The sequence below is a fragment of the Geodermatophilus sp. URMC 64 genome (assembly GCF_053502555.1).
On the sequence record NZ_CP199955.1, the window covers coordinates 341,177 to 563,942 of the forward strand.

At 74.2% G+C, this 222,766-nt stretch carries 228 protein-coding genes, 1 tRNA gene, 2 pseudogenes and 1 riboswitch (2 of these 232 cut by a window edge); of the genes and pseudogenes, 130 read left to right on the forward strand and 101 right to left on the reverse strand.

Annotated features, from left to right (window positions below; genetic code table 11):
- A protein-coding gene (locus ACWIYF_RS01605) for a DUF2786 domain-containing protein (protein WP_448626366.1) crosses the window boundary here: on the reverse strand, positions 1–832 show its 5' portion. 386 nt of this gene lie to the left of the window's left edge; only the first 832 of its 1,218 coding nucleotides appear in the window; it begins with the start codon at positions 830–832; its stop codon lies beyond the left edge, outside the window.
- Between the two features lie 89 nt (positions 833–921).
- On the opposite strand from ACWIYF_RS01605, the gene ACWIYF_RS01610 reads away from it, so the two are divergent.
- The 6 genes from ACWIYF_RS01610 (at position 922) to ACWIYF_RS01635 (ending at position 5,065) form a co-directional block, all read left to right on the forward strand.
- On the forward strand, positions 922–1,317 hold the full coding sequence (locus ACWIYF_RS01610) for a TOBE domain-containing protein (RefSeq protein ID WP_448626367.1): 396 nt from the start codon (positions 922–924) through the stop codon (positions 1,315–1,317).
- Positions 1,318–1,401: 84 nt separating this feature from the next.
- Entirely contained in the window at positions 1,402–2,196 is a 795-nt protein-coding gene (modA, locus tag ACWIYF_RS01615) for a molybdate ABC transporter substrate-binding protein (protein ID WP_448626368.1), read from the forward strand.
- Between the two features lie 35 nt (positions 2,197–2,231).
- Positions 2,232–2,996, forward strand: coding sequence for an ABC transporter permease (locus ACWIYF_RS01620; protein WP_448626369.1), 765 nt, complete (start codon positions 2,232–2,234; stop codon positions 2,994–2,996).
- On the forward strand, positions 2,993–4,045 hold the full coding sequence (locus tag ACWIYF_RS01625; protein ID WP_448626370.1) for an ABC transporter ATP-binding protein: 1,053 nt from the start codon (positions 2,993–2,995) through the stop codon (positions 4,043–4,045). The genes ACWIYF_RS01620 and ACWIYF_RS01625 overlap by 4 nt, the downstream gene beginning before the upstream one ends.
- 13 nt (positions 4,046–4,058) lie before the next feature.
- The gene (locus tag ACWIYF_RS01630; RefSeq protein ID WP_448626371.1) at positions 4,059–4,619 is read left to right on the forward strand and encodes a nucleotidyltransferase family protein; all 561 of its coding nucleotides are present in this window, start codon (positions 4,059–4,061) and stop codon (positions 4,617–4,619) included.
- Between the two features lie 20 nt (positions 4,620–4,639).
- A complete protein-coding gene (locus ACWIYF_RS01635) occupies positions 4,640–5,065 on the forward strand; it encodes a molybdenum cofactor biosynthesis protein MoaE (RefSeq protein ID WP_448626372.1) in 426 nt (141 codons plus the stop codon).
- 3 nt (positions 5,066–5,068) lie between these two features.
- Here ACWIYF_RS01635 and ACWIYF_RS01640 read toward each other — a convergent pair whose 3' ends face one another.
- A complete protein-coding gene (locus ACWIYF_RS01640) occupies positions 5,069–5,392 on the reverse strand; it encodes a hypothetical protein (protein WP_448626373.1) in 324 nt (107 codons plus the stop codon).
- Between the two features lie 216 nt (positions 5,393–5,608).
- Entirely contained in the window at positions 5,609–6,454 is an 846-nt protein-coding gene (locus ACWIYF_RS01645) for an SMP-30/gluconolactonase/LRE family protein (RefSeq protein ID WP_448626374.1), read from the reverse strand.
- Positions 6,455–6,586: 132 nt separating this feature from the next.
- On the opposite strand from ACWIYF_RS01645, the gene ACWIYF_RS01650 reads away from it, so the two are divergent.
- A complete protein-coding gene (locus ACWIYF_RS01650; protein WP_448626375.1) occupies positions 6,587–7,144 on the forward strand; it encodes a DUF308 domain-containing protein in 558 nt (185 codons plus the stop codon).
- Between the two features lie 42 nt (positions 7,145–7,186).
- Here ACWIYF_RS01650 and ACWIYF_RS01655 read toward each other — a convergent pair whose 3' ends face one another.
- From ACWIYF_RS01655 to ACWIYF_RS01670, 4 genes are all read right to left on the reverse strand, one after another.
- A complete protein-coding gene (locus tag ACWIYF_RS01655) occupies positions 7,187–7,375 on the reverse strand; it encodes a hypothetical protein (protein WP_448626376.1) in 189 nt (62 codons plus the stop codon).
- A 24-nt stretch (positions 7,376–7,399) separates the two neighbouring features.
- A complete protein-coding gene (locus ACWIYF_RS01660) occupies positions 7,400–7,642 on the reverse strand; it encodes a MoaD/ThiS family protein (RefSeq protein ID WP_448626377.1) in 243 nt (80 codons plus the stop codon).
- Positions 7,639–8,688, reverse strand: a complete 1,050-nt coding sequence (moaA, locus tag ACWIYF_RS01665) for a GTP 3',8-cyclase MoaA (protein ID WP_448626378.1) — start codon at positions 8,686–8,688, stop codon at positions 7,639–7,641. Before moaA ends, ACWIYF_RS01660 begins: the two co-directional genes overlap by 4 nt.
- Before the next feature lie 146 nt (positions 8,689–8,834).
- Positions 8,835–9,719, reverse strand: coding sequence for a hypothetical protein (locus ACWIYF_RS01670; RefSeq protein ID WP_448626379.1), 885 nt, complete (start codon positions 9,717–9,719; stop codon positions 8,835–8,837).
- A gap of 203 nt (positions 9,720–9,922) precedes the next feature.
- On the opposite strand from ACWIYF_RS01670, the gene ACWIYF_RS01675 reads away from it, so the two are divergent.
- The 3 genes from ACWIYF_RS01675 (at position 9,923) to ACWIYF_RS01685 (ending at position 12,980) form a co-directional block, all read left to right on the forward strand.
- Positions 9,923–11,170: an MFS transporter gene (locus tag ACWIYF_RS01675; protein WP_448626380.1), complete on the forward strand. Its 1,248-nt coding sequence runs from the start codon at positions 9,923–9,925 to the stop codon at positions 11,168–11,170.
- A gap of 10 nt (positions 11,171–11,180) precedes the next feature.
- Complete coding sequence (locus ACWIYF_RS01680; RefSeq protein ID WP_448626381.1) at positions 11,181–12,047, forward strand: tryptophan 2,3-dioxygenase; 867 nt, start codon at positions 11,181–11,183, stop codon at positions 12,045–12,047.
- Positions 12,048–12,152: 105 nt separating this feature from the next.
- Entirely contained in the window at positions 12,153–12,980 is an 828-nt protein-coding gene (locus ACWIYF_RS01685) for an aldo/keto reductase (protein ID WP_448626382.1), read from the forward strand.
- Positions 12,981–13,029: 49 nt separating this feature from the next.
- Here ACWIYF_RS01685 and ACWIYF_RS01690 read toward each other — a convergent pair whose 3' ends face one another.
- The gene (locus ACWIYF_RS01690; protein ID WP_448626383.1) at positions 13,030–13,839 is read right to left on the reverse strand and encodes a DUF3097 domain-containing protein; all 810 of its coding nucleotides are present in this window, start codon (positions 13,837–13,839) and stop codon (positions 13,030–13,032) included.
- Between the two features lie 297 nt (positions 13,840–14,136).
- Between ACWIYF_RS01690 and ACWIYF_RS01695 the strand changes: the two genes are divergently transcribed.
- The 14 genes from ACWIYF_RS01695 to menC all read left to right on the forward strand — a co-directional run bounded on the left by ACWIYF_RS01695 (position 14,137) and on the right by menC (position 28,798).
- Positions 14,137–15,003: a DUF2382 domain-containing protein gene (locus ACWIYF_RS01695; protein WP_448626384.1), complete on the forward strand. Its 867-nt coding sequence runs from the start codon at positions 14,137–14,139 to the stop codon at positions 15,001–15,003.
- A 131-nt stretch (positions 15,004–15,134) separates the two neighbouring features.
- The gene (locus ACWIYF_RS01700; RefSeq protein ID WP_448626385.1) at positions 15,135–16,052 is read left to right on the forward strand and encodes an AAA family ATPase; all 918 of its coding nucleotides are present in this window, start codon (positions 15,135–15,137) and stop codon (positions 16,050–16,052) included.
- Positions 16,045–17,163 carry a vWA domain-containing protein gene (locus ACWIYF_RS01705; RefSeq protein WP_448626386.1) on the forward strand — a complete coding sequence of 373 codons (1,119 nt, stop codon included), beginning with the start codon at positions 16,045–16,047 and terminating at the stop codon, positions 17,161–17,163. Before ACWIYF_RS01700 ends, ACWIYF_RS01705 begins: the two co-directional genes overlap by 8 nt.
- A gap of 62 nt (positions 17,164–17,225) precedes the next feature.
- Positions 17,226–18,347 (forward strand): XdhC family protein, encoded by a 1,122-nt coding sequence (locus tag ACWIYF_RS01710; protein WP_448626387.1) that lies wholly within the window; start codon positions 17,226–17,228, stop codon positions 18,345–18,347.
- A gap of 70 nt (positions 18,348–18,417) precedes the next feature.
- Positions 18,418–18,687, forward strand: coding sequence for a helix-turn-helix domain-containing protein (locus ACWIYF_RS01715; protein WP_448626388.1), 270 nt, complete (start codon positions 18,418–18,420; stop codon positions 18,685–18,687).
- Positions 18,684–19,388 carry an ATP-dependent Clp protease proteolytic subunit gene (locus ACWIYF_RS01720; protein ID WP_448626389.1) on the forward strand — a complete coding sequence of 235 codons (705 nt, stop codon included), beginning with the start codon at positions 18,684–18,686 and terminating at the stop codon, positions 19,386–19,388. The genes ACWIYF_RS01715 and ACWIYF_RS01720 overlap by 4 nt, the downstream gene beginning before the upstream one ends.
- Before the next feature lie 142 nt (positions 19,389–19,530).
- Positions 19,531–21,039, forward strand: coding sequence for a sugar ABC transporter ATP-binding protein (locus ACWIYF_RS01725; protein ID WP_448626390.1), 1,509 nt, complete (start codon positions 19,531–19,533; stop codon positions 21,037–21,039).
- On the forward strand, positions 21,036–22,055 hold the full coding sequence (locus tag ACWIYF_RS01730; protein ID WP_448626391.1) for an ABC transporter permease: 1,020 nt from the start codon (positions 21,036–21,038) through the stop codon (positions 22,053–22,055). The genes ACWIYF_RS01725 and ACWIYF_RS01730 overlap by 4 nt, the downstream gene beginning before the upstream one ends.
- Before the next feature lie 85 nt (positions 22,056–22,140).
- Positions 22,141–23,271: a sugar ABC transporter substrate-binding protein gene (locus tag ACWIYF_RS01735; protein WP_448626392.1), complete on the forward strand. Its 1,131-nt coding sequence runs from the start codon at positions 22,141–22,143 to the stop codon at positions 23,269–23,271.
- Positions 23,268–24,185, forward strand: a complete 918-nt coding sequence (locus tag ACWIYF_RS01740; RefSeq protein WP_448626393.1) for a serine hydrolase — start codon at positions 23,268–23,270, stop codon at positions 24,183–24,185. Before ACWIYF_RS01735 ends, ACWIYF_RS01740 begins: the two co-directional genes overlap by 4 nt.
- Positions 24,182–25,768 carry an N-acyl-D-amino-acid deacylase family protein gene (locus tag ACWIYF_RS01745; RefSeq protein ID WP_448626394.1) on the forward strand — a complete coding sequence of 529 codons (1,587 nt, stop codon included), beginning with the start codon at positions 24,182–24,184 and terminating at the stop codon, positions 25,766–25,768. Before ACWIYF_RS01740 ends, ACWIYF_RS01745 begins: the two co-directional genes overlap by 4 nt.
- Positions 25,765–26,559 carry a hypothetical protein gene (locus ACWIYF_RS01750; protein WP_448626395.1) on the forward strand — a complete coding sequence of 265 codons (795 nt, stop codon included), beginning with the start codon at positions 25,765–25,767 and terminating at the stop codon, positions 26,557–26,559. The genes ACWIYF_RS01745 and ACWIYF_RS01750 overlap by 4 nt, the downstream gene beginning before the upstream one ends.
- Positions 26,556–27,692: a M20 family metallopeptidase gene (locus ACWIYF_RS01755; RefSeq protein WP_448626396.1), complete on the forward strand. Its 1,137-nt coding sequence runs from the start codon at positions 26,556–26,558 to the stop codon at positions 27,690–27,692. The genes ACWIYF_RS01750 and ACWIYF_RS01755 overlap by 4 nt, the downstream gene beginning before the upstream one ends.
- Entirely contained in the window at positions 27,689–28,798 is a 1,110-nt protein-coding gene (gene menC, locus ACWIYF_RS01760; protein ID WP_448626397.1) for an o-succinylbenzoate synthase, read from the forward strand. Before ACWIYF_RS01755 ends, menC begins: the two co-directional genes overlap by 4 nt.
- Before the next feature lie 11 nt (positions 28,799–28,809).
- On the opposite strand, the gene ACWIYF_RS01765 is transcribed toward menC, so the two are convergent.
- On the reverse strand, positions 28,810–30,432 hold the full coding sequence (locus ACWIYF_RS01765; RefSeq protein ID WP_448626398.1) for a PucR family transcriptional regulator: 1,623 nt from the start codon (positions 30,430–30,432) through the stop codon (positions 28,810–28,812).
- 44 nt (positions 30,433–30,476) lie between these two features.
- Between ACWIYF_RS01765 and ACWIYF_RS01770 the strand changes: the two genes are divergently transcribed.
- Genes ACWIYF_RS01770 through ACWIYF_RS01780 form a run of 3 tightly spaced genes read left to right on the forward strand, consistent with a single transcriptional unit; the run spans position 30,477 to position 34,423 of the window.
- Complete coding sequence (locus tag ACWIYF_RS01770) at positions 30,477–32,063, forward strand: N-acyl-D-amino-acid deacylase family protein (RefSeq protein WP_448626399.1); 1,587 nt, start codon at positions 30,477–30,479, stop codon at positions 32,061–32,063.
- A 16-nt stretch (positions 32,064–32,079) separates the two neighbouring features.
- On the forward strand, positions 32,080–32,685 hold the full coding sequence (locus ACWIYF_RS01775; protein WP_448626400.1) for an MOSC domain-containing protein: 606 nt from the start codon (positions 32,080–32,082) through the stop codon (positions 32,683–32,685).
- 40 nt (positions 32,686–32,725) lie between these two features.
- The gene (locus ACWIYF_RS01780) at positions 32,726–34,423 is read left to right on the forward strand and encodes an AMP-binding protein (RefSeq protein WP_448626401.1); all 1,698 of its coding nucleotides are present in this window, start codon (positions 32,726–32,728) and stop codon (positions 34,421–34,423) included.
- 46 nt (positions 34,424–34,469) lie between these two features.
- On the opposite strand, the gene ACWIYF_RS01785 is transcribed toward ACWIYF_RS01780, so the two are convergent.
- The 5 genes from ACWIYF_RS01785 to ACWIYF_RS01805 all read right to left on the reverse strand — a co-directional run bounded on the left by ACWIYF_RS01785 (position 34,470) and on the right by ACWIYF_RS01805 (position 39,594).
- Positions 34,470–35,828 (reverse strand): hypothetical protein, encoded by a 1,359-nt coding sequence (locus tag ACWIYF_RS01785; protein WP_448626402.1) that lies wholly within the window; start codon positions 35,826–35,828, stop codon positions 34,470–34,472.
- A complete protein-coding gene (locus tag ACWIYF_RS01790) occupies positions 35,825–36,415 on the reverse strand; it encodes a TetR/AcrR family transcriptional regulator (RefSeq protein WP_448626403.1) in 591 nt (196 codons plus the stop codon). Before ACWIYF_RS01790 ends, ACWIYF_RS01785 begins: the two co-directional genes overlap by 4 nt.
- Positions 36,416–36,465: 50 nt before the next feature.
- Entirely contained in the window at positions 36,466–37,404 is a 939-nt protein-coding gene (locus ACWIYF_RS01795) for a vWA domain-containing protein (protein ID WP_448626404.1), read from the reverse strand.
- 83 nt (positions 37,405–37,487) lie between these two features.
- Positions 37,488–38,378, reverse strand: coding sequence for an AAA family ATPase (locus ACWIYF_RS01800; RefSeq protein WP_448626405.1), 891 nt, complete (start codon positions 38,376–38,378; stop codon positions 37,488–37,490).
- An 85-nt stretch (positions 38,379–38,463) separates the two neighbouring features.
- Complete coding sequence (locus tag ACWIYF_RS01805) at positions 38,464–39,594, reverse strand: NDMA-dependent alcohol dehydrogenase (RefSeq protein ID WP_448626406.1); 1,131 nt, start codon at positions 39,592–39,594, stop codon at positions 38,464–38,466.
- A gap of 175 nt (positions 39,595–39,769) precedes the next feature.
- On the opposite strand from ACWIYF_RS01805, the gene ACWIYF_RS01810 reads away from it, so the two are divergent.
- Positions 39,770–41,197 (forward strand): bifunctional 3-(3-hydroxy-phenyl)propionate/3-hydroxycinnamic acid hydroxylase, encoded by a 1,428-nt coding sequence (locus tag ACWIYF_RS01810; protein WP_448626407.1) that lies wholly within the window; start codon positions 39,770–39,772, stop codon positions 41,195–41,197.
- Between the two features lie 70 nt (positions 41,198–41,267).
- Positions 41,268–41,858 carry a hypothetical protein gene (locus ACWIYF_RS01815; RefSeq protein ID WP_448626408.1) on the forward strand — a complete coding sequence of 197 codons (591 nt, stop codon included), beginning with the start codon at positions 41,268–41,270 and terminating at the stop codon, positions 41,856–41,858.
- Between the two features lie 60 nt (positions 41,859–41,918).
- Here ACWIYF_RS01815 and mftD read toward each other — a convergent pair whose 3' ends face one another.
- On the reverse strand, positions 41,919–43,142 hold the full coding sequence (mftD, locus tag ACWIYF_RS01820) for a pre-mycofactocin synthase MftD (protein ID WP_448626409.1): 1,224 nt from the start codon (positions 43,140–43,142) through the stop codon (positions 41,919–41,921).
- 61 nt (positions 43,143–43,203) lie between these two features.
- Entirely contained in the window at positions 43,204–43,812 is a 609-nt protein-coding gene (gene mftR, locus ACWIYF_RS01825) for a mycofactocin system transcriptional regulator (protein WP_448626410.1), read from the reverse strand.
- A gap of 126 nt (positions 43,813–43,938) precedes the next feature.
- Between mftR and mftA the strand changes: the two genes are divergently transcribed.
- The 4 genes from mftA to ACWIYF_RS01845 all read left to right on the forward strand — a co-directional run bounded on the left by mftA (position 43,939) and on the right by ACWIYF_RS01845 (position 46,801).
- On the forward strand, positions 43,939–44,064 hold the full coding sequence (gene mftA / locus ACWIYF_RS01830) for a mycofactocin precursor MftA (RefSeq protein WP_448626411.1): 126 nt from the start codon (positions 43,939–43,941) through the stop codon (positions 44,062–44,064).
- 8 nt (positions 44,065–44,072) lie between these two features.
- Positions 44,073–44,351, forward strand: a complete 279-nt coding sequence (gene mftB / locus ACWIYF_RS01835) for a mycofactocin biosynthesis chaperone MftB (RefSeq protein WP_448626412.1) — start codon at positions 44,073–44,075, stop codon at positions 44,349–44,351.
- Entirely contained in the window at positions 44,348–45,562 is a 1,215-nt protein-coding gene (mftC, locus tag ACWIYF_RS01840) for a mycofactocin radical SAM maturase (RefSeq protein WP_448626413.1), read from the forward strand. Before mftB ends, mftC begins: the two co-directional genes overlap by 4 nt.
- A 69-nt stretch (positions 45,563–45,631) precedes the next feature.
- Positions 45,632–46,801, forward strand: coding sequence for a serine hydrolase domain-containing protein (locus ACWIYF_RS01845; RefSeq protein WP_448626414.1), 1,170 nt, complete (start codon positions 45,632–45,634; stop codon positions 46,799–46,801).
- 1 nt (position 46,802) lies between these two features.
- Here ACWIYF_RS01845 and ACWIYF_RS01850 read toward each other — a convergent pair whose 3' ends face one another.
- Positions 46,803–47,288 carry a pyridoxamine 5'-phosphate oxidase family protein gene (locus ACWIYF_RS01850; RefSeq protein WP_448626415.1) on the reverse strand — a complete coding sequence of 162 codons (486 nt, stop codon included), beginning with the start codon at positions 47,286–47,288 and terminating at the stop codon, positions 46,803–46,805.
- A gap of 42 nt (positions 47,289–47,330) precedes the next feature.
- On the opposite strand from ACWIYF_RS01850, the gene mftE reads away from it, so the two are divergent.
- The 4 genes from mftE (at position 47,331) to mftF (ending at position 51,577) form a co-directional block, all read left to right on the forward strand.
- On the forward strand, positions 47,331–48,026 hold the full coding sequence (mftE, locus tag ACWIYF_RS01855; RefSeq protein ID WP_448626416.1) for a mycofactocin biosynthesis peptidyl-dipeptidase MftE: 696 nt from the start codon (positions 47,331–47,333) through the stop codon (positions 48,024–48,026).
- Between the two features lie 73 nt (positions 48,027–48,099).
- On the forward strand, positions 48,100–49,578 hold the full coding sequence (locus ACWIYF_RS01860; protein ID WP_448626417.1) for a purine-cytosine permease family protein: 1,479 nt from the start codon (positions 48,100–48,102) through the stop codon (positions 49,576–49,578).
- Positions 49,575–50,114, forward strand: coding sequence for a cysteine hydrolase family protein (locus tag ACWIYF_RS01865; protein WP_448626418.1), 540 nt, complete (start codon positions 49,575–49,577; stop codon positions 50,112–50,114). Before ACWIYF_RS01860 ends, ACWIYF_RS01865 begins: the two co-directional genes overlap by 4 nt.
- Entirely contained in the window at positions 50,111–51,577 is a 1,467-nt protein-coding gene (mftF, locus tag ACWIYF_RS01870; RefSeq protein WP_448626419.1) for a mycofactocin biosynthesis glycosyltransferase MftF, read from the forward strand. The genes ACWIYF_RS01865 and mftF overlap by 4 nt, the downstream gene beginning before the upstream one ends.
- Here mftF and ACWIYF_RS01875 read toward each other — a convergent pair.
- Complete coding sequence (locus tag ACWIYF_RS01875) at positions 51,540–52,301, reverse strand: SDR family oxidoreductase (RefSeq protein WP_448626420.1); 762 nt, start codon at positions 52,299–52,301, stop codon at positions 51,540–51,542. The two genes, mftF and ACWIYF_RS01875, sit on opposite strands and share 38 nt — an antisense overlap.
- Positions 52,302–52,431: 130 nt before the next feature.
- Between ACWIYF_RS01875 and ACWIYF_RS01880 the strand changes: the two genes are divergently transcribed.
- From ACWIYF_RS01880 to ACWIYF_RS01910, 7 genes are all read left to right on the forward strand, one after another.
- Positions 52,432–53,724 (forward strand): GAF domain-containing protein, encoded by a 1,293-nt coding sequence (locus ACWIYF_RS01880; RefSeq protein ID WP_448626421.1) that lies wholly within the window; start codon positions 52,432–52,434, stop codon positions 53,722–53,724.
- 110 nt (positions 53,725–53,834) lie between these two features.
- A complete protein-coding gene (locus tag ACWIYF_RS01885; protein ID WP_448626422.1) occupies positions 53,835–55,046 on the forward strand; it encodes an MFS transporter in 1,212 nt (403 codons plus the stop codon).
- 82 nt (positions 55,047–55,128) lie between these two features.
- Positions 55,129–55,476 (forward strand): hypothetical protein, encoded by a 348-nt coding sequence (locus ACWIYF_RS01890; protein WP_448626423.1) that lies wholly within the window; start codon positions 55,129–55,131, stop codon positions 55,474–55,476.
- Positions 55,477–55,705: 229 nt separating this feature from the next.
- Entirely contained in the window at positions 55,706–56,206 is a 501-nt protein-coding gene (locus ACWIYF_RS01895) for a (2Fe-2S)-binding protein (RefSeq protein ID WP_448626424.1), read from the forward strand.
- On the forward strand, positions 56,203–58,707 hold the full coding sequence (locus ACWIYF_RS01900; protein ID WP_448626425.1) for a xanthine dehydrogenase family protein molybdopterin-binding subunit: 2,505 nt from the start codon (positions 56,203–56,205) through the stop codon (positions 58,705–58,707). The genes ACWIYF_RS01895 and ACWIYF_RS01900 overlap by 4 nt, the downstream gene beginning before the upstream one ends.
- A complete protein-coding gene (locus ACWIYF_RS01905) occupies positions 58,704–59,561 on the forward strand; it encodes an FAD binding domain-containing protein (protein ID WP_448626426.1) in 858 nt (285 codons plus the stop codon). Before ACWIYF_RS01900 ends, ACWIYF_RS01905 begins: the two co-directional genes overlap by 4 nt.
- A 110-nt stretch (positions 59,562–59,671) precedes the next feature.
- Complete coding sequence (locus ACWIYF_RS01910) at positions 59,672–60,583, forward strand: SRPBCC family protein (protein WP_448626427.1); 912 nt, start codon at positions 59,672–59,674, stop codon at positions 60,581–60,583.
- Here the strand turns inward: ACWIYF_RS01910 and ACWIYF_RS01915 are convergent.
- Genes ACWIYF_RS01915 through ACWIYF_RS01925 form a run of 3 tightly spaced genes read right to left on the reverse strand, consistent with a single transcriptional unit; the run spans position 60,558 to position 62,499 of the window.
- Entirely contained in the window at positions 60,558–61,181 is a 624-nt protein-coding gene (locus ACWIYF_RS01915) for an alpha/beta hydrolase family protein (RefSeq protein WP_448626428.1), read from the reverse strand. The genes ACWIYF_RS01910 and ACWIYF_RS01915 overlap by 26 nt on opposite strands.
- Entirely contained in the window at positions 61,178–61,849 is a 672-nt protein-coding gene (locus ACWIYF_RS01920; RefSeq protein ID WP_448626429.1) for an HAD-IA family hydrolase, read from the reverse strand. Before ACWIYF_RS01920 ends, ACWIYF_RS01915 begins: the two co-directional genes overlap by 4 nt.
- Positions 61,846–62,499 (reverse strand): DedA family protein, encoded by a 654-nt coding sequence (locus ACWIYF_RS01925; RefSeq protein ID WP_448626430.1) that lies wholly within the window; start codon positions 62,497–62,499, stop codon positions 61,846–61,848. Before ACWIYF_RS01925 ends, ACWIYF_RS01920 begins: the two co-directional genes overlap by 4 nt.
- Positions 62,500–62,549: 50 nt before the next feature.
- On the opposite strand from ACWIYF_RS01925, the gene ACWIYF_RS01930 reads away from it, so the two are divergent.
- Positions 62,550–63,857: an amidohydrolase family protein gene (locus ACWIYF_RS01930; protein ID WP_448626431.1), complete on the forward strand. Its 1,308-nt coding sequence runs from the start codon at positions 62,550–62,552 to the stop codon at positions 63,855–63,857.
- Between the two features lie 19 nt (positions 63,858–63,876).
- Here ACWIYF_RS01930 and ACWIYF_RS01935 read toward each other — a convergent pair whose 3' ends face one another.
- Positions 63,877–64,674, reverse strand: coding sequence for an MBL fold metallo-hydrolase (locus tag ACWIYF_RS01935; protein WP_448626432.1), 798 nt, complete (start codon positions 64,672–64,674; stop codon positions 63,877–63,879).
- Positions 64,675–64,716: 42 nt separating this feature from the next.
- Between ACWIYF_RS01935 and ACWIYF_RS01940 the strand changes: the two genes are divergently transcribed.
- The 5 genes from ACWIYF_RS01940 (at position 64,717) to ACWIYF_RS01960 (ending at position 69,937) form a co-directional block, all read left to right on the forward strand.
- Complete coding sequence (locus ACWIYF_RS01940) at positions 64,717–66,228, forward strand: TldD/PmbA family protein (protein ID WP_448626433.1); 1,512 nt, start codon at positions 64,717–64,719, stop codon at positions 66,226–66,228.
- Positions 66,225–67,613 (forward strand): metallopeptidase TldD-related protein, encoded by a 1,389-nt coding sequence (locus tag ACWIYF_RS01945; RefSeq protein WP_448626434.1) that lies wholly within the window; start codon positions 66,225–66,227, stop codon positions 67,611–67,613. Before ACWIYF_RS01940 ends, ACWIYF_RS01945 begins: the two co-directional genes overlap by 4 nt.
- Positions 67,614–67,851: 238 nt before the next feature.
- The gene (locus tag ACWIYF_RS01950; protein WP_448626435.1) at positions 67,852–68,154 is read left to right on the forward strand and encodes a hypothetical protein; all 303 of its coding nucleotides are present in this window, start codon (positions 67,852–67,854) and stop codon (positions 68,152–68,154) included.
- Positions 68,155–68,248: 94 nt separating this feature from the next.
- Positions 68,249–68,740, forward strand: a complete 492-nt coding sequence (locus ACWIYF_RS01955; protein ID WP_448626436.1) for a hypothetical protein — start codon at positions 68,249–68,251, stop codon at positions 68,738–68,740.
- Positions 68,741–68,911: 171 nt separating this feature from the next.
- A complete protein-coding gene (locus tag ACWIYF_RS01960) occupies positions 68,912–69,937 on the forward strand; it encodes a C40 family peptidase (protein WP_448626437.1) in 1,026 nt (341 codons plus the stop codon).
- A gap of 42 nt (positions 69,938–69,979) precedes the next feature.
- Here the strand turns inward: ACWIYF_RS01960 and ACWIYF_RS01965 are convergent, their stop codons facing one another.
- Positions 69,980–70,558, reverse strand: coding sequence for a YdeI/OmpD-associated family protein (locus tag ACWIYF_RS01965; RefSeq protein ID WP_448626438.1), 579 nt, complete (start codon positions 70,556–70,558; stop codon positions 69,980–69,982).
- Positions 70,559–70,605: 47 nt separating this feature from the next.
- Between ACWIYF_RS01965 and ACWIYF_RS01970 the strand changes: the two genes are divergently transcribed.
- Both ACWIYF_RS01970 and ACWIYF_RS01975 read left to right on the forward strand, forming a co-directional pair.
- Positions 70,606–71,346, forward strand: a complete 741-nt coding sequence (locus ACWIYF_RS01970) for a histidine phosphatase family protein (RefSeq protein ID WP_448626439.1) — start codon at positions 70,606–70,608, stop codon at positions 71,344–71,346.
- Complete coding sequence (locus tag ACWIYF_RS01975; protein ID WP_448626440.1) at positions 71,327–72,217, forward strand: NAD(P)H-hydrate dehydratase; 891 nt, start codon at positions 71,327–71,329, stop codon at positions 72,215–72,217. Before ACWIYF_RS01970 ends, ACWIYF_RS01975 begins: the two co-directional genes overlap by 20 nt.
- Before the next feature lie 55 nt (positions 72,218–72,272).
- Here the strand turns inward: ACWIYF_RS01975 and ACWIYF_RS01980 are convergent, their stop codons facing one another.
- Positions 72,273–73,307, reverse strand: a complete 1,035-nt coding sequence (locus tag ACWIYF_RS01980; RefSeq protein ID WP_448626441.1) for a uroporphyrinogen decarboxylase family protein — start codon at positions 73,305–73,307, stop codon at positions 72,273–72,275.
- A 60-nt stretch (positions 73,308–73,367) separates the two neighbouring features.
- Between ACWIYF_RS01980 and ACWIYF_RS01985 the strand changes: the two genes are divergently transcribed.
- Positions 73,368–73,961: a gamma carbonic anhydrase family protein gene (locus ACWIYF_RS01985; protein ID WP_448626442.1), complete on the forward strand. Its 594-nt coding sequence runs from the start codon at positions 73,368–73,370 to the stop codon at positions 73,959–73,961.
- Positions 73,962–73,964: 3 nt separating this feature from the next.
- Here the strand turns inward: ACWIYF_RS01985 and ACWIYF_RS01990 are convergent, their stop codons facing one another.
- The gene (locus tag ACWIYF_RS01990) at positions 73,965–75,170 is read right to left on the reverse strand and encodes a cysteine desulfurase-like protein (RefSeq protein ID WP_448626443.1); all 1,206 of its coding nucleotides are present in this window, start codon (positions 75,168–75,170) and stop codon (positions 73,965–73,967) included.
- A gap of 88 nt (positions 75,171–75,258) precedes the next feature.
- Between ACWIYF_RS01990 and ACWIYF_RS01995 the strand changes: the two genes are divergently transcribed.
- Positions 75,259–76,290: a zinc-dependent alcohol dehydrogenase family protein gene (locus ACWIYF_RS01995; RefSeq protein WP_448626444.1), complete on the forward strand. Its 1,032-nt coding sequence runs from the start codon at positions 75,259–75,261 to the stop codon at positions 76,288–76,290.
- Here ACWIYF_RS01995 and ACWIYF_RS02000 read toward each other — a convergent pair.
- From ACWIYF_RS02000 to ACWIYF_RS02020, 5 genes are all read right to left on the reverse strand, one after another.
- Positions 76,283–76,741, reverse strand: coding sequence for a hypothetical protein (locus ACWIYF_RS02000; protein WP_448626445.1), 459 nt, complete (start codon positions 76,739–76,741; stop codon positions 76,283–76,285). The genes ACWIYF_RS01995 and ACWIYF_RS02000 overlap by 8 nt on opposite strands.
- The gene (locus tag ACWIYF_RS02005; protein WP_448626446.1) at positions 76,738–77,625 is read right to left on the reverse strand and encodes a mechanosensitive ion channel family protein; all 888 of its coding nucleotides are present in this window, start codon (positions 77,623–77,625) and stop codon (positions 76,738–76,740) included. The genes ACWIYF_RS02000 and ACWIYF_RS02005 overlap by 4 nt, the downstream gene beginning before the upstream one ends.
- Positions 77,626–77,701: 76 nt before the next feature.
- Positions 77,702–78,490, reverse strand: coding sequence for a thioesterase family protein (locus tag ACWIYF_RS02010; RefSeq protein WP_448626447.1), 789 nt, complete (start codon positions 78,488–78,490; stop codon positions 77,702–77,704).
- Positions 78,491–78,512: 22 nt separating this feature from the next.
- Positions 78,513–78,911 (reverse strand): hypothetical protein, encoded by a 399-nt coding sequence (locus tag ACWIYF_RS02015; RefSeq protein ID WP_448626448.1) that lies wholly within the window; start codon positions 78,909–78,911, stop codon positions 78,513–78,515.
- A 3-nt stretch (positions 78,912–78,914) separates the two neighbouring features.
- Complete coding sequence (locus ACWIYF_RS02020; protein WP_448626449.1) at positions 78,915–79,484, reverse strand: DUF5655 domain-containing protein; 570 nt, start codon at positions 79,482–79,484, stop codon at positions 78,915–78,917.
- 159 nt (positions 79,485–79,643) lie between these two features.
- Here ACWIYF_RS02020 and ACWIYF_RS02025 point away from each other — a divergent pair, with 159 nt between their 5' ends.
- A complete protein-coding gene (locus ACWIYF_RS02025; RefSeq protein ID WP_448626450.1) occupies positions 79,644–80,096 on the forward strand; it encodes an STAS domain-containing protein in 453 nt (150 codons plus the stop codon).
- A 43-nt stretch (positions 80,097–80,139) separates the two neighbouring features.
- Positions 80,140–81,102, forward strand: coding sequence for an EamA family transporter (locus ACWIYF_RS02030; RefSeq protein WP_448626451.1), 963 nt, complete (start codon positions 80,140–80,142; stop codon positions 81,100–81,102).
- 63 nt (positions 81,103–81,165) lie between these two features.
- On the opposite strand, the gene ACWIYF_RS02035 is transcribed toward ACWIYF_RS02030, so the two are convergent.
- Positions 81,166–82,122: a threonine dehydratase gene (locus tag ACWIYF_RS02035; RefSeq protein ID WP_448626452.1), complete on the reverse strand. Its 957-nt coding sequence runs from the start codon at positions 82,120–82,122 to the stop codon at positions 81,166–81,168.
- Between the two features lie 52 nt (positions 82,123–82,174).
- Positions 82,175–82,438, reverse strand: a complete 264-nt coding sequence (locus tag ACWIYF_RS02040; RefSeq protein ID WP_448626453.1) for a helix-turn-helix domain-containing protein — start codon at positions 82,436–82,438, stop codon at positions 82,175–82,177.
- 52 nt (positions 82,439–82,490) lie between these two features.
- On the opposite strand from ACWIYF_RS02040, the gene map reads away from it, so the two are divergent.
- Entirely contained in the window at positions 82,491–83,261 is a 771-nt protein-coding gene (gene map, locus ACWIYF_RS02045; RefSeq protein ID WP_448626454.1) for a type I methionyl aminopeptidase, read from the forward strand.
- 20 nt (positions 83,262–83,281) lie between these two features.
- Here map and ACWIYF_RS02050 read toward each other — a convergent pair whose 3' ends face one another.
- Positions 83,282–83,773 carry a glutathione peroxidase gene (locus ACWIYF_RS02050; protein WP_448626455.1) on the reverse strand — a complete coding sequence of 164 codons (492 nt, stop codon included), beginning with the start codon at positions 83,771–83,773 and terminating at the stop codon, positions 83,282–83,284.
- 28 nt (positions 83,774–83,801) lie between these two features.
- The gene (locus ACWIYF_RS02055; protein WP_448626456.1) at positions 83,802–84,206 is read right to left on the reverse strand and encodes a DUF2237 family protein; all 405 of its coding nucleotides are present in this window, start codon (positions 84,204–84,206) and stop codon (positions 83,802–83,804) included.
- A gap of 70 nt (positions 84,207–84,276) precedes the next feature.
- Between ACWIYF_RS02055 and ACWIYF_RS02060 the strand changes: the two genes are divergently transcribed.
- Complete coding sequence (locus ACWIYF_RS02060) at positions 84,277–86,253, forward strand: acetoacetate--CoA ligase (protein ID WP_448626457.1); 1,977 nt, start codon at positions 84,277–84,279, stop codon at positions 86,251–86,253.
- A gap of 52 nt (positions 86,254–86,305) precedes the next feature.
- Here the strand turns inward: ACWIYF_RS02060 and ACWIYF_RS02065 are convergent, their stop codons facing one another.
- Entirely contained in the window at positions 86,306–86,680 is a 375-nt protein-coding gene (locus ACWIYF_RS02065) for a DUF4406 domain-containing protein (protein WP_448626458.1), read from the reverse strand.
- Complete coding sequence (locus ACWIYF_RS02070; protein ID WP_448626459.1) at positions 86,677–87,453, reverse strand: DeoR/GlpR family DNA-binding transcription regulator; 777 nt, start codon at positions 87,451–87,453, stop codon at positions 86,677–86,679. Before ACWIYF_RS02070 ends, ACWIYF_RS02065 begins: the two co-directional genes overlap by 4 nt.
- Before the next feature lie 136 nt (positions 87,454–87,589).
- Between ACWIYF_RS02070 and ACWIYF_RS02075 the strand changes: the two genes are divergently transcribed.
- Both ACWIYF_RS02075 and ACWIYF_RS02080 read left to right on the forward strand, forming a co-directional pair.
- Positions 87,590–88,867, forward strand: coding sequence for an acyl-CoA dehydrogenase family protein (locus ACWIYF_RS02075; RefSeq protein WP_448626460.1), 1,278 nt, complete (start codon positions 87,590–87,592; stop codon positions 88,865–88,867).
- A 55-nt stretch (positions 88,868–88,922) separates the two neighbouring features.
- Entirely contained in the window at positions 88,923–89,906 is a 984-nt protein-coding gene (locus ACWIYF_RS02080) for a Gfo/Idh/MocA family protein (RefSeq protein ID WP_448626461.1), read from the forward strand.
- Here the strand turns inward: ACWIYF_RS02080 and ACWIYF_RS02085 are convergent.
- From ACWIYF_RS02085 to ACWIYF_RS02105, 5 genes and pseudogenes are all read right to left on the reverse strand, one after another.
- Positions 89,903–90,907 carry an ROK family protein gene (locus tag ACWIYF_RS02085; protein WP_448626462.1) on the reverse strand — a complete coding sequence of 335 codons (1,005 nt, stop codon included), beginning with the start codon at positions 90,905–90,907 and terminating at the stop codon, positions 89,903–89,905. The genes ACWIYF_RS02080 and ACWIYF_RS02085 overlap by 4 nt on opposite strands.
- 51 nt (positions 90,908–90,958) lie before the next feature.
- Positions 90,959–91,093, reverse strand: a pseudogene (locus ACWIYF_RS02090) (helix-turn-helix domain-containing protein); the annotation flags it as partial.
- A 4-nt stretch (positions 91,094–91,097) separates the two neighbouring features.
- Positions 91,098–92,045 carry a carbohydrate ABC transporter permease gene (locus tag ACWIYF_RS02095; RefSeq protein WP_448626463.1) on the reverse strand — a complete coding sequence of 316 codons (948 nt, stop codon included), beginning with the start codon at positions 92,043–92,045 and terminating at the stop codon, positions 91,098–91,100.
- Positions 92,045–93,022, reverse strand: a complete 978-nt coding sequence (locus tag ACWIYF_RS02100; RefSeq protein WP_448626464.1) for a carbohydrate ABC transporter permease — start codon at positions 93,020–93,022, stop codon at positions 92,045–92,047. The genes ACWIYF_RS02095 and ACWIYF_RS02100 overlap by 1 nt, the downstream gene beginning before the upstream one ends.
- Before the next feature lie 8 nt (positions 93,023–93,030).
- Positions 93,031–94,437, reverse strand: a complete 1,407-nt coding sequence (locus ACWIYF_RS02105; RefSeq protein ID WP_448626465.1) for an ABC transporter substrate-binding protein — start codon at positions 94,435–94,437, stop codon at positions 93,031–93,033.
- 193 nt (positions 94,438–94,630) lie between these two features.
- Between ACWIYF_RS02105 and ACWIYF_RS02110 the strand changes: the two genes are divergently transcribed.
- Genes ACWIYF_RS02110 through ggh form a run of 3 tightly spaced genes read left to right on the forward strand, consistent with a single transcriptional unit; the run spans position 94,631 to position 98,015 of the window.
- The gene (locus ACWIYF_RS02110; protein ID WP_448626466.1) at positions 94,631–95,824 is read left to right on the forward strand and encodes a zinc-dependent alcohol dehydrogenase; all 1,194 of its coding nucleotides are present in this window, start codon (positions 94,631–94,633) and stop codon (positions 95,822–95,824) included.
- Positions 95,821–96,633 carry a TIM barrel protein gene (locus ACWIYF_RS02115; protein ID WP_448626467.1) on the forward strand — a complete coding sequence of 271 codons (813 nt, stop codon included), beginning with the start codon at positions 95,821–95,823 and terminating at the stop codon, positions 96,631–96,633. Before ACWIYF_RS02110 ends, ACWIYF_RS02115 begins: the two co-directional genes overlap by 4 nt.
- A complete protein-coding gene (gene ggh / locus ACWIYF_RS02120) occupies positions 96,630–98,015 on the forward strand; it encodes a glucosylglycerate hydrolase (protein ID WP_448626468.1) in 1,386 nt (461 codons plus the stop codon). The genes ACWIYF_RS02115 and ggh overlap by 4 nt, the downstream gene beginning before the upstream one ends.
- Before the next feature lie 45 nt (positions 98,016–98,060).
- Here the strand turns inward: ggh and ACWIYF_RS02125 are convergent, their stop codons facing one another.
- Positions 98,061–98,441, reverse strand: a complete 381-nt coding sequence (locus ACWIYF_RS02125) for a VOC family protein (protein ID WP_448626469.1) — start codon at positions 98,439–98,441, stop codon at positions 98,061–98,063.
- Positions 98,442–98,533: 92 nt separating this feature from the next.
- Between ACWIYF_RS02125 and ACWIYF_RS02130 the strand changes: the two genes are divergently transcribed.
- The 3 genes from ACWIYF_RS02130 to ACWIYF_RS02140 are packed head-to-tail and all read left to right on the forward strand — an operon-like array spanning position 98,534 to position 100,718.
- Positions 98,534–98,911: an FKBP-type peptidyl-prolyl cis-trans isomerase gene (locus ACWIYF_RS02130; RefSeq protein ID WP_448626470.1), complete on the forward strand. Its 378-nt coding sequence runs from the start codon at positions 98,534–98,536 to the stop codon at positions 98,909–98,911.
- A gap of 40 nt (positions 98,912–98,951) precedes the next feature.
- A complete protein-coding gene (locus ACWIYF_RS02135) occupies positions 98,952–99,998 on the forward strand; it encodes a cation diffusion facilitator family transporter (protein WP_448626471.1) in 1,047 nt (348 codons plus the stop codon).
- 27 nt (positions 99,999–100,025) lie between these two features.
- On the forward strand, positions 100,026–100,718 hold the full coding sequence (locus tag ACWIYF_RS02140) for a DsbA family oxidoreductase (protein ID WP_448626472.1): 693 nt from the start codon (positions 100,026–100,028) through the stop codon (positions 100,716–100,718).
- A gap of 50 nt (positions 100,719–100,768) precedes the next feature.
- Here the strand turns inward: ACWIYF_RS02140 and ACWIYF_RS02145 are convergent, their stop codons facing one another.
- On the reverse strand, positions 100,769–101,011 hold the full coding sequence (locus ACWIYF_RS02145; protein WP_448626473.1) for an acyl carrier protein: 243 nt from the start codon (positions 101,009–101,011) through the stop codon (positions 100,769–100,771).
- Between the two features lie 82 nt (positions 101,012–101,093).
- Complete coding sequence (locus ACWIYF_RS02150) at positions 101,094–101,303, reverse strand: hypothetical protein (protein WP_448626474.1); 210 nt, start codon at positions 101,301–101,303, stop codon at positions 101,094–101,096.
- Positions 101,304–101,357: 54 nt separating this feature from the next.
- Between ACWIYF_RS02150 and ACWIYF_RS02155 the strand changes: the two genes are divergently transcribed.
- A complete protein-coding gene (locus tag ACWIYF_RS02155; RefSeq protein ID WP_448626475.1) occupies positions 101,358–101,705 on the forward strand; it encodes an ArsR/SmtB family transcription factor in 348 nt (115 codons plus the stop codon).
- Positions 101,702–102,208, forward strand: coding sequence for an SRPBCC family protein (locus ACWIYF_RS02160; RefSeq protein WP_448626476.1), 507 nt, complete (start codon positions 101,702–101,704; stop codon positions 102,206–102,208). Before ACWIYF_RS02155 ends, ACWIYF_RS02160 begins: the two co-directional genes overlap by 4 nt.
- Here ACWIYF_RS02160 and ACWIYF_RS02165 read toward each other — a convergent pair.
- Complete coding sequence (locus ACWIYF_RS02165) at positions 102,187–102,606, reverse strand: hypothetical protein (RefSeq protein ID WP_448626477.1); 420 nt, start codon at positions 102,604–102,606, stop codon at positions 102,187–102,189. The genes ACWIYF_RS02160 and ACWIYF_RS02165 overlap by 22 nt on opposite strands.
- A 291-nt stretch (positions 102,607–102,897) precedes the next feature.
- Here ACWIYF_RS02165 and ACWIYF_RS02170 point away from each other — a divergent pair, with 291 nt between their 5' ends.
- From ACWIYF_RS02170 to ACWIYF_RS02200, 7 genes are all read left to right on the forward strand, one after another.
- A complete protein-coding gene (locus ACWIYF_RS02170) occupies positions 102,898–104,712 on the forward strand; it encodes a phosphoenolpyruvate carboxykinase (GTP) (protein ID WP_448626478.1) in 1,815 nt (604 codons plus the stop codon).
- A 145-nt stretch (positions 104,713–104,857) separates the two neighbouring features.
- Positions 104,858–106,090, forward strand: coding sequence for an MFS transporter (locus ACWIYF_RS02175; protein WP_448626479.1), 1,233 nt, complete (start codon positions 104,858–104,860; stop codon positions 106,088–106,090).
- 210 nt (positions 106,091–106,300) lie between these two features.
- The gene (locus ACWIYF_RS02180) at positions 106,301–106,876 is read left to right on the forward strand and encodes a cysteine dioxygenase (RefSeq protein ID WP_448626480.1); all 576 of its coding nucleotides are present in this window, start codon (positions 106,301–106,303) and stop codon (positions 106,874–106,876) included.
- The gene (locus tag ACWIYF_RS02185; RefSeq protein WP_448626481.1) at positions 106,873–107,280 is read left to right on the forward strand and encodes a rhodanese-like domain-containing protein; all 408 of its coding nucleotides are present in this window, start codon (positions 106,873–106,875) and stop codon (positions 107,278–107,280) included. Before ACWIYF_RS02180 ends, ACWIYF_RS02185 begins: the two co-directional genes overlap by 4 nt.
- Before the next feature lie 90 nt (positions 107,281–107,370).
- A complete protein-coding gene (locus ACWIYF_RS02190; RefSeq protein WP_448626482.1) occupies positions 107,371–108,036 on the forward strand; it encodes an acVLRF1 family peptidyl-tRNA hydrolase in 666 nt (221 codons plus the stop codon).
- A gap of 64 nt (positions 108,037–108,100) precedes the next feature.
- On the forward strand, positions 108,101–110,188 hold the full coding sequence (locus ACWIYF_RS02195) for a HelD family protein (RefSeq protein WP_448626483.1): 2,088 nt from the start codon (positions 108,101–108,103) through the stop codon (positions 110,186–110,188).
- A 94-nt stretch (positions 110,189–110,282) separates the two neighbouring features.
- Complete coding sequence (locus ACWIYF_RS02200; RefSeq protein WP_448626484.1) at positions 110,283–112,685, forward strand: transglycosylase domain-containing protein; 2,403 nt, start codon at positions 110,283–110,285, stop codon at positions 112,683–112,685.
- Here ACWIYF_RS02200 and ACWIYF_RS02205 read toward each other — a convergent pair.
- A complete protein-coding gene (locus ACWIYF_RS02205) occupies positions 112,667–113,494 on the reverse strand; it encodes a YhjD/YihY/BrkB family envelope integrity protein (RefSeq protein ID WP_448626485.1) in 828 nt (275 codons plus the stop codon). The genes ACWIYF_RS02200 and ACWIYF_RS02205 overlap by 19 nt on opposite strands.
- A gap of 46 nt (positions 113,495–113,540) precedes the next feature.
- Positions 113,541–115,100 carry a phytoene desaturase family protein gene (locus ACWIYF_RS02210; protein ID WP_448626486.1) on the reverse strand — a complete coding sequence of 520 codons (1,560 nt, stop codon included), beginning with the start codon at positions 115,098–115,100 and terminating at the stop codon, positions 113,541–113,543.
- Between the two features lie 242 nt (positions 115,101–115,342).
- Positions 115,343–115,492: riboswitch (cyclic di-AMP (ydaO/yuaA leader) on the forward strand.
- A 16-nt stretch (positions 115,493–115,508) separates the two neighbouring features.
- Here ACWIYF_RS02210 and ACWIYF_RS02215 point away from each other — a divergent pair.
- Both ACWIYF_RS02215 and ACWIYF_RS02220 read left to right on the forward strand, forming a co-directional pair.
- Entirely contained in the window at positions 115,509–116,576 is a 1,068-nt protein-coding gene (locus tag ACWIYF_RS02215) for an NlpC/P60 family protein (protein WP_448626487.1), read from the forward strand.
- A gap of 141 nt (positions 116,577–116,717) precedes the next feature.
- Entirely contained in the window at positions 116,718–117,080 is a 363-nt protein-coding gene (locus tag ACWIYF_RS02220) for a YrdB family protein (protein WP_448626488.1), read from the forward strand.
- Here ACWIYF_RS02220 and ACWIYF_RS02225 read toward each other — a convergent pair.
- The gene (locus tag ACWIYF_RS02225) at positions 117,058–117,603 is read right to left on the reverse strand and encodes a hypothetical protein (protein ID WP_448626489.1); all 546 of its coding nucleotides are present in this window, start codon (positions 117,601–117,603) and stop codon (positions 117,058–117,060) included. The two genes, ACWIYF_RS02220 and ACWIYF_RS02225, sit on opposite strands and share 23 nt — an antisense overlap.
- Before the next feature lie 107 nt (positions 117,604–117,710).
- Between ACWIYF_RS02225 and ACWIYF_RS02230 the strand changes: the two genes are divergently transcribed.
- From ACWIYF_RS02230 to ACWIYF_RS02240, 3 genes and pseudogenes are all read left to right on the forward strand, one after another.
- The gene (locus tag ACWIYF_RS02230; protein ID WP_448626490.1) at positions 117,711–118,052 is read left to right on the forward strand and encodes a DUF3817 domain-containing protein; all 342 of its coding nucleotides are present in this window, start codon (positions 117,711–117,713) and stop codon (positions 118,050–118,052) included.
- A gap of 37 nt (positions 118,053–118,089) precedes the next feature.
- Positions 118,090–118,905, forward strand: a pseudogene (locus ACWIYF_RS02235) (serine hydrolase domain-containing protein); the annotation flags it as partial.
- 65 nt (positions 118,906–118,970) lie between these two features.
- Entirely contained in the window at positions 118,971–119,525 is a 555-nt protein-coding gene (locus ACWIYF_RS02240) for a DUF7586 domain-containing protein (RefSeq protein WP_448626491.1), read from the forward strand.
- On the opposite strand, the gene ACWIYF_RS02245 is transcribed toward ACWIYF_RS02240, so the two are convergent.
- Positions 119,416–119,895 carry a hypothetical protein gene (locus ACWIYF_RS02245; RefSeq protein ID WP_448626492.1) on the reverse strand — a complete coding sequence of 160 codons (480 nt, stop codon included), beginning with the start codon at positions 119,893–119,895 and terminating at the stop codon, positions 119,416–119,418. The two genes, ACWIYF_RS02240 and ACWIYF_RS02245, sit on opposite strands and share 110 nt — an antisense overlap.
- Positions 119,896–119,919: 24 nt before the next feature.
- The gene (locus ACWIYF_RS02250) at positions 119,920–120,393 is read right to left on the reverse strand and encodes an Lrp/AsnC family transcriptional regulator (RefSeq protein WP_448626493.1); all 474 of its coding nucleotides are present in this window, start codon (positions 120,391–120,393) and stop codon (positions 119,920–119,922) included.
- Between the two features lie 217 nt (positions 120,394–120,610).
- Between ACWIYF_RS02250 and pdhA the strand changes: the two genes are divergently transcribed.
- From pdhA to ACWIYF_RS02275, 5 genes are all read left to right on the forward strand, one after another.
- Positions 120,611–121,750, forward strand: coding sequence for a pyruvate dehydrogenase (acetyl-transferring) E1 component subunit alpha (pdhA, locus tag ACWIYF_RS02255; RefSeq protein WP_448626494.1), 1,140 nt, complete (start codon positions 120,611–120,613; stop codon positions 121,748–121,750).
- 76 nt (positions 121,751–121,826) lie between these two features.
- Positions 121,827–122,807 carry an alpha-ketoacid dehydrogenase subunit beta gene (locus ACWIYF_RS02260; RefSeq protein ID WP_448626495.1) on the forward strand — a complete coding sequence of 327 codons (981 nt, stop codon included), beginning with the start codon at positions 121,827–121,829 and terminating at the stop codon, positions 122,805–122,807.
- 3 nt (positions 122,808–122,810) lie between these two features.
- Positions 122,811–124,322, forward strand: a complete 1,512-nt coding sequence (locus tag ACWIYF_RS02265; RefSeq protein WP_448626496.1) for a dihydrolipoamide acetyltransferase family protein — start codon at positions 122,811–122,813, stop codon at positions 124,320–124,322.
- 29 nt (positions 124,323–124,351) lie between these two features.
- Positions 124,352–124,738 carry a hypothetical protein gene (locus ACWIYF_RS02270; RefSeq protein ID WP_448626497.1) on the forward strand — a complete coding sequence of 129 codons (387 nt, stop codon included), beginning with the start codon at positions 124,352–124,354 and terminating at the stop codon, positions 124,736–124,738.
- Positions 124,735–125,907 carry an AGE family epimerase/isomerase gene (locus ACWIYF_RS02275; protein ID WP_448626498.1) on the forward strand — a complete coding sequence of 391 codons (1,173 nt, stop codon included), beginning with the start codon at positions 124,735–124,737 and terminating at the stop codon, positions 125,905–125,907. Before ACWIYF_RS02270 ends, ACWIYF_RS02275 begins: the two co-directional genes overlap by 4 nt.
- On the opposite strand, the gene ACWIYF_RS02280 is transcribed toward ACWIYF_RS02275, so the two are convergent.
- Together ACWIYF_RS02280 and ACWIYF_RS02285 are read right to left on the reverse strand one after the other, a co-directional pair.
- A complete protein-coding gene (locus ACWIYF_RS02280) occupies positions 125,897–126,652 on the reverse strand; it encodes a hypothetical protein (RefSeq protein ID WP_448626499.1) in 756 nt (251 codons plus the stop codon). The genes ACWIYF_RS02275 and ACWIYF_RS02280 overlap by 11 nt on opposite strands.
- Positions 126,639–126,968, reverse strand: coding sequence for a PepSY domain-containing protein (locus ACWIYF_RS02285; RefSeq protein WP_448626500.1), 330 nt, complete (start codon positions 126,966–126,968; stop codon positions 126,639–126,641). The genes ACWIYF_RS02280 and ACWIYF_RS02285 overlap by 14 nt, the downstream gene beginning before the upstream one ends.
- Before the next feature lie 123 nt (positions 126,969–127,091).
- On the opposite strand from ACWIYF_RS02285, the gene ACWIYF_RS02290 reads away from it, so the two are divergent.
- Genes ACWIYF_RS02290 through ACWIYF_RS02300 form a run of 3 tightly spaced genes read left to right on the forward strand, consistent with a single transcriptional unit; the run spans position 127,092 to position 129,544 of the window.
- Positions 127,092–127,757, forward strand: a complete 666-nt coding sequence (locus ACWIYF_RS02290) for a response regulator transcription factor (protein WP_448626501.1) — start codon at positions 127,092–127,094, stop codon at positions 127,755–127,757.
- Complete coding sequence (locus ACWIYF_RS02295) at positions 127,754–129,064, forward strand: ATP-binding protein (RefSeq protein ID WP_448626502.1); 1,311 nt, start codon at positions 127,754–127,756, stop codon at positions 129,062–129,064. Before ACWIYF_RS02290 ends, ACWIYF_RS02295 begins: the two co-directional genes overlap by 4 nt.
- A 21-nt stretch (positions 129,065–129,085) precedes the next feature.
- Positions 129,086–129,544 (forward strand): SRPBCC family protein, encoded by a 459-nt coding sequence (locus tag ACWIYF_RS02300; RefSeq protein ID WP_448626503.1) that lies wholly within the window; start codon positions 129,086–129,088, stop codon positions 129,542–129,544.
- A gap of 53 nt (positions 129,545–129,597) precedes the next feature.
- On the opposite strand, the gene ACWIYF_RS02305 is transcribed toward ACWIYF_RS02300, so the two are convergent.
- The 4 genes from ACWIYF_RS02305 to ACWIYF_RS02320 all read right to left on the reverse strand — a co-directional run bounded on the left by ACWIYF_RS02305 (position 129,598) and on the right by ACWIYF_RS02320 (position 133,898).
- A complete protein-coding gene (locus ACWIYF_RS02305) occupies positions 129,598–129,858 on the reverse strand; it encodes an HPr family phosphocarrier protein (protein WP_448626504.1) in 261 nt (86 codons plus the stop codon).
- A gap of 47 nt (positions 129,859–129,905) precedes the next feature.
- The gene (locus tag ACWIYF_RS02310; protein ID WP_448626505.1) at positions 129,906–132,023 is read right to left on the reverse strand and encodes a PTS fructose transporter subunit IIABC; all 2,118 of its coding nucleotides are present in this window, start codon (positions 132,021–132,023) and stop codon (positions 129,906–129,908) included.
- Between the two features lie 19 nt (positions 132,024–132,042).
- Entirely contained in the window at positions 132,043–133,044 is a 1,002-nt protein-coding gene (locus ACWIYF_RS02315; RefSeq protein ID WP_448626506.1) for a 1-phosphofructokinase family hexose kinase, read from the reverse strand.
- A gap of 77 nt (positions 133,045–133,121) precedes the next feature.
- The gene (locus tag ACWIYF_RS02320; protein ID WP_448626507.1) at positions 133,122–133,898 is read right to left on the reverse strand and encodes a DeoR/GlpR family DNA-binding transcription regulator; all 777 of its coding nucleotides are present in this window, start codon (positions 133,896–133,898) and stop codon (positions 133,122–133,124) included.
- Positions 133,899–134,079: 181 nt separating this feature from the next.
- Here ACWIYF_RS02320 and ptsP point away from each other — a divergent pair, with 181 nt between their 5' ends.
- The 3 genes from ptsP (at position 134,080) to ACWIYF_RS02335 (ending at position 138,369) form a co-directional block, all read left to right on the forward strand.
- Entirely contained in the window at positions 134,080–135,783 is a 1,704-nt protein-coding gene (gene ptsP, locus ACWIYF_RS02325) for a phosphoenolpyruvate--protein phosphotransferase (RefSeq protein ID WP_448626508.1), read from the forward strand.
- 137 nt (positions 135,784–135,920) lie between these two features.
- Positions 135,921–136,076 (forward strand): hypothetical protein, encoded by a 156-nt coding sequence (locus ACWIYF_RS02330; RefSeq protein WP_448626509.1) that lies wholly within the window; start codon positions 135,921–135,923, stop codon positions 136,074–136,076.
- Between the two features lie 232 nt (positions 136,077–136,308).
- Positions 136,309–138,369, forward strand: a complete 2,061-nt coding sequence (locus tag ACWIYF_RS02335; RefSeq protein ID WP_448626510.1) for a diguanylate cyclase domain-containing protein — start codon at positions 136,309–136,311, stop codon at positions 138,367–138,369.
- On the opposite strand, the gene ACWIYF_RS02340 is transcribed toward ACWIYF_RS02335, so the two are convergent.
- The 4 genes from ACWIYF_RS02340 to ACWIYF_RS02355 all read right to left on the reverse strand — a co-directional run bounded on the left by ACWIYF_RS02340 (position 138,366) and on the right by ACWIYF_RS02355 (position 142,801).
- Positions 138,366–139,193, reverse strand: a complete 828-nt coding sequence (locus ACWIYF_RS02340; protein WP_448626511.1) for a tyrosine-protein phosphatase — start codon at positions 139,191–139,193, stop codon at positions 138,366–138,368. The genes ACWIYF_RS02335 and ACWIYF_RS02340 overlap by 4 nt on opposite strands.
- Entirely contained in the window at positions 139,190–140,092 is a 903-nt protein-coding gene (locus ACWIYF_RS02345; protein ID WP_448626512.1) for a 3-methyladenine DNA glycosylase, read from the reverse strand. Before ACWIYF_RS02345 ends, ACWIYF_RS02340 begins: the two co-directional genes overlap by 4 nt.
- Positions 140,093–140,114: 22 nt before the next feature.
- Positions 140,115–141,986: a helix-turn-helix domain-containing protein gene (locus tag ACWIYF_RS02350; protein WP_448626513.1), complete on the reverse strand. Its 1,872-nt coding sequence runs from the start codon at positions 141,984–141,986 to the stop codon at positions 140,115–140,117.
- A 65-nt stretch (positions 141,987–142,051) separates the two neighbouring features.
- Positions 142,052–142,801: a 3-hydroxybutyrate dehydrogenase gene (locus ACWIYF_RS02355; RefSeq protein ID WP_448626514.1), complete on the reverse strand. Its 750-nt coding sequence runs from the start codon at positions 142,799–142,801 to the stop codon at positions 142,052–142,054.
- Between the two features lie 265 nt (positions 142,802–143,066).
- Between ACWIYF_RS02355 and ACWIYF_RS02360 the strand changes: the two genes are divergently transcribed.
- Positions 143,067–144,434: an MFS transporter gene (locus tag ACWIYF_RS02360; protein WP_448626515.1), complete on the forward strand. Its 1,368-nt coding sequence runs from the start codon at positions 143,067–143,069 to the stop codon at positions 144,432–144,434.
- A gap of 59 nt (positions 144,435–144,493) precedes the next feature.
- Here the strand turns inward: ACWIYF_RS02360 and ACWIYF_RS02365 are convergent, their stop codons facing one another.
- The 12 genes from ACWIYF_RS02365 to ACWIYF_RS02420 all read right to left on the reverse strand — a co-directional run bounded on the left by ACWIYF_RS02365 (position 144,494) and on the right by ACWIYF_RS02420 (position 152,880).
- A complete protein-coding gene (locus tag ACWIYF_RS02365; RefSeq protein WP_448626516.1) occupies positions 144,494–144,685 on the reverse strand; it encodes a hypothetical protein in 192 nt (63 codons plus the stop codon).
- A gap of 11 nt (positions 144,686–144,696) precedes the next feature.
- Entirely contained in the window at positions 144,697–144,909 is a 213-nt protein-coding gene (locus ACWIYF_RS02370) for a hypothetical protein (protein WP_448626517.1), read from the reverse strand.
- Between the two features lie 82 nt (positions 144,910–144,991).
- Complete coding sequence (locus ACWIYF_RS02375) at positions 144,992–146,836, reverse strand: acyl-CoA dehydrogenase (protein ID WP_448626518.1); 1,845 nt, start codon at positions 146,834–146,836, stop codon at positions 144,992–144,994.
- A gap of 217 nt (positions 146,837–147,053) precedes the next feature.
- Complete coding sequence (locus ACWIYF_RS02380; protein WP_448626519.1) at positions 147,054–147,419, reverse strand: lipopolysaccharide assembly protein LapA domain-containing protein; 366 nt, start codon at positions 147,417–147,419, stop codon at positions 147,054–147,056.
- A gap of 63 nt (positions 147,420–147,482) precedes the next feature.
- On the reverse strand, positions 147,483–147,659 hold the full coding sequence (locus ACWIYF_RS02385) for a hypothetical protein (RefSeq protein WP_448626520.1): 177 nt from the start codon (positions 147,657–147,659) through the stop codon (positions 147,483–147,485).
- 39 nt (positions 147,660–147,698) lie between these two features.
- Positions 147,699–148,124 (reverse strand): hypothetical protein, encoded by a 426-nt coding sequence (locus ACWIYF_RS02390; protein WP_448626521.1) that lies wholly within the window; start codon positions 148,122–148,124, stop codon positions 147,699–147,701.
- A gap of 25 nt (positions 148,125–148,149) precedes the next feature.
- Positions 148,150–148,791, reverse strand: a complete 642-nt coding sequence (locus ACWIYF_RS02395; protein WP_448626522.1) for a TetR/AcrR family transcriptional regulator — start codon at positions 148,789–148,791, stop codon at positions 148,150–148,152.
- A gap of 170 nt (positions 148,792–148,961) precedes the next feature.
- On the reverse strand, positions 148,962–149,096 hold the full coding sequence (locus tag ACWIYF_RS02400; protein WP_448626523.1) for a hypothetical protein: 135 nt from the start codon (positions 149,094–149,096) through the stop codon (positions 148,962–148,964).
- Between the two features lie 87 nt (positions 149,097–149,183).
- On the reverse strand, positions 149,184–150,080 hold the full coding sequence (locus tag ACWIYF_RS02405; RefSeq protein ID WP_448626524.1) for a metal ABC transporter permease: 897 nt from the start codon (positions 150,078–150,080) through the stop codon (positions 149,184–149,186).
- Positions 150,077–150,856, reverse strand: coding sequence for a metal ABC transporter ATP-binding protein (locus ACWIYF_RS02410; protein ID WP_448626525.1), 780 nt, complete (start codon positions 150,854–150,856; stop codon positions 150,077–150,079). Before ACWIYF_RS02410 ends, ACWIYF_RS02405 begins: the two co-directional genes overlap by 4 nt.
- A complete protein-coding gene (locus ACWIYF_RS02415) occupies positions 150,853–151,791 on the reverse strand; it encodes a metal ABC transporter solute-binding protein, Zn/Mn family (RefSeq protein WP_448626526.1) in 939 nt (312 codons plus the stop codon). The genes ACWIYF_RS02410 and ACWIYF_RS02415 overlap by 4 nt, the downstream gene beginning before the upstream one ends.
- Positions 151,792–151,863: 72 nt before the next feature.
- The gene (locus ACWIYF_RS02420) at positions 151,864–152,880 is read right to left on the reverse strand and encodes a TIGR03617 family F420-dependent LLM class oxidoreductase (protein WP_448626527.1); all 1,017 of its coding nucleotides are present in this window, start codon (positions 152,878–152,880) and stop codon (positions 151,864–151,866) included.
- Between the two features lie 105 nt (positions 152,881–152,985).
- Here ACWIYF_RS02420 and ACWIYF_RS02425 point away from each other — a divergent pair, with 105 nt between their 5' ends.
- Entirely contained in the window at positions 152,986–154,524 is a 1,539-nt protein-coding gene (locus tag ACWIYF_RS02425) for a class I adenylate-forming enzyme family protein (RefSeq protein ID WP_448626528.1), read from the forward strand.
- Positions 154,521–155,678, forward strand: coding sequence for an acyl-CoA dehydrogenase family protein (locus ACWIYF_RS02430; RefSeq protein WP_448626529.1), 1,158 nt, complete (start codon positions 154,521–154,523; stop codon positions 155,676–155,678). Before ACWIYF_RS02425 ends, ACWIYF_RS02430 begins: the two co-directional genes overlap by 4 nt.
- Positions 155,679–155,742: 64 nt before the next feature.
- On the opposite strand, the gene ACWIYF_RS02435 is transcribed toward ACWIYF_RS02430, so the two are convergent.
- The 3 genes from ACWIYF_RS02435 to ACWIYF_RS02445 form a co-directional block, all read right to left on the reverse strand.
- On the reverse strand, positions 155,743–155,910 hold the full coding sequence (locus ACWIYF_RS02435) for a hypothetical protein (RefSeq protein ID WP_448626530.1): 168 nt from the start codon (positions 155,908–155,910) through the stop codon (positions 155,743–155,745).
- Positions 155,911–155,980: 70 nt separating this feature from the next.
- The gene (locus ACWIYF_RS02440) at positions 155,981–156,907 is read right to left on the reverse strand and encodes a ribokinase (protein WP_448626531.1); all 927 of its coding nucleotides are present in this window, start codon (positions 156,905–156,907) and stop codon (positions 155,981–155,983) included.
- A 34-nt stretch (positions 156,908–156,941) separates the two neighbouring features.
- Positions 156,942–157,499 (reverse strand): DUF6328 family protein, encoded by a 558-nt coding sequence (locus tag ACWIYF_RS02445; protein ID WP_448626532.1) that lies wholly within the window; start codon positions 157,497–157,499, stop codon positions 156,942–156,944.
- 48 nt (positions 157,500–157,547) lie between these two features.
- Here ACWIYF_RS02445 and ACWIYF_RS02450 point away from each other — a divergent pair, with 48 nt between their 5' ends.
- From ACWIYF_RS02450 to ACWIYF_RS02460, 3 genes are all read left to right on the forward strand, one after another.
- Positions 157,548–158,261: a methyltransferase domain-containing protein gene (locus ACWIYF_RS02450; RefSeq protein ID WP_448626533.1), complete on the forward strand. Its 714-nt coding sequence runs from the start codon at positions 157,548–157,550 to the stop codon at positions 158,259–158,261.
- A 43-nt stretch (positions 158,262–158,304) separates the two neighbouring features.
- A complete protein-coding gene (locus tag ACWIYF_RS02455) occupies positions 158,305–159,333 on the forward strand; it encodes a type III polyketide synthase (RefSeq protein ID WP_448626534.1) in 1,029 nt (342 codons plus the stop codon).
- An 84-nt stretch (positions 159,334–159,417) separates the two neighbouring features.
- On the forward strand, positions 159,418–160,077 hold the full coding sequence (locus tag ACWIYF_RS02460; protein WP_448626535.1) for a response regulator: 660 nt from the start codon (positions 159,418–159,420) through the stop codon (positions 160,075–160,077).
- A 1-nt stretch (position 160,078) separates the two neighbouring features.
- Here ACWIYF_RS02460 and ACWIYF_RS02465 read toward each other — a convergent pair whose 3' ends face one another.
- The 5 genes from ACWIYF_RS02465 to ACWIYF_RS02485 all read right to left on the reverse strand — a co-directional run bounded on the left by ACWIYF_RS02465 (position 160,079) and on the right by ACWIYF_RS02485 (position 166,078).
- Entirely contained in the window at positions 160,079–161,731 is a 1,653-nt protein-coding gene (locus ACWIYF_RS02465) for a GAF domain-containing protein (protein WP_448626536.1), read from the reverse strand.
- A 59-nt stretch (positions 161,732–161,790) separates the two neighbouring features.
- Positions 161,791–162,345 carry a universal stress protein gene (locus ACWIYF_RS02470; RefSeq protein WP_448626537.1) on the reverse strand — a complete coding sequence of 185 codons (555 nt, stop codon included), beginning with the start codon at positions 162,343–162,345 and terminating at the stop codon, positions 161,791–161,793.
- Positions 162,346–162,470: 125 nt separating this feature from the next.
- Positions 162,471–163,151 (reverse strand): cation diffusion facilitator family transporter, encoded by a 681-nt coding sequence (locus ACWIYF_RS02475; protein WP_448626538.1) that lies wholly within the window; start codon positions 163,149–163,151, stop codon positions 162,471–162,473.
- Between the two features lie 36 nt (positions 163,152–163,187).
- Positions 163,188–163,258, reverse strand: a tRNA-Gly gene (locus tag ACWIYF_RS02480).
- A gap of 129 nt (positions 163,259–163,387) precedes the next feature.
- Positions 163,388–166,078, reverse strand: a complete 2,691-nt coding sequence (locus ACWIYF_RS02485) for a S8 family serine peptidase (RefSeq protein WP_448626539.1) — start codon at positions 166,076–166,078, stop codon at positions 163,388–163,390.
- Between the two features lie 184 nt (positions 166,079–166,262).
- Between ACWIYF_RS02485 and dcd the strand changes: the two genes are divergently transcribed.
- The gene (gene dcd / locus ACWIYF_RS02490) at positions 166,263–166,847 is read left to right on the forward strand and encodes a dCTP deaminase (protein WP_448626540.1); all 585 of its coding nucleotides are present in this window, start codon (positions 166,263–166,265) and stop codon (positions 166,845–166,847) included.
- On the opposite strand, the gene ACWIYF_RS02495 is transcribed toward dcd, so the two are convergent.
- The 5 genes from ACWIYF_RS02495 to ACWIYF_RS02515 form a co-directional block, all read right to left on the reverse strand.
- Entirely contained in the window at positions 166,819–168,153 is a 1,335-nt protein-coding gene (locus ACWIYF_RS02495) for a CynX/NimT family MFS transporter (protein ID WP_448626541.1), read from the reverse strand. The genes dcd and ACWIYF_RS02495 overlap by 29 nt on opposite strands.
- A gap of 46 nt (positions 168,154–168,199) precedes the next feature.
- Positions 168,200–168,679, reverse strand: coding sequence for a DUF389 domain-containing protein (locus ACWIYF_RS02500; protein ID WP_448626542.1), 480 nt, complete (start codon positions 168,677–168,679; stop codon positions 168,200–168,202).
- Complete coding sequence (locus tag ACWIYF_RS02505) at positions 168,631–168,885, reverse strand: hypothetical protein (RefSeq protein WP_448626543.1); 255 nt, start codon at positions 168,883–168,885, stop codon at positions 168,631–168,633. The genes ACWIYF_RS02500 and ACWIYF_RS02505 overlap by 49 nt, the downstream gene beginning before the upstream one ends.
- Positions 168,886–169,083: 198 nt before the next feature.
- Entirely contained in the window at positions 169,084–169,644 is a 561-nt protein-coding gene (locus tag ACWIYF_RS02510; protein WP_448626544.1) for a hypothetical protein, read from the reverse strand.
- 62 nt (positions 169,645–169,706) lie between these two features.
- On the reverse strand, positions 169,707–172,007 hold the full coding sequence (locus ACWIYF_RS02515) for a (Fe-S)-binding protein (protein ID WP_448626545.1): 2,301 nt from the start codon (positions 172,005–172,007) through the stop codon (positions 169,707–169,709).
- A gap of 836 nt (positions 172,008–172,843) precedes the next feature.
- Here ACWIYF_RS02515 and ACWIYF_RS02520 point away from each other — a divergent pair.
- The 6 genes from ACWIYF_RS02520 (at position 172,844) to ACWIYF_RS02545 (ending at position 178,290) form a co-directional block, all read left to right on the forward strand.
- On the forward strand, positions 172,844–173,332 hold the full coding sequence (locus tag ACWIYF_RS02520) for a hypothetical protein (RefSeq protein WP_448626546.1): 489 nt from the start codon (positions 172,844–172,846) through the stop codon (positions 173,330–173,332).
- A 256-nt stretch (positions 173,333–173,588) separates the two neighbouring features.
- Complete coding sequence (dnaK, locus tag ACWIYF_RS02525) at positions 173,589–175,466, forward strand: molecular chaperone DnaK (RefSeq protein WP_448626547.1); 1,878 nt, start codon at positions 173,589–173,591, stop codon at positions 175,464–175,466.
- Complete coding sequence (gene grpE / locus ACWIYF_RS02530; RefSeq protein WP_448626548.1) at positions 175,463–176,140, forward strand: nucleotide exchange factor GrpE; 678 nt, start codon at positions 175,463–175,465, stop codon at positions 176,138–176,140. The genes dnaK and grpE overlap by 4 nt, the downstream gene beginning before the upstream one ends.
- 19 nt (positions 176,141–176,159) lie before the next feature.
- Positions 176,160–177,365, forward strand: a complete 1,206-nt coding sequence (dnaJ, locus tag ACWIYF_RS02535; protein WP_448626549.1) for a molecular chaperone DnaJ — start codon at positions 176,160–176,162, stop codon at positions 177,363–177,365.
- Positions 177,362–177,820: a heat shock protein transcriptional repressor HspR gene (locus tag ACWIYF_RS02540; protein ID WP_448626550.1), complete on the forward strand. Its 459-nt coding sequence runs from the start codon at positions 177,362–177,364 to the stop codon at positions 177,818–177,820. The genes dnaJ and ACWIYF_RS02540 overlap by 4 nt, the downstream gene beginning before the upstream one ends.
- Entirely contained in the window at positions 177,817–178,290 is a 474-nt protein-coding gene (locus tag ACWIYF_RS02545) for a MarR family winged helix-turn-helix transcriptional regulator (protein ID WP_448626551.1), read from the forward strand. Before ACWIYF_RS02540 ends, ACWIYF_RS02545 begins: the two co-directional genes overlap by 4 nt.
- 12 nt (positions 178,291–178,302) lie before the next feature.
- Here ACWIYF_RS02545 and ACWIYF_RS02550 read toward each other — a convergent pair whose 3' ends face one another.
- The gene (locus tag ACWIYF_RS02550; protein ID WP_448626552.1) at positions 178,303–179,985 is read right to left on the reverse strand and encodes an L-lactate permease; all 1,683 of its coding nucleotides are present in this window, start codon (positions 179,983–179,985) and stop codon (positions 178,303–178,305) included.
- A 397-nt stretch (positions 179,986–180,382) separates the two neighbouring features.
- Between ACWIYF_RS02550 and ACWIYF_RS02555 the strand changes: the two genes are divergently transcribed.
- On the forward strand, positions 180,383–180,856 hold the full coding sequence (locus ACWIYF_RS02555; RefSeq protein WP_448626553.1) for a MarR family winged helix-turn-helix transcriptional regulator: 474 nt from the start codon (positions 180,383–180,385) through the stop codon (positions 180,854–180,856).
- A gap of 34 nt (positions 180,857–180,890) precedes the next feature.
- Positions 180,891–182,537, forward strand: coding sequence for a DHA2 family efflux MFS transporter permease subunit (locus ACWIYF_RS02560; RefSeq protein WP_448626554.1), 1,647 nt, complete (start codon positions 180,891–180,893; stop codon positions 182,535–182,537).
- Between the two features lie 87 nt (positions 182,538–182,624).
- Here the strand turns inward: ACWIYF_RS02560 and ACWIYF_RS02565 are convergent, their stop codons facing one another.
- Positions 182,625–183,065 carry an OsmC family peroxiredoxin gene (locus ACWIYF_RS02565; RefSeq protein ID WP_448626555.1) on the reverse strand — a complete coding sequence of 147 codons (441 nt, stop codon included), beginning with the start codon at positions 183,063–183,065 and terminating at the stop codon, positions 182,625–182,627.
- A gap of 83 nt (positions 183,066–183,148) precedes the next feature.
- A complete protein-coding gene (locus ACWIYF_RS02570; protein WP_448626556.1) occupies positions 183,149–183,604 on the reverse strand; it encodes a MarR family winged helix-turn-helix transcriptional regulator in 456 nt (151 codons plus the stop codon).
- A 226-nt stretch (positions 183,605–183,830) separates the two neighbouring features.
- Here ACWIYF_RS02570 and clpB point away from each other — a divergent pair, with 226 nt between their 5' ends.
- From clpB to pyrE, 5 genes are all read left to right on the forward strand, one after another.
- Positions 183,831–186,419, forward strand: coding sequence for an ATP-dependent chaperone ClpB (gene clpB / locus ACWIYF_RS02575; protein WP_448626557.1), 2,589 nt, complete (start codon positions 183,831–183,833; stop codon positions 186,417–186,419).
- Positions 186,420–186,499: 80 nt separating this feature from the next.
- The gene (locus ACWIYF_RS02580; RefSeq protein ID WP_448626558.1) at positions 186,500–186,751 is read left to right on the forward strand and encodes a hypothetical protein; all 252 of its coding nucleotides are present in this window, start codon (positions 186,500–186,502) and stop codon (positions 186,749–186,751) included.
- Positions 186,752–186,845: 94 nt separating this feature from the next.
- The gene (locus tag ACWIYF_RS02585; protein ID WP_448626559.1) at positions 186,846–187,568 is read left to right on the forward strand and encodes a hypothetical protein; all 723 of its coding nucleotides are present in this window, start codon (positions 186,846–186,848) and stop codon (positions 187,566–187,568) included.
- Between the two features lie 276 nt (positions 187,569–187,844).
- On the forward strand, positions 187,845–188,510 hold the full coding sequence (locus ACWIYF_RS02590) for a fasciclin domain-containing protein (protein WP_448626560.1): 666 nt from the start codon (positions 187,845–187,847) through the stop codon (positions 188,508–188,510).
- A gap of 26 nt (positions 188,511–188,536) precedes the next feature.
- A complete protein-coding gene (pyrE, locus tag ACWIYF_RS02595; protein WP_448626561.1) occupies positions 188,537–189,139 on the forward strand; it encodes an orotate phosphoribosyltransferase in 603 nt (200 codons plus the stop codon).
- Here the strand turns inward: pyrE and ACWIYF_RS02600 are convergent.
- A complete protein-coding gene (locus tag ACWIYF_RS02600; RefSeq protein ID WP_448626562.1) occupies positions 189,136–189,768 on the reverse strand; it encodes a DedA family protein in 633 nt (210 codons plus the stop codon). The two genes, pyrE and ACWIYF_RS02600, sit on opposite strands and share 4 nt — an antisense overlap.
- 117 nt (positions 189,769–189,885) lie before the next feature.
- Here ACWIYF_RS02600 and ACWIYF_RS02605 point away from each other — a divergent pair, with 117 nt between their 5' ends.
- The 4 genes from ACWIYF_RS02605 to ACWIYF_RS02620 all read left to right on the forward strand — a co-directional run bounded on the left by ACWIYF_RS02605 (position 189,886) and on the right by ACWIYF_RS02620 (position 193,382).
- A complete protein-coding gene (locus ACWIYF_RS02605; RefSeq protein ID WP_448626563.1) occupies positions 189,886–191,241 on the forward strand; it encodes an FAD-dependent oxidoreductase in 1,356 nt (451 codons plus the stop codon).
- 7 nt (positions 191,242–191,248) lie between these two features.
- Entirely contained in the window at positions 191,249–191,827 is a 579-nt protein-coding gene (locus tag ACWIYF_RS02610; RefSeq protein WP_448626564.1) for a pentapeptide repeat-containing protein, read from the forward strand.
- 95 nt (positions 191,828–191,922) lie between these two features.
- Complete coding sequence (gene fbaA, locus ACWIYF_RS02615; RefSeq protein WP_448626565.1) at positions 191,923–192,957, forward strand: class II fructose-bisphosphate aldolase; 1,035 nt, start codon at positions 191,923–191,925, stop codon at positions 192,955–192,957.
- Positions 192,954–193,382, forward strand: a complete 429-nt coding sequence (locus ACWIYF_RS02620; RefSeq protein WP_448626566.1) for a DUF3151 domain-containing protein — start codon at positions 192,954–192,956, stop codon at positions 193,380–193,382. The genes fbaA and ACWIYF_RS02620 overlap by 4 nt, the downstream gene beginning before the upstream one ends.
- Before the next feature lie 81 nt (positions 193,383–193,463).
- Here the strand turns inward: ACWIYF_RS02620 and ACWIYF_RS02625 are convergent, their stop codons facing one another.
- The 3 genes from ACWIYF_RS02625 to ACWIYF_RS02635 all read right to left on the reverse strand — a co-directional run bounded on the left by ACWIYF_RS02625 (position 193,464) and on the right by ACWIYF_RS02635 (position 196,066).
- Positions 193,464–194,285: an ATP-binding cassette domain-containing protein gene (locus ACWIYF_RS02625; protein ID WP_448626567.1), complete on the reverse strand. Its 822-nt coding sequence runs from the start codon at positions 194,283–194,285 to the stop codon at positions 193,464–193,466.
- Positions 194,282–195,340: an ABC transporter permease gene (locus ACWIYF_RS02630; protein WP_448626568.1), complete on the reverse strand. Its 1,059-nt coding sequence runs from the start codon at positions 195,338–195,340 to the stop codon at positions 194,282–194,284. The genes ACWIYF_RS02625 and ACWIYF_RS02630 overlap by 4 nt, the downstream gene beginning before the upstream one ends.
- A gap of 108 nt (positions 195,341–195,448) precedes the next feature.
- Entirely contained in the window at positions 195,449–196,066 is a 618-nt protein-coding gene (locus ACWIYF_RS02635; protein WP_448626569.1) for a hypothetical protein, read from the reverse strand.
- A 67-nt stretch (positions 196,067–196,133) separates the two neighbouring features.
- Here ACWIYF_RS02635 and ACWIYF_RS02640 point away from each other — a divergent pair, with 67 nt between their 5' ends.
- Positions 196,134–197,423: an adenylosuccinate synthase gene (locus ACWIYF_RS02640; protein WP_448626570.1), complete on the forward strand. Its 1,290-nt coding sequence runs from the start codon at positions 196,134–196,136 to the stop codon at positions 197,421–197,423.
- A gap of 42 nt (positions 197,424–197,465) precedes the next feature.
- On the opposite strand, the gene ACWIYF_RS02645 is transcribed toward ACWIYF_RS02640, so the two are convergent.
- Positions 197,466–198,485: a glycerophosphodiester phosphodiesterase family protein gene (locus tag ACWIYF_RS02645; RefSeq protein WP_448626571.1), complete on the reverse strand. Its 1,020-nt coding sequence runs from the start codon at positions 198,483–198,485 to the stop codon at positions 197,466–197,468.
- A 96-nt stretch (positions 198,486–198,581) separates the two neighbouring features.
- On the opposite strand from ACWIYF_RS02645, the gene rsgA reads away from it, so the two are divergent.
- Both rsgA and purD read left to right on the forward strand, forming a co-directional pair.
- Positions 198,582–199,625 carry a ribosome small subunit-dependent GTPase A gene (gene rsgA / locus ACWIYF_RS02650; RefSeq protein WP_448626572.1) on the forward strand — a complete coding sequence of 348 codons (1,044 nt, stop codon included), beginning with the start codon at positions 198,582–198,584 and terminating at the stop codon, positions 199,623–199,625.
- Between the two features lie 23 nt (positions 199,626–199,648).
- A complete protein-coding gene (gene purD / locus ACWIYF_RS02655; RefSeq protein WP_448626573.1) occupies positions 199,649–200,920 on the forward strand; it encodes a phosphoribosylamine--glycine ligase in 1,272 nt (423 codons plus the stop codon).
- A gap of 83 nt (positions 200,921–201,003) precedes the next feature.
- Here purD and ACWIYF_RS02660 read toward each other — a convergent pair whose 3' ends face one another.
- Positions 201,004–202,143 (reverse strand): M24 family metallopeptidase, encoded by a 1,140-nt coding sequence (locus tag ACWIYF_RS02660; RefSeq protein ID WP_448626574.1) that lies wholly within the window; start codon positions 202,141–202,143, stop codon positions 201,004–201,006.
- Entirely contained in the window at positions 202,140–203,045 is a 906-nt protein-coding gene (locus tag ACWIYF_RS02665) for an ABC transporter substrate-binding protein (protein ID WP_448626575.1), read from the reverse strand. The genes ACWIYF_RS02660 and ACWIYF_RS02665 overlap by 4 nt, the downstream gene beginning before the upstream one ends.
- Before the next feature lie 187 nt (positions 203,046–203,232).
- On the opposite strand from ACWIYF_RS02665, the gene ACWIYF_RS02670 reads away from it, so the two are divergent.
- The 4 genes from ACWIYF_RS02670 to ACWIYF_RS02685 are packed head-to-tail and all read left to right on the forward strand — an operon-like array spanning position 203,233 to position 208,001.
- Entirely contained in the window at positions 203,233–204,312 is a 1,080-nt protein-coding gene (locus ACWIYF_RS02670) for an alpha/beta hydrolase family protein (protein ID WP_448626576.1), read from the forward strand.
- Positions 204,309–205,262 (forward strand): NAD(P)-dependent oxidoreductase, encoded by a 954-nt coding sequence (locus ACWIYF_RS02675; protein WP_448626577.1) that lies wholly within the window; start codon positions 204,309–204,311, stop codon positions 205,260–205,262. Before ACWIYF_RS02670 ends, ACWIYF_RS02675 begins: the two co-directional genes overlap by 4 nt.
- Positions 205,262–206,524: a M24 family metallopeptidase gene (locus tag ACWIYF_RS02680; protein WP_448626578.1), complete on the forward strand. Its 1,263-nt coding sequence runs from the start codon at positions 205,262–205,264 to the stop codon at positions 206,522–206,524. The genes ACWIYF_RS02675 and ACWIYF_RS02680 overlap by 1 nt, the downstream gene beginning before the upstream one ends.
- Positions 206,525–206,540: 16 nt before the next feature.
- Positions 206,541–208,001 carry an NAD-dependent succinate-semialdehyde dehydrogenase gene (locus ACWIYF_RS02685; RefSeq protein WP_448626579.1) on the forward strand — a complete coding sequence of 487 codons (1,461 nt, stop codon included), beginning with the start codon at positions 206,541–206,543 and terminating at the stop codon, positions 207,999–208,001.
- Between the two features lie 76 nt (positions 208,002–208,077).
- On the opposite strand, the gene ACWIYF_RS02690 is transcribed toward ACWIYF_RS02685, so the two are convergent.
- Genes ACWIYF_RS02690 through ACWIYF_RS02710 form a run of 5 tightly spaced genes read right to left on the reverse strand, consistent with a single transcriptional unit; the run spans position 208,078 to position 212,426 of the window.
- Positions 208,078–208,734 carry a carboxymuconolactone decarboxylase family protein gene (locus tag ACWIYF_RS02690; protein WP_448626580.1) on the reverse strand — a complete coding sequence of 219 codons (657 nt, stop codon included), beginning with the start codon at positions 208,732–208,734 and terminating at the stop codon, positions 208,078–208,080.
- A 14-nt stretch (positions 208,735–208,748) separates the two neighbouring features.
- Entirely contained in the window at positions 208,749–210,806 is a 2,058-nt protein-coding gene (locus ACWIYF_RS02695) for a molybdopterin cofactor-binding domain-containing protein (protein ID WP_448626581.1), read from the reverse strand.
- On the reverse strand, positions 210,803–211,267 hold the full coding sequence (locus tag ACWIYF_RS02700) for a (2Fe-2S)-binding protein (protein ID WP_448626582.1): 465 nt from the start codon (positions 211,265–211,267) through the stop codon (positions 210,803–210,805). The genes ACWIYF_RS02695 and ACWIYF_RS02700 overlap by 4 nt, the downstream gene beginning before the upstream one ends.
- Positions 211,264–211,926, reverse strand: a complete 663-nt coding sequence (locus ACWIYF_RS02705) for a GntR family transcriptional regulator (protein WP_448626583.1) — start codon at positions 211,924–211,926, stop codon at positions 211,264–211,266. Before ACWIYF_RS02705 ends, ACWIYF_RS02700 begins: the two co-directional genes overlap by 4 nt.
- Complete coding sequence (locus ACWIYF_RS02710; protein WP_448626584.1) at positions 211,923–212,426, reverse strand: VOC family protein; 504 nt, start codon at positions 212,424–212,426, stop codon at positions 211,923–211,925. Before ACWIYF_RS02710 ends, ACWIYF_RS02705 begins: the two co-directional genes overlap by 4 nt.
- 134 nt (positions 212,427–212,560) lie before the next feature.
- On the opposite strand from ACWIYF_RS02710, the gene ACWIYF_RS02715 reads away from it, so the two are divergent.
- Positions 212,561–214,738 (forward strand): alpha-ketoacid dehydrogenase subunit alpha/beta, encoded by a 2,178-nt coding sequence (locus ACWIYF_RS02715; protein ID WP_448626585.1) that lies wholly within the window; start codon positions 212,561–212,563, stop codon positions 214,736–214,738.
- A 3-nt stretch (positions 214,739–214,741) separates the two neighbouring features.
- Complete coding sequence (locus ACWIYF_RS02720) at positions 214,742–216,037, forward strand: dihydrolipoamide acetyltransferase family protein (RefSeq protein ID WP_448626586.1); 1,296 nt, start codon at positions 214,742–214,744, stop codon at positions 216,035–216,037.
- Here ACWIYF_RS02720 and ACWIYF_RS02725 read toward each other — a convergent pair whose 3' ends face one another.
- A complete protein-coding gene (locus tag ACWIYF_RS02725) occupies positions 216,038–217,468 on the reverse strand; it encodes an AI-2E family transporter (RefSeq protein ID WP_448626587.1) in 1,431 nt (476 codons plus the stop codon). It abuts the gene before it with no gap.
- Positions 217,469–217,572: 104 nt separating this feature from the next.
- On the opposite strand from ACWIYF_RS02725, the gene purB reads away from it, so the two are divergent.
- From purB to purL, 6 genes are all read left to right on the forward strand, one after another.
- Positions 217,573–218,880, forward strand: coding sequence for an adenylosuccinate lyase (gene purB / locus ACWIYF_RS02730; RefSeq protein ID WP_448626588.1), 1,308 nt, complete (start codon positions 217,573–217,575; stop codon positions 218,878–218,880).
- Complete coding sequence (locus tag ACWIYF_RS02735) at positions 218,877–219,740, forward strand: phosphoribosylaminoimidazolesuccinocarboxamide synthase (RefSeq protein ID WP_448626589.1); 864 nt, start codon at positions 218,877–218,879, stop codon at positions 219,738–219,740. The genes purB and ACWIYF_RS02735 overlap by 4 nt, the downstream gene beginning before the upstream one ends.
- A gap of 168 nt (positions 219,741–219,908) precedes the next feature.
- A complete protein-coding gene (locus tag ACWIYF_RS02740) occupies positions 219,909–220,733 on the forward strand; it encodes a DUF559 domain-containing protein (RefSeq protein ID WP_448626590.1) in 825 nt (274 codons plus the stop codon).
- A 102-nt stretch (positions 220,734–220,835) separates the two neighbouring features.
- Entirely contained in the window at positions 220,836–221,075 is a 240-nt protein-coding gene (gene purS / locus ACWIYF_RS02745) for a phosphoribosylformylglycinamidine synthase subunit PurS (RefSeq protein WP_179715703.1), read from the forward strand.
- A gap of 12 nt (positions 221,076–221,087) precedes the next feature.
- The gene (gene purQ, locus ACWIYF_RS02750) at positions 221,088–221,759 is read left to right on the forward strand and encodes a phosphoribosylformylglycinamidine synthase subunit PurQ (protein WP_448626591.1); all 672 of its coding nucleotides are present in this window, start codon (positions 221,088–221,090) and stop codon (positions 221,757–221,759) included.
- A gap of 74 nt (positions 221,760–221,833) precedes the next feature.
- Positions 221,834–222,766, forward strand: partial view of a phosphoribosylformylglycinamidine synthase subunit PurL gene (purL, locus tag ACWIYF_RS02755; protein ID WP_448626592.1) — the 5' portion only. Its footprint extends 1,353 nt past the window's final position; only the first 933 of its 2,286 coding nucleotides appear in the window; it begins with the start codon at positions 221,834–221,836; its stop codon lies off the right edge, out of view.

Genomic DNA, 222,766 nt, shown 5'->3' on the forward strand with positions numbered 1-222,766 from the left:
CCGGCATGCCGACGAGGTTCGCGATGCCCAGGCTCCGGTACCAGACCAGCCGCACGCCGTTCGCCTCGGCGACCAACCCCAGCAGCTGCATCTTCGCCCGCACGTACGGGTCGTCGACGTGCACCCGCCGCGTGCCGACGCCGGTCCGCGGCGGGCCGCCGGCACCCGTGTCGAGCAGCGCGACGTCGACCGCGTGCCGGGCCATGAGCTCCTGCGCCTTGGCCGTCAGCGCCTCGGCCTCCTCGGGGAACTCGGTCGACTCCGCCTTGGCCAGCAGGCCGCGGATGCGCCGGAGCACGCGGTCGTCCCCCGGACCGGCGTCCCCGGCGGGGCGCGCACGGGCCGGACCCCAGCGCGACGGTGGCGGGACGAGCGGCTCGATCCGGACCGCGTTCCGCAGCAGGCCGGCGAGCTGTAGGACGATCCGCCACGCGTCCGCGGGAGCCCGCCGCTCCGCCCGGTGCCACGAGGACACCACCGAGGGATCGCCCGGCGCGAGCGCGCCCAGCTCGCGCAGCTGCTCGACCCACACGTCCGGCGCCCGCGACACCGCGTCACTGCGCCGGGCGTGCTCGCCGATCAGCCCCACGGCCAGCGGTACGGAACCTGCGGTCGCACCCTTCCGGGCGGCGTGCAAGACATCGGCCGGCTGCCAGCCCCGCTCCCAGGTCTCGGCCAGGGCGTCGAGCAGCGCCCGGGTGGCGATGCCCCGGCCGTCGACGTCAGGATGGTGCGCGGCCAGCGTGGCGCCCAGCTCCTGTGCCACCCCCGCGTCGGTGAGCAGGCCGGTCCGGTGCTCGAGGAGGTCGGTGAGCCACGCGTCGTCGAACATGTGCCCGATCGTGCCTGCGGCGGTCGACGACGGTGCGCAGGCACTGTGGACGGCGGGGCGTCGTCCACAGCGTTGTCTAGGGTCTGGCCGTGGCCGCCTCCTACCGCATCGCCGAGGTCGCGGAGCTGCTCGGCGTCAGCGACGACACGGTGCGCCGGTGGATCGACAGCGGCCGGCTGCCGGCGCGCCGCGATGGTGGCGGACCGGCGGTGGTGGACGGCGCCGACCTCGCCCGCGTCGCCGCCGCGCTGCACGAGCCGCCGGAGCCCGGCACCACGCGCTCGTCGTCGGCCCGCAACCGGCTCACCGGCATCGTCACCCGCGTCGTCCGCGACACGGTGATGGCCCAGGTGGAGATCCAGGCCGGCCCGTTCCGCGTCGTGTCGCTGATGTCCCGCGAGGCCGCCGACGAACTCGGGCTCGAGGTGGGCGTCCGCGCCGTGGCGACGGTCAAGGCCACCCAGGTCAGCGTCGACGTGCCGTAGCCGCGGATCGCAGGCGGCGGGCACTTGCGCACGTACGGGTCCGTCTGGTCTTGTGCTTCCGCACATGCGGAAACTGGAGGCCTCGTGAGGACCCGTGCCCTGCTCGCGCCCGTCGTCTCGGCGCTGCTCGCGCTGACCGCCTGCGGGGCGTCACCGTCCGCGGGCACGGCGTCGGGCACGTCGGCGGGCGGCGGCCTGTCGGGGACGCTCACCGTCTTCGCGGCCGCCTCGCTGACCGACGTCTTCACCGACCTCGGGGACCGGCTGATGGCCGACAACCCCGGCCTGGACATCACCTTCAACTTCGCCGGCAGCTCGGCCCTGGCCACCCAGATCACCGAGGGCGCACCGGCGGACCTGTTCGCCAGTGCCAACGAGGCGCAGATGGAGCTCGTCACCGATGCCGGCCTGCAGGCCGAGGACCCGACGATCTTCACCGAGAACGTCCTCGAGATCGCCGTGCCCCCCGGCAACCCGGCGGACGTCACCGGCCTGGCCGACTTCGCCGACCCGGACCTGACGCTGGCCGTCTGCGCCCCGGAGGTGCCCTGCGGCGCGGCGGCGGAGCAGCTGTTCGAGGCGACGGGGGTCGACGCGAAGCCGGACACGCAGGAGGAGGACGTGCGTGCCGCGCTGACCAAGGTGGAGCTCGGCGAGGTCGACGCCGCGCTGGTCTACGCCACCGACGTCCGGTCGGCGGGCGAGGAGGTCGAGGGCATCGAGTTCCCCGAGGCCGAGCAGGCGATCAACGAGTACCCGATCTGCACCCTCGAGGCCGCGCCCAACCCCGACGCGGCGCGGGCGTTCGTCGACCTGGTCGACTCCGACGAGGGGCAGCAGGCGCTGGCCGACGCCGGGTTCCGCGCGCCGACGTCGTGACCCGTCGTCGTGGGGGCGGCGTCCCGTTGCCCCTGATGGTTCCGGCCGCGATCGGGATCCTCTTCCTGGTGCTCCCGCTGCTGGGGCTGGTGGTCCGTGCCCCGTGGTCCGGGCTGGGTGCCCACCTCGCCCGGCCCGAGGTCGGCCAGGCCCTGCGGCTGAGCCTCCTCTCCGCGACGCTGGCCACGGGCGTCTCGCTCGTCCTCGGCGTGCCCCTGGCCTGGGTGCTCGCCCGCAGCCGCATCCGCGGCCGGACCGTCCTGCGCGCGCTGGTCACCGTCCCGCTCGTGCTGCCGCCGGTTGTCGGCGGGGTCGCGCTGTTCCTGGTCCTCGGCCGTCGCGGCATCGTCGGGCAGTGGCTGTTCGAGACGACCGGGCTCACCATCCCGTTCACGACGACCGCCGTGGTCATCGCCGAGACGTTCGTCGCGATGCCGTTCCTCGTGATCAGCGTCGAGGGGGCGCTGCGCGCCGCCGACGCCCGCTTCGAGGAGGCCGCGGCGACCCTCGGCGCCGACCGGTGGACCACCTTCCGCCGCGTCACGCTCCCGCTCATCGCGCCCGGGATCGCCGCGGGTGCCGTGCTCTGCTGGGCCCGCGCCCTCGGCGAGTTCGGCGCGACCATCACCTTCGCCGGCAACTTCCCGGGAACCACGCAGACGATGCCGCTGTCGGTCTACCTGGCACTCCAGAGCGACCCGCAGGCGGCGATCGTGCTGTCCCTCATCCTGTTGCTCGTGTCCCTCGCCACCCTGCTGCTGCTCCGCGAGCGCTGGCTGGGCCGGGCCGCCGCGGCATGAGCCTCGCGGCCGCGATCACCGTGCGCCGCGGCGGGCTGACGGTGGACCTCGAGCTCGACGTCGCCGACGGCGAGGTCCTCGCCGTGCTCGGCCCCAACGGCGCCGGGAAGTCCACGGTGCTGCGGGTGCTCGCCGGCCTGCTGCCGCCGGAGGGCGGCCGGGTGGCCGTGGACGGCGACGTGTGGGACGACGTCGCCGCCGACCTGCACGTGCCCCCGCACCGCCGCCGGCTGGGCATGGTGTTCCAGGACTACCTGCTGTTCCCCCACCTGTCCGCGCTGGAGAACGTCGCCTTCGGTCTGCGCACCCGGGGCATCAGCCACGGTGAGGCCCGCCGCCGCGCCGCCGACTGGCTGGCCCGCGTCGGTCTGGCCGACCTCGGCGACCGGCGCCCGGGCCACCTCTCGGGCGGTCAGGCCCAGCGCACGGCGCTGGCCCGTGCGCTCGCCACCGACCCCGCGATGCTGCTGCTCGACGAGCCGCTGTCGGCGCTGGACGCGCGCACCCGGCTCACCGTCCGCGCCGAGCTGCGCCGGCACCTCGCCGCGTTCGCCGGTAGCACGGTGCTGGTCAGCCACGACCCCGTCGACGCCATGGCGCTGGCCGACCGCGTGATCGTGGTCGAGGACGGGCGCGTCGCGCAGAGCGGCACGCCGGCCGAGGTGGCCCGGCACCCGCGCACCGACTACGTCGCGCGGCTCGTCGGGCTCTCCCTGCTGCCGGGCACCGGCGAGGGGACGACGGTGCGGCTGGACGGCGGCGGTCGCGTGGCGGTCGCCGAGGAGACGGCCGGGCCGGTGTTCGTCGCCGTCCGCCCGGAGTCGGTCGCCCTCTACCTCTCCCGGCCCGAGGGCAGCCCGCGCAACGTCTGGACGGCGCACCTCGTCGGCGCCACCCCGCACGGCGCCACCGTCCGCTGCGAGCTCGACGGCGAGGTGCCGTTGATCGCCGACGTCACCGCGACCGCGTTCGCGGAGCTCGGCCTGGCGCCGGGCGTGCCGGTGTGGGCGGCGGTGAAGGCCTCCGAGGTCGCCGTCTACGCCCGCTGAGAGAGTGGACGGCGTGAACGTTGCCGCGGTCGTCCTCGCCGCCGGTGGCGGGCGGCGCTACGGCATGCCCAAGGCCCTGGTGGAGTTCGACGGGAGCCTGCTGGTCGAGCGGGCGGTCCGGACGGCGCGGGCGGTGTGCGATCCGGTGCTCGTCGTCCTCGGCGCGCGGGCGGTCGACGTCTGGCGGCAGGCGGACCTGGACGGCGCCACGGTGCTGGCGAACAGGGACTGGGAGACCGGCATGGCCTCCTCGCTGCGCACCGGCCTGGACGGGCTGCGCGGCTGGCCGGGGCGGATCGACGCCGCCCTCGTGACCCTGGTGGACATGCCGGGCATGACGCCGGCCGCGCTGGCCCGGATGGCCGAGCACGCCGCCCCCGGCGCGCTGGCCGTCGCCACCTACGACGGTGTCCGCGGCCATCCGGTGCTGCTCGGCCGCGAGCACTGGGCCGGGGTCGCGGAGACGGCCACCGGCGACGAGGGCGCCCGCCGGTACCTGGCCGCGCACGAGGTCACCGAGGTCGACTGCACCGGGCTGGCCGATCCCGCCGATCTGGACGTCCCCCCGGCGTAGTGCGGGGTACCTTGCCCGGCGTGAGCCCCTCCCCGCAGATCGCCCGGGTCGTCGACGAGCCGCTGTCGGTCCAGCAGCACGAGGACGCCGTCGCCGACAAGGCCGCCGGCGCGGTCGTCTCGTTCGCCGGCGTGGTCCGCGACCACGACGGCGGGCGCTCGGTGACGGAGCTCGAGTACGTCGGTCACCCCACGGCCTCGGACGTGATCGCCGAGATCGCCGCCGAGTTCGCCGCCCGCCCCGGGCTGATCGCCGTCGCCGTCTCCCACCGGATCGGGATGCTCGGCATCGGCGACGTCGCCCTGGCCTGCGCGGTCAGCGCGGCCCACCGCGGCGAGGCGTTCGCCGCCTGCGCCGACCTCGTCGACGAGGTGAAGAAGCGGCTGCCGATCTGGAAGCGGCAGGTCTTCACCGACGGCGAGGAGGAGTGGGTCGCCTGCCCCTGAGCCTCAGGTCTCGAGCCGCGCCTCGACGATCTTGGTGGCGCCCGCGGCCCGGGCCTGGACGTCCTCGGCGCGCTCGCGGACCCGGTCGAGCATCTCGGTGTCGCTGATCGGCATCGTGGCCACCAGCCGCTCCGCCCGCTCCACCGGCGGCGACTCCAGGACGGCGTCGACGAGGCGGGTGCGGGTGCCCTCGGGCAGCTGCCCGGACTCCACGTGCAGGGCGGAGCGCACCACGCCCGGCTCCTCGGCGGGCCGGACGTCGGCGGCGGCGAGCATGCGCCCGTTCTCGCGCAGTTCGATGGTGGTCTGGTCGTCGGATCGAGTCATGGGTGATCTCCGCAGGGCTCGGTCGGAAGGGGCGCCGGCCCGTCGGACCGGCGCGGGCGGCCCGGACCCGGGCCGTGGACGACGACGCGACGCTGCAACGTCAGCAGCGAGGCTGCCCGCCCGCTCGCTGTCACGCACGCCGTCGGCCGGGGCCCCCGGAGTGCCGCCGCGCTACGCGCAGGTCACCTCGCGAGCTGCGACGTCGGCCGGCCGGGGTCAGCCGGCGAACTCCCGCACCGGGAGGCCGGTCACGCCGGGATCGACGGCGAAGAGGGCGCCGGCCAGCGGGTCCTGGCCCGCCGGCAGGTTCTCCCGGGACGTCGTGACGTAGAGCCGGTCGAGCCGCGGACCGCCGAAGGTGCAGGCGGTCACCTGGGCGGCGGGCACCTCGACCACGGCGTCGAGCCGTCCCTGGGGCGTGTACCTGCGGACGGCGCCGCCGCCGAACAGCGCCACCCACACGCCGCCCTCGGCGTCGACGGTGAGCCCGTCGGGGTTCTCGTCGTCCCCGAGCTGCACGAAGGTGCGCGGGGCGCTCAGCCCGGTCTCGCGCGCGTAGTCGAAGACGGTGATCCGGTGCGTCGGCGTGTCGTCGTAGTAGGCCAGTGACCCGTCGGGGCTCCAGTCGAGGCCGTTGGAGATGGTCACGCCGTCGAGCGCCGGCGTCACCGAGCCGTCGGGGTCGAGCCGGTAGAGCGTGCCGGCACCCGGGTGCTGGTCGTAGGCCATGGAGCCGCACCAGAAGCGGCCGTGGGGGTCGCAGCCGCCCTCGTTCATCCGGAGCCCCGGGGCGGTCCACAGCGGGGGCAGCGTCCTGAGCGATCCGTCGGCGTCCTCCAGCGCGAAGCCCCGCTCCACGGCGATCACCGCGCCGCCCGCACGCCGCGGCCGGAGCACCGCGGCGACCTCGCCGACGTGGCGGCGCCGCACCGCCCCGTCCTCGGCCAGGGAGAGGACGTCGCCGGCCAGCATGTCGACCCACCGCAGCCCGCCCCAGCCGGGCGACCAGACCGGTCCCTCCCCGTGGTAGGTGACCGGGTCGGTCACCTGCTCGGCGCGCACGCTGCGGCCTTCCGGGACGTTCGGCGGTGGTGCGCGCCGCGGCGACGGCGGCAGGCTTGCCGCCTCTCGTCGACGGGGGCGACTCCGGGGACGGCCCGCCTGCTCCGGGGACCCCCGCAGGAGGGGTGAACCGTGACGGAGCTGAGCGTGGCGCGCCGCCGCACCGGGTGGGACGTCGCCATGGGCGTCCTGGTGATCATCGCGGGGCTGGTGGTCCTGGGGAACGTCGTGTTCGCGACCGTGGTGTCGGTCCTGTTCATCGGCTGGACGGCGATCCTCGGCGGGGTCGTGGCGCTCGCCGGGGCGTTCTCCCGCCTCGGCAAGGGCGGCTTCTGGCCGATCGCCGTCGGCGGGGGACTGCTGCTGGTGCTCGGCCTGATGCTGGTGCGCCGGCCGGGCATCGGGGCGCTGGCGCTCACGCTGCTCGCCGGGGCGCTCTTCCTTGCCGGCGGCATCACGCGGATCGTCGCGGCCGTCGAGAACCCCGGCGACCGGACGATGCTGCTGTTCAGCGGGATCGTGTCGACCCTGCTCGGGCTGATCGTCTTCTTCAACATCTGGGAGGCGACGCTGACGCTGCTCGGCATCCTGCTCGGGATCCAGGCGCTGACCGAGGGCATCACGCTGCTGCTCTTCGGCCGGCTGCACGTCGACGCCCGGCCCGACGAACCGGTGGGCGCGTCGTACTGACGACCCTCGTTCTCCCGGGGGACAGGGACGCCGGTGCGCGCCTCAGCGCGCGCCGGCGAGCCCGTCGTCGTCGGGACGGCGGCCGGTGGCCTCCTCCTCGGCCTCGGCCTCGAGCCGGTGCGCCTCACCGGCCGTGGTGGCGGCGGCGTCGCCGTGCGACTGCCCGTAGACCTCCTCGGCCCGGCCCAGCAGCTCCTCCGCCTTGGCCTTGGCCTTGCCAAAGATGCTCATCGCGCCGTCCTCTCCTCCGCCCGGTCAGCCTCCGGCGAACGGTGGCAGCACGTCCACCACCGCGCCGGGTGCCAGCGCCAACGACTGGTCACGGGTGGTGGTTCCGTCGACGAGGAAGGAGCAGGCGGTCAGCACCCGCCCGAGCTTCTCGCCGTGCTCCTCCACGATCTGGCCGACGAGCTCGTCGAGGGTGGCGGCGTCGCGGGTCTCGGTGTCCACCCCGGAGGCCGCCCGGGCTCCGGCGAAGTACCGCACCGTGACGCTCATCCGCCGATGGCCGACATGGGGCGCGCGGGCTGCAGGAAGCTCGGGTCGTCGATGCCGTGGCCGGGCAGCTTGCCCAGCGTGGCGATCCGCCAGCGGTCGGCCAGCTCCTCGTCGGTCGCGCCGTCGCGCATCGGCGTGCGCAGGTCGGACTCCTCACGGGCGAACAGGCAGTTGCGCACCTGCCCGTCGGCGGTCAGCCGGGTGCGGTCGCACGCCCCGCAGAACGAGCGGGTGACCGAGGCGATGATGCCGACGGTCGCCGGGCCGCCGTCGACCAGCCACCGCTCGGCGGGGGCGGAGCCGCGCTCCTCGTCGTCCGGCGTCAGGGTGTACGCCCCGGACAGCCGCTCGAGGATGTCCTCGGCGGTGACCATCCGGCCGCGGGTCCAGGCGTGGTGGGCATCGAGCGGCATCTGCTCGATGAAGCGCAGCTGGTAGCCGTGCTCCAGGCAGAAGTCCAGCAGCGGGACGGCGTCCTGCTCGTTCATGCCGTGCAGCAGGACGGCGTTGACCTTGACCGGGGTCAGGCCCGCCGCCTGCGCCGCGGCCAGCCCGGCGAGGACGTCGTCCAGCCGGTCGCGGTGGGTCAGCTGCTTGAACCGCTCGGGGTCGAGGGTGTCGAGGCTGACGTTGATGCGGTCCAGCCCGGCCTCGGCCAGCGCGGGCGCCACGCGGGCCAGCCCGATCGCGTTGGTGGTGAGGCTGACCTCGGGCCGCGGCTCCAGCGCGGTCGCCGCCTGCACCAGGCCGACCAGGCCGGGGCGCAGCAGCGGCTCCCCGCCGGTGAAGCGGACCTCGCGGATGCCCAGCTGCTCGACGGCGATCCGGATCAGCCGGTTGATCTCGTCGTCGGTGAGCACCTCCTGCTTGGGCAGCCAGGTCAGCCCCTCCGGCGGCATGCAGTAGGTGCAGCGGAGGTTGCAGCGGTCGGTCAGCGATACCCGCAGGTCGGTGGCGACCCGGCCGTGCCGGTCCACCAGCCCGCCGCTGCCCGGGACGCCGTCGGTCGGGCGAACCCAGGGGTCGGGCAGCGAGGTGGCGGTCACGCCCGCGAATGTAGTAGCGACCGACGACGCCGTCGCCACGTTCGGTGATCACGACCCCGGAGACGCCGCATCCGCGGTCCCTCCACGAGCGAGGAACCGCGGATGCGGGAGCGGGCGCTGCACGGACGTTGCATCCGGCAGGGGGGTCAGCCGATCGGCGTCGGGTCCACCGGGTCCGGCGACACGGGGACCGAGCCGCGGATCTGGTTCTGCGCCTGGCAGTCGCTCGTGCAGTTGGTCGCGCCGGCGGACAGCTCGATCGCGTCCTCGCCGAGCACGCCGCCCAGGCGGCCGCCGGAGGCCACCGACCAGCGGGTCGTCGTCCCGTCCTGGAAGAGCTTGGTGGCCACCTGCGGGCTGTCCTTGCCGAGCAGCATCTGGTGGGTGCTGTCCCCGCTGACGCCGTCGCCGAAGTTGATCTTCCCGGTGAACGGGTTGACGAAGTAGAACAGCCCGCTGCCGAGCGTGTGGACGTACTCGACCGCGGTGCCGAACTCCTGCTCCATCTGGAAGATCCCGCCCTGCGGCGCGTCCTTCGCCTGGATCTTGAGCTTGCCGGCCGCGGTCGAGAACTCGGCGACGAGGACGCCGTCGCGCAGCCGCAGGTCCGCGATCCGCACGCCGGAGAGCTGGGCCGGGGTGAGCACGGGGACCTTCGAGGCGAAGACGACGGTCGGCGCGGTCACCATGCGCTGCGGGTCGGGGGCGCCGGTCAGCGCGTAGTCGAGGACGCCCAGGGTGGCGGGGTCGATCGTGAAGGTCACGTGGATGCCGCGCACGGTGATCGGACCGGCGGGGACGACGCCCTGCAGCCGGGTCTCGCGGCCGGCGGCCGGGTTGTGGAGGCGGCCGTTGACGGTGACGGCGAAGTCGCCGGCCGTGGCGGTCGTCCCGCCGCCGCCGGAGTCGTCGCCGCCGGAGTCGTCGCCGCCCTTGGCGGCGGCGACACCCCCCGTCAGCAGGACGGTCAGGGCCAGGAGGACGACGAGGAGGGCGCGGAGCGGGGCGGGGAGGCGGCGCGTGCGGGGCACAGGCGTTCCTTCGCGGTTCGTAGCGGAAAGTGTGCGCCACGTTACAGAGAATGCATGACGCTTCATGGGTCCCGCGCCGGTCGCGCGCACGCGTAAACCGGCAGCGGCCCGCCGGGGGTCGTTGCTACCGTCGCACTCGCCACCCGAGAGTCCGGCGGGGCAGTCCCCGCACTCGCCTGTGGCCAGAGAGCGCGAGAAGAACCGTGTCGCCCCGCACCGTCTTCGGCCCCTACGCCCGGCTGTTCGCCGTCCCCGGAGCCGTGGCCTTCTCCCTGGCGGGCTGGCTGGCCCGCCTCCCCATGCCGATGCTCGGCCTCGGCACCGTGCTGCTGGTCGCCGCTGAGACCGGCAGCTACGGCCTGGCCGGCGCGCTGTCCGGGACGCTGGCGCTGGCCTTCTCCTTCGCCAGCCCGCAGTGGGCCCGGCTGATGGACCGCCGCGGCCAGGGATCGGTCCTCCGGCTGGCAGTCGTGGCCTACCTGGTCAGCGGCGTGGCCTTCACCGTCGCCGTGCTGGCCGACGGCCCGCACTGGCTGTGGTTCGTCCTGGCCGGCCTGACCGGGGCCACCGAGCCCAACATCGGCGCGATGGTCCGGGCACGCTGGGCCGCCGTTCTGGACTGCCCGAGCCGGCAGACCGCCTTCGCGTTCGAGTCGGTGGTCGACGAGGTCGTGTTCGTCGTCGGCCCGCCGCTGGTCACGGTGCTGGCCACGGCGATCACCCCGCCGGCCGGCTTCCTCGCCGGCCTGCTCTCCGGCGTCGTCGGCGGGCTGTGGCTGGCCGGGCTGCGCGCCACCGAGCCGCCGGTGCACGCCGTCGACCCGAGCGGCCCGTCGCGGCGCGCCGCGCTGCTGAGCCCGGCGGTGCTGGTCGTCGGCGTCGTGTACCTCGCGATCGGGACGGTGTTCGGCGCGGTGGACGTCGTCGTCGTCGGCTTCGCGCAGGCGGAGGGGGCGCCGGTGATGGCCGGCGCCGCGCTGGCCGTGTTCGCCCTCGGCAGCCTCGTGGCCGGCCTGGTCTACGGCGTCGTCCGGCTGCCGGGCACGCTGGCCGCCCGCTACGTCGGCTGCGCGCTGTTCTTCGCCGTCGCCGTCCAGCTGCTGCTCGGCGTGGGGTCGTTGGCCGTGCTGCTCCCCGCGGCGTTCCTCTCGGGCCTGTCGATCGCGCCGGTGCTCGTCTCGGGCACGTCGCTGGTCGAGTCGCGGGTGCCGCGGGCGGCGCTCACCGAGGCGCTGTCCTGGACGACGACGGGACTGACCCTCGGCGTCACCGCGGGATCGGCGGTCGCCGGCGCCGCCGTGGACGCCTGGGGCGCGGAGACCGCGTTCGCCGTCCCGGCGCTGGCGGCGGGACTGGCCGGCGTCCTCGCCCTCGCCGGGGCACCGCTGCTGCGCCCCCGGACGGCTGACCCGGTGCCGGAGCCCCTTCCGGCCACCGGCAGCGGAGGGTGATGCTGCCCCGGTGAGCACCCGACGGCTGCACGGGCAGGCGGCCCGGGCCGCCGGCGACGGCGGGCCGGCCGAGCCGATCGTCGAGTTCGCCGAGGTCACCCCGTACGAGCAGTACGTCGGCGTGCGCCAGCTGCAGGCGCTGGTGCGCCCGGTCACCGACTCCCCGGCCGAGCCCGCGTTCCTGGTGGTCACCCAGGTCATGGAGCTGTGGTTCACGCTGCTGCGCCGGGAGTGGGAGCTCGCCCAGCGGCGGCTGCGGATCGACGACCTGGACGGCGCCCTCGCGGCGCTGCGGCGCTCGGTGCACCACCTGCGCTCGCTCAACGCGTCGTGGGGCTCGCTGCTGTGGCTCACGCCGGCGGAGTTCAACGCCTTCCGGGAGCAGCTCGGCGAGGCCTCCGGCTTCCAGTCCTACGAGTACCGGCACGTGGAGTTCCTGCTCGGGCTCAAGGCGGAGTCCGTCGTCCGGCCGCACCGCGCGCTGCCGGCGGTGCACGCCGACCTGCTGCGCGCGCTGGCCGGACCTTCGCTGGAGGACGACGTGCTCGCCTTCCTCGCCCGGCACGGCCGGCCGGTGCCCGACGAGGTGCTCACCCGCGATCGCGCGGTGACGCACGAGGCCCACCCGGCGGTCACCGCTCTGTGGGCCGACGTCTACCGCGACCCCCGCCCCGGCAACGAGCTGTTCGCCCTGGGCGAGGCGCTGACCGACGTCGCGGAGGAGTTCACCACCTGGCGGCAGCGCCACGTGACCGCCGTCCGCCGCGCCATGGGCGACAAGCCGGGCACGGGCGGGTCGGCCGGGCTGGCCTGGCTCGAGCGCAGCGCCGCCCGGCCCGTCTTCCCGGACCTGTGGGCGGCGCGCACCGCGATCTGATCGGCGGGTTGAGCCGCCGTCCGCCGGGTAGGCGGCGACGGGGCCGAGCGTGCCGACGGCGGCGCCGCCCTCCCACCGACGACGAGAGGAACACCTGTGGCATCCGTGCCCACCGTCCGCCTGAACAACGGCGTGGAGATCCCCCAGCTGGGCTTCGGCGTCTTCCAGGTGCCACCCGACCAGACCCTGGACGCCACCCTCGCCGCGCTCGAGGTCGGCTACCGGCACATCGACACCGCGCAGATGTACGGCAACGAGAAGCAGGTCGGGGAGGCGATCCGCCGCGCGGGGATCCCGCGGGAGGAGGTCTTCGTGACCTCCAAGGTGAGCAACAGGTGGCGCGAGCGCGACGAGATGCTGCGCTCGGTGGACCAGAGCCTGGCCGATCTGGGCTTCGACCGGCTCGACCTGCTGCTCATCCACTGGCCGCTGCCCACGCTGGCCGACTACGTCAAGCGCTGGACGGTCATGGAGGAGATCTACGCCGGCGGCCAGGTGCGCGCGGTCGGCGTCTCCAACTTCCAGCCGCACCACCTGCGCAACGTGTTCGGCGCCTCGGAGCTGCGCCCCGCGGTGAACCAGATCGAGGTGCACCCGTACCTGACCCAGGACGATGTCCGCGCGTTCGACGCCGACCACGAGATCGTCACCGAGGCCTGGGCGCCGATCGCCCGGGGGAAGGTCAACGACGACCCGGCGATCCGGGCCGTCGCCGAGGAGGTCGGCCGCACGCCGGCCCAGGTGACGCTGCGCTGGCACATCCAGCGCGGCGACATCGTCTTCCCGAAGTCGGTCACCCGCAGCCGGGTCGAGGAGAACTTCGCGATCTTCGACTTCGAGCTCGACGAGTCGCAGATGGCCGTGCTCAGCGGGCTCGACCGGGGCGAGCGCACCGGCCCGGACCCGGACACCTTCGCCTACATCCCGGACTGACGGTTGCGGAGGAGATCCGTGCGCGTGACCCGCACCGATCTCCTCCTGCTCAGTCCGTCGTCACGAAGTCGATGAGCTCCTCGACGCGGCCGATCAGGGTCGGCTCGAGGTCGGTCCAGGTCTTCACCCGGGCGAGGATCCGCTGCGCCCACACGTAGCCGGTGTCGTCCTCCCAGCCCAGCCGGCGGCAGACGCCCTCCTTCCAGGACTCGCCCTTCGGCACGGTCGGCCACTCGCGGATGCCGACGACCGACGGCTTGACCGCCTGCCAGATGTCGATGAACGGGTGGCCGACGACGAGCGCGTGCTCGCCGGTGACCTGCTCGGCGATCCGCGACTCCTTCGACCCGCGGACCAGGTGGTCGACGAGGACGCCGAGCCGCCGCCCCGCGCCCGGGCGGAAGTCCCGGACGATCGAGGGCAGGTCGTCGACCCCGTGCAGCGGCTCCACGACGACCCCCTCGATGCGCAGGTCGTGGCCCCAGACCTTCTCCACGAGCTCGGCGTCGTGCTTGCCCTCGACGTAGATGCGGCCCTCGCGGGCCACCCGCGCGCGGGCGCCGGCGACGTAGGTGGACCCCGACGCGCTGCGGGTCGGTGCGGTGGGTGCGGCCGGCCGGGGGCGGACCAGCACCACCGGCCGGCCGTCGACCCAGAAGCCGGGGCCGAGGGGGTAGGCGCGCACCTTGCCGAATCGGTCCTCGAGGTGGACGACGTCCTTCTCGCACCGCACCACCGCGCCGACGAACCCGCTGCTCGGGTCCTCGACCACGAGGTCGCGCTCGGCCGCGATCTGCGGCACGGGCTTCTTGACGGTGCGGGGGTGGACGAGGTTGTCGTACGGCGAGCGGGGAGGCACCCGACCATGCTGGGCAGCACCGGCCGCGGCGTCCCGGCGACGCGCCGGGGAGGGGTCACGACACGCCCGGGCCGGAGCGGCCGATCTGAGGCTGTCAATTCACATCTCGGGGCTGACAACCGAATGGCGCGCCACCAAATCATGCGCCTGACCTGCGGAAACGTCCTCAGGGACGTCCAGGTGCGCGGACGTGCGCCCCGTCGTGCGCCGGCCGGGATCCGGATTTGACCAGGACGGGATCGTTTCGGGCGGCCCGCTCTGGTCACCCATCCGGGCGACCCTGAACCCCGTGCTCAGATGGGAGCGACAACGACGATGATCGGCAGCGAGACCATCAGCCGCGTGATCGGCAAGGACGTCTACGACGAGTCCGGACAGAAGATCGGCTCGGCCTCCGAGGTCTACCTCGACGACGAGAGCGGCCAGCCGGAGTGGGTGACGGTGCGCACCGGCCTGTTCGGCACCAAGGAGTCCTTCGTCCCGATCCGGGACGCCGACCTGACCGACGACGGCCTGCGCGTAGCGGTCAGCAAGGACCGGGTCAAGGACGCGCCGAAGATCGACACCGAGGGCCACCTGTCGCCGCAGGAGGAGCAGGAGCTCTACCGCTACTACGGCCTGGGCGTCGGCTCGGGCGCCGGCCAGGACAGCTACCGGACGACGGACACGACCACCGAGTCGACGACGGGCATGGCGACCACCGGCATGAGCGACACCGGGCGGGCCGGCTACACCGGCACCGACGCCCCGGGCACCGTCGGGCACGACACCTCCGGCCCGACCACGGACGACGCGATGACCCGCTCGGAGGAGCGGCTCAACGTGGGCACCCGCTCGGAGGAGGTCGGCCGCGCCCGGCTGCGCAAGTACGTGGTCAGCGAGAACGTGACCGAGACGGTGCCGGTGTCCCGCGAGGAGGTCCGGGTCGAGCGCGAGCCGATCACCGAGGCCAACGTGGGCGCCGCGATGGACGGCCCGGCGATCAGCGAGGAGGAGCACGAGGTCACCCTGCGCGCCGAGCGGCCCGTGGTGGAGAAGGAGGCCGTTCCGGTCGAGCGGGTCCGCCTGGACAAGGAGACCGTGACCGACCAGGAGACCGTCTCCGCCGACGTGCGCCAGGAGCAGATCGAGGTCGAGGGCGCCGACACCGACCGGCGCATCTGAGGAAGGACCCCTGCCCCCCACCGCTCGCAGACTCGCGGCGGGACCCTGCAGGGGGGCGTCGACGACGGTGGCCGGCCGAGGACAGGACTCGGCCGGCCACCGTTTCCACGTCCGGGTGGGATGCTCGGGTCGTGACCGAGCCCACCCTCCCGACCGCTGACCAGGATCTGCCCTCCGACCTGTCCAGCCCGGAGAAGCTGGCGGCGGCGCTGGAGGCGACCGGCTACCTGCCGGACGAGGGGCTGGCCACCGCCGCCTACCTGGCGCTGGTGATGCACCGGCCGCTGTTCCTGGAGGGCGAGGCCGGCGTCGGCAAGACCGCGCTGGCGCATGCGCTGGCCGAGGTCACCGGCCGGCCGATCTACCGGCTGCAGTGCTACGAGGGCCTCGAGGCGAGCCAGGCGCTCTACGACTGGGACTTCGGCCGCCAGCTGCTGCACCTGCGCGCCGCCGAGGCCGCCCACGCCAACGACAACCCCGAGGCGCTCGAGGCCTCGCTCTACGACCGCCGGTTCCTGCTCGCCCGGCCCCTGCTGCAGGCGCTGGAGGACTCGCCGAGCGTGCTGCTGGTCGACGAGGTGGACCGCGCCGACGACGAGTTCGAGGCCTTCCTGCTCGAGGTGCTCTCGGACTTCACCATCTCCATCCCCGAGCTCGGCACCGTCCGCGCGCAGACGCCGCCGCTGGTCATCCTCACCTCGAACCGCACCCGCGAGGTGCACGACGCCCTCAAGCGCCGCTGCCTCTACCACTGGCTGCAGCACCCGGACTTCGACCGCGAGGTGGCGATCCTCCGCCGCCGGCTGCCCGAGGTGACCGAGCAGATGGCCCGCGAGGTGGCCCGGGCGACGGCGAAGCTGCGCACCCTCGACCTGCTCAAGCCGCCCGGCATCGCCGAGGCCATGGACTGGGCCACCGCGCTGCACACCCTCGGCGCCCGCGACCTCGACCCCGACGTCGCCGCCCGCACGCTCGGGGCGGTGCTGAAGTACCGGGAGGACACCGAGCGGGTGCAGATGCAGGTCCGCGGGGCGCTCTTCGGTGGCTGAAACCGGGACCCGCGACATCGTCGACACCGTCCTCGGCTTCGCCCGCACGCTGCGCGCCGCGGGGGTGGCCGCCTCACCGGACCGGGTGGAGGCGATGCTCGCCGCCGTCGGCTCGCTCGACGTCCTGGACCCCACGCACGTGTACTGGGCCGGCCGGCTGACGCTGTGCGGAGGCCCCGACGACCTCGACCGCTACGACGCCGCATTCGTCGCCTACTTCGCCGGAGAGGCGCCCCGGCGGCCGCGGTCCGCCCCGCCGGAGCGGCAGGTCGTCTCGGTCATGGCGCCGCTGGACGCCGGATCGGGCGAGGGCGAGCAGTCCGAGGAGGCCAACGACCTCGCCGTGCAGGCCAGCGCCGACGAGGTGCTGCGCCACCGCGACGTCTCAGAGCTCACCGTCGCCGAACGCGAGCACCTGCGCCGGCTGTTCACCCTGCTGCGGCCCGCCACCCCGATGCGCCCGTCGCGCCGGCGGCGGCCGAGCCTGCTCGGCGCCGTCCACCCTGCTCGCACGGTGCGCCGGGCGCTGCGCGACGGCGGCGAGGTCACCCGGCTGCTGCACCGGCGGGCGGCGCCCCGGCCACGGCGCGTCGTCCTGCTGGTCGACGTCTCCGGGTCGATGAGCCCCTACGCCGACGCGCTGCTGCGCTTCGCGCACGCCGCGGTGCGGGCCCGGCCGTCGTCCACCGAGGTGTTCACCATCGGCACCCGGCTGACCCGGGTGACCAGGGAGATGCGGCTGCGCGACCCGGACAAGGCGCTGGCCGCCAGCGGCTCGGCGATTCCCGACTGGTCCGGCGGCACCCGGCTCGGCGAGGTGCTCAAGGCGTTCCTCGACCGGTGGGGCCAGCGCGGCATGGCCCGCGGGGCGGTCGTCGTGATCTGCAGCGACGGCTGGGAGCGCGGCGGCACCGAGCTGCTGGCCGACCAGATGGCCCGGCTGCGGCGGCTCGCGCACGCGGTGGTGTGGGTGAACCCGCACAAGGGCCGGGAGGGCTACGAGCCGCTGACCGGCGGCATGCAGGCCGCGCTGCCGTCGATCGACTCCTTCGTCGCGGGGCACAGCCTGGCCGCGTTCGAGGAGCTGTCGGGAGTGATCCAGCGTGCGTAGGACGTTGTGGAGGAGATCCGTGCTGGTTACGGCGACTGATCTCCTCCGGAAGGGATCTGGGAATGCGTGACGTGCTCGACGACCTGGTCGGCTGGTGGCAGGCCGGGGAGACCGTGGGGATGGGCACCGTCGTGGCCACCTGGCGCTCGGCGCCGCGGCCCGCGGGTGCATCGATGCTGGTCGGCCCCGACGGCACCGCGGTGGGCAGCGTCTCCGGCGGGTGCGTCGAGGGCGCGGTCTACGAGGAGGCCAAGGACGCCGTCGAGACCGGTGAGGTCTCGCTGCAGCGCTACGGCGTGAGCGACGACGACGCCTTCGCGGTGGGCCTGACCTGCGGCGGGATCCTCGACGTCTTCGTAGAGCCGGTGTCCCGCGAGTCGTTCCCGGAGCTGGGCGAGATCGCCGAGTCGGTGGCGGCGCACGAGCCGGTCGCCGTCGTGACCTGCGTGAAGGGCCCGGAGGACCGCCTCGGCCGGCGCATGGTGCTCTGGCCGGACCGGTCGTCGGGTTCGTTCGGCCTGCAACGGATGGACGACGCCGTCGCCGCCGACGCGCGCGGCATGCTCGCCGCCGGCCGCACCGGGATGCTGCACTTCGGCCACGACGGCGAGCGCCGCGGCGACGAGCTCGAGCTGTTCGTGAACTCCTTCGCCCCGCCGGCGCGGATGGTCGTCTTCGGCGCCATCGACTTCGCCGCCGCCGTCGCCCGCGTCGGCTCGTTCCTCGGCTACCGGGTCACCGTGTGCGACGCCCGCCCGGTGTTCGCCACGCCGAAGCGCTTCCCGGACGCCGACGAGGTCATCGTCGAGTGGCCGCACCGGTACCTGCAGGGCGAGGTGGACGCCGGCCGGATCGACGAGCGCACCGTGCTGTGCGTGCTCACCCACGACCCGAAGTTCGACGTCCCGCTGCTGGAGGTCGCGCTGCGGCTGCCGGTCGCCTACGTCGGCGCGATGGGCTCGCGGCGGACGCACGACGAGCGGCTGGCCCGGCTCGAGGAGGCGGGACTGTCCAAGGAGGAGCTGGCGCGGCTGTCCTCGCCGATCGGCCTGGACCTCGGGGCGCGGACGCCGGAGGAGACGGCGGTGTCGATCGCCGCGGAGATCATCGCCGGCCGCTGGGGCGGCTCCGGCGAGCGGCTCAGCGGCACCGAGGGCCCCATCCACCGCACCGCCGAGCGCTGAATCCGTGCTTTATCGGGGTAAAGCACGCTTGCGGGGGCGGGTATAGCAACAGAGGCATACCATCTCCGGTATGCCGCCGTCGCCGCGCCGCAGCCGCTTCCCCGGCCTGGAGGGCCGCTCGGAGCGCCGGCGGGCGCTGATCGAGGAGCTGGTCCGGGCCCGCCGCGAGAGCGAGCTGAGCCAGACGGAGATCGCGGCGCGCATGGGGACGTCGCAGTCCGCGGTCGCCCGCCTGGAGAGCGGGGAGCTGGACGCGCGGCTGTCGACCCTGGAGCGCTACGCGGCCGCCCTGGGCCGCACCGTCGACTGGCAGGTCCGCCCCTCCGAGGAGACGCCATGACCCGACCCGCAGGCACCTGGCCGCCCGTTCCGCCGGTGCCACCCCCGCTCCCGCCGCAGCCCTTCCCGCCGCAGCCCCCGCAGTACCCGCCGCCCTCGCCGTGGCGCCCCGAGCCGCGGCCGCCCGCGCCGGGATCGGCGTCGGTGTCGGTGGTGGTCGGGGCGTCGGACTGGCTGGCCGAGCGGCTGCTCGAGCAACGGCTGATCACGCTCGCCGGACGCCTGGACGACGACGCGGTCAACCGGGCAGTCGCCGAGCTGGCGCTGCTCGACGCGAGCGGCGACGACCCGGTCCGGCTGCGGCTCTCCGGGGTCGGCGCCGATCTCGACCAGGCCCTCACCCTCGTCGACGCCCTCGACCTGATGGGCGTGCCGGTGCACGCCACCTCCCTCGGCACGCTCACCGGCGCGGCCGTCGCCGTGCTGGCGGTCGCGGAGCAGCGCGCGCTGGGCGCGCACGCGGTCGTGCACCTCACCGAGCCGCGGGCGCCCAGGAGCGGCCTCGGCCGGGACGTGGAGGCCCTGGCGGCCGAGCACGCCCGGCAGCTGCGCCGGCTGCAGGAACGGCTCGCCGAGGCGTGTGGCCGCGACGTCGAGGAGATCGCGGCCGACATGCGGCAGGGCCGGCTGCTCACCGTCGAGGAGGCCCGGGAGTACGGGCTGGTCGATTCTCCCGAGGCGCGCCGGCCCTCGGCGCCCTGAGCTCTCCTCGGCTGGGTCCAGCGGGACGGCGGCGACCGCATTGTCGTGCTCGACAGGTTTCGTCGCCGACCTTGGTCTCCCGGAACGTAGATCGGCCTGATTCACCGCCCTAGGTTGGCTTTTCGGAGCCCCTGGAGGTGCGATGCAGGCCCAAGCCCCTGCCCTGTCCGTCGACGGGCTCGTCAAGCAGTACGGTCGGCAGCGCGTCCTCGAAGGGGTGTCCTTCACGCTCCGCTCGGGCGAGGTCGGGGCCCTGCTCGGCGAGAACGGTGCCGGGAAGTCGACCCTGGCGAAGATCCTCGCCGGCGCCACCCACCCGGACGGTGGGGTGATCGCCGTCGGCGGGCAGCCGGTCACGCTGCCGACCCCGCGGTCGGCGATGCTGCACGGCATCTCCTTCATGCCGCAGGAGTTGATCTACGTCCCTCGGCTGACCGTCGCCGAGAACATCTGCCTGGGGCGCCTCCCGGGTCGGATGGGGGCGACCAGTCCCCGGGCGATCCGCCGCCGGGCCCAGGAGGAGGCCGCCGCCTTCGACCTGGACCTCCCTCTCGACCGGGACATGGACTCGCTCCCACTGGCTCAGCAGCAGCAGGTGGAGATCCTCAAGGCGCTGGCCCGCCGCTCCCAGATCCTTCTTCTGGACGAGCCGACGGCGGCCCTCTCCTCGCACGACAGCGAGCAACTGCTCCAGCTCACCGGCACGCTGGCCGCCCGCGGCGTCGCGGTGCTCTACATCAGTCACCGCCTCGACGAGGTCTTCCGCGCCTGCGACACGGTGCACGTCCTGCGCAACGGCCGGCTGGTCTACTCCAGCGCCATCCGTGATACGACGCCCCGCGAGGTCATCGAGCAGATGCTCGGCCGTCCTCCGGAGGAGGCGGACTTCTCCGGAGACGCCCGCCCGTCGAGCCGGCCCGTCCTGGAAGTACGCGGCTGGAGCCGCGAGCGGACCCCCGCACTGCACGACATCTCCTTCACCGTCGGTGAGGGGGAGATCCTCGGCCTGTACGGGGTGCGGGGGTCCGGTGCGGAGACGGTTGCCGAGGCGCTCGGCGGTCTGCACCACGACGTCACCGGGGAGATCGTCGTGGGGGGCACGGGGCTGCGACGGCTGACCGGCCCGATCGCCGCCCGGCGTGCCGGGATCGCCTACGTGCCGGCCGACCGCAAGTCCCAGGGATTGGTCCTCATCCAGCCCATCGTCCGGAACCTCTCCCTGGCGATCCTGCGGTCCCTGACCCGGCTGGGGGTGATCCGGCGCAACCGGGAAGCCTCGACGGCAAGAGGGCTGGCCGAGCAGGTCCAGCTGCGCGCGCGGGGCCTCAACCAGCCCGTCGGAGAGCTGTCCGGCGGCAACCAGCAGAAGGTGCTCGTCGGCAGCCGCCTGGCGACCAAGCCCCGGGTGCTGGTCCTCCAGGAGCCGACCCGCGGGGTCGACGTCGGTGCTCGGCTGGAACTGCACCGCCTGCTCCGCGCCCGCGCCGACGAGGGGACCGGCCAACTGCTCGTCACCTCGGACATCGAGGAGGCCGTCGGCCTCAGCGACCGCCTCTTGATCGTCCGGGACGGCCGCATCGTCCACCAGATCACCCACCCCACGCTCGCTTCCCAGCCCGAGGCGCTGCACGCCGCAGGAGGTCCCCAGTGAGACCCGCCACCGACCTGCCCGCCGTCGACCGGGCCGAAGGCTCGGCACCGGCCGCACCCCGCCGCCGGCGGCTCACGATCAGCGAGGGCGCCCTACAGACGCTCCTGCTCTTCGGATTCCTCGTCCTCATCGCGGGTTACTTCACCTCGCAGGACTCCGACTTCCTCACGACGAGGAACGGCCTGAACATCCTCGTCAACGCCAGCGTCATCGGGATCGTCTCGCTCGGCCAGGCGCTGGCGCTGATCTCCGGCGGGTTCGACCTCTCCGTCGGTGGGATCGTGCCCCTCGGCGCCGTGAGCTTCGCGCTGCTGCTCAACGCCGATTACGGCGTGGCCCAGGCGCTGCTCATCGTCATCGCCTTCGGCGCGGCCTGGGGCGTCGTCAACGGTCTGCTCATCGCCAAGGCCCGGATCAACCCGCTCATCGCCACGTTGGGGACGCTCTCCGTGTCCGGTGGACTCGCGCTCACCCTCGCCGACGGCGTCCAGGTGCCCTTCGAGGACGTCTCCGACGGCGTGCTCACCCGGCGGTCGCTGTTCGACATCAACAACCACGTGTGGCTCTTCGTCGGGCTCGCCGTCCTGGTCTTCCTGGTGCTGCGCTACACCTCGTACGGGCGACAGCTCTACGCCGTCGGCGGCAACAGGCAGGCCGCCCGGCTGGCCGGGATCCGGGTCGATCTGGTCACGGTCAGCGTCTACATCGTCTCGGGGGCGCTCGCCGCCCTCGCCGGCGCCGTACTGGCCAGCCAGCTGCTGACAGGATCCGGGACGGCCGGCACGAACACCGGACTGCAGTCGATCACCGCGGTGATCCTCGGCGGCGCGTCGCTGTCCGGCGGCGTCGGGGGCGTGCCCGGCACCGTCATCGGTGTCCTGATCCTGGGAGCCCTGGCCAACGGCATGGCCATCCTCCAGGTGCCCACCTTCTTCCAGACGATGGCGACCGGCGTCGTCCTCCTGCTCGCCGTCGGCATCAGCCAGTTCCGCAGCGCCCGCCGGGCCGCGTCCTGACCGGCGCACCGAACACGAACCACGCAGTGCCCGAGCTCCTGCTCTGTTCCGTTCTGTCCAGCAACCCGACCGAGAGGACCGCACCATGCGACGTGCCACCCGAATCCAGGCGCCGGCCGCGGCTGCCGCATCCCTCCTGCTGCTCCTGACCGCCTGCGGGAACGGGGACTCGGGATCGGGCGGCTCGGGCGACGCCTTCGAGATCAGCTTCGCCAACTTCACGGAGGCGGCGCCGCTGTTCCACGTCATCCACACCAACCTCGACGACGTGCTGGCCGAGGGCGACTCGGGGCTCGAGGTCAAGTGGTACGACAACGCCGGAGACCCGGCGAAGATGAACGAGAACGCGCAGCTGATGGTCCAGGACCAGCCCGACGCGATCGTGATGTACCCGGTGTCCGCGGCAACGCAGGGCATCTCGCAGATCCTCGGCGACAGCGGCATCCCGTGCGTCTCGGTGAACCTGGACACCGAGGCCTGCGACTTCCTCAACATCGACAACCGCGCGCTCGGGGAGCAGACCGCCGAGATCATCGGCAAGATCGCCGCTGACCGTGGCTGGAACGCCTCGAACACCACCGTCCTGATCGGGCAGAACGCGGCCTCGGGCGAGCAGGTCAACGACTGCGTCCGGTACTTCGCCAGCACCATCGCGCCGCTGCTCGGGTTCGAGTCGATCGACCCGACGACCATCACCCCGACGACCACGGCGATCGGTGCCAACACGATCCAGTTCGACGGCGCCTCGACTCTGCAGCCGTCGTTCGAGGCGGTGAGCAACCTGCTGCCGAGCATCCCGGCGGGCAACAACATCATCCTGTACACCGTCAACAACGACTCCACCTCGGGCGCGCTGCGTGCGCTCGAGGAAGCGGGCCGCGGTGGCGACGACACGCTGCTCATCGGCGGCCTGGCCGGCGACGAGACCGGGATCAACGCGCTGCGCGACGATCCGCGCTGGGTCGCCGAAGGCGACATCTTCGTCTCGTGGTGGGGTGCCTACGCCGCCGCGATGGCCAAGGCCGTCGCCGAGGGCGCGGAGCCGCCGGCCGACGTCACGCCGCTGCCCCAGATCGTCCTCGACAAGGAGACCGTGGACGAGTACCACGCGCCGGACAGCGTCGAGGTCTCCAAGCTGCCCCCGCTGGTCCCGGACAACGAGTACCTCGAGGACAGCGGCGTCCTGCAGTACGTCCGAGAGGTGGCCGGGCTGTGACCACCGACGTCGGTACGACCGGCATCGTGGGCCGCATCGCGGAACTGGCCGAGGACTTCAGCGGCCAGCTGGCGGTCTCGGCGGTTGACCTGTCGACGGGGGAGCGGGTCGACTGGCAACCCGACCTGGTCCTGCCGACCGCCAGCGTCATCAAGCTGCCGATCCTCCTGGCCCTGCTGCGCGAGGTCGAGGCCGGGCGCGTCGACCTCGCCGACCGCCTGACCCTCGAGGCGGAGCAGCGGGTCGGGGGCTCCGGCATCCTCAAGGTGTTCGAGGGTGGGCTTCGACCCACCGTCCGGGACGTCGCGACACTGATGATCGCCCTCAGCGACAACACGGCGACCAACATGGTCCTCGACATCCTCGGCGGCATCGACCCGGTCAACGCCGCCATGGCCGAGCTGGGCCTGCACACCATCACCCTGCACAACGCCATCGACTTCGTGGTGATCGGGGACGACGTGCGGCGCCTCGGGGAGGCGAGCGTGCGCGAACTGTGCGAGTTGAACCGGCTCATCGCCACCCGGGAGGCGTTCGGGGAGCAGGTCTCCGTGACCGCGGAGGAAATCCTCGCCACTCAGCAGTACCTCGACCAGGCGATGCGCTACACCCTGGCGAACCCCTACGCGCGGGAGCTCGGGCTCGTGGCGCCGCTGTCGGTGGCGAGCAAGACGGGTTTCTTCACCGGGACGCGTGTCGACGCCGGCATCGTCCGCTTCGGCGTCGGCGGTGGGTTCGCCTACGCCGTCGCCAACCACGAGGCCGCCGACACGTCCTTCCTCCCCGAGGCGGAGGGAGCCGTTGTCAACGGGCTGGTGGGGCGCGCGCTGGTGGAGCACTGGTGGCCGTCGGACGCGGGACCGGCGCCCGTCGTCGCGACACCCCATGAGTCCGCGAAGCGGGGGGTGCGGTGAGCGAGCGGACGCTGTTGCGGGGCGGCCTGGTCGTCGACGGCACAGGCGCCCCCGGGCGGGAGGCCGACGTCCTCCTGGAGGGCGGCCTCATCACGGCCGTCGAGGTACCGGGCCACCTTCCGCAGGACGGTGCCGCGGTCCGCGAGCTGGCCGGTGCGGTCCTCTGCCCGGGATTCATCGACGTGCACTCCCACGCCGACAACGCACCCCTGCTGGCCGAGGACGACGAGTCGAAGATCACCCAAGGCGTCACCACGGAGGTGGTCGGCAACTGCGGGTTCAGCCTCGCGCCGATCAGCGACGAGTACCGCGAGGCCCTGCAGGGCCTGATGGGGCGCATCTTCCCGCCGCTGGACGCCCGCTGGCACAGCCTTGCGGAGTTCTTCGAGGTGACCGACGACGCCGGCTATGTCACCAACTACGCGCAGCTCGTAGGTCACCACTCGTTGCGCGTGGCTGCCATGGGGATGGCCGACGGGCCGCCGGACGCCGCGCAGCTCGCGACCATGCGGCAGCTTGCGGAGCAGGCGTTCGACGCGGGGGCGTTCGGGCTGTCCACCGGCCTCATCTACCCGCCGGGTCTGTTCGCCGCGACGGAGGAGATCACCGCGCTGGCGGAAGTCCTGCCCGCAGAACGCCCGTACGTGACCCACATGCGGGGCGAGGGACGCATGCTCCTGGACAGCGTCGCCGAGGCCGTACGGATCGGGGAGACCGCCGGCCGGCCCGTCCAGATCTCGCACCTCAAGGCGGCCGGACGCGCCGTGTGGGGGCGGATGGGCGAGGCCCTCCAGTTGCTCGACGACGCCCGAGCGCGCGGTGTCGACGTCACGCACGACGTCTACCCGTACCTGGCGGGCAGCACGATGCTCACCGCCACCCTCCCACCGTGGTTCCAGGAGGGCGGCAACCCGTCGGTGCTGCGCCGGCTCGGCGAGCAGGCCAGCCTCGACCGGTTGCGCGGGGACATCGAGGGCGACGACGGCTCCTGGGAGAACCACGTCGCCGCGTGCGGGTGGGCGGGGATCGTCGTCGCCTCCAGCCGCAGCCACGCCCACGACGGCAAGAGCCTGCAGCAGATCGCCGACGAGGCCGGCGTCGAGCCGTTCCAGGCTCTCGTCGACGTGCTCCGCGACGAGGAGCTGGAGGCCAGCATGATCATCTTCTCCATGCGGGAGGAGGACCTCGTGGAGGCACTCCGCCACCCCCTGACGATGATCGGGTCGGACGGTCTCCCGCCGGGCGGCGGCGGCAAACCCCATCCGCGCATGTGGGGCACCTTCCCGCGCGTGCTGAGCAGGTACGTACGGGAGCTGGGTGCGCTGTCCTTCGAGGAGGCCGTACGGAAGATGACGTCGCTGCCGGCCCAGCGGTTCGGGCTCCGGGGGCGTGGCGAGATCCGACCCGGTGCGGTCGCGGACCTCGTCGTGCTCGACCCCGCCACGGTGCACGACCGAGCCGACTACGCCGACCCGGTCCAGCCGGCCGCGGGGATCGATCAGGTGTGGATCGGCGGCCGGCCCGCCGTCGACGGCGGGACCTACCGCGGGCTGCGGGCCGGCACCCGCCTCGCCCCGTCGTGAGAGCCAGCGGGGTCGGGACCGCCCGTACGCTGCTCGATGGCGCCTGGCAGGACGCGGACCAGGCCGCGCGGGCCGCCGGCGTCGAGATCCGGGCCGGCGGCGACGTCCGCGGGGTGCAGGAGGTGGTCAGCTCTGTCTGGGGGCCGGCTCAGCGGCCGCAGGCCAACCTGCTCACGGCGATGGAGCACGCCGGTGCCACCGTGGCATCCGCGGTGCGCGGAGGCGAGGCCGTCGGTGCCTGCGTGGGCTTTCTCGGCTGGGCCGGCGGGCTGCACCTGCACTCACACATGGCCGCCGTCCGCGCGGGGGCGCGGACCAGCGGCGTGGGTTACGCCCTGAAGCTGTGGCAGCGCGCCGTCTGCCTCGAGCACGGCGTCACCGAGATGCGGTGGACCTACGACCCGGTGGTGCGGCGCAACGCCTACTTCAACCTCGCCAAACTCGGTGCGCGGGTCGTCGACTTCCGGCCGGACTTCTACGGCGAGATGGACGACATCGTCAACGCCGGGGACCGCAGCGACCGGTTCGAGGTCAGCTGGGTGCTCGACTCCCCGGAGGTCGCCGATGCGATGGCCGGCCTTCCGGCGGCGCCTCACTCCGACGCGCGGTTCGTCGCTCTCCCGGAGGACTACGTCTCGCTGCGCCAGGAGGACCCGGCGACGGCTCGGGCGGAGCGCGACCGGGTCCACGCGGCGGTCGCCGAGCACTGGGGCAACGGGCTGCGGCCGGTGTGGGACAGCCGAGGCGGCTACGCGTTCCAGCCGGCCGACGAGGAGCGGGGGCGACCGTGACCGCGCAGCGCACGTGGGTCCCGCCCGCGCGGCCGGACCCGGGCGTCCAGCTGGCACAGCTGGAGCGGCTGGTGATGACCGAGTCCCCGAGCGACGACGTCGGCCTGGTCCGCCGGTGCGCCGGGGTGGTCGCCGACCTGGTGCACGACGTGCTCGGCGAACGCCCGCAGGACGTCGAGGTGGACGGCAGACCGCACCTGCTGCTCCGCTCGGGCAGGCCGCGTCCGGTACTGCTGCTCTGCCATCTGGACACGGTCTGGCCGGCCGGCACGACGGCGCAGTGGCCGTTCGCCGTGGACGGCGACTGGGCCACGGGGCCCGGGGTCTTCGACATGAAGGCAGGCCTCGTCCAGGGCCTGCACGCCCTTCGGTTGTCCGGCGTCACCGGTGTCGACCTGCTCGTCACCAGCGACGAGGAGATCGGATCGCCGACCTCGCGTGCGCTCATCGAGCGGGAGGCCGCCCGGGCCCGAGCGGTGCTCGTGCTGGAGCCGAGCGTGGACGGTGCGCCGAAGACCGCCCGCAAGGGCGTGTCCATGTACCGCCTCCGTGTGCACGGACGCGCCAGCCATGCCGGCCTGGAACCGGAGGCCGGCGTCAACGCCCTGGTGGAGCTCGCGGCGCAGGTGACCGCGATACACGGGCTGCAGGACGACGCAGCGGGGACCACCGTGACCCCTACGGTGGCCACGGCGGGCACGACCACGAACACCGTCCCGGCGACGGCTGAGGTCGCTGTCGACGTGCGGGCCTGGACGGCCGAGGAGCAGGCCCGGGTCGACGCGGCGCTGCGAGCGCTGAACCCCCGCCTCCCGGGTGCCGTCCTGGAGCTGCTCGGCGGCGTGAACCGGCCACCCCTGGAGGCGGTCGCCTCCGCACCGCTGGCGCAGCTCGCTGCCCGGTGCGCCGCCGAGCTGGGCATTAACCTGCCGCCGGGACGCGCCGTTGGCGGCGGGTCGGACGGCAACTTCACCGCCGGGCTGGGCGTGCCGACCCTCGACGGCATCGGCGCCGTGGGCTCCGGCGCCCACGCGCTGGGGGAGCGGGCCTCGGTGGCCGCCCTCGCCGACCGGGCCGTGCTGGTCGCCCGGCTGCTGCAGGAACTGGATGAACCCGTGGAGGCCACGACGTGAAGATCGAGATGGTCGAACTGCGGCGCATCGGCATGCCGTTGGTACGGCCGTTCCGCACCTCGTTCGGAACGCAGACCGAGCGCGACGTGCTACTCGTTCGCGTCGTCACCGATGTCGGCGAGGGCTGGGGCGAGTGTGTCGCGCTGGCCGACCCGGTGTACAGCAGCGAGTACGTGGCCGGCGCACACCAGATCCTCCGGGACTACCTCGTGCCCAGGCTGCTGGCCGGGCCGCTCCCCTCGGCCCGGCGGCTCGCCCCGCGCCTCTCGACGGTGGTCGGGCACCGGATGGCCAAGGCCGCCCTGGAGATCGCGGTCCTCGACGCCGAGTTGCGCGCCGCGTCGATGTCGTTGGCGTCCTACCTGGGCGGCACTCGGGACGAGGTCGACTGCGGGGTGTCGGTCGGTATCGCGCCGTCCGTTCCGGCCCTGCTCGACGAGGTTCGTGGCTACCTGGACGAGGGGTACCGCCGGATCAAGCTCAAGGTCGAGCCCGGCTGGGACCTCGAACCCCTCGCTGCGGTGCGCGCGGAGTTCGGGGAGGACGTGCTGCTGCAGGTCGACGCGAACACCGCGTACACGGCGGCTGACATGCGGCACCTGGCGCGCTTCGACGAGTTCGACCTGCTGCTGATCGAGCAGCCCTTCGACGAGGAGGACCTCGAGTCCCACGTGGTGCTCGGCCGGACGATCAGCACGCCGGTGTGCCTCGACGAGTCGGTGGTGTCGGCCGCCTCGGCCGCGGACGCCGTCCGGCGCGGCGCCTGCACGATCGTCAACATCAAGGCGGGCCGGGTCGGCGGGTACCTCGAGGCGGCGCGGGTGCACGACGTGTGCTCGGCGCTCGGCGTCCCCGTCTGGTGCGGGGGGATGCTCGAGACCGGCCTCGGCCGCGCGGCGAACCTCGCGCTGGCCTCGCTGCCCGGGTTCACGCTGCCCGGGGACACATCCGCCTCGGGCCGCTACTACCGGGAGGACATCACCGAGCCCTTCGTCATGCAGGACGGCCGGCTCACGGTGCCGCAGGGCCCCGGTCTCGGCGTGCTGCCGCGGCTGGACGTTCTTGACTCGGTGACGACCGGGCGGGAGGAGCTGACCGCGGTGTGACAGGGACGCACTCACTGCGGGGGCAGTGCGCGCACCTGGAGGGCGGCCACGATCCTCTCGGCCGGGTCCGCCAGATCCAGCCCGACCAGCTCCTGCAGCCGGCGCAGCCGGTACCGGAACGTGTTCTGGTGCACCCCGAGCCGCTCGGCGGCCGCACGCACGTCGCCGAAGCAGTCCAGATACGCCGACAGGGTCGCCACGAGGACCCCACCGCGGTCGGCCTCGACCAGCGCCTGCAGCTTGCCCTCCCGCAGCTCGGCCCGCTCGCGGACGAGGTCGACGAGGTCGAGGAGGGTGACCTGGCTGCGCACGTCGGTGTGGGCGACGACGTTCCCCGGCACCATGCGGTGACGCAGCACGCGGAGTGCGCTGTCGGCCTGGCGTCGGGACACGGCGATGTCCCGCGGGGCGAGGGCAGCGGCGCCTACCGAGGCGAGAACGTGCAGCCCGGTGGCCTGCGCGGCATACCGGGCGGCCTCGGTTGCGAACCGCAGGGCCGCCGAGCCGGCGTCCGCTGCCGGGACGACGGCATAGACCCGCGGACCCTGCTCCAGGACCAGGCCGCGCCGGGACAGCGAAGCCTGGTAGGCGGTCACGGCACGGGCCAGCCGGGCGCGAGCGGGCAGCGCCTCCTGGGACTCGAGGACGACGACCCAGTGGACGTCGTCCAGACGCAGTCCGGCGCTGCTGGCCAGCAGGTCGGCCGGGCTTCCGCCGGCGAGCAGTTCGCGGCCGACGTCCTGCGTGCGGCTCTGGTCGGACTGCAGCTCCAGCCGGTGAGAGAGCAGGTGAAGGGCGGCGGTGCGCGCCGCTTCGCGGAGCACCGATTCGTGGCCCTCGGCCAGGGGACCACCGGACTCGGCAACCCACAGGGAACCGAGGAACTCCCCGGCGGCATGGATGCCGACGGCCCAGCGCGGACCCAGACCGAGCTCGGGAACCGGTTCGGTGGCCACGACGCGGCCGGGGGACCGCAGCGCCCGGAACACGCCCCGCTCCTCCAGCAGGCGCACGAACGCGCTCGGCACCTGGCGGCCGAGAATGGTCTGCTTGCGCGGCTCGTCGACCTCGGCCTGGATGCTGGAGTAGGCCATCACCTGGTAGGTCGGGTCCTCGATGGTCACGGCGCCGCCGATCCGGCGAGCCACGTCGTTGGCGAAGGAGAACAGGTCGCCGAGCTGCGGCCGGTCGACGGAGACTGCCGTCGTCGGGGAGCCGCTGACCAGGGCGGCGCGCAGGATCGTGGCCAGGTGCGCCCACGGCGTGGCGGGCGCCACCAGCAGTGCCACCCCGTCCGCCTCGGCGCGCCCGCCCCACGCAGGATCCACCGGCCGGTCGGCGCGCACGACCACGCCGGGCAGATCACGCGTCGCCGCGTACTCGACCACGCGGGTCACCGCCTCGCCGGTGGGCTCGACCCCCACGGCCAGCAGGAGCTCGCCCGGAAGCGCGTCGGCCTCCGTCGCGCCGTCGTAGATGCAGACCCCGGTGACCGGTCGGCCCAGCAACGGGACCGACGTCGTCAGGGGCCGGAGCAGGCTGGGGCCTACGCGGGCCAGCACATCACCGGTCGTGACGGCGCCCGCCGGTGCGGGGCCTCCTTCTCTCGGGTCGGGGGCCGCGGACGGCAGCACGGGCCGATCATGCCAGCGCCCCCGGCCACCTGGGAGGACACCTGATGCTTGACGTGATCATCACCGGGGGCACCGTCCTCGACGGCACGGGCAACCCCGGCTTCCGGGCCGCGGTGGGTGTGCTGGACGGGCGCGTGCAGCTGCTGCGTGGCCGGGACCTGCCCACGGCGGCGCGGACGATCGACGCGCAGGGGCTCGTTGTCGCCCCAGGCTTCATCGACATGCATTCCCACAGCGGCCTGCTGATCCTCGCCGACCCCATGCACCTGCCGAAGGTGACCCAGGGGGTGACCACCGAGGTGGTGGGCGTCGACGGGAACTCCTACGCCCCCTTTCGCTCCCGCGACGACCTGCTGGACTTCGTCACCATGAACGCCGGGCTCGACGGCCGGCCCGAGCTCGCCTATGACTGGGACACCGTGGCCAGCCTGTTGAGCAGGTTCGACGGTGCGGCGTCGGTGAATCTCGCGGTTCTCGTGGGCAACTCGGCGCTGCGCATCGCCTCGGTCGGCTGGGACGACCAGCCCGCCTCGCCGGGCGACCTGGCCGACATGCGCGCCATGCTCCGCGAGGCCCTGGCGGAGGGCGCCTTCGGACTGTCGACCGGACTCGACTACCCACCCGGCAGCTACGCCTCGACGGAGGAGCTGGCGGAGCTCTGCCGGGAAGCCGGCCGGGTGGGCGCGATCTACCACACGCACGTGCGCTACTGGCTCGGCGACAAGGTGCTCGACCCGTTTCGGGAGGCGTTCACCATCAGCCGGCTCGGCGAGTGCCCGCTGCACCTGACGCACTTCTACTACAAGGCCACCTACGGCACCGGCTCCGGACCGCTGTTCGACCTGCTCGAGGGGGAGGTGCGCGCCGGGGCGGACGTGACCTTCGACAGTTACCCCTACCCGTGGAGCAGCACCCGGCTGAGCATCTTCCTGCCGCAGTGGATCCAGCAGGGCGGCCCGCAGCAGCTGCTGCGGCGGCTGGCCGACCCGGCGTGCCGGGACCGGTTCAAGGAGGAGCTCGAGCGGACCGATCCTGCGGATGAGTGGCGCAGCTTCCTCCGCTCGGTGCGGGTGGGGAACCTGCGCACAGCGCCCAACCGGCGGTGGGAGTCCACGCTGGTGACCGACATCGCACGCGACCGGGGCAGCGCCGACGTCGTCGATACCTTCTTCGACCTGCTGGTGGAGGAGAACCTCGGCGTCATCGAGGTGCACCCGGGCCCCACGGAGGCCGCTCTGCCGAAGTTCGTGCGGCATCCCTTGGGCATGGTGGGCACCGACTCCACCTTCATCGGGGACAAGCCCAGCCCGCGGACGTACGGCTCCTTCACGCGGATCCTCGGGGAGTTCGTCCGGGAGGAGGCCTACCTGTCGTTGCCGGAGGCGGTCCGGAAGTTCACCTCCTTCCCGGCGCAGCGGCTCGGCCTGCGGGACCGCGGGCTCCTGCGGGACGGTGCCATGGCCGACATCACCGTGTTCGACCCGCACCGGGTGCGTGCCACTGCCACCTACGACGAGCCGCGGCAGCTGTCCACCGGCATCGAGTACGTGCTGGTGAACGGAGAGCTTGTGCTCGACCGCGGTCGGCACACCGGGGCGCGGCCGGGGCTGGGCCTCCGGCGCGGCCGCTGAGCGGTCCTCGCCGAGCATGAGCGGGCCCGACCCACGCGACCTGCCCCACGTCTATGCCGTCGAGATCGTCGGCCTGCTGGCCGCGCCGGAGCACCGCTACGACGGGCGGCCCGGGGCGGCGGTCCCGGCCCAGGACGGCGACCGGCGCGCGGAGCTGACCGTCCGAGGAGGGCACGGCATCGTCGGCGACCGCTACGCCGGCCGGGCGGCGCACCGGGACGCGCAGGTCACCGTCGTCGCGGCGGAGGCGGTCGAGGCGCTGGCCGCCGAAGTGGGTGTCGCCGCCCCGGATCCCCTGCTCGCGCGCCGCAACGTCGTCCTCCGCGGCGCGGAGGTGGAGGCCCTCCGCGGGCAGGAGTTCGCGCTGGACTCCGGTGCGGGGGAGGTCCGGCTGCGTGGCGGGCGCCCGGCGAACCCGTGCGCCTGGCTCGACGTCGCCCTCGCGCCGGGCTTCCACCGGGGCCTGCGCGGGCGGGCGGGCATCCGCTGCGCGGCGCTGAGCGACGGCGTGCTCCGGCTCGGCCCCGCCGTCCTACGGTCCGCCGTCCCGCTCGACGCGAGCCGGGCGGGACAGGTGCGCCGCCTGACGCGAGGGCTGGCGGAGCGGGCCTCCGGGGAGTAGGGACGAGACGGCAGCCCGCTCCGGTCAGGAGGTCCCGCCCATGCCCAGTTCGGCGACCGAGGTCTATCGCGCCGCCCGCGACTCCCTGCTCGCCCTGCGCGGCGACCACGCGAAGGCGGCCGCCGAGTTCCGCTGGCCGACGTTCGACGGCCCGTTCAACTGGGCGGTGGACTGGTTCGACGCCTACGCGCGCGGCAACGACGGCACGGCGCTGCACATCGTCGAGGAGGACGGCCGCGCCGCGCGGTACAGCTTCGACACGATGGTCCGCCGCTCCGACCAGGTCGCCGGCTGGCTGCGTGCGAACGGCGTCGCGAAGGGCGACCACGTCGTCCTCATGCTCGGCAACCAGGTGGAGCTCTGGGAGTCGATGCTGGCGGTCATGAAGCTCGGCGCGGTGATCATGCCGACGACGACCGCGCTCGGCCCGGCCGACCTGACCGACCGCATCGAGCGCGGCGGGGCGCGGCACGTGATCGTCAACGCGGCCGATGCCGCGAAGTTCGACCAGGTCCCGGGCGACTACACCCGGATCGCGGTCGGCGAGGCGCCGTCCGGGTGGCTCTCGTACGCCGCGACCGCGCAGGCCGACGAGGAACCGCCCGGCCACCCCGGCACGCAGGCCGGCGACCCGCTGCTCCTCTACTTCACCAGCGGGACGACGAGCCGGCCCAAGCTCGTCGAGCACACCCAGGTCAGCTACCCGGTCGGCCACCTGTCCACGATGTTCTGGCTGGGCGTGCAGCCCGGCGACGTGCACCTCAACATCAGCTCGCCCGGCTGGGCCAAGCACGCGTGGAGCTGTTTCTTCGCACCGTGGATCGCCGAGGCGACGATCTACCTCTACAACTACACGCGCTTCGACCCCGCGGCGCTGCTCGGCCGGATCCGCGATGACGGCATCACCACGTTCTGCGCGCCGCCGACGGTCTGGCGGATGCTGATCAAGGCCGACCTCTCCGGCGGGCCCGGCGCGATCCGCGAGGCGGTCGCCGCGGGTGAGCCGCTGAACCCGGAGGTCATCGAGCAGGTCAAGGCGCAGTGGGGGCTCACCCTGCGGGACGGCTACGGCCAGACCGAGACGACGGCGTCCGTGGGCAACACGCCCGGTTCGACGGTCAAGCCGGGCTCGATGGGCCGGCCGCTCCCCGGCGTCCCGGTGGTCCTGGTCGACCCGGTCAGCGGACAGCTCGCCGACGAGGGCGAGATCTGCCTGGACCTCTCCGCCCGACCGCTGTCGCTGATGACCGGCTACCAGGGCGACCCCGAGCGCAACGCCGAGGCCATGGCCGGCGGCTACTACCACACCGGCGACGTCGCCAACCGGGACGCCGACGGCTACATCACCTACATCGGGCGCACCGACGACGTCTTCAAGGCCAGCGACTACAAGATCAGCCCGTTCGAGCTGGAGAGCGTGCTGATCGAGCACCCGGCGGTCACCGAGGCGGCCGTCGTCCCGGTGCCGGACCCGGTGCGGGCGGCGATCCCCAAGGCGTACATCGCGCTCGCGCCCGGGCACGAGCCGACCCGGGAGACGGCGTTCGCGATCCTCAAGCACTGCCGGGAGCACCTGGCTCCCTTCCAGCGGGTCCGCAAGATCGAGTTCTACGAGCTGCCGAAGACGATCAGCGGGAAGATCCGCCGGGTCGAGCTGCGCGAGCGCGAGGAGAAGCTCGCCCCGCAGGGCAGCGGCACCGAGTACACCGACAGCGACTTCCCCGAGCTGCGCGGCTGAGGTTGGAGTGCGGGAGCGCAGGAAACCTGCGCTCCCGCACTCCGACTCAGCGGGGGACGAAGCGCTTGGCCTTGCCGGTCCGCGGGTCGGCCGGGATGGCCGCCGCCGTCCCCACGGTGACGACGGGGGCGGGCAGGCCGGCGCTCGCCAGCGCGGCGGTCAGGTGGGCGGTGAGGGCGGCGCGGTCCAGCGGTCCGTCCGGGACGACGGTGACGTCCACGCCGTCGGCGGTCTGCCGCACCTGGTACTCGACGACCGCCGGGGTGGCGACGAGCGCGCTGCGCAGCACCAGCGGGTGCACGGTGACGCCGGGCCAGCGCAGGACGTCGTCCGAGCGGCCCTCGACGGTGACCCGCAGGTGCGCCGACGTGTCCGGCTGGGCCACGAACCGGTCCTCCAGCTCGTAGCGGATCAGCGGCTGGACCGGGTTCATCAGGTTGGTGACCAGCACCTTCGCCGACGGCGTCCCGGGCGGCACCGGCCGGCCCTGCTCGTCGACCAGCTCGACGATCGCCAGGTCGGAGGCCAGCTGGATGACCGTCTCACCGGGCGCGCTGACGCCGAGCACGCCCTCGCTCGACCCGAACTGGTCGACCGGCGGCACGCCGAAGGCCGCCGTCACCCGCTGCTTGGCCTCGGCGGGGAACTGCTCGCTGCTGCCGGTGATCATCCGCGGGGCGATGCGCAGCCGGCCGGCGGCCTGCTCGGCGGCCAGCACCGACAGCATCGACGGGTAGGCCTGCAGCAGCGGCGGCTGGAGGGCGTTGAGCCGCGCCACGATCTCCGGCACCGGCTGCGTGACCGGCACGGAGGTGACCCGGAGCAGGTCGCCGGAGAACAGCGACGGCAGCACGCGGCTGGCGTGCAGCGCCCGGCCGGCGGCGACGATCGTCATCGGCATCCCGCCGGGAGGGATCCCGCCGGCGAGCAGGCGCCCGAGGCCGGTCCGGGTCAGCCCCAGCAGGTAGTCGACCGCCGCGTCGGCGGGGTACACGAAGACGCCGCGGTGCCCGGAGCTGCCGCCCGAGGCGAGAACCATGTACTCGTCGAGCAGCAGCCGGGCCTCGGTGCCGGCCTCGGCGAGGTGCTCCTCGACGCGCTCGCGGGTGAGCCGGGCGTCGGTGACCAGCGCGTCGAAGCCGGCCATCGCCTCGGCCTTGGTCATCGTCGGCAGCTCCGGCAGGTCGGCCGGGGCGAACCGGTCGACGTCCACCCCGGCCAGCCGGTCGGCGTGGAACGCCGAGTGCTCGCGCGCGTGCCGCAGCAGGGCGCGCAGGCGGTGCTGCTGGTGGGCAGCGACCTGGTCGCGGCTCCAGGCGAGCCGCTCCAGGTGGGCCGGCAGGGCGGCGCGCACCCGCGCCCGGAGGCCGGTCCGCACGTCCCCGCCGACGGTGGTACTGGTCATGGCACTGCTCCCTCCCTCTCGCCGAGCAGCCGTTCGGCCACGGCCGCGTCGACCTCGGTCATCAGCTCGTCGCTGAACGCCTCGCCCTCGGCCGCCCGGGCCAGCGCGGCGCCGGGGCCCATCGCCAGCCCGGCGCGGGCCAGCGCCTCGCACCGCTCGCGTGGCGCGTCGGGGTGCATCCCGGCCAGGACGTCGGTGAGCGCCCGCACCAGCCGGTCGTGCTGCTCGGCGAAGCGGGCCGACAGCTCCGGGGAGCGCGCCGCGTGGACACGGAACTCGACCACCAGCAGCGTCCAGTCCAGGTCGGCGCGCAGGATCTGCGCCCACTGGCGGGCCACCGCCTGCCCGTCCGGCCGGAGGGCCCGCAGCTGGGCGATGCGGTCGTCGATCCGCTGCTCGAGCAGCGCCAGGAACAGGTCGGCCTTGCCGCCGAAGCGGGCGTACAGCGCGCCGGTGGTGAAGCCCGCCTCCTGCGCGACCGCCTCGACGGTGGCCCCGTGGTAGCCGCTGCGCAGGAACACGCTGCGCGCGGCGGCCAGCAGTGCCTCGCGGGTGGCGGCGGCCTGTTCGGCCCTCGTTCTTCGCATAGTGGCGCTATTGAAGTAGCGCCGTTATGCGAACACCAGGGTCCTTGGACTCAGCCCAGCAGATCGCGGACGGCGGCCGGCGCGTGCGACGGCCGGTGCAGCGGCGCCACCCGCCCGCCGCCGGCCGCGGCCAGCGCCGCGCAGGAGGCGGCCGCCTCCTCCTCGGCGGAGAGCGCGAGCACGGACAGCCGGGCCGGGATGCGGGCCAGCGCCGAGGCGGCGTTCACCGGGTCGGGGCTCTCGGTGGCCAGGCCGTCGGACAGCAGCAGGACGTGCCGGTCGGCCGCGCGGGAGCGGGCCACCTGCGCGGCCGCGGTCTGCAGCGCCAGCTCGAGGTCGGTGGTGCCGCCGCCACGGAGGTCGCAGAGCCGGTCGATGACGACGTCGATGCGCGGGTCGGGCGAGAGCGGCCGCAGCACGACCGCCTTCGACCAGAACGCGACGACGCCGAGCTCGTCGCCCGGGCGCATCCGCTGCACCAGCGCCGAGGCGGTGAGCACGGACGCGGCCAGCTCGTCGCCGGCGACCGACCCGGAGGCGTCGACGAGCAGCAGCAGCGCCCGGCCGGTGGAGCGCCAGCCGCGGGTGTGCAGGTGCGCGGCCTTCCAGTGCGGCTCGGCGCCGCGGGCGGCCAGGGTGGCGTCGAGGTCGACGTCCGACCCGGTCGGGTCCCGCCGGGTGACCATCCGGCTGACGCCGGGCCGGTCGGCGACGCCGGTGCGGGGGTTGCCGACCGGCAGCCGGGCGGCCAGCGCGCGGGCCGCCGCACGCAGCGCGGGGTCGAAGGCGCGGGCCGCCTCGGCGAGCAGCCGGGCCGCGGCGTCGGGGTCGCGCTCGGCCAGGTCGGCCACCGCGGCGGCGTCGAGCTGCCCGGCCTCGGGGGAGACCGCGTCGAAGTCGGGGTTGCTGCGGGAGAGCTCGTCCCGGCTGGCCCGGCGGGCGGCGGAGTTCTTCAGCAGCTCCTCGACCTCGGCCGGGTCCTCGACCACGCGCGGCCGCGGCGGGCGGCCGCCGGGCGGCTCACCGCCCTGGCCGGGCGGCGGCGGTGGCCCGGGCTCGTCGTCCCCGGGCGTCAGGCTTTTCCCAGCTCCTCACCGGCCCGCCGCCAGATGTCCGCGACGACGTCCTCGACCGGCCGGGCGACGCCGTCCCCGAGGGTCACCTTGCCGGTGAGCGCCGCCAGCGCGGCGTCCAGCCCGGTGCCCTCCTCGACCCCGTCGGACCCGCGGACGACGGCCAGCTCGCGCGCGATGAGCACGGTGTCGATGGCGCCGCGCACGGAGGCGCCGATCCGCAGCTCGGGGTGGTCGCGGGTGATCCGCACGGCGCGGACCGCCCGCGCGACGAGGTCGGCAGGGGCGCTGGTCACCGCGGCCACCACCGCCAGCTCGGCGTCCTCGTCCTGGTAGCCCATGGCCACCCGGCAGGAGCGGTCGTAGAGCGCGGGGGTGACCCGGGCGGTGCCGACGGCGTCGAACGGGTTCATCGCGGCGACCAGGCGGAAGGTCGGCCGGGCGGCGACCCGGCCGTAGCGCGGCACGTGCATCTCGCGCTCGGAGAGGACCCCGAGCAGCACGTTCATCGTCTCCTCGGGCACCCGGTTGAACTCCTCGACGTAGAGCAGCGCGCCCTCCGTCATGGCCCGGGTGAGCGGCCCGGGCACGAAGTTCTCCGGGCGGTAGTCCTCCGAGAGCACCCGGGAGGCGTCGTGGTGGCCGACCAGCCGGGTCGGCGTCAGCTCGGCGTTGCCCTCGACCAGCACGAGGGGGACGCCCGCGCCGTCGGCCAGCGAGCGCAGCAGCGTCGTCTTGCCCGTGCCCGGCGGCCCCTCGAGGACGACGTTGCGGCCGGCCGACAGGGCCGCGGCCACCACCTCGGCCTCCCGGATCCGCGCGACCACCCGCTCGCGGGCGACCCGCACCATGCCGCCGACGTCCAGGCGCGACGCGGTCGTCGTCCCCACGTGGTCTCCTCCCTCACGTCAGCGCCTCCTGGCTCACGGTGGGACGTGAGCCAGGAGGCGCCGGGATCAGCTCAGCTGATCGTGCCTACTGGTTGTGGATGATCACGCCGCGGATGTTCTTGCCGGCGTGCATGTCCTCGTAGCCCTGCTGGACCTCGTCGAGCGAGTACCGCTTGGTGATCAGCTCGTCGAGCTTGAGCTTGCCCTCCTGGTAGAGCCGCAGCATCCGCAGGATGTCGGTGTGCGGGTTCGAGTCGCCGAACAGCGCACCCTTGAGCTCCTTGGCGAACAGCGTCAGCTCGCCGACGGAGATCGGCAGGCCGACCTCCTGGATGTTGCCCAGCCCGGTGACGACGACGGTGCCGGCCTTGCGGATCGCCTGGAACGCCTGCGCGACGTGCTCGGCCTTCGTCACGCCGACGGTGACGATCGCCTTGTCCGCGCCCTGGCCGTTGGTGATGTTCTTCGCGAACTCGTCGGCCTCCTCGATGCTGGCGAATGTCTCGGTCGCGCCGAGCTCCGAGGCCTTCTCGCGCTTGAACGCGACCGGGTCGACGGCGATGACGTGGCTGGCCCCGGCGTGGGCGGCGCCCTGGACGGCGTTGATGCCGATCCCGCCGATGCCCATGATGATCACGGTGTCACCGGGCTCGACCTTGGCCGCCTGCACCGACGACCCCCAGCCGGTGCCCACACCGCAGCCGGTCAGGCAGGCGACGTCGAGCGGGATGTCGTCGGGGATCTTGATCGCGGACTCGGCGTTCACCGTGGTCACCTCGGCGAAGGTGCCCAGGCCGCACATCTGGCCGACCGGCGTCCCGTCCGACGTCTGGAAGCGGAAGCTCTCCAGGTCGTCGAAGCGGGCGCCCACGAGCAGGCCGGCGCCGAGGTCGCACAGGTAGGACATGCCGTTGGCGCACCAGCGGCAGTGGCCGCACGCGGGCAGGAAGGAGAAGACGACGTGGTCGCCCTCCTTGAAGCCCTTGGTGTTCTGGCCCACAGCGGTGACCACCCCGGCGCCCTCGTGGCCGCCGCACATCGGGTAGTGCGCGACCGGGATGTCGCCGGTGGCGACGTGGTCGTCGGAGTGGCACATGCCCGAGGCGGCCATCTTGACCTGGATCTCGCCGGGGCGTGGGTCGTCGGAGATCAGGTCGACGACCTCGTACTTGCCTGGTGCTTCGCGGATGATCGCGCCGCGGGTCTCTACGGGCACAGGTGACCTCCTCGTCGCCCTCGTCGAGGGCCCGTCTCTGGGCATGCGCGAGCGCGCATGAATGCCCCGACGTTATGGCCCGCGTCACACCCGGGGGAAGAGGCCTGCAACGTTCTTCGCTACCTTCGCGGCGCGACCTCCGGATGTGGTACGTCCGGACGGTCAGACTGTGCAGGTGACGGTCGTCCCGGTGGTCGTGGTGGGCGCCGGGCCGGTGGGGCTCACGGCGGCGCTGCTGCTCGCCCGCCGCGGCGTGCGGGTGCTCGTGCTGGAGCGCTACCCCGAGCCGTATCCGCTGCCTCGGGCCACGCACCTCGACGACGAGGTGTTCCGGGTCCTGCAGGACGCCGGGGTTGCCGACGACGTCGCCGCGATCAGCCGGCCGATCGCGGGCATGCGGCTGGTGGACCGGCGGCTGCGCACGCTGGCCGAGTTCCCCCGTCGCGCCGAGGACGCGCTGTACGGCTGGCCGCCCGGGGTGCTGTTCCGCCAGCCGGAACTCGAGGCCGTGCTGCGATCCGCAGTGGAGCGGACGCCGGGCATCGAGCTCCGGGGGGGCTGCGAGGTGACCGGGCTGGCGCAGGACGGCGACCGGGTCGTCCTCGCGACGGGGGACGGCGCCGTGGCCGCCTCCTTCGTGCTCGGCTGCGACGGGGCCAACAGCACGGTCCGGCAGCTGATCGGCGCGCGCATGCGCGACCTGGGCCGGCCGGACCGCTGGCTCGTGATCGACGCCCGCTGGCCGGCCGCCGTCCCCGTGTGGCCGGGCGTGCACCAGGTCAGCGATCCGCACCGGGCGGCGACGTTCATGCCGGTGACCGGCGACCGCTACCGCTGGGAGTTCCGGCTGCGGCCGGGAGAGACGGCGGAGTCGGCCGACCTCGCCGCCCTGCTGGCGCCGTGGGGGGCCGCGGACGCCGAGGTCGAGCGTGCGGCCGGCTACGAGTTCCGCGCGCAGGTGGCCGACCGGTGGCGCGCCGGCCGCGTGCTGCTCGCCGGGGACGCCGCGCACCTCACCCCGCCGTTCATCGGACAGGGGCTCGGCCTGGGCCTGCGCGACGTGCACCAGCTGGCCTGGAAGCTGGCCGCCGTCCGAGCGGGGACGGCGGGGGAGGAGCTGCTGGACACCTACGCGGCCGAGCGCGCGCCGCACGCCCGCGCACTGATCCGGATCGCGGTGCGCCTCGGCGGGCTGATGACCGGCGGCGGCCGGGCCGGGGACGTCGTGCGGCGCGTCGTGCTGGCCGGCTACCGGCGGGTCCCGGCGGCCGCCGCGCTGGCGCGCAGCAGCCGGACGCCGCCGCTGCGCCGCGGGCCGCTGGTGGAGCGGCGCGGCCGGGCCGGCCGGCGGCTGGCCGGCACGCTCGTGCCCCAGCCGGAGGTGCTCGCCGGCGGGCGGCGGTGCCGGCTCGACGACGTCCTCGGCCGGGGGTCGGCGGAGCTGTCCGTGGACGGCGGCCGGCTCACCGTGCGCCCGCTCGAGCCGGCCGGCCCGCCGGTCGCGATCGAGGACCCGAGCGGCGTGCTCGCCGGGTGGCTGGGGGCCGCCTCGGCCCGCGCGGTCGTCGTCCGCCCGGACCGGATCGTGCGCTCCGCCCGCTGAGCAACGGCCTGGGCGGAGCTTGGCGGTTCCTTAGCGTCGCCTTTCCCTGGCCGGCCGCAGAGTTCCAGCCATGAAGAAGAAGACGATCCTCACCGCTGCCACCGCCGCGCTCAGCGCCGGCCTCATCGGCTTCGCCGCCGTCTCCGCCTCGGCCGACGGGACGTCGTCCTCCGACGACGCCACCCGCACCGTCTCCTCGGTCGAGCAGGGCCGCGGCGGCGCCGACGACCCGGTCACCCACGACCTGGGCGACGACCACGGCTCCGGCGGGCACGGCGCGGACGACCTCGCTCCGGCTCCGGCTCCGGCGCCGGCTCCCGAGCGGGCCGCGGCTCCCGCGGGCAGCGGTCGCGGCGGCGCGGACGACCGGGGCACCCACGACGTGGGCGACGACCACGGCTCCGGCGGACACGGCGCGGACGACGTGGCTCCGGCGCCGGCGCCGGCTCCCGCGCCGGCCGCGGCTCCCGCGGGCAGCGGTCGCGGCGGCGCGGACGACCCGGCGACCCACGACGTGGGCGACGACCACGGCTCCGGCGGCCACGGCGCCGATGACCCGGCGACCCACGACGTGGGCGACGACCACGGCTCCGGCGGCCACGGCGCGGACGACCCCGCCGGTGACGACCACGGCTCCGGTGGCCACGGCGCGGACGACTGAAAGGACCTCCTTCCTCCCCGCCCTGAGCAAGCTCAGGGCGGGGCCCTGGAAGGGGGCCGCTCAGGCCGAGCGGGACACCGTCCGCACGTCGACCGGCGCGTCCGCTCCCTCGACGCCGAGGCGCCGCTCGAAGCCGGGCGGCAGCACGAGGTCGTCGCGGCGCAGCTGGTCGATCGAGCTCTTGCCGAGGCCGACCATCGCCGCGCCCAGGCCGTCGCGCAGCAGGTCGAGGACGTTCTCCACGCCGGCCTGGCCGTTGGCGGCCAGCCCCCACAGGTAGGCCCGCCCGATCATGACCGCCTTCGCGCCCAGCGCGAGGGCCTTGGCGACGTCGGCGCCGCGGCGGATCCCGCCGTCCAGGAGCACCTCCACCCGGTCCCCGACCGCCTCGGCGATCGCCGGCAGCGCCCGGATCGAGGCGGGGGTGCCGTCGAGGTTGTTGCCGCCGTGGTTGGACACCGAGATCGCGGTGACGCCGGCGTCGATCGCGCGGCGGGCGTCGTCCACCCGCATGACGCCCTTGAGCATGAACGGCCCGTCCCACTGCGAGCGCAGCCAGGCGACGTCCTCCCAGGTCGGCATCGGAGAGGACATCCACATGCCGTAGGCGCCGAAGAAGGTCGGCGCCGGGTCCCCGGGGGTGGCGACCATGTTCGGGACGGTGAGGTCGGGCAGCTTCCTGGTCTTGGCGAAGTCGAGCAGCCAGCGCGGCTTGAGCGCCACCTGCGGGGCGTAGCGGCGGACCGCCTCGAAGTTGACCTTCTCCGGGATGAACGGGCTGCCCCAGTCGCGGCCGTAGGAGAACGACCAGTCCAGGGTGGCGATCAGCCCGGCGGCGCCGGCCCGGCGGGCGCGGTCCACCCGGGCGGCCATGTCCTCGCGGGAGCCGACCCAGTAGAGCTGGAAGAAGGTCTTCGGGTTGGCCTCGATGACCTCCTCCATCGGCTTGCTGGCCATCGACGACAGGCCCATCGCGGTGCCCCGGGCGGCGGCGGCGCGGGCGACGGCGACCTCGCCGTCCGGGTGCACCGCCTGCACGCCGGTGGGGCTGATCAGCACGGGCAGCGAGATGTCCTGGCCCATGACCCGGGTGGCCATCTGCTTGGCGTTGGCCAGGCCGGCGGTGTGCGGGGCGAAGCCGACCTCGTCGAAGGCGGCGGTGTTGTCGGCCGCCGTCAGGCCCTTCTCCGCGCCGGCGACCAGGGCTCCGTAGACGCCCTTGGGCAGCCGGCGCTTGGCCCGCCGCTGTGCCTCGGCCACCGTCTCGAACCAGGCGTTCGCCATGTGCCAGCTCCCGTTCTCGGTGTTCAGGGATGGTCATCGTGGCACCGAGTGCCACGAGGTGTCAGGTGCGGTGCGCCGATCCGGCGTCCAGGGAGGGGAAGGCGCCGGCGAGCTCGCGGAAGGCGGCGTCGAGGTCGTCGGCCAGCCGCGTGCGGCCGTCGGCCAGCCAGACCTCGAACGCGGTGGTTGCCGCTGCCCGCGTCGTCGTCGCCACCAGCCGGGGGAGGAGCGCATCGGCCGTCGTCCCCGTCCGGCGGGCGACGTGCTCGGCCACCACCCGGTCGATCTCCGCGTAGCGCAGTTGCGAGTGCGCCTGCAGCGCGGGCTCGGTCAGGATCAGCCGCATCCGCTCGCGCAGCAGCGGCAGGTCGGCCTCGGCGTAGTCGTTGACCTCGACGTAGGCGGCGCAGATGCGGGCGAGCACCGGGCGGTCCGGCTCGTCCGCCGCGAGGAGCCGCTCGAGCCGGGCGACGTGGAAGCCGAAGTCGCCCCACACGGCGTCGGCCTTCGTGGCGAAGTACCGGAAGAAGGTCCGCCGGCTGATGCCCGCCTCGGCCGCCACGTCGTCGATCGTGACCTGCTCGAACCCCTTGAGCGCGAACAGGTCCAGGGCCGCCTGCTCGATGCGGGCGCGCGTCCCCCCGCGCGGGTCCGGCCCCGGCTCGGTCACCCCGCCATCTTCCGCCCTCGCCGGTGCGCGCGGGGTCTCCCGGCAGGCCGGCCCGTTGTTGCCGGTGGCACCGGGTGCCACTAGCGTCCGACGTGACCCACCCCACTCCGGCTCCTGGAGGCCCGCATGCCCGAGACGACGACCCCCGCCGACGTCGAGACCGAGGTTCCGGCGCCCGCCACCGAGGAGCCCGTGGTCGAGGAGTCGCTGGTCGAAGAGGTCTCGATCGACGGCATGTGCGGCGTCTACTGAACGCTCTCGTGGACGAGTTCGACCCGGGCCTGCCCTGGCAGCGGGCGCGGTCGGTGGCCCTGCGTCCCGAGCCGTTCGGCGCGCTGGTCTACCACTTCGGCAACCGCAAGCTGTCGTTCCTGAAGTCGAAGCTGCTCGTGCAGGTGGTCGAGTCGCTGGGTGAGCACCCCAGCGCGACGGCGACGCTGTCGGCGTGCGGCGTCGCCGAGCCCCAGCGGCCGGCCTACGTCAAGGCGCTGGCCGACCTCGCGCGCTCGCACATGATCGAACCCCGGGAGTCCGTGTGACCGCAGTCCTGCCCTCCCGTCCCACCGGGGGTCGGCTGATCGACCAGTTCGAGTACGGCCTCGACGCGCCGATCTGCCTGACCTGGGAGCTCACCTACGCCTGCAACCTGGCGTGCGTGCACTGTCTGTCGTCGTCCGGACGGCGGGACCCGCGCGAGCTGTCCACCGCGGAGGCCGAGGCGGTCATCGACGAGCTGCAGCGGATGCAGGTCTTCTACGTCAACGTCGGCGGCGGCGAGCCGACCGTGCGGCCGGACTTCTGGCACCTGCTCGACTACGCGATAGGTCACGACGTCGGGGTCAAGTTCTCCACCAACGGCGTCAAGCTGGACCGGGCGCGGGCCGAGCAGCTCGCGGCCACCGACTACGTCGACGTCCAGATCTCCCTGGACGGCGCGACCGCCGAGGTCAACGACGCCGTCCGGGGCACCGGCTCGTTCGCCACCGCCGTCCGCGCGCTGGAGAACCTGGCCGAGGCCGGGATGAAGGACTTCAAGGTCTCCGTCGTCGTCACCCGGGAGAACGTCTCCCAGCTCGACGACTTCAAGGCGCTGACCGACCGCTACGGCGCCCAGCTGCGGATCACCCGCCTGCGGCCGAGCGGCCGCGGCGCCGACGTCTGGGACGCCCTGCACCCCACCGCCGTGCAGCAGCGGGACCTGTACCAGTGGCTCCTGGCCAACGGCGACCGCGTCCTCACCGGCGACTCCTTCTTCCACCTGTCGGCGCTGGGGGAGTCGCTCCCAGGGCTGAACCTGTGCGGCGCCGGCCGCGTGGTCTGCCTGATCGACCCGGTCGGCGACGTCTACGCCTGCCCGTTCGCCATCCACGAGCAGTTCCTCGCCGGCAACGTCCGCTCGCCCGGCGGCTTCCAGAAGGTGTGGCAGGAGAGCGAGCTGTTCGCCGAGCTGCGCAGCCCGCAGACCGGCGGCGCCTGCACGAAGTGCGGCCACTTCGACGCCTGCCGGGGCGGCTGCATGGCGGCCAAGTTCTTCACCGGCCTGCCGCTCGACGGCCCCGACCCCGAGTGCGTGCAGGGCTACGGCGAGACCGCCCTGGCCGCCCGCGACCGCGCCACGGCCACCCCGCGCAGCCACCTCGACCACTCGCACACGGGGCCGGTCCGCGGCCAGCCGACCCTGCTGGGCATGCCCACCGTCCCGGTCAAGATCTGCGACGAGTCCCCGCTGGCCGGAGCCGACCTGCGCTGAGCGGCTGTTGACCGCGACCGCCCGACCTGTCGAGAGTGTGGTGCACACCACACGATCGAGGAGGCGGTCATGACGACAGCGGTGGACACCCGCGGGATCGACGAGGTCCTGCGGCAGGCGGTCGACAGCGGCGCGGTCCCCAACGTGGTCGCGGTCGCCGCGGATCGCGACGGCCCCTTCTACGAGGGCGCGGCCGGCAACCGGACGGTCGGCACCGACCAGCCGCTGGACGGCGGCACGCTCTTCCGCATCGCGTCCATGACCAAGATGGTCGCGACGACGGCGGCGCTGCAGCTCGTCGAGCGCGGTGAGCTGGACCTGCAGACGCCGGTCGACGAGCTGGTGCCCCAGTGGTCCGAGCTGCAGGTCCTCGAGGGCTGGGACGGCGACACCCCGCGCACCCGGCCCCCGGCCACCCGTGCCACCGTCCACCACCTGGTCACCCACACCAGCGGCCTGGGCTACTGGTTCTGGAACGAGGACCTGGTCCGCTGGGAGGCGGCCACCGGCACGCCCAACGTGCTCACCGGCAGCCGGGCCTGCTTCAGCGCACCGCTGGTCGCCGACCCGGGGACGCGGTTCGAGTACGGCATCAACACCGACTGGCTGGGCCTCGTCGTCGAGGCGGTCTGCGGCCGCACGCTGGACAAGTACCTGGAGGAGAACGTCCTCCAGCCGCTGGGCATGACGCAGACGACGTTCACCCCGACGGCCGAGCAGCGGGCCAACCTGACGCCGGTGCACATGAAGGACGAGAACGGCCAGTGGGTCGCCACCGACCTCGACTGGTCCCCGGAGCCGGAGTGGTGGGCCGGCGGGCACGGCCTGTACTCCACGCCCCGCGACTACCTGCGCTTCCAGCGCATGCTGCTGGGTGACGGCGAGCTCGACGGCGTCCGCATCCTGCGGCCGGAGACCGTGGAGGCTGCCTTCACCAACCAGATCGGCGACCTGGACTTCCCCAGCCACATCCCCACCGCCGACCCGGCCTCCACGCACGCCTGGAACGGCCCGGCCGGGATGAAGTGGGGCTACGGACTGCTGCTCACCACGCAGCAGGAGCCCGGCATGCGGGCGGTCGGCAGCGGCGCGTGGGCCGGGATCTTCAACACGCACTTCTGGGTCGACCGCGCCAGCGGGGTCACCGGCGCCATCTACACCCAGTTCCTGCCGTTCATCCCCGAGGAGGCCATGGCGGTCTACGCCGACTTCGAGCGGGCGGTGTACGCGACCCGCTGACTCACCCCTGGAGCTGCACGCGCTCGTTCTCGCCGCCGTCGTAGGGCTGCCCGGTCAGCTTGGCCTTGGCGAAGCTGACCGCGGTGGCCAGCCGGCCGCCGGGGGAGTCCCAGTACTCCGCGGAGGCGGCGTCCACCCGCAGCAGGACGACGTCCGGGTCCTCCGGGCCGCCGGGGAACCAGGCCCCGACGACGGAGTTCCACAGCTCGCGCTTCTTCTCGGGGTCGTCGACGACGGCGGCGTGCCCGGTCAGGGACACCCAGCTGGAGCTGCCGCTGGTCGCCACGTTCACCTGCGGGTTCGCCGTCACGTGCGCGACCTTGCGGGAGTTCCGGGCGGCGAAGAACCACAGGTCGCCGTCGAACTCGACCTCCTGCATCGTCATCGGACGGCTGATCAGCGTGCCGTCGGGAGCGGTCGTGGTGAACAGGCCGAAGCGCTCGTCCTTCAGCAGTTCGGCGACCTTCGTCGTGTCGTCGGACGTCATGCGCTGCTCCTGCCCGCCGACCACGATCCCTAAGCTGCCCCGGTGCGCAGCCTCGGGGACGTCGTCTGGCCGGACGTCCCCGAGGCGCCGCTGCTCGTCGTCCCCCTCGGCTCGGTGGAGCAGCACGGGCACCACCTGCCGCTGACCACCGACACCACCGTGGCCTGCGCCGTCGCCGAGTCCGCCGCCGGCCGGATGGACGGCGCCCTGCTGGCACCCGCCCTCGCGTACGGCGCGAGCGGCGAGCACGAGGGCTTTCCCGGCACGATCTCGCTCGGCACCGAGGCGCTCACGGGGCTGCTCGTCGAGTACGGGCGGTCGGCCTGCCGCTGGGCCGGGCGCGTGCTGCTCGTCAACGGCCACGGCGGCAACCTCGACGCGCTGGTCGCCGCGGGCACCGTGCTCCGCGCGGAGAGCCGGGACGTCGCCTGGTTCCCGTGCGGCATCCCGGGCGGCGACGCGCACGCCGGGCGGACCGAGACGTCCCTGATGTTGCACGTGGAACCGGAGGGGGTCCGGGGGCACCGCGCGGTCGCCGGCGAGACCCTGCCGATCGAGCGGCTGCTGCACCGGCTGCGGATCGAGGGGGTCCGCCCGGTGAGCCCCACCGGCGTCCTCGGCGACCCCGCGGGCGCCTCCGCCGAGGAGGGCGCCGGGCTGCTGGGCGCGCTCGCCGACCGCCTGGCCGCCGCCGTCGCCGCCTGGGACGTCGACCCCCGCGGCCGGCTGCGGGGTTGATCATCCGGACGCCGCTCGCGGGTCTATGGTCCGGACCAAGATCGGGCGGTTTCCGAGGAGAGGACGGCGCACGATGACCCAGCAGCCGACCCGCGAGACGGGTCCCGTCGCACCCGAGGCGCCGACCCCGCGCGTCGCCGTCGAGACCAACGGCATCAACGTCATCGCCGAGGACGAGCGCAAGGGCAGCCCTCGCCAGCTGTTCTGGCCGTGGTTCGGCGCCAACGTCAGCGTCTTCGGCCTGGCCTACGGGTCGTTCCTGCTCGGCTTCGGCATCTCGTTCTGGCAGGCGCTGATCGCCGGCGTCATCGGCATCGTCGTCTCCTTCCTGCTCTGCGGCTTCGTCGCGATCGCCGGCAAGCGCGGCTCGGCCCCGACGCTCGTGCTGAGCCGGGCGGCGTTCGGCGTGAACGGCAACCGGGTCCCCAGCGTCCTGTCCTGGGTGCTCACCGTCGGCTGGGAGACCGCGCTGGTGTCGCTCGCGACCCTCGCCACCGCGCAGGTGTTCGACCAGCTCGGCTGGAGCGGCGGGACGGCGACCAAGGTCGTCGCCCTGCTCGTCGTGGCCGCCCTCGTGGTGGCCGGCGGCGTGCTCGGCTTCGACGCCATCATCCGGATGCAGACGGTCATCACGTGGGTGACCGGCGTCCTGACCGTCGTCTACCTCGTGCTGGTGGCCGACTCCGTGGACTGGTCGGCGGTCTCCTCGCTCGGGGGCGGGACGACGGCGGCGGTGGTCGGCGCGCTCACCCTGGCCATGACCGGCTACGGGTTCGGCTGGGTCAACGCGGCCGCCGACTACTCCCGCTACCTGCCGCGGTCGGCGTCCACCCGCGGCGTCGTCGGGTGGACGACGTTCGGCGGCGCGCTCGCGCCGGTCCTGCTGCTGCTCGCCGGCCTGCTGCTGGCCGGCTCGGACAGCGGCCTGTCCGCGCAGATCGGGCTGGACCCGATCGGCGCCCTCGGCACGCTCCTGCCCACCTGGTTCCTGGTGCCGTTCATCGTGGTCGTCGTCCTCGGCCTGATCGGCGGCGCCCTGCTCGACATCTACTCGTCCGGCCTGTCGCTGCTCGCTGCCGGGCTGCGCGTGCCGCGCCCGGTCGCGGCCTCGATCGACGGCACGCTCATGGTGATCGGCACGGTCTTCGTCGTCTTCGTCGCCGACAGCTTCATCGGGCCGTTCCAGGGCTTCCTGATCACCCTCGGCGTCCCGATCGCCGCGTGGTGCGGCATCTTCCTGGCCGACCTGGCGCTGCGCCGCCGCGCGTACGCCGAGCCCGAGCTGTTCGACCCGCGCGGCCGCTACGGCAGCGTCCAGCCCGTTCCGCTGCTGCTCCTGTTGATCGGCACAGTGCTCGGCTGGGGGCTGGTCACCAACACCTTCGCCGGCTGGCTGGACTGGCAGGGCTACCTGCTCGGCCCGCTGGGCCTGGGCGGCAGGGACGGCTCCTGGGCGTTCGCCAACCTCGGCGTCCTGGTCGCCTTCCTGGTGGGCCTGCTCGGCACGCTGGCGCTGCGCCGGTCGGCGGTGCGGGCGCAGGAGGCCGCGTGACACCGCCGGGCTGGCTGGTCGTCGTCGACCTGCAGCGGGTGTTCGGCGACCCCGACTCGCCGTGGACGACGCCGCGGTTCGAGGAGGTGCGGCCGCGGATCCGGCGGCTGGCCGACGCCTTCGAGGGCTGCGTCGTCTTCACCCGGTTCGTCGCTCAGGAGCAGCCGGTCGGCGCCTGGGTGGACTACTACGCCGAGTACCCGTTCGCCCTGCAGCCGCCGGACGCCCCGCTGTACGAGCTGGTCGAGGACCCGGGCGCGGCCAAGGTGCTCGACGTGACCACGTTCGGAAAGTGGGGTCCCGACCTCGCGGAGATCGTCGGCAGCGGCCCGCTCACGGTCGCCGGCGTCGCCACGGACTGCTGCGTGCTCTCCACCGTGCTGCCGGCCGCGGACGCCGGCGTGCCGGTGCGGGTGGTCACCGACGCCTGCGCCGGCTCCAGCGACGAGGACCACGACCGGGCGCTGCGGCTGATGTCCCTGTACGCCCCGCTCGTCGAGCTCACGACCACCGACGAGGTGCTCGCCGCGCGATGAGCGTCGGCGCCCCGCCCGCGGACCGCCTGCCCGACGGGTTCGCCGTCCGGCTGGACCCGGCGGTGCAGCGGCGGGACGACGGCGCATCGCTGCTCGGCGGGTCGCCGCTGCGGCTGCTGCGGCTGGCGCCGCGGGCCCGCGCGCTGCTGGCCGGCGACCGGCTCGTCGTCCGGGACGTGACCAGCGCCGCCCTGGCCGCGCGGCTGCTCGACGCCGGGATGGCCGCCCCCGACCTGGACGCGCGGGCCCCGGACGACGTCACGGTCGTGATCCCGGTCCGCGACCGGACGGCGTCCCTCGCCCGGCTGCTGGCCGCCCTGCGCGCCGACCCGTCCACCGCCGGCGTGCCCGTGCTGGTCGTGGACGACGGCTCCGCCGATCCCGGCGCGGTGGCGGCCGTGGCCGCGGCGTGCGCCGCCGACGTGCTCCGCCAGGCGCCCGCGCGCGGACCGGCCGCGGCCCGCAACGCCGGCCTGCGGGAGGCGGCGACCGCCACCGTGGCCTTCGTCGACTCCGACTGCGTGCCGCGGCGCGGCTGGCTCGACGCGCTGGCCCCGCACCTGGCCGACCCGCGGCTGGCGCTGGTCGCCCCGCGCATCGTCGGCCTGCCGCCGGAGCGCCCGACCTGGCTGACGCCGTACGAGTCGGCGGTGAGCGCGCTCGACATGGGCGGGCGCCCGGCCGCCGTCCGGCCCCTGTCGGCCGTCTCCTACGTGCCCAGCGCGGCGCTGCTCGTCCGCCGCGCGGCGCTCGGGGGCGGCTTCGACGAGTCGATGCAGGTGGCCGAGGACGTCGACCTGGTGTGGCGGCTGACCGGCGCCGGGTGGCGGGTGCGCTACGAGCCGGCAGCCGAGGTGGCCCACGAGCACCCGTCCGCGGCTGCGGCGTGGCTGCGCCGCCGCGCGTTCTACGGCACCGGGGCGGCGCCGCTGGCCGCCCGGCACGGCCGCGCGGTGGCGCCGCTGGTCATCTCCCCGTGGTCGGCGGCCGCCTGGGGGCTGCTGCTCTCCGGCCGGCGCAGGCTGGTGCCGGCGGTCGCCGTCCTGGCCGCGGCCTCGGCCCGGCTGACCCGCCGGCTGTCCCGGCCGGGGGAGGCGCCGCCCGCCCTCTTCGCCACCGGCCTGGTGCTGCGCGGCACGGCCACGGCGGGGACGACGCTGGCCCGCGCGGTCACCCGCCACCACTGGCCGCTGGCCGTGCCGGCCGCGGTGCTCTCCCGCCGGGCGCGGCGACTGGTGCTGGCCGCGGCCGTGGGCGACGCGGCCGTCGCCTGGTGGCCGCACCGGCGCGCGGTCGGGCCGCTGCGCTTCGCCGCCGCCCGCCGGCTGGAGGACCTCGCCTACGGGGCCGGCCTGTGGGCCGGAGCGCTGCGGGCCCGCGACCCGCGCGCCCTGCTCCCGGCCGCCCCGCCGACGTTCGACGCCGTCAGAGCCCGCCGGCGACCCGGAGCACCGCGCCGCTGATGTAGGACGCGGCGTCCGCGTCGAGCAGCCAGCCGATGGCCGGCGCCACCTCGTCGGCCTCACCGGGCCGGCCCATCGGGATGCGCGCGGCCACGCGGTCGAGCCGGCCCGGGTCGCCGGCGTCCGCGTGGATCCGGGTGCGCACGAGGCCGGGGGCGACGGCGTTGACCCGGATGCCGTCGCCGGCGAGCTCCTTGGCCAGCCCGACGGTCAGCGCGTCGACGCCGGCCTTGGCCGCGGCGTAGTGCACGTACTCGTGCGGCGAGCCGAGCGTGGCCGCGGAGGAGGAGACGTTGACGATCGCCCCTCCGTCGCCTCCGCGCCGGGTGGACATCACCTGGGCCGCGCGCCGGCAGCACAGCAGCACCGCGACCAGGTTGAGGTCGAGCACGCGGCGGACGACGTCGACCGGGGTGTCCGCGAGATCCCCGATGTGCAGCGTGGCGCCGGCGTTGTTCACCAGACCGGTCACCGGCCCGAGCCGCTCGGCGACGGCGTCGAACAGCCGGTCCACCTCGTGCTCGTCGGTGACGTCCGCCTGGACGGCGACCGCGCGGGCGCCCCGCTCGACTGCGCGCGCGGCCGTGCGCTCGGCGGCGTCGGGGTCGCGCCGGTAGCCGATCGCCAGGTCGTGACCCAACCCGGCGAGGTGCAGGGCCGTGGCCGCGCCGATGCCGCGCCCCGCGCCCGTGATCAGCGTGATCGGTCGTCCGCGGTCGGCCACGCGGCCATGCTGCCCGATCCGCCGCCCCCGGGACGGACCGGTCCGGCACCGGCGGGGCGCTGGTGGAAACGCTGGTCAGCGGTCACGATGGGCGCGACATGAGCTTCCGGTCTCGCAGCGTGGCGGGTCGATGACGACGACGAACCCCTGGCTGGCCCTCCCGGAGGGGCGGCCCAGCCCCGGGCTGACCCGGCTGCTGCGGGCTGCGCACGAGAACTTCGTGACCGGCGCCCCGCCCGCGCCCGGCGCCGTCCGGAACGTGGTCGTCGACTCCTGGCGGCGCAGCCTGGGCAGCGGCGTCGACCCCGACGGCGGCGCCCCGCCGGTGGAGCTGCTCGACGGCGACCTGCTGGCCTACCGGGAGGCGCACCCGCTGGCCCCCGTGATGCCGGTGATCCGCCGGCTGCTGGTCGAGGACGCCGAGGCCGACCGCATGATCGTCGCGGTCACCGACGCCGCCGGCCGGATGCTGTGGGTGGAGGGTGACGCCCGGCTGCGGTCCCGGGCGGCCGGGATGAACTTCGTCGAGGGCGCGCGCTGGGCCGAGGACGTCGCCGGCACGAACGCCCCGGGGACGGCGCTCGCCGTCGACCACGCGGTGCAGATCTACGGCAGCGAGCACTACCGCCGGCCGGTGCAGCCGTGGAGCTGCTCGGCGGCGCCGGTCCACGACCCCCTCACCGGGGTGCTGCTCGGCGCCATCGACGTCACCGGCGGCGACCACGTGGCCAGCCCGCACATGCTGACCCTCGTGCGCGCCACCGTGGCCGCGGTCGAGTCGGAGCTGCGGCTGCTGCACCGCGAGCGGGCCGCTCGCCCCCCGGCTCCGCGCGCCGTTCCGCAGCTCGAGGTCCTCGGCCGGGACCGCGCCCGGCTCACCCTGCCCACCGGGCGTCTCGAGCTCTCCCTGCGCCACTCCGAGCTGCTGCTCCTGCTGGCCGAGGCGGCAGTGGCCGGGGAGGGGCGGACCGCCGAGCAGCTCGCCGCCGAGTGCCACCCCGGCGGGACGGCGGCGGTCACCGTCCGGGCCGAGCTGTCCCGGCTGCGCCGGCTGGTCGGCCCCCGGCTGGTCGGCTCGCGGCCCTACCGGCTCGGCGGACCGCTGGAGACCGACCTCGACCGGGTCCGCCGGCTGCTGGGCCGCGGCTCGGTCGGCGCCGCGCTGGAGCGCTACCCCGGCGCGGTCCTGCCCGCGTCGCGCGCCCCCGGCGTCGCCGTCGCGCGCGAGCGGCTGGCGGCGTTGCTGCGGCACCACGTCCTGCGCAGCCGCCGTCCCGAGCTGCTGCTGCGCTACAGCACGCTGCCCGAGGCGCGGGACGACGCCGTCGTCTGGCAGGCCTGCCTCGACCTGCTGCCGGCCAGCTCGCCGCGGCGGGCACAGGCCGCCGCGAACCTGCTGCGGCTGCGCCGCGCCCCTCACTGACCGTCCGCAGCGCAAGCCGCGTCACATCCGGCGCGGGTGCGGAATGCGACCGCTGCGCGCCCTCTTGGCACTGCTACGTGAGTTCCCAGCCGACGTCCGCCCCTTCCCGAGTGACCGTCCGGACGGTCGTCGCGATCGCCGCACTGGCCGTCGGCGGCTTCGCCATCGGCACCACCGAGTTCGTCACGATGGGCGTGCTGCCCGACATCGCCGACGGCGTCGGGGTGAGCATCCCGTCGGCCGGGCACATCGTCAGCTTCTACGCGCTCGGGGTCGTGGTCGGCGCCCCGGTGATCGCCGCGCTGTCGGCCCGGTTGCCGCGCCGCGCTCTGCTCGTCGGCCTGATGGCCGCCTTCCTCGTCGGCAACGCGGCCAGCGCGCTCGCGCCGGGATTCGGCACGCTGTCCCTGGCCCGCTTCGTCAGCGGGCTGCCGCACGGCGCCTATTTCGGCGTCGCCTCGCTGGTCGCCGCATCGCTGGTGTCGCCGGGGCTGCGCGGTCGCGCCGTGAGCTCGGTGCTGCTCGGCCTGTCCGTCGCGATGGTCGCCGGGGTCCCGCTCGCCACGTGGCTCGGGCAGCAGGTCGGCTGGCGGGCCGCGTACTGGCTGGTCGTCGTCCTGGCCGCCCTCACCATGGCCGCCGTCCTCGCGGTCGTCCCGCACTCCCCCGGCCGCCCCGACGCGACCGTCCGCGGCGAGTTGGACGCGCTGCGCCGTCCGCAGGTCCTGCTCACCCTGCTGGTCGGGATCGTGGGCTTCGGCGGCATGTTCGCGCTCTACAGCTACATCGCGCCGGTCGCGACGGACGTCGCCGGGCTCGCGCGCGGCACGGTGCCGTGGGTGCTGCTCGCCTACGGGCTCGGCGGCCTCGTCGGGACGGCGCTCGGCGGCCGGCTGGCCGACCTGGCCCTGTTCCGGTCGCTGGTCGGCAGCATCGTCGTCCTCGGGGTGCTGCTCGCCGCCGTCGCGCTGACCTCGCCCTGGGCGCCGGCGCTGTTCGTCGGGGTCTTCCTCGTCTCCGTCGCCGCGTCGACCCTCGCCATCTGCCTGCAGCTGCGGCTGATGGAGACCGCCGGCGAGGCGCAGATGCTCGGCGCCGCGCTCAACCACTCGGCGCTGAACCTGGCCAACGCGCTCGGGGCCTGGCTCGGCGGCGCCGTCATCGCCGCGGGCTTCGGTTACCGGGCGCCGAGCGTGGTGGGCGCCGGGCTGGCCGTCGCGGGCCTCGTGCCGCTGGTGGCCTCGGCGGTCCTGCGCCGCCGCACGCTGCGGGCGACCGCGGCCCGGCGCCGGCCGGAAGCGGCCTACGCCCCGGCGAGCTGACAGCCGGCGTTGATCACCTCGGGTGCAGCGGTCCCTCCCCGCTCCTGAGGCACCGCTGCACCCGAGGTGATCTGCTAGAGCCGTGGCAGCGGCACCCGATTTCGCGGGGCTGGTGGCAGAGGCGATACGCGTGCTGACGCCGGGCGGCTGGTTCGCATACGTCGGTGTCCACCCCGGCTTCGTCCACCCCTTCGCCGAGCCGGTGTCCGACGGCGGCGTCGTCCGTTCCGGCTACCGGCAGGCGGGTTGGGCCGCTCCGACGCCGTTCACGGGCACGGCCGTGCGGGCCCGGGTCGGGGTTCACCACCTCCCGCTCGAGAGCTTCTTCAGCGCTTTCCTCCGCCTGGACGCGGAGATCGACCGGTTCGTCGAGCGCGGTGGGGACGTCGTTCCCGCTCTCGTCGGCGTCCGCCTGCGGCGCCGCGGTTGATGGGCGCTGCAACGACGCTGCAACGTTGTGGTGGACCGCATCCGCGTGTCGGAACGGCCCACTCGGCCGCACCTGCGGAAGTCGCGATCCGCGGCCGGCATGCGTCGGCGGCGGCGGACCACGGTCCGCGCAGCTAAGCGTGGCCTAAGTCACTCACAGCGAGTAAGACTCCGCTCGGGGCCCCGGCGTGACCGGGGACACATCGCCCTGCGATCCGAGCGGAGGATTCGTGACACAGATAAACGTGCGGGTCGACGGCGCGTCGTACACGGACGACGTCGAGCCGCGGACCCTGCTCGTCCACTACCTGCGCGAGCAGCTCGGCAAGGTCGGCACCGTGGTCGGCTGCGACACGAGCAACTGCGGCGCCTGCACCGTCCACCTGGACGGCGAGGCCGTGAAGAGCTGCACCGTGCTGGCCGTGCAGGCCGACGGCTGCGAGGTCACCACCATCGAGGGCATCGCGCAGAACGGCACCCTGCACCCGATGCAGCGGGCCTTCCACGAGATGCACGGGTTGCAGTGCGGCTTCTGCACGCCGGGGATGATCATGGCCTCGATCGACCTGGTGAAGGACAACCCGGATCCCACCGAGGACGAGGTCCGCGAGGGCATCGAGGGCAACCTCTGCCGCTGCACCGGTTACCAGAACATCGTCCGCGCCGTGCAGCAGGCCGCGCGCGAGATGAGCGGGAGCGCCACGCCCGAGACGACGGGAGCCCAGGCATGACCGTCACCGAGGACCGCCCGGACACCGCCGCCCCCGAGGCCCCGGCCCGCGAGGTCGGCCAGGCCCGCAGGCGCAAGGAGGACGCCCGGCTGATCACCGGCCGGACGCAGTGGACCGACAACCTGGTGCTGCCCGGCATGCTGCACCTGGCGATCGTCCGCAGCCCGGTCGCGCACGCCAAGATCCGCGGCATCGATGTAGAGGCCGCCCGCTCGGCGCCCAACGTCATCGCCGTCTTCACCGGCCGCGACTTCGCCGAGGAGCAGGGCTCGATCCCCTGTGCCTGGCCGGTGACCCCCGACATGGTCAACCCCGGGCACCCGTCGGTCGCCGTCGAGGAGGTCAACCACGTCGGCGAGGCCGTCGCGGTCATCGTCGCCCGCAGCAAGGCGGCGGCGCAGGACGCGGTCGAGCTCGTCGACGTCGACTACGACCCGCTGCCGGTCGTGCTGGACATGGAGCAGGCCACGACCGAGGGCTGCGACCTCTGCCACGACCACCTGGAGTCCAACACCAGCTACCACTTCGTCTTCGACGCCGGCGACGCCGGCACCGGCCAGAACACCGACGAGTCCTTCGCGAACGCCGACGTCGTGGTCAGCCGGCGGTTCGTGCAGCAGCGGCTGGTCCCGGCGTTCATGGAGCCGCGGGCGACCGTCGTCCAGCCCCAGGGCGACAACTACACGATGTGGTCCTCGACCCAGGTCCCGCACATCCTGCGGCTGATGCTGGCGATGATCACCGGCACGCCGGAGCACAAGCTGCGGGTCATCGCGCCCGACGTCGGTGGCGGCTTCGGCGGCAAGCTGCAGGTCACGCCGGAGGAGGTGATCACCCTCCTGGTGGCCAAGCGGCTCGGCAAGCCGGTCAAGTACACGGAGACCCGCAGCGAGTCGATCATGAGCGCCCACCACGGCCGCGACCAGATCCAGTACATCGACATCGCGGCCGACCGCGAGGGCAACGTCAAGGGCCTCAAGGTGCGGCTGCTCGCCGACATGGGCGCCTACCTGCGGCTGATCACCCCGGGCGTGCCGGCGCTGGGCGCGTTCATGTACCCGGCCATCTACAAGTTCCCGGCCTACCGGTTCGAGTGCGACGGCGTCTTCACCAACAAGACGCCCACCGACGCCTACCGCGGCGCCGGCCGGCCCGAGGCCACGTTCGCCATCGAGCGGGTCATGGACGAGCTCGCCGTCGAGCTCGGCATGGACCCCCTCGAGCTGCGCCGCAAGAACTGGATCAAGGCCGAGGAGTTCCCCTTCACCACGGTCGCCGGGCTCGAGTACGACAGCGGCGACTACGACGCCGCGACCCAGCAGGCGCTGCAGCTGCTCGGCTACGACGAGCTGCGCGAGGAGCAGCGGCGGCGGCGCGAGTCGAACGATCCCGTCCAGCTCGGCATCGGGTTCTCCACCTTCACCGAGATGTGCGGGATCGCCCCCTCCCGGGTGCTCGGCTCGCTCTCCTTCGGGTCGGGCGGCTGGGAGCACGCCTCCATCCGCATGCTGCCCACCGGCAAGGTCGAGGTGGTCACCGGCTCCACCCCGCACGGGCAGGGCCACGAGACGGCCTGGAGCCAGCTGGTCGCCGACGAGCTCGGCGTGCCCTTCGAGGACGTCGAGGTGCTGCACGGCGACACCGCCATCGCCGCGCGCGGCCTGGACACCTACGGGTCCCGGTCGCTGGTCGTCGGCGGCGCCGCGGTGGTCAACGCCGCGCAGAAGGTCGTGGCCAAGGCCAAGAAGGTCGCCGCGCACCTGCTCGAGGCCAGCGAGGACGACCTGGAGTTCGCCGACGGGAAGTTCGCCGTCCGCGGCACACCCGGGACGGCGCTGTCGATACAGGAGATCGCGCTGGCCACCTTCGTGGCGCACAACTTCCCCGAGGGCGTCGAGCCGTCGCTCGACGCCGACGCGACCTTCGACCCGGTCAACTTCTCCTTCCCCCACGGCACGCACATCTGCGCCCTCGAGGTGGACACCGAGACCGGCAGGGTGACGATCCGCAAGTACGCCTGCGTGGACGACGTCGGCACGATCGTCAACCCGCTGATCGTCGAGGGCCAAGTGCACGGCGGCCTGGCGCAGGGCATCGCGCAGGCGCTGTACGAGGAGGCCGTCTACGACGCCGACGGCAACCTCACCACCGGCACCTTCGTCGACTACCTGGTCCCGTCGGCCGCGGACCTGCCGCACTTCGACACGGGCAACACCGTGCACTCGGCACCCGGCAACCCGATCGGGGCGAAGGGGGTCGGCGAGGCGGGCTGCATCGCCAGCACGCCGGCCGTCGTCAACGCCGCCCTCGACGCGGTCCGCCACCTCGGGGTGTCCGACATCCTCATGCCGCTCACGCCCGAACGCGTCTGGCGGGCGATCCAGCAGGGCGGGGACGGCGGGGACCGCGCCACGGCGGGCACCGTCGCCTACGGCGGCGCGCAGACCGAGACCACCGCCGGCGTCTCGACGCCGGAGTCCTCGCTGGGAGGCGACCGATGATCCCCGCAGCGTTCGACTACGCCCGGCCGTCGACCGTCGAGGAGGCGCTGCAGGCCATCGCGGCCGGCGGCGAGGACGTCAAGATCCTCGCCGGCGGGCAGTCGCTGATCCCGGTCATGCGACTGCGGCTGGCGGCGCCGTCCACCGTCGTCGACCTCGGCCGGGTGGCGGAGCTGCGCGGCGTGCGGGACGACGGCGACGCCATCGTGATCGGCGCGATGACGACGCACTCCGACATCCTCTCCGACCCGCTGATCAAGGAGCACGCGCCGCTCGTCGCCGAGGCGACCGAGACCGTCGCCGACCGGCAGGTGCGCCACCGCGGGACCTTCGGCGGCGCGCTGGCGCACGCCGACCCGGCCGGCGACCTGCCGGCGGTGGCGCTGGCACTCGACGCCGAGTTCGTGATCGTCGGGGCGTCGGGACGGCGGACCGTCCCGGCGCGGGACTTCTTCGTGGACTACCTGACCACGGCGCTCGAGGAGGGCGAGCTGCTGGTCGAGGTGCGCATCCCCAAGCTGCCGGGCCAGTGGGGGATGCACTACGAGAAGTTCAACCGGGTGGCCCAGGCCTGGTCGATCGTGGCGGTCGCCGCGGCGGTCCGCCGGGAGGACGGGCACATCGCCGAGGCGCGGATCGGGCTGACCAACATGGGCCCGACGCCGCTGCGGGCGACCGCGGCCGAGCAGGCGCTGGCCGGTGCGTCGGCCACCGCGGAGGCGATCGCCGAGGCCGCGCGCCACGCGGCCGAGGGGACCAACCCGAGCAGTGATCTCAACGCCCAGGCCGACTACCGCCTGCACCTCGCCCAGGTGCTCACGCGCCGGGCGGTGGCGGCGGCCGCCGGGCTGTAGCGTCGGTCCCAGCCGCGCCGGTCCGTACCGGTCCGTCCGTTCCCGTCCGTCTCGGCCGGCCCGCCCCTCGGGGTGGACCGGCCGAGCCGCATCCAACGTTGGAGGTTCGCGTGCAGCTCGAGAACTCGTTCACCGTTCCGGTGCCGATCGACGAGGCGTGGCGGGTGCTGCTCGACATCGAGCGGATCGCGCCGTGCATGCCCGGCGCCGCGCTCGACTCGGTCACCGGCGACGACTTCACCGGCCGGGTGAAGGTCAAGCTCGGCCCGATCAACCTGACCTACCAGGGCAAGGCGTCGTTCGTCGAGAAGGACGAGGCGGCGCACAAGGCGGTCATCGACGCCCGCGGCAAGGACCAGCGGGGCAACGGCACCGCGGCCGCCGTCATCACCGCCAACCTCAAGCCGGAGGGCGACGTCACCCGGGTCGACGTCCTCACCGACCTCAACATCACCGGCCGGCCGGCGCAGTTCGGCCGCGGCGTGATGACCGACGTCGGCAACAAGCTGCTCGGCCAGTTCGCCGACAAGCTCGCCGCGCAGCTGGGCGAAGGTGCGCCGGCGCCGGCGCCGTCCACCGCAGAGAAGGTGGCCGCCACCGCGACCGGTGCGGTCGAGGAGGTCGCCGCCTCCGCCGAGCAGGTGCCTGGCGACGGCGCCGCGGCCCAGGCCACGAAGAAGGCGGCCGCGGCCACCAAGAAGGCGGCCGCCGCGGCGACGGACTCGACCACCGAGCGGGTGACCGCCACCAGCACCGTGCCGGCGAAGACGGCGCCGGCGGCGGCCGGCGAGGCACCGGCCACGCCCGCGGCGGCGGCGCCCAGCGCGCCGAGCGTCCCGGCCGCGGAGGCCACCACGCCGACGACCACGCCCAGCGCGCCGCGGCCGGTGAGCGAGCCGGAGCCGATCGACCTGCTCGAGGTCGCCGGCGGCGCGGCGGTGGCCCGCTACGCCAAGCCGGCCGCGGGCGTCGGGCTGCTCCTGCTGCTGATCTTCCTCATCGCCCGCCGCCGCCGCGGCTGAGGCGGTCGAGCCAGGGGAGGACGGCGGCGACGACGGCCGCGACGTCCTTCTTGAGCGCGTGGTCGCCGGGGACGCCGCGCACCTGCGCGTGCGGCGCCGCCCCGGCGACCTCCGCGGGGCCGCCGAACGCGTCGGTCTCGCCCTGGACGACGAGCAGCGGGACGCCGACGCGCGCCAGCTCGTCGGCTCGGCTCTTCCCCGGCCGGCCGGGCGGGTGCAGGGGGAAGGCGAACGCGACGACCCCGGCGGCGCCCTGCTCGGCCGCGGACCGGCAGGCGACCCGCCCGCCGGCGCTGCGCCCGCCCAGCACGAGCGGCCCGGTGAGCAGGCCGTCGTCCCGGAGACGGGCGAGCACCGCGTGCCAGGCGAGGTCCAGGCGCGGCGGCGCGGGCGCGATCCTCCGGCCGGCGACCCGCCACGGCTGCTCGACGCCGAGCACCCGCCAGCCGGCGCCGGCGGTCGCGTCGGTCACCGCCGCCAGGTCGGGCGAGTCGATGCCGCCGCCCGCGCCGTGCCCGAGCACCAGCGTGCCGCGGACGGCGCCGGCCGGATCCCGGCGCAGCACCCGGGCGGGGCCCATCGGGGTGTCGACGTTCACCGGGCCGGCAGGGCGAGCAGCGCGTCCACCGCGCCGGGCAGGTCCGCGGCGGTGACGTGCGGGGGCTCGAACACCGCGGGGTAGCTGCGCTCGCTGCGCGGGAACCAGGCGCCGGTGAGGCCCGCGCGCTGGGCGCCCTGGACGTCCCAGCCGTGCGCCGCCACGAGCGCCAGGCGCTCCGGCGCGACGCCGCAGACGCCGGCCGCCCACAGGTAGGCCTCGCGGTTGGGCTTCCAGGCCCGGATCGACTCGCTGGACAGCGTCCGCTCGACCAGCGGGGTGACCCCGCCGCGCTCCAGGGCGGCCTCGGCGACGCCGGGGGAGCCGTGGGTGAGGGTCACCGCACGGACGCCGCCCTCGGCCAGCCGGCGCAGCGCCGGCTCGACGTCCGGGTGCGGGGCCAGCTCGCCGAACGCGTCGGTGACCCCGGCCCGCTCGGCCGGCCCCAGGTCGGTGATCTGCGCCAGCGCGGCGTCGAAGGCGTCGCGGAACCGGCACCAGCCCCCGACGGCCGCCGCGGCGAAGCCGGTGAGCAGGGTGCGGGTGAAGACGGCCGGCAGCAGGTGCGCCGGTTCGCCGGCCTCCACGAGGGCGGCGCCCACCGGCGCCAGGTCGAGCAGGGTCTCGTTGACGTCGAAGGCGACCACCTCGGGCCGGAGTCTGGTCACCGCTCGATGCTCTCGCGCTGCCGCCGGCGGGCGCGCACCCGCCGCACGGCCAGCGCCCCGACGACCCCGACGACGGCGGCGATCAGCACCCAGTCGAGCACGCCGGTGTAGCGCTCGACCAGCTCGTACTGGGTGCCCAGCAGCATGCCGCCGCCGATGAGCAGCGCGTTCCAGATCGCGCTGCCCAGCGTCGTGTACAGCAGGAACTGCATGAACGGCATGCGGACGACGCCGGCCGGCACGGAGACGAAGCTGCGCACGACCGGCACCAGCCGCCCGATCAGCACCGCGCTGCGGCCGTGCTCCTCGAACCAGGTGAACGTGCGCTCGACGTCCTCCCGGTCGACCAGCGGCAGCCGGGAGAGCGCCTGCTTGCTCCGGTCCGGGCCGAGGGACCGGCCCAGCGCGTAGAGCAGGCAGGCGCCCAGCACCGAGCCGGCGGTGGCGAAGAGGAAGACGGCGGTCAGGCTCTCCCGGCCGGTCTGGACCAGGTAGCCGGCGAGCGGGAGCAGCACCTCGCTGGGGATGGGCGGGACGATGGTCTCGAGCAGGATCGCCAGGCCGACACCGACCGCGCCCAGGGCGTCGATCAGGTCGAAGATGAGGCCGGTGATCCCGCCCGGACCGCTGGCGGCGGCGAGCGTCGGCACGAAAGCCTCCAACGAGGGTCCGGGCCGACGGGTTCCTCTAGCGTTCGTCCATGCAGCGCTTCACCGCCCGTGCCGTCGTCGTCGGCGACCGTGCCGGCACCGTCGTCCCCGACGGCGTGCTCGACGTGGCCGACGGCGAGATCCGCTGGGTCGGGCCGGCGGCCGACGCCCCGCCGGCGCCGGACGCCGAGACCGTCGACCTGCCCGGCGTGCTGCTGCCGGGCCTGGTCAACACCCACTCGCACGCGCCGATGGTGCTCTTCCGCGGCCAGGCCGAGGGGCTGCCGCTGGACCGCTGGCTGCGCGAGGTGATCTGGCCACGGGAGGCCCGCCTCACCCCGGAGGACGTCGAGGTGGCGATGACCGCGGCGTCGGCGGAGATGCTCTGCAACGGCGTCACCACCAGCGTCGAGATGTACTTCCACCCCGAGCGGATCGCCGCCGCCGTCACCGCCACCGGCGCCCGGGCGGTGATCGCCAGCCCGCTGCTGCCGCTGCCCGGCCTGCCGCCGCTGGAGGACCAGCTGCGCGAGGCGGTCGAGCTCGCGGCCGGGACGCCGCCCGGTGGTGCGGTCGAGTACGGGATCGGCCCGCACGCCGCGTACACGCTCCCGCTGCCGATCCTGACCAAGGCCGCCGCGGCCGCCCGTGAGCACAACCTGCTGCTGCACCTGCACGTCGCCGAGACCGCGACCGAGGGCGACGAGCTCCTGGAGCGGCACGGGCTGTCGGTGCCGGCGCTGCTGGCGTCCCACGACGTCCTGGGCGGTCGGGTGCTCGCGGCGCACTGCGTGCACATGGACGACGGCGACCTCGAGCTGTGGCAGGAGTACGACGTCGCCGTGGCCCACTGCCCGGCGTCGAACGCGAAGCTGGCCAGTGGCGTGGCCCGGGTGCGCGACATGCTCGACCGCGGCATCCGGGTGGGGCTGGGCACCGACGGGCCGGCGTCCAACGACGCCCTCGACCTGCTCGCCGACGCCCGGCTGGCCGCCCAGCTCGCCCGGCTCGCGGCCGGCGACGCGACGGCGCTGTCCGCGGCCGAGGCGCTGTGGCTGGCGACCGGGGCCGCGGCCGACGCGATCGGCCGCCCTGACCTCGGCCGGCTCACCCCCGGGCGGCAGGCCGACCTGGTGCACGTCGACACCCGCTCGCTGCTGTTCGAGCCGGTCGGCGACATCGAGGACGTGCTGACCCACCTGGTGTGGTCCGGCGCCACCCGGCTGGTCCGCGACACCTGGGTCGCCGGCCGGCAGGTGGTGCGCGACGGCGTCTGCACCTCGGTGGACGCCGACGCCCTGCGCGTCGAGCTGGCTGAGCGCGCCGCCCGCCTGAGCGGAGGAGATTCGTCGAGGTGACGCGCACGGATCTCCTCCGCTACGGGCGCAGTGAGATCGTGTCGCCGCGGTGGACGGTGCGCAGCTCCCCGGGCAGCCGCCGCCGCGCCACCTCGGCGACGAACTCGCCCAGCGGGGACTTGAACCGGTCGTAGTCGTCGAAGTGGACGGGCACGGTGACCGGGGGCTTGAGCAACTGCACCAGGTCCGCGCCCTGCCGGCCGTCCATGGTCACGGTGACGCCGAGCGCCTTCGTGCCGCCGAGGTGCGGGATGACGACGTCGAGCGGCCCGCAGCGCTCGAGCACCTCGCCGAGCCACGGGCGGTAGACGGTGTCGCCGCTGATGTAGCCGCGCCAGCTCACCGCGCCGTCGGTGACGAGTTCCAGCACGCTGCCCATCACCGGCGGCAGCAGCTTCCCCATCGGCCCAGGGCCGTGGACCCCGGGCGCCGAGGTGATCCGCAGCGTCTGCCCGTCCCGGGTGAACTCGTGCGTCTGCCACGGCGCGAGGTCGGCGGTCTCGGAGAAGCCGCGGCGGGAGAGCGCCTTCGCGGCGGCCGGCGTCGTCACCACGGGTGTGGCCCGCGGCAGCGTGCGGGTGGCGATGCGGTCCCAGTGGTCGGCGTGCAGGTGGGAGAGCACGATCCCGTCCAGCGCCGGCAGCTGGGTGGGCTGCAGGGCCGGCTCCGTCAGCCGCTTGGTCCACAGCCCCTTGCCCAGGTAGGCGCGCTGCCCCCGGTGGAGGAAGTTCGGGTCGGTGAGCAGCGTGAACGCCCCCAGTCGCAGCAGCGTCGTGGCGTTGCCGCCGAAGGTCAGCGTGACGTCGTCCCCAGCCATGGGGCGCCGCTACCCGGGCGAGGCGGCTGGTAGACAGGGGGCGTGTCCGCCCGAACCGTCGACGAGTCCTTCCTGGCGCTGCCGCTGTCCGCGCTGACCGACGCCGCGCTCACCCGCGCGGTCGACCTGGGCTGCGAGCACGCCGACATCCGGGTCGAGCGCATCCGCACGCAGACCATCACACTGCGCGACGCCCGCCTGGAGTCGCTGGCCGACGGCGAGGACCTCGGCCTGTCGGTGCGCGTGATCCACGAGGGCACGTGGGGCTTCGCCGCGGGCGTCGTCCTCACCGCGGCCGAGGCGGTGCGGCTGGCCGAGGAGGCCGTCGCCGTCGCCCGGGTCTCCGCGGCGATCAACACCGACCGCGTCGAGCTGGCGCCCGAGCCGGTGTACCCCGACGCGCAGTGGGTCTCGGACTACGCCGTCGACCCCTTCGACGTCCCCGACGCCGAGAAGACCGGGCTGCTCACCGAGCTCTCCGAGCAGCTCATGGCCGCCGATGGCGTCGAGCACGTGCAGTCGAGCTGCATGCACGTCAAGGAGCAGAAGTACTACGCCGACACCGCCGGCACCCGCACCCGGCAGCAGCGGGTGCGCATCCACCCGGAGTTCACGGCGCTGACCGTCGACCGGGCGACCGGGCAGTTCGAGAGCATGCGCACGCTGGCCCCGCCGGTGGGCCGCGGCTGGGAGTACCTCACCGGCAGCGGCTGGGACTGGCGCGGCGAGCTGGCCGAGATCCCCGAGCTGCTCCGCGAGAAGACCAAGGCGCCGTCGGTGGAGGCCGGCCGCTATGACCTGGTCATCGACCCGTCGAACCTGTTCCTGACCATCCACGAGTCGATCGGCCACGCCACCGAGCTCGACCGGGCGCTGGGCTACGAGGCCGCCTACGCGGGGACGAGCTTCGCGACCGTCGACAAGCTGGGCACGCTGCGGTACGGGTCGCCGCTGATGAACGTCACCGGCGACCGGAGCGCGCCGCACGGGCTGTCCACGGTCGGCTGGGACGACGAGGGCGTCGCCGGGCAGCAGTGGGACATCATCAAGGACGGCGTCCTCGTCGGCTACCAGGTCGACCGCAACATGGCGCGCCTGCGCGGCATGCCGCGGTCCAACGGCTGCGCATTCGCCGACTCACCCGGCCACACGCCGGTGCAGCGGATGCCCAACGTCTCGCTCCAGCCGGCGCCCGGCGGCCCGTCGACCGAGGAGATCATCGCCGGCGTGGACCGCGGCATCTTCGTCGTCGGCGACAAGAGCTGGTCGATCGACATGCAGCGCTACAACTTCCAGTTCACCGGCCAGCGCTTCTACCGCATCCAGGGTGGCCGGCTGGCCGGTCAGCTGCGCGACGTCGCCTACCAGGCGACGACGACGGACTTCTGGGGCGCGATGTCCGTGGTGGGTGGCCCGCAGACCTACGTGCTCGGCGGCGCGATGAACTGCGGCAAGGCCCAGCCGGGGCAGACCGCCCCGGTCAGCCACGGCTGCCCGTCGGCCCGCTTCGACCAGGTGAACATCCTCAACACCGTGCAGGAGGGCGGCCGATGAGTGCGCTGACGCCGCAGGAGGTGGTCGAGAAGGCGCTCGCCGCCTCCACCGCCGACGGGCAGGTCACCTTCGTCGTCGAGAGCTCGGAGGCCAACCTCCGCTGGGCGAAGAACAGCCTGACCACCAACGGCTCCATGCGCTCGCGCCAGGTCGTGGTCATCTCCTTCGTCGACGGCGGCGCGGGGATGGCGGCCGGCACGGTGGCGCGCACCGGGAACCCGGACATCGCCGCGCTGGTGGCCGCCAGCGAGCAAGCCGCCCGCGACGCCGGGCCGGCCGAGGACGCCGTCCCCCTGATCAGTGAGCCGCCGCCCGGCTCCGGGGACTGGTCGGCCGAGCCGGCCCAGACGTCGATCGAGGTCTTCCGCGACTTCGCGCCGCAGCTGGGCGAGGCGTTCGGTGAGGCGCGCGACCGCGACGAGCTGCTCTTCGGCTTCGCCGAGCACCAGATGGCGACCACCTACCTCGGCAGCTCGACCGGGCTGCGGCTGCGCCACGACCAGCCGACCGGGCGGGTGGAGCTCAACGGCAAGAGCGCCGACTTCAGCCGCTCGGTGTGGGCCGGCATGGGCACCCGCGACTTCGCCGACGTCTCCGTGCCAGACCTGGCCGGCCAGGTGCGGCAGAAGCTGGCGTGGTCCCAGCGCCGCGTCGAGCTGCCGGCCGGGCGCTACGAGACGGTGCTGCCGCCGTCCGCGGTCAGCGATCTGTACATCTACGCCTGGTGGACGATGCAGGCCCGCGACGCCGACGAGGGCCGCAACGTCTACGCCAAGCCCGGCGGCGGCAACCGGATCGGGGAGCGGCTGGCGGCCCTGCCGCTGACCCTGCGCAGCGACCCGCACGCCCCGGGCCTGGAGACCGCGCCGTTCCAGGTGGTCGGCTCCTCGTCGGGCGCGGCCTCGGTCTTCGACAACGGCATGGCCACCCCGGCGGTCGACTGGATCCGGGACGGCGTCCTGGCCAACCTCATGCGGCCGCGGGCGTGGGCGCTGAAGACGACGGCGCCGGCGATCGGCGCCGTCGACAACCTGATCCTCGAGGACCCCTCGGCGACCGCGACGCTCGACGAGATGGTCGCCGCCACCGAGCGCGGTCTGCTGCTGACCACGCTGTGGTACATCCGTGAGGTCGACCCGCAGACCCTCCTGCTCACCGGGCTGACCCGGGACGGTGTGTTCCTCGTCGAGAACGGCGAGGTCACCGCGGCGGTGAACAACTTCCGGTTCAACGAGTCGCCGGTCGACCTGCTGGCCCGCGTCACCCAGGCCGGGCGCACCGAGCGGACGCTGCCGCGGGAGTGGAACGACTGGTTCACCCGTACGGCGATGGCGCCGCTGCGGGTGCCGGACTTCAACATGAGCAGCGTCAGCCCCGCCAGCTGACGTCTGCCCGGCGTCGCGGCTGTCGTCTTTCGCCAAGGGCGGCGGCTCGAACACGCCGGGCTACCCAACAAGTGCTGGAAGTACTCCCATCGGGCGTATTTGCGTTGTTACGCTCTGTCCACTGCACGGAATGCACCCGCTCAAGTACGCGGTGTGATGCGCCGATGAAGGCGCTGATGTGCAGCGCACATCGCACGCCTGGTCCCGCACGTACGGGGCTGTCGAGGGGAGGCATCCCGTGAACCGGACCCGCAAGCCGTCGGTTTTCCAGATCGGCAAGATCCGTGACGACGGCCGCACGGTCGTCATCTCCGGCTGGGGGCTGGGCCTGTGCGCCGCGGCCTGCACCTGTCACCGCCACCCGGTCGCCGGGCACCTCGCGATCGCCGAGGACCAGGACGGCGGCAGCCTCGGGCTGGTCAGCTTCGCCGACGGCGGCTGCGACTGCTGCGAGCCGTGGACCTCGGAGGAGCTCGCCGGCGTCCTACGTGACTTCGAGACCCTCTCCCGGCTGGACGCCTCCGAGCCCCTCGCGGGCTGAAGAAGGACCCCCTCGCCCCCCGACCCTCGCTCCGCTCGGGCCGGGACCCTGCAAGGGGGCCTACCCCGCCCGCGGAGCGGGTAGGGGCACGTCCATGCTGGGACGAGCCGCGGTGCGCGGTGCGCTGGCCGGACTCGCGGGCACCGCCGCGATGACCCTCGGCGAGAATGTCGAACAGCGCTTCACCGGCCGGCCCGACTCCTACGTGCCCGGCCGCACGCTCACCGCGCTGACCACCGGCCGCCGGCCGCCCGGATCGGCCCGGCCGCCGGTGCGCAACCACCTCATGCACTGGGGCACCGGCGCCGCCGTCGGCGCGCTGCGCGGCATCTGGGCCGCGTCCGGCCTGCGCGGCTGGCGCGCCTCGGCCTGGCACACGTCGGTGCGCCTGGCCACCGACCAGACCCTCGAGAACGCCACCGGCGTCGGCTCCCCGCCCTGGACCTGGTCCGGCCGCGACCAGGCCGTCGACGTCGCGGCCAAGGCGCTCTACGCCTTCGTCACCGGCGCGGTGGCCGACCGGCTCGTGCCGCTCGCCCCCGACCGGCGGCACGTCCGCGGCGGCCGCAGCCGCCCGACCTGGTGACGGCTGGGGCGCGTCTCCCCTGCTGAGGCAGATGTGACGACTGTGGTCAACCCCAGGGCTTGACCCGCGCGCCCTCCCCTACTTGTCGACACCGCCTCCTTACGGTCCGTTCCGGCGCGCACAAGACGTCCCTTCCCCGGACGCGGCGCGACGACCCGAGGGAGGCCGACGGTGCAGCGCACACGGACGACGACCCGCCGCTGGAGGCGTGCCGTTCTGGTGCTGACCGCGGCGCTGTCCGCCTCGGTCGCCGGAACGGTGACCACGCCCGCCTCCGCCGCCCCCGGCACCGCCGCCGAGGCCGGCGCGCTGGTCGAGCAGGCCGGCGCGAAGCTGGCCGAGATCGACGAGCAGGTCCACCAGGCCGAGCTCCTCGTCGCCGAGCAGCAGCAGGCCGCCGACGCGGCCGCCGCCCAGGCCGCCACCGCGCAGGCCGCCGTCGACGCCTACGAGCCGCAGCTGCGGGCCATCGCGCAGAGCGGTTACACCGGCGCCACCCAGTCCCGGCTGGCCGCCTTCCTCACCAGCGAGTCGGCCACCGAGCTGGTCGCCCAGATGACCACGCTGGACATGATCGCCGGCCACGTCGAGAGCGTGATCGCCGAGGTCGCCGTCGCCCAGGAGGCCGCCGAGCAGGCGCAGGCCGCCGCCGACCAGGCCGCCGCCCAGGCGCAGTCCTCGCTCACCCAGCTGCAGGAGCAGCAGGCGCAGCTGCAGCAGCAGATCGACCAGTACCAGGCGGACTTCCAGCGGCTCTCCGCCCAGGAGCAGGTCCGGGTGACCACTGCCCTGGCCGGTCCGTCGCTGGCCGCGCCCGACGCCGACGCCGTCGCGGCCGGGGCGCCGAGCGAGATCGTCGCGACCGCCATCCGTGCGGCCCTCGCGCAGGTCGGCAAGCCCTACGTCTACGGCTCGGCCGGCCCGGGCGGCTTCGACTGCTCCGGGCTGACGATGTACGCCTACGCCGCGGCCGGGGTGGGCCTCCCGCACTCCAGCGCCTCGCAGTCCCGCCTGGGCTCGGCGGTCTCCCGCTCGGACCTGCAGCCGGGCGACCTCGTGTACTTCTACTCGCCGGTCAGCCACGTGGGCCTCTACATCGGCAACGGGATGATGGTGCACGCCCGGACCTTCGGGCAGCCGGTCGCCGTCACCAGCGTCGACATGGCCGGTTACGCCGGCGCCCGCCGCGTCGTCTGACGCCGTCCTCCGGGCTTTCGGTACAGAAAGCCCGGTGGTCGCTCAGTGGATGGTGCGGCCCTCGGCGAGCATCTGCACCAGCGTGGCGATCCGCTTCGCCCGCGTCGCGGGGGTGCTCGCCGTGTGCACCCGCCAGAGGACGGCGTAGCGGTTGGCGCCGTCCAGCCCCTCGAAGAACTGCCGCGCCGCGGGCTGCTCCGCCAGCGCCGCGGCCAGGTCGTCGGGCACGGTGATCGTGGCCGGTCCGGCGTAGGCGCGCTCCCACCGGCCGTCGGCCTGCGCGGCCTCGACCGCGGCCAGGCCCGCCGGGCGCATCCGGCCCGCCTCGGTGAGCCGCTGCACCCACTCGACGTTCTTCGCCGACCACACGCTCTTCGGCCGCCGGGGCGTGACCCGCACCGTGTAGTGCAGGTCGTCGACCCGGTTGGCCCGCCCGTCTATCCAGCCGAAGCAGAGCAGCGACTCGACCATCTCCGCCTGCTTCAGCGTCGGGTCGGGCGCGCCCTTCTTGGCGAGGACGACGTAGATCCCCGGCGAGCGCTCGTGCTCCGCCTCCAGCCACGCCTCGAAGGACGCCTGGTCCGCGAACCGGTGAACGGGCAGGTCGGAGGGCGAGGTCACGGGGCCATCCTGTTTCACGACCGGGGACGGCGGCTACCGCCGTCCGGGTGACCAGCGACCGCATGCCGGGACCGTCGGCGATCTGGCTGGTCCGGCACGCCGAGAGCATGGGCAACGTCGCCGACGCGCGCGCCCACGAGCAGGGTGCCGGCCGGCTGGAGCTCGACGTCCGCGACCCCGACGTCCCCCTGTCCGACACCGGCTGCGCCCAGGCGCAGGCGCTGGGGCGCTGGATGGCCGACCTCCCGGACGGCGAGCGCCCCACCGCGGTGCTCAGCTCGCCGTTCACCCGCGCCCTGACCACCGCGCGGCTCGCCGCGGAACCGCTCGGTCTGCGGGTGCGCCCCGACGAACGGCTGCGCGAGCGCGACTTCGGCGCCTTCGACGGGATGACCGGCGCGGGGATCCGCGAGGAGTACCCGGACGAGGCGCGGCGGCGCGACCTGCTCGGCAAGTTCTACTACCGGCCACCGGGCGGGGAGAGCTGGGCCGACGTCGCGCTGCGGATCCGCAGCCTGCTGACCACCGAGGCGCTGCGGCACGACGGCGAGCGGCTGATGGTGGTCGCGCACCAGGCCGTGATCATGGTGTTCCGGTACGTGCTGGAGGAGCTCACCGAGCAGGAGCTGCTGGACGTCGACCGCCGCGAGCGGGTCGCCAACGCGTCGGTCACCCGCTACGAGACCAGGGACGGCGGGCTGCGCCTGGTGGAGTTCAACGCCGTCCACCACCTCGCCGACCAGGACGAGGACGTCACCGAGGAGCCGCATGTCGCCGAGCAGTCCTGACCCGGCGCTGGTCACCCCGCCGCTGCTGCGCCAGTGGCCGCTGCCGGAGCCGACGGGCGGCAAGAACTCCCGCGGCTCGATCCTCGTCATCGGCGGCAGCACCCAGACCCTCGGCGCGGTCCTGCTCGCCGCCGAAGCGGCGCTGCGCGCCGGCGCGGGCAAGCTGCAGGTGGCGACGGCGGAGTCGGTGGCCCCGTTCGCGGCGACCGCGCTGCCCGAAGCCCTGGTCCGCGCCCTGCCGGAGAGCAGCTCGGGTGCGATCCGGGCCGACGCCGCCGACGCCGTCCGGGACCTCGCGGAGGCGGCCGACGCCGTCCTCATCGGGCCCGGCATGCAGGACGAGGAGGAGACCCGGGGCTTCGGCGACCGGCTGCTGCCGCACCTGACCGGCCCCGTCGCCCTCGACGCGCTCGGCCTGGCCAGCGTCACCGCCGACGTCGACTGCCTGCGGCACCTCGGCGCCCGGGTGGTGCTGACGCCGAACCCGACCGAGCTGGCCATCGCGTTGCACGTGGAACAGGACCAGTTGGAGGACGACCCGGCCGCGGCCACCCTCGAGCTCGCCGCGCGCGCGAACGCCGCCGTCGGGCTCGGCGGGGCGACCTCCTGGATCGCGGCGGCCGACGGCCGGCTGTGGCGGGACGACAGCGGTGGCGCCGGGCTGGGCGTCTCGGGCTCGGGCGACGTGCGCGCCGGGATCGTGGCCGGCCTGCTGGCGCGCGGCGCCGAGCCGGTGCAGGCCGCCGTCTGGGGCTCGCACCTGCACGGGCGGGCCGGCGAGCGGCTGGCCGCCACCATCGGCCGGCTGGGCTTCCTCGCCCGGGAGCTGCCGGCTCAGGTGCCCGCCGTCATCGACGAGATCGCGATCTAGAAGGACCCCGTCCTCCTCACCCCTCGCAAGCTCCGGGCGAGCCTCTGGACGGGGCCTACAGTTCACCTCTGACGATCTCCGCCGCCTCCGCCAGCGCGCGCATCTTGCCGGCCGCGGAGTCGCGCGGCAGGTACTTCAGGCCGCAGTCGCTGGAGAGGACCAGCTTGTCGACGTCGACGTCGTCCAGGGCCCGGCGGACGCGCTCGGCGACGACCTCCGGGGTCTCCACCTCGGGGGTGGAGAGGTCCAGGACCCCGAGCGCGATGCCCTTGCCCCGCAGCGGCCGCAGGGTCGCCGGGTCGAGGTGCGACTGCGCGGTCTCCACCGAGATCGCGTCGGCCGGGGTGTCGGCCAGCTCCGGCAGGAACGAGTAGCCCTCCGGGCGCTCGGCCACCATCGCCGCGTAGCCGAAGCACAGGTGCACGTGCACCGGCCCAGGCGCGCCCTCCAGCGCCCGGCTGACCGCCTCGGCGCCGTGCTTGCGGGCCACCTCGGGGCGCGCCTGCAGCCACGGCTCGTCGATCTGCACGATGTCGGCCCCGGCGGCGAACAGGTCGGCGATCTCCGCGCGGACGACGTCGGCGTAGGCCAGCGCCAGCGCGCGGTCGTCGGCGTAGTGGTCGTCCTGGGCCTGCTGGGCCATCGTGAACGGCCCCGGCACGGTGATCTTGACCGTCCGGTCGGTGTGCGCTCGGAGGAAGCGCACGTCGCCGGCCTGAATCGGGGCCGGACGGCGGAGCTCGCCGGTGACCCGCGGCACCGGGATCGGCTTGCCGGAGCGGTTGAGCACCGTGCCGGGGTTGTCCAGGTCGATGCCGTCCAGCGCGGTGGCGAAGTGGTTGGAGTAGGACTCCCGGCGGATCTCGCCGTCGGTGACGATGTCCAGCCCCGCCTCCTCCTGCGAACGGATCGCCAGCAGCGTGGCGTCGTCCTGGGCCTCCTCCAGGAGCTCCGGCGCGACCCGCCACAGCTCCGCGGCGCGGACCCGGGGCGGGAACTGGTGCGCCAGCCGGTCGCGGTCGATCAGCCACGCGGGCTGCGGCAGGCTGCCGACGATCGAGGTGGGCAGCGAGGGGAGCGGACGCGGCATGCGCCCATCCTCCCGCGCTACCCCCTCGCATCCCCGCCCTCCCTCTGCCACGGTGGGCCCGTGGCGGAGAACTACATCGCGGAACTCGACTTCGGCGCGCCGAAGATCGACGACGAGGCGTTCGTGGCGCCGACGGCGGTGGTCGTCGGCGCGGTGAGCATGGGTCCCCGGTCGAGCATCTGGTACGGCGCGGTCGCCCGGGCCGACCACGAGATCATCGAGATCGGCGAGGGCTCCAACGTGCAGGACGGCTGCACGCTGCACTCCGACCCCGGCTACCCGCTGGTGATCGGCCGCGGCGTCACCGTCGGCCACAACGTCGTCCTGCACGGCGCCCACGTCGAGGACGACGTGCTCGTCGGCATGGGCAGCGTGGTGATGAACGGCGCGCGCATCGGCACCGGCTCGATCGTGGCCGCCGGCGCCGTCGTCACGCCGGGCACCCAGGTGCCACCGCGCTCGGTGGTCGGCGGGGTCCCGGCCAAGGTGCTCCGGCAGGCGAACGACGACGACCAGCAGCACATCGTCGGCAACGCGGCCAGCTACACCGACCGGCTGCCCACCGCGCGGCGGGTGCGCCCGGTGGTCCGCCAGAAGCTGCCGCCGGCCGGGATCGTGCCCGGGGACGACGGCCCCGGCGACGAGAGCCCCTGATCCTCAGCGCGGCCGCAGGAAGTCGGCGAGGCCGGTGAGCAGCCGGTCGACGTCGTCCTCGTCGGTGTAGGGGGCGAGTCCCGCCCGGAGGCCACCGCCGTCGCCCAGGCCCAGCCAGCGGCTGGCCTCGATCGCGTAGAAGTTGCCGGCCGGTGCGTTCACCCCGCGCCCGGCGAGGAACCGGTAGGCGTCGGCGGCGTCCCGGCCGTCGAACGTGAGCAGCACCGTGGGCGTGCGGCGGGCGGCCCGCGACCACACGGTGACGCCGGGCAGCTCCGCGATGCCGGCCTCCAGCCGGGCCAGCAGCGCGTCCTCGTGCTCCTCGAGCGCGGTCAGGGAGGCGACCAGCCGGGCCCGCCTGCCGTCGGCCGCACCCGGCGCGAGCCCGGCGAGGAAGTCGACGGCGGCGGTGGTGCCGGCCAGCAGCTCGTACGGCAGCGTGCCGAGTTCGAACCGCTCGGGGACGGCGTCGGTCGACGGCAGCAGCTTGGCCGGCCGGAGCCGCTCGAGGACCGCCGGCCGGGCGGCGAGCGCGCCGCAGTGCGGGCCGAGGAACTTGTACGGCGAGCAGGTGTAGAAGTCGGCGCCGAACGCGGCGACGTCCACCGGGACGTGCGCGGTCAGGTGCACGCCGTCGACGGCGAGCAGCGCGCCGGCGTCGTGGACCGCGGCCGCGATCTGCTCCAGCGGCGGCCGGGTGCCGATCAGGTTCGACGCGCCGGTGACGGCGACCAGCCTCGTTCGGTCGGACAGCACGGTGCCGACGTCGTCGAGCTCGCCGGTGGCCGGGTCGAACGGCAGCCACCGCACGGTCGCGCCGGCGGCCTCGGCGGCGAGCACCCACGGCCGGACGTTGGCGTCGTGGTCGAGGCGGGTGACCACGACCTCGTCGCCCGGGCCCCAGCCGGCGGCCAGGGTCCGCGCGAGGTCCATGGTCAGCGCCGTCGCGCTGCGGCCGAACACGATCCCGCCGGGGTCGGCGTCGAGCAGGTCGGCCAGCGCCGCCCGCGCGCCCAGGACGACGTCGTCGGCGTTCCGCTCGGCCTGCGTGACCCGGCCGCGGTTGGCCATCGGCGAGGTGAGCGTGTCCGCGACGGCTCGGGCGACCGGCTCGGGCACCTGGGTGCCGCCGGGCCCGTCGAAGTGGGCGGTGCCCGCGCGCAGCGCCGGGAAGGCCGCGCGCACCGAGGCGACGTCGTAGCTGCTCATAGGCATAGGAACCTATACGCGCGTTCCGGGGCCGGAAACGCATGCATGGGTTCCTGTGCCTGGATGGCCACCGGGCAGGCTGGGGCCCGTGCGCGCGCTGTACTTCGAGTCCTTCGGTGGTCCGCTGACCGTCCGCGACGTGCCCGCCCCCGACCCGGCCCCGGACGGCGTCGTCGTGCGAGTGGCGGCCAGCGGGATCTGCCGCAGCGACTGGCACGCCTGGCAGGGCCACGACCCGGACGTCGTCCTGCCGCACGTGCCGGGGCACGAGCTGGCGGGCACCGTGGCCGCCGTCGGCGCGCGAGTGCGGCGCTGGTCGGTCGGCGACCGGGTGACCGTGCCGTTCGTGAACGCCTGCGGCCGCTGCGCGCAGTGCGCGGCCGGGGAGCACCAGGTGTGCGTGCGGCAGACCCAGCCCGGCTTCACGCACTGGGGGTCGCTGGCCGAGTTCGTCGCCCTCGACGCCGCCGACGTCAACCTCGTCGCGCTCCCCGACGAGCTGCCGATGAGCACCGCCGCCACGCTCGGCTGCCGGTACGCCACCGCGTTCCGCGCCGTGGTGCGCGTGGCCGGGGTGCGGGCGGGGGAGTGGGTCGCCGTCCACGGCTGCGGTGGGGTCGGGCTCTCGGCGGTGCAGATCGCGGCCGCGGCCGGTGCCCGCGTGGTCGCCGTCGACGTCGCTCCGGAGGCGCTCGCGCTGGCCCGCGCGATGGGCGCGGAGGAGACGGTGGACGGCGACAGCGACGTCCCGGCCGCCGTCGCCGACCTGACCGGCGGCGGCGCGCACGTCTCCCTGGACACCCTGGGCGCGGCGGTCACCTGCACGAACTCGGTGCGCAGCCTGCGCCCGCGCGGCCGGCACGTGCAGGTGGGCCTGCTGCCGCCGGCCCAGGGCCGCCCCGAGGTGCCGATGGAGCGGGTGATCGCCCTCGAGCTGGCGCTGCTCGGCAGCCACGGCATGGCCGCGCACGCCTATCCGGAGCTGCTGGGGCTGATCGCCGCCGGCCGGCTGCACCCCGAGGTGCTGGTCACCCGCGAGCTCGGGCTGGATGACGCGGGCGCCGCGCTGGCCGCGCTCGGGTCGAGCCCCGGCATCGCCGTCGTGACGGTCTTCAGCTGACCGGGGCGGTGGCGCTGGTCGGGGGGATGCTCACCGTCGCCGCCGTCGTCCCGGTGGACGACGGCGCCTCCGACGACGTCGGCGTCGTCGGAGGCGGGGCGGTCTCCTCCGGCGGGGTGGTCTTCTCCGTCGTGGTCGCGGGCGCCTCCGTCGTCGGCGGCTGCGTCGTCGGCGCCTCGGTGGCCGGCGGGGCCTGCTGCGGAACCGGGGCCGTCGTCGTGGCGGCGGGCGTGCCGGCGGTCGGCTGCTGGGCCGGGTCCGGGGGCCGGACGAACAGCCACAGCGTGAACAACCCGACGAAGAGGACGGCGAGGACGACGGTCGACGTGCGGGCGGGGCCCACGTGCGAGGGCACGTTGCCGAACCGCCAGCGCGCGCGGGGCGGGGCCGTGCTCACCGCGGGCGTCGCCGGCACCGACTCCTGCGGCTGCTCCTCCCGAGGCGTCGTCACCGCCACGCCTCCGTCGGTGCCTCGCCGTCCTCGGACTGCGGCGGCAGGCTCAGCCCCTGGCGGCGGAAGTGGAGCACGATCCGGGCGCGCAGGTCGCGGCCGACCTCGAACTGCTTGCCGGGCAGGGTGCGGGCCACCACCCGCACGTTGACCTGGTCGATGTCGAGGCTCTCCACGCCCATGACGCTGGGCGCGTCGAGCAGCAGCTTCGACAGGGCCGGATCGCGGTAGGCCTCGTCGCCCACCTCGCGCAGGATCGCCTGGACGCGGTTGACGTCCGCGCTGGTGGGCACCGGCACGTCGATGACCGCCCGGGCCCAGTCGCGGGAGAGGTTCACGACCTTGGCGATCGCGCCGTTCGGCACGGTGACGACCTCGCCGTTCGGGGAGCGCACCCGGGTGATCCGCAGCGTGACGTCCTCGACCGTGCCCGTGGCCGCCTCGGAGGCGCCGGTGACGGCGATGGCGACGACGTCCCCGAAGCCGTACTGGCGCTCGGTGATGATGAAGAAGCCGGCGAGGATGTCGCCGACGATGCGCTGGGCGCCGAAGCCGAGGCCCACGCCGAGGACGGTCGCGGGCGCCACCAGGCCGGTGATCGGGACGCCCAGCGTCTGGAGCACGAAGAACACCGCGATCGAGTAGATGAGCACGACCGTGACCCAGGTGAGCACCTGGGTCAGCGAGTGCCGGTGCTTGGCCGCCTCCGAGCGCACCAGCGCGTCGCCGCCGGTCGCGCGGGCGTCGATGCGCTCGGTGATCCGGCCGCCCACCCACTGGGCGAAGCGGGCCAGCAGGATCGAGCCGAGGACGATGAGGACGACCTCGAGCCCGCGGCTGGCCAGCCAGTCGCGCAGTTCGATCAACGGCTCGATCGCCCTCACCTCCTCGGCGTCCACCCTTCCCGACCGGCCCGGGGAGCCGCCACCGGGGTTCCCCCGACCGGGGGTCCAGCGGGGTTCAGCGGGGTTCGACGAACAGCGACTGCGTCGAGCGGCCGATCCGGCCCCGGGTGTCGTAGAGGTCGGCGAAGCACTGCGCCGCGCCGAGCCCGCCGAGGACGGTCCGCGCGTCCATGCCGAGCCAGTCCCCGGCCGGCGGGCGGTGCAGCGCGATCGAGAGGTCGACGTTGGCGAAGCCGGTCGTCGTCCAGTCCAGCTCGGTGGAGATGCCGCTGGCCGCGTCGGCCATCACCAGCAGGTGCTGCAGCGGGGTGATCGGCTCGCCCTCGACCAGGTCGCACAGGGGCCGGGTCCAGGCCGCGGCCGGCCCGGGCGCGTTGAAGGTGCCCGACGCGAAGCGCCAGTCCAGCGCCCGGTGGTAGGCGACCTCCTGGGTGAAGAAGCCCGCCGTCTCGGGCTTGCTCTCGTCCGGCCCGGCGATGGCCAGCGGCGCGGCGGAGACCCCGCCGGGGGCGTCGGCCCGGACCCGCATCCGCCAGGTCGACAGCCGCATGAGCGGCCGCTCGTCCCCGGCGTCCAGCGTGGCCTCGACCAGCTCGATCCGCCGGCCCGGCCGCACGACCGACGCCCGCACCCGCATCGGCCCGACCGGCACCGGCCCGAAGATGTCGAACGCCATCCGGACGGTCTGCCCGCCCTCGATGCCGCTGCACCGCTCCGCCTCGTGCAGCAGCAGCGCGGCCGGCGGCCCGGCGTGCTGGTGGCCGGGGTCCCAGGGCCCGATGGTCAGCGCGGTGGCCAGGTAGCCGTCGTCCGTGGGGACGTACAGGGCGGCGGGCAGGTCCATGCCCGCAGTCTGCCGGGGCGGCTCAGCCCCCTGACCGGCGGTTCTCCCAGACCGCGAACGCCGTCCAGCCCGCCGCGGCCGCGGCGGCGAGGATCCACAGCCAGCGCAGCGACTCCCCGGCGTTGGACAGCGCCAGGAGGACGGCGACGACCAGGACGGAGCCGGCCAGCGGCGGCATGCGCAGCAGGGCGGCGAAGGTGTCGGGGCCGGGGATCGCGATGAACACGACCGTCGCCGCGACGAGCAGCAGGGCGCAGAGGGCGGCGACGAACCCGGAGGTCACGCCCAGCTCGTCGGGCAGGGTCAGCGCGCCGACCGCGGTGAGCACCGCGCCGGCCCCCAGCCACAGCAGCAGGCGGATCCGCCGCCGCGACCAGCGCCGGGGGGACGGCTCGCCACCCGGGCCGGGGGGCCAGGCCACGGTTCAGCCGTTCTGCTCGTAGGCGGCGCGCAGGAGGGCGCCCACCTCGTCGTCGACGTCGTCCACCGTCGTGAGCGCGATCTTGTGGGTGGCCTGCCCGGGCGCCTTGGCCGGCTGCAGGCGGGCGCTGGCCGGCGGGTCGACGAAGCGCAGCCCCAGGTCGAGCCGGGACGACGTCGCCGCGGCCGCGGCCGCGAACTGGCGCCGGCGCACGAACGGCGTGTAGGTGCCGCGGCCCTCGAGGGCGACGTCGTCCCCGAGGCCCTCGGCGACCGCGCGGACGGCGTCGAACACCGGCCGCAGGCCGGCCTTGGCGCCGGACAACTGCGAGTCGACGTACTCCTCGACGGTGGGCCGCTGCCAGCCGGCCGCCCGCGCGGCGGCGTCGGCGATCGTCCACTGGCTGTTCTGCTTCACGCCGTGGACGTCCTTGAGCCACCGGCGGACGGCGTTCTGGTCGAGCGGGTCGACGCCGGACCCGCGGACCATCTCGACCCACTCGTCCAGCGTCCGTCCGGTGCGCTCGGCCATCGACTCGGTGACCGCGCTCATCATGTCGTCGGGACCCGGCATGCCCCGACGCTAGCCGCCGCGGACCGGCCGGCCGCCGCGAGGGTTGACGGCCTGCTGGGTTGAGACACTAAGATTCAGACGGGACCGTGCCGAAACTCTTGTGTTCGGTGCGGCACTCTCCGTATCGTCGTGCGCGGACGAGTCTCGGGGGAGCGCGCCATGGTCCTGTCGCACGAGTGGGACACATCCCGTCGGCTGGTGCGCGCGCCCAGCAGCCGCCGCCCCTGGTGGGTCTCGCACCCGGTTCCGGCGCCCCCGCCGCCGCTGGAGCTCGCGGCGGAGTCGGCCGCCGCGCGCATCGTGATCCAGGTGTCCGGCGAGATCGACGCCCTGACCGCCCCGCACCTGGAGGCCTTCGTCGCCGGCCGCTCGCTGGCCGGCTGCAGCGTGCTCGAGCTCGACCTCGCCGGCGTCCCCTCGATCGCCTCGGCCGGCCTCTCCGCGCTGCTCGGGCTGCGCCGGTGGTGCCAGCAGCGCGGCATCGACCTGCGGCTGCGCGGCGCCCAGCCCTCGGTGTGGCGGGTCTTCGAGCTGACCGGCCTGCACCGGGTGTTCCGCGAGGGCGACAGCCCGGCCGAGCCGGGCCCGACCCAGGAGCTCGCCCTCTTCTGACCCTGTAGGCGGCGTCCCGCAGTTCGGGGACTACGTTGGTGCGGTGACCCGCGTCCCGCGCCCGGTCGTCGGATACGCGCTCACCGTCCTCGCCGCGGTCCTCTTCTCCGTCAACGGCACCGTCTCGACGCTCGCGCTGCAGGCCGGCATCGCCGCGCCGCGGCTGACCGCGCTGCGCTGCACCGGCGCCGCGCTCGGCCTGCTCGCCGCCCTGGCGGTCGCCGCGCCCGGCCGGCTGCGGCTGGCCTGGCGCGACGTGCCGTTCCTCGCCGTCTTCGGCGTCGTCGGCGTCGCGCTGACCCAGTACCTCTACTACGTGGCGATCGGCCGGCTGCCGGTCGGCATCGCGCTGGTCTTCGAGATGACCGGGCCGGTGCTGATCGCGCTCTACGTGTGGCTGGTGCGGCACGAGAAGGTCCGGCGCCGGCTGTGGGTGGCCCTGCTGCTCTCGCTGTCAGGGCTGGTCTTCGTCGCGCAGGTCTGGCAGGGCGGCGGCTCGCTGGACCCGGTGGGGGTGGGCGCCGCGCTGGCCGCCGCGGTCTGCCTGGCCGCGTACTACCTGATGGGGGAGCGGGGCACCGTGAGCCGCGACCCGGTCGCGCTCACCTGCTGGAGCTTCGTGGCGGCCGCGGTGTTCTGGGCGGTCGCGGCGCCCTGGTGGCAGTTCGACGCGGCGGTGCTGGCCGAGCGCGTGCCCGTGTCCCTCGCTGCGCTGGAGCTGCCGCTGTGGGCGCTGGTGGGGTGGATCGTCGTCCTCGGGGCGATCGTGCCGTTCTGGCTGTCGATCGCCGCGCTCCGGCACCTCTCGCCGACCGCGGCCGGACTCGTGGCCACCATCGAGCCGGTGTTCGCGTCGGTCGTCGCCTGGCTGTGGCTGGGGCAGGTGCTCACCGGCTGGCAGGTGCTCGGCGGGGTCGTCGTCCTCGTCGGGATCCTGCTGGCCCAGACGGCGCGGACGGCGGCGCCCTCCCCGCTGCCCGAGACTCCGGCGCCCCTGAGCTCCTAGCGGCCGGGCTGCCCTCGCCGCATGAGAGGGCTCGGCCGGTCCGCGGCAGGCAGGGGGGCGTTGCTATCCCTCGGCGACGACGCGCTGGACGAGTTCCCGATCGCAGTTGCCGCCGGTCATGATCGCCGCCGCCACCGCACCGGCGGGGCGTGCGGCGTCCGCCAGCAGGCCCGCGAGCGCGATCGCGCCGGCCGGCTCGGGCATCTGGTGCGTGGTCTGCCACAGGATCCGCATGGCCCGCTCGGTCAGTGCGTCGCCGACCTGCACGAACCGGGCTGCTCCGCGGACCATCACCTCGACGGCGTCCTCGTCGGGTACGCGGGTGGCGACGCCGTCGACGAAGGTGTCGGCCTCGGGGGTGGTGACCGGGCGGCGGGCTCGGAAGGACAGGGCGTGTGCGGGGGCGCCCTCGGCACCGACAGCGACGACGTCGGTGCGGCGGTCGAGCAGGTCGCGGACGGCGATGTTCGCGCACAGCCCGGAGCCCTGGCCGACCGGTACGTAGACCACGTCGAGGTCGGGAGCCTGCTCGTGCAGTTCGGCGGCGTAGGTCGCGACGCCGGCGACCAGGTCGCGGTGGAACGACGGCACCATGTGCAACTCGTGCTCCTCGGCGAGCCGGACCGCGTGCTCGCGTGCCTCCTGGAAGTCGCGCCCGTGCACGATCAGCTCGGCGCCGAACCCCTCCATCGCGGCGTTCTTGTCCGGGCTGTTGCCCTCGGGCACCACGATCGTGACCGGGATGCCGTGCGCGCGTCCGGCGTAGGCCAGCGACTGGCCGTGGTTGCCGCGCGTGGCCGAGATCAGGCCGCGCACGGAGTCCTCGGCCTCGACCAGCCGGGACACGTAGACCAGGCCGCCGCGCACCTTGAACGCGCCGGTCGGAGTGGCGTTCTCCTGCTTGACCCAGGTCGGTGTGCCGGTGACCTTCTCCAGCAGCGGCCAGCGGTACGCCGGCGTCACCGGCACGTGGGGACGCACGATGCGCACGGCGGCGTCGAGGTCGGCGCGCGTGATCACCGGGCGAGCCTAGACACCTCCCACGGGCGCTTCCTGTCCCCGAGTGGGCCGCCTACGACGCCAGGGTGTCCTCGGCCGGCTGGTCCAGCTCTGCGAAGCGCGCCAGGGGGACGTCGAGGGCGCGGGCCAGCGCGGCGACGGTGAAGAACGCCGGCGTCGGCACCCGGCCGGTCTCGATCTTGCGCAGCGCCTCGAGGCTGACGCCCGACAGCGCGGAGACCTCGGCGGGCGGGCGATCGCCGCGCGCGGCACGGATCAGCGCCCCGAGTCGGCGTCCGCGCTCGCGTTCGGCAGCCGTCAGCGGTGGTCGCACCATGGGTGGGATATTAATACCGGGATAGGAATACCGGACGTCGGGAGGAGGAGCCGTGGTCGAGCTGCGGACGCCGGGTGAGATCGAGGCCATGCGGGCGGCCGGCGAGGTCGTCGCCCGGATGCTCGCTGCCGTGCGGGCTGCCGTCGCCCCCGGCGTGCGGCTGCGCGAGTTGGACGAGGTGGCTCGCGACGTCCTCGCGGACGCCCACGCGGGAGCCCCGTTCCTGCACTACCAGCCGCACCGCTCCATGCCGCCCTATCCGGGCGTCATCTGCACGTCGGTGAACGACGTCGCGCTGCACGGCATCCCGACCGGCCGGCGGCTCGCCGACGGCGACCTGCTCAGCGTCGACGCCGGCGCGAGCGTCGACGGGTGGGTGGGCGACGCGGCGATCTCGCTGACCGTCGGCCCTGCCCGCCCGGAGGACGCCGCGCTCGTCGCGACCACGGAGCGGGCCCTGCAGGCCGGCATCGCCGCGGCCGTGCCCGGTGGCCGGCTCGGGGACGTCTCCGCGGCCATCGGCGGTGTGGGCCGGGCCGCCGGGTGCGGCATCGACACGACCCACGGCGGGCACGGGGTCGGCCGGCGCATGCACGAGGAGCCGTCCGTGCCCAACGAGGGGCGCGCCGGGCGCGGACTGCCGCTGAAGCCGGGTCTGGTGATCGCGATCGAGCCCTGGTTCATGGCCGGCGGCGGCGACGTCAGCTGGATCGACGACGACGGCTGGAGCATCCGCACGGGCGACGGCAGCCGGGCGGCGCACGTCGAGCACACGGTCGCCGTCACCGCGGACGGCCCGCGGATCCTCACCGCGCCCGCGTGACCGCACCGGCCGCGGAGGGCTCAGCTGAGGACGGACTCGATCGCCGTCCGGACCTCGGCCGAGTCGGGCTGGGTCCGCGGCCGGAAGCGGGCGACCACGTCGCCGTCCGGCGCGACCAGGAACTTCTCGAAGTTCCACTGGACGTCGCCGGCCTCGCCCTGCGCGTCGGGCGCGGCGGTCAGCCGCTGGTAGACCGGGTGCGCGCCGTCGCCGTTGACCTCGATCTTCTCGGTCAGCGGGAAGGTGACGCCGTAGGTGGCCGAGCAGAACTCGGCGATCTCCTCGGCCGTGCCCGGCTCCTGGCCCATGAACTGGTTGCACGGGAAGCCCACGACGGTCAGCCCGCGCCCGGCGTACTCCTCGTGCAGCGCCTCGAGCTGCGTGTACTGCGGCGTCAGGCCGCACTTGCTCGCGACGTTGACCACCAGGGCGGCCCCGCCGCCGGTCAGCGTGCGCAGCGTGGTGTCCTCGCCCTGGAGGGTCCGCACCGGCAGGTCCAGAAGGTCGCTCATGCCCCGCCCAAGGCCGCGGGGCGGGTGTTCATTCCAGGCTGCTCACGTCGTCCGGCACGTCGACGGCGTGCTGGCGCAGCGCCTCGAGCGGCACGACCTCCAGCGCGCGGGCGTTGGTGGCGGCCAGGACGACGCCGGCGGCCACCCCGGCCTGGTAGGCCTGCAGCCAGCGGGCCGCGACCACGCACCACCGGTCCCCGGGCCGCAGCCCCGGGAAGGCGAACTCCGGCCGCGGCGTGGTGAGGTCGTTGCCCAGCTCGCGCTGCAGCTCGAGGAACTCCGCCGAGACCACCGTGCAGACGGTGTGACTGCCGAAGTCCTCCGGCCCGCTCGCGCACAGCCCGTCGCGGTAGAAGCCGGTCAGCGGTTCGGTGCCGCACGGCTGCAGCGGCCCGCCCAGGATGTTCGTCTGCTCCGGCTGGTCGGCGGACACGGGCGCTCCAGGAGGTCGGCGCGGGCACGGCGCCGTGGTCGAGGGGCTCACAGGATGGCATCGTGCGGTCGTGAGCGACACCCCCGAGGTGCTCTGGGCGCCGACCCCCGACTCCGCCCGCGCGACCCGCGTCGCCGCCTTCGCCCGCTGGGTGGGCGAGCGCCGCGGCCTGGATTTCGGCGACCCGCCGGACTACGACGCGCTGTGGCGCTGGTCGGTCGAGCACCTGGACCAGTTCTGGGCCGACGTCGCCGAGTGGACCGGCGTGCTGCCCGGCGTCCCGGACGACCGCGTGCTGACCCGCCGCGAGATGCCCGGCGCCGAGTGGTTCCCGGGGACGACGCTGAACTACGCCGAGCGGGCGCTGCAGTGGGGCGACGAGCACCCGGCGCTGGTCGTCGTCGCCGAGGACACCGAGCCGGTCGAGGTGTCGTGGTCGCAGCTGCGCGGGCAGGTCGGCGCGTTCGCCGCGACCCTGCGCCGGCTCGGCGTCCGGGCCGGCGACCGGGTGGCCGGCTACCTGCCCAACGTGCCGGAGGCGGTGGTCGCCTTCCTCGGCGCGGCCTCGATCGGCGCGGTGTGGTCCTCCTGCGCGCCCGACTTCGGCACCCGCGCCGTCCTCGACCGGTTCGCCCAGATCGAGCCCGTCGTCCTCGTCGCCGTCGACGGCTACCGGTTCAACGGCAAGGACTACGGCCGCCGCGACGTCGTCGCGCAGCTGCGGGAGGCCCTGCCCACCGTGCGGACGACGATCGCCGTCCCCCGGCTGTACCCGGACGAGGTGCCCGACGGCGCGCTGCCGTGGGCCGAGGCCGTCGCCGAGCCGCAGGAGCCGGTCTTCGAGCCGGTGCCGTTCGACCACCCGCTGTGGATCGTCTACTCCTCCGGCACCACGGGACTGCCGAAAGGGATCCTGCACGGGCACGGCGGCGTCGTCCTGGAGCAGGTGAAGTCCGGCGTCCTGCACATGGATCTCTCTCCCGGCGACCGGCTGTTCTGGTACAGCTCCACCGCCTGGATCATGTGGAACATCTCGACGTCGGCGCTGCTGTCCGGCGTCACCGTCGTCGTCTACGACGGCGCCCCGGCCTACCCGTCCACCGACGCGCAGTTCGCGCTCGCCGAGCGCACCGGCATGACCTACCTCGGCACGAGCGCCGGCTACCTGTCCGCCTGCGAGAAGGCCGGGATCCGCCCGGGGGACACGTACGACCTCTCGGCGCTGCGGGCCATCGGCTCGACCGGCTCGCCGCTGCCGTCGGCCGCGTTCCGCTGGGTCTACGACGCGGTGAAGCGCGACGTCCTGCTCGGCTCGCTGTCCGGCGGCACGGACGTCGCGAGCGGCTTCATCGGCACCTGCCCGCTGCTGCCGGTCACGGTCGGGGAACTGCAGCGGCCCAACCTCGGCGTCGCGGCCGCGTCCTGGGACGAGGAGGGCCGGCCGGTCGTCGGCGAGCTGGGCGAGCTGGTGATCACCGAGCCGATGCCGTCGATGCCGCTGTCCTTCTGGAACGACCCCGACGGCAGCCGCTACCGGGAGGCCTACTTCGAGCCGTGGCCGGGGGTCTGGCGGCACGGCGACTGGCTGGAGATCACCGACCGCGGCACGTGCCTGATCACCGGCCGGTCGGACTCCACGCTCAACCGCGGCGGCGTGCGCATGGGGACGGCGGACATCTACGCCGCCGTCGAGTCGATCCCCGCCGTCGTCGACTGCGTCGTCCTCGGCGTCGAGCTGCCGGACGGCGGCTACTGGATGCCGCTGTTCGTGCAGCTCGCGCCGGGGGAGGAGCTGACCGACGAGCTGGTCGGCGAGATCAAGCAGGCCATCCGGACGACGGCCAGCCCGCGGCACGTGCCCGACGAGGTGATCGCCGTCCCCGGGGTGCCGCACACCCGCACCGGCAAGCGGCTGGAGGTGCCGCTCAAGCGGCTCTTCCAGGGCGTGGACCCGGCGAAGGCGGTCAACCCCGGCGCGGTGGACGACGCCTCGCTGGTCGACACCTTCGTGCAGATGGCGAAGGAGCGCGGGTCATCTCCTCGTTGATCATCGGCATCTGGCTGCCCCCGCGGCGTGTCGGGCAGCCACCTGCCGATGATCATCGGCTCACAGCGGCCGCCGGGGGCACGTCGGCGAGGTCGGTGTAGACGGCGGCGCCGCGGGCCCGGGCCAGCGAGACCATCTCGTCGGAGCCGGCCGATGCGCCGGGCAGCCTCAGCACCGCGTCGCAGCGCGCGACCAGCCGGCGGCCCATCGGGTGGAAGACCTCGTCGAACGCGGCGTCCCCGACCCGGGTGGACCCGGCGAGCCCGGCCAGCGGCAGGGCCAGGTCCTCGCCGTTGACGGCCAGGTGGCCGGCCCTGAACAGCGCCAGGCAGGCCTCCTGGATGCGGCGGTGGTTGGCCGCGATCTTCTCCGGGTCGTCGCCGGTGCCGCTCCGGTAGGGGCCGGCGACCAGGATCATCAGGCTCATGCGCAGGTGACCTCCACGTCCGCTGCTTCCAGGGCGGCGAGGCTGTCCTGCGCCGCGGGGGTGAGGCGGGGGTCGCGGGCGCTGGCGTCGGTGACCAGGCGCTCCACCGCGCCGAGCTCGGCGACCCGCGCGAAGGCCCGCACGCCGAGCTTCGAGGCGTCGGCGACGACCAGGGTGCCCGCCGCCTGCCGCAGGCCGGCCTGCTTGACGGCCGCGTCGTCCAGGGTGAACTCGGACCAGCCGCCCGGGGTGATCCCGCCGATCGACATCACGAACACGTCGAAACTCAGCGACCCCAGCACCGCCGCGGTGACCGGACCGGCCAGGCTGCGCTCGCCCGGCCGCACCTCACCGCCGACGACGAGGAGCCGGATCCCCGGCTGGTCGGCCAGCGCCTCGGCGACCGGCAGGCTCAGCGCGGCCACGGTGAGCGGGGCACGGTCGACCAGCGCACGGGCGACGTGGACCGTCGTCGTGCCGGCGTCGAGCAGCACGGTCGAGCCCGGCTCGACGAGCGCGGCCGCCGCCCGCCCGATCCGGTCCTTGAGCCCCGCCTGCCAGCCGGCACGCGCGGCGAACCCGTTCTCCGGCTTCTCGATCGCGGTCGCCCCGCCGCGGATGCGCCGCACCAGGCCGCGGCGCTGCAGTTCATCGAGGTCGCGGCGGACGGTCATCTCGCTCACGCCCAGCCGGCCGGCCAGGTCGCCCAGCGTCGTCGTCCCGGCGTTGCGCACCAGCCGCAGCGTGACGTCCAGTCGCTGCGCCACGGCCACGGCGCGATTCTCACAGACTGTTGATAGATCTGTGAAGAACGCGTCATCCGATGGCGTCGATCACGATTCCGGGTGAGCCGGCTCCGCCCGGGGAACCGGCGGAGGCGATCACGTCTTCAGCGAGGAGGACGAGGCCATGACCTCGACGGACCAGAGGACCTCCACGGACGAGACCTGGCAGCCGCAACCGCCGGTCCTGCTGCCGCCGTGGCACACGCCCGAGCGCGAGAAGCTGCAGGAGCAGGCCCGCCGGTTCGCGATGGACGAGGTGCTGCCGGTCGCCAACGAGCTCGACCCGCGGAAGGGCGAGATCCCGGCGTCCTTGCTGGCCCGGCTGGCCGAGCTCGGCTACTTCGGCCTCACCGTGCCGGCCGAGCACGGGGGCCTCGGGCTCGGGGTCTTCGAGTACTGCATGGTCAGCGAGGAGCTCGCCCGCGCCTGGATGAGCACCGCCAGCATCCTGGCCCGCTCGCAGGGCCTGGGGACGGCGGTGGCCGACGACGCGCGCCGCACCGAGCTGCTGGCCCGCAGCGCCCGCGGCGAGTGGATCGGGGCGATCGCGCTGTCCGAACCCGACGCCGGCTCCGACCTGGCCGGCGTCTCCACCCGCGCCGTCCTCGACGGCGACGAGTGGGTGGTCACCGGGCGCAAGCGCTGGTGCGGCAACGCCAAGGCGGCCGACTTCATCCAGGTGCTCGTGCGGGAGCGCGACCTGGAGCCGGGGGAGTCCCGCTCGAAGGGCCTGGTGAACCTGCTGCTGGAGAAGGAGCGCGGCCAGTTCCCCGAGGGGCTGACCGGCTATCCGATCGACAAGGTCGGCTACCACGGCTTCCTCACCTGGGACCTGACCTTCGACGGCGTGCGCATCCCCAAGGACAACGTCATCGACGAGGCCAATGCCGCGAAGGACGAGGCCAGCGACGAGGAGGGGGAGGCGGCCAAGCGGGCCGGCTTCGCCGAGGCGCAGAAGTTCCTCAACACCGCGCGCGTGCACACCGCGGCCCGCGCCGTCGGCCTGGCCCGCGCGGCGCTGGAGGACTCGATCCTGTACCTGCAGGAGCGCGAGCAGTTCGGCCACCCGATCGGCGACTTCCAGGCGCTGCGCTTCGCCGTCGCCGAGATGGCCGCCCAGATCGAGCAGTCCCGCGCTTTCTACCGGCAGGTCGCCCACCTGCTCGATCTCGGGATGCCGTGCGAGCGGGAGGCCTCGATGGTCAAGCTCGAGGCGACCGAGATGGCGGTGAGGGTGACCAACCAGGCGATGCAGCTGCACGGCGGCAACGGCTACACCACGGAGCGGCAGGTCGAGCGGCACTGGCGGGACGCCCGGCTGACCACGATCTTCGAGGGCACCAGCGAGATCCAGAAGCGGATCATCAGCGACCGCCTGCTGCCCCGCAGCCCGCTGTCGTGAGCGGAGGAGATCCGTGCGCGTCACCCGCACGGATCTCCTCCGTTAGCGTCGGCGCGTGCGGTGGGGGCTGATCGGCGCCAGCGACATCGCCGCGGGGTCGATCATCCCCGGCATCCGCGCTCAGGCCGGCAGCCGCGTCGTCGCCGTCCACAGCCGGTCGGCGGAGCGCGGCGCCGCCTACGCCCGGGCGCACGGGATCGACCGCGCCTACGACACGCTGCCCGCGCTGCTGGCCGATCCCGAGGTGGACGCCGTCTACGTCAGCACGACCAACGACCGGCACGCCGAGGAGGCGATCGCCGCCGCGGCGGCCGGCCGGCACGTCCTGTGCGAGAAGCCGCTGGCCCTGAGCCTGGCCGACGCCCGCGCCATGGTCGACGCCGCCGACCGCGCCGGAGTGGTGCTCGCGACCAACCACGGCCGGCGCAACGACCCCGCGCTGCACGCCGCCCGGGACGTCGTCCAGGCCGGCGTCCTCGGCACCCCGCTCGCCGCCCGGACCGCCACCGCCGTCCTGCTGCCGGAGCAGCTGCGCCGCTGGCGGCTGCGCGGGGAGGCGGGCGGCGGCGTGGCCCTCGACCTGCTGGTCCACGACGCGGACACGCTGCGGTTCGTCCTGGCCGACGACGTCGTCGCCGTCCAGGCCGGTGCCCAACCGGCCGGCGGCGCGGCGGAGACCCGTCTGGCCGGGGTGCTGACGACGGCGGCCGGCCTGCTGGCCACGTTCCTCTGCTCCTTCGACACCCCGCACGGCGACAGCACGCTGGAGGTGTTCGGGTCGGAGGCCGCGCTGCGCGCCTGGCGGCAGCCCGGCCGGCCCTCGGGGCTGATCCTGCGGACCCCGTCCGGGGAGGAGCCGGTGGCGCTCCCGGAGGCACCGCCCGTCGGGGTCGCCACGATCGCCGCCTTCGAGGCGGCGGTCCGCGGCGAGGGCCGTCCCACCGCCACCGGGGAGGACGGCGTGGCCTCGCTCGCCGTGGCCCTCGCGGCCCTGGAGTCCGCGCGGTCGGGCGCGCGGGTTCCGGTCGAGCGGGGCTAGGACCGGCCCACCGGCTGCGCCCGGACGGCGAGCGCGCGGTCGACCGCCTCGGCCGACAGCACCTCCTCGAGGGCGGAGCGCGCCGCCCCGACCACGCCCGCGCGGTCCCCGAGGCTGCTGGCGACCACCCGCAGCCCGCGCGCCGCCTGCGGCTGGGTGCGCTGGTAGAGCCGCTCCCGGACGGCGCCGACGAAGTGGTCCTGCACCAGCGCCAGGTCGCCGCCGAGCGCCAGGATGCGTGGGTTGAGCAGGCTCACCGCCGTCGCCAGGACGTCGCCGATCATCAGGCCGGCCTCGCGCACGAGCCGGGTGGCCTCGGCGTGGCCGGTGAGCGCCAACTGGACCACCGACCGGCTGTCCGGCGCGTCCACGCCCAGCTCGCGGAGCCGGCGGGCCAGCGCCCGCCCGCTCGCCGACGCCGCCAGGCACCCGCGGGCCCCGCAGACGCACAGCGGGCCGTCCTCGGCGCTGGTGATCCGGACGTGCCCGATGTCGCCCTCGCCGCTGTCCGCGCCGCGCAGCACGGCGCCGTCGACCACCATGCCGGCACCGATGCCGGTCGCGACCTTCACGAACAGCAGCGGCGAGGCGGCCGGCCACTCGGTGTGGAACTCGCCGAAGGCCATGGCGTTGGCGTCGTTGTCCACCACGCAGGTCACCTCGAACTGCCGCTCGAGGTGGTCGCGGATGGGGTAGTCCTGCCAGCCCGGCATGACGGCGGTGTGCTGCACCACCCGCCCGGTGGCCACGTCGACCGGCCCGGGCACGCTCACGCCGATGCCGAGGATCCGGCTCGGGTCCACCCCGGCGTCGGCCAGCATCTCGCCCCAGCGCTGCTCCATCCACTTCAGCACCGGATCGGGCCCGTCGGCCAGCCGCAGGTCGTCGTGGAAGGTCTCCGCCAGCGGCTGCCCGGCCAGGTCGCAGACGGCCACGGTCGCGTGCGCGGCGCCGAGGTCGGCGGCGAGCACCACGCCGCCGGAGCCGTCGAGGCTGAGCACCTGCGCCGGGCGGCCCCGGACCGACGCCTCCCGCCCGGACTCGCGCAGGTACCCGGCCTCGACCAGCAGGTCGACGCGGGCGGCGACGGTGGAGCGCGACAGCCCGGTGAGCTCGATCAGGTCCCCGCGGGTGCGGGCCCGCCCGCGGCGGATCAGATCGAGCAGCTGCCCGGCGCGCTCGCCCAGTTCGTCACCCCTTCTCCGCCCCGGCGGTCAGGCCGCCGGTGAGCAGACGCTCACTGGCGAAGAATAGGACCACGATCGGCAGCGTCAGGATCACCGAGCCGGCCATGAGCACCGTGGTCGGGATCTCGATGCTGCCGGCCAGCTGGGACAGCCCCAGCGAGACCGTCCAGCGAGGCCGATTCTCGACCAGGAACAGCAGCGCGAACAGGAACTCGTTCCACGCGATCATGAAGACGAAGAGCGCGTTGGACAGGATCGCCGGCATGGCCAGCGGGATCGTGATCTTCCTCATGATCGTGAACCGGCTGGCGCCGTCCACGGCCGCCGCTTCCTCGATGCTGGCCGGCACGGTCTGGAAGTAGTTCCGGAGCGTGTAGATGGCGACCGCCACCGTCTGGGACACGTAGACCAGCACCAGCGCGCCCAGGTTGCCGCGCAGCCCGATGCGGGTGAAGAAAACGAACAGCGGCACGGCCAGCAGGATCGCGGGGAAGAGGTAGACCGCGAGGAACAGCACGCTGACCTTGCGCCGCCCGGGGAACTGCAGCCGGGCGATCGCGTACGCGCCGAGGATGGCGAAGGCGAGCGTGACCGCGACCGTGCCCAGCGCGATCAGCCCGCTGTTGGCCATGAACTGCAGGAACCCCTGCCCGCCGGAGTCGGTGGACGCCAGCACGTCGCGGTAGGTGCTGGCCGTGAGCTCCGAGAGCGCCGGCCACAGCCGGTCGGGGTTCTGCACGAGCGCGCTCAGGTCCCGGAAGGAGAGCAGCGCCATGTAGTAGAAGGGGAAGAGCGTGAACAGCATCAGCCCCACGATCACGACCCACCGCAGGACGCCGAACACGCGCGTCTCGACCCGGTAGCGCGACCAGGTCCGCCCCTCCGGCGGGCGCGTCGGTCGGTCGGCGGAGGCGGTGGCCGAGTCGGCCGGGACCGTCGCGACGCCGGCCATCACGCCACCTCGTCCTTGGCCGCGAACCGGTAGTAGACGGTGACCAGCACCATCAGGATCACGGCCAGGACCAGCGCCTGCGCCGACGCGGCCCCGATGTCGCCGCGGCTGACCAGGTAGTCGAACACCCGCACGCTGATCACCTCGGTGCCGGCGCCGCCGCCGGTCAGCAGGTAGATGTCGTCGAAGTTGTTGAACGTCCAGATGAAGCGCAGCAGCGCCAGCACCGCGATCGTCGGCAGCAGCTGGGGCCAGACGACGTGGCGGAACACCTGCGTCGGCGTCGCGCCGTCGACCCGGGCGGCCTCCTCCAGCGTGACCGGTGCCGCCTGCAGGCGGGCGGTCAGGAAGAGGAAGGCGAACGGGAACGAGCGCCACATCTCGAAGACGATGACCGTGAGCAGCGCCCACGGCCGCTCGGACAGGAACGCGATCGGCTCGTCCCAGCCGAGCAGGCCCGTGCCGAGTTCGTTCACGATGCCGAACTGCGGGTTGAGCATGACGCCCCACACGAACGTGGCGGCCACGACCGGTGCCACGTAGGGCAACAGCATCGACGCCCGGACGAACGTGCGTCCCTTGAACGGACGGCGCAGCGCGAGCGCCGCGACCAGCCCCAGCCCGATCGCCGCCGCCGTCCCCCCGCACGCGTAGATCAACGTGGTGGTCAGCGCGGTCCAGAACCCGGGGGAGGTGAACACGTCGACGAAGTTGTCGACCGTGTAGTCGCCGAACAGCCCCGCGGTGCGCAGCCGGATGAGCCGCAGGTCCTGGAAGGCGAGCAGCACCGTCCACAGGATCGGCAGCACCACGAGCACCAGGACGAGGACGACGGTCGGCGAGATCAGCGCCAGCCCGAACCGCGACTCCCGCCACTGGTGGCCCCCCCGGAACCGGCTGCCCCGCGGGCGGTCGCCGGACGGTGCCCCCACGGGCACGACCGGGCCGCCGGCCAGCCCGCTGTCGCTACCGGTCATCTGTCGCCTCAGTCCAGTGAGTCGGCGATCTCCTGCAGGGCGTCGGCCGCCTGTTGAGCCGCCTCCTCCGGGCTGACCTCGTCCCCGGTCATCGCCGCGATCGCCTGCGGCACCGGGAGCTCCCCGAGGGCGGCCCCGACCAGGGCGCCCTGCCCCTGGGGGATGCCCCACGGCGAGATGGTGTCCGGGCTGGACTTCAGGGCGTCGAGGACGTCGGCCGAGTAGAAGTCGGCCAGCGGGGCCTTGGTGTCCACGCCCGCGGGGAGCGTGGACCACGCGTCGATGTAGCGGGTCGGCTCGTCGGCGGTGCCCTGGCGGGTCGGCACCTTGCCCTCCGGCGAGAAGCCGATCCAGTCCTCGTACCCGTCCGACATCATGTAGGTGACGAACTGCTGGGCGGCGTCGGCCTGGGCGTCGGCGGTCACGGCCCAGGAGACGACCTCGCCGAACTGCGCGCCCTCGTCGCCGTCCGGGCCGGCGATCGCGGTCACCACGCCGCTGTTCTTGGCCAGGAACGCCGGGTCCGCCCCGCACTCCGGGCAGGTCGGCAGGGCGTCGTTCCGCAGGCCGGCCATCTCGTCGAGGATGAACGACGACCAGACCACCATGGCCGCCTGCCCCGCGAAGTAGGCGGCGCGGGTCGTGTCGACGTCCTGTGCGCCCGACACCGAGTACTGGGTGATCAGCTGGTTGTAGAAGTCGAATGCGGCCACGCACTGGTCGCTGGCGATCGTGATCTCGCCGTCGTCGTTCACCATCTGGCAGCCGTTGCCCAGGGCGATGTGCTCGAACGTCTGCTCGGTGAAGGCGTCGTTGGGCACCGTGGCCCCGGTGAAGCCGGCCACCTCCGGGCTGTCCAGCGCCTGCGCCGCGGCCAGGATGGCGTCGTAGGTGTCGGGTGCGGCCAGCCCCGCGGCGTCGAAGAGGTCCTTGCGGTAGACCAGCAGCTGGGCCCACCCGTCGCTGGGCACGGCCAGCTGCGTGTCGCCGTCACGGGTGAGCTCGAGCGCCCGCTCGGAGAAGGTGTCGGCGCCCAGCTCGTCGACCACCGCGGCGGCGGTGTCCGAGTCGATGAGCTCGTTGGCCGCCAGCGCCTGCACGCCCGACAGCGGCAGGGCACCCACGACGTCGGGCAGCTCGCCGGCGGCGGCCGACGAGGTGAGCAGCTGGTTGAACTGGTTCTCGTCGATGGCGACCAGGTCGACGTCGATGCCGCTCTCCTTGGTGAACTCCGCGGCGATCTGCTCCTGGGCGGCGACCCGGTCGGGGAGGTTCTCCAGCGTCCAGACGACGAGCGCGCCGTCGCCGTCCCCGCCGCCGCCCCCGCCGGAGTCGTCCGATCCGCAGGCCGCGATCAGTGTCGACGCGCCGATCACCGCCACCGCCGCCCGGACCCGTCGCTGCAACGCGCTCATCAGGCATCTCCTCGGAGTCGGCCGCTCCTTTGCCGCGTTCCGGAACAGTAGCGGCCCACCGCTGGGGTTGCCGGTCACAGTTGGGTTATGTCGGTACGCGGCCCATTTATGTCTGTCAACTCGGCGTAAAGTGGTGGTCGAACCGGCCGATATGACTCCCATGCGGCGGAACCGACGAGAAAGAAGCTCGATCGTGAGCGCTCCGGTCGCGGCGACCGTGCTGCCGGCCCCGACCCCGTCCCACGGCACGACAGGAGTGCTCCTGCGCCCGGCCCCCGTGGCCGCGCCGCCGGCCCCGCCTCCCGTGGCGGTCAGTTTCACGGGGCCGCGCAGCGTGGCCCTGGTGGCGGAGGCCGTGCCCGTCCTCGCGCCCGGGACCGTGCGGGTGCGCACGCTCTACTCCGGCATCTCGTCCGGTACGGAGATGACCGCCTACCGCGGCTCCAACGTCTACCTGACCAAGCAGTGGGACCCGGCGCAGCGGCTGTTCACCGCCGGCGGCCGCAGCTTCGACTACCCGGTCACCGGCTGGGGCTACAGCGAGGTCGGCGAGGTGGTCGAGGTCGCCGACGCCGAGGCCGCTGCCTCGGGGCTGCGGGTCGGTGACGTCGTCTACGGCATCTGGGGCCACCGCAGCGAGGCCGTGCTGCCCGCGCAGGCGCTGGCCGGCCGGCAGATCCCGCCGGGGACCGATCCGGTGGTCGGGGTGTTCGCGCGGGTGGGCGCCATCGCGCTCAACGCCGTCCTGGCCGCCGACCTGCACCTGGGCGAGACGGTGGTCATCTTCGGCCAGGGCGTGATCGGGCTGCTCGCCACCCGCCTGGCGGCGCTGTCCGGCGCGCGCGTGATCGCCGTCGACACCCTCGCCCCCCGCCGGGAGCTGGCCCTCCGGCTCGGCGCGACGCTGGCCCTGGACGCGGCCGACGACACCGTCACGGTCGCCGAGGCCGTGCGGCGGGTCGCGCTCGAGGGCGCCGACGTCACCATCGAGCTCAGCGGCTCCTACCGGGCGCTGCACGAGGCGGTGCGGTCCACCGCCCCCGGCGGCCGGGTCGTCGCGGCCGGCTTCTACCAGGGCGAGGGCGCCGGGCTGCACCTCGGCGAGGAGTTCCACCACAACCGCATCCAGATCGTCGCCTCCCAGATCGGCGGCGTGCCGGCCGGGCTGGCCGGCCGGTGGACGCCCGAGCGGCTGCACCGGGTGTTCATGGGCCTGGTCCTCGACGGCCAGGTCGACGTGGCGCGGCTGATCTCCCACGTGGTGCCGTGCGACGACGTCGTCGAGGCCTACCGCCTCCTCGACGAGGACCCGGCCGCGACGCTCGAGATGGTGCTGGACTTCCGGTCCGTCCAGCGCGAGGACGATGCCGAGGAGCGTGCGTCGTGAGGCTGGCCGTCCAGGAACAGGTGCTCCCCGGGAGCACGATGCAGGCCAAGTGGGAGACCGCGCTGGCCTGGGGCTTCGACGGGATCGAGCTGCGCGGGCAGGGCGGCCACGCCCTCCGCGAGCGGCTGCCCGAGCTGCGCGCCGCGCAGCGCGACGGCGTCGTCCTGCCCACAGTCTGCGTGGAGATGGACCACTTCATCGGCGACTTCGACGCCGACCGGCGGGCCGACGCGGTGGCGAACATGGCCAGCCAGCTCGAGGTGATCGGGGAGCTCGGCGGGGTCGGCGCGATGACCCCGGCGTCGTGGGGCATGTTCTCCCGGCGGCTGCCTCCCTTCACCCCGCCCCGGTCCGCCGAGGAGGACCGCGAGGTGCTGCTCGACGCGCTGCACCGGCTGGGCGGGGTCGCCGAGCGGGCCGGCACCCTGCTGCTGCTCGAGCCGCTGAACCGCTACGAGGACCACATGGTCAACACGCTGGCGCAGGCGGCCGAGCTGGGCGAGGCGACGGGCCTGCAGAGCGTGGCCGTCGGTGCCGACACCTATCACATGAACATCGAGGAGGCCGACCCGCTGGCGGCGCTGCGCGGCATCGCCGACCGGCTCGGTCACGTGCAGCTCTCCGACAGCAACCGCCTGGAGCCCGGGGCCGGGCACCTGGACTGGGCGGCGCTGCTGCGGTGCCTCGACGCGATCGGCTACGACGGCTGGCTGGCCTTCGAGTGCCGCCTCTCGGGTGACGCCGCCCGCGTGCTGCCCCGGGCCACGGCGATGCTCCGGGCGCTGCCGGTGCGGAGGGCCGCGGCATGAGCACCACCGACGTCTCGCTCGACTGGCCGGGCTTCGCCCCGGAGGGGGTGGAGAGCGGTCTCTCCGGCGCCGAGCTGGCCGCACGCGCCGCCTACGCGCTGCGCGCCAACAGCGCCGGGTCGATGACCCGCGCCGCCCCGCACCTCTACCCGCACCAGTGGAGCTGGGACGCCGCGTTCGTCTCGGTCGGGATCGCCCACCTGGACCCCCGCCGGGCGTGCGAGGAGCTGGACCACCTGTTCAGCGGGCAGTGGCGCACCGGCATGCTGCCGCACATCGTCTTCGACCCCGACGAACCCGACTACTTCCCCGGCCCGGACCGGTGGGGCTGCGCCGAGGCCACCGACGACGCGCCCGACGCCCCCCGCACCAGCGGCATCTGCCAGCCGCCGGTGCACGCCCTCGCGGTGGAGCGCATCGTCGCCATCGCCGGGAGCCACGGGCCCGCCGCGGCGGCTGCCGTGCGGGAGTGGCTGCCCGGGGCCTACCGCCGGCTGCTGGCCTGGCACCGTTACCTCGCCGGCGCGCGTGACCCGGAGGGCACCGGGCTCCTGACCGTGTACCACGGCTGGGAGGGCGGGATGGACAACTCCCCGCGGTGGGACGGGCCGTACTCCCGGGTCGTCGTCCCGGCGGACCTGCCGCCGTACCAGCGGCGGGACACCCGGATCGTCACCGACACCCGCCAGCGGCCGACCCAGCTCGAGTACGACCGCTACCTGACCAGCGTCGAGGAGCTGAAGCGGGCCGGCTACGACGACGTCCGCATCCGCGCGACCGCCAGCTACCTGACCACCGACGTCTTCATGTCGGCGATCTTCGCGGCGGCAAGCGCGGCGCTGGCCCGGATCGCCCGGGCGCTCGGCGCGGACGAGGTCGCCGAGCTCGAGGAGCACGCCGAGCGCTTCCGGGCCGGCGTGGCCGGGACCGTCGACGCCGACCTCCGCCTGGCGCTGGACACCGACCTGCGCACCGGCGAGCCGCTGCGCGTGGAGACGGTGGCCGGGTTCGCGCCGCTGCTCTGCGGCGGCCTGGACGAGGCGGCGGAGCGGGCGATGGTGGCGCTGCTGCGCTCGGAGCGCTGGACCGCCCACCCCGCTCTGCGGCACGCCGTCCTGCCGACCACGAGCCCGGCGTCCCCGGACTTCCGGGAACGGGCGTACTGGCGGGGCCCCAGCTGGCCGGTGATCAACTGGCTGTTCGTCTGGATGCTGGAGCAGCGTGGCCGGGCCGACCTGGCAGCGCCGCTGCGCCGGGCGTCGCTGGACCAGCTCGCCGAGGGCTCGCTCGCCGAGTACTACGAGCCGCTCACCGGCGAGCCGCTGGGCAGCGCCAACCAGTCCTGGACCGCCGCGGCCGCGCTGGACCTGCTGCTGACCTGATGTGGAGGAGATCCGTGCGCGTCACGCGCACGGATCTCCTCCGCATCAGAAGGTGTGGTGCACCGCCTCGACGTTGTTGCCGTCGGGGTCGCGGAAGAAGACGTCGTAGTAGCCCGGGTGGTACTCCGGCCAGATCCGCGGCTCGTGCAGGATCTCCGCGCCGGCGTCCTTCGCCAGCGCGAACACCTCGTCGACCGCCTCGCGGGACGGCGCGCGCAGCGCCAGGTGCACCGGCCGGGTGCCGGTGTCCACCAGCCCGCCCAGCCAGAGGCGCGGGAACCCGTCCGGACCGCAGAGGCCGACAACCTCGCCGTCCGGACTGCCGTGGCGCATGGCCTCCCGGACGCCGAGCGGGGCGAACACGCGGACGTAGAAGGCGGCCGCCGCGTCGACGTCGGCGACCTGCAGCGAGAGGTGGTCGATCACGGGCGCCGACCGTAGCGGGCCGAGCGCTCCGGCGGAGCCGCTGCTTGGATGGGCATCGCGCCGGGACCGCCCCGGGAGCAGGAGGGAGCACCGTGGCCGAGCTGACCCGACCGGACGTCGACCCGCCCACCGGCCCGGCTCCGGCCGACCTCGTGATCGAGGACCTGGTCGTCGGCGACGGCCCGGAGGCGACCGCGGGGAGCCTGGTGAGCGCCCACTACGTCGGCGTCACCCACGACGGCGGCGAGCAGTTCGACGCCTCCTGGGACCGCGGGGACCCGCTGGAGTTCCGGCTCGGCGTCGGCATGGTCATCCAGGGCTGGGACGAGGGCATCACCGGCATGAAGGTGGGCGGCCGCCGGCGGCTGACCATCCCCGCGCACAAGGCCTACGGCGACCGCGGCGCCGGCGGCGTCATCAAGCCGGGCGCGACCCTCGTCTTCGTGGTGGACCTCGTCGGCGTGCGCTGACCGGGGTTGCGCGCGGCAACGGCTGGGCACCGCAGGCCGCATGAGCCGCGCGGGGTCGCCGTCCGAGCAGTCCGTCGTCACGCCCGGACCGCCGGCCCCGCCGGTGCCCGGCGACGTCGGCAGCCCGGAGCACGGCTCGGGAGGCGAGAGCACCGGCACCGTGATCCTCGCCGGCGTGGCGAACCTCGGCATCGCGATCGCCAAGCTGGTCGGCGGCCTGATCAGCCACTCCTCGGCGATGCTGTCCGAGGCGGCGCACTCGGTCGCGGACACCATCACCGAGGTCCTGCTGTTCATCGCGCTCAAGCGGGGCAACAAGCCGGCCGACGACAAGCACCCCTTCGGCTACGGCCGGGAGACCTACTTCTGGGCCTTCATCGCCTCGCTGGCCACCTTCGTGCTCGGCGCCGGCTTCTCGGTCTGGCAGGGCGTGACGACGATCATCGAGGGCGAGGAGCAGGGCTCCCCGCTCATCTCGTACATCGTCCTCGGCGTCTCGTTCCTGCTGGAGGGGGCGTCGTGGCTCAAGGCCGTGCGCCAGGTCCGGGGCGCGGCCCGCAAGTGGCGGGTCAGCCCCGGCCGCTACCTGTCCCAGACCACCGACACGACGGTCAAGGCCGTCACCTTCGAGGACAGCGCGGCGCTGGTCGGGCTGGTGCTGGCCGCGGTGGGCCTGTTCCTCGAGCACCTCACCGGCGATCCGGTGTGGGACGGCGTCGCGGCCATCACGATCGGCGTGCTGCTGCTGGCGGTGGCCTACGCGCTCGCCCGGGCCAACGTCTCGCTGCTGATCGGGCAGGCGGCGTCCGGGCGGATCGAGGAGGAGCTGCGGGCGGAGATCGCCGCCCTGCCGCACGTGGACGACGTCCCGTTCCTCATCACCTCGGTCATCGGCCCCGGTCAGCTCGTCGTCGCCGCCAAGGTCGACTTCGCCGACGACGCCACCGCCGACGACATCGAGCAGGCCGCCGACGAGGCCGAGCGCCGGCTGGTCGCCCGCCACGACGGCGTCCGCTACGTCTTCCTCGACCCGACGACCTCGGACGGGCGCGCCCAGGTCCAGGCGCACCGGCCCGACCCGGAATGACGACAGGTGGTTGAACGTTCACCGGTCATGCAGATCGAGGTGTGGTCCGACGTCGTGTGCCCCTGGTGCTACATCGGCAAGCGGCGCCTGGAGACCGCCCTGGAGCGGTTCCCGCACCGCGACCAGGTCGAGGTCGTCTGGCGCTCGTTCCAGCTGGACCCGACGATCCCCGAGGGGAAGACCTTCCCGACGCTGCCGGCCCTCGCCGAGAAGTACGGCCGCTCGGTCGACGAGATGCGCGCCATGCAGTCCCGCGTCGAGGAGATGGCCGCCGGTGAGGGCCTGCGCTACGACCTGGCCCACGGCACCAGCGGCAACACGCTGCTCGCGCACGAGCTCCTCCACCTGGCCGCCGAGCAGGGCAAGGGCGGCGAGATGAAGGAGCGGCTGCTGCACGCGCACTTCGAGGAGGGCCGGACGGTCTTCTCCGTCGACGACCTCGTGCCGCTCGCCGTCGAGGTCGGCCTGGACGAGGCGGCGGTCCGCGAGGCGCTGGCCGACCGCCGCTACCTGCCCGCCGTCCGGCAGGACGCCGCGACGGCGCAGGCGCTCGGTGCGACCGGCGTGCCGTTCTTCGTCGTCGACCGCAGGTACGGCGCCGCGGGTGCGCAGCCGGCCGAGCTGCTGCTGCAGGTGCTCGAGCGCGCCTGGGCCGATGCCCACCCGCTGGTCACCGTCCCCGACGCCGACGGCTGCGAAGGCGACAACTGCGCGGTCTGAGGCGCACGACGGAGGCCGCCCTCCCCGCGTAGGGGAGGGCGGCCTCGTCGTCACTGGACGGCCGGGCCGCCCTGCTCGGTGCCGGAGAGACGCTTCAGGAACTCGTGGCAGCGCTTGGCGCGCGCCGAGTCCTGCTCCATGACCTCGCGGAAGAAGCCCGCGATGTCGTCGAGTCCGGCGTTCTCGGCGTCCCGGACGTACTGGCCGTAGTCGTGCCCGGCCTTGAGCGAGTGGTACTGCACCGAGATCAGGTCGTAGGTGACGTCCTCGAAACCAGTCTCACCGGTGGCCATCGGCTACCCCTCGTGGATGAAGGCGGCGTTGCGGACGGGCCCGGGGTTTCCCCCGACTCGGCAGGTGAAACGGACCGGCCCGTCACGATCCCGGGAACGCGCCCCCGGCGACGTCCCCGCCGCCGGCGTCGTCCGCCTCGGTCCCGCCCGCCTCCAGTTCGTCCTCGCCCGTGGCGACCGCGTCGTCCTCCGTGGAGGCGAGGTCCTGGCCCTCGGCGACGGCGCCGGGGTCGGCCTGCAGCGTGCGGGGGTCGTTGAGCGGATCCGGGACGTCGGGATCGGTGACGGTCATGTCCGCCGCATTCCCTGGTCCCTCCGTGGTCAACCCCTGGCAGACGCGTAACCGATGTGTTACGCATTCTCCGTGCAGGCGCTGGCGGCCATCGCGGACCCGACTCGACGGGAGCTCCTCGCGCTCCTGTCCGCAGGGGAGATCGCCGCGGGTGACCTGGCCGGCCGGTTCCCGGTGAGCCGTCCGGCGATCAGCCGCCACCTGCGCGTGCTGCGCGAGGCAGGCCTCGTCCGTGCCCGCACGGAGGGACGGCGTCGGTTCTACGCGCTCGATCCGGGACCGCTGCGCGAGCTGGACGCCTGGCTGGAGCCCTACCGGGACCTGTGGGCGCAGCGGCTGGACGCCCTGGACACCGAGATCGCCCGCGGCCGGCGGGCTCGACGGAGCGGAGACAGTGCATGACCGGCAGCCCCGACGACCGCCGTGGCGTCGTCACCCCCGAGCCCGACGGCCGCCGGCGGCTGGTGTTCCGCCGCTCCTGGCCCGACCCCATCGAGGACGTCTGGGCCGCGCTCACCGAGCCCGACCGGACCACCCGCTGGATCGGCCGCTACGCCGGCCCCCACGGGCCCGGCGCCCAGGGGACGTTCACGATGACCCACGAGGCCGAGCCGTTCGAGTCGCCGCTGACCATCGTCGAGTGCGATCCGCCGCGACGCCTCGTCCTCCAGTGGACCGAGCCGATGCACTGGCGTGTCGAGCTGGACCTGACGGAGGAGGACGGGCGCACCGTGCTCGTGTTCACCCAGGTCCTGAGCACCGCCGAGGGCCTCGGCGACATCGCGACCGGCTGGCACTGGTACCTGGACCAGCTCGACGCCGAGCTGACCGGTGGGCCCAAGCCGGCGGAGTGGGACGTTTTCCTCGCCGAGGTCGGCCCGGGCTACGCCCCCGACCGCGCCTGATGCCCCAGCACCGCCATCGCCGCGGCCAGTCCCAGGCCGCCGGCGACGAGCGGTGTCTCCACGGGATCCCAGCCTGACGGGCGGAGCCGGTGCCGGTCGGCGCGCTCCAGCAGGATGCCGGGCACCATCGCCGCGCCCAGGGCGCCCAGCGTCCGCCGCGCGCCGTCGCTCGGTCCCCGTGCCAGCCGCGCGGTCGCCCACGCCTGGGCGACCAGCATCGGCGTCGGTGCGCTGAACGCGCTGCCGAGCCACAGCGCGTCGCGGGCGACGCGGTCCGGCCGGCCCCGCATCAGGAAGAAGTCGTACACGACCCTCCGCCGCACGGCCACGACGGCGCCGAGCAGCCCGACGGCCAGCTGGGCGGCGGAGACGACGACGAGCAGCCGGCGCGGCGTCATGGCCGCACGCTAGTTCCTGTGGCCCCCGTTCAGGGCCCCGCCCTGAGCCTGCGCAGGGTGGCGGGAACGGGGGACGTCACGAGACGTGCTGAACGCCGCTGTTCGCCAGGGTCTTCCGACCCGGGGACAAGACGTCCTATACGTAACATCTCTCACGGTTACAGAGCCGCTACGCCCTTGTAGCCTTCCGTGATCCGGATCTCCGTCGCGCTGCGTCGCGTCGTCGTCGGAGAGCCAGTTCCGTGCCGGGGGAGACCCCAGCCCCGCCGTACCCAGATGGATGGAGACGCCGTGACTTCAGTGGCCACCCCCGGCCTCGACAACGCACCCACCACGCATGCCCGGCTGCTGGCGTGGGTGCGGGAGATGGCCGAGCTGACCACGCCCGATCAGGTCGTGTGGGTCGACGGCAGCGAGGAGGAGTACGAGCGGCTCACGCAGCACCTGGTCGACGCCGGCACCTTCCGCCGGCTCGAGAAGAAGCCCAACTCGTTCTGGGCCGCGTCCGACCCGAGCGACGTGGCGCGGGTCGAGGACCGCACGTTCATCTGCTCGGTCGACGAGGCCGACGCCGGTCCCACCAACAACTGGATGGACCCGGACGAGATGAAGTCGATCATGACCGAGCTGTACCGCGGCAGCATGCGGGGCCGGACCATGTACGTCATCCCGTTCTGCATGGGTCCGGTCGAGGCCGAGAACCCGATGTTCGGCGTCGAGCTCACCGACTCGGAGTACGTCGTCGTCTCGATGCGCGTGATGGCGCGGATCGGCAGCCGGATCCTCGAGGCGATGGGGGACGACGCGGACTTCGTCCCGGCCATGCACTCCCTCGGCGCCCCGCTCGAGCCGGGTCAGCAGGACGTGCCGTGGCCGTGCAGCTCGACGAAGTACATCACCCACTTCCCGGAGGAGCGGACCATCTGGTCCTACGGCTCCGGGTACGGCGGCAACGCGCTGCTGGGCAAGAAGTGCTACTCGCTGCGGATCGCCTCGGTCATGGCGCGCGACGAGGGGTGGCTCGCCGAGCACATGCTGATCCTCAAGCTGACCAGCCCGCAGCAGAAGACGTACTACATCGCGGCCGCCTTCCCCAGCGCCTGCGGCAAGACCAACCTGGCGATGCTCGAGCCGACCGTCCCCGGCTGGAAGGTCGAGACCCTCGGCGACGACATCGCCTGGATGCGCTTCGGCGAGGACGGCCGGCTCTACGCGCTCAACCCCGAGTACGGGCTGTTCGGCGTCGCCCCGGGCACCGGCTGGGACACCAACCCCAACGCGATGCGCACGATCGAGCAGGGCAACTCGGTGTTCACCAACGTCGCCCTCACCGACGACGGCGACATGTGGTGGGAGGGCATGACCGACGAGCCGCCGGCCCACCTCACCGACTGGAAGGGCCGGGACTGGACGCCGGAGGGCGACGAGCCCTCCAGCCACCCGAACAGCCGCTTCTGCACCCCGATCACGCAGTGCCCGATCCTCGCGCCCGAGTACGACGACCCGAAGGGCGTGCCGATCTCGGCGATCCTCTTCGGCGGCCGTCGCAAGACCACGATCCCGCTGGTCACCGAGGCGCGGGACTGGAACCACGGCGTGTTCATGGGCGCGACGCTGTCGTCGGAGACCACCGCCGCCGCGACCGGCGCGGTCGGCGTCGTCCGCCGCGACCCGTTCGCGATGCTGCCGTTCATCGGCTACAACGCCGGCGACTACTTCCGGCACTGGGTGGAGACCGGCAAGGCGCACGACGCGGCCAAGCTGCCGCGCATCTTCTACGTCAACTGGTTCCGCCGGGACGACGACGGCAGCTTCCTGTGGCCGGGCTTCGGCGAGAACAGCCGCGTGCTCAAGTGGGTCATCGAGCGCATCGAGGGCACCGCGGCCGCCGAGGAGACCGCGATCGGCCACGTCCCGACCTCGGCGTCCCTCGACGTCTCCGGCCTGGACCTGACCGCCGAGCAGGTCGACAAGGCCCTCGCCGTGGACAAGGACGAGTGGCGGGCCGAGATCCCGCAGATCACCGAGTGGTTCGAGAGGTTCGGCGACAAGCTGCCCAGCACCATGTGGGACGAGCTGGAGATCCTCAAGCACCGCCTCGGCTGAGCGAGGACGTCCGGGGCCCGGGACCGCGCGGCGGTTCCGGGCCCCGGACGTGTCCGGCAGTCCCACCCGTACCTGCCGGCGCGGGCCGCCGCGCTGCCGGGCCCCCGGCGGTTCGGTTAGCGTGACGGCGGATCACCCACCTCCGATGGAGGCTTCCCCGCTCGTGGCCAATCCCTACCTGCACGTGCTGCGGACCCCGCACGCGTTGCCCATGGTGCTGGCCGCGTTCGTCGGCCGGCTGCCGCTGTCGATGGTGGGGCTCGGCTGCGTCCTGCTCGTGGCCTCGGAGACCGGCTCCTACGGCTTCGGCGGGGCCGTCGCCGCGGCCGGGGCGGTCACGACGGCCCTGGCCGGGCCGGTGATCGGCCGGCTGGCCGACACGTTCGGCCAGCGCCGGGTGCTGCTGCCCGTGCTCGGGGTCTTCGTCGCGGCCGGGTGCGTGTTCCTCCCGGCGGTGAAGGGAGGCTGGCCGGGCTGGATCGTGTTCCTCTCCGCCGGCATCGCGGGCGCGTGCATCCCGCCGGTCTCCTCGATGATCCGGGTCCGCTGGACCCACCTGCTGCGCGGCAGCCACCGGTTGCCGACCGCGCTGGCCATGGAGTCCGTCGTCGACGAGTTCGTCTTCATCGTCGGCCCGGTGCTGGTCACGTTCCTGTCCACGACCGGCCACGCCACCTCGGGCGTGGTCACCGCCTTCACCCTGGCCGTCGTCGGCAGCCTGCTGTTCGCCGCCCAGCACCGCACGGAGCCGCCGCCCGGCGGGCACGAGAGCCGCACCGGGCCGTCGGCCATGCGGACGCCGGGGCTCCGGGTGCTGTTCGTGGTGGGGGCTGCCGTGGGCGCGATCCTCGGCACGCTGGAGATCGCGCTGGTGGCCTTCGCCGACGAGGTGGGCGCCATGTCGCTGTCCGGCGTGCTCATCGCCGGCCTCGCCGTCGGGTCGATGGCCAGCGGCATCGGCTGGGGTGCGGTGCACTGGCGGCACCCGCTGCGGCACCGGCTGTTCGTCGTCCTCCTGCTGCTGACGCTGCTCAGCGTCCCGCTGCTGATCATCGACGAGATCTGGGTGATGATCCCCTTCGTCGTGGTCGCCGGGATCGCCGTCTCACCGTCCCTGATCAGCTCGTTCACCCTCGCCGAGCTGCTGGTCCCCCGGGCCGCGGTGACCGAGGCGTTCACCTGGATCGGCACCGCCCTCGGCCTGGGCGTGGCCGTCGGCGCCTCGGTGGCCGGCAAGATCGTGGACCTGGCCGGTGCGAACGCCGCCTTCCTGGTGGCCACCGCGTCGGCAGGGATCGCGGCCCTCGTGGTGGGGGCTTTCCAGCGGCTGCTGCACGTGCCCGCGGAGCACGCGGTGGAGCCGGCGCTCGCCGCCTGACACGCCAACTCTACTAATCCGGTCGTATTTGACGGGATTGGATTCGCCTGGTTCAGTCAGGGGCGTGATGCCGACGCTCCGCCTGCACCGCCGGTCCGACGTGGACCTGGTCCGGGTGGCGAGCGCGCTGTGTCCGGGTCGCTGACCTCTCGACCTCACCGACCCGCTGCCGCCTGTCCGCGGCGCCTTCCGCAAGGACCTCGTTCCCGCATGTCTCTCGCTGCTCTGTCCCCTGCGGTGCTCGCCGACCCCCGGATCGCGCCGCTCGTCGCCGTGGCCGCGACCCGGCCGACCGGTTCCGCCGCGCTGGCCGTCGCCCTCGCCGTCCGCACCGACCTCTGGGAGCCGCTGGTCCGCTTCCGGGAGGGGTCCCGGTGGACGGCGCTGCTCGAGCCCGCCGACGTCCGCCCGTTCCTCGACGAATCCCTGCACGCCGAGCTCGCCGACGCCCAGATCTGGCTGCTGACCTGGCTGCCCGGCCAGGGCACGCCGCTGCACGACCACGGGTGCTCCGCCGGCGCGTTCGCCGTCGCGCGCGGCACGCTCACCGAGCGCGTCGTCGCCACCGGCGGGCCAGGCCGCCCGCGCGAGACCGCGACCGATCTGCCCGCCGGGCGGCTGCGGTTCTTCGGTGCGCACTACGTCCACCAGGTGACCAACCAGCACGCCGAGCCGGCCGTGAGCGTGCACGTCTACGCCCCGCGGCTGACCGTCATGAACACCTACCGGGTGGACGACGACGGCCTGGTCCGCACCGGTACCGAGCGGGCGGGGGTGGACTGGTGACACGCTCGCTGGAGCGGCCGGCCGGTGCCCGGTCGATCGACGAGCTGCTGGCCGACGCGCGCAGCCGGCTGGTCCGCGTGACCCCCGAGGAGGCGGCCGCCCGCGTCGCGCGCGGCGCGCTGCTGGTCGACATCCGCCCCGCCGCCCAGCGCGCGGCCGAGGGGGAGGTGCCCGGCGCGCTGATCGTCGAGCGCAACGTGCTGGAGTGGCGGTTCGACCCGCTGTCCGACGCCCGGCTGCCCGAGGCGACCGGCTACGAGGTCGACGTCATCGTGCTGTGCAACGAGGGCTACACCTCGAGCCTGGCCGCCGACGCGCTGCGGTCGCTCGGGCTCGCGCGCGCGACCGACGTCATCGGGGGCTTCGTCGCCTGGCGGGCCGCCGGGCTGCCGACGACGGGCTGACATGCTCGGGACGTGACCGAGCTTGCGAGGTCACGCGGAAGCACAGCAGCCGCTGCGAACGTGGCCGACGAGCGCCAGCGAGGAGGACACGTGAGCCGCCCACGTCCCGCCGCCGGTGGCGGTCGCCTGCTCGGGGTCGTCCCCGAGCGCCTCGGCACGTGGCTGGACGGTGTGGCCGACCGGCACGGCTCCTTCACCAAGGTGGCCGTGGACGACGGCGCCGTCCGGATCACCTGCGCCGACGGCACCGCGCTCACCCTGCGGGCGCCGTTCGACTGGACGCCGGAGCCGGCGCTGCTCAGCGGCTTCACCGCGACCGCGCGACAGCCGCGGCGCGCGGCGGTGCTCCTGGTGCGGCGCGGCCGGTGGGCGGTGGGCGTGTTCGACGGCGCCGACCTCGTCGTCTCCAAGGTCGACGCCCGGCTGGTGCAGGGCCGGACGGCGGCCGGCGGCTGGTCGCAGCAGCGCTTCGCTCGCCGCCGGTCCAACCAGACCGACGCCGTGGTGGCCGCCGCCGCCGACACCGCCGCCCGTGTGCTGCTGCCGCACGCCGGGTCGGTGGAGGCGCTGTTCACCGGCGGCGACCGCGGCCTCGTCGACACCGTCCTGGCCGACCCGCGGCTGGCGCCGTTGGCCGCGCTGCGCCGGGAACCCGCGCTCGAGGTCGGCGACCCGACCAAGGCGGTGCTGCTGACCAGTCCCCGGCAGTTCCGCGCCGTCGCCGTCCACATCGTCGAACCCGGCGACCGCCCCTAGCCGGGCCTTCTGCGCCGAGAGCACGGTCGACGGGGGTCGCGAGCAGGCGTAGCCTTCCTCGACCGTGTCCTCCGCACGCAGCGAGACGACCACCGCCCCCGACCCCGTCCTCACCGCCGAGCGCGCCCATCTGGCCCGCGCGGCCGACTGCCTGACCGAGATGCGCGGCGCCGCGCACGCGGTCACCGACGCCGGCGTGGACGCCTGGGCCTCCGAGCGCCTCGGCGCCGCCCGGGCCGAGCGGCTGCGGCAGCTCGCGGCCGACCCCGGTGTGCCGGCCTTCTTCGGCCGCACCGACACCGGCACCGAGACCTTCCACATCGGCCGCCGGCACGTCCGCGATGCCGCCGGCGACCCGGTGGTCATCGACTGGCGGGCGCCGATGAGCCGGCCGTTCTACCAGGCCAGCGCCGCCGATCCGCAGGGCCTGGTGCGCCGTCGCCGGTTCGGCTTCTCGGGCGGGGAGCTGACCAGCTACGAGGACGAGCTCCTGGGCGCCGGCGACGAGCAGTCGGCCCCGCTGCAGGGTCCCGCCGCGAGCTCGCGAGCGGCGGGGGGCAGCGGGGTCCTTCCGCTTCTGCTCGAGGAGATCGAACGCCCCCGCAGCGGCCCGATGCGCGACATCGTCGCCACCATCCAGCCCGACCAGGACGAGATCGTGCGCGCGCCGCTGGCCGAGTCGATCTGCGTGCAGGGTGCCCCGGGCACCGGCAAGACGGCGGTCGGGCTGCACCGCGCGGCCTATCTCCTCTACACGCACGGCGGGCAGCTCGCCCGCACCGGCGTCCTCGTCGTCGGGCCGAACCGGGCGTTCCTGCGCTACATCGAGCAGGTGCTGCCGACCCTCGGCGAGGTCGACGTCGAGCAGACGACGGTGGCGGAGCTGACCGCTCGCGTCCCGGTGCGCGCGGTCGACGAGCCGCGGGTCGCCGTCCTCAAGGGCGACGCCCGCCTGGCCGAGGTGCTGCGCCGGGCGCTGTGGGGCGGCATCGTCAAGCCGGCCGACTCGATCCAGGTGCCGCTGTCCGGCCGGAAGTACCGGGTGCCGGTCGAGCGGCTCAAGCGCTACGTCGACGACCTGCGCCGCCGCGGGCAGGTGACCGACGACCAGCAGTTGCTGCACTACGGCGCGGCGCGCGAGCGGCTGGCCATGACGCTGGCCGAGGACGCGCGGCGGCAGAAGGAGCTGGCCGGCGGCAGCCCCACCGACGCCGAGACGCGGCGGGCGGCTCGCAGCGCCGAGGTCCGCGCCTTCTGCGACGAGGTCTGGCCGGCACGGGACGCCGCCGGGCTCGTGTTCGCGCTCTACACCGAGCCCGACCGGCTGGCCCGCGCCGCCCGCGGCCTGCTGGACGACGACGAGCAGGCCGCCCTGCGCTGGGCGACGGCCCCGCGCTCGGTGCGCACCGCGCCGTGGACCGAGGCCGACGCCGTCCTCGTCGACGAGGCCGCCGGCCTGATCGAGCGGACCAGCGGCTACGGGCACGTCGTCGTCGACGAGGCGCAGGACCTCTCCCCGATGCAGTGCCGCGCGATCGCGCGGCGGCTCGCGGCCGGCTCGCTGACCGTCCTGGGCGACCTGGCCCAGGCGACCAGCCCCTGGTCGTCGGCCGACTGGGGGCGCACGCTCGACGGGCTGGGCCGGCCGGGCGCCGCCGTCCGCCCGCTCACCCGTGGCTACCGCGTGCCCGGGGAGGTGCTGGACTACGCCAACCGGCTGCTGCCGGTGATCGCGCCGGGCCTGCCGGCCGCGACCGCGGTCCGTCGCGATCCCGGCTCGCTCGCCGTGCACCCCGTGGCCACGCTCGCCGGGCCGGTGCGGGAGGTGGTCGCGGAGCTGGCCGCAGGGGAGGGCTCGATCGGGGTGATCTGTGCGGACGCCGACGTCGCCGAGGTGGTGCGGCTGCTCGAGGACGCCGGCCTGCCCGCCGCCGCGCTCACCGACGACGGCGAGGCCGCGTCCCGGATCGCGGTGGTGCCCGCGACGCTGGTGAAGGGGCTGGAGTTCGACGCGGTCGTCGTCGTGGACCCGGGCGCGATCGTCGCCGCCGAGCCGCGGGGCCTGCACCGGCTCTACGTCGTCCTCACGCGGGCGGTGAGCACCCTCGTCGTTCTCCACCGAGGCGACCTCCCGGCCGAACTGGCCGCTTAGTCCCGCCCGTCCCGGCTGTCGCCCCACGGCGAGGGTGGTTGTGGATCTGGGCGTTTCCTGTTGAGGTGTGACACCGCGCGAGAAGAGGGGGGCGATGGATCGGCCGAAAGCTGCCAGCACGCTGCTCAAGCTGCTGTCGACGATCGTCGTCGCCGGGGTTCTCCTGGCCGGTCTGCTCTTCCCCTGGATCGGTGGCCCGTCGCTGGCTGCGCAGAAGTCCACCGGCCTGCTCGGGAAGCCGCCGGTCGAGCTGACCGACGAGCCGCCGGCCGGCAACACCGTCGTGCTCGCGGCCAACGGCGAGCCCATCACGTGGTTCTACGACGAGAACCGCGCGCCGGTGGCCTCAGACCAGATCGCCGAGGTCATGAAGCAGGCGATGGTCGCGATCGAGGACGCCCGCTTCTACGAGCACAACGGCCTCGACGTCCAGGGCACCGCGCGTGCGCTGCTGACCAACATCGTCTCCGGCGGCGTGCAGGAGGGCGGGTCGACGCTCACCCAGCAGCTGGTCAAGCAGACGCTGCTGCAGACCGCGGACACCCCCGAGGAGCGCCGCGCCGCGGTCGAGCAGACCGTCGGCCGCAAGCTGCGGGAGGCCCGCCTGGCTCTCGCGCTCGAGGACGAGTACGGCAAGGACGAGATCCTCGCCCGCTACCTCAACATCGTGTACTTCGGGCAGAACGCCTACGGCATCCAGCCCGCCGCGCGTGCCTTCTTCAGCGTCGACGCCGCCGCACTCACCCTGCCCCAGGCGGCGCTGCTGGCCGGGCTGGTGCAGAGCCCGACGCACGACGACCCGTTCACCGCCCCCGAGGCGGCCACCGCGCGGCGCAACGAGGTGCTCTCGCGGATGGCCGACCAGGGCTACATCACCGCGCAGGAGGCGGCCGACGCGTCCGCGGCCCCGCTCGGCCTCGCCCCGGGCCCGGCGCCCCGCCGCGGCTGCGTGCAGGCCTCGGTCGGCGCCTACGTCTGCGACTTCGTGCAGCAGTACCTCATCCAGGAACTCGGCCTGTCCCAGGACGACCTGGAGCACAACGGCTACGTCGTCCAGACCACCCTGGACCCCGACCTGCAGCGGGCGGGCGACGCGGCGGTGCTGCAGACGCTGCCGCTGGGCGAGTCGCGGGCCGCGATGTTCACCGCCGTCCAGCCCGGCACCGGGCACCTGCTGGCCATGAGCGTCAACCGGGTCTTCGGCTACGACATCGACGACCCGGCGCAGGAGTCCTACAACCTCAACGTGGCGCCCAGCCAGGGCTCCGGGTCGACCTACAAGGTCTTCGTCGCGGCCGCCGCGCTGGCCCGCGGCTTCGGCAGCCACTACACGCTGACCACGTCGGACCCGTACGTGTCCCGGGTCTACAAGGACGGCGGCAAACCCTACGACGTCGAGAACGCCGGCCGCTACGCCAGCACCCTGGACATGACCACGGCGCTGTACCAGTCCTCCAACACCTACTTCCTCGGCCTGGAGGACGCCCTCGGCAGCGTCGAGGAGCCGGTGCGGATGGCCGAGCGGATGGGCCTGTTCCAGTTCAACGACCCCGCGCTGCCGCAGCAGATCATCGACGACAACCGCGGCTCGTTCACCTTCGGCTCGGAGCCGACCAGCCCGCTCGGGCTGGCCAGCGCCTACTCGACCTTCGCCGCCGGGGGTACGCAGTGCGACGTCGTCCCGGTGACCCGGCTGCTGGACCGCAACGGCGAGGACGTGCTCGGCGACGACGGGCAGCCGCTGGTGCACGACCGGTGCACGCCGGAGGCGATCGCGCCCGGGATCGCCAACACCATGAACCAGATGCTGCGCAAGGACGTCGAGCCCGGCTACGGGGGCCAGACCGGCCGGCGCGCGTACGTGCCCGGTCACCAGATCGCCGGCAAGACCGGGACCTCGCAGGAGAACTTCTCGGCCGCGTTCGTGGGCTACACGCCGGAGATCACGGCCAGCGTCATGGTGCTCAACCCCAAGCGCAACGAGGACGTCGGCGGGTTCGGCGGCAACAAGCCGGCGACGATCTGGCACGACGCGATGGAGCCCATCCTCCAGGCGCGGGGCAGCGGAGAGTTCCCGCCGGCCGACGAGACGGTGGAGAACGGGAACACCAAGCCGGTGCCGAGCTGCGGGAGCGTCAGCCGGTGCCAGCGGGCGCTGGCCGACGCCGGCTTCGCCTACACCACGGTGCGGGTCGACAGCTCTCGCCCCGCGGGCACGTTCGTGGGCTTGAGCCCCCGCAACCGCGCCGTGCCCGGCCAGGTGGTCATGATCCGGGTGAGCAACGGCTCCGACTACGTCGAGCCGAGGCCGGAGCCCGAACCCGAGCCGGAACCCGCCCCGCAGCCACCTCCGCAGCAGGAGCCGCCGCCCCCGGCCCCGGACCCCCCGGCCGACGACCAGGGGGACGGCGACCAGGGCGATGCCGGCCAGGGGCCGCAGCCCGGCCGACCGCCCGGCGACTTCCCGGACAGCCCCGGTCAGGGCGACGACGACTGACGCTCGTCGAGGGACTGGGTGAGCAGCCAGCCGCCCAGCAGCACCAGGTGGAGGACGAACAGCCACAGGCCGACGGCGGCCACCCCGCCGACCACCGCGATCCCGCCGAAGGGCGCCCCGAGGTCCAGCGGCAGGGACAGGAACAGCACGAAGCCCTGCAGGAAACCGGACAGGCAGGCCGCGGTGAGCGGGACGCCGACGAGCAGGGCCCGCCGTCCGACCCGGGCGCCGGCCACCACCTGGAAGCCCCACAGCAGGGGCACGGTCAGCACGGCCAGCACGGAGTAGAAGCCGACGGCCACCCGCCCGAGGGTGGCGGCCGGCCCGCCGGTGCGGGCCAGGTCGGCCATCACCTCGACCGCCAGCAGCAGCGGGTGGAGCAGCAGCGGCGTCACGAGGAGAAGGGGCAGCGCCAGCAGGCGCCCGCGCCACGCCGTCATCGACTCCCGGCGCCGGCTGAACCGCAGCAACGCCCGGCGCAGCCCTTCGCCGTAGAGCGACATGGGCAGCAGCGCCAGCAGGCCCCCCAGCAGGTCCAGGCCCACTCCCGCGTCGACCAGCCGCTGGACCGCCGCCGGCGCACCGACCGCGGCGGGGAACAGCTCCGCCAGACGGGCGCCGAGCTCCCGGACCGTCTCGGGGGAGGTCAGCCGTGCGGTGAGCGCGACGGCCACGACCAGCAGGGGGACGACGGCCAGCCCCGCGTAGAAGGTGAGCCCGGCGGCGATCAGCGCGAGGTCGCGCCCGTGCAGCCGCCGCCGCATCGCCTGCAGGAGCTCCGCTGCCTCCTGCGTCCAGCGCTGCCGCACCGGGTCATGTCACCAGGCCCGGCGTCCCCGCGCCCCTCGGACGGCCTCAGCGGCCCGCGAGGAGGTGCCGGGCGGCCGCGTAGCCGCCCAGCCCGCTGACCGCGCCGCCGCGCACGGTTCCACCCGAGGACGCCGCGACGATCCGCGGGTGCGCGGTCGCCACGCCCCACGTGCCGGCCTCCTCGGGCGTGCGGGCCACCGGCCAGTCCAGGTCGCCGTGGAAGATGTGGCCGCCCGGCATGGCCAGCGCGGCCTCCACGTCGAGCGGTGAGGCGGCCTGCAGGCAGGGCTGCCCGTGCGCGTCGCGCGCCAGGCAGTGCAGCAGCGGCTCCGCCAGGTGCGCGTCCAGCTGGGTGACGACCCGCCGGACGGCCTCGGCGCGGGTTCCCTCGTTGTCCGCGGCATAGAGCTCCGCCGGGGTGTGCAGGCCGAACAGCGTCAGGGTGTGCAGGCCCGCGGCGCGCGCCTCCGGCCCGAGGATGGTCGGGTCGGTCAGCGAGTGGCAGTACACCTCGAACGGGATGCTCGCGGGCAGCTGCCCGGCGGCCGCCTGGGCGTAGGCCGCGTCGAGCTGGCCGGCCGCCTCGTCCACGTGGAAGGTGCCGGCGAACGCGGTCGCGGGGTCGGCGCCCGAGCGCAGCCTCGGCAGCCGGGCGAGCACCATGTTCACCTTCAGCTGCGCGCCGCTCGGCCGGGGTCCGGCGTCGGTCCCGGTCAGCTCGGCGAGCACGGTGGGCGCGGCGCCGACGACGACGTGCCCGGCCTCGGCCGCGGCGTCGCCGTCCTCGCCCGTCCAGTGCACGGTGACGCCGCCCGGGCCGGGCTCCAGGGACGTGACCGTGGCCCGGGTGACCAGCTCGGCCCCTGCGGCGCGGCCCGCCGCCGCCAACGCGCCGGTGACCGCGCCCATGCCGCCGACCGGCACCCGCCAGCGCCCGGTCCCGTTGCCGATCAGGTGGTACAGGAAGCAGCGGCCGGCGGCGCTGCGCGCGTCGTGCACGTCGGCGAAGGTGCCGATCAGCCCGTCGGTGAGGGCCACCCCGCGGACGACGTCGTCGGCCAGGTGGTCGGCGACGACGTCGGCGAGCGGCCGCTCGCGCAGGTCGTGCCAGAGCGCGGGGTCGCGCAGCCGGCCGGCGAGCTCGCCGGGCGCGAGCAGCGGCTCGGTCAGGGTGGGCGCGAGGTCCTCGGCGAGGGTCGCCAGCCGGCCGTAGAACCGCTGCCAGCCCGCCAGCTCGGCGTCGGACCCGGTGAGCGCCCGGAAGGAGGCGGCCGTCGCCGGGCCCTCGTCCCGTTCGACCAGCAGGCCGAGGGACTCACCGCCCCGGGCCACCGCGGTGTAGGAGGCGACCGCCCGGTCGAGCAGCGTCAGCTCCAGGCCGAGGTCGGTGACGATGCGGTCGGGCAGCAGGCTGACCAGGTACGAGTAGGCCGACAGCCGGACGTCGACGCCGTCGAAGAGCTGCCGGCTCACGGCGGCCCCACCCACCTCCCGCCGGCGCTCGAGCACGAGGACCGACCGGCCGGCCCGGGCCAGGTAGGCGGCGGCGGTCAGGCCGTTATGTCCACCTCCGACAACGACGACGTCGTAGCGCGCACGCGGCATCTGCGCACCGTAACCACCGTCCGGAACGCGTTTGCCCAGGTCGCCATGTTCACGTTCACATGACACTCCCGGAGGTGGGGCCCGATCCTCGTCACCCAGCGTGCGGCCTGAAGTGCAATCGGTTGTGAAGAGGTGCACAAATCACATCCGGGTGATTGTCACGAGGCGGTCATCCGCTTACCGTCTGTATGTCCGTCGGGGCGTTGAGTCACTACTGAGTGACACCCGCCGGGCGCCGCCGAACCGGTGGACCGCGCGAGACGCGGGCGCCGGACCGGGGACCCACCGAAGCACCGGGGTGAAGCGGACCCGGCCCTCCAGGCCGGCCCGCCGGGCGCCTTCTGAGCCCGAACCCGTCAGCTAACTCGGTAGGCGGCTGATTCGGAAGAAATGGAGAGCCGCCAGACCATGGCGACCCCTCGGACGTCCTTCCCGCGCCCGAACCTCCTGCCGATCACCGCGCGTCGCGCGGTCCTCGCCCTCACCGGCGCCATCGGCGTCGCGCTGGTCCCGGTGCCGGCCTCGGCCGCGCCGGACCCCGCCACCGCGCAGGAGGCGGCCGCCCTCATGGCCGCCCGCGCCCACGACCTCGAGGCCGTCACCGAGAAGTTCAACGACGCGCGCGAGGAGCTCACCGCCCAGCAGGACGCCGTCCGCGCCGCCGAGGCCACCCTGGCCCAGGCGCAGGCCGACCTCGCCACCGCCCAGGAGCAGGTCCGCGGCATCGCCCGCAGCGCCTTCACCGGCGAGGGGCTCAACGGCTTCTCTGCGCTGATGACCAGCGACGGCGCCGACGACTTCGTCGCCCGCATGTCGACGCTGGAGATGGTCGCCGGCCACCAGAACGAGATCCTCGGCGAGGCCGCCGCGGCCAGCCAGGTGGCCGCTCAGGCGCAGACCACGGCCGCCAAGGCGGCCACCGAGGCCCAGGCCACCTTCGACGCGGTCGCCGCCCAGCAGGCCGACCTGCAGAAGCAGGTCGACGAGTACCAGGCCGATTTCAGCCGGCTCTCCGCCGAGGAGCGGCAGGCGACCACCGCGCTGGCCGGCCACAGCGGCGACCGCGCCAGCCGGGCCGAGCGCGCCGAGCCGCTGCCCTCCGGGCCGATCGTGGCGAGCAGTGCGGCCGCGCAGACCGCCGTCGACACGGCCATGGCGCAGCGGGGCAAGCCCTACGTCTGGGCGGCCGCCGGCCCCGGCTCGTACGACTGCTCCGGGCTGGTCCAGTACGCCTACAAGGCCGCCGGCGTGAGCCTGCCGCACTCCAGCAGGCAGCAGGCGAGCATGGGTCAGGCGGTCTCGCGCGCCGAGCTGCAGCCCGGTGACCTGATCGCCTTCTACAGCCCGGTCAGCCACATCGGGATCTACATCGGCAACGGCCAGATGGTGCACGCACCGACGTCCGGTGACGTGGTCAAGGTGGCCAGCATCGACGCCGTCGGCACGATCACCGCGATGCGGCGCATCGCCGGCTGAGTCCCCGCCCGCACGCCTTCCGAGCCCCCGGCCGCCTCCCCCGCGGCCGGGGGCTCCGTCGTGTGCACGGTTGACAGGGCGCCATCGTCCGAGAACACTGCTCTCAAAACGGATCGTCGATCACGAAACGGAGCAGGAGCCATGGCGCACACGTGGAACTGGACCTGGGTCACCGTGGCCTTCGCCTCCGAGCTGGCCGCCCTCGCCGCGCTCGCGGTCGGCGCCTGGTCGCTGCCGGACTCCACCACCGGGCGGGTGCTCGCCGGTATCGGCGCACCGCTGGTCGCGGCCGTGCTCTGGGGCGTGTTCGCCGCCCCGCAGGCGCCGGTGCAGATCGCGGTGCTCGCCGTGGCCACCAAGGCGGTCGTCTACGGCTCCGCGGTCCTGGCGCTCGCGGTGTCCGGGCATCCGCGGCTCGCCGCCGTCCTCGCAGTGGCCGCCCTCCTCGGCTCGGTGCTCTCGGGCCCGCCGTCCGCGCTGGTCACCCCTCCGCCGGCGGCCTGACCTGCTGCAGCAGCCCCCAGACGAACTGCGCGCGGACGCCGTCCGGGAGGTGGATCTCCCAGCGGGTCACCACACCCGGGTCGACGCTCACCGCGCCCGGCAGGCCGACGACGTCGTCGAGCACGTGCTCCCAGGCCCGCAGCCCGCCGGCGGCCGCAGGCGGCACCGGCGAGCCCGGCGCGCGCACCAGGTGCTCGTTCAGCACCGTGCCGCCCGGGCCGGACAGCACCTCCCACAGCAGGTGCGGCCACAGCGGCAGCGGCCAGCGGCGCACCTCGACGTCGAGGTCCCCGAACCGCCGGTCCTCCGCCTCGTCGGGCGGCCCCAGGACGGCGGTGCGCAGCGCCAGCCCCCGGGGCGCCCTGGCCGCGTGGTGCAGCGCCTGCCAGCGCCGGTGCGCCGCGCGGGCCTGCGCCCGGTCGGCCCCGAGCCGGGGGAGCGCCTGCGCCACCAGATCGGGGCGGACGTCGGCCATCCGGCGCAGCAGCACGAGGCAGAACTCCCGCCGCGCCAGCCCCTGCACGCCCCGACCCTGCCACCCGGCGAAGGTCACACCCTCCATCGGGGACGCCGGTGGGCGTGCTGCCGTTGAGGTCTCCGGACACCCGCACCCGAGGAGGACCCGCCCCCATGCCGTCGCGCACGCCCCGCCCCGCCCTGGTCGCCACCGTCTTCCGGGTGGTCGCCGTCGCCGAGGCGCTGTCCTGGCTCGGGCTGCTCGCCGGCATGTACCTCAAGTACGTCCCGCGGACGACGGAGGTGGGGGTGCACGTCTTCGGCCCCATCCACGGCGCGGTGTTCGTGGCCTTCGTGGTCGTCACCCTGCTCGCCGCCCGGGTGCTGCGCTGGCCGGTGCGCACCACGCTGCTGGCGCTGGCCGCCGCCGTCCCGCCGCTGGCCACGGTGTGGTTCGAGCGGCGGGCCACCCGCGGCGGCCGGCTGCCAGGGCGGGAGCTCGCCCCCGTCGGCTGACCGGGCCGCCGCGGGGGCGGCTCACTACGGTCCTGCCATGCCGTCCGTCCTGCCGACCACCGCCCGCCGGCTCCTGGCCCGCACCGCCCGCGCGCAGCGCGACGGCCGCGCGCCCAGCCTGGTCGCCGGCGTGGTGCGCGACGGCGGGCTCGCCTGGTCGGCCGGGCGCGGCGACGTGCCGGAGCCGCACGCCGACGTGCAGTACCGGCTCGGGTCGATCAGCAAGACGGTTACCGCGACCGTCGTGATGCGACTGCGCGACGAGGGCCGGCTGTCGCTCGACGACCCGCTGGAGAAGCACCTGCCGGGCACGCCGCTGGGCGACCGCACCGTCGGGCAGCTGCTGTCGCACCTCTCCGGCGCCGTCGCGGAGAGCCCGGGCGGCTGGTGGGAGCGCACGCCGGGCGGCACGCTCGACGAGCTCGGCCTCGGCGCCGCCCACGTCGTCCTGGGGGCCGCCCGCCGGTTCCACTACTCCAACCTGGGCTTCGGCCTGCTCGGTGAGCTGGTGGCGCGGCAGCGCGGCGCCGCCTGGGAGGACGTCGTCCGAGCCGAGGTGCTCGGTCCCCTCGGCATGGACCGGACGACGCCGCGCCCGGGGCCGCCCGCGGCAGCCGGCTCGGCGGTGCACCCGTGGGCCGACGTCGTCCTGCCGGAGCCGGAGCACCACGCGGGCGTCATGGCCGCGGCCGGGCAGCTGTGGGCGACGCCGGCCGACCTCGCCCGGTTCGCCGTCTTCCTGCTCGGGGACACCGGCGACGTCCTCGGCCCGGCCACGCTCGAGGAGATGACGGTGCCCGCCGGCGTGGACTCCTCCGCGGCCGGCTGGTCGGCCTATGGGCTGGGCCTCGCCGTGGTGCGGGTCGACGGCCGGACGCTGGTGGGACACGGGGGCTGGATGCCGGGCTTCGTCGCCGGGTGTTCGTCGACCGGGAGGAGCGGACCGGCGCGGTGTCGCTGGCCAACACGACCAGCTTCCTGGACCCGCTGGTCCCGGGACTGCTGGCCGACCTGCGCGACGCCGAGCCGCGGATCGTGGAGCCCTGGACCCCCGCGCCGGCGCCGGTGGGCCTCGGCCTGCTCGGCGTCTGGTTCTGGGGGCCGGTGCCCTACGTGCTGCGCGCCGTCCCCGGCGGGTTGCTGCACCTCGGCCCGATGCCCGGCCGCAACGGCCGCGCCAGCCGGTTCGCCCGCCGTCCGGACGGCACCTGGGGAGGGCTCGACGGCTACTACGTGGGCGAGACGCTGCGGATCGCCGACGACCACCTGGACCTCGGCACGTTCGTCTTCACCCGCACGCCTACGACCCCGAGGCCCCGGTGCCGGGTGGAGTCGACGACCGCGGCTGGCAGTGACAGCGCGCTCACCGCGCGTCGAAGGCGTCCATCGTCGTCTTCAGGACCACGCCGTAGGCCAGGTGGGGGACGACGTCGCTGGCCCAGTCGGTCGCCGACCACGTCCGCGGATCGGTGATGCCGAGCACCGTCATCGGGCCGTTCGCCGCGACCAGGACGCCGGCTGTCGTGAGCACCGTGCCCAGCGGCGGACTCGAGCGGAACCCGGCCGCCCGCGCCAGGCCGGCCAGGACGCCGACCCCCACGCCGGCCACCAGCCCCATCAGCGGGCCGAGGCCCTGCTTGCGGTTCTCCCGTGTCCGCTCGTCGCCGGGGATGCGCAGGTGCGCGGTCTCGGCGAGCTTCTCCACCGTGTCCTCCGGCGTGGAGCTGGCGCCCCGGCCGCGCACCGCCATGTCCAGGTAGGTGACGGCGTTCAGCGCGGTGGTCGCCGCGGCGCCGGCCGCCGCCCCGCGCAGCGCCCAGCCGAGCGCGGTTGTCGTGGCCATGGTCGCCCGCTACCCCGGGAGGGGTCACTCGACGCCGGCGGCGCGCTCCAGCAGCGGGGTCATCCGGTGGTCGACGAACCGGCGCAGGGCCAGCGCGGTGTCGGTGCGCTGGACGCCGGGGATCGCCAGCACCTGCTCGGTGATCCGCCAGAGGTCGTCGGCGTCCCTGGCGGCGACCTGCACCAGCAGGTCGACGACGCCGGAGAGGCCGATCACCTCGAGCACCTCGGGAATGTGCGCCAGCGCGTCGCTGACCTCGGCGAGGCTGCGCTGCACCACCTGCACGGTGACGTAGGCGCGCAACCGGTAGCCCAGCGCCTCCGGGCGCACCCGCCGCTCGAACGGGGCGAGGGCGCCGTCCTTCTCCAGGCGGGACAGCCGCGCCTGCACCGTGTTGCGGGCCAGGCCCAGCCGCTGGGAGAGCGCCATGACGCTGGCGCGCGGATCCTCCGACAGGGCGAGCAGCAACCGGGCGTCGGTTGCGTCGACGTCGGGCACGTTGCTCAGTCTGACATGCGTGGACGTCCTACCAATACTCATGCTGCGCACTCCGTTCGGGCGACCTTGCGCAGATCGCTTCCGGGTGGTGTTGTCCACGCACGGGGATGTCGTGTCAGCATGATGTGAGTGGCACCACACCCCGGTGCCACGAGACGTCCACCACCGCGGACAGCCGGCGACCCCGGCCGCCCCGGCAGACGGCGAGGAGTAGCCCGTGACTGCCCTGCAGCAGACCGAAGAGGCGTTCAACCCGGTTCCAGGGGCCGACGCCCCGCATCTCCCGCGGCAGCCCGAGCTGGTCCAGCTGCTGACGCCGGAGGGCGAGCGGGTCGAGCACCCCGAGTACTCCATCGAGGTGTCCGACGACGAGCTGCGCGGGCTGTACCGCGACCTCACGCTGGTGCGCCGCTGGGACGTCGAGGCCACCGCCCTGCAGCGCCAGGGCGAGCTGGGCATCTGGGCCTCCCTGCTGGGCCAGGAGGCCGCGCAGATCGGCGCCGGCCGCGCGCTGGAGGCCGGCGACATGGCCTTCCCCACCTACCGCGAGCACGGCGTCGCGTGGGCCCGCGGCGTCGACCCGCTGCACGTCATCAGCCTGTTCCGCGGCGTCGACAACGGCGGCTGGGACCCGGTGGCGACCGGCTTCAACCTCTACACCGTCGTCATCGGCGCCCAGTGCCTGCACGCCACGGGCTACGCCATGGGTCTGCAGCGCGACGGCGCCGAGTCCGCCGTCCTCGCCTTCCTCGGCGACGGCGCGACCAGCCAGGGCGAGGTCAACGAGGCGTTCATCTGGGCGGCGAGCTTCAGCGCCCCCGTCGTCTTCTTCTGCCAGAACAACCAGTACGCGATCAGCGTGCCGCTCGAGCGCCAGTCCAAGGTGCCGCTGTTCCAGCGGGCGGCCGGCTTCGGCTTCCCCGGCGTCCGCGTCGACGGCAACGACGTGCTCGCCGTCCTCGCGGTGACCCGGGCGGCGCTCGCCGCCGCCCGCGACGGGCAGGGCCCGACGTTCATCGAGGCCTTCACCTACCGGATGGGCGCGCACACCACCTCCGACGACCCCACCCGCTACCGGCTGGCCAGCGAGCTGGAGGAGTGGAAGCTGCGCGACCCGATCGCCCGGCTCAAGGCCTACCTCTCCCGCAGCGGCAAGGCGGACCCGGCGTTCTTCGACTCGGTCGAGGCCGACGCCGACGAGCTGGCCGCGCGCATCCGCAAGGGCACGCTCGAGATGCCCGACCCGCCGGGCACGGCGATCTTCGACTCCGTGTATGCCGAGCAGACGCCGCACCTGGCCGCCCAGCGCGAGGAGTTCGTCGCCTACCACGCGAGCTTCGAGGGGGGCGAGCACTGATGGCGAGAACGACGCCCGAGCGAGCATCGCAGGGAGCGCCAGCGACCGAGGAGCGGAACGAGGGCGGAGTCGAGCGATGAGCATGGAGACGCTGACCATCGGCAAGGCGCTCAACCTCGGCCTGCGCCGGGCGATGGAGGACGACGCCAAGGTCGTGCTCATGGGCGAGGACATCGGCCGCCTCGGCGGGGTCTTCCGCATCACCGACGGCCTGCAGAAGGACTTCGGCGAGGACCGCGTCGTCGACACCCCGCTGGCCGAGGCCGGCATCCTCGGGACCGCCGTCGGGCTGGCCATGCGCGGCTACCGGCCGGTGTGTGAGATCCAGTTCGACGGGTTCGTCTTCCCCGCCTACAACCAGATCGTCACCCAGGTCGCCAAGATCCACGCCCGCTCCCGGGGCAAGCTGACGATGCCGATCGTCATCCGGATCCCGTTCGGCGGCGGCATCGGCGCGGTCGAGCATCACAGCGAGAGCCCCGAGGCCTACTTCGCGCACACCGCGGGGCTCAAGGTGGTCGCCGTCTCCAACCCGGCCGACGCCTACTGGGGCATCCAGCAGGCCATCGCGCACCCCGACCCGATCGTCTTCCTCGAGCCCAAGCGGCGGTACTGGGAGAAGGCGCCGGTCGACACCGACGCGACGCCGGGCCCGCTGTTCGCCTCGCGGGTCGTCCGCGGTGGTGACGACCTCACCGTGCTGGCCTACGGTCCGATGGTGAAGACGGCGCTGCAGGCCGCCGAGGCGGCCACCGAGGAGGGCCGCTCGCTCGAGGTGATCGACCTGCGCACGCTCTCGCCGCTGGACCTCGACCCGGTGTTCGAGTCGGTGCGGCGCACCGGGCGCTGCGTCGTCGTCCACGAGGCGCCGGTGACCCTCGGCCTGGGGTCGGAGATCGCCGCCCGGGTCACCGAGGAGTGCTTCTTCTCGCTGGAGGCGCCGGTGCTGCGGGTGGGCGGCTACGACACGCCCTACCCGCCGTCCAAGCTCGAGGAGGAGTACCTCCCCGACCTCGACCGCGTGCTCGACGCCGTCGACCGCGCACTGGAGTTCTGACCGATGACGCTGCGCGAGTTCAAGCTGCCCGACGTCGGCGAGGGGCTGACCGAGGGCGAGATCCTGCAGTGGCTCGTCGCCGTCGGCGACACGGTCACCGTCAACCAGCCGCTGTGCGAGGTGGAGACGGCGAAGGCGGCGGTCGAGCTGCCCTCCCCGTACGCCGGCACGGTCACCGAGCTGAAGTTCGAGGCGGGGACGACGGTCGACGTCGGGACGCCGATCATCACGATCGACGCCGACGGTGAGGGAGGGGGCATCCCGGCCTCCGATGCGGCGCTGGCCTCGGCCACGTCGTCCGCTCCGGCGGAGGACGAGCCGGCCGCCGGGCTGATCGGCGGTCCCGCGCCCGGCGGGCGGACGTCGGTGCTGGTCGGCTACGGCCCGCGGACCACCGAGGCCAAGCGGCGGCCCCGCCGCACGCCCGCGCCGGCGCCCGCCCGCGCCGCCGCCGTCCTGCCCGAGGCCGACTACGGCTCGGGGCCCGACCACCCGCCGCTGCTGGCCACCGCGCCCGACATCACCACCAAGCCGGTGCGCCACGGCGGGCTGGAGATCGGCCGCGCCGCCGAGGCGCACGCGGCCGCCGAGGAGGCCGCGCCGTCCCGCGCCGCCGACCACGGGCGCGGCCGGGCGCGGCCGCTGGCCAAGCCGCCGGTGCGCAAGTACGCCAAGGACCTCGGCGTCGACCTCGCGACCGTGCGCGGCAGCGGTGAGGGCGGCGTCATCACCCGCGCCGACATCGACGCCGCGGCCTCCCGGGCTTTCGGTACGGAAAGCACGGTCGTCCACGGGGCTTTCGGTACGGAAAGCACGGTCGGGGAGCAGCGGATCCCGATCAAGGGGGTCCGCAAGCACACCGCCGCCGCGATGGTGACCAGCGCGTTCACCGCGCCGCACGTCACCGAGTTCCTCACCGTCGACGTGACCCGGATGATGAAGCTGCGCGCGCGGCTCGCCGCCCGCCCCGAGTTCGCCGGCGTCAAGATCAGCCCGCTGCTGTTCGTCGCCAAGGCGCTGCTGCTCGCGGTCAGGCGGCACCCGATGGTCAACAGCTCGTGGGACGACGCCGCGCAGGAGATCGTCGTCCACGGGCAGGTCAACCTCGGCATCGCGGCGGCCACCCCGCGCGGGCTCGTCGTCCCCAACATCAAGGACGCCGGCCGGCTGTCCCTGGCCGAGCTCGCCGGAGCCCTCGTGGAGCTGACCGAGACGGCCCGCGCCGGGAAGACCGCGCCGGCCGACATGACCGGCGGCACGATCACGATCACCAACGTGGGCGTGTTCGGCGTCGACACGGGGACGCCGATCCTCAACCCGGGCGAGTCGGCGATCCTGGCGTTCGGCGCGGTCCGCGAGATGCCGTGGGTGCACAAGGGCCGCATCGCCGTCCGCCAGGTCACCCAGCTCGGGCTGTCGTTCGACCACCGGATCATCGACGGGGAGCTGGGCAGCCGGTTCCTGGCCGACATCGGCACCCTGCTCAACGACCCCGCTGCCGCCCTCACCTTCTGAGTCCCACCATCAGCCAGGAGGTGCCTGCCGTGGCCCGACGTAGGTACGCCCTCGTCTCGCTCGTGGTGTTCCTCCTGCTCAGCGTCGCCGCCGCCGTGGTCAGCGGCAGCCGACCCGCCCTGGAGCAGGGCCTCGCGCCGATCGTCGTGCAGGTCGTCGGCTACCTGTTCGCGCTCGCCGGCGCGGCCTTCCTGCTGGCCCCGCACCCCCACGCCCAGGGCGACCGGCTGACCGGCGGAGTGGTGCTGGGCGCGCTCGCGGTGCTCGTGGCCCTGGAGGTCGCCGCCGCGGTGGCCGACGCGGGCGGAGGCGCTGACATCGGCGGCGGGCTGGTGCGGCTGGTCTGCCTGCTGGTGGTGGTCGCGATGACCGTCCGCCTGGCGGCGGGCTCCGCGGCGCTGAGGCGTACCGGGTGACCGATCTCGACCGGCTGCTGGACTTCGCCGCCCGTTCCCGGCTGCCCGAGGGCGGCTTCGGCTACCTCGGGGACGACGGCCGGGTGCTGCCCGGGCGGCCGGTCGAGACCTGGATCGTCGCGCGCATGACGCACGTCTTCGGGCTGGCGTCGCTGCTGGGCCGGCCGGGGATGGACGAACTGGTCCGGCACGGGATCGCCGCGCTCACACACGGCCCGCTGCGCGACGCCGAGCACGGCGGCTGGTCAGCGAGCACGGACGACCTCACCAAGGCCGCCTACGTGCACGCCTTCGTCGTGCTGGCCGGGGCGACGGCCACGACGGCCGGAATCGATGGCGGTCGTGAGCTGCTGGACCAGGCCCTGGCCGTCTGGCAGGAGCGGTTCTGGGACGAGGAGGCCGGCCTCGCGGTCGAGGAGTGGGACGCCGCCTGGGCGACGTGCGCCGAGTACCGCGGTGTCAACGCCAACATGCACGGCGTCGAGGCGACGCTGGCCGCCGCCGACGCGCTGGGGTCCGACGCGCTGCGGGCGCAGGCGCTGCGCAGCACCGAGCGGGTGGTGCACGGCTGGGCCCGCGAGCGGGACTGGCGGCTGCCCGAGCACTTCACCGCGGACTGGACGCCGCTGCCCGACTTCAACCGGGACCGGCCGGCCGACCCGTTCCGGCCGTACGGGGTGACGGTCGGGCACCAGTTCGAGTGGGCCCGGCTGTGCCTGCACCTCCGGGCTGCCCTGGGCCGAAGTGGCCACTTCGGCCCCTCGTGGCTGCTCGACGACGCCGTCGCGCTGTTCGACGCCGCTGCGACCCGCGGCTGGGCCGCCGACGGCTCCGACGGGTTCCCGTACACCCTCGACTGGGACGACCGGCCGGTGGTCGGCGCCCGCATGCACTGGGTGCTGTGCGAGGCGATCGCCGCGGCCACCGTGCTGGCCCAGGTCACCGGCGACGACCGGTACCGGGAGCTCGCGGCGCGGTGGCGGGCGCACGGCGAGGCGCGCTTCGCCGATCCGGCCACCGGCAGCTGGCACCACGAGCTGACGCCGTCCGGCGCGGTCGGCCGCGACACCTGGGCCGGCCAGCCCGACGCCTACCACCTGGCGCAGATGCTGCTGCTCGACGGCCGGCCGGTGCGCGGCAGCATCGCCGCCGCGCTGGTCAGCCGCTGACCTCGACCAGTTCCTCCCGCTCGCTCCCGCCGGAGGTCTGCAGGGTCAGCACCTGCCCGACGCCGGGCACGTAGAACTTGAGCTCGGCGACGTCGGGCTCCAGCGGCGTCGTCTCCCGGGTGAGCAGGGCCCCGGTGTAGCTGCCCGTCGGCGTCTGCACCTGCTCGTCGGTGGAGAGCACCACCGTCCGGTCCTCGGCCTCGCCGGCCAGGTGCTCCTGCCGGTAGGCGAGCCCGGGCCGGGGGTCCGCGGGAACGGCGATGCCGGGCTGGGCGCCGTCGACGCCGGTCTCCCACGATCCCTCGGTGGACGGCGGCTCCCCGGGCGGGTACTCGGTGGTCTGCTCGCCCAGATACCAGACGTTGCCGTCGGCGTCCTGGGCGTACCAGTCGCGGGTGTCCTCCACGACGGCGCCGTCCTGCGAGACCACATCGTGGACGACGCGGGCCTCGATGCCGGCGGCCACCGTGTAGGTCTCCTCGAGCACGGTCACCTCCACCTGCTGAGTGGTGCCGCCGGCGTCGGTCGACGCGTACACCCAGCGGTCGCCGGGCCGCATCGGCCAGTACTCGTTCGTGATGTCCACGGTGAAGTCGGCCGGATCGAGGTCGACGGCCGCGTCGCCCCGCGGCAGCGACCCCGTCGGGACGGCGCCCCGGTCCGCGGTGCCGCAGGACCCGCACCCGCTCAGCGCGAGCAGCGCGACCAGCGCGAGCGCCCACCCGCCGCGGTCAGCCGCCCGCACCGCCGTCCTCCTCGTCGGCCGCGCTGCCCACGACGGCGAGGTCCTCGTCGAGCTGGACGTCGACCCGGGAACCGTCGTCCAGGGTGACCTCGACCTCGTAGTAGCTCTCCTCGTCGCCGACCTCCGTGCCGGTGACCCGGCCGCCGCCGGTCGCGGCGAGGGCGGCGTCGCTCGCCTTCCGCAGTGCGTCGCCGGTGACCGGGACGTCGGGTCCCTCCCGGGCGTCGGAGCCGCCGGAGGCGACGGCGACGCCGGTGCCGACGGCGACGAGGACGGCGGCACCGGCCGCCACCAGGAACTTCCGGTTGATCCGCATCGGGAACCTCCTCCGACAGTGGCACGTGCGACGACGATCGTGGCGGGCCGACCTGACGCCTCCCTGACGCGTTCAGCGAGCGGTCAGGTACGCGGCCGATGCTGAGCGGACCGGAGGAGTGCGATGAAGCTGCTGCTGGTCGACGACGACGCGACGCTCGCCGCCGCCCTGCGCCGCGGCCTGATCGCGGAGGGCTTCTCGGTCGAGGTGGCCGCCGACGGCCGGGAGGGGCTGTGGCGCGGCCGCGAGGGCGGCTACGACCTGATCCTGCTCGACATCCTGCTGCCGGGCGCGAACGGCTACCGCGTCTGCGCCGAGCTGCGGCTCTCCGGCGTCCGCACCCCGATCCTGATGCTCACCGCCAAGGACGGCGACCTCGACGAGGCCGAGGGCCTCGACACCGGCGCCGACGACTACCTGCGCAAGCCGTTCTCCTTCCCGGTGCTCGTGGCCCGGGTGCACGCGCTGCTCCGGCGGGCGGCGCTCGGGGACCCGCCGCCGCTCGAGGTCGGCGACCTGCGGCTGGACCTGCGCGCCCGGCGGGTGCTCCGCGGCGGGGCCGAGGTGCCGCTCACCGCCCGCGAGTTCGCGCTGCTCGCCTACCTGATCCGCCGGGCGGGCCGGATCGTGCCGAAGGCCGACATCCTCGCGGGGGTGTGGGACGACGCGTTCGAGGGCGACCCGAACGTCGTCGAGGTCTACGTGGGCCGCCTGCGGCGGAAGCTGGGGCCCGGTGCCGCACGGATCGAGACGGTCCGCGGCATGGGGTACCGGCTGCTCGGGCCGTGAGCGCGCGGCGCACCGCCACGCTGCGGTTCCGGGTCACCGCGCTGGCCGCCCTCGCGGTGCTCGCCGTCCTCGCCGCCGCGGCCGCCGGCCTGCTGTTGGTCCAGCGCGCCACACTCACCGACGCCCTCGACGAGAGCCTGGTCGACCGCGCGGCGGCCGCGGCCGCCCAGCTGCGCGCCGGGCAGCCCGTCGACCCTCTGGTCTCCGACGACGTCACCGTCCGCGTGGTGCCGGGGGACGGCGCCCGTGCCGCGGTCTCCGACGGCACGCTGCCGGACGGCTCCCCGGCCCGGGTCGTCACCCGCCCGGCCGGCGGCGCGACGGTGGTGGTCACCGGCAGCCTGGAGGACGTCGAGGACAGCGTGCGGGTGCTCCGCGGAGCGCTGCTCGTCGCCGTGCCGATCACCACCGCGGTGCTGGCCGCTCTCGTGTGGCTGCTGACCGGCCGGGTGCTGCGGCCGGTCGAAAGGATCCGGGCCGAGGTCGACCGCATCTCCGCGGGGCGGCTCGACCGGCGGGTGCCCGAGCCGGCCACGGCCGACGAGATCGCCCGGCTGGCGCACACCATGAACGCGATGCTCGACCGGCTGGCCGGCGCGGCCGAGCGGCAGCGGCGGTTCGTCGCCGACGCCGCCCACGAGCTGCGGACGCCGCTGGCGCGGATCCGCACCCAGCTCGAGGTGGACCGCGCCCACCCCGCCACCGCGGGCCCCGAGGTCACCTCCGCGGCGGTGCTCGCCGAGGCCGGCCGGCTGCAGCGGCTCGTCGACGACCTGCTCCTGCTCGCCCGCAGCGACTCCTGGGCCGCCGAGCTGGCGGCGGCCGGGCCGGTGGACCTCGACGACGTCGTGCTGACCGAGGTGCGGCGGGTGCGCGGCGCCGGCGGGCCGGGGATCGACACCGCGGGTGTGGCGCCGGCCCAGGTCTCCGGCGACCGCGGCCAGCTCGCGCGGGCGGTGGCCAACCTGCTCGACAACGCCGTCCGGCACGCGGAGGAGCGGGTCACCGTCACGCTGCGGGAGGACGACGGCACCGCCGTCCTCACCGTCGCCGACGACGGCGCGGGCATCCCGCCGGAGGCACGCGAGTCGGTCTTCGAGCGGTTCACCCGCCTGGACGGCGCCCGCTCGGCCGATGCGGGCGGAGCCGGCCTCGGGCTGCCCATCGCCCGCGACATCGCCGTCCGGCACGGCGGCGGGCTGGTGCTGGACGGCGAGCCGGCGCACTGTGCCCGATTCGTGCTCACCCTCCCGCTGCATCCATACGTGTCCGATCCAGGAAGAGGGGGTAGGCCGACAACGACCTGAATCCGAGCCAGAGGAGGATCCGTGGCCAGCGTGCAGGAGTCCGTCGACGTCGATGTCCCGATCCGCGTCGCCTACGACCAGTGGACGCAGTTCGAGTCGTTCCCCCAGTTCATGGGCGGAGTGGAGCGCATCACCCAGCTCGACGACACCCACGTCCACTGGGTCACCAACATCGACGGCGTCAAGCGCGAGTTCGACACCAAGATCACCGAGCAGCACCCCGAGGAGCGGGTCGCCTGGGCATCCACCGGCGGTGAGGCCAAGCACGCCGGGGTCGTCACCTTCCACAAGCTCGACGAGAACAAGACCCGCGTCATGATCCAGATCGACTGGGAGCCCGAGGGCATCGTCGAGAAGGCCGGCGCGGCGCTGGGCTTCGACGACCGGCAGGTCAAGGCGGACGCGAAGAGGTTCAAGGAGTTCATCGAGAGCCGCGGCACCGAGACCGGCGCCTGGCGGGGCGACGTCCCCCGGAGCTAGAACACGACGGCGCCCGCCCCTCGACCGAGGGGCGGGCGCCGTCGTGTGTACCGCTACTCCGCGTCGAGGTCCTGGGCGACCATGCCGGCGATCCGGTCCAGCACCCCCTGGTCGTCGCTGGAGACGATGACCTCCGCGCCCTGCTTGGCGCCGAGGGTCATGATCATCAGGGGTGACCCCGCGTCGATCGGGGTGCCGCCCGGGGTGGCCAGGGTGACCGGGACGCCGGCCTTCCCGACGGCCTCCGCGATCAGCGCGGCCGGACGGGCGTGCAGCCCGACCCGGGAGCCGACGGTGACGGTCTGACTGGGCATCGATCCTCTTCCTCGCTGCTGGGGACGGGTGGGATTGAGCTTGCCGGTCAGGCGGTCGCCGCGCGCGCCGGGGCCGTGTGGGCGGGTGCGTGCGCGTGCTCCAGGTCGACGGCGTCCTCGGGGACGTCCTCAGCCTTCTTGCGGCCGATGCTCTTGGCGACGATCACCGCCACCGCCCCGACGACGGCGCCGATCAGGATCGCGAGCAGCCACATCAGGACCCCGTTGATCGCGAAGAACACGACGATGCCGCCGTGCGGGGCCTGCGCCTGCACTCCGGCAGCCGCCACGATCGCGCCGGTGGTCGCCGAGCCAATCATGATCGGCGGGATGACCCGCAGCGGGTCGGCCGCGGCGAACGGGATCGCGCCCTCGGTGATGAACGCCAGGCCGAGCAGCCAGGCGGCCTTGCCCTGTTCTTGCTCGGCGGGGGTGAACAGCTTCGGGCGGACGAAGGTGGCCAGGGACAGCGCGATCGGCGGCACCATGCCGGCGGCCATCACCGTCGCCATGATCACCAGCGGGCCGGTGTTCTCGGTGGGGTTGGTGATGTAGCTGGACAGGCCGGCGGTGGCGAAGGCGTAGGCGGCCTTGTTGACGGGGCCGCCCATGTCGAAGGCCATCATCAGGCCGAGCAGGATCCCGAGCAGCACTGCGGAGGTGCCGGACAAGCCGTTGAGCCAGTTCGTCAGGCCGCTGATCGCCGCGGCGAGCGGACGGCCGAGGACGAGCACCATGAGGCCGCTGGCGATCAGGGTCGCGAACAACGGGATGACCACGACCGGCATCAACCCGCGCACGACCCGGCCGACCTTCAGCCGCGACAGCCAGAGGGCCGCGAAGCCGGCGATCACACCGCCGATCAGCGCGCCGAGGAATCCCGCGTTGACCTGAACGGCGACCAGGCCGGTGATGAAGCCCGGTGCCAGACCCGGCCGGTCGGCGATGGCGTAGGCGATGTAGCCCGCCATGGCCGGGATGAACAGCGAGAAGGCCAGCGAGCCGATGAAGAACAGCATCGCGCCGAGGTAGCCGGCCAGGCCGCCGTTCAGGTCGGGGACCGTGCTGGTGGGCAGGTCGAACAGGGAGTTGTTGAGCACCCAGTCCTTGGCCCAGGAGTTGCCGGAGTCCGGGTTAGTGAGCGCCACCGGGTAGCCGGCCAGCAGGAAGCCGAGCGCGATGAGCAGGCCACCGGCGGCGACGAACGGGATCATGTAGCTGACGCCGGTGAGCAGCCAGCGGCGGATCTCGGCGCCGGTGCTGGGCTTGCCCGCTCCGCCGGCCGGTGCCATGGCGGCCGCCCCGGTGCCGGGCACGCGCCGGGCGTTCGGGTCGTCGGCCGCGGCCAGCGCCTCGCGGACCATGACGTCGGGCTCGTTGATCGCCCGCTTGGTCCCCGACTGGATGACCGGCTTGCCCGCGAAGCGCTCCTGGTCCTTGACGCCGACGTCGACGGCGAAGATCACCGCGTCGGCGTTCCGGATCACCGCCGGGTCCAGCGGCGTCGAGCCCGAGGAGCCCTGGGTCTCGACGTGCACGTCGACCCCCGCCTCGCGGGCGGCGGCGGTGAGCTTGTCGGCGGCCATGTACGTGTGCGCGATGCCGGTCGGGCAGGCGCTGACGACGACGAGGCTCCGGGCCGGCGCCTCCGCGGCCGCGGAGGCGGACGCGCCGGCAGCGGGGGCGGCCCCGGGCGCGGCGACCGTCGCGGGCTCGGGTGCGACGACCTCCTGCACCAGGACGACGACCTCCTCGGCCGTCGCCGCGGACCGCAGCGAGGCGACGAACTCCGGCCGCACCAGCGCGCGGGCCAGGGCGGTGAGCAGCGTCAGGTGGTCGGCGTCGCCGTGCGCGGGGGCCGCGATGAGGAAGACGAGGGTGGCCGGGCCGTCCGGCGCGCCGAAGTCGACACCGGGGGAGAGGCGGGCGAACCCGAGCGAGGCCTCGGTGACCGCGGCCGACCGGCAGTGCGGGATGGCGATCCCGCCGGGCAGGCCGGTGGCCGCCTGGGCCTCGCGGGCCATGGCGTCGGCGTGCAGCGCCTCGGCGCTGGTCGCCCGGCCGGCGTCGGCCACGAGGGCGGCCAGCCGACGGACGACGGCGTCCTTGTCCGGACCGAGGTCGGCGTCGAGGACGACCAGGTCGGGGGTGATCAGATCGGGCATGAGACCTCTCCCGGAGGGGTCAGCGGGAGTCCCGGCCGGCGGCCGGGACGGAAGGGGTGCTGCTGGCGCCGGCGAAGCCGGCCGTGACCCGCACTGCTGCACCGTCCACCTGGGCCGGGGTGGGAACGGCGGATCCGGGGAGCGACGCACTGGCCGCTCCGTACGCGACCGCGCTGCGCAGCCGCTCGTCGGGGGCCTTGCCGGCGAGGTCGGCGAGCAGGTAGCCGGCCAGGCTGCAGTCGCCCGCGCCGACGGTGCTGCGGACGGCGATCCGCGGCGGCTGCGCCGACCACACCCCGTCCGCCGCGGAGAGCACGGCGCCGTCCGCTCCGAGCGTGAGCAGCACCTCGGCCACGCCCCGCTCGTGCAGGGTGCGGACGGCGGCGAGCGCGGCGCCGGGGTCGGCGAGCACGTCGGCCTCGGCAACCCCGGCGAGCTGGGCGAGCTCCTCGGAGTTGGGCTTGAGCAGGTCCGGTGCGGCGTCCGGGCCGGCGCCGAGCAGCGCCTGCAGCGGCCCCTCGGAGGTGTCGACGGCGATCCGGGCGCCGGTGTCGCGCAGTGAGCGGACCAGCTCGGCGTACCAGTCGACCGGCGTCCCCGCGGGCAGGGAGCCGGAGAGCACGACCCACCGGGCGCCGGCGGCGTGCCGGTGCAGCGCCGCGATGAGCTCGGCGCGGGTCCGCTCGTCGAGGGCGAAACCGGGCTCGTTGAGCTTGGTGGTCGTGCCGTCGGGCTCGGCGAGGGTGTAGTTGGTGCGCACCGGGGCCGGCACCGGCACGGTGGCCAGCGCCAGCCCGTGCGCGTGCAGCGCGCCGACGATCGGGTCCTCGTCGGCCGCCGGGAGCACCGAGACGACGTCGGCGCCGGCCGCGGCGAGCGCCCGGGAGACGTTGACCCCCTTGCCGCCCGGCTCGGTGGAGCTGGTCCCCAGCCGCATGACGCCGCCGCGCTCGATCGCACCCGGCAGGGCGAGCGTGCGGTCGAGGCTCGGGTTGGCGGTGAGGGTGACGACTCTGCCCATGGCTCGACTCCGGCTCGCTCCGCTCCTCGCTCGTTCCTCGCTGCGATGCTCACTCGCTCGTCGTTCTCGCGAAGGGGTCATGCGATCACGACCTCGATCCCGTAGTCCTCGAGCTGGGCGATCTGCGCCGGATCGGCGTCGGCGTCGGTGACCAGGACGTCGACGTCCTCCACGGCGGCGAAGCGGACCAGGTGCTCTCGGCCGAGCTTGCTGCTGTCGGCCAGCACGATGCTGCGCTGCGCCGCCCGGACCATCGCCCGCTTGGTCGCGGCCTCCGCCTCGTCGGGCGTGGAGAAGCCGTGCCCCGGGCTGATGCCGTTCGTGCCGAGGAAGACGGCGTCGACGCGCAGGTCGGCCAGCGCGCGGATCGTCGAGTCGCCGACGGCGGTCTGGGTGATGCCGCGGACCCGTCCGCCGAGCACGTGCAGGGTGATGCCGGGGGAGACCGAGAGGCGGGTGGCGATCGGCACCGAGTTGGTGGCGACGTAGAGCCGCCGGTCGGCGGGCAGGATCTCGGCGAGCGCCGCGGTGGTGCTGCCGCCGTCGAGGATCACGCTGCCCTCCACGGCCGGCAGGAGGTCGAGCGCGGCGGCGGCGATCTTGCGCTTCTGCTCGGTGCGGGTGCCGTGCCGCTCGCCCAGCCCGGTCTCGACGAGGGTCAGCGCCCCCGCCGGGACGGCGCCGCCGTGTACCCGGCGCAGCATCCCCGCGCGCTCGAGGACGGCGAGGTCGCGGCGGACCGTCTCCATGGTCACGCCGAAGTCCTCGGCCACCTGCGCGACCTGGATGCGGCCGCTGTCGGCGACCAGGGTGGCGATGGCGTGCTGCCGCTCTTCCGGATACAGCCTCTCCACCTCCTCCGGTGAGCCGCGGTGGCCGGGACCACATGGGATTTCCGATCATGTGGTTTTGCCGTTGCGGTGGTGTTGTTCTATGCCCGATTGGTTGACAAGTCAAGACCGATTCGTGACTCTGGTCACCGGAGACGCCGGTGTCCCCCGCCCCGTCCGCACCGATCTGCAGTGGGAGCCCTCCATGTCCGCCACCGCCCCCTCCCTGCCGTCCACCGTCGGCCCGTCGGTGCTCACCGGGACCCCCGTCGTCCCGGGTGTGGCGCTCGGCCCGGTGATCCGCCCGTCGGGCGCCGTCCGGCTGCCGTCGGAGGACCAGCCGGCCGTTCCGGAGGAGCGCCGGGGGATGGAGAAGGCGCGGTTCGCCGCGGCCGCGGAGAAGGTGGCCGAACGGCTGGAGCGCCGCGCCGCGAACGCGACCGGCGTCAGCGCAGAGGTCCTCGCCGCCACGGCCGGTCTCGCCCGCGACCGCGGCCTCCTGTCCGCCGTCGAGCAGCGCATCGACGCCGGCGCCGCCGCCGAGGTCGCCACCCTCCAGGCGGCCCAGCAGTTCGTCGACCTGTTCACCTCGCTGGGCGGGCTGATGGCCGAGCGGGCGACCGACGTCCGCGACGTCCGCGACCGGATCGTCGCCGAGGTGACCGGCCAGGGCGAACCCGGCGTCCCCGTGCCGGACGTGCCGTCCGTGCTGCTCGCCGACGACCTCGCGCCGGCCGACACGGCGGGCCTGGACCCCGCGCGCGTGATCGGGCTGGCGACCCGCCTCGGCGGCACGACCAGCCACACCGCGATCATCGCCCGCCAGCTGGGCCTGCCCTGCGTCGTCGCGGTGGGTGGGCTGGACGACGTCCCGGCCGGGGTGACCGTGCTGCTCGACGGCGAGCAGGGCACGGTCACCGTCGACCCCGATCCCGACCAGGCGCGGGCGCGCGTGGAGGCCGCCCGGGTCGCCGCCGAGGCGCTGGCCGGCTACCAGGGACCGGCGACGACCCGCGACGGCCACGCCGTCCAGGTCCTGGCCAACGTGCAGGACAGCGCCGGCGCCCGCGCGGCCGTGGCGGCGCACGCCGAGGGCGTCGGGCTGCTGCGCACCGAGCTGGCCTTCCTCGGGCACGCCGAGGAGCCCTCGGTCGAGGAGCAGGCCCGGGGCTACGCCGACGTCTTCGCCGCCTTCGAGGGCCGCAAGGTCGTGCTGCGGACCCTGGACGCCGGGTCGGACAAGCCGCTGGCGTTCGCGACCCTGCCGGACGAGGCCAACCCCGCCCTCGGCGTGCGCGGGCTGCGGATCGCCCGCCGCGACCCCGGCATCCTCGAGCGCCAGCTCGACGCGGTCGCCCAGGCCGCCCGCGAGACGGCCTCGACGCCGTGGGTCATGGCGCCCATGGTGGCCACGGTGGGGGAGGCCGCCGACTTCGCCGCCCGCGTGCGCGCCCGGGGCCTGGTGCCGGGCGTGATGATCGAGGTGCCGTCGGCCGCGCTGCTGGCCGAGCGGCTGCTCGAGCACGTCGACTTCCTGTCGATCGGCACCAACGACCTCTCGCAGTACACCCTCGCGGCCGACCGGCTCTCGGCCGACCTGGCCGACCTCACCGACCCGTGGCAGCCGGCGCTGCTCGAGCTGGTGCGGATCACCGCCGAGGCCGGGCAGCGGCGCGGCAAGCCGGTCGGGGTGTGCGGCGAGGCCGCGGCCGACCCGCTGCTCGCCGTCGTCCTCGTCGGACTGGGCATCACGTCGCTGTCCTGCGCCGCCTCGGCGGTGCCGGCGGTGGGCGCCCGGCTGGGCACGGTGGACCTGGCCACGTGCCGGGAGGCCGCCGCGGCGGCGCTCGCGGCGGACGACCCGCAGGCTGCCCGGGAGGCGGTCCGGCGGGTCCTCGCCGTCGGATGAGAGAGCAAGCTCACTCCCCAGGGTGACGTTCCCTCGGCGCGGCCTGTCGTCTGCCTGTCTTTCTTCGGAATACCTTGGCTGTTGCCTGCTTTACTACAGGCGTACCCACCAAGAACGCTTCGAAGGAGCAACCAGAGATGAGCAGCGTGACGTCCAGCTGGCGTGAGCGTCGACTGGCGGCGCGGACCCGCCGGGCGCTCGAGCGCGCCCTCGCCACCAGCACCACCCCCGCGATGCGCGACGAGCTCCTGACGCTGGCCAACAGCGCCTCGTACCGCAGCATCCCCCGCTGAGGTAGGCACTGCGGCCCCGAGGGCCGGGTGCGCAGAACCGCCACGACCCCCGGCTTCCGCGACGGAAGCCGGGGGTCGTCGCCGTCCAGTGGTGGAAGGCGTGGACGGTTCGGGACGGGTGTGCTGCGCGTGGTCGTGGACCGGGACCTCCTCTGCGGCCCCCGTTCCGGCGGGCTACCCCGAACGGGTCGGAGCTCTCAACGCGATCCCGGGGCATGCCGATCACCGGTACGTGACGAAGGAGACCGTGCCGGCCGAGGCCCGCGAGACCTCCGGCGCGGTCACCGGCAGCCTGCTGCGCTTCGTCCGGTCCCGCGCCGGCGACGAGGCGGTCGACGAGCTGCTGTGCCGGGCCGGTGTCCCGCACACCGCAGCGGAACTCGAGGACCCCGCGCGCTGGTGGAGCTACGAGACCCGCAGCAGCCTCTACCGGGCCGCGACCGAGCTGTTCGACGACCCGCAGACCATGTTCCGGGTCGGCTCCGAAGCCGTGACCAGCGGCATGACCCCGTCGCTGATCCTGGTCATGCGGGCGCTCGGCACGCCCCGGCAGGCCTATCGTCGCGTGCCGCACGTGATGGCCAAGTTCACGACGACATCCACCATGGAGGTCGCGGAGGCGACTGCCACCTCGGCGACGATGATCTACCGCGCGCAGCCGGGCTTCGCGCACTCGCGGGCCGACTGCCAGTACGCGCAGGGGCTGCTCACCACCGTCCCGACCTTCTTCGGCCTGCCGCCGGCGGTCGTCACGCACGATCGCTGCGAGTCGGAGGGGCACCCGGCCTGCGTCTACGAGCTGAGCTGGGAGCGCCGCTCCCGCCTGCGGCCCCGCCGGGCGAAGCGGTCGGCGGTCGAGCTCGAGCTCGGGGCGCTGCGCAGCCAGCTGCGCGGCCTGCAGTCGGCGGCCACCGACCTGGTCAGCAGCGCCGACCTCGACAGCGTCCTGCAGGGCATCGTGACCCGCGCTGCCGAGGCGGTCCTGGCGCCGGCGTACCTCCTGGCCGTCTCCTCGCCGGCCACGGGGGAGCCCCTCGTGCACAGCGCCGGCCTGGCAGCCGAGGACGTGCCCGGGCTGGCCGCGACGCTGCTGCAGGGCGGCGACCTCGGGCCGGGCGCGGTCATCGTCGACGTGATGTCGAGCCGGCGCCGGTACGGCCGCCTCGCGGCTCTGTACCCCTCCGGATACGGAACCGTGGGCGAGGAGCAGTCCCTGCTCGCGGCGTACGCCGACCACGCCGCCGCGGCGCTCGACCTGCTGGTCGCGCTCGACGACGCGCGGCGGGAGGCCGATCGCGCCGGGGCGCTGCTGGCGCTGGCCCATGAGCTCGCGGCCGCCTCCGACGCCTACGCCGTCTGCGCCGTGGTCGCCGAGGCGCTGCCCCGCGTGGTCGGCTGCAACCGCGGCACGATCCTGCTCTGGGACCCGGCGGAGGGCCGGCTGCGGGTGTCGGCCACGGCCGGGGACGACCCCCGTGGGACCGAGGCCGCCCTGGGAAGTTCCCTGCATGCCGAGGACACCCCCGAGCTGGTCGGCATGCTCACCGACCGCGAGCCGCTGGTGCTCCGCGAGGCGACCAGCAGCCCGGCGCTGCAGCAGTACCTGCGGGGCATCGGTTCGACCGACGCCGTCGCCGTCCCCCTGCTGGCCGGCACCACGTTCCTCGGCGTGGCCGCGGCCGGCTGGCGGGCCGGGAAGGCCCCCGTGCAGCTCGGCGGCGACGTCCTCGCCCGCCTGCGCGGTGTCGGCGACCAGGCGACGACGGCGCTGCAGAAGGCGCGGCTGCTGGAGACCGTCCGTCACCAGGCCACGCACGACGCGCTGACCGGCCTGCCCAACCGGGTGCTGTTCCTGGACCGGCTGGCCGACGCGCTCGGCGCGCCCGGCGACGGCGAGCAGCTCGCCGTCCTCTTCTGCGACCTCGACCGGTTCAAGGAGGTCAACGACACGCTCGGCCACGCCGCCGGCGACGAGTTGCTCCGGCAGGTGTCCGCCCGGCTGCTCGCGGCGGTGCGACCGGGGGACACCGTCGGGCGGCTCAGCGGCGACGAGTTCGCGATCGTGCTGCGCGGCCTGACCTCACCCGCCGGGGCGGACTCCCTCGCCCGCCGGGTGCTGCACTGCTTCGACGAGCCCTTCCGGCTCGAGGGCCGCGACGTGCGGATCGGGACCAGCGTCGGGGTGGCCGTGCACCGGGACGGCGACGGCGGCCCGGAGCAGCTGCTGCGGCGGGCCGACGCGGCGATGTACGAGGACAAGCACCGCGACCGGGGGCAGGCCCCGGCGCGCTAGTCGCGCAGCCGGGACCGCAGCGCGGCCTGGTCGGCGGCGCCGAACCCGTGCGCCTCCAGCCAGCCGAGGGGGCCGCCGTGCCGCTCGTCGAGCAGCGTGAGCACGCGGTCCATCGTCTCCGCCCGCGGGGTGTGGCGGGCGACGTCCCGCTCCATGTCCTCGGCGTAGGTCGGGGAGGCGGCCAGCTTGGCGACCAGGGCGTCGATGATCTCGGCGGTCATCGCGTAGTCGGCGACGATCTCGTCGTGCGGGACGCCCGCCACGGCCAGCGACAGCGCCACGATGACGCCGGTGCGGTCCTTGCCGGCCGCGCAGTGGACCACCGCCGCGCCCGGGCCGCCGTGTGCCAGCGCCCGCAGCGCGGCCACGACGTTCTCGCCCCGGTCGTTCAGGTACCCGAGGTAGGAGCGGACCGCCGGCGACTCCTGCTCGTCGCCCTCGGCCGTCTGCCGCGGCAGCACCGACGCCTGCCAGCCCGCCGGCAGGTCGGGGACGTCGTCCTCCTCGACCGCGAACACGTCGGTGTAGTGGCCGCGCTCGGGGATCAGCCCGAAGTGCCGGTGGACGACGTCCGGGACGGCGCGCAGCGGGCCGCGCCCCTCGAGCAGGATCTCGCCGCTGGTGCGCAGGTCGATGACCTCCCGCACCTTCAGCTCGTCGACCAGCCGCGCGACGTCGGCCTCGCTCAGGGTCTGCAGGTTGTCGCTGCGCAGGATCCGCCCGGGAACCGTCGTCCCGCCGTCGGTGGTCGGCAGGCCGCCGAGGTCGCGGGTGTTGGTCGTGCCGTCGAGGCGCAGCCAGCGGTCGATCCGGAGGGAGGTCACACTCCGACGGTACGGCGCCCGGGCGACGCGACGGCGACGTCCCGGCGAACTGTGAGCAGTTCCTCGCACACGGCGATCAGGCGGGCGCGCAGCCCGGCCGCGCGCCCGGCGAGCTCGCGCTGGCGGTGCACGTACTCGGCCTTACCCTCGGGCGTCTCGATCGCGACGGCCGCCTCGCCGTAAGCGGACAGGTCGTACGGCGAGGCCTGCATGTCGAGCAGGCGGACGTCCCGGGCCAGCTCGAAGCAGTCGAGCGCGAGGTCGCCGGGAACGGCCGGCCCGAGCTTGCCGGCCCACTTGTGGCAGTCCATCGAGGCGTGCAGGCAGCCCGGCTGCTCGAGCGCGACCTGCGACGCACGTGTCGGCTGCACCCGGTTGAGCCCGACGGCGGCCGGCGTGAAGAACCGGAACGCGTCGAAGTGGGTGCACCGGATCGGGTGCGCCTCCACCACCGCATCGGTGCCCGCCTGACCGAGCCGCAGCGGCAGCGGGTGCCGGTGCCCGTCCTGGCGGTAGACCATCGCCCACTCGTGCAACCCGAAGCAGCCGGTGAAGGCCGGCCGGGAGGCGGTCGCCGTCAGCAGCCGGTGCACGAAGGCGACGGTCTCCCCGCGGTCGGCCAGGAAGGCGTCGACGTCGAGGGTCACCGCGCCGTCGTCGGTCCGGTACCAGCGCCAGGCCGCGTGCGGCGCCGGGCCGTCGGCGGCCGGCGCCAGGACGACGCCCGCGCCCGGGTGCCAGCGGCGCAGCAGGGACGGGCGGGTGCTGTAGTACTCGAAGAGGAAGTCCTCGATCGCGTGCCGCCGGCCGGCCGCCTTCCGGGCGCGGTGCCCCTCGGTCAGTGCGTCGGCGCGCTCGGCGTGCGCCCGCGCGAGCTCCTGCCAGACCTCCGCGCGCACCCGCCCAGCGTAGGCGGGGCCGTCAGGGGGCGAGCCGGTGCAGCCGCAGGGCGAGCTGGACCTCGAGCGCGCGGTCGGGGGTCGACCAGTCCGCGCCGAGCAGCCGGCCGATCCGCTCCAGCCGCTGGCCGACGGTGTTGACGTGGACGCCGAGGGCCTCCGCGGCCCGGGCCGGGGAGCCGCCCGCGTCGAACCAGGCCGCCAGCGTCGCGGCGAGCAGCGTGCCCCGGCGGCGGTCGTAGTCGAGGACCGGCCCGAGCGTGGCCGTGACGAACCCGGCCACGTCGCGGCCCTCGCCGATCAGCAGGCCGACGAAGCCGAGCTGCGCGGCGCTCGCCGCCTGGCCGCAGCGCCCCAGGGCGAGCAGCGCGGCGGTGCACCGGTGCGCCTCGGCGTGTGCGGCCGCCAGACCGGCCGGGCCGGTGGCCGGCCCGGCGGCGCCGGCGGTGACCGGGCCGGCGGCCGCGCCGGTGATCTCGCGGGCGGCGGTCGCGGCGGCGTCCTCCGGCGCGAGCCCTGGCAGGCAGAGGACCAGGTGCCCGTCGTGCACGCCGGCCAGGCCGCCGCGCGTGGCCGCCAGGTGGGCGGCGGCCGCCACGGCCCGGGGCCGCCGCTCGTCGGGCACGCGGGCGTCGACCACGGCGTGCGGCCGGTCGAGATCCGCCCCCAGCCGCCGGGCGCGCTCGCGCAGCCCGTCGGGGTCCCGGTCGGGGGCGGTGAGCAGCTCGTCGAGCAGCTCGCCGCGCACGCGGTTCTCCGCCTCGCTCGCGGTGCGCCGGATGAGCAGGAGCAGCGCGGTGACCAGCGCCGCGCGCTCGAGGATGCGCTGGTCGGCGTCGGAGAGCTCGCCGTCCCGGTGCAGGACCAGGCCGCCGAGCAGGTCGCTGCCGACGGTGACCGCCGCGGTCCACCAGCTGCCGTCGCGCGCCGTCCGGCCGGTGGTGCGGGCCTGCGCGAGCGCGGCCGCGGGATCGGGCGGCAGCTCGCCGCCGGCGCCGACGGGGGAGGGGCGCCCCTCCTCGTCGAGCACGGTGATCCGGCCGCCCAGCACCTCGGTGACCGCGGCGGCGACGTCCTCGACCCCGCCGCCGCGCAGGACGACGCCGACGAACCGGTCGTGCGCCTCGGCCGCCCGTTCCACCGACGCGGTGTGCGCGCGCAGCTCCCGGCTGGCCGCGGAGAGCTCCTCCAGGGCGGTGCGCGTCTCCTCGAGCAGCCGGGCGTTGTCGAGCGCGATCGCGGCGTGCGCGGCCAGCGAGCCGAGAAGGGCGACCTCGGAGCGGTCGAAGGAGCGCTCGCTGCGGTCGGCGGCGTACAGGACGCCGACCACCTGCGAGCCGCGGATCAGGGGGACGCCGAGGATGGCGACCAGCCCCTCCTCGGAGACGCCGCCGTTGATCTCGTCGGTGTGGAGGAACCGCTCGTCGGCCGGGTAGTTCGACGTCGCGTAGGGCGAGGCGGTCTGCGCGACCAGCCCACCGAGGCCCTCGCCCATGCCGAGCCGCAACGCCTGGAAGCGAGCGGACACCGAGCCGTCGGTGACCCGCATGTAGGTGTCCCCGCGCGCCTCGTCGTTGAGGGTCAGGTACGCGGTGTCGGTGCCCAGCAGCTGCCGGGCGCGCCGGACGATCGCGCTGAGCACCGAGTCGACGCTGCGCAGGGCGGCCAGGTCGCTCGCCGTGTCGAACAGCGCCGACAGCTCGGACTCCCGCCGCCGTCGGGCGGCGAACGCCTCCCGGACCCGCAGGGCGAGCAGCTTGACCTGCTCCAGCTCGGCGACGGTGGCGCCGTCCGCCCCGGCGGCCCGGGCGCGGACCAGCGGCCGCTCGTACTCGATGGCCGCCGCGTCCTCGAGCAGCAGCTGGAAGTACTCGGCGGCCGACACGACCGGCATCGCGGCCGGCCCCCTGCAGGGCCCCGCCGCGAGCGTGCGAGCGGTGGGGGGCAGGGGGTCCTTCATCAGTGGGCGCTCCACCCGCCGTCGAGCACGAGCGAGGTGCCGGTGACCGAGGCCGCCGCCGGCGAGCAGAGGTAGGCGACCGCCTCCGCCACCTCCGCCGGCTCGAGCAGCCGCTTGACCGCGGCGGGAGCGAGCATGACCTGCGCCACCACCTCGGACTCCGAGAGCCCGTGCGCCCGCGCCTGGTCGGCGATCTGGTTCTCCACCAGCGGGGTGCGGACGTAGGCGGGGTTGACGCAGTTGGACGTGACGCCGTGCTCGGCGCCCTCGAGCGCGACCACCTTGGACAGGCCCTCGAGCCCGTGCTTGGCGGTCACGTAGGCGGACTTGTAGGCCGAGGCGCGCAGTCCGTGGATCGAGCTGATGTTGACCACGCGGCCCCAGCCCTGCTCGTACATGTGCGGCAGGGCGCCGCGGATCAGCCGGAAGGGCGCCTCCAGCATGAGCCGGAGGATGTAGGAGAACCGGTCGACCGGGAACTCGTGCACCGGCGCGACGTGCTGCAGCCCGGCGTTGTTGACCAGCACGTCGACGTCGAGGTCGAGGGCGGCGATGCCGTCGAGGTCGGACAGGTCGGCCACGACGGCGCTGCCGCCCACCTCCGCCGCCACGGCCTTCGCCGCCTCCGCGTCCCGGTCCAGGACCACCACGGAGGCCCCGGCGGCCGCCAGCCGCTGCGCGCAGGCCCGCCCGATGCCTGACGCGCCACCCGTCACCAGCGCCCGTCGTCCCGCCAGTTCGTCCGCCATGGGTGCACGGTACGACCGGAGCCGCCGCCGCGCAGATGTCGACTCCCCACATGGGCCGGCGAACCCGTATAGGCGTTCGGCACATGGGGCGGGTCGACACGATCCGGATGCTCGCGGGACCTCGCTGCCGCAGCCGCCGCATGTGGCGGCCGGCCACACCCGAGGCGACCAGTTCGAGGGGTGCGAGCACATGGTGACCGTCGTCACGGCTGCCTAGCGTCGATCCCCGACCGCACTCCGGCCCTCGACGAGGAGACCTCCACCCATGTCCGCACCCGCCTCCACCGGGACGCGCTTCGGCCGCGTCGTCGGCGCGAGCATCATCGGCACCACGGTCGAGTGGTACGACTTCTTCCTCTACGGTTCGGCCGCCGCGCTCATCTTCAACAAGCTGTTCTTCCCCGAGCAGGACGCGTTCGTCGGGACTCTCGCCGCGTTCGCCACCTACGCCGTCGGCTTCTTCGCGCGGCCGGTGGGCGCGCTCGTGTTCGGCCACTTCGGCGACCGGCTCGGCCGCAAGAAGCTGCTGGTCATCTCGCTGCTCATGATGGGCGGCGCCACGTTCCTCATCGGCCTGCTGCCGACCTACGCCACCGTCGGCGTGCTGGCCCCGATCCTGTTGATCGTGCTGCGCCTCGTCCAGGGCTTCGCGCTGGGCGGCGAGTGGGGCGGTGCGGTGCTGATCGTCTCCGAGCACGGCCGGCCCGAGAACCGCGGCTTCTGGGCCTCCTGGCCGCAGGCGGGCGCGCCCGCGGGCAACCTGCTGGCCACCGGCGTGCTGGCGCTGCTCGCCGCGTTCCAGTCCGACGAGGCGTTCGCCGCCTGGGGCTGGCGGATCCCGTTCCTGCTGTCGGCGGTGCTCATCGTCGTCGGCCTGTTCGTCCGGCTCGCGGTGAGCGAGTCGCCGGTGTTCCTCGAGGCGCAGCGCGCCGCGGCGGAGAAGGCGGCCGCGACCGGCGTGGCCGAGAAGGCACCGATCCTCACCGTCCTCGCCCGCTACAAGCGCGAGGTCCTCACCGCGATGGGCGCCCGGATCTCGGAGAACGTCTCCTTCTACGTGCTGACCGCGTTCACCCTGGTCTACATCCGCGACGTCCGGGGCCTGGAGGCGTCGTTCGCGCTCAACGCCGTCCTCATCGCCTCGGCCGTCCACCTGGTGACCATCCCGCTGTGGGGCGCGCTGTCGGACCGCATCGGCCGCCGGCCGGTCTACCTGTTCGGCGCCGCGGGCATCGGCGTCTGGGCCTACGCCCTCTTCGGGCTGCTCGACCAGGACAACTTCGGGCTGGCCGTCCTGGCGATCACCGTCGGGCTGCTGTTCCACGGCGCGATGTACGGGCCGCAGGCGGCCTTCTTCGCGGAGCTGTTCGGCACCAAGACCCGCTACACCGGGGTCTCCATCGGCGCTCAGCTGGCCTCGCTGGTGGCCGGCGCCCCCGCCCCGCTGATCGCGCTGGCCGTGCTGGGCAGCTTCGACGACCCCAACCCGGGTGCGGTCGCGCTGTACATGATCATCTGCGCGGCGGTCACGCTCGTCGCGGTCTGGGCCTACGGGGAGACGCGCACCCGGGACCTCGCCGGTGACGACGCTGTCGTGCCCGAGGACGACGGCCGGGCCGCCGCGACCGTCTGAGCCGCGGCACGACGAAGGGGCTCCCCGCCGGCCCGGCGGGGAGCCCCTCGTCGTCGGGCTCAGCCGGGCATGTTGCCGGGGCGGGTCACCGAGTCGTCGCGCTGGGCGTCGTCGTCCGTGGTCAGGGTGGTGTCGCGCTCGCCGCTGTCGCTGACGTCGTTGCCCGGGGTGCCGTCGACCAGGTTCTCGGTCGAGTCGGCGTCGGTCGTATCGGCGGACTCGCGGTAGCCGGTGGGCTGGGACTCGGTCACGGGCGGTCTCCTCAGGTCTTGTCGTGCTGGGCGCGCTGAGCGGTCGACAGGTCGCTGTCGGCCCGCGCCGGCTGCTCGTCGGGGGTGGCGGCGTCGCGCTCGACGGCCTCCTCGCGGGTGAGCGGCACGTCCTCGAAGGAGGAGCCGGTGTCGCTGTTGTCGCCGGTGCCCGAGGCGGTGGGCACGTCCTGCTGGATGCGGTCGCTGCCGGCGGGGTCGGTCATGGCGGGACCATGCCCATCTCGCCGCCCCGGAAACGACGACGGCCGCCGTCCGGAGGACGGCGGCCGGTGGGGCGTCGGGGACTCAGAAGGCTGCCTCCGGGACCTCCATGAGCGCGTTGTCCGTGTTCTCGACGATCGCCCGCTCAGCGGAGAGCTTCGGCAGCACCTGGGTGCAGAAGAAGCGGGTCGCGGCCAGCTTGCCCTCGTAGAAGAACCGGTCCCTCTCCGCGACCTCGCCGGCCAGCGCGGCCAGGGCGACCTCGGACTGGCGGACCAGCAGCCACGCGGTGATCAGGTCACCGGCGGCCAGCAGCAGCCGCGAGGTGTTCTGCGCGACCTTGTACAGGCTGGTCATGTCCTCCTGCGCGGCCGTCAGGTGGCCGAACATCGCGGTGAGCATGCCCTGGACGTCGGAGAGCGCGGTGGCCAGCAGCGCCCGCTCCTCCTTGAGCCGGCCGTTGCCGACCTCGGCGTCGATCGTCGCCTGGATCTGCGTGGCGAGCCAGGTCAGCGCGACGCCGCCGTCCTTGACGATCTTGCGGAAGAAGAAGTCCTGCCCCTGGATCGCCGTCGTCCCCTCGTAGAGGGTGTCGATCTTGGAGTCGCGGATGTACTGCTCGATCGGGTAGTCCTGCAGGTAGCCCGAGCCACCCAGGGTCTGCAGCGACTCCGCGGTGAGCAGCTGGGTCGCGCGCTCGGAGCCGAAGCCCTTCACGACCGGCAGCAGCAGGTCGTTCACGCGCTCGGCGAGCTTCGCCTCCTCCGAGTCGCCGGTGCCCTCGGCCTGGGCCTGGATCACCTGGTCGCGGAAGGTCGCGGCGTACAGGTACAGCGCCCGCATGCCCTCGGCGTAGGACTTCTGCAGCATCAGCGAGCGGCGCACGTCGGGGTGGTGGGTGATGGTCACCCGCGGGGCGTCCTTGCTGGTGGCGGTGAGGTCGGCGCCCTGCACGCGCTCCTTGGCGAACGCCAGCGCCTGCTGGTAGCCGGCCGACAGCGTGGCGATCGCCTTGGCGCCCACGAACATCCGGGCGTGCTCGATGACCTTGAACATCTGCGCGATGCCGTCGTGCACCTCGCCGACCAGCCAGCCCTTCGCCGGCACCGGCCCGTCGCCGAAGGTGAGCTCGCAGGTGGTCGAGACCTTCAGGCCCATCTTCTTCTCGACGTTGGTGACGTGGACGCCGTTGCGCTCGCCGAGCGCACCGGTCGCCAGGTCCACGTGGAACTTGGGGACGACGAACAGCGACAGCCCCTTGGTGCCGGGCTTGGCGCCCTCGGGCCGGGCCAGCACCAGGTGGACGATGTTGTCGGAGAGGTCGTGCTCGGCGGAGGTGATGAACCGCTTCACGCCGGTGATGTGCCAGGAGCCGTCGTCCTGCGGCACGGCCTTGGTGCGGCCGGCGCCGACGTCGGAACCGGCGTCGGGCTCGGTCAGCACCATGGTGGCGCCCCACTTGTGCTCGATCATCAGCTCGGCGAGCCGCTTCTGGTCGGGCGTGCCGAGCTCGTGCAGGACGCCGGCGAAGGCGGCCCACGCGCCGTACATGAAGACGGCCGGGTTCGCGCCGAGCACCATCTCGAAGGCGGCCCAGGTGAGCGTGTGCGGGGCACCGAAGCCGCCGAGCTCCTCGGGCAGGTCGAGGCGGTACCACTCGCCGTCCTCGAGGGCGCGGACCGACTTCTTGAACGACTCGGGCAGCGTGACCGAGTGGGTGGCCGGGTCGAACACCGGCGGGTTGCGGTCGGCGTCGGCGAACGACTCGGCGATCGGGCCCTCGGCGAGCCGGCGGATCTCGGTGAGCACACCGCGCGCCGTCTCGGCGTCCATCTGCTCGAACGGACCGGTGCCGAACCGGTCCTTGGTGTCGAGGAACTCGAACAGGTTGAACTCGAGGTCCCGCAGGTTCGCGGTGTAGTGGCCCATGCCGTGGCTCCTGTGCTCGGGGCGTGTGGCGGCGCTTGCGTACTCGCCGGTAACAACTTATTACTCGCCAGTAGCAACGGCAAGCGACAGGGCCGTGACCATGCTCTTGACGGGTGAGGCGGTCCGGCGTCCTGGCTCAGCGCAGCGCGTCCTGGCTCACGCTGCACGGTGAGCCTGGACCCGCGGGGATCAGGTCAGCTGATCCCAGACCGGGGCGTCAGGACTTCTTGCCCCGGCGGGCGCGGAGCGCGACGCCGGCGAGCCCTACGACCAGGCCGCCCAGCGCGGCCGCGATCACCAGCGCCAGCACCAGCGGCGCGTCGACGTTGCCGAACACCAGGCTCACGTCGACGGTCTGGGTGTTGAAGACGACGAAGAGCACCAGGAGGACGGTGACGAACACCAGCAGCGCCGCGGCGAGCGAGCGTCCGATGGCGCGGCCGGTGCGCCGCCTGGGGGCCGGGGGAGCCGGCTGCGTGCCGGCGGGCGCGGGGCTGCCGGGCGCACCACCGAGGCCGCCGGGCAGGGGGCCGCTGCTGCCGGCGGGGCGCGGTGCACCGGCGGGAGGCTGCGAAGCGGTCACGTCCCGAGTCTGCGGCTGTGCACGCCAGACGGCACGGCCTGCGGCGCTACCGAGACCGATTCGTCACCGGTGCGCGTCGGGCTCGGTCTCGGCGGGCGGGTAGGACGGCCCGGCCACGTCGCCGGCCCGGTCCGGGTCGCCGCCCTGGGATGCGGGATCACCGGGCGGCGCGACGGCGCTGCCGAGCGGGCCGGCCTCGGAGTCGAGCTCGGCGTCGTCCTTGTCCTTCGGGCTCGTCACGGAGGGGTGCTGCCCCGCCGGGCGGCCGGGAAACTCCCGTCAGTCGGCCAGCGCCGGACCGGCCTCGTGCCGGGGGTGCCCCGGTGTGCGCTCGCGCTGCTTCATCCGCGCCTCGAGGACGTGCCGGTCCCCGCCGGACAGCTCGCCGCGGGCACGCTCGTCGAAGGCGCGGAAGGCCGACCAGTAGCCGCCGTCGTAGTCCTCGACGATCTGGAACGTCCAGCGGTCGGCGATGACGTTGCGGCCCACCAGGTCCCGCTCCAGGTCGTCGGCGAGCTGGTCGTGCCCGGCCTTGCGGAAGAGCTCCACCGCCTCCTGGAGGGTGAGGTCGGCGGTGCCGGTCAGCCGGTGGAAGCCGTACAGCAGGCCGCGGGCGTGCTCGACGACCTCGAGCGCCTCGGACAGCTTGCCGAGCGCCTCCACCGTCGGATCGTCGAGGTCGGGCCGGGTGCGATCGCTGGTCACCGGCCCATCCTGCGGGCGGACGGCGTCAGGCGCGCGCGGTACCCCGGAGCTGCGCCGCGTTGTCGATCAGGCGCTCGGCGAGCTGACGGCCGTGGGCGGCCGGCCCGTCGGGGCCCAGCAGGCCGCCGGAGAGGTACATGCCGTCCATGATCAGGTGGATCTGGGCGGCGAGGTCCTCGCCGCTGCCCGGCAGCAGCTGATCGGCCAGCCGCTCCAGCCGCGCGTGCAGCTCGAACTTGTAGTCGGCGGCGGCGACGCGGGCCGGGTGCTGCGCGTCGTCGTACTCGCTGCTGACGTTGGTGAACGGGCAGCCGCGGAAGCCGGTGCGGGTCACCTCGCGCTCGACGTGGTCGACGACGGCGAGCAGGGCGGCGCGCGGGTCGCCCTCGCAGCGGGCCAGCTCGGCGTCGATGAAGGCCAGCACGGTGGCGGCCTTGCGCGCGAGGTAGGCGCCGACCAGGTCGTCCTTGCTCTTGAAGAGCCGGTAGACGGTCATCTTGCCCAGACCCGTCTCGCGGACCAGCTCGTCCATGCCGACGCTGCGCGAGCTGCGGCTCGCGAAGAGGCGCTCGGCGGTGTCGAGGACGATCGCCTGCCGCTCGGCGCGGCTGCGGCGGACCGGGGCCGAGGAGTCGTCAGTGGCGGCGAGGGAGAGGGCGGCGGTCACGCTCCGGATCGTGCACCAGACCGTGACGGAGCAGTTCGCGGCACGCCGAGGATTGTTGCTCTGAGTAACCAGAGGTGATCGAGTTGTCCGAGACGCCGGGGATCAGTGGGGCCGATGTGGCGACGCTGCGTGACGATCGCCGTTTCGACTTGATCCCCGGCCCTCGGTGATCAGTCCCGGCGGATGCGCCGGGGGTTGGCCAGCAGCCGGGCGGTCGCGACGGACGTCTCCGGGGTCCGGGACTCGTCGTTCTGCTCCGGGGCCGAGCCCTCGGCTACTCGCGGTTCGCGCTGCATGTCCTCCATGCCGCCCAGCCTCTCCTGGCGCCGGCCGGCGAAAACACCCCCGATCCGGTGATCCGCGTCGCACCCGGTGAGAGATCGATCACGATGTCAGGCGACCGGTGCCGCCGCCCGGTGGTGGCTGTCTGCGTCGGCGGTCTGGCGTACCTCCCGGCGCCGGCCGGTCAGCCCCAGCACGACCAGCCAGACCGCCACGGCGACCGAGACGACGAAGAAGCTCGGCGGCAGGTTGACCATCGCCGCGAGCACCAGTCCGAGCCACACCGAGACCAGCGCGATCCCGACCGCGATCGCGGCGACGGCCGGCGGGCGGGCGGTCAGCCGCAGCGCCGTGGCGGCGGGCGTGACGACGAGGGCGAACAGCAGCAGCGTCCCGACCACCTGGACGGCCATGGTGATGGTCAGCGCCAGCAGGACGACGAACGCCAGCCCCAGCGCGCGCACCGGCACGCCGCGGGCCTCGGCGACCGCGGGGTCGACGGAGGCGAACAGCAGCGGCCGGGCGATGAGCGCGAGGACGACGACCACCGCGGCGGTGAACAGCCCGAAGACGACCAGCTGGTCGGAGGAGATCGCCAGCAGGTTCCCGAACAGCACCGACGTGGTGGTGCCGGCGTTCGCGCCGGCCAGCGAGGCGAACAGGACGCCGAGGCCCGTGGCCAGCGCGAGGATCGTGCCGGTGGCGATCTCGCGCTCGGCGACCCGCCGTCCGAACAGCCCGATCAGCAGCCCGCCGCCGACGCAGAACACCGCGAGCCCCAGCGTGACCGGGGCCCCGACGAGGATTGCGCCCGTGGCGCCGGGGAACCCGATGTGCGCCAGCGCGTGCGCGGCGAAGGCGTTCTGACGGGTGATCACGAAGTAGCCGAGCAGCCCGGCGGCCAGCGCGACCAGCGACCCACCGATCAGGGCGTGCCGCATGAACGTCGCCTGCAGGACGTCGACCCAGTCGGGCTGGAAGCCGATCCCGTCGAGGAGCGCCCTCACCGGACGGGATCCCGCCACGCCGCGCGGGTGAACAGATCGCCCTGCGGTGTCCGGACGACGCCCACCGGCGTCCCGTAGAGGTGGGTCAGCAGGTCCTCCCGGACGACGTCGCCGATCGCGGCGTGGTGCGGATGGCCGTCGAGCAGGTAGACGGCGTCGGTGAGCACCGGCAGCAGCGGGTTGAGGTCGTGCGCGACCACCATGATCGTGACCCCGCGCTCCCGGCGGAGGTCGCCGAGCAGCCGGACGATCTCGTGCTGGTTGCGCAGATCGAGGTTGGCCAGCGGCTCGTCCAGGAGGAGCAGCTCGGCGTCGTCGACGATGGCCTGCGCGATCGCCACCCGCTGCTGCTGGCCGCCGGAGAGCTCGGACATCCGCCGGTCGGCGTAGTCGGCGGCGCCCACCCGCTCGAGCGCGGCGTCGACCCGGGCGCGTTCGGCGGGTGTCGTCCGGCGCAGCCCGAACCGGCCGCCGGTGAGCCCGAGCGTGACCAGGTCGCGGCAGCGCACCGCCTCGCCGATCGCGGCCGTGTAGTTCTGCGGCACGTAGCCGATCCGGCGGTTGCCCCGCCGCGGCGCCCCGCCGAGGACCTCCACCCGGCCCTCGGCGACCGGCAGCAGGCCCAGGAGCACCTGGAACAGCGTCGTCTTGCCGGCGCCGTTGGGGCCGATCACACCGACGACCGCGCCGGCCGGCACGGTGAGGTCGCCCTCGGACCAGACGGTGCGGCCACCGCGGACGACGCGGACGCCCTCGAGCGCCAGGGCCGTGGTCACCGGCCGGCCAGGGCGGTCGAGAGCTGCCGGAGCTGGGCGAGTTGCCACGAGACGAAGGAACCGCCCGCGTCCGGGGGCGATTCCGTCACCTCCACCACAGGGACGCCGGCGTCCTCGGCCGCGGCGCGCAACTGGTCGGGGACGCTGCCCTCGGTCTGGGTGTTGAAGACCAGCACGTCGACCTCGCCGTCCGACAGTGCCCGCTCGAACGCGGCGATGTCCCCCGGTGCCGGGTCGCTGTCGTTGCTGGCGGCGCGCCGGTAGCCCTCCGGCGTGACGTCGCGCAGCCCGAGGGCGCCGGCGGTGCGGTCGAACACCGTCTCGGTCGCGGCGTAGGTGCGGCCCGCGGCGGTGGCCTGCAGGGCCGCGACCTCGTCGAGGTAGGGCTGCAGGTCCTCCTGCCAGGCGGCGGCCGCGGCGGTGAAGACGTCGGCGTCGTCCGGCGCGAGCCCGGTCAGCTCCGCGGTGATGGCCTCGGCCATGCGCGGCAGCAGGTCCGGCTGGTACCACAGGTGCGGGTCGTCGCCGTCGTCCGCGCCGGCGATCGCGGCGGCGGAGACCACGGCCGGCTCGTCGTCGAGGGTGGCGATCGCGTCCTCGGCCCAGCCGTCGTAGTGGGCGCCGTTGAGGACGACGAGGTCGGCGCCGTCGAACGCCGCGAGGTCCCCCGGCCGCGGCTCGAAGTCGTGCGGATCGGCCGCGGCGGAGGCGAGCACGGTCGTGACGCTCGCGCAGTCCCCGCCGAGCCGGTGCACCAGGTCGCTCCACTGGCTGACCGAGACCACGACGTCGACCACCTTGCCGGGGCAGCGCGCGGCGTCGCCGCTGACGGTGACCGGCCGGTCCGCCGCGGAGTCCTCTCCTCCGCCGCAGGCGGTCAGGCCCAGGACGGCGAGCACCGCCAGGGCAGCGGCTGCCGATGGGGCGCGGAGCACCGCTCCTCCTCGCTACTGGGAATGATTCTCACTTCCAGTATGGCCCAAGCGGGCGCTGTTCTGCGAGCAGGGTCAGGCGAGGTCGGCGACCAGCGGCGTCCACAGGTCCAGGGACGACGGGTAGGAGGCGTACACGCTGAACCGGTCGACCAGGCCGTCGAAGCGCTCCCGCACCCGCGCGCCCAGCTCCTCCGGGGCGCCCACCACCGCGAACGCCTCGAGGACGTCGTCGCCGACCAGGTCGCGCATCGCCGTCCACTTGTCCTCCCGCCGGCTGACCGACAGCGCGTGCAGCTCCTCGCCGAGCGCGTCCCAGCCGTGCAGCTCGAGCACCGGCCGGTAGGCCGGGGTGCTGCCGTAGAACGCGATGGTGGCCTTCACCGCCCTGGCCGCCTCGGCCAGCTCCTGCTCGGTGCGGCCGCTGACGACCAGGCCCGGCAGGCTCACCGTCACGTCCGCGCGGGTGCGGCCGGCGGCGGACAGGCCGCTCTCCAGCGCCGGCAGCGTGCGCTCACGCAGGTAGCGGGCGGTGGTGAAGCCGTGCACGAACAGGCCGTCGGCCACCTCGCCCACGAGCCGGGTCATCGCCGGGCCCACGGCGGCGAGGTGCACCGGCGGCGCGCCCCACTCGTGCGCCGGCGGCGAGAACATCGGCGTCATCAGGGTGTGCCGGTAGAACTCCCCCTCGAAGCGCAACGGGACGCCGTCCTGCCACGCGCTCCAGATGGCCCGCAGCGCGCCGACGTACTCGCGCATCCGGGCCACCGGCCGCCCCCACGGCATGGAGTAGCGCCGTTCGATGTGCGGCTTGATCTGCGTGCCGAGGCCGAGGACGAACCGGCCGCGCGTGTAGCGCTGCAGGTCGTGCGCCGTCTGCGCGACGGTCATCGGGGAGCGGGCGAACGCGACGGCGATCGCGGTGCCGATGGTCACGCGGCTGGTCGCCGCGCCCGCCGAGTGCAGCAGGAGGAACGGGTCGTGGTCCACCTCCGAGGCCCAGACGCCGGCGTAGCCGCGTTCCTCCAGCTCGCGGGCGGTGGCGGGCACGTCGTCGATCCCGGTGGACAGCAGGGCGGCGTCGAGGAGCACGGCTTGCCAGCCTGCCCGACCGGCGCTGCGCTGACCAGCGCGGGACCGGTGCGTCCGCTCCGCAGGCGGTTGTGGCCGGGAGCACAGCCGTGATGGGCTGCCGTCGTGACCGATCTCGGCGCCGAACTCCGCACGGCCGCGCGGCAGACCCCGGACCGTGTCTTCCTGGTCGGCGACGGGGACCCGGTGACCTTCGGCGACCTCGACGCGCGGGCAGACCGGTGCGCGGCGGGGCTGGCCGCCCGCGGCATCGTTCCCGGTGACCGGGTCGCCGTCGCCGGGCTGAACACCGTCGACTGGCTGGCCCTCTTCTTCGGGGTTACCCGGCTCGGCGCCGCGGTCGTCACGCTGAACGTGCGCTACCGGGAGACCGAGCTGGAGTACATGCTCGGCCACTCCGGCGCCCGGGTGGTCGTGACGCCCGCCCATCTCGGAGGTTTCGACTACCGCGCGATGTACGCGGCGCTGCGGTCCCGGCTGCCCGCGCTGGAGTCCGTGGTCTGGTTCGGCGAGGACGGCCCCGAGGGCTTCGCCGCCCTGCTGGCCTCGTCCGGCGGGGCCCAGGACGGACCGGTGGACGCCGGCACACCGGCCGTCGTCCTCTACACGTCCGGCACCACGGGGCGCCCCAAGGGCGCCGTGCTGACCCACGGCAGTCTGCTCGCCTCGGCACGCGGTCAGCAGGAACGCCAGGCCACCGGACCCGACGACGTGCTGGTGGCCACACTGCCGTTCAACCACGTCGGCGGGCTCACCTGCACGGTGCTGCACTCGCTGGTCTCGCGCGCGCGGGTCGCGCTGATCCCGGCGTTCTCCCCGAGCGCCGCCCTCGCCGCCGGGGCGCGGCACGGCGTCACGATCCTGGCCGGCGTCCCGACCATGTACGTGCTCATGCTGGCCGAGCTGGCGAAGACCGGCCATGACCTGTCCACCGTGCGCATCGCCGTGGCCGGCGGCTCGAATGTCGACCCGCCGCTGGCCCGCGCGATGGGGCAGGCCTTCCCGGGCGCGCTCGTGCAGAACCTCTACGGGCTCTCCGAGACGTCGGGCGCCTGCGTGATGAGCGCGTCCGACGACGACCTGGGCACCGTCTGCCAGACGCTCGGCACGCCGCTGACGGGGGTGGAGGTGCGGGTGGTCGACCCCGCCACGGGCGCCGAGGTCCCCGACGGCCAGGACGGCGAGCTGCAGGTGCGCGGCGACTGCGTCGCGGCCGGCTACTGGGAGATGCCCGCCGAGACGGCCGAGGCGTTCCGCGACGGCTGGCTGGCCACCGGCGACATGGTCACCCGCCGACCCGACGGCCACCTGGTGTTGCGGGGGCGGCGCAAGGAGATGTTCCTGCAGGGTGGGTTCAACGTGTACCCGGTCGAGGTCGAGAACGTCCTGGCCGCTCACCCGGGCGTCGCGCTCGCCGCGGGCATCGGCGTCCCGGACGCCGTCCTGGGCGAGGTGGGGCTGTACTTCGTCGTGCCGGCCGACCCGGCGTCCCCGCCCACGGCCGAGGAGCTCACCGCCTGGTGCCGGGAACGGCTGGCCGACTACAAGGTGCCCCGCCGGTTCGAGATCCGCGCCGAGCTGCCGACCACCCCCGCCGGGAAGATCGCCAAAGCTCAGCTCCGGCAGGAGGTCGTGCCCGCGTGACCCTGGACTTCGACGAGGGCGACGAGCTGCGCGCGCTGCGGGCGGCGGTCGCCGACCTGGGCGCCCGGTACGGCCAGGCGTACTTCCTCGAGCAGGCGCGGTCGGGCGGGCGCACCGACGCGCTGTGGGCCGAGGCGGGCAAGGCCGGCTTCCTCGGCGTCAACCTGCCCGAGGAGTACGGCGGCGGGGGCGGCGGGCTGGTGGAGCTCTCGCTGGTGCTCGAGGAGCTCGGCGCGGCCGGCTGCCCGCTGCTGATGATGGTCGTGTCGCCGGCGATCTGCGGGACGGTCATCGCCCGCTACGGCACGCCGGCGCAGCAGGAGCGCTGGCTCCCCGGGCTGGCCGACGGCTCGCGCACCATGGCCTTCGCCATCACCGAGCCCGACGCCGGCTCGAACTCGCACCGGATCACCACCGTGGCCCGCGAGGACGGCGACGGCTGGGTGCTCTCGGGCCGCAAGGTGTGGATCAGCGGCGTCGACCAGGCCGACGCGGTGCTCGTGGTCGGCCGGCTCGCGGGCGGGCCGCCGGGGACACTGCGGCCGGCGCTGTTCGTCGTCCCCACCGGTGCGCCCGGGCTGACCGCGCACCCGATCCCCATGGAGATCGTCAGCCCGGAGAAGCAGTTCTCGCTCTTCCTGGACGACGTCCGGTTGCCGGCCGATGCGCTGGTCGGCCACCCGGACCAGGGCATCGCGCAGCTGTTCGCCGGGCTGAACCCCGAGCGGGTCATGGCGGCGGCGTACTCGCTCGGCGTCGCCCGGCTGGCGCTGCAGAAGGCGACGTCCTACGCCCGCGAGCGGCAGGTGTGGGGAACGCCGATCGGCGCGCACCAGGGGCTGGCCCATCCGCTGGCCGCCTGCCAGGTGGAGATCGAGCTGGCGCGGCTGATGACGCAGAAGGCGGCCTGGCTGATCGACACCGGCCGGGACGCCGGCAGCGCCGCCAACAGCGCGAAGTACGCCGCCGCCGAGGCCGCGGCGCGCACCGTCGATCAGGCGATCCAGACCCACGGCGGCAACGGCCTGTCCCAGGAGTACGGCGTGGCGGCGCTGCTGGCGATGTCCCGCGTCAGCCGGATCGCCCCGGTCAGCCGGGAGATGATCCTCAGCTTCGTGGCCCAGCACGACCTGCAGCTCCCCCGCTCCTACTGACGCGCTCTATCGCGATCAAGCACCCGTCGGAGAAGCGGGCCGCGCATGGGTGGAGCCGGCCTGATCAGGCGTTGTCGGGGGTGTCCGCGCCGCCGCCGAGCTCCGAGTCCCCCATGACGCGGCCCTCCGCGGGCTCCTCGGTGTGCGGTGTCCGCTGGTCGACGGTGCGGCCGGGGGCCTCGTCGCCCTCGGCCGGCTCGCTCGTGTGCGGCGTGCGGTCCGGGTCGGTCATGGCGGCTCCTCCTCGCGCGGACGTCGTCGTCGGCAGCCCTGTGCCCGCCCCCGACCTCGCGAAACGGCGCTCAGCGCACCTCGACGGCGGCCGGCACGCGGTCCAGCGCCGCGCGGACGGTTTCGTCGTCGGGCAGCGCGCCGCGGGCGCCCTCCGCGGTGGTCGACAGGGCGGCCGCGGCGACGGCGTAGCGCACCGCCTCGGGCAGTCGTGACCCGGTGGCGAGCGCGGCGGCCAGCGCGCCGCAGAAGCAGTCACCGGCCCCGGTGGTGTCCACGGGCGTCACCGGCGGCGGGGCCTGCAGCAGCGCCGGGCCGGTGCCGTCCGGGACGACGAGCGCTCCGCGAGCGCCGAGGGTGACCACCACGGCGGACGACGCCACCGACCGGGCCAGCCGCGCCAGCTCGGCCGGCGCCCGCTCGCCGGGGGCGGCCCCGGCCAGCGCGGCGAGCTCGTGCTCGTTGGGCACGAGCACGTCCACCCGCTCCAGCAGCTCCCGCGGCAGCTCGCGCGGCGGCGCCGGGGTGAGGACGACGGTGCCGGTCGCCACCCCGGCCGCGGCCTGCACCGTCGCCAGCGGGACCTCCAGCTGCAGCAGGACGACGTCGGCGCGGCGGACCGGCTCGGCCACGGCGTCCTCCGGCGTCAGCGCCGCGTTGGCGCCGGGGACGACGACGATGAGGTTCTCGCCGGTGCCCTGCTCGACCGGGATCGTGGCGCTGCCCGTGGGCACCCCGGGTGTGCGGTGCACCCGGCTGACGTCGACCCGGGCCTCGGCGAGGGCGGCCAGCTGCCGGGTCCCGGCCGGGTCGTCGCCCACGCGGCCGATCATGTGCACGTCCGGCGCCAGCCGGCCGGCGGCCGCGGCCTGGTTGGCGCCCTTGCCGCCCGGCGCGAGCGTCGTCCCCTCGCCGATCACCGTCTCGCCGCGGCCGGGCAGCCGGTGCACACGCACGAGGACGTCCTCGTTCAGGCTGCCGACGACGGTGACGGACACGCGGGACCTCCGGAGGATGCGCGGACGGGCCCGGTCATCCTTCCTCCTCGCCGCTGCCGGGCACCGCGCCGGCGCCGTTGCGGCGGAAGCGGATCGGCAGCACGTACCACGTCAGCACGCCCACCGCCGCGGTCAGGCCGCCGCCGGCCAGGCCGGCCCAGCGGCCGAGGACGACGTCGAGCACCAGGAGCACGCCGCTGCTGATCGCCAGCACGAGCAGCCCGAGACCCAGCAGGAGCAGCAGGTCGGCGACGGCCACGAGCACGGCCTTCTGCCGGCGGCGGAACACCATCCGGTGGAACGAGACCGGCGCGATGAGCAGCACCGTCGCCAGCGCCGTCGACAGCAGGGTGAGCGTGTAGACGGCGACCTGGAAGCCGTCGAGGTCGGTGAAGCGCTGGGTGAAGGCCAGCCCCAGCAGGAAGGCGAAGAGCACCTGCACGCCGGTGATCGCGACCCGCAGCTCCTGCAGCAGCTCGGCGAGGTTGCGGTCGAGGACCTGGTCCAGCGTCTCGCCGCGCGAGCGGGCGCTGAGCTCGGCCGCCGCGACGTCGTACCGGCCCGGCGACCTGCCCGACCGTTTCCATGGCACCCTCCGCAGGTACCCGGTCCGCGGCGGAGGCGACACCCCGGAGGTGCCATGGCCCGGAACGGACCGCGCCTGGTGCGGAACGATCCCGCCCAGTACGACGAGCTGGCCGACGAGTGGTGGCGCCCGGACGGCGGCTTCGCGGCCCTGCACTGGCTGGCCGCCTCCCGGGCCGAGCACATCCCGCCGGCGCCGCGGCCCGGGGCGCTGCTGGTCGACCTGGCCTGCGGCGGTGGGCTGATGGCGCCGCACGCCGCCCGGCTGGGCTACCGGCACGTGGGGGTGGACATCGGGCAGCGCGGGCTCGAGATCGCCCGCGCGCACGGCGTCCTGCCGGTCCGCGGGTCGGTTCTCGCCGTGCCGCTGGCCGACGGGTGCGCGGACGTCGTCGTCGCGGGCGAGGTGCTCGAGCACGTGGCGGACGACGTCGCGGTGCTCGCCGAGTGCGCGCGGCTGCTGCGGCCCGGCGGCACGCTGGTCCTCGACGCCCTGGCCGACACCGCGCTGTCCCGGCTGGTGATGGTGCGGATCCTCGAGCACGTGCCCGGTGGGCCGCCCCCGGGGCTGCACGACCCCGCGCTGTTCGTCGACCGCCGGCGGCTGCTCGCGGCCGCCGACCGGCAGGGGCTCGACCTCCGGCTGGTCGGGCTGCGACCGTCGATGCGGGAGGCTATCGCCTGGAAGCTCGGCCGGCGGGACATGGTCCGGATGAAGCCGATCCGGTCGACGGCGGTCGTCTTCGCAGGTTACGGCCGCAGGCGGTGACGCCGGAGCCCACGTACCGTCGGGGAATGCGGCGGGAGCAGCGGTGAACGCGGCGGTGCTGACCGGCGCGGGCTCGGCCCTGCCGGCGACCCTCGAGCAGGACGCCATGTGGGATGGCTTCTTCGCCCGGCACTACGACGGCGTCCGCGCGGCCCGGCGGATCTTCGCCTCGTCCGGGGTGCGCACCCGGCACGCGGTCGCCAATCCGATGGACGAGGACCTCAGCGGCTGGAGCACCGGCGCGCGGATGCTCCGCTACGTCGAGGAGGCGCTGCCCCTGGGCAAGCAGGCGGTCGCCGGGGCGCTCGACGCGGCGGGCCTGGCACCGGGGGACGTCGGCCTGTTCGCCGTCGCCACCTGCACCGGGTACGCCACCCCGGGGCTGGACATCCGGCTGGCCAGCGACCTGGGCATGCCCGCGGGGCTGCAGCGGCTGCTGGTCGGGCACATGGGCTGCTACGCGGCGCTGCCCGGGCTCGCGGCCGCCGGTGACTTCGTCGCCGCCCGCGGCCGGCCCGCGGTGCTGCTGTGCTGCGAGCTGACCAGCCTGCACGTCCAGCCGGCGCAGGCCGACCTGGAGCAGGTCGTCGCGCACGCGCTGTTCTCCGACGCCGCGGCCGCCGTCGTCCTCGAGCCTGGGGCGGGACGCGGGCGGCGGCTGGCGGGGATCGTCGCCCGCACCGACCCGTCGACGGCCGACCACATGACCTGGGACGTCACCGACCTGGGCTTCCGCATGGGGCTCTCGCCGCGGGTGCCCGAGGTGCTCGGCCGGCACGTCGGTGACGTCGTCGACGAGCTGCTCACCGGCGCGGGCCTGCGGGTCGAGGACATCGCCGGCTGGGCGGTGCACCCGGGCGGGCCGCGGATCCTCGACGTCGTCCGCGACGAGCTGGGCCTGGCCGAGGCCGCGCTGGCGGCCTCCCGCCGGGTGCTGGCCGAGCACGGCAACTGCTCGTCGGCCACCGTGCTCCTGGTGCTCGAGGAGCTCGCCGGCGTGGACGGCCCCGTGGTGGCCATGGCCTTCGGCCCAGGTCTCACCCTGTACGCGGCCCTGCTCCTGCCCGCCTGAGCCGCGGGCGAAATGCCGCCTCCGTCCGCCCCGGAGCCCTAGGCTTGAACCCTGCAGTTCCGGCTCGTCCGGAGGGAGGCACGCGTGCAACGGGGCACGTCGCGGGTCCGAGTCTTCCTGGTGGACGACCACGAGATCGTCCGGCGCGGGGTGGCCGAGGTGCTCGAGGAGGATCCCGGGATCCTCGTCGCCGGTGAGGCCGGGTCGGTCGCGGAGGCACTGGCCCGCGTGCCCGCCGTCCGCCCCGACGTCGTGGTCGTGGACATGCGGCTGCCCGACGGCAACGGCGCTGAGGTCTGCCGGCTGCTGCGCGCCCGCGTGCCCGGGCTGCGCACGCTCGTGCTCACCAGCTACGCCGACGAGGACGCGGTGGCCGCCGCCATGCGCGCCGGCGCCTCGGGCTACCTGCTCAAGCAGGTGCGCGGGCCGGCCCTGGTGTCCGCCGTCCGGACGATCGCCGAGGGCGGGAGCCTGTTCGACGCCGAGGCGGTCGGCGCCCGCGTGCCGCCGCCCCGCCGGCCGGCCACCGGGGACAGCCGGCTGGCACAGCTGACCGACCAGGAGCGCACCGTCCTGAGGCTGATCGGCGAGGGGCTGACCAACCGCCAGATCGGCGCTCGCATGGGGCTGGCGGAGAAGACGGTCAAGAACTACACCAGCCACCTGCTCGCCAAGCTCGGCCTGGAGCGGCGCACCCAGGCGGCGATCCTCGCGACCGAGCTGCGCGACCGGTCGACCGGCTGAGTCACCGGACGGGGCGCGGGACCGTCCACCGCGCCTCGGTCCCCGCCGGGCCGGAGGAGAGGGCCAGCCGGCCGCCGCGCCGCTCCGCGCGGTCGGCGAGGTTGGCCAGGCCGCTGCGGGCATGCACCTCGGGCAGGCCGACGCCGTCGTCGGTGACGACGACCCGCAGCTCGTCGTCCACCTCGACACCGACGGCCACGCGGGTGGCGCGCGCGTGCCGGACGACGTTGGTCAGCAGCTCCCGGACCACGGCCACCAGGTCGGGGACCAGCTCGCGGGGCAGCTCGTCCAGCGCGCCGCGCAGCCGCAGGTCACGGCGCAGCCGGTTCCCCTCGGTGATCGTGCGGACCAGCTCGGAGAGCTGGCCGCGGACCGACGCGGCCGCGACGTCGTTCTCGTGCAGCTCGAAGATCGCCGCCCGGATCTCGGCGATCGTCGCCTCGAGCTCGTCGACGCTGCGGCCCAGCCGGGAGGCGACGCTCGGCTCGTCGTCCTTGAGCGAGCGGCTGAGCCGGTCCAGCGACAGGACCGTGGCGAAGATCCGCTGGACGACGTGGTCGTGCAGGTCGCGGGCGATCCGGTCCCGGTCGGCCTGCACCTGCAGCCGGCGCTCGCGGCGCTGGCTGCGGGCCAGCGCCACAGCCAGGGCGGTCTGGGCGGCGAAGCTGGAGAGCGGCGCCAGGTGCTCCTCGTCGAACTGCTCGCGGCCCCGCGTCCGCATCGCCACGATCATGCCCATCGAGGGGCGCTGGCCGAAGGGCACCATCAGGCCGGGGCCGAAGGTGTCGGTGATCTCCACGGCGACGGCGGCGTGCCGGCCCACCACCGGATCGGCGCTGACGTCCTCGATGAGCTCGGGCACCCCGGAGCGGTGCACCTGCCCGACGTGGGTGGCCGTCAGCGGGATGCGCACCCCCTCGGCGTCGGCCGCGCTCTCGCCCACGGCGGCGGCGATGGTCAGGCAGCTGTCGTCGTCCGGGGTGGGGACGAGCACGCCGGTCAGGTCGGCTCCGGTGAGCTCGGCGACCTTGACGACGACGTCGTGCAGGACGTCGTCCGGGTCCGCGCCCGAGAGCAGCGCGGTGGCGACCTCGCTGCCGGCCTGCAGCCAGGTCCGGGCCTTCTCGGCGCGCTCGGCCAGCCGGGCGTTGCCGACGGCGAACCCGGCCACCGCTGCCAGCGCCTGCACCACCTCGACGTCGGCCGGGGTGAACGGTTCCCCGCTGCGCTTCTGGGTGAGGTAGAGGTTGCCGAAGACGGCGCCGGCGACGTGGACCGGGACCACCAGGAAGGGGTTGCGGGCGGGGTGGCCCGGCAGGAAGCCCAGGGACGACGGGTCGCGGTCGAAGTCGGCCCAGCTCAGGATCTGCGGCTCGTCCACCAGCAGCCGGATCAGCTGACCGGTCGGCAGGTTGCTGATCCGGTCGACCTCCGCCGGGTCGGCGCCGACGACCACCAGCCGGTCGAGGCGGCGGCCGTCCGCGGTGAGCACGCCGAGGGCGCCGTACATGGCGTCGACGTGGTCGACGGCGGCCTGCACCACGTCGTGCAGCGTCGTCTCCAGGTGACCGGCCGCCGCGGACGCCAGCACGGCGGCGGGCAGCACCGGCGGCTCGCCGTCCGGGGCGGAGGCCTGGGCGTCGGGCGGGGGCACGGCCCGACGGTAGGAGACCCTGGCGTTCCCGGGAAGCGGGATGCGGGCGTCGCCGCCGTTCAGGCGCCCCTGGCCAGTCGCCGGCCGGGGTGCCGTGGGACGGCGCGGTGCAGCAGCGTCTTGCTCTCCGGGCTGACGACGACCAGGTCGGCGCCGTGCGCCGCGGCCGTCAGGGCCTCGAAGACGGCGCGGTCGAGCACCGAGATGCGGGCCCGGCCCTGTACGCCGGTCTCGGCGATGGCGCGCAGCACCTGTGCCTCGACCCGCTCCAGGAGGGCGGCGTGGTCCCGGCGGGTGGGGCGGGCGCCCAGCGACGCGTCGGCCGGGTCGTCGAGCACGCTGACCGCCACCACCGTCCCCTCCCGGCGGGCCGCCTCGCGCAGGGCCCAGACCAGGGCGCCCTGGCTGGCCGGCGAGCCGTCCACCTCGACGAGCAGTCGGGGGGTCTGGCGGCGGGGGAGCAGCGGGGAGAGCCGGCGCGGCTCGACGCCGCGTCCGGTGGACGGGGGAGCGGGGATCCGGTCGCCGCGCGGTGCGTCGGCGGGCGTGGCAGGGTCGGAGGGCGCGGTCGGAGGCTGTTCGCGATCGTGCGACAGCGGACGGTCCTCGCTCATGAGTCGATCGTTCCGGGCGGGCTGCACCGTTGACAGGGACCAAGGGCCTGCGGGCGCATCGCGCACAGCCAGCGGAACAGTTCCGACCCCTATCCCGGGCGTGCCATGACGTGGTGTAGCTCACGTCACACGCACGGTTGCTGGTCCTCGGGGCATTCGTCAGCACACCTGGACTCACCGCCGGCGCCCGACGGCGGGACGCAGCAGTCGTCCCCCCGCCACGCCGCGCGGCCCTCCCTGACGGCCACGGCGGCGATGACGAGGGCGGCGATCGGGTCTGCCCAGTCCCAGCCCACGGTGGCGTTGAGGACCAGGCCGACGAGCAGGACGGCGGACAGGTAGGTGCACAGGAGGGTCTGCGTGCTGTCGGCCACGACGGCTCCCGAGCCGAGGGCCCGGCCGGTCCGGCGCTGCGCCCAGGAGAGGACCGGCATGACCACCAGAGAGGCGACGGCCAGGCCGATCCCGACCGGGGACGGGGCCGGCTCCCCGCCGGAGAACAGGTTCCGAGCCGACTCGAGGGTGACGTAGCCGGCGAGGGCGAAGAACGACAGCGCCATCAGGCGCAGTGCCTGCCGCTCGCGGCTCTCGGGCAGGCGGTGGCGGAACTGCCACAGGACGATCAGGCCGCTGGAGACCTCGACCAGGGAGTCCAGCCCGAACCCGACGAGCGCCACCGATCCGGCGACGATCCCGGCGGACACCGCGACGGCGGCCTCGACGACGTTGTAGGCGACCGACGCACCCGCCAGCAGTTGCGCCCGGCGGCCGAGGCGCTGCCGGTCCGCTGCGGTGAGCGTCGCCATACGGCTATTCGACCGTGCGCACCGGTCCGAGAGAAGAGCGGGTGAGGGGAATCGAACCCCCACTGTCAGCTTGGGAAGCTGATGTTCTGCCATTGAACTACACCCGCGGGTACCGCCGAGCCTACCTGGCGGCACCCCGGCCGCGGCACCCACCCGGCGCCGCGGACCGCAATGCACCGGGCGGCACAGGGGACGTCGGACCCTTCTGTGCCGCCCGGTGCGGCGACGACCGCCCGTCAGATCGCGACGCCGGTGCAGGAGACCGAGCAGTCCATCGACCAGATGGCCGACAGCCCCGCGAACCGCGTCGAGCGGACCAGCCGCTCGCCGTGGGGGCCGCGGCGCTCGACCGGCGCGACGGCCGCGTCGTCGGAGCCGTCCCCGGCACCGGCCGAACCGCCGTCCCCGCTGCCGCCCGAGCCGCCGGCGCCCGGATCGGTCGAGCCGCCGGTCCCGGCGCCGGGGGTGCCGCCGGACGTCGCCGGGCCGTCCGAGCCCGCGCCACCGGAGCCGCCCGCGCCCAGGCCCTCGACGTACTCGAGGGCACCGGAGAGCACCGTGCTGCGCCCGTCGGGGGCGAACACCGCGACGTCGTAGGTGCCGGCGACCCGCGCCGGGACGAGGAACGCCACCTCGGTCGCCGACCAGCGGACCACCGTGGCCGCGGCCGTCGACCCGATGCGGACCCGCGGCCGGTCGGGCAGCGCCTCACCGGTGACGGTCACCAGGGTGCCGCCCGCCGTGCCGACCCGGGCGGGGCTCAGCGAGGTGATCCGGAAGTCGCCCACGGCGGGGAAGTCGATGGTGCCGCCCTCCGCGGGAACGTCGCCGGGAGCCGTGGAGCCGCCGTCGCCCGAGCCGGAGGAGCCGGAAGACCCGCCGCTGCCGGACCCGGAGGAGCCGGAGGCGCCGCTGCCGGTGCCGTCCGTGGACGACCCGCCCGACCCGCCGGAGCCGGAGGACGAACCGCCGGGGGTGGTCACCTCGGGCATGTCCGCGTCGTCGCCGCTGGGCACCTCCGGGACCGAACCGGCCCCGTCGCCGGAGGGACTGTCACCGGCGTCCGGCGTGCTGCCGCTGCCGTCGCTGCCGGGCGAGCTGCTCCCCGGGTCGGACCCGGACGAGCCGGAGGAGCCGGACCCGGACGAGCCGGAGGAGCCGGAACCCGAGGAGCCCGAGCCGGCCGAGCCGGAGCCGGAGGAGCCCGAGCCGGCCGAACCCGAACCGCCCGGCGTCCCGGCGTCGCCGCCCGCGGCCGCGCCGACCAGCAGCGGAGCGGCGTAGGCGCGGCCCAGCGGCTCACCTTCGAGGAACAGCTGCGCGGTGAGGACGTAGCGGCCGTCCCCGAGCTCCATCGACGGCGCGAGCTCGAGGGTGCCCAGCGACGGGCGGGCGCCCAGGTCGAAGCGCGCCGTCCCCTCGTCGTCGGTCAGGGCGGTGGTCCCGCCGAGGGCGACCCCGATGTCGGCGAGCGCGAAGACCTCGCCGGCGTACTCCATGCCGAGGCCGAGCTCGACCGAGTAGCTGCCGGCGGCGTCCGGACCGGTCGCCGTGACGTGCGGCGCCACCACACCGGCGGCCGAGGTCATCGAGGTGAACGTGTAGCGGACCTGCTCCGCGGCGCTGTCCCCGAGGTGGGACAGCGACAGCCGGCCGCCGGTCACCGACTTCCCGACGAACGCGGGCACCGGGTCGACGTCGGCCAGCAGCCGGGCGCGCAGGTCGGTCGCGGTCGCCGACGGGTCCACCGCGTGGTAGAGCGCCAGCGCGGCCGCCACCTGCGGGGCGGCGATCGAGGTGCCGTCGATCAGGCGGTAGCCGCCGTCGTTCCAGGTGGAGAAGACCAGCGTGCCCGGGGCGAAGAGGTCGACCGAGTTCGCGCCGTAGGCCGAGAAGCTGCTCACGGTGTCGGCGGCGGTGGCGGCGCCGACGGTGATGAGATTGGGGTCGGTCAGGCTGGCCGGGTACAGGATCGAGGTGTCGCGGTTGAGCGAGTCGTTGCCCGCCGCGGCCACGACCAGCACGCCCTTGGACGCCGCGTAGGCGATGGCGGACTTCAGCGCGTCCAGCGCGCTGCCGCTGAACGAGCCGCCCCAGGACGCGTTGACCACCGAGGCCCCGTGGTCGGCGGCGTACCGGATGGCCTCGGCGCCCAGCAGGACGTCGACGCTCTCCCCGCCGCCGATGACCAGCGGCATGATCTGCACGTCCGGCGCGACGCCGGCCGAGCCCTCGCCGTTGCCGGCCCGGGCGGCCAGGACGCCCGCGACGCTCGTGCCGTGCGTCCCGTGGCTGCCGTTGTCGACGTCGGGCGAGTTCGTGGTGAAGTTCCAGCCGTGGCAGTCGCCGGCCTTGCCGTTGCCGTCGGTGTCCGCGCCGCCGCAGGACTCGGCCGGGTTGGTCCACAGCGCGCCCCGCAGGTCGGGGTGGTCGGAGTCGTAGCCGGTGTCCACTACGGCGACGATCACCGGGTCGCCCGTGCTGGTCGGCCAGCCGTCCGGCGCGTCGGTGTCGGCGTCGGCCTTGGCGGTCTGCTGGTAGGCGTTCGACCCGGTGTTGTCGAGGTTCCAGCCGTAGTTCGGCCAGTACGGGTCGCTCACCGTGCCCATCACCGGCACGGACGGCGACACCTCGACGGCGACGACCCCCGGCAGGCCCTGCAGGTCCGCCGGGGTCAGGCCCTCCGTGGCCACGAGCGAGCGGCCGTCCGTCAGCCGCTGCGTGCTGACGACGCCGGGCAGCCCGCCCAGCGCCGCGGCGGCCTCGGCCGACGCGGTGACGGCGTAGCGGGTCAGACCGTCGCCGGGGCCGTAGTCGTCCGCGACGGCGACCGAGGGCAGCGCCAGCGCCGAGAACGTCGCCGCACCGGCGTACCCCGCCACCGCGGCCGCCACGAGGACGGCGGCCTTCGCACGCGTGCCGAACATCGAGCTCCCCTCCGGACGCGCGCCGTCCCCGGTCGGTCCGGGGCCGGCCCTCCTGCGTCCGGGCGCAGGCAGGCGTCGTCCCGGTCGCAACGGCAGGAGCGGAACGGGGATTGAGGAGGTTCGCCCGTTCTGGTGACCCCCGCGGCGGACGGGCGTTCGCGACCGCCATGACAGACTCCGCGCCATGCTGCTGTCCGACCGCGACCTCACCGCCGCGATCGCCGAGGGCCGGCTCGGCATCGATCCCTACGACAAGGCGATGGTGCAGCCGTCGAGCATCGACGTCCGGCTCGACCGCTTCTTCCGGGTGTTCAACAACGCCCGCTACACCCACATCGACCCGGCCCAGCAGCAGGACGACCTGACCACGCTGGTCGAGCCCGACGGCGACGAGCCCTTCGTCCTGCACCCCGGCGAGTTCGTGCTCGGCTCGACGCTCGAGGTCATCTCCGTGCCCGACGACCTGGCAGCGAGGCTCGAAGGAAAATCGAGTCTAGGGCGTCTCGGATTGCTCACCCACTCCACCGCGGGGTTCGTGGACCCGGGCTTCTCGGGGCACATCACGCTGGAGCTGTCCAACGTGGCGAACCTGCCGATCACGCTGTGGCCGGGCATGAAGATCGGCCAGCTCTGCCTGTTCCGGCTGACCACGCCGGCCGAGCACCCGTACGGCTCGGCGGTCTACGGCTCCCGCTACCAGGACCAGCGGGGGCCGACGCCGTCGCGCTCGTTCCGCAACTTCACCCGCGCCGAGACGCGTCGTCCCTGACGTGCACCGCCACCGGCGGTTCGGCGCCGGCCACCTCGACGACGTCCTCGGCGCGCCCGGGGCGTGACCAGCCCGGGACGGACCGTTCGACCTCGTCGTCGACGTAGCGCTGCCGCGTGACCATCCAGCCGGTGACCGACAGGGCGACGACGCCGGCCAGCACCAGCACGAACATGCCGGTGTAGCCGCCCGTGACCCCGCGCAGGACGCCGACCAGCAGCGGCCCGCCGGCGGCGAGCAGGTAGCCCCACCCCTGGACGGCGGTGGACAGCGCCGCCGTCGTCTCCGGCGTGCGGGCCCGCAGCCCGAGCAGCGCGAGCACCAGGGGGAAGGTGCCCATGCCGAGCGAGAGCAGCACCATCCACAGCCACGGCACGGTGCGCGGCGCGGCCCAGAGCCCGGCCCAGCCCGCGACGTAGCAGGCCATGAAGAGGGCCAGCAGCGGCCGCTGCAGTCGCGGGCGCACCGTCAGCACGGGGACGACGGCGTTGACCGGGATGACCACCACGGAGTTGACGCCCAGCAGCAGCCCGGCGGCAGCGCCCGAGAGCCCCGAGTCGCGCAGGTACTGCGCCGTCCAGCCGATGATCACGTAGGCCTCCAGGGCCTGGACGCCGAAGAAGACGGCCAGCGCCAGGGCCAGCGGGCTGCGCAGCAGCGGGCGGATCCGCACGGCGGCGGAGGCGGCGCGGGAGGCCCCCGGCCGCGCGGGCACGAACAGCCAGGGCAGCGCCGAGACGGCCGCCACGACGGCCCAGATCCCGATCGCCCACCGCCAGCCGTCGGGGCCGGAGGCGGTCACGATCAGCTGCGGGACGACGGCGGCGACCGCCGCGCCCAGGCTCATGGCCGTGCTGTAGGCGCCCACGAGCAGGCCGGTCCGGTGCGGGAAGTACCGCTTGACCAGGCTGGGCAGCAGCACGTTGCCCAGGGCGCCGCCGACCATGGCGATCACGGTGCCGACGAGGAAGAGCCAGAACGCGCCGGCGACCGAGCGCAGCACGAGGCCGGCCGCCATCGCGAGCAGCCCGCCGGCCAGGACGTGCGCGTCGCGGAAGCGCGCCGACAGGGGCGGGCCGGCGAAGCCCAGCGCGGCGAAGCAGAGCACCGGCATGGTCGTCACCAGCCCGGCGAGGCCGCTGGAGATGCCCAGCCCCTGCTCGAGCTCCTCGAGGACCGGGCCGACGCTGGTGACCGCCGTCCGCAGGTTGAGCGCGGTCAGCACGATCGCGACGGCGATGAGCAGTTGGCCCTTCCGGTGCCCTGCCCGGGCGGCGACGGACGGGGACGGGGCCGTGGTGCTCACTGCGTCGATTCTCCTCCGGCGCTCGCCGGCCGCCGGAGGTGGGGCGTCAGGCCCGCTGCCGGACGACCCGGGCGATGTTCGGCACCGCACGCGGCACCTGCCGCCAGAGCGCCTTCTGCACGAGCAGCGTGGTGAGCGCGGCAGCGAGGATGCCGGCGAGGTTGATGCCCAGCTGGGCCGCGCCCTCGCCGATCTGGCGGGATTCCCCGAGGGCCAGACCCAGGGCGATCGCACCGGCGGCGGGCACCGTCGTCACCGAGATGAAGACGCCGACCAGCGCACCGCTCTTGGCCGAGGTCAGCGACAGCACCCCGGTGATCCCGGCGAGCACCGCGACGAGCAGCGACCAGCGGTCTGGCGCGGTGATGAACCCGGTCGCCGGCCGGTCGCCCGTGAGGTCGGCGACGGTGAACCAGCCCAGCGCCCGGCCGAGCAGTGCGAGCAGCGCCGTGACGCCGATGGCGACGGCGAAGCCGGTCACGCGGGTGCCCGCCGCGGTCCGGCCGACGGCCCGGCGACCGTGCACGATCGCCACGGCCAGGGCGGCGAGCGGACCGAACCCGGGCCCCAGCACCATCGCGCCGCGAGCATCGTGGCGATGGTGAGGAAGGCCAGGTAGGAGATCGAGAGGGTGGAGTCGGCGGCCGTCGTCCTGACCACCTGCTCCCACACGACGGCGTCCGAGCCGTCGCCGGGCGCGGCCTTCTCGGCCTCCTCCGCGGCGTGCGACACGGCGGCGTCGACGGACTCGATGGTGATGCCGCCGTCGCGGTCGACGCCGAGCTCGCGCAGCGCCGCGATCAGCTCGTCGGCGGACTCGCGGGCGACGTCGGCGAGGACGAGTTCCCCGGCCGGGTGCAGGCAGGCGCCCGGCAGGACTGCGACGTGCGCGGCGCCGCCGCGAGCCTGCGAGTGGCGGGGGGCCTTCCTCTACCGCGTGCCCGTTACCGTGACGGTGACCGCCGTGACCTCGCGCGCCGTCCCGTCGCCCGCGACCTCGAGCAGGGCCAGCTCGTGCGGGCCGTCGCCGGCCGGCGCGGCGACGACCAGGGTGGGGGAGAGGCACTGCCGCAGCTCGAGCGCCGGCCCGGCGGAGGTCTGCGTGTAGTCGACCGTGCTGCCGGCGTCGCCGCGCACGGGCTCGCCGTCCACGGTGACGACGTAGCGGGTGTCGTCGGGCCCGGTGAGCCGGAACCGCAGGGCGGTGCCGGCGGTCACCTGGCTGGAGGCCACGGAGATGCCCGGGGTGGCGCAGTCGGCGGTGATCGGGACGTCGTCCTCGCCGCCGGCCGCGACCGCGAGCCCGCCCATGACCGCGGCGACCACCGCGAGCAGGATCCAGTGCCGGCCGCGCCGCGGCCCCGTCCCGTCCGGGTCGTTGAGCGTGCGGACGTCGTTGATGTCGCGGGCCATCCGCAGCCGGTGGCGGCGGTTGGCGGCCTCCAGCTCGGGGTCCGAACGACCGCGGACGCCGCCGAAGATGAAGCTCATCGACCGGCCCCCGTGCAGGGGCCCGCTGGGAGCTTGCGAGCGGTGGGGGGCACGGGGGTCCTTTATCCGCCGTGCGCCGTGCCCGCCGACTCCGTGCCGGCGACGTCATCCGCCTTGTCGCCGACCTCGGCATCCTCCTCGGTGCCGGGCGCACCGGCCGGGGCCATCGAGCGCAGCAGGATCTGGCTGACGTCGAGCACCTCGACGTGCTCGCCGGCCTCCCCGGCCTGCCGCTTGAGGTTCACGGCGTCGCTCAGCATCGTGATGCAGAACGGGCAGGCGGTGGAGATGACGTCCGGGTCAAGCGCAAGCGCCTCCTCGGTGCGCTCGACGTTGATCCGCTTGCCGATCTTCTCCTCCATCCACATGCGCGCGCCGCCGGCACCGCAGCAGAAGCCGCGGTCCTTGCAGCGGTGCATCTCCTGGGTGGTGAGGCCGTCGACCGCGCCGAGGATCTCCCGCGGCGGCGTGTAGACCTTGTTGTGCCGACCCAGGAAGCACGGGTCGTGGTAGGTGATCTTGCGGTCCACCGGGGTGACCGGCGTGAGCCGCCCCTCCTCGACCAGCCTGCTCAGCAGCTGCGTGTGGTGCACGACCTCGTAGTCGCCGCCGAGCTGCGGGTACTCCCGGCCGAGCGAGTTGAAGCAGTGCGGGCAGGTGGTGACGATCTTGCGCATGCCCGGCACGCGGCCCTCGAAGACGCCGTTGAGGGTCTCGACGTTCTCCTGGGCGAGCATCTGGAAGACGAACTCGTTGCCCATGCGGCGGGCCGGGTCACCCGAGCAGGTCTCCCCGTCACCGAGGACGGCGAACTCGACGCCGGCCATGTTCAGCAGCGTGGCCACGGCCTTCGTCGTCCGCTTGGCGCGGTCGTCGATGGCGCCGGCGCAGCCGACCCAGAACAGGTACTCGATGTCGTAGTCGAGCGGGCCGTCGGCGACGGTGACCTCGAAGTCGAGCTCCTTCATCCAGTCGTTGCGGACGCTGGCCTGCACGCCCCAGGGGTTGCCGCGGTTCTCGAGGTTGCGCAGCATCACGCCGGCCTCGGAGGGGAAGTTCGACTCGATGAGCACCTGGTAGCGGCGCATGTCGTCGATGTGGTCGATGTGCTCGATGTCCACCGGGCACTGCTCGACGCAGGCGCCGCAGTTGGTGCAGCTCCACAGGACGTCGGGGTCGATGACCCCGCCCTCCTCGAGGGTGCCGACCAGCGGGCGGTGGTACTGCGCGTCGTTGGTGCCGGGGATGCGGGCGTAGCCCGACGCCCACACCTGCTCGTCGCTGGGCTCGAGGACCGAGTACTCGGAGAAGTCGGGGGCGTTGTCCGACGCCTTCTGCGCGCCGGTGAGGTACGGGGCCTTCGCGTAGAGGTGGTCGCGGAGGTCCATGATCACCATCTTCGGGCTGAGCGGCTTGCCCGTGTTCCACGCCGGGCACTGGCTCTGGCACCGCCCGCACTCGGTGCAGGTGGTGAAGTCGAGCATCCCCTTCCAGGTGAAATCCTCGATCTTGCCGCGACCGAAGATGTCGTCCTCGCCGGGATCCTCGAAGTCGATCGGCTTGCCACGGCTGGTCATCGCCGGCAGCGGGCCGAGCGCCGGGGCGTCGGCGGTGGGGTTGCGCTTGAAGTAGATGTTGAAGAACGCGCTGAACCGGTGCCACGCGACGCCGAAGTTGAGGATCCGCGAGATCACCACCAGCCAGATCAGCGAGACGACGACCTTGACGAAGGCGATGACGCTGACCAGGTCGGGATTGTCCGGGAACAGGTTGGCCAGCGCGCTGGAGATGGGGTGCTGCCAGGCCGCGGTCTCGGTCAGGCCGCTGGCGATGCTCGCCGCCCGGATGCTGAGGATGCAGATGCCGATGATGAGGACGACGGCCTCGACGAAGTAGCCGCGACCCTCGTTGGACCCGGCGAACCGGCTGGCGCGGCCCTGCCGGCGCGGGTGGTCCCGCTGCCGCCGGTAGATCAGGTAGAGGATGCCGACCACGGTGAGCGTGCCGATGACGTCGACGAACCAGTTCCACAGGAAGAACTCGCCGATCAGCGGCAGGTGGAAGCCGGGGTTCCAGACCTCACCGAAGGCCTGCACGAGGGTGAGGAACAGGCCGTAGAAGCCGACGAACACGAACCAGTGCGCGACGCCGATGGCCGACCACTTGAGCATCCGCGTGTGGCCGAGGCTCTCGATGAGCATCGCCTTGATCCGCTCGCCGAACGGGCCCTTGCGGGTGTCGTCCGGCTGGCCGATCTTGATGATCCGGATCATCGCCCGCACGGCCCGGGTGGCGTAGACCACCGCCACGATCAGGAAGAGGACGGCGATCGTCCCCAGGACGATCTGCAGCGGGCCGGTCATGGTTCTCCCTACTCCCCCGCGGACGCGGCACGGACGCCCCTGTCCGCACGCAGCGCACGATAGCTGGCCGCACCGAGACGCTACTCGCCAGTAACATCATGCGCTCCGCACACACCAATTCTCGATCCGCGCGGCCCGACCCGCGCGGCGGTTCTCCGCTGGAGCTCCCCGGCCACGATCAGCCGAGCTGATCCGGGGGGCTCCCAGCTCAGCGTGCACGGTGACCCAGCAACCGCTGCGCTGAGCTAGGACGGCCCTGTCCACAGATCTCCGTTCGCCCTGTCCCGGCCGCGGTCCTCGTCGCAAGGCTGACCGCATGCATCCTGACCTGCAGTCCGTCGCCGCGCGTCGCCTGGGGGTCTTCACCGCGCAGGAGGCGCGGCGCGCCGGGTACCGGTCCGACGAGATCGGCTCGGCGGTCCGCTCCCGCGCATGGCTGGCCCTGCGGCGCGGCGTCTACATCGAGGCCGCGCGGTGGGCTGGCGTCTCTGCGGACGTTCGCATGCGGCATCTGATCGATTGCGTTGCGGTGCTCGCGTGCCTCGGGGCGGGTCCGGTGGTGAGCCACGGGTCGGGCCGCGCGGTTTCACGAGCTCGTCCTGCCTCGACGGATCGAGGAGACTGTCCGGCTGACCGACGCGGTCCACTGGCGGACCGGGCGTGGGTACCGGGTCGCCCGGGCCACTCTCCCGCCGATCGACCTGGTCCGTGCGCGCGCCTTCACGGCCACAGGGATCGCGCGCACGCTGGTCGACTGTGCCCGGGAGTGGTCGCTCACCGACTCCGTCGTCGCGATCGACGCGGCGATCCAGGCGAAGAAAGTCACCCGCGCCGCATTGGAGCGCGCCGTTCTCGCCGCGAGCCACTGGGTGGGGATCGGGGCGGCCGGCCGCGCACTGAGCCTTGCCGACGGCCGCGCCGAGTCGCCGCTCGAGACGCGCGCCCGCTTGGCGATGCTCGCCGCCGGGTTGCCGCGTCCGGAACTGCAGGTGGAGATCCATGACTCGGCGGGGTTCGTGGGGCGGGTGGATGCCTGGTACGACGAGGCCGCCGTCGCGGTGGAGCTGGACGGGCGGATCAAGTACCTCGAGCCGCGGAACGGCAAGATGCCCGCCGAGGTGGCCTGGGACGAGAAGCGCCGCGAGGACCGCCTCCGCGAATTGGACATCCGCGTGCTCCGGCTGGTCGACGAGGACGTCGCCCAGGTGCGCCGCGACCTCGCCCCACGGCTGACGCGGCTGCTCGCGACTCCCTTCGGCGGCGTGCGCCGCTTCCGGGTCGTGCACACGGTCGAACACGGATCGGCCCCGGTCGAAGCCGCCTGACCGGCGCGGCGTCGCCGTCCTGGCTCGCCTCAGTTGCTCCTGGCTCACCTCCCAACGTGAGCCAGGACCCCTTGGGATCAGGCCAGCTGATCGTGGCCACGTCCGAACGAGAAATGTGCCGGGGGTGGGGAACACCGGGCGGAGGGCTGCCGTTAGGCTGGGCAGGAAAGTTGAGTGCACCAGGCGCAAGCTTGGTGGCACCGGCTACCGGAACAGATCCAGCACCACCCCAGCACAGGAAGAGAGGCCAGCTCCCATGGCTCGAGCGGTCGGTATCGACCTCGGCACCACCAACTCCGTCGTCACCGTCCTGGAGGGCGGGGAGCCGACGGTCATCGCGAACTCCGAGGGGTCGCGCACGACCCCGTCGGTCGTGGCCTTCGCCAAGAACGGCGAGGTCCTCGTCGGCCAGTCGGCCAAGAACCAGGCGGTCACCAACGTCGACCGCACCATCCGCAGCGTCAAGCGGCACATGGGCACCGACTGGAAGTCCCCGGAGATCGACGGCAAGCGGTACACGCCGCAGGAGATCAGCGCCCGCATCCTGCAGAAGCTCAAGCGGGACGCCGAGACCTACCTGGGCGAGCCGGTGACCGACGCCGTCATCACCGTCCCGGCCTACTTCGAGGACGCGCAGCGCCAGGCCACCAAGGAGGCCGGTGAGATCGCGGGCCTCAACGTCCTGCGCATCGTCAACGAGCCGACCGCGGCCGCGCTGGCCTACGGCCTGGACAAGGGCGAGACCGAGCAGACGATCCTCGTCTTCGACCTCGGCGGCGGCACCTTCGACGTCTCCCTGCTGGAGATCGGCGAGGGCGTCATCGAGGTGAAGGCCACCGCCGGTGACAACCACCTCGGCGGCGACGACTGGGACGAGCGGATCGTCACCCATCTGGTGAAGACGTTCAACGCCTCCAACGGCATCGACCTGTCCAAGGACAAGCTGGCCATGCAGCGCCTGCGCGAGTCCGCGGAGAAGGCCAAGATCGAGCTGTCGGGCGCGCAGTCGACCAACATCAACCTGCCCTACATCACCGCAGGCGCCGAGGGTCCGCTGCACCTCGACGTCACGATCTCCCGGGCCGAGTTCCAGCGCATGACCCAGGACCTGCTCGAGCGCACCCGTGCGCCGTTCAACCAGGTCATCCGGGACGCCGGCATCTCCGTCGGCCAGATCGACCACGTCGTCCTCGTCGGTGGCTCGACCCGCATGCCGGCCGTCACCGACCTGGTCCGCGAACTGACCGGCGGCAAGGAGCCCAACAAGGGCGTCAACCCGGACGAGGTCGTCGCCGTGGGCGCCGCCCTGCAGGCCGGCGTCCTCAAGGGCGAGGTCAAGGACGTCCTGCTGCTCGACGTCACCCCGCTGTCCCTGGGCATCGAGACCAAGGGCGGGATCATGACCAAGCTCATCGAGCGCAACACCACGATCCCGACCAAGCGCTCCGAGATCTTCACGACGGCCGACGACAACCAGCCGTCCGTGCAGATCCAGGTGTTCCAGGGCGAGCGCGAGATGGCGGCCTACAACAAGAAGCTCGGCATGTTCGAGCTGACCGGGCTGCCGCCGGCGCCGCGCGGCGTGCCGCAGATCGAGGTCGCCTTCGACATCGACGCCAACGGCATCGTGCACGTCACCGCGAAGGACCTGGGCACGGGCAAGGAGCAGTCGATGACCATCACCGGCGGCTCGGCCCTCCCCAAGGAGGACATCGAGCGGATGATGAAGGACGCCGAGGCGCACGCCGAGGAGGACAAGCGCCGCCGCGAGGAGGCCGAGACCCGCAACCTGGCCGAGTCGCTGCAGTACCAGACCGAGAAGTTCCTCGCGGAGAACGGCGAGAAGATCCCCGCCGACAAGAAGGAGGAGCTCGGCGAGGCCCTGACCGAGCTGCGCTCCGCTCTCGGCGGCTCGGACATCAACGCCATCAAGGCCGCGCAGGAGAAGGTCGCGCGGGTCTCGCAGGAGGTCGGCGGGGCGCTCTACGCCCAGCAGGCCGAGGCGGGCGCCGCGGGCGCCGGTGCCGGCGCGGGAACCCCGGGTGACGACGCCACGTCGGGTACGACGAGCGGCAGCGACGACGACGTCGTCGACGCCGAGATCGTGGACGACGAGGACACCGACCGCCGATGAGTGCACCGCAGGGAGGCGAGGAGCCGCGGGTCGTCATCCGCGACAAGCGGCGCATCGACCCGACCAGCGGCGAGGTGCGGGCGCCGGCCGGCGAGCAGCCGGCCGGTGCCCCCTCCGGCCCAGCGCGAGGGGAGCAGATGAGCGAGCAGGAGACGCCGGTGGCCACGGAGGCCACGGCGCGGACGGGGGACGGCGACCTGGCCACGCAGCTGGCCGAGCGGACCGAGGACCTGCAGCGGGTCACCGCCGAGTACGCCAACTACCGGCGGCGGGTCGACCGCGACCGCTCGCTGGTCGCCGACCAGGCCGCGGAGCGGTTCGCCGCGCAGCTGTTCCCGATCGTCGACGACATCGAGCGGGCCCGCGACCACGGTGACCTCACCGGCGCCTTCAAGGTGGTCGCCGACCGTGTTCTCGGCGTCCTCGAGGGGCTCGGCGTGACGGCGTTCGGCCAGGCCGGCGACCCGTTCGACCCGTCGGTGCACGAGGCGGTCATGCACGACACTTCGGCCGAGGTCGCCGTCCCGACGGCGACGACGGTGCTGCGGCAGGGCTTCCGCCGCGGGGACCGCGTGCTGCGCACGGCGATGGTCGCCGTCACCGACCCGGAGACGCCGGCACCCGCGGCGGAGCAGGGCCCGGCCGACCCCACCGGCGCAGCCGCATCCGACTGAGCAGGAGAGGGGGCGTCCGATGAGCACCCGGGACTTCATCGAGAAGGACTACTACGCCGCGCTGGGCGTCCCGAAGGACGCTGACGCCGCCGCGATCAAGAAGGCCTACCGCAAGCTGGCCCGCGACCTGCACCCGGACAAGAACCCGAACAACGCCGAGGCCGAGGCCCGCTTCAAGGACGTCTCCGAGGCCTACGACGTGCTCTCCGACGAGAAGCGGCGCGCCGAGTACGACGAGGCGCGCCGCCTCTTCGGGGCCGGCGCCGGCGGGGCGGGGGGCTTCCCCGGCGGGTTCGGGAGCACCGGCGGCGGCGGCTTCCCCGGCGGCGGGCAGCCGTTCGACCTCGGCGACCTGCTGGGGCAGGCCGGCGGCGGCCGGGCCGGCGGTCTCGGCGACCTGTTCGGCGGCCTGTTCGGCGGTGGGGGCGGCGCCCGCGCCCGCAGCCAGGCGGCGTCCGGGCCGGCCCGCGGCCAGGACGTCGAGACCGAGGCGACCCTCTCCTTCGAGGAGGCGGTCCTCGGGGTCACCGTGCCGCTGCGGATGCAGAGCCCGGGCTCCTGCCCGACCTGCGCCGGCACCGGCGCGAGGCCGGGCACGAGCCCGCACACCTGCCCGGTGTGCCAGGGGGCCGGGGTCACCAGCCGCAGCCAGGGGGCGTTCGCGTTCTCCGAGCCGTGCCGCAACTGCCGCGGCACCGGCTCGGTGATCGACGACCCGTGCCCGACCTGCGCCGGCAGCGGCATCACCACGCAGACCCGCACGATCACCGTCCGCATCCCGGCCGGGGTCAAGGACGGCCAGCGCATCCGGCTGCCCGGCAAGGGCGCGCCCGGTCGCCGCGGCGGGCCGGCGGGTGACCTGTTCGTCGTCGTCCACGTGGCCGACCACGAGCTTTTCGGCCGCAAGGGCGACGACCTGACGCTGACCGTGCCGGTCAGCTTCGCCGAGGCGACCCTGGGCACCACGCTCACGGTCCCGACCCTCGACGGCAGCGTCTCGCTCAAGGTGCCGCCGGGCACCTCCAGCGGCCGCACGCTGCGGGTCCGCGGCCGGGGCGTGCCCGGCAAGGGCCGCGCCGGCGACCTGCTGGTCACGATCGACGTCGCCGTCCCGGCCAAGCTGAGCGCGGCCCAGCGCAAGGCGGTCGAGGCGCTGGCCGAGGAGTTCCACGAGGACCCGCGCCCGCAGATCACCGCCGCCGTCCGGAGCGGGGGCCCGCGATGAGCGCGCCGACCGACCGGCAGCCGCAGGACGCGGCGCGGGCCGTGGCCGAGGACGCGCCCGTGTTCGTCATCTCGGTCGCCGCCGAGCTGGCGGGCATGCACGCCCAGACGCTGCGCCAGTACGACCGGCTCGGTCTGGTCCGCCCCGGGCGCACGCCCGGGGGCGGCCGCCGCTACAGCCCGCGCGACGTCGCCCTCCTGCGCGAGGTCCAGCGGCTCTCCCAGGAGGACGGCGTCAACCTCGCCGGGATCAAGCGGATCATCGAGCTGGAGTCGCGGGTGGACGCGCTGCAGGCCCGTGTGCACGAGCTCCTCGAGGATCTGGAGCTCTCCGAGCAGCGCCGGATGGCCGCCGAGGCCGCCCTGGCCGCGGGCTACGGATACGGCGGTGACCTCGTTCCCATGCGACCCTCGACGTCAGCCCTTGTCGTCTGGCGCCCACGGGAGGACCGGTGACCGACACCGACGAGGACACCCACCAGGCCTTCGTGCGGCTCGAGCGGGAGATCGGGCTGCTGCTGCGGCGGTCGCGGGCGATCTCCGCCCGGCTGGCCGCCGAGGTGCACCCGGACCTGGACGGCGCGGCCTACGGGCTGCTCGCCCTGCTCCAGGACGCCGGCCCGCTGCGGGCCAGCGACCTGGTCGCCCGCCTCGGGCTGGACAAGAGCACGGTGAGCCGGCAGGTCTCGGCGCTGGTCAGCCTCGGCCTGGTGGATCGGGCGGCCGATCCGGAGGACGGGCGCGCCCAGGTGCTCTCGCCGTCCCCCGAGGGGGCCGCGCGCATGGCGAAGATCCGCGACGCGCGCCGTGCCCGGTGGGAGGCCGACCTGGCCCACTGGCCGCCGAACGACGTCGCCACGCTCGGCGAGCTGCTGGGCCGGCTCAACCGGCTCGGCGAGGCGCGCGAGGCGCAGGACGGCTCGTAGGGCGGGCGCCGCTCAGGGCACCATCCAGCCGAGCACCGGAGTCGCCTGGAGCACGACGAGCAGGCACATCAGGGCCAGCAGCGCCAGGCTCCAGCCGAACACCTTGCGGAACAGGTCACCCTCCCGGCCGGCCATCCCCACCGCCGCCGCCGCGATGGCCAGGTTCTGCGGGCTGACCATCTTCCCCAGCACGCCGCCGGAGGAGTTCGCCGCGGCGAGCAGCAGCTCGTCCAGCCCCGCACCGGCCGCCGTCTGCACCTGCAGCGCGCCGAACAGGGCGTTCGACGAGGTGTCGGAGCCGGTGACCGCCACCCCGATCCAGCCGAGGATGGGGGAGAGGACCGTGAAGAACGACCCGGTCTGGGCCAGTGCCGCGCCGAGCGTGGAGGTCTGACCGGACTGGTTCATGACGTAGGCCAGTGCCAGCACGGCCATGACCGTGACGATGGCCCACCGCAGCTCGTGGTAGGTGCGCCCGTAGACCCGCAGCGCGCGCCCGGGGGAGATCCGCAGCACGATCGCGGTGAGGATGCCGGAGATGATCATCAGCGTGCCGGCCGCCGCCAGCCAGTTGAACGTGAAGGTCGTCGACGCCAGCGGCTCGTCCGAGCCGGGCGCGGCCACGTGCAGCCCCGGCCACGCGAAGGCGTAGCTCCACGGCTTCTCGGCCAGCGCCGACTTCACCGGGCCCAGGTTCGCCAGCGCGAAGACCACGATGATGATCCCGTAGGGCGCGTACGCCTTGACCACCTCGGCGCGGGTGTCCGGCACCACCGGCTCGTCGGCCGGCGCGCCCGCGTCCCCGCCGGCCGGCCGGCCGCCCCGCCCCGGCGGCCCGGCGATCGCCGCCGCCGGCTCGGCGACCGGTCGCCGAGTGCGCACGATCAGGACGACGGCCGCGGCGGAGACCAGCGAGGCGATGATGTCGGTGAGCGGCACGGAGACGTAGTTCGCGGCGACGAACTGGGCCAGGCCGAAGGTGACGCCGGCGATCAGCGCGGGCACCCACGTCTCGCGGAGCCCCCGCCGTCCGTCGACCACGAGCACCAGCACCAAAGGCACGACCGCCGCCAGGATCGGCGTCTGCCGGCCGACCATCGAGCCGAGCGTGTCGACGTCGAGGCGCGGGTCGCCGCTGACGCCCGAGGTCACGGTCGCGAGCGTCACGATCGGCGTCGCGAGGGCGCCGAAGGCCACCGGGGCGGTGTTGGCGATGAGCGACACCGCGGCCGCCTTCATCGGCTGGAAGCCCAGGGCCATGAGCATGACGACGGTGATCGCGACGGGCGTCCCGAACCCGGCCAGCGCCTCCAGCAGCGCGCCGAAGCAGAAGGCCACGATGACGGCCTGGATCCGGGTGTCCGGGCTCACCTTCTCGAACGACCGGCGCAGGACGTCGAAGTGCCCGGTCTCGACCGTGAGGTTGTAGACCCAGATCGCGTTGATGACGATCCACAGGATCGGGAAGAACCCGAAGGCCGCGCCCTCCGTGGCCGACAGCAACGCCTGCCCCACCGGCATGGTGAAGGCGACGACCGCGACGAGGATCGCGGCCAGCAGCGAGATCACCCCCGCCAGCCAGGCCTTGACCTTGAGGACGCCCAGCAGCACGAAGAGCGTGACGAGCGGGATGGCGGCGACGAGGGCGGACAATCCCAGCGACCCGGCTACCGGGTCCTGCACCTGCTCGAACATTCGGCTTCCCCTTGTCTCGGGAGGGTGACGGCCGGATCAGGCGGCGGCGGGACCGGCCGGCACTGCCGGCGATCCGCCGTCGGGTTGCCGGTGCGGCGGGGGAGGAGCACGAGGCCTGTCACGTGCACGGCGTCGTCCCGGCTCTGCCGCAGGCCGGTCGTCTCCGGCCCGCGCATCTCCTCGACCGTGCCCATCCCGGCTCCTCGGCGAGTTCCCGCGGTACGCGTGCGAATAGTTGCTGCTTTCCAAGCACGACGGAAGTGGTCTCCGGCGGAAACCGGTGACCCCGGTCATGTGACGGCACGCGGAACACGCTGGGCAAGCGATAGGTTGTTTACAGCAACCAACCTGATATATGGTTGTGCTCTGCATCCACCGCTCGCCCGAGGACGTTCCCATGCCCGTCACGCCCGCCACCTGTGAGCGGATCACCGCGATCCTGTCCCAGCTCGTGCGCGCCGGCCGCCATCTGAGCAGCCGGGTCGCGGGCCAGCTCTACGGCGACCTGCCGTCGTTCGGCTGGGCTCTCCTCGTGCCGCTGGAGCGCGAGGGGGAGCAGCGGCTGAGCGTGCTCGCCGCCCGCGTGGGCGTGGACCTCTCGGTGGTCAGCCGCCAGGTGGCCGCGCTCGAGCGCGCCGGCCACGTGGAGCGCCGTCCCGACCCGTACGACGGGCGGGCGAGCCTGATCGCCCTGACGCCGGCCGGCCGGGCCGCGCTGGCCGCGACCCGCGCCGAGCGCACCCACTGGGCCGCCGGCGCGCTCGCCGCATGGGACGAGCGGGACGCCGCTCGGCTCGGCGAGCTGCTCGAGCGGCTCCTCACCGACATCGAGGCGGCGACGCCGCCCGTTCCGGCCCCGATCGCCGGCTGACACCTCGTTTCGCACCACTGATCAGGAGAATGTGTTGAGCACCCTCGAAAGCCCGGCCCGGGCCGGCGTCGCGTCCGCCGAGCAGCAGGGGCAGATGACGCACCGCCAGATCCTGGAGGCCCTCTCCGGGATGATGCTGGCGATGTTCGTGGCGTTCCTGTCCTCGACCGTCGTCTCGAACGCCCTGCCCACCATCATCACCGACCTGCGCGGCAGCCAGGGGCAGTACACCTGGGTGGTCACCGCGACCCTGCTCGCCTCGACCGCGTCGACGCCCATCTGGGGCAAGCTCGCCGACCTGTTCAGCAAGAAGCTGCTCATCCAGATCTCGATCGTCGTGTTCATCGCCGGCTCGATGCTGGCCGGCCTGGCGCACACCGCCGAGACGCTGATCGCCTGGCGCGTTCTCCAGGGCCTGGGGCTCGGCGGCCTGCAGGCGCTGGTGCAGATCGCGATGGCGGCGATGATCAGCCCGCGCGAGCGGGGGCGGTACTCCGGCCTGCTCGGCAGCACGATGGCCGTGGCCACCGTGGGCGGCCCTCTGCTGGGCGGCGTGCTCGTCGACACCGATTGGCTGGGCTGGCGCTGGTGCTTCTACGTGGGCGTCCCCTTCGCCGCGGTGGCCCTCGTCCTGCTGCAGCGGACCCTGCACCTGCCGGTCACCAAGCGGAAGGTGTCGATCGACTACCTCGGGGCCACGTTCCTGACCGCCGGCGTCGCCGGGCTGCTCATCTGGGTCACCCTGGCCGGCGACAGCTTCGCCTGGCTCTCCGCCGAGACCGCCTGGTTCGTCGGCGGCAGCGTCGCCGCGATCGTCGCCTTCCTCGTCACCGAGCTGCGCGCGGCCGAGCCGATCGTGCCGCTGCGGCTCTTCCGCGACCGGACGACGGCCCTGGCGATCGTCGCCAGCGTCGCGGTCGGCGTCGCGATGTTCGGCTCGTCGGTGTTCCTCGGCCAGTACCTGCAGATCTCCCGCGGCTACTCGCCGACCGCGGCCGGCCTGCTCACCGTCCCCATGGTCGGCGGGATGCTGGCGTCGTCCACGATCTCCGGCATCCTGATCACCCGGTTCGGCCGGTGGAAGCGCTACCTGGTCGCGGGCTCCATCCTCGTCGTGACCGGCTTCGCCCTGCTCTCGGTGCTCGACCACGAGACGCCGATGGTGCTGCTCGGCGTCTTCCTGTTCGTCCTCGGCGTCGGCATCGGCATGACCATGCAGAACCTGGTCCTGGCCGTGCAGAACACCGTCGCGGCGACCGACCTCGGTGCGGCCAGCTCCGCGGTGGCCTTCTTCCGCAGCCTCGGCGGCACGATCGGCGTCTCGGTGCTCGGCGCGGTGCTGAGCACGCACGTCGGTGAGCTGATCCGCGCAGGCCTGGCCGGCACCCCCTACGCCGCCGCGGCCGCGTCGGGCTCGGGCAGCGTCGGCCTGGCCGACCTCGCCGACGCCCCGCCGGCCCTGCAGCAGCTGATCCGCGTCTCCTACGGCGACGCGACCGGCCGGATCTTCCTCGTCTCCGCCGTCGTCTCGGTGGTCGCGGTGCTCGCGATCCTCTGCATCCGCGAGGTGGCCCTGCGCACCCAGAGCGGTGAGCAGCGGCTGCGCACGGAGCAGGGCCCCGCCCACGACGTCGACGAGGAGCTGGCGGCCTTCGGCGAGGTGGCGCCGGCCCGCGCCTGAGAGAGGACCCCGTCCCGGGCCCCGGCCTTCGCAAGCTCAGGCCGGGGCCCGGGACGGGGCCTTCTCGGGTCACCTGGCGTCAGCGGCTCACCCTTCGAGCGTGGCGTCCAGGGTGATCTCGTCGACGGAGGCGAGCGCCTTGCTGACCGGGCAGCCGACCTTCGCGGCCTGCGCGGCCTTCTGGAAGCCGTCGGCGTCCAACCCCTCGACCTCGCCGCGGACGGTGAGCTTGATCGTGGTGATGTGCGGGGCGCCGTCTCTCTGGCCCAGCGTCACGTCGGCGGTCACCTCGAGCGACTGGGGCGTGCCGCCGGCCTTGCCGATCTCGTTGGACAGCGCCATGGCGAAGCAGGAGGAGTGCGCCGCGGCGATGAGCTCCTCGGGGCTGGTCGTGCCCCCGGCGTCCTCGGCGGCCCGCTTGGGGAAGTTCACCTCGAAGGTGCCGACCTTCGAGCTGGACAGCTCGACCTGGCCGCCGCCTTCCTGCAGCGTGCCGTTCCACGCGGTCCGTGCGGTACGGGTGGGCATGGATCCCTCCAGGGGCCGGGGCCGACCCGGGCTGGATCGGCGCGTACGGGCCGCCTACCCGACCAGGTGGTGCGAAACCGTCCTCAGCAGACGGCTTCGCCGCTGTTCACCCGGTCGACCAGCAGGCGCAGGCGCTGCTTGAGGTCGTCGAACTCGCCGGTGTCGAAGCCGATCGCGCCGATCATCGCCTCGGAGATCGGCAGCGCCTTCTCGCGCAGCGCGCGTCCGGCGTCGGTCAGCGCGATGCTCACCGAGCGCTCGTCCTCTACCCGGCGGTGGCGGGTCACCAGCCCGGCCGCGGTCAGCCGCTTGAGCAGGGGCGAGAGCGTGCCGCTGTCGAGGGCGAGCTTGGTGCCGAGCTGGCCGACGGTCTGGTTGTCGTCCTCCCAGAGCAGCATCATGACCAGGTACTGCGGATAGGTGAGCCCGAGCTCGTCGAGCATGGGTCGGTACCGCGCGGTGACGGCGCGGGAGGCGGCGTAGAGCGCGAAGCACAGCTGGTCGTCGAGGACCACGCTCGGAGCCGGCAGGCGGGTCATGCCTTGATCGTACGGTCCCGCGGGTAGCGCGTTATCACCTCGTGTGCCAGGGACCTTGGTCAGGGATCGCGCGCCGGCTCCCGCGGGTCCGTCCGGAGCTGCGACACTTCGGTCAGGTTGAGTGGAACAGACTCAACCTTGTCGTCGTTGGACCCCGTGACAGACCACCGGCCGAGCACCCGGCCACCCCGTCGATCGGTGCTTCGAGAGGACACAGCCCGAGGCCATGGCACAGAGCAAGCTCACCACCCGTTCCCAGGAGGCCATCGCCGCCGCCCAGCGGCTGGCGGTCGACCGCGGCCAGGCCGCGCTCGAGCCCCTGCACCTGCTCGCCGCCCTGCTGGAGCAGTCCGACGGCATCGCCGCGCCGCTGTTGAAGGCGGTCGGTGCCGAGCCGGCGGACGTGCGGGCCAAGACCGAGGCGGCGCTCAAGCGCCTGCCGAGCGTCACCGGCGCCACCGTCCCGGCGCCCTCGCCGTCCCGTGAGCTGCTCCGCGTGCTGAACCTGGCGAGCGAGCAGGCGAGCGCGCTGGGCGACGAGTACGTGTCCACCGAGCACCTCCTGGTCGGGCTGGCCGACTCCGACGGCGAGGCCGGCACGGTGCTGACCAGCTCCGGCGCGAACCGCGACGCGCTGCTGGCCGCCTTCCGCACCGTCCGCGGCAACCGCAAGGTCACCAGCCCCGACCCGGAGAACACCTTCCAGGCGCTGGAGAAGTACGCCGTCGACCTGACCGAGCGCGCGCGCGAGGGCAAGATCGACCCGGTCATCGGCCGCGACACCGAGATCCGCCGCGTGGTCCAGGTCCTCTCCCGGCGCACCAAGAACAACCCGGTCCTCATCGGCGAGCCCGGCGTCGGCAAGACGGCGATCGTCGAGGGCCTGGCCCAGCGGATCGTCGCCGGCGACGTCCCCGAGAGCCTGAAGGGCAAGCGGCTCATGGCGCTCGACCTGGGCGCGATGGTCGCCGGCGCCAAGTACCGCGGTGAGTTCGAGGAGCGGCTCAAGGCCGTGCTCCAGGAGATCACCGAGGCGGAGGGCCAGATCATCACCTTCATCGACGAGCTGCACACGATCGTCGGGGCCGGCGCGACCGGCGACTCCGCCATGGACGCCGGCAACATGATCAAGCCGATGCTCGCCCGCGGCGAGCTGCGCATGGTCGGCGCCACCACGCTCGACGAGTACCGCGAGCACATCGAGAAGGACCCGGCGCTGGAGCGCCGCTTCCAGCAGGTGCTGGTCGGCGAGCCGAGCGTCGAGGACACCATCGGCATCCTCCGGGGCCTCAAGGAGCGCTACGAGGTGCACCACGGCGTCCGGATCACCGACGCCGCCATCGTGGCCGCCGCGACGCTGTCCGACCGCTACGTCACCGCGCGGTTCCTGCCGGACAAGGCCATCGACCTGGTCGACGAGGCCGCCAGCCGGTTGCGCATGGAGATCGACAGCCGGCCGGTGGAGATCGACGAGGTCGAGCGTGCGGTCCGCCGGATGGAGATCGAGGAGATGGCGCTGGCCAAGGAGGACGACCCGTCGTCCCTCGAGCGGCTGGCCGCCCTCCGCGAGGACCTGGCCGACCGCCGCCAGCAGCTCGCCGAGCTGACCGCCCGCTGGCAGCAGGACAAGAGCGCGATCACCCGGATCCAGCAGATCAAGGAGGAGCTGGAGCGGCTGCGGCTGGAGGCGGAGCGCGCGGAGCGGGACGGCGAGCTCGCCCGCGTGGCCGAGCTGCGCTACGGCCGGCTGCCGCAGCTGGAGAAGGCGCTGACCGAGGCCGAGGCCGCCGCCGAGGACGCCTCCATGCTCAAGGAGGAGGTCTCCGCCGACGACATCGCCGAGGTCGTCCAGGCCTGGACCGGCATCCCCGCCGGCCGGCTGCTCGAGGGCGAGACGCAGAAGCTGCTGCGGATGGAGGAGGAGCTCGCCAAGCGGGTCGTCGGTCAGCCCGACGCCGTGCGCGCCGTCTCCGACGCCGTCCGCCGGGCGCGCTCCGGTGTCGCCGACCCGAACCGGCCGACCGGGTCCTTCCTGTTCCTCGGCCCGACCGGCGTCGGCAAGACGGAGCTGGCCAAGGCGCTGGCGGAGTTCCTGTTCGACGACGAGCGGGCGATGGTCCGCATCGACATGAGCGAGTACTCCGAGAAGCACTCGGTGGCCCGCCTGGTGGGTGCTCCTCCGGGCTACGTCGGCTACGAGTCCGGCGGCCAGCTCACCGAGGCGGTGCGGCGCCGTCCCTACACCGTCGTGCTCTTCGACGAGGTGGAGAAGGCGCACCAGGACGTGTTCGACGTCCTGCTGCAGGTGCTCGACGACGGCCGGCTGACCGACGGCCAGGGCCGGACGGTGGACTTCCGCAACACCATCCTGATCCTGACGTCCAACCTCGGCTCGCAGCTGATCGCCGACCAGTCGGTCGCCGAGGAGCGCCGCCGCGAGGCGGTCATGGAGGTGGTCCGCGCGCACTTCAAGCCGGAGTTCCTCAACCGGCTGGACGACGTCGTGGTCTTCCGGGCGCTGGGCAGCGACGAGCTGGCCGGCATCGTCGACATCCAGGTGGGCGTGCTGGCCCGCCGGCTGGCGGCCCGCCGGCTCACCCTGCAGGTGACCGAAGCGGCCCGCGAGTGGCTGGCGCTCAACGGGTTCGACCCGGTGTACGGCGCCCGTCCGCTGCGGCGGCTGGTGCAGTCGGCGATCGGCGACCAGCTCGCCAAGGCGCTGCTGGCCGGTGACATCCGGGACGGCGACGACGTGGTCGTCGACGCCGCGGACGACTTCGCCGGCGAGGCCGGGCTGACCGTCCGCCGCGGCTGAGCTGCCGTATGAGGCCGCCGGATCCCTTGCGGATCCGGCGGCCTCGTCGCGTTCATGTGGAAAGCCGCGGCAGCCCGGCAGTGCGCCGACCTGGCGTTTTCTCCGGCCTATTCGCCCCCGCCCTGCTGGCCGCACTCGTCCCCGGAGCGCTGACCGCCCTCTCGGCCTCGCTCACCGGCGCCTGGGCGCGGGAGCGGCCGTGGTCGTGGTGGGCGGAGTTCGTGCTCGGCCTCGCGGCCGTCGGCTGGACGCTGCTGCTCCCCGACAGCCGGGCCCGGATCCAGCGGCCGGCGACACCGTCGCGCCCGCCGAGCTGGCGCGCGCGGCGCTGAATCGCCACCGACACGCACCCGCGGGTGTGGCCGACCCATCCGTGGGTCCACCATGATCGGCGACGCCAGCGATCGCACTCGCAGGGGAGTGGACATGACATCAGGGCAGGGCGGCTCGGGCGAGCCGCCGACGGGGCGCCCCGGCGACGGGCCCGGCCAGGACGCGGGGCAGCAGGGCTGGCAGGCGCCGCCACCGCCGCCCCCGGGCTATCCGACGGCACCTCCGTCCGCCCCCGGCTACCCGTCGGCCCCGGGCTATCCGGCGGCGCCTCCGTCGCAGGGCTACCCCGCCGCGCCGGGCTACGGTCCCTCGGGCGGCTGGTACGACCCGTCAGCGCCGAAGCCGGTCGAGCGCCCGGCGACGGTGCGCGCCGGCATCGGGGCCTTCATGGCCAACCTGATCCTCGGGGTCATCTCCACGATCGTGACGTTCACGATGCTCGACGAGCTGATCGACCAGGCGCTGGCCGACACGGGGGCCACCTCGGCCGACGTCACGCAGGACACCATCCGCGCGGCGATCATCGTCGGCGCCATCATCGGCCTGGTGCTGGTCGGCCTCGAGGCGATGTTTCTCTGGTTCGCCTGGAACGGCCGCAACTGGGCCCGGATCGTGCTGTGGGTGATCGGCGGCTTCGGGATCGTCAGCGGGCTGTTCGCCGTGTTCGGGGGCACCTCGACGTCGGGCTTCCTCGACACGCTCGCCGTCATCCAGTTCCTGCTGGTCCTCGCCGGGGTGATCCTGCTGGCGCTGGCGCCGTCCAACGAGTGGTACCGCTACCGGAGCTGGCTGCGGGCCACCGGGCAGGGCCGCTGACTCATCGAGCGGGACGTCACCCTCACCTGCGTGTCCGACGAGGCGAGGGGCCGGTCACGACCGGGGCGCGCATCAACACCCCGCGCTCGCTGCGACCCGGCCGGGTGCCGATCGCCGGCGTGGTCTGGGCCCAGGGGGATCTCCCGCGTCGAGGTCCGGGTCGACGGCGGCGAGCGGCTGGCACTCGATCCAGGTGCTCGTCAGCTGACCCGAACCGTCCCGCCGCGCGGCCGGCGCGGTCCCCGTCGTCCCACGGACCGGACAGGAGCACCTCCCGTGAACAGCACGACCCTCAGCCGCGGCGCCTTCCTCACCGCCGTGACCACAGTGGCCCTCACGCTCAGCGCCTGCGGCTCGGACTCGGACAGCGCCTCCGGCTCGGCCAGCAGCCCCGCGCCGAGCAGCTCCACGGCTGCCCGGAGCAGCAGCCCCGTCGACGACAGCCAGCCGTTCGGCGCCGGCTGCGCGCAGGTCCCGGCCGACGGCCCGGGCAGCTTCCAGGGCATGAGCACCGCACCGGTGGCCAGCGCGGCGAGCGCCAACCCGGTGCTCTCGACGCTGGTGCAGGCGGTCGGCGCGGCCGGCCTCGTGGACTCGCTGAACAGCCAGGAGGACGTCACCGTCCTCGCGCCGGCGAACCCGGCGTTCGAGGCGCTCCCGCCCGACCAGCTGAACGCCGTCCTGGCCGACGTGCCGCAGCTGACCGCGGTGCTGACCCACCACGTCCTGCAGGGCCGGCTGTCGCCCGGCGAGCTCGCCGGCGAGCAGACGACGCTGAACAACGACGCGGTGACCATCGAGGGGGCGGGGGAGAACTTCACGATCTCCGGCGACCAGACCCTCACCGGGCAGCCGGCGACGGTCGTCTGCGGCAACGTGCAGACCGCCAACGCGACCGTCTACATCATCGACCAGGTGCTCGCGCCGCGGTCCGCGGGCTGAGCAGGGGCCTCAGTAGGGTCGGGGCCATGGACAAGGACCCCGTTCCCCCCCACCCCTCGTCCCTCGGGGCGGGCCCCTGGAACGGGGCCACCCTGCCCGATCGTGACCGCCTGCTCGAACTCATCGTCGAGCTGGCCGTGGTGCACGGGAAGGTGACGCTCTCCTCGGGGCGGGAGGCCGACTGGTACATCGACATGCGCCGGCTGACGCTGCACCACGAGGGCGCGCCGCTGGTGGGCCGGGTGATGCGCCAGCTCACCGGCGACCTGCGCTACGACGTCGTCGGCGGGCTCACCCTCGGCGCCGACCCGGTCGCGACAGCCATGCTGCACGCCGCGGCCGACGGCGAGGGGTTCCTCGACGCCTGCGTCGTCCGCAAGGCCGGCAAGGCGCACGGGCTGCAGCGCCGGATCGAGGGCCCGGACGTCGCGGGCCGCGCGGTGCTCGTCGTCGAGGACGTGTCGACGACGGGAGGCAGCCCGCTGACCGCCGCCGAGGCGCTGCAGGAGGCCGGTGCGGAGGTCATCGCGGTCGCGGTCATCGTCGACCGCGGCGGCCGGGCCGCCGTCGAGCAGGCCGGCTTCGAGTACCGGGCCGCCTTCGAGCTGGCCGACCTCGGCCTCGCCTAGGCGGCGGGGGTTGCCGTCCGGTTCTTGCGGCGGGCGCGCAGCAGCTCGATCGCCATGGGGACGACGGAGACGACGACGATCAGGATGGCGATCAGCTCGATGTTGTGGCTGATGAACTCCACCTGGCCGAGCCAGTAGCCCAGCGCGGTCACGCCGGCGCCCCAGAGGATCCCTCCGATGACGGTGTAGACGGCGTACACGCGGAAGTTCATCCGCGACGCGCCGGCCATCACGGTGGCGAAGGTGCGCACGATCGGCACGAAGCGGGCCAGCACGATGGTGCGGGCGCCGTACTTCTCGAAGAAGCCGTGGGCCTTCTCGACGTACTCGGCCTTGAAGAGGCGAGAGTCCGGCTTGTTGAAGATGGCGGGTCCGGCGCGGTAGCCGATCCAGTACCCGACCAGGTTGCCGGCGATCGCCGCGATGGGGACGACGATCAGCAGCAGCCACAGCGGCACGAAGTCCACGCCGGTCAGCCCGCCCGCCGCGACCAGGCCGGCCACGAACAGCAGCGAGTCGCCCGGCAGGAAGAAGCCGATCAGCAGGCCGCACTCGGCGAACACGATGAGCAGCAGCCCGAGCAACCCGAACGTCGTGATCAGGTGCTGAGGATCGAGGAAGTCACCCACGGGCACCAACGGTACGGACCGATCCTGTCCGGTGCCTGGGACGAATCGCCGCCGCTGGGTCCCACGGTGTGCGAGTGACGACAGCGCCGCGGCCTGCGCGGTGACACGCTGTCGGCCATGAGCGGTGCCCGGAAGCGGCTGGTGGTGATCGGCGGTGACGCCGCGGGGCTGTCGGCCGCCGCGCAGGCGCGGCGGCTGCGCTCCCCCGACGAGCTGGAGATCGTCGTCCTCGAGCAGGGCCCGGAGGCGTCCTACTCCGCCTGCGGCATCCCCTACTGGGTGGGCGACCTGGTGCCCGACCGCGACCGGCTGATCGCCCGCACCCCCGCCGACTTCGCCGCCCAGGACATCACGCTGCGCACCGGCACCCGGGCCGACGAGATCGACCTCGACGCCGGCGCCGTCATCACCGGGGGCGAGCGGCTCGGCTACGACGCGCTCGTCGTCGCCACCGGCGGCCGGCCGCTGCGCCCGCCGGTCCCGGGCCTGGACGCCGACGGCGTGCACGGGGTGCACCGGCTGGCCGACGGCGCGGCGATCCGGGCCGCCGTCGCGGCGGGCGCCCGGCGGGCGGTGGTGCTCGGCGGCGGCTACATCGGGCTGGAGATGGCCGAGGTGCTGCAGCTGCGCGGGCTGTCCGTGACCGTCGTCCTGGCCGATCCGCTGCCGATGGCCCAGCTGGACGCCGACATGGGCGAGCGGGTCTGCAAGGCCATGGGGGACATGGGCATCGACGTGCAGACCGAGCAGCCGGTCCGCGAGATCGAGACCGACGCCGACGGGGTGGTGGCGGCGGTGCGCACCGACGCCGGCCGCTACCCGGCCGACCTCGTCGTCCTCGGGCTGGGCATGGGCCCCGAGGTGGAGCTGGCGAAGGCGGCGGGCCTGCAGCTGGGCAGCACCGGCGCGTTGGACGTCGACCGCACCCAGCGCAGCCGCTCGCACCCCGAGGTCTTCGCCGCCGGCGACTGCGCGCAGACCTTCTCCCGGATCACCGGCGAGCCGGTGCACATCCCCCTCGGCACGCACGCCAACAAGCAGGGCCGGGTGGCGGGCTCGGTGATCGGTGGGCAGCCGGCGCGGTTCGCCGGCGTGCTGGGCACCGCGATGACGAAGGTCGGCGATCTCGAGGTGGCCCGGACCGGGCTGTGCACCACCCAGGCCGAGCAGGCCGGTTTCGCGGTGCAGGCCGAGACCATCGAGGCGGGCACCCGGGCCCGGTACTACCCGGGCACGGCGCCGATCGCGGTCAAGGTGCTCACCGAGGGGGGCACCGGGCTGCTGCTCGGCGCGCAGATCGTCGGCGGGCCGGGCAGCGGCAAGCGGATCGACGTCCTCGCCACGGCGATCTGGGCCGGGCTGACGGCGGAGGAGGTGGCCGGCTCGGACCTCTCCTACGCGCCGCCGTTCTCGCCGGTGTACGACCCGGTGATCGTGGCCGCGCGTGTCGCCAGCCGGGTCGAGCGGGGCTGAGCGCGCGATGGCCGACGTCCGCGGCGCCGACTGGTACGGCGAGGACATCTCCGGACGGGAGTACACCGGGACGGCGTTCAGCGGCGTCGATCTCTCGGAGGTCACGGACGACGGCGCCGTCTTCACCGACTGCACCTTCCGCGACTGCCGGTTCCACGGCTCCCGGCACACCGAGGCGGCCTTCACGGGCTGCACGTTCACCGGCTGCTCGTTCTTCGAGGCCGAGTTCGACCGCTGCAAGCTGGTCGGCAGCCGGTTCGAGCGCTGCTCGTTCGGGCTGCTCGCCGTCACGGGCGGCGACTGGCCGTTCGTGGGGCTCGCGGGGGCCGACCTGGCCAAGGTCCGGTTCACCGGCGTCCGGATGCGCGAGGCCGACCTCACCGGAGCGCGCTGCGCCGGCGCCGTCCTCCGGGACGTCGACCTCTCCGGTGCCGAACTGCACGGGGCCGACCTCTCCGAGGCCGACCTGCGCGGGTCGGACCTGAGCAGCCTGGACCCGCAGACCGTCGCGCTGCGCGGGGCGACGGTGGACCTGGCCCAGGCCGTCGTCCTGGTGACCGCGCTCGGGCTGAGGGTCCAGGCGTGAGGGGCGGAGCCTGACCGGGGGAGTGCCGCGGCCCACACCGCAGGCGGGATACTGACCGCCAGTTCCAGGATTCCGCCGAGCGAGGAGTGCCCCGGATGCCCATCGCGACCCCTGAGGTCTACGCCGACATGATCCGCCGCGCCAAGGAGGGCGGGTTCGCCTACCCGGCGATCAACTGCACGTCGTCGGAGACGGTCAACGCCGCGCTGCGCGGGTTCGCCGACGCCGGCAGCGACGGGATCATCCAGTTCTCCACCGGCGGGGCGGAGTTCGCCTCGGGCACCAAGGTCAAGGACATGGTCACCGGCGCGGTGGCGATGGCCGAGTTCGCCCACGTGGTGGCCGAGAAGTACCCGGTCAACATCGCGCTGCACACCGACCACTGCCCGAAGGACAAGCTGGACGGCTACGTCCGCCCGCTGGTCGCCCTCTCGCAGGACCGGGTGAACGCCGGGCAGGAGCCGCTGTTCCAGTCGCACATGTGGGACGGCTCGGCGATCGACCTGCAGGAGAACCTGCAGATCGCCGAGGAGCTGATCGACAAGTGCGCGGCGGCCAAGATCGTCCTCGAGCTCGAGATCGGCGTCGTCGGCGGCGAGGAGGACGGCGTCTCGCACGACATCAACGACAAGCTCTACACCGCGCCGGGCGACTTCGTGGCCACGGCCAAGGCGCTGGGCCTCGGCGAGCGCGGCGTCTACCTGCTCGCCGCCACCTTCGGCAACGTGCACGGCGTCTACAAGCCGGGCAACGTGAAGCTGCGGCCGGAGATCCTCAAGCAGGGCCAGGAGGTCGTGGCGCAGGAGTTCGGCCTCGGGGACGGCGCGAAGCCGTTCAACTTCGTCTTCCACGGCGGCTCCGGCTCGCTGCAGTCGGAGATCCGCGAGGCGCTGTCCTACGGCGTGGTGAAGATGAACGTCGACACCGACACCCAGTACGCCTTCACCCGGCCGGTCGCCGGGCACATGTTCAGCAACTACGACGGCGTGCTCAAGGTCGACGGCGAGGTCGGCAACAAGAAGGCCTACGACCCGCGCACCTACATGAAGCTGGCGGAGGCGTCGATGGCCGACCGCGTCGTGCAGGCCTGCGAGGACCTGCTGTCGGCCGGCCAGTCGCAGGGCGCGTGAGCGTGTCCCACTCGCACCAGAACCTGCTCGGCGAGCCGCCGGCGACGCTGCTGCCGGCCAACGAGGAGGCCGCGCGGGAGCTGGCCGAGGGCATCCCCGCGGCCGAGGTGGCCGCCCGCCACCCCACGTACAGCGCCGCGTGGGCGGTGCTGGCCGAGGACGCGATCGACCGCCCCGAACGGCAGCTCGGCGACGTCATCGAGGCCTACGCCTACGCCCGGACCGGCTACCACCGCGGCCTGGACGCGCTGCGGCGCAACGGGTGGAAGGGCTTCGGCCCGGTGCCGTGGTCGCACGAGCCCAACCGCGGCTTCCTGCGCTGCGTCACCGTGCTGGCCCGTGCCGCCGAGGCGATCGAGGAGGTCGACGAGCAGGAGCGCTGCACCCAGCTGCTGCGCGACTGTGACCCCAACCTCGCCCCCTGAGCCACCGGCCGAAGTGGCCATTTTGGCCCCGAGGACGCACCCTTGCGGTCCCGCTGAGGGCCAAAATGGCCACTTCGGCCTTCAGCGCTCGCCGAGCTCCGGGTGCAGGGCGGTGAGCGCCGCGGTCAGCGCGGTCAGCTCCTCGCCGCCGGCCATCAGGCGGGTGAGGTCCTCGGCGTCGACGTCGTCCCGGGTCAGGCTGCCGGCCACCTGACCGCGGGCCAGCAGCAGGAACCGGTCGCCGACCAGGTGCGCGTACCGCGGGTTGTGGGTCACGAAGACCACGGCCAGGCCCCGGGCGCGGGCGGCCACGACCGACTGCAGGACGAGCGTGTGCTGCGCGACGGTCATCGGCGCCGTCGGCTCGTCGATGACCAGCACGTGGGCGCCGAAGTGCAGCGCCCGGGCGATGGCCAGGCTCTGCCGCTCCCCGGCCTGCAGCGCGCTGGCCGGCTGGTCGGGGTCGAAGTGGGTCACGCCCACGCGAGCCATCGCCCGGATCGTGGTCTCCCGGGCCTGGGCCAGGTCCAGGCGGCGCAGCGGCCACACGCCGCGGGTGGGTTCGGCGCCGAGGACGAAGTTGCGCCACACCGACAGCAGCGGCGCGACGGCGAGGTCCTGCCACACCGTGGCGATGCCGGCGGCCCGCGCCTGCTTGGGCGATCGGAACCGCACCGGGCGGCCGTCCAGCAGCAGCTCACCCTCGTCGTGCCGCCGCAGCCCCGACAGGACGGCGACCAGCGTGGACTTGCCCGACCCGTTCTCGCCGAGCACGCAGGTGATCTCCCCGGCGCGGAAGGCCACGCTCAGCCTCGAGAGGGCCGGCACGTTGCCGTAGTGGACGGTCAGCCCGCGCAGCTCCAGCACGGGTGTGGCGCCGGTGCCCACTCCGCCGTCGGTCATGATCTCGGCACCGCCTTGAGCCGGCGGCGGACGACGCCGCTGGCCAGCAGCGCGACCAGCAGCAGGACGCCGAGGAAGGCCTGGAACCAGCGCGGGTCCCAGCCGGCCAGCGTGATGCCCTGGCGGACGACGGCGTAGAGCAGGGCTCCGATCGCCGCGCCGACCGCCGACCCGTAGCCGCCGGTGAGCAGGCAGCCGCCGATCACGGCCACGACGATGAAGTCGATCTCGCTGCCGAGGCCGGGCGAGACCTGCACCCCGCCGAGGCGGATCAGGCCCAGGGTCCCGAGCAGCCACCCGGCGACCGCGGTGAGGCAGAACAGCGTCACCGTCGTCCCCTTGACCGGGACGCCGAGCTCGCGGGCCGCGCGCCGGGCCCCGCCGCTGGCGAACACGGCGTTGCCGAACCGCGTCCGCCACAGCACCCAGGTGGCCAGGGCGGTCACGCCGAGCCACCACAGCAACGACACCCGGAACCGCCCGTCGCCCAGCTGCACCGTCGACCCGAACACCGCCGCCGCGGAGCTCCAGCCGGCCGCGGCGTCGAGGCCCTCGATCCGGGCCGACCCGGCGACCAGCTCGGTCCCGGCCAGGGTGCTGCCCTGCAGCACGAGGAACGTCGCGAGGGTCACGAGGAAGCTCGGCAGTCCGGTGGTCACCACCAGGAAGCCGTTGACCAGCCCGACGAGCAGCGCGGTGGCCAGCGACGCGATCAGCGCCGGCCAGATGCCCCAGCCGGCCTGCCCGATCAGCAGCGCGGTGACCAGCGAGCTCGCGACGGCGACCACCCCGATGGACAGGTCGAACTGGCCGGCGATGAGCAGCAGGGCCACCGGGACGCCGCCGATGCCCAGCAGCGCGGCGACGTCGAGGACGCTGGCCAGCCCGCCGGCCCCCAGCAGCTCCGGCGCCTGCAGGCCGAAGAAGACGACGACGACCACCAGGCCGACCAGCGCGGCCAGGCTGGGCCGGGCGAGCGCACGGGCGAGCAGCCGCCGGCCGGCCGGGGCGCTCGCGCGGGTCGCGCCGAACGCCGGGAGGTGGTCGGCGGTCACCGGTGCGGAACCCCGGTCGGGGGACGGGACGGCGGCAGCGGGACCTCCTCGCAGAGCGGGTGCGCCCCAGTGTCCACGACGACCGCCGGCGCACGCGGGACGGGCAAGCTAGGGCTGCAGCCGCCAGCGCACGCGGTCGTCGGCGAACCAGGTCCAGCGGGTCACCGAGCGGGGGAACGGGACGCCGTCCCGGGTCACCCGCGCCGGGTCGCTGGCCACCTGCAGCGCGCGGCCCTTGGTCCGGCGGACCGGCCGCAGCGGGATGGTCATGACCGCGACACCGATCGTGTCCACCGCCCGCCACTCGGGGCGGACGTCGAGCCGGGTCACCGTGCCGTCGGCGATCTTCATGTCGTCGTGGTGCGCCTGCAGGCCCAGCCGGCGGGAGAGGCCGCGGCGCGGGTCCTCGCTCCAGGCCTCCAGCCGGCCGTGGTGCAGCAGGACGCCGCCGTGGTCGTCGCGGACCAGGGTGAGCTCCCGGGGCGCGCCGCTGCCGATGCCCAGCGCGCGGGCGAGCCCGGCCGAGGCGGTGTCGTCGGCCGGTTCCCACGCGACCGGCACGTCGGCCGTGCGGCCCGTCCTGAGCAGCGCCGAGAGGACGGCGGCCAGCGCCGGGACCGGCCCGCGGACGACCACCGACTCGGCCACGGCCGCCGGTGCGACGTCGTCCTTCCCGGGCGCCGAGCCGGGCTCCAGACCGCGCAGGTCGAGCTCGACGGGAGGCATGCGGCTACCCTGCCACCTGCCAGCCGGGACCGGCCGGGAAGCTCGCGCGAGGAGATGACGAACGCCGATGCCGGCAGTCGTGCTGATCGGCGCCCAGTGGGGCGACGAGGGCAAGGGCAAGGCCACCGACCTGCTCGGGGGCCGGGTGCCCTACGTCGTGCGCTACCAGGGCGGGAACAACGCCGGGCACACGGTGATCACCCCGGACGGTGAGCGCTACGCGCTGCACCTGATCCCCTCGGGCATCCTCACCCCGGGCTGCACCCCGGTGATCGGGAACGGCGTGGTCGTCGACCCGGAGGTGCTGCTCGGCGAGCTCGCCGGCCTGGAGGAGCGCGGGGTGGACACCTCGCGGCTGGTCATCTCCTCCGACGCGCACCTGATCATGCCGCACCACCGGGCCCTGGATAAGGTCACCGAGCGGTTCCTCGGGAAGCGCCGGATCGGCACCACCGGCCGCGGCATCGGCCCGGCCTACGGCGACAAGGTCGCCCGGGTAGGCATCCGCGCCCAGGACCTGCTCGATCTCGGCATCCTGCGGCAGAAGCTCGAGGGCACGCTGCAGGAGAGGAACCAGATCCTGGTCAAGGTCTACAACCGTCGGGCGATCGACGTCGACGAGGTCGTCGAGGAGTACGCGGGCTACGCGGACCAGCTGAAGCACCGGATCGCCGACACCCGCCTGCTGCTCGGCAACGCGCTGGACGCCGGCGAGTGGGTGCTGCTGGAGGGCTCGCAGGGCACCCTGCTCGACGTCGACCACGGCACGTATCCGTTCGTGACGTCGTCCAACCCGACCGCCGGCGGCGCGGCCACCGGCTCGGGCATCGGCCCCACCCGCATCGAGCGCGTGGTCGGCATCCTCAAGGCCTACACGACCCGCGTGGGCTCGGGGCCGTTCCCGACCGAGCTGTTCGACGCCAACGGCGAGTACCTGCGCAAGCAGGGCGGCGAGGTCGGCGTCACCACCGGCCGCGACCGCCGCTGCGGCTGGTTCGACGCCGTCGTCGCCCGCTACGCCAGCCGGGTCAACGGGATCACCGACTACTTCCTCACCAAGCTCGACGTCCTCTCCGGCCTGGAGACGGTGCCGATCTGCGTGGCCTACGACGTCGACGGCGTGCGGCACGACGAGATGCCGATGACGCAGACCGAGTTCCACCACGCGACGCCGGTCTACGAGGAGATGCCGGGCTGGTTCGAGAACATCCGGCACTGCCGCACGTTCGACGAGCTGCCGGCCAACGCGCAGGCCTACGTCCGCCGGCTGGAGGAGCTCGCGGGCGCGCGGATCAGCGTCATCGGCGTCGGCCCCGGCCGCGACGAGAACGTCCTCATCCACGACCTGATCGACTGATGGAGGTCGGGAGCGCAGGTTTCCTGCGCTCCCGTCCTCCACTCACGCGGCGACGAGCTCGGCGCGGGCCTGGACGGCGATGTCCGGGGAGTCGGTGATCAGGCCGTCGACGCCCAGGCCCAGGAGGAGGCGGGCCTCGGCATCGGCGTGACCGACCGCGGCCGGGTCGCTGCCGCGGCGCAGATGCCGCGGCAGGTAGGCGTTCTCGGCCCGCAGGGTCCACGGCACGACCGAGAGGCCGGCGCGGTGCGCCTCGTGCACCAGGCCGGTGATGCCGACGAGGTGCTGCTCGGCGTCGCGCTGCAGGATCCGGTGCCGGCTCGGGGCGATGCCCTGCGCGTAGGTGGAGACCTCGCGCAGCCCGGCCGGGGTGATCAGCGCGTCGTACTCGGCGTGGTCGTCGACCAGCTGGAACATCGTCGGCCCGCGGTCGCCGAGCTCCGCGCGCAGGGTGCGCAGCGCGGCGGCGTCGAAGGACTGCACGATCACCGGCCCGTCGGGGCGGACGGCGCCCAGGCGGCGCAGCTCGGCGGCGACCAGGTCGGTCATCGGCAGGCCGATCTGCGCGGACCACGACGGCTTCTTCAGCTCCGCCAGCACGTGGACCGGCCGCGCGGGCGTGGACCGGCGCCCCGCCAGGTCGACCACCTCGGCGAGGGTGAGGATCCCGAACCGCCCGTCGTAGGCGGTGTTCAGCGGGCGCAGCTGCGGCATCCGCTCCACCGCCCGCAGGGTGCGCAGCTCGGCGAGGGTGAAGTCCTCGGCGAACCAGCCCGTCCGCTCGGCCCCGGCGACCCGGCGGGTGGTCCGGCGGGACGCGAACTCGGGACGGGAGCCCACGTCGGTCGAGCGGGAGAGCTCGTTCTCGTGCCGGACGACCAGCGCGCCGTCCCGGCTGACCACGACGTCGGGCTCGATGAGGTCGGCGCCGAGGTCGATGGCGAGCTCGAAGCTCGCCAGCGTGTGCTCGGGGCGGTAGGCGCAGGCGCCGCGGTGGCCGACGACGAGGACCTGGGGAAGGCGGGTCGCCGGTTCGAGTGCCGGCGACTCGGTCGCGTGCATGTCTTCGAGAACACCCGAGAAACCTGAACGCACGGCAAACCTGGGCCGGTGATTCGCCCACAATTCGGGCGACAGCGCGCTGACCTGCGCGGCACCATGCCCCGCGTGACGGATCTCACCGCCCTCGGGTGGACGCCCGACCGGGTACCGCAGCTGCCGGCGGGGGCCGAGGCGGCCCGCGTGGCCCGGGTCGACCGCGGCCTGCTGACCGTGCTCACCGCGGACGGCGAGCGGCGGGTGCACCCGGCGGCGGCCCTCCACGACCGCGCCGGGCTGGACTCGCCGGCGGTGGGCGACTGGGTGGCGCTGCGGGGCGAGCTGGCCGTCGCCGTCCTGCCGCGGCGCTCGGCGTTCACCCGCACCGTCGCCGGCCGGACGTCCGCCGCGCAGGTGGTCGCCGCCAACCTCGACACCGTGCTGGTCGTCGACGCGCTGGGCGGCGCGGCCCGGCTGCGCCGCGTCGAGCGCTACCTCGCGGTGGCCTGGAGCAGCGGGGCCACGCCGGTCGTCGTCCTCACCAAGGCCGACCTGTGCGACGACGTCCCGGCCGCCGTCGCGGAGGTCGCCGAGGACGCCCTCGGCGTCGACGTGCTGGCGGTCAGCTCGGTCACCGGCGAGGGGCTGGACGCCGTCCGCGCCGTCGTCGGGCCCGGCCGGACGGCGGCGATGGTCGGCCCCTCCGGCGTCGGTAAGTCCAGCCTGGCCAACGCGCTGGCCGGGCGGATGGTGGCGCCGACCCGGGAGGTCCGCGAGAGCGACGGCCGGGGGCGGCACACCACCACCGCCCGCGAGCTGCACCTGCTGCCCGGCGGCGGCCTGCTCGTGGACACCCCGGGCATGCGGGAGCTGGCGCTCTACGACGACCTGGACGGGGTGGACACCGCCTACGCCGACGTGGCGGAACTCGCCACGCGCTGCCGGTTCCGCGACTGCGCGCACCGGACGGAGCCGGGCTGCGCGGTCGCCGCGGCCATCGACGAGGGCACGCTCGACCCGGCCCGGTTCGCCGCCTGGCGCAAGCTGCAGCGCGAGGCCCACCGCCAGCTGCTCCGGGTCGACGCGCGGGCGCGGGCCGAGGAGCGGGCGCGCACCCGCGCGTTCTTCCGGTCGCTGCGAGACCAGCCGAACCGGCTGCGGTAGCCCGCTGGGTAGGGTCGCCGTCCGTGCGCGTGCTCGTGATCGGCTCCGGCGCCCGGGAGCACGCCCTGTGCGTGGCTCTGTCCTCCGACCCTGCCGTGGACGCGCTCGCCTGCGCCCCGGGCAACGCCGGCACGCGCGCGGTCGCCGAGCCGCTCGCGGTGACCGTGGGCGACCCCGACGCGGTGGCGGCTACGGCGCGGGAGTGGGGCGCCGACCTCGTCGTCATCGGTCCGGAGGTCCCGCTCGTCGCCGGCGCCGCCGACGCCGTCCGGGAGGCCGGGATCGCCTGCTTCGGCCCGTCGGCGCAGGCCGCGCAGCTGGAGGGCAGCAAGTCCTTCGCCAAGCACGTGATGGCCGCGGCCGGCGTGCCGACCGCCCGATCGTGGCCGGTGGGGGGTCCCGCGGAGCTGGAGACGGCGCTCGACGAGGTCGCCGTCGTCTCGCCCGGGATGCCCTACGTGGTCAAGGACGACGGCCTTGCCGCCGGCAAGGGCGTGCTCGTGACCCCCGACCGCGACGCCGCCGCTGCGCACGGCCGCGCGGTGCTCGACGCCGGGCACGCCGTGCTCATCGAGGAGTACCTCGACGGGCCGGAGGTGTCGCTGTTCGCCCTCACCGACGGCACCACCGTGCTGCCGCTGGTGCCGGCCCAGGACTTCAAGCGCCGCGACGACGGCGACGGCGGCCCCAACACCGGCGGCATGGGCGCCTACGCGCCGCTGCCCTGGGCGCCGGCCGGGCTGGTGGACGACGTGCTGCGGACGGTGCTGCAGCCGACGGTCGACGAGATGCGCCGCCGCGGCGAGCCGTTCGCCGGCCTGCTCTACGCCGGGCTCGCGCTGACCTCCCGCGGCGTGCGGGTGGTCGAGTTCAACGCCCGCTTCGGCGACCCCGAGACCCAGGTGGTGCTGCCGCTGCTGGAGACGCCGCTGGCCGGGCTGCTGGCGGCCGCCGCCACCGGCACGCTCGCCGAGCACCCGCCGCTGCGGTGGCGGGACGGCGCCGCGGTGACCGTCGTCGTGGCCGCCCCCGGCTATCCCGAGCGGCCGCGCACCGGCGACCCGATCAGCGGGGCGGACGGCGAGGGCGTGCTGCACGCCGGCACCGCCGTGGCCGCCGACGGCACCGTCGTCTCCTCCGGCGGGCGGGTGCTGTCCGTGACGGCCGTCGGCCCGGACCTCGCCGCCGCCCGGCAGCTGGCCTACGAGCGGGTCGCCGGCGTGCGGCTGGCCGACGCGCACTGGCGCACCGACATCGCGCTGGCCGCGGTCGAGGAGCGGATCACCGTCGGCTGACAGCCGCGGGAGCATCGCAGGGAGCGCCAGCGACCGAGGAGCGGACCGCGGCGCGGAAGCCGACCAGAGTCACCGTCGGCTGATCAGGCCATGCGGCCGAGGCCGCGCGGGAAGGAGTGCAGCCGCTCGCAGCCGTCGGCGGTCACGTGCAGCAGCTCGCCGGTCTGCACGCCGAGCGACCCGTCGGTCAGGGTCACGTTCGGCTGGACGACGACGGTCATGCCCTCGGCGAACCGCAGCTCCGGCAGCGGCTCGAGCGTGCGGCTGCGGGAGCCGAGCACCGGCGGCAGGTACCCCCCGCCGAGCCCGTGCACGAGGTCATCGACGGTGGTGAACCCGGCGTCCTCGATGACCCCGGCCGCCTCGACCACCTCGGCCGGGGTGACGCCGGGCGCGAGCAGCGCCTCGATCCGGGCCAGCGCCTCCTCGGCGACGGCGTGCAGCTCGGCGACCAGCGGCGTCGGGTCGGCCGCGACGGTGAACGTGCGCAGCAGCTGGCCCGGGTAGTCGACGCCCCAGCTGGTCGACAGCTCGCAGGACAGGACGTCGCCCGCCGCCAGCCGCCGCTCGCTCGGCCACTGCGCAGGCACGCACTGGGCCGGCGCGGCCATCGACGTGAACGCGAAGTAGTGGATGTAGTTGGCGCCGCCCTCGGCCACGTAGGCACCCTCGACCAGCGCGCCGAGCTCGTACTCGGTCAGCCCGGGCCGCGCGCCGTCGGCGAGCGCGCGCATCGACCGGTCGGTCAGCTCCGCGGCCCGGCGCAGCCAGTCCACCTCCTCGGCGGACTTGCACAGCCGCAGCCGCGTGTAGGCGCCGCCCAGGTCGACCAGGGTCAGCCCCGCGGCGCGCAGCCCGTCGGCCATGCCGAACGGCACCGGGCCGATGACGCCGACCTCCGTGGCGCCGCGCCGCCGCAGCTCCTCGGCGACCGTGCGACCGGTCGGGCCGGCCCACCGCACGTCGGCGTCGCGGGCGACCCGCCGCGCCTGGGGCACGTGGTTGTGGAAGTGGACGAGCAGCGCGTCGGTCTCGCCGGGGGTGTGCACGACGGCCGCCTCGCGGGTCACCGGCCAGCCGGTCAGCCACTGGACGGCGCTGCCGGAGCGGTTGGCCCCGTAGAGCACGGCGTGGCCCACGCCGGCCTCGGCGAGGACGGTGTCGAGCGCGCCGCGCCGGCGGGCGGTCTCGGCGGCGCTGAACGCCGGAGGAGTGGCGGTCACGGGACGAGCAGCCCGGACGAGGAGTCCAGCGGGCGGTCGAGGACGTCGACGCCGTCGATCACCTCGGGCAGGAAGCGGCGGCGCAGCCCGGCGATGGTCGCCAGGGCCGCGGGGTCCACCTCCCCGCCGGGGATCAGCCCCTCCGCGGGGTCGCGCAGCCGCTCGACGTAGCGGCGGGCGAGCTCGGGGGAGACCCCCAGCCGGGCGGCGGCCTCCTCGGCGGCGACGTCGTCCACCCTGCCGGCGAGGACGTCGTCTATGGTCCGGTTCAGCGCCCCGGCCAGGGCCCGGGCCTGCTCCAGGTGCTCCTCGCCGGCGACGGCCAGCACGGTGCCGAGGTAGGGCGGGGTGACGTCGGCGACCGCGGCCAGCCGCGGGCAGCCCTGCTCCGCGGCGACCAGCTCGTTGCCGGCGTTGAGCATCGTGGCGTCGCACGCGCCCGCCAGCAGGGCGGTCAGCCGCTTCGGCGTCGAGCCGAGCGCCACGAGCTCGTAGTCCGCAGGGGGCACGCCGAGGGACTCGGTGAGCGCGTACATCGCGAGGGCGAAGCCGGACGTGGGGACGTCGACGCCGATCCGCGCACCGCGCAGCGCCTCCGGCCCCTCGAGGCCGCGCCGGCCGTACAGGGCCAGGCCCAGCCCGCGGTCGACCGCGCTGACGATGCGGACGTCGAGCAGCTCACCGAGCGGGTTGTTCGGGCTGAACCGGTAGGCGAGCACGTTGTCGGGGCTGGTGAAGGCGACGTCGAGCTCCCCGGCGAGCAGCAACCTGAACTGCCCCGGCGAGGAGGCGACCGGCACCTCCTCCGGCTCCAGGTCCACCTCGGCCAGCCGGCCGGTGCGGCGGGCGACCGAGAGCAGCACGGACGGGCTGAAGGCGCCGACGACGAGACGGGAAGGCACGCAACCTCCTGACGAGAACCACCGGGGCCAGCGAGTATGCCGTTCTGCAGTCGATTGCACCAGAGGACCGCCCGGTGGTGGACGTGCTCTGCCGCAGACGGCTGCGGGCCGGTGCTTGACAGGCACGACCCGGCGATAGGACCCTGCTCTCGGGTTGCACAATCGATTGCAGAGCCGGAGGGCGTGGATGGACGAGCGCGTGGCATCGGCGATCGCGCACTGGGGCCCTCGCTTCACGACCAACGGCGTCACCGTCTCGGACTTCCAGACGGTGACCGCCCGGGTCGAGCGGTGGGCGGACTGGTGCGCCGCCTGGTCGGAGAAAGGCGCCGAGCACGAGGCGCTGGGCCGCCGTGCCCTCGCCGACGGCCGCCTGATCTCCGCCGGCCAGCACCTGTCCCAGGCCGCGGTCTACTTCCACTTCGGCAAGTTCGTCTTCGTCGAGGACCTCGACCAGATGCGCGCCGCCCACCAGCGCGCGGTGACCTGCGCCACCGACGCGCTGCCGCACCTGCGGCCCCCGGGCCGCCGGGTCGAGATCCCGTTCGAGGGCACCCGCCTCGTCGGCGTCCTGCGCCTCCCCTCCGGGGAGGGCCCGCACCCGACCGTCGTCCTGCTGCCCGGCCTGGACTCCACCAAGGAGGAGCTGCGCTCCACCGAGGACACTTTCCTCGAGCGCGGGCTGGCCACCTTCAGCGTCGACGGCCCCGGCCAGGGCGAGGCCGAGTACGACCTGCCGATCCGCGGCGACTGGTCCGCACCGGCCGAGGCCGTCCTCGCCGCGCTCGAGGGCCTGCCCGAGGTCGACGCCGGCCGGGTGGCCATCTGGGGCGTGAGCCTCGGCGGCTACTACTCGCCACGGGTCGCCGCGGCGCTCGGCGACCGCGTGCGCGCCTGCGTCGCGCTGGCCGGCCCGTACGACTTCGGCGCCTGCTGGGACCGGCTGCCGGGGCTGACCCGGGCCACGTTCCAGGTGCGCTCGCGCGCCGGCAGCGACGACGAGGCCCGCGCCATCGCGAGCACCCTCTCGCTCGAGGGCGTCGCGGAGAAGATCACCGCGCCACTGCTCGTCGTCTTCGGCCGGCAGGACCGGCTGATCCCCTGGCAGCACGCCGAGCGCCTGCGCGACACCGCGGGTGGCGAGGTGGAGCTGCTGATGCTCGAGGACGGCAACCACGGCTGTGCCAACCTCGCCCCGTGGCACCGCCCGTACACCGCCGACTGGCTCGCCGCCCGCCTGACCGCAACCGCTAGGAGCACGCAGTGAACGACACCACGTCCGTCCAGTCGGTCGGCTGGATCGGCGCCGGCCGCATGGGCGCGGCCATGGCCGCCCGCCTGGCGAAGGCCGGCGTCAAGGTCACCGTCTGGAACCGGACCAAGGCCAAGGCCGAGCCGCTGGCCGAGGTCGGCTGCGCCATCGCCGACACCATCTCCGAGCTCCGCGCGCTGGACGCGGTCTTCGTCATGGTCTCGACGTCGAAGGACCTCGAGCAGGTCCTCCTCGACGAGGGTGGGCTGCTGGCGGACCGCGAGGACCTGCCGCGGATCGTCGTCGACTGCTCGACGGTGGACCAGGCCGCGTCCGAGGCGATGCGCGCTGCCTGCGAGGAGCGCGGCGTCGCCTTCCTCGCCGCGCCGGTCAGCGGCAACGGCAAGGTGGTCAAGGCCGGCATGCTGAGCCTGGTCGCCTCCGGTCCGGAAGAGACGTTCCGGCAGGTGGAGCACCTGCTCGGGCACATCGGGCAGCACGTGACCTACGTCGGCGAGGGCGACGTAGCCCGGCTGGTGAAGATCTGCCACAACCTGATGCTCGGTGTCGTGACCCAGTGCATGGCCGAGATCACCGTGCTGGCCGAGAAGGGCGGCGTCTCCCGGGCGGCGTTCCTCGAGTTCCTCAACAACAGCGTGATGGGCTCGGTGTTCACCCGGTACAAGTCGCCGGCGTTCGTGAACCTGGACTACACGCCGACCTTCACGCCGATCCTGCTGCGCAAGGACTTCGACCTGGGTCTGGCCGCCGCGCACGAGCTCGACGTCCCCATGCCGGTGGCCGCGGCGACCGCCCAGGCGGTGCAGGCGAGCGTGAGCAGCGGCCGGGTGGAGGAGGACTTCTCCATCCTGCTCGACCTGCAGGCGCACAACTCCGGCATCCACCTCACCCCGGAGGACGTCGCGGTGGACGACGGCCTCAGCGCCGCGGACCAGGACGCCTGATGATCACCTCCGGGGCTACCGGCGGCGTGCGGCCCGTGCCGGCGCCCGGCCACATGGGTGTCGACTACGAGCAGCGGGTCGACTTCGCCCGGCTCCGCGACTACCGGCTCGGCCGGGCCAAGGAGTCCCTGGAGGCCAGCGAGTGCGGCGCCTTCCTGCTCTTCGACTTCTACAACATCCGCTACACGACCAGTACCTGGATCGGCGGCGCCCTCGGCGACAAGATGATCCGGTACGCCCTGCTGGCCCGCGGCAAGGACCCCGTGCTGTGGGACTTCGGCTCGGCCGTCAAGCACCACCAGCAGTACTCCCAGTGGGTCCCGACCGAGAACTACCGGGCCGGCTTCCTCGGTTTCCGCGGAGCAGTCGCTCCGACGGTCGGTCTCATGGCCGAGGCGGTGGCCGAGATCAAGTCGCTGCTCGTCGAGGCGGGCGTGGCCGACATGCCCGTGGGTGTCGACATCGTCGAGCCGCCGTTCCTGTTCGAGATGGAGCGACAGGGCCTCCGGGTGGTCGACGCCCAGCAGCTCATGCTCGACGCCCGGGTGATCAAGTCACCCGACGAGATCATCCTGCTCAACCAGGCGGCGGCCATGGTCGACGGCGTCTACCAGGACATCGTCGAGATGCTGAAGCCCGGGGTGCGCGAGAACCAGGTCGTCGCGCACGCCAACAAGCGCCTCTACGAGATGGGCTCCGACCAGGTCGAGGCGATCAACGCCATCTCCGGTGAGCGCTGCAACCCGCACCCGCACAACTTCACCGACCGGCTGATCCGCCCGGGCGACCAGGCCTTCTTCGACATCATCCACTCGTTCAACGGCTACCGGACCTGCTACTACCGGACCTTCAGCGTCGGCAGCGCCACGCCGGCGCAGCGCGACGCCTACAAACAGGCCCGCGAGTGGATGGACCGGGGGCTGGCCGGTATCAAGGCCGGGGTGGGCACCGACGAGGTCGCCGCGCTCCTGCCGAAGGCCGAGGAGTTCGGTTTCAGCAGCGAGATGGAGGCCTTCGGACTGCAGTTCGCCCACGGTCTCGGCCTCGGCCTGCACGAGCGGCCGATCATCTCCCGGCTGAACAGCATGACGGAGCCGATCGAGCTGCAGCCCGGGATGGTCTTCGCGCTGGAGACCTACTGCCCGGCCGGCGACGGCTTCTCCGCCGCGCGGATCGAGGAGGAGGTCGTCGTCACGCCCGACGGCCCGCAGATCCTCACGCTGTTCCCCGCGCAGGACCTCGTCATCGCCAACCCGTACTGATCCGGAAGGCCCCACCATGACGCTCGACGCCCTCGGCGACTTCGACTACCTGTTCACCGACCTCTGGATCGGGGGCAAGCCGGTGCCGGCCTCCGACGGCGGCCGCTTCGACGTGCTCGACCCGGCGACCGGCCAGGTCCTCACCACCGTCGCCGACGGTACGGTCGACGACGCGATCGCCGCGGTCGACGCCGCCGACGCCGCGGCGGCCGCCTGGGCGGCCACCGCCCCGCGGGAGCGCTCGGAGATCCTGCGCCGCGCGTTCGACCTGATGACGGCGCAGGCGGACACGCTGGCCCGGCTGGTCACGCTGGAGAACGGCAAGGCGCTCGCCGACGCGAAGGGCGAGGTGACCTACGCGGCGGAGTTCTTCCGCTGGTACGCCGAGGAGGCCGTGCGCGCGAACGGCGCGGTCACGACGGCGCCGTCCGGGGCCAACAAGATCCTCGTGGTGCAGCAGCCGGTCGGGATCTGCGTGCTGGTGACCCCGTGGAACTTCCCGGCCGCGATGGCCACCCGCAAGATCGGCCCCGCGCTGGCCGCCGGCTGCACGGTCATCCTCAAGCCGGCCAGCGACACCCCGCTGACCGCGCTGGCCATGGCCCGCATCCTCGAGGACGCCGGCGTGCCCCCGGGCGTCGTGAACGTGCTGCCGGCCCGCCGGTCGGGCGCGGTCGTGTCGGCCATGCTGCACGATCCGCGCGTGCGCAAGCTGTCGTTCACCGGCAGCACCGAGGTGGGGCGCGTGCTGCTGCGCGAGGCGGCCGACCAGGTCATCAACTGCTCGATGGAGCTCGGCGGCAACGCCCCGTTCCTGGTGTTCGCCGACGCCGACCTCGACGCCGCCGTCGACGGCGCCATGATCGCCAAGATGCGCAACGGCGGTGAGGCGTGCACCGCGGCCAACCGGTTCTTCGTCGAGCGGCCCGTGGTCGAGGAGTTCAGCCGGCGGCTGGCCGAGCGCATGGCCGCCCTGCGGGTCGGGCCCGGGCTCGCGGAGGAGACCCAGGTCGGCCCGCTGGTCAACGACGACACCGCCGCCAAGGTCGACGAGCTCGTCCGGGGCGCGGTAGACGGCGGCGCGACGGCCGTCGTCGGGGGCCGCCGTCCCGAGCGCGAGGGCTTCTACTACGAGCCCACCGTGCTGACCGGCGTCGAGCCGGGCGCGGCCATCCTCCGCGAGGAGATCTTCGGGCCGGTGGCGCCCGTCGTCGCCTTCGACGACGAGGAGGAGGCCATCCGGCTGGCCAACGACACCGAGTACGGCCTGGTCTCCTACCTGTACACCGCCGACCTCGCCCGCGGCCTGCGGGTCAGCGAGGCGCTCGAGTCGGGCATGGTCGGCCTCAACCGCGGGCTGGTCAGCGACCCGGCGGCGCCGTTCGGCGGGGTGAAGCAGAGCGGCATCGGTCGCGAGGGCGGCCACGACGGCATGCTCGACTACCTGGAGAGCAAGTACATCGCCGTCTCGTGGTGAGCAAGCGCGACGAGATCGGCGATCTCGCCCCCATGCGAGTGCTGATGGGGGCGAGATCGCCGATCTCGCCGGGGGATCAGTCCTCGGCGGTGGGCGCCGGCTGGTTCTTCGCGGCCCAGTAGTCGGGGCGGGCCTTGCTCTCCGCGAGCTCATCGGCGGTGCGGAAGCCCGGTGCCATCGAGGCGTCGGTGCCGGCCAGGTACTGGTGGTGGTCGATGCCGAGCAGCCGGATCCAGCTCTGCTGGCCGAAGGTCAGGGCGATGCAGCAGCCGAGCTCGACCAGCTCCGGCTCGGAGAAGTGCGCGTGCAGCCTCTCCCAGAAGCCCTCCTCGTCGGCCGGCATGCCCCACGCGATCGCCTCGGCGTAGGCCAGCGCCGCCTTCTGCCGCTCGTCGTACTGGTCGGACTTCTCGAAGTTGAGCAGCTCGTCGTACTGCATCTCCTCGAGGCCGGCCTTCACTGCCTTGATCGAGCGCTGGTTGCCGCAGAACTCGCACAGCACCGTGCGCGAGATGTAGACGCGGCACAGCTCCTTGATCGCGTGGTCGCAGACGCCGCTGTGGAACAGCGCCTTCCACGAGTCGGCGAACGCCCAGAACGCGTTCGGCGCGTGCGCCCGGACGGCGGAGCTCTCCGGCCGCGGCGTGCCCTCGCGGGCGCAGCGGTGCATCTCCTCCTGCATCGCCTCGTTCATGGCCTCGAGCGGGACGTAGCTGATGTGCGGGCGGGGCATGACGGACTCCTTCGTCAGTCGGTTGCGGTGATCGCGGCCTCGACGGCCTGGGCGGTGAGGGGCAGATCGCGGACGCGGACCCCGACGGCGGCGGCGACCGCATTGCCGATCGCTCCGGCGGTGGGGCCCTGCGCCGCCTCGCCCGCGCCCAACGAGGGCGCGGCGGAATCGACGAGGTGCACCTCGATCTCGGGCACCTCGGAGAAGCGCAGGATCGGGTAGCCCTCCCAGTCGTCGCTGGTCACCCGGCGGCGGTCGAAGCGCACCCGCTCCTTGAGCGCCCAGCTGGCGGCCTGGATCGCGCCGCCCTCGATCTGGAAGCGGACGCCGTCCGGGTTGATCACCCGGCCGACGTCGACGGCGACGGTCAGCCGGCGCAGCCGGATGTCGGTCTCGGCCTCGACCTCGGCGACGACGGCGCAGTAGGCGCCGCGGCCCTTGTAGCGGGCGACGCCGAGGCCCCGGCCGGTGCCCTCGGGCAGCGGGGTGCCCCAGCCGGCCTGCTCGGCGGCCGTGGTGAGCACCGCGCGGGCCCGCTCGTCGGGCAGGTGGCGCAGCCGGAACTCCAGCGGGTCCTGCCCGGCCAGCTCGGCGAGCTCGTCCATGAACGACTCGATGCTAAAGACGTTCAGGAACGCGCCGAGCGCCCGCAGCGCCGAGGAGCGCACCGGGTTGTCGAGCAGGCGGTGGCCGTGGATGCGCCGGTTGCCGACGTCGTACAGGGGGACGGCGTTGCGCGTGGACCCGCCACCGGCCGCGGCGGGCGGGTCGGCCGCCGGCGGGGCCGGGAGCGGCCGCGCGAGGTGCGTGCCGGCGAGCAGACCGGGCACCCCCGCGTAGCCGGGGCGGGCGGTGTGGCCCTGCGACCAGACGTCGTAGCTCCACGACACGATCCGGCCGTCCGCGTCGAGCTGGGCGGACACGTGGCTGGCCATGGCCGAGCCGAACGGCGCCCACGACAGCTCGTCGCGCCGGCTCCACTGGACCTGCACCGGGTGCCCGGGCACGGCCCGCGCCAGCAGGACGGCGTCGAAGGCGACGTCGTCGGCGCCGTTGTGGCCGTAGCAGCCGGCGTTCTCGACGTGCTCGACGGTGATCCGCGCCGGCGGCAGGTCGAGCGCGTGCGCGATCGCGTCGCGCAGCCGGTGCACACCCTGGCTGGAGCTCCACACGAGGACGCTGCCGTCGAGGTCCCAGCGCGCGATGCCGCAGCTGGGCGCGATCGAGGCGTGGGCCAGGAACGGGCGGCTGTAGCGGGCGGACAGCGCCGGGCCCGACGCGGAGGTCTGCCCGGCGTCGTCGAGCACGGCGACGGTCTCGGTGGGGGACTCCTGCAGGAAGGCGACGAGGTCGCGCTCGTCGGGCAGGGCGTCGTCCTCGGTCCAGGTCGCCGCCTTCCGCAGCCGCTCGACGGCGACGGCGACCGCCGCCTCGTCGGGGCCGACGACGCCGAGGAACGAGCCGTCGCGGACGACGGTCAGCCCGTCGACCGCCACGGGTGCCACGTCGACCAGCCGCGCGCCCGGCGACGGCGGGCGCGCCACCCGGCCGAACAGCTGCCCCGGCAGGCGCAGGTCGGAGATGTAGCGCGGCCGCCCGGCGATCTTGTCGGGGAGGTCGAGCCGGGCCGCGCTGGTGCCCACGACCCGGTAGGACGACGGGTCCGCGAGCGGCACCGCGGGGTCGGCGTCCACGTCGAGGTCCACCTCCGCCGCGCCGTAGGGCCGGCCGGCGTACCGCGCGCGCACGTTGGCGCAGACCACGCGGACGGCGGGCGCCGATTCGACGATCGACATGCTCCCCGCGGTCAGCCCCTCGTCCGGCCCGGCGCTGGAGGCCGGCAGCATCCGGATCCGGTCCAGCGGCAGGCCGAGCTCCTCGGCGGCCACCTGGGCCAGGGCGGTGAGGATGCCCTGCCCGAACTCGACCTTGCCGACACGCAGCTCGACCGTGCCGTCGGGGCACACCCGCACCCATGAGGACAGCCGCGGGTTGGCCGCGACGTCCTTGGGCAGCTCGGGCGAGCCGGCGGCGGCGTCGACCCGGGGGCCGGTGTCGGCGGCGGCGGTCACGACGCGCCCCCCGTGGCGACGACGGCGTCGATGATCCGGCGCTGGGCGCCGCAGCGGCAGAGGTTGCGGTCCAGCGCCTGTGCCACGGTGGCGGCGTCGGGGGCGGGCACCTCCTCCAGCAGCGCGGCGGCGCGGACGGCGATGCCGGAGATGCAGAACCCGCACTGGACGGCCTGCCGGTCGAGCAGCGCCTGCTGAACCGGGTGCAGCGCGCCGTCGGCGCCGAGGCCCTCCACGGTCACGACGTCGTGGCCGGCGGCGGCCCACACCGGGGTGTCGCAGGACGGGACGACGGCGCCGTCCAGCCGGACGAAACAGGCCCCGCACTGGCCCAGGCCGCAGCCGAACCGGGGCCCGAGCAGCCCCAGCTCGTTGCGCAGCACGGCGAGCAGCGGGGTGTCGGGCTCCGCCGACACCGACGCCTCCCGGCCGTTGACGCGCAGGTCGAAGGTCTCCTTCATCGCGTGAACACCTCCGGGTGGCGGCCCAGCTCGATCCGCGTCCGGCGGATGTGCCCGGCCAGGCAGCGCTCGGCGTCGACGACGTCGCGGCGGGCGATCGCGTCGAGCAGCAGGCGGTGCTCGGCGTTGATGACCCACTTGCGCCCGGGGCCGGTGAGCGTGACGAACGTGCGCCGGTAGTGGGCGGTGGAGTTCCACAGCCGGGTGACGGTGGCGGTCAGCTGCTCGATCCGGCAGCCGGTGTAGCTCTGCAGGTGGAACTCGCGGTCCAGCTCGAGGAAGGCGGCGACGTCGTCGTTGGCCTCGATGCGCTCCTGGACGTCCTCGAGGTGCCGGATCTGGGCCTCGGTGAGGTGGGGGATGCTCTCGGCGATCGCCAGCTGCTCGAGCTGCTCGCGCATCTTGTAGATGACGTCGACCTCGTGCATGGAGAGGCTGGGCACCCGGGCGCCGCGGTGCCGCTCGTGCTCGGTGAGGCCCTCCGCCTCGAGGATGCGCAGCGCCTCGCGGACCGGGAGCCGGCTCGACCCGAGTCGCTCGGCCACCTCCTCCTGGCGGATCCACTCGCCGGGGCCGATCTCCCCGGTGAGGATCGCGTGCCGGAGGTAGTGGGCCACCCGCGAGCTGGCCGCCCCGATCCCCGTCTCCACCTCGGTCATGCGAACGCCTCCGGGTTGCGGAAGTACGCCTTGCCGTGCGGGTAGCTGACCAGCTCGAACTGCATGCCCCAGGGCGCGAGGAAGTAGACCCAGCGCTGCCCCTCGTGCGCGCCCCTGCTCGCCGTCGGCTCGCCGAGCACCCGGACGCCGTGCGCGCGCAGGTGGGCGACCGCCGCGTCGAGGTCGTCGACGTACAGAGCGACGTGGTGGCCGCCGATGTCGCTGTTGCGCGGGGGGACCGGGTTCTGGTCGGGCGCCTCGTAGGAGAACACCTCGAAGATCGCCTGTCCGCCGCAGCGGAAGAAGCTGTTGCGCCGCATGACCGCCCGCGGGTGCACGTTCAGGTGCTCGGCCATCCAGTCGCTGTCCTCGTGCACGAAGGGTCCGAGGGAGTACAGGTACTCGCAGCCGAGGACGTCGACCAGGAAGGCCCGCGCCTGCTCGAGGTCGGGGACCGTGAAGCCGATGTGGTCCACCCCCGTCAGCCCCGGCAGTGCCATGTGCGCCTCCCTCCAGTCACGATGTCTGGATCCAAACACTAGGCGAATGTGAGGCGGCACACTAGTATTCGTGGCAAGCTGCCCGAACTCGGATCCAATCCGGCTCCGCGAGCACGTCCGCGAGGAGAACCCCGATGCCCCTGCACCGACGGCTGGAGCCGGCCGCTCCGTGGGTGGAGCTGGTCGTCACCGACGAGGACTGGGACGCCGCCGACCCCGAGCTGCTGCGGGCGATGCACGCCCAGCTGGTGCTCATCCGCGTGTTCGAGGAGTACGTCCTCGAGCTGGCCGGCGCCGGGCTCATCCACGGCCCGGCGCACTCCAGCATCGGCCAGGAGGGCGGCGCGGTCGGCTCGGCGCTCGCGCTGACCAGCGCCGACCAGGTCAACGGCACCCACCGCGGGCACCACCAGTTCCTGGCCAAGGCGCTGCACCACGTCGCGCCCAAGGGCATCGACCTGACCGCGCCGGTACCCGACGACGTGCGCGAGGTGCTGCTGCGCACCCTCGCCGAGATCTGCGGGCTCGACCGGGGGTGGAGCCACGGCCGGGGCGGTTCGATGCACCTGCAGTGGAAGGACGCCGGCGCGATGGGCACCAACGCCATCGTCGGCGGCGGCGTCCCGCAGGCGGCCGGCTTCGCGTGGGCGGACAAGCAGTCGGAGACCGGCGCCGTGTCGGTGACCTACTTCGGCGACGGGGCGGCCAACATCGGCTCGACGCTCGAGACGCTCAACCTCGCCGCGGCCTGGCAGCTTCCGGTCTGCTTCTTCATCGAGAACAACCGGTACGCGGTGTCCACGAACGTCTTCGAGGCCACCGGTGAACCGCGGCTCTCCGGGCGCGGACCCGGCTTCGGCGTCGCCAGCTGGAAGGTCGACGGGATGGACGCGCTCGCCGTCCACCTGGCCGTGCAGGAGGCGGTCGCGCACATGCGGGCCGGCAGGGGGCCCACGGTCGTCGAGGCCGACACCTACCGCTACTTCCACCAGAACGGCGGCTTCCCCGGCTCCGCCTTCGGCTACCGGTCGAAGGAGGAGGAGAGGGAGTGGCGCGGCCGTGACCCGATCGACCAGCTGACCGGGCACCTCGTCCGCCGCGAGATCCTCACCCCGGCCGAGATCGACACCGCGCTGGCCACCGCCAGGGCCGTGCTGGCCGAGATCGGCGACGTGCTCTTCGAGCCCGACCCCGGCGGCAAGCCCGGCCAGCGCCGGATCCGCGCGTCCGAGTGGCCCGACCCGCGGTTCGTCGACGTCGGGATCCGCGGGGACCTCTCCGAGTTCGCCGACGCGCGGTTCGCCGACGTCGACGACTTCGCCGGCGAGCTCACCGAGGGCAAGTTCATCGAGTCGGTCGCCGCCGTCATGGGCCGGCGCATGGAGACCGACGAGCGGGTCGTCGTCATGGGCGAGGACGTGCACCGGCTCAACGGCGGCACCAACGGCGCCACCCGCGGGCTGAAGGACCGCTTCCCCGACCGGGTCCTCGGGACGCCGATCAGCGAGAACGCCTTCGCCGGCCTCGGCGGGGGGATCGCGATCGACGGACGGTTCCGTCCCGTCGTCGAGTTCATGTACGCCGACTTCATGTGGGTCGCCGCCGACCAGCTGTTCAACCAGATCGGCAAGGCGCGGCACATGTTCGGCGGCACCGGGCCGGTGCCGTTCGTCCTGCGCAGCAAGGTCGCGATGGGCACCGGCTACGGCTCCCAGCACTCGATGGACCCGGCCGGCATCTTCGTCACCAACCCGGGCTGGCGGATCGTCGCGCCGACCACGCCGTTCGACTACGTCGGGCTGATGAACGCCGCGCTGCGCTGCGAGGACCCGGTCGTCGTCCTCGAGCACGTCGACCTCTACAACTCCACCGGCCCGGCCCCGGTCGACGACCTCGACTACTGCCTGCCGGTCGGCAAGGCCGCGGTGCGGCGGACCGGGTCGAAGGTGACCGTCCTGACCTACCTGGCGATGACCCACTACGTGCTCGACGCGGTGGAGACCGGCGGGTTCGACGCCGAGGTGATCGACCTGCGCTGGCTGGACCGGGCCAGCATCGACTGGGAGACGATCGGCGAGAGCATCCGCAAGACCAACAACGTGCTCATCGCCGAGCAGGGCGCCGTCGGGACGTCGTACGGCGGCTGGCTGGCCGACGAGATCCAGCGGCGGTTCTTCGACTGGCTCGACGCCCCCGTGCAGCGGGTGACCGGCGGCGAGGCCTCGCCCAGCATCAGCAAGGTCCTCGAGCGCGCGGCGATCGCGCAGAGCGCCGAGGTCGCCGCCGCGCTGCGCGAGATCACGGAGGCCTGAGCGATGGCACGGCTGATGCGCATGCCCGAGGTCGCGGCGGGCGGCACCGAGGCGGTGCTCGCCGGCTGGTCGGTGGGCGAGGCCGCCGAGTTCGGCGCCGACGACGTCGTCGCCACGGTGGAGACCGAGAAGGCGGTCGTCGACGTCGAGGCCGAGCAGGCCGGCGTCGTCCTCAAGCTGCTCGTCGCCCCCGGGTCGACGGTCGAGGTCGGCGCGCCGATCGCCGTCCTGGGCGAGCCGGGGGAGCGGGTCGACGACCTCGGCGCCGTGCTGGCGTCACTGGGCGTCGGCGGGCTGCCCGACTCGCCGCCGGACCCGGAGGGCGGCAAGCAGGAGGCGCCGCAGACCCCGGCCGTCCCGCAGCCGCTGGTGGCCGCCGCGGAGACGGTCGCCGGTCCGGCCGCCGAGGCCGTGGCCGCGAACGGCAACGGGCACCGGCGGATCTTCGCCAGCCCGCTGGCCCGGCGGCTGGCCCGCGACGCCGGGCTCGCGCTGGAGTCGATCGCGGGCACCGGGCCGGGCGGGCGGATCCTGCGCCGGGACGTCGACGCGGCCAAGGCGCAGCCACCCGCCCCGGCGCCCGCGCCCGCGGTCGCCGTCCCCGCTGTCGCCGCCGTCCCCGCGGACTGGACCGACGTCCCGCACACGCCGATGCGGCGGGCGATCGCCCGCCGGCTGACCGAGAGCAAGCAGACGATCCCGCACTTCACCGTGCGGGCGACGCTGCGCGTCGACGAACTCCTGCGGCTGCGCGCCGGGCTGGCCGAGGCCGGCACGAAGGTGTCGGTGACCGACCTGCTGGTCAAGGCCGCGGCGCGGGCGCACACGCAGGTGCCGCGGATGAACGCGATCTGGACGCCCGAGGCGATGCGGCAGTTCTCCGCCGTGGACGTCGCCGTGGCCGTGGCCACCGACACCGGGCTGGTCACCCCCGTCGTCCGCGCCGTGGACCGGTCCCCGGTCTCGGAGGTCGCCGCCACCGTGCGCGACCTGGTGGACCGGGCCCGCGCCGGGCGGCTGCGGCAGGACGAGCTCGAGGGCGGAACGCTGACGATCACCAACCTCGGCATGTTCGGCACCGAGGAGTTCGCCGCGATCATCAACCCGCCGCAGTCGGCGATCCTCGCCGTGGGCGCCGCGCGGCAGGAGCCGGTCGTCACCGACGGCGCGCTGGCCGTGGCCACGGTGGTGAAGGTGACCCTGTCGGCCGACCACCGGGTGATCGACGGCGCGCTGGCCGCCGAGTGGATGGCGGCGTTCACCGCGACCGTGGAGCAGCCGCTGCGGATCCTGGTGTAGCTACTTCGCCTGCACCACGGGCTTCGCCCGCTCGGGCCTCGGCTCGGGCGGGCGCGGCCCGTCGTGCCGCCGGGACAGGTACGTGCCGGCGACGTTCGCGCAGGCGACCGTCGGGACGGCGATCAGCGCGCCGAAGATGCCGCCGACCAGCAGGCCGGCGGCGATCGCGAGGACGACGGCCAGCGGGTGCACGCGGACCGCGCGGCCGAGCAGCAGCGGCTGCAGCACGTGCCCCTCGAGCTGCATGACCAGGATGACGATCGCCAGCGCGATGAGCGCCTTGATCGGCCCCTCGGAGACCAGCGCGACCAGGACGGCGACCGAGCCGGCGAGGAACGACCCGATGATCGGGATGAACGCGCCCAGGAACACCAGCGCCGCCAGCGGGATGACCAGCGGCACCCCGAGGATGGCGAGCCCGACGCCGATGCCGATGGCGTCGACCAGCGCGACGGCGACGGTCGCGCGGACGTAGGAGATCAGCGTCCGCCAGGCGCGGCGGGCGGCCTCGTCGAGGTAGGCGCGGGAGTCGCGGGGGAACAGCCCGACCAGCCACAGCCAGATGGACCGGCCGTCCTTGAGGAAGAAGAACAGCGTGAACAGCGCCAGGACGATGCCGGTGAAGACCTCGCCGACGGTCGCAGCGGTGGTGAGCGCGCCGCTGGTGATCGAGTCCTGGTTGGCGACGAGCGTGTCCTGCAGCTGAGCGACCGCCTGCTCGAGCTGGTTCTTCGTGATCGGGAAGGTGCGGACGATGAAGTCCTGCACCTGCCCGATGCCCTGGCTGACCTGCTCGGCGAGGTCGCTGAAGCCGGCGGTGAACCGCTCGACGACCAGGGTGATGATCCCGGCGACCACGCCGAGGCCGACGAGGAGCATCGCCGCCGCGGCCAGCGAGCGCGGCCACCCGCGGTGCACCAGGCCGGCCGCCCCCGGCTGCAGCAGGGCGGCCAGCAGCAGCGCCACGATCACCGGGACGACGACCACGGCGATCGTCGCCATCGCGTAGAGCACCGCGTACAGCCCGGCCAGGACGACGATCAGCCGCCACGACCACGCCGCCGCCGTCCGGAGGCCGATGGGGACGACGGCGTCGGGGGAGCCGGCCGTGCGGTCGCGCAGCAGCCGGGTGGTGCGCTCGCCGGGCCGGTGCGGCCGGCCGCCGTTGGGCGGGCCGCTGACGCCGCCGGGGCCGATCGGGCCGTCCAGGTCTGGCGCCCCGGGCTCGGGACTGCCCAGCGGGGGACGGGAGGCCCCGTCGGCGTCCGGCGGCGCGGCGCCCGAGGGGCGCTCGGGGGCCTCGACCTCGTCGTCGTGCAGCAGGATCGCGCGGTCGTCGTCCCGCTCGGGCCAGGCGTGCGGATCGTGCTCGGCGGCCGCGCGGATGCGCTCGCGGGCCCTCGCGACCACGGAGTTCGCCCGTCGCAGCATGGCGCACCTCCGCCCGGGTTCTGGGGGCCGTCGATGATCACGGTAGCCCTACGGGAGGATGGTCCCGTGGTGCGACGAGCTGACCGGACCGAGGCGGTACCCGCATGATCGAGCGGTACACGCTCCCCGACATGGGTCGGGTCTGGAGCGACCAGCACAAGTACGAGCTGTGGTGCCGGGTCGAGGCCCTGGTGCTGGAGGCGCACGCGGCGGCCGGGCGGGTGCCCGCCGACGTCGTCGAGCCGGTGCGCAACGCCGCGCCGCCGACGCCGGAGCGGGTCGCGGAGATCGAGGAGACGACGCAGCACGACGTCATCGCCTTCCTCACCGCGTGGGCCGACAACACGACGCCGCGGTCGGCCGCGGCGTACGTGCACCACGGCATGACGTCGTCCGACCTGCTGGACACCGCGCTGGCGGTCCAGCTGACCGAGGCGACCGACCTCCTGCTGGCCAAGGCCGACCGCCTGGTGGCCGCGCTGCGCGACCACGCGCTGGCCCACCGGTCCACGATCAAGGTGGGCCGCACGCACGGCGTGCACGCCGAGCCGGACGTGTGGGGCCACCGGGTCGCCGACATCGCCTTCGCCATGGCCCGCTCGCGGGACCGGCTGCGGGCGGCGCGGGAGCGGGTCGGCGTCGTCGCGATCTCCGGCGCCGTCGGTACGTACTCGCTGATCGACCCGTCGGTGGAGGTCGAGGTGGCGCGCGCGCTCAACCTGCGGCCGGCCGAGGCCTCCACGCAGGTGGTGCTGCGCGACTCGATCAGCGAGTGGGTCGCGGCCCTGGCGGTCATCGCCACGGTCTGCGAGACGGTCGCCCTGGAGGTGCGGCACGGGCAGCGGACCGAGGTGCGGGAGCTTTCCGAGGCGTTCGGCTCGGGGCAGAAGGGCTCGAGCGCGATGCCGCACAAGAAGAACCCGATCCGCTCCGAGCGCATCGCCGGGCTGGCCCGGGTCGTGCGGGCCGCGATCGTGCCCGTCATGGAGGGCATCCCGCTCTGGCACGAGCGGGACATCTCGCACTCCTCCACCGAGCGGGTGTTCCTGCCCGACGCGGCGATCACCACCGACTACCTGCTGCACCTGACCACCGGGCTGGTCGAGAACCTGGTCGTCGACGCCGAGCGGATGCGGGCCAACCTGGAGTCCACCGGCGGGCTGATCTACACCTCGTCGGTGCTGCTGGAACTGGTCGAGGGCGGGCTGTCCCGTGAGGACGCCTACGCGCTGGTGCAGTCCGCGGCGATGGAGACCTGGAACACCGGGACGCCGTTCCGGTCGACCCTGCGTTCGCGTGCCGACGCCGACGGCGTGAAGCTCGACGAGGCGCGGCTGGACGAGATCTGCCGGCCGGAGCAGTACGTGCAGAACCTCGGCCCGCTGTTCGAGCGGGTCGCGGCGCTCACGTGACGATCGACCTGCCCCTGGTCGCGCGGGGCAAGGTGCGCGAGATCTACGACGCCGGCTCCGACCGGCTGCTGCTCGTCGCGTCGGACCGGATCTCCGCCTACGACTGGATCCTGCCGACGCCCATCCCGGACAAGGGGCGGGTGCTCACCCAGCTGTCGGTGTGGTGGTTCGAGCAGCTGGGTCAGGTCCTCGAGCGCTTCGGGGCGTCGCACCACCTGGTGTCGGCTGCCGACGTCCCGGCCGAGGTGGCGGGGCGGGCGATGCTGGTGCGGCGCCTGGAGATGCTGCCGGTCGAGTGCGTGGCGCGCGGCTACCTGTCCGGCTCGGGCACCAAGGAGTACGAGCGCACGGGCTCGATTCGGGACGTCGCCCTGCCGCCCGGCCTGGTCGAGGGCTCGCGGCTGCCGGCGCCGGTGTTCACGCCGTCCACCAAGGCCGAGATCGGGGAACACGACGAGGCGATCGACTTCTCGCGCGTCTGCGAGCTGGTGGGCGCCGCGCGGGCGGACGAGCTGAAGGCGCTGACGCTCGCCCTGTACTCCCGCGCCGCCGAGATCGCCGAGACGGCCGGGATCCTCCTGGCCGACACCAAGTTCGAGTTCGGGCTGGACGGCGACGAGCTGGTCCTCGCCGACGAGGTGCTCACCCCCGACTCGTCCCGCTTCTGGCCCGCCGACACCTGGTCGCCGGGCACCGCGCAGCCGTCGTACGACAAGCAGTTCGTCCGCGACTGGCTCACCAACGAGTCGGGCTGGGACCGCGTCTCCCCGCCGCCGGAGCTCCCGGACGACGTCGTCGCCGCCACCCGCGAGCGGTACGTCACCGCGTACGAGCAGCTCACCGGCCGCGCGTTCACCTGAGGGCCGAGATCGGCGATCTCGCCCGCATCACAGCGTTGATGGGGTCGAGATCGCCGATCTGGACCGGGCTGTGGAAGGGGCCGACGCGCTGCGGCCTCCTGACGGCACGCTGCCGTGGTGCCGAGCCGCCGCGTTCCTTCTCGTCTCACCGGCCCCGCCACTCGCGGCATGGCCCTCGATGCGGGGATCACCGACAAGCAGTTGCGCCACCGCGACGTCGTACGCCTCTCACGTGACACCTACTTGCCCAAGGCGCTCGAACGCGACCTGCGGTCACGCCTGCCCGCGATCCTGTTGACGGCTCCCGCCGGCGCAGTGGTCAGCCACCTGACGGCGGCGGCGCTCCTGGGCATCGAGGTCCCGATGCAGCCGCCCGACCCGCGCGCGGATCTGATCGTCCCGAGAGGTTCCCGCGCGGAGAACCGCCCTGACCGGCGCATTCATCGCGACCAGTTGCCGGACGACGACGTGATGCGCCTGTCGGCTCTGCCGATCACGACGCCGGCGCGGACCTGGCGTGATCTGGCGAGCATCCTGCTCCCGTCGGCGTTGCTCGCCGTCACGGATCAGCTGCTCGCCGGTCGGTGCACGCGCGAGGAGCTCCAAAGTCAACTCCTCCGGCGACCCCGGGGTCGCGGATCGGCGCGGGCTCGGGCGGTCCTGCCGGTTGCGGACCCGCGCGCCGAGTCGCCGATGGAGTCCGTGCTGCGCTGGCTCATCCATCAGGCCGGACTCCCGGTCCCCGAGCTCCAGTTCGTCGTCCGGGACCCTGCGGGCGTGTTCCTGGGACGGGCCGACCTCGCCTGGCCCGACCGCAAGGTGCTCGTCGAGTTCGACGGCAACGTCCACCGTGAGCGCGGCGTCTTCGTGAACGACCTCCGACGGCAGAACGCGCTGATCGCTGCGGGATGGGTGATCCTCCGCTTCACGTCGGCCGACGTCCTGGGCCGCCCGGACGAGGTGACCGCAGCGATACGGCAAGCCTTGCGCTGACGAGATCGGCGATCTCGTCCCCATGAGCCGCCGGGTGGGGGCGAGATCGGCGATCTCGCCGGCACAGTCGGCGCTCCGAAGCCGCCAGGTACCCTCGTGCACGTGCCGCGGGTGGTCGTCGACGTCGTCCTCAAGCCGGAGATCTCCGACCCCCAGGGGCAGGCGGTGCTCGGCGCACTCGGCCGGCTGGGCCACGACGGCGTGCGCAGCGTGCGCCAGGGCAAGCACTTCGTCCTCGACGTCGAGGGCACGCCCGACGAGGCGGAGCTGAAGCAGATCGCCGAGACCCTGCTGGCCAACCCCGTCATCGAGGACGTCGAACTGCACCTCCCGACCGACTGAACGGATCTGCTCGTGCGCATCGGGATCATCACCTTCCCGGGCTCCCTGGACGACGTCGACGCCGCGCGTGCGGTGCGCCTGGCCGGCGGTGAGCCGGTCACGCTCTGGCACGCCGACCACGACCTGAAGGACGTCGACGCCGTCGTCCTCCCCGGCGGCTTCTCCTACGGCGACTACCTGCGGGCCGGCGCCATCGCCGCCCGCTCGCCACTGATGCGGGACGTCGTGGCCGCCGCGAAGGGCGGCCTCCCGGTGCTCGGCATCTGCAACGGCTTCCAGATCCTCTGCGAGTCCGGCCTGCTGCCCGGCGCGCTGACCCGCAACAGCCACCTGCACTTCCGCAACCGCGACCAGGTACTGCGCGTCGAGCGGGCCGACACCGCCTGGACCGGCGACTACGAGCAGGGCCAGCGGATCGTCATCCCGGTCAAGAACGGCGAGGGCCGCTACGTGGCGGCCGACCGGGACCTCGACCGCCTCGAGGCCGAGAACCGGGTCGTCTTCCGCTACGTCGACGGCAACCCCAACGGCAGCTCCCGCGACATCGCGGGCGTCACCAGCGAGGACGGCCGGGTCGTGGGCCTCATGCCGCACCCCGAGCACGCGGTCGAGGACCTCACCGGCCCCTCCACCGACGGGCTCGGGTTCTTCACCAGCGTGCTGAAGCAGGTCGTGAACGCATGACCCGCGAGAGCGACGCCCGAGGGAGCATCGCAGCGAGGAACGAGCGAGGAGCGGAGCGAGGGCGGAGTCGAGCCGTGCACACGGACACCGTCGAGTACGCCGAGAAGACGCCCGACGACGAGCAGCCCTGGGCCGAGCTCGGCCTCAAGGACGACGAGTACCGGCGGATCCGCGACATCCTCGGTCGTCGGCCCACCACGGCCGAGCTGGCCATGTACTCGGTCATGTGGAGCGAGCACTGCTCCTACAAGTCGTCGAAGGTGCACCTGCGCCGCTTCGGCGACCTGCCGAAGAGCGAGTCGCTGCTGGTCGGCATCGGTGAGAACGCCGGCGTGGTGGACGTCGGCGACGGCTACGCGGTCACCTTCAAGGTCGAGTCGCACAACCACCCGAGCTACGTCGAGCCCTACCAGGGCGCGGCCACCGGCGTGGGCGGCATCGTCCGCGACATCCTCACCATGGGCGCCCGCCCGATCGCGGTCATGGACTCACTGCGCTTCGGCCGGGCCGACGCCCCGGACACCGCCCGCGTGCTGCCCGGCGTCGTCGCCGGCGTCGGCGGCTACGGCAACTGCCTGGGCCTGCCCAACATCGGCGGCGAGCTGCTCTTCGACGAGTGCTACGCCGGCAACCCCCTGGTCAACGCGCTGTGCGTCGGCGTGATGCGGCACGAGGACGTGCGGCTGGCCAAGGCCGAGGGCGTCGGCAACAAGGTGATCCTCTTCGGCGCCCGCACCGGCGGCGACGGCATCGGCGGCGTCAGCGTGCTGGCCAGCGAGACGTTCGACGCCGAGGGCCCGGCCAAGCGGCCGAGCGTGCAGGTCGGCGACCCGTTCACCGAGAAGCTGCTCATCGAGGCGTGCCTGGAGATCTTCGCCGCCGACCTGGTCACCGGCATCCAGGACCTCGGCGGCGCCGGCCTCTCCTGCGCGACGTCCGAGCTGGCCAGCGCCGGCACCGGCGGCATGCACATCGACCTGGACGCGGTCCCGCTGCGCGACTCCACG

What these genes read in the sequence shown, in the direction of transcription:
- ACWIYF_RS01625 (WP_448626370.1), top strand. Translation starts at nt 2,993, where the DNA reads ATGAGCCTCGCGGCCGCGATCACCGTGCGCCGCGGCGGGCTGACGGTG.
- ACWIYF_RS01845 (WP_448626414.1), top strand. Translation starts at nt 45,632, where the DNA reads ATGACGACAGCGGTGGACACCCGCGGGATCGACGAGGTCCTGCGGCAG.
- clpB (WP_448626557.1), top strand. Translation starts at nt 183,831, where the DNA reads ATGGCACAGAGCAAGCTCACCACCCGTTCCCAGGAGGCCATCGCCGCC.
- ACWIYF_RS02720 (WP_448626586.1), top strand. Translation starts at nt 214,742, where the DNA reads ATGGCACGGCTGATGCGCATGCCCGAGGTCGCGGCGGGCGGCACCGAG.
- ACWIYF_RS01930 (WP_448626431.1), top strand. Translation starts at nt 62,550, where the DNA reads ATGCAGCGCTTCACCGCCCGTGCCGTCGTCGTCGGCGACCGTGCCGGC.
- ACWIYF_RS02245 (WP_448626492.1), bottom strand. Translation starts at nt 119,895, where the DNA reads ATGGCCACGACAACCGCGCTCGGCTGGGCGCTGCGCGGGGCGGCGGCC.
- ACWIYF_RS02350 (WP_448626513.1), bottom strand. Translation starts at nt 141,986, where the DNA reads ATGCCGGTCGTGTCGGCCGCCGAGTACTTCCAGCTGCTGCTCGAGGAC.
- ACWIYF_RS01640 (WP_448626373.1), bottom strand. Translation starts at nt 5,392, where the DNA reads ATGACTCGATCCGACGACCAGACCACCATCGAACTGCGCGAGAACGGG.
- ACWIYF_RS02230 (WP_448626490.1), top strand. Translation starts at nt 117,711, where the DNA reads ATGCCGTCGCGCACGCCCCGCCCCGCCCTGGTCGCCACCGTCTTCCGG.
- ACWIYF_RS02220 (WP_448626488.1), top strand. Translation starts at nt 116,718, where the DNA reads ATGGCGCACACGTGGAACTGGACCTGGGTCACCGTGGCCTTCGCCTCC.
- ACWIYF_RS02140 (WP_448626472.1), top strand. Translation starts at nt 100,026, where the DNA reads ATGCAGATCGAGGTGTGGTCCGACGTCGTGTGCCCCTGGTGCTACATC.
- ACWIYF_RS01900 (WP_448626425.1), top strand. Translation starts at nt 56,203, where the DNA reads ATGACCGTCACCGAGGACCGCCCGGACACCGCCGCCCCCGAGGCCCCG.
- ACWIYF_RS02065 (WP_448626458.1), bottom strand. Translation starts at nt 86,680, where the DNA reads ATGAGCCTGATGATCCTGGTCGCCGGCCCCTACCGGAGCGGCACCGGC.
- ACWIYF_RS01695 (WP_448626384.1), top strand. Translation starts at nt 14,137, where the DNA reads ATGGGAGCGACAACGACGATGATCGGCAGCGAGACCATCAGCCGCGTG.
- ACWIYF_RS02570 (WP_448626556.1), bottom strand. Translation starts at nt 183,604, where the DNA reads ATGACCCGCCTGCCGGCTCCGAGCGTGGTCCTCGACGACCAGCTGTGC.
- ACWIYF_RS01980 (WP_448626441.1), bottom strand. Translation starts at nt 73,307, where the DNA reads ATGCCGCGTCCGCTCCCCTCGCTGCCCACCTCGATCGTCGGCAGCCTG.
- ACWIYF_RS02540 (WP_448626550.1), top strand. Translation starts at nt 177,362, where the DNA reads ATGAGCGCGCCGACCGACCGGCAGCCGCAGGACGCGGCGCGGGCCGTG.
- ACWIYF_RS02215 (WP_448626487.1), top strand. Translation starts at nt 115,509, where the DNA reads ATGGCGACCCCTCGGACGTCCTTCCCGCGCCCGAACCTCCTGCCGATC.
- ACWIYF_RS02075 (WP_448626460.1), top strand. Translation starts at nt 87,590, where the DNA reads ATGACCTCGACGGACCAGAGGACCTCCACGGACGAGACCTGGCAGCCG.
- ACWIYF_RS02265 (WP_448626496.1), top strand. Translation starts at nt 122,811, where the DNA reads ATGACGCTGCGCGAGTTCAAGCTGCCCGACGTCGGCGAGGGGCTGACC.
- ACWIYF_RS02625 (WP_448626567.1), bottom strand. Translation starts at nt 194,285, where the DNA reads ATGACCGACGGCGGAGTGGGCACCGGCGCCACACCCGTGCTGGAGCTG.
- ACWIYF_RS02360 (WP_448626515.1), top strand. Translation starts at nt 143,067, where the DNA reads ATGTCCGCACCCGCCTCCACCGGGACGCGCTTCGGCCGCGTCGTCGGC.
- ACWIYF_RS01850 (WP_448626415.1), bottom strand. Translation starts at nt 47,288, where the DNA reads ATGACGTCCGACGACACGACGAAGGTCGCCGAACTGCTGAAGGACGAG.
- ACWIYF_RS01905 (WP_448626426.1), top strand. Translation starts at nt 58,704, where the DNA reads ATGATCCCCGCAGCGTTCGACTACGCCCGGCCGTCGACCGTCGAGGAG.
- grpE (WP_448626548.1), top strand. Translation starts at nt 175,463, where the DNA reads ATGAGTGCACCGCAGGGAGGCGAGGAGCCGCGGGTCGTCATCCGCGAC.
- mftA (WP_448626411.1), top strand. Translation starts at nt 43,939, where the DNA reads ATGCCCGAGACGACGACCCCCGCCGACGTCGAGACCGAGGTTCCGGCG.
- ACWIYF_RS02715 (WP_448626585.1), top strand. Translation starts at nt 212,561, where the DNA reads ATGCCCCTGCACCGACGGCTGGAGCCGGCCGCTCCGTGGGTGGAGCTG.
- ACWIYF_RS01775 (WP_448626400.1), top strand. Translation starts at nt 32,080, where the DNA reads ATGAGCGGGCCCGACCCACGCGACCTGCCCCACGTCTATGCCGTCGAG.
- ACWIYF_RS02010 (WP_448626447.1), bottom strand. Translation starts at nt 78,490, where the DNA reads ATGGACCTGCCCGCCGCCCTGTACGTCCCCACGGACGACGGCTACCTG.
- ACWIYF_RS01655 (WP_448626376.1), bottom strand. Translation starts at nt 7,375, where the DNA reads ATGAGCATCTTTGGCAAGGCCAAGGCCAAGGCGGAGGAGCTGCTGGGC.
- ACWIYF_RS02315 (WP_448626506.1), bottom strand. Translation starts at nt 133,044, where the DNA reads ATGGGCAGAGTCGTCACCCTCACCGCCAACCCGAGCCTCGACCGCACG.
- mftD (WP_448626409.1), bottom strand. Translation starts at nt 43,142, where the DNA reads ATGGCGAACGCCTGGTTCGAGACGGTGGCCGAGGCACAGCGGCGGGCC.
- ACWIYF_RS02645 (WP_448626571.1), bottom strand. Translation starts at nt 198,485, where the DNA reads ATGCACGCGACCGAGTCGCCGGCACTCGAACCGGCGACCCGCCTTCCC.
- ACWIYF_RS02640 (WP_448626570.1), top strand. Translation starts at nt 196,134, where the DNA reads ATGCCGGCAGTCGTGCTGATCGGCGCCCAGTGGGGCGACGAGGGCAAG.
- ACWIYF_RS02200 (WP_448626484.1), top strand. Translation starts at nt 110,283, where the DNA reads ATGGATCGGCCGAAAGCTGCCAGCACGCTGCTCAAGCTGCTGTCGACG.
- pyrE (WP_448626561.1), top strand. Translation starts at nt 188,537, where the DNA reads ATGGACAAGGACCCCGTTCCCCCCCACCCCTCGTCCCTCGGGGCGGGC.
- ACWIYF_RS02565 (WP_448626555.1), bottom strand. Translation starts at nt 183,065, where the DNA reads ATGCCCACCCGTACCGCACGGACCGCGTGGAACGGCACGCTGCAGGAA.
- ACWIYF_RS01860 (WP_448626417.1), top strand. Translation starts at nt 48,100, where the DNA reads ATGACCCAGCAGCCGACCCGCGAGACGGGTCCCGTCGCACCCGAGGCG.
- ACWIYF_RS02020 (WP_448626449.1), bottom strand. Translation starts at nt 79,484, where the DNA reads ATGCCGGGTCCCGACGACATGATGAGCGCGGTCACCGAGTCGATGGCC.
- ACWIYF_RS02550 (WP_448626552.1), bottom strand. Translation starts at nt 179,985, where the DNA reads ATGTTCGAGCAGGTGCAGGACCCGGTAGCCGGGTCGCTGGGATTGTCC.
- ptsP (WP_448626508.1), top strand. Translation starts at nt 134,080, where the DNA reads ATGTCCGCCACCGCCCCCTCCCTGCCGTCCACCGTCGGCCCGTCGGTG.
- ACWIYF_RS02515 (WP_448626545.1), bottom strand. Translation starts at nt 172,007, where the DNA reads ATGACCGGCCCGCTGCAGATCGTCCTGGGGACGATCGCCGTCCTCTTC.
- ACWIYF_RS02690 (WP_448626580.1), bottom strand. Translation starts at nt 208,734, where the DNA reads ATGCCCCGCCCGCACATCAGCTACGTCCCGCTCGAGGCCATGAACGAG.
- ACWIYF_RS02310 (WP_448626505.1), bottom strand. Translation starts at nt 132,023, where the DNA reads ATGCCCGATCTGATCACCCCCGACCTGGTCGTCCTCGACGCCGACCTC.
- ACWIYF_RS02555 (WP_448626553.1), top strand. Translation starts at nt 180,383, where the DNA reads ATGCCCGTCACGCCCGCCACCTGTGAGCGGATCACCGCGATCCTGTCC.
- ACWIYF_RS01770 (WP_448626399.1), top strand. Translation starts at nt 30,477, where the DNA reads ATGCTTGACGTGATCATCACCGGGGGCACCGTCCTCGACGGCACGGGC.
- ACWIYF_RS02725 (WP_448626587.1), bottom strand. Translation starts at nt 217,468, where the DNA reads ATGCTGCGACGGGCGAACTCCGTGGTCGCGAGGGCCCGCGAGCGCATC.
- ACWIYF_RS02470 (WP_448626537.1), bottom strand. Translation starts at nt 162,345, where the DNA reads ATGAGCGAGGACCGTCCGCTGTCGCACGATCGCGAACAGCCTCCGACC.
- ACWIYF_RS02290 (WP_448626501.1), top strand. Translation starts at nt 127,092, where the DNA reads ATGAAGCTGCTGCTGGTCGACGACGACGCGACGCTCGCCGCCGCCCTG.
- ACWIYF_RS02095 (WP_448626463.1), bottom strand. Translation starts at nt 92,045, where the DNA reads ATGGCCGGCGTCGCGACGGTCCCGGCCGACTCGGCCACCGCCTCCGCC.
- ACWIYF_RS01715 (WP_448626388.1), top strand. Translation starts at nt 18,418, where the DNA reads ATGCCGCCGTCGCCGCGCCGCAGCCGCTTCCCCGGCCTGGAGGGCCGC.
- ACWIYF_RS01720 (WP_448626389.1), top strand. Translation starts at nt 18,684, where the DNA reads ATGACCCGACCCGCAGGCACCTGGCCGCCCGTTCCGCCGGTGCCACCC.
- ACWIYF_RS01955 (WP_448626436.1), top strand. Translation starts at nt 68,249, where the DNA reads ATGCTGGGACGAGCCGCGGTGCGCGGTGCGCTGGCCGGACTCGCGGGC.
- ACWIYF_RS02710 (WP_448626584.1), bottom strand. Translation starts at nt 212,426, where the DNA reads ATGGCACTGCCGGGGCTGACGGGGGTGGACCACATCGGCTTCACGGTC.
- ACWIYF_RS02260 (WP_448626495.1), top strand. Translation starts at nt 121,827, where the DNA reads ATGAGCATGGAGACGCTGACCATCGGCAAGGCGCTCAACCTCGGCCTG.
- ACWIYF_RS02355 (WP_448626514.1), bottom strand. Translation starts at nt 142,801, where the DNA reads ATGGCGGACGAACTGGCGGGACGACGGGCGCTGGTGACGGGTGGCGCG.
- ACWIYF_RS01620 (WP_448626369.1), top strand. Translation starts at nt 2,232, where the DNA reads ATGGTTCCGGCCGCGATCGGGATCCTCTTCCTGGTGCTCCCGCTGCTG.
- ACWIYF_RS02705 (WP_448626583.1), bottom strand. Translation starts at nt 211,926, where the DNA reads ATGACCGAGGTGGAGACGGGGATCGGGGCGGCCAGCTCGCGGGTGGCC.
- ggh (WP_448626468.1), top strand. Translation starts at nt 96,630, where the DNA reads ATGAGCACCACCGACGTCTCGCTCGACTGGCCGGGCTTCGCCCCGGAG.
- ACWIYF_RS01735 (WP_448626392.1), top strand. Translation starts at nt 22,141, where the DNA reads ATGCGACGTGCCACCCGAATCCAGGCGCCGGCCGCGGCTGCCGCATCC.
- ACWIYF_RS02330 (WP_448626509.1), top strand. Translation starts at nt 135,921, where the DNA reads ATGAGCAGCGTGACGTCCAGCTGGCGTGAGCGTCGACTGGCGGCGCGG.
- ACWIYF_RS02050 (WP_448626455.1), bottom strand. Translation starts at nt 83,773, where the DNA reads ATGAGCGACCTTCTGGACCTGCCGGTGCGGACCCTCCAGGGCGAGGAC.
- ACWIYF_RS02135 (WP_448626471.1), top strand. Translation starts at nt 98,952, where the DNA reads ATGAGCCGCGCGGGGTCGCCGTCCGAGCAGTCCGTCGTCACGCCCGGA.
- ACWIYF_RS02740 (WP_448626590.1), top strand. Translation starts at nt 219,909, where the DNA reads ATGGCCCTCGATGCGGGGATCACCGACAAGCAGTTGCGCCACCGCGAC.
- dnaJ (WP_448626549.1), top strand. Translation starts at nt 176,160, where the DNA reads ATGAGCACCCGGGACTTCATCGAGAAGGACTACTACGCCGCGCTGGGC.
- ACWIYF_RS02485 (WP_448626539.1), bottom strand. Translation starts at nt 166,078, where the DNA reads ATGTTCGGCACGCGTGCGAAGGCCGCCGTCCTCGTGGCGGCCGCGGTG.
- dcd (WP_448626540.1), top strand. Translation starts at nt 166,263, where the DNA reads ATGCTGCTGTCCGACCGCGACCTCACCGCCGCGATCGCCGAGGGCCGG.
- ACWIYF_RS02450 (WP_448626533.1), top strand. Translation starts at nt 157,548, where the DNA reads ATGGCCCGGAACGGACCGCGCCTGGTGCGGAACGATCCCGCCCAGTAC.
- ACWIYF_RS01710 (WP_448626387.1), top strand. Translation starts at nt 17,226, where the DNA reads ATGCGTGACGTGCTCGACGACCTGGTCGGCTGGTGGCAGGCCGGGGAG.
- ACWIYF_RS02680 (WP_448626578.1), top strand. Translation starts at nt 205,262, where the DNA reads ATGATCACCTCCGGGGCTACCGGCGGCGTGCGGCCCGTGCCGGCGCCC.
- ACWIYF_RS02105 (WP_448626465.1), bottom strand. Translation starts at nt 94,437, where the DNA reads ATGAGCGCGTTGCAGCGACGGGTCCGGGCGGCGGTGGCGGTGATCGGC.
- ACWIYF_RS01945 (WP_448626434.1), top strand. Translation starts at nt 66,225, where the DNA reads ATGAGTGCGCTGACGCCGCAGGAGGTGGTCGAGAAGGCGCTCGCCGCC.
- ACWIYF_RS02475 (WP_448626538.1), bottom strand. Translation starts at nt 163,151, where the DNA reads ATGGCGACGCTCACCGCAGCGGACCGGCAGCGCCTCGGCCGCCGGGCG.
- ACWIYF_RS01790 (WP_448626403.1), bottom strand. Translation starts at nt 36,415, where the DNA reads ATGCGAAGAACGAGGGCCGAACAGGCCGCCGCCACCCGCGAGGCACTG.
- ACWIYF_RS02585 (WP_448626559.1), top strand. Translation starts at nt 186,846, where the DNA reads ATGACATCAGGGCAGGGCGGCTCGGGCGAGCCGCCGACGGGGCGCCCC.
- mftF (WP_448626419.1), top strand. Translation starts at nt 50,111, where the DNA reads ATGAGCGTCGGCGCCCCGCCCGCGGACCGCCTGCCCGACGGGTTCGCC.
- ACWIYF_RS02040 (WP_448626453.1), bottom strand. Translation starts at nt 82,438, where the DNA reads ATGGTGCGACCACCGCTGACGGCTGCCGAACGCGAGCGCGGACGCCGA.
- ACWIYF_RS02700 (WP_448626582.1), bottom strand. Translation starts at nt 211,267, where the DNA reads ATGAAGGAGACCTTCGACCTGCGCGTCAACGGCCGGGAGGCGTCGGTG.
- ACWIYF_RS02145 (WP_448626473.1), bottom strand. Translation starts at nt 101,011, where the DNA reads ATGGCCACCGGTGAGACTGGTTTCGAGGACGTCACCTACGACCTGATC.
- purB (WP_448626588.1), top strand. Translation starts at nt 217,573, where the DNA reads ATGATCGAGCGGTACACGCTCCCCGACATGGGTCGGGTCTGGAGCGAC.
- rsgA (WP_448626572.1), top strand. Translation starts at nt 198,582, where the DNA reads ATGCCCCGCGTGACGGATCTCACCGCCCTCGGGTGGACGCCCGACCGG.
- ACWIYF_RS02025 (WP_448626450.1), top strand. Translation starts at nt 79,644, where the DNA reads ATGGTCCTGTCGCACGAGTGGGACACATCCCGTCGGCTGGTGCGCGCG.
- ACWIYF_RS02670 (WP_448626576.1), top strand. Translation starts at nt 203,233, where the DNA reads ATGGACGAGCGCGTGGCATCGGCGATCGCGCACTGGGGCCCTCGCTTC.
- ACWIYF_RS02160 (WP_448626476.1), top strand. Translation starts at nt 101,702, where the DNA reads ATGACCGGCAGCCCCGACGACCGCCGTGGCGTCGTCACCCCCGAGCCC.
- ACWIYF_RS01725 (WP_448626390.1), top strand. Translation starts at nt 19,531, where the DNA reads ATGCAGGCCCAAGCCCCTGCCCTGTCCGTCGACGGGCTCGTCAAGCAG.
- ACWIYF_RS02150 (WP_448626474.1), bottom strand. Translation starts at nt 101,303, where the DNA reads ATGACCGTCACCGATCCCGACGTCCCGGATCCGCTCAACGACCCCCGC.
- ACWIYF_RS02685 (WP_448626579.1), top strand. Translation starts at nt 206,541, where the DNA reads ATGACGCTCGACGCCCTCGGCGACTTCGACTACCTGTTCACCGACCTC.
- ACWIYF_RS02210 (WP_448626486.1), bottom strand. Translation starts at nt 115,100, where the DNA reads ATGCCGCGTGCGCGCTACGACGTCGTCGTTGTCGGAGGTGGACATAAC.
- ACWIYF_RS01880 (WP_448626421.1), top strand. Translation starts at nt 52,432, where the DNA reads ATGACGACGACGAACCCCTGGCTGGCCCTCCCGGAGGGGCGGCCCAGC.
- ACWIYF_RS02175 (WP_448626479.1), top strand. Translation starts at nt 104,858, where the DNA reads ATGGAGGCTTCCCCGCTCGTGGCCAATCCCTACCTGCACGTGCTGCGG.
- ACWIYF_RS02155 (WP_448626475.1), top strand. Translation starts at nt 101,358, where the DNA reads ATGTGTTACGCATTCTCCGTGCAGGCGCTGGCGGCCATCGCGGACCCG.
- ACWIYF_RS02285 (WP_448626500.1), bottom strand. Translation starts at nt 126,968, where the DNA reads ATGCGGATCAACCGGAAGTTCCTGGTGGCGGCCGGTGCCGCCGTCCTC.
- ACWIYF_RS01815 (WP_448626408.1), top strand. Translation starts at nt 41,268, where the DNA reads ATGAAGAAGAAGACGATCCTCACCGCTGCCACCGCCGCGCTCAGCGCC.
- fbaA (WP_448626565.1), top strand. Translation starts at nt 191,923, where the DNA reads ATGCCCATCGCGACCCCTGAGGTCTACGCCGACATGATCCGCCGCGCC.
- dnaK (WP_448626547.1), top strand. Translation starts at nt 173,589, where the DNA reads ATGGCTCGAGCGGTCGGTATCGACCTCGGCACCACCAACTCCGTCGTC.
- ACWIYF_RS02400 (WP_448626523.1), bottom strand. Translation starts at nt 149,096, where the DNA reads ATGGAGGACATGCAGCGCGAACCGCGAGTAGCCGAGGGCTCGGCCCCG.
- ACWIYF_RS02180 (WP_448626480.1), top strand. Translation starts at nt 106,301, where the DNA reads ATGTCTCTCGCTGCTCTGTCCCCTGCGGTGCTCGCCGACCCCCGGATC.
- ACWIYF_RS02100 (WP_448626464.1), bottom strand. Translation starts at nt 93,022, where the DNA reads ATGACCGGTAGCGACAGCGGGCTGGCCGGCGGCCCGGTCGTGCCCGTG.
- ACWIYF_RS02375 (WP_448626518.1), bottom strand. Translation starts at nt 146,836, where the DNA reads ATGGGCCACTACACCGCGAACCTGCGGGACCTCGAGTTCAACCTGTTC.
- ACWIYF_RS01785 (WP_448626402.1), bottom strand. Translation starts at nt 35,828, where the DNA reads ATGACCAGTACCACCGTCGGCGGGGACGTGCGGACCGGCCTCCGGGCG.
- ACWIYF_RS02610 (WP_448626564.1), top strand. Translation starts at nt 191,249, where the DNA reads ATGGCCGACGTCCGCGGCGCCGACTGGTACGGCGAGGACATCTCCGGA.
- ACWIYF_RS02435 (WP_448626530.1), bottom strand. Translation starts at nt 155,910, where the DNA reads ATGACCGACCCGGACCGCACGCCGCACACGAGCGAGCCGGCCGAGGGC.
- ACWIYF_RS01990 (WP_448626443.1), bottom strand. Translation starts at nt 75,170, where the DNA reads ATGAGCAGCTACGACGTCGCCTCGGTGCGCGCGGCCTTCCCGGCGCTG.
- ACWIYF_RS01975 (WP_448626440.1), top strand. Translation starts at nt 71,327, where the DNA reads ATGTCGCCGAGCAGTCCTGACCCGGCGCTGGTCACCCCGCCGCTGCTG.
- ACWIYF_RS01660 (WP_448626377.1), bottom strand. Translation starts at nt 7,642, where the DNA reads ATGAGCGTCACGGTGCGGTACTTCGCCGGAGCCCGGGCGGCCTCCGGG.
- ACWIYF_RS01935 (WP_448626432.1), bottom strand. Translation starts at nt 64,674, where the DNA reads ATGGCTGGGGACGACGTCACGCTGACCTTCGGCGGCAACGCCACGACG.
- ACWIYF_RS02605 (WP_448626563.1), top strand. Translation starts at nt 189,886, where the DNA reads ATGAGCGGTGCCCGGAAGCGGCTGGTGGTGATCGGCGGTGACGCCGCG.
- ACWIYF_RS02510 (WP_448626544.1), bottom strand. Translation starts at nt 169,644, where the DNA reads ATGAGCTTCATCTTCGGCGGCGTCCGCGGTCGTTCGGACCCCGAGCTG.
- ACWIYF_RS02635 (WP_448626569.1), bottom strand. Translation starts at nt 196,066, where the DNA reads ATGCCTCCCGTCGAGCTCGACCTGCGCGGTCTGGAGCCCGGCTCGGCG.
- ACWIYF_RS02305 (WP_448626504.1), bottom strand. Translation starts at nt 129,858, where the DNA reads ATGCCCAGTCAGACCGTCACCGTCGGCTCCCGGGTCGGGCTGCACGCC.
- ACWIYF_RS01780 (WP_448626401.1), top strand. Translation starts at nt 32,726, where the DNA reads ATGCCCAGTTCGGCGACCGAGGTCTATCGCGCCGCCCGCGACTCCCTG.
- ACWIYF_RS02165 (WP_448626477.1), bottom strand. Translation starts at nt 102,606, where the DNA reads ATGACGCCGCGCCGGCTGCTCGTCGTCGTCTCCGCCGCCCAGCTGGCC.
- ACWIYF_RS02370 (WP_448626517.1), bottom strand. Translation starts at nt 144,909, where the DNA reads ATGACCGACCCCGCCGGCAGCGACCGCATCCAGCAGGACGTGCCCACC.